Source organism: Cupriavidus sp. 2TAF22 (assembly GCF_052115045.1).
In the GTDB taxonomy this organism is placed as follows: Bacteria; Pseudomonadota; Gammaproteobacteria; order Burkholderiales; family Burkholderiaceae; genus Cupriavidus.
On record NZ_JBFRFX010000004.1, the window covers coordinates 55,948 to 284,421 of the forward strand.

Consider the following 228,474-nt stretch of genomic DNA (forward strand, 5'->3'; position numbering starts at 1 on the left):
CGCCGCGGCAGATTCACCTGCAGCACCTGCTCGGCCTGCCTACGCCGTCATACCTGCACGTGCCGGTGGTCACCAACGAGATCGGGGAGAAACTCAGCAAGCAGAGCGGCGCGGAATCGGTCGATGCACTGGAGCCGCTGGCGGCATTGCGCGCGGCGGGCGCCCACCTCGGCCTGGCGAGCGGAGCGGATTCGATGCAGGGCTGGCTGGCGGAGGCTACCGCCGGGTGGGAAGCGCTGCTCGAACGGCAGCGCAGGGGACAACGCTAGCTTTCCCGGCGCCCGCGCGCGCGGGCATCGCCGGATGCGGCGCGCCAGGCGCGCCGTCGACAGGTCAGGACTTCCTGGGCACGCCACCCAGCAGCGCCGCCAGCGGGCGCTTGGGCGCGGGCCGGCCGCGACCGAACGCGGCGGCGTGGTCGGCGGCTTCCGGCTGCACGGACGCGGCACCGCCGCTGGGCTCGTAGGGACGCGAGAAGAAAGGATCGTCGGAAGGACGGAAGGCATTGCGCGAGCTGACGGGATCGTGCCTGCGCGGACGCGGCTCTTCTTCCGTGCCGGGGCGGCTGCGGCGCACATCGGTGCGGGCGCGGCGGCGCTCGCTTTCTTCGGCGCGCGCATTGGCGCCGGTGGGGTCGAACCCTTCCAGCGCGCTGCGCGGGATGCTGCGCTTGAGCAGCTTCTCGATATCCACCAGCAGGCGCTCGTCGCTCGGCACGTAGATCGACAGCGCATCGCCGGTGGCGCCGGCGCGGCCGGTACGGCCGATGCGGTGCACGTAGTCCTCGGCGCTGAACGGCAGGTCGAAGTTGATCACGCAGGGCATGTCGGGAATGTCCAGGCCGCGCGCCGCCACGTCGGTGGCGACCAGCGCGTCGATCGCGCCCTGCTTGAAGCCGTCGAGCGTCTGCATGCGCTCGGTCTGGGTCTTGTCGCCATGGATGGCGGCCGCGTTGATGCCTTCGCGCTCGAGATGGCGGGCCAGGCGCGAGCAGCCGATCTTGCTGTTGACGAAGACGATGCACTGGCGCGACAGCCCTTCGCCGGCGCGCTTCTTCAGCAGGTGCACGACGGCGGCCTGCTTGTGGCCGTCCTCGACCTGGAACACGGCCTGGCGCACGTTCTCGTTGGCCGAGTTGCTGCGCGCGACTTCGATGGTGACCGGCTGGCGCAGGTAGCTCGAGGCGAGACGCTTGATCTCGGTGGAGAACGTGGCGGAGAACAGCAGCGTCTGGCGCTGTGCCGGCAGCAGGTTGATGATGCGCTGCAGGTCGGGCAGGAAGCCCATGTCGAGCATGCGGTCGGCCTCGTCCAGCACCAGCATCTGCACCTGCGACAGGTTCACCGATTTCTGCTGCACGTGGTCAAGCAGCCGGCCCGGGGTGGCCACCAGGATCTCGACGCCGCGGCGCAGGGCTTCGGTCTGCGGGTTCATGTCGACGCCGCCGAACACCACCGTGCTGCGCAGGTCGGTGTGCTGGGCGTAGCGGGCCACGTTGTCGTAGACCTGGTCGGCGAGTTCGCGCGTGGGCGTCAGCATCAGTGCGCGCACCGGATGGCGGGCGGGCGATGCGCTGGCGCTGGCCATCGGCAGCAGGCGCTGGATGATGGGCAGCGCAAAACCGGCGGTCTTGCCGGTACCGGTCTGGGCCGCGCCCATGACGTCCTTGCCCAGCAGCACCACGGGGATCGCCTGCGCCTGGATCGGCGTGGGCTTGGTATAGCCTTGCTCGGTCAGCGCGCGCAGGATGCGCGCGTCGAGTCCAAAGCTGTCGAAGGTGATCTCGGGGGTGGTCTGGCCGGTGGTCGCGGCGGTCTCGGTGGTCGTAGTCGTCATGGTTTCCGTGTCTTGCAGGAGGCGAACCCGGCGCCAGCGGACACGCGTCTTGAACCGAGCGGGGAAGATCTGCGCGTGGATTTCGGGGCGCGGCCGGGCAGCGTGACTGCCGCCGCTTGCCGTGCACTGCCAGTGCCTTTCGCGGGGAATTCCGCCGCGAGATCAATAGCTCATGTAAATCAAAGACTTAGATTGTAGCATCAGAGCCGCTCCGATGGGTAGTACGGGTGTGGCGCCCAAGGCAGTTTAAGCGCGACTGATTTCAGGCTGATGTCAGGCGGGCCTGGCCGTGCGGGTGCACACGGCAGTACCGCAAACGCCCCACGCGCGCCGCGCCAGGCCGGCTCCCCGCCCTTCGCTCCGTTTCTTCGCCCCGTTTCCTCGCCTCGTCCGCCATTGTTTGCCATTGTTTGCCATTTTTAAATTTCAAACGTATACAAATGCTTACGCGTGTCCTATGCTGGGTTCAGCGCATCACTTCCAGGCCGCCCCCAATGCAAACCGTCTCCGTCCGCATTCCCGAAGAAGACCTCGCCTGGCTGGGAAACCTCCGGTTGCCCGGCACCAGCAGCCCCAGCGACAAGATCCGCGCGCTGCTGGCCGATGCGCGCCGGCGTGCCGAGGGATCGTCGGACTACATCGGCTGCCTGTCGCTGCTGCGCGACCAGGTGCGCCCGCTGCTCGACGCTGCGCAAGCCCTGGAACTGGATCACCAACTGCATTCGGAAATCGTCCCGACGCTGGCCATGCAACTGCCCGAACTGATGGCCAGCCTGATCGCCGGCGTGCCGGCCGGCGACCAGGCGCCCGCGCAGGCGCGCGAACTGGAAGCCCGCCTGACCGCGCGCGCCATGCGCATGCTGCTCGGCATGCTGCGCCTGGCCGTGACCCAGCGCACGCCGGCCTACGATCCGGCCGTACTGGACGCCTATATCCCGGAAGTGTTAGAACTGGCAACATTGATCAGGAGCGCGCGCCCGGCCGGCTAGAACCAGTCCGCCTCGACGCTCGCCGCGGCGAGGCGCCCAATCGATGCACCGAGGAACCACACCATGACGACAGAAGGCCTGGGTAACCGAGTGAAGCGACTGCTGACCGCCAATGTCCACGCGCTGGTCAGCTCGCTGGAAAGCCGCACGCCGCAAGCCGTGCTCGAGCAATACCTGCGCGAGTTCGACGAAGTCATCGCCCAGGCCCGCATCGGCCTCGGCCAGCACGAAGCGGCCAAGCACCAGGCCGCCAAGGCCATCGCGCGCGTCAACAACGAGATCGAGAAGCTCGACGAGCAGGTCAGCGTCGCGCTCGACCGCGGCGACGAAGCGGCCGCACGCGCAGGCACCTCGCGCCAGATCGACCTCGAAGACCAGCTCGGCACGCTCAACGCCGGCCTGCAGGAAGCCGTGGAAAAATCGGCAGCGACGGAATCCGACCTGCTCGGCCTGCGCGCCAAGCGCGCCGAGATGGAGCAGGCCCTGGCCGCGATGGTGGCCGCACGCGTCGCGGCCGGCGTCACGGCTGGCGGCGCGGCCGCCAACGCCGGCAGCAGCGCCGCCGGCAACGCGGCCGTCCGCGCCGGGCAGCTCGAACAAGGCTTCAACCGCACCATGACCAGCGCCACCGGCATCGCCGGGCTGGGCACCGGCGGCTCGGACGCAGACCCCTCGCTGCTCAAGCGGCTCGAGACCTTGCACAAGGAACAGCGCATCAGCGAAAGACTGGAGCGCCTCAAGGCGGCGACGGCCGGGCAGGCGGGGCGCGGCGGCAACCCCGCCTGAGCCGCGCGGCAGCCGCCGCCGCGCCCGCCGCCCCTGACCGATTCATCACAACAAGAAGCCAAAATGAATCAGCTGTTATTGCCGGGCAATGCCCCGTTCGTAGTAGCGATTGGCCTGATGGTGGTGATTGGCTTGCTGGAGGCCCTGGCCGTATTGCTGGGCCTGGGCCTGTCCGAGCACGCCGATAATTTCCTCGTCACCCATTTCGCGCTCGACCACGCCGATGCCACCGGCTCGGATGCAGGGGTCATCGGCCAGTTCCTCGGCTGGCTGCATGTGGGGCGGGTGCCGCTGCTGATGCTGGTCGTGCTGTTCCTGACGGGGTTCGCCATCGCCGGCCTGATCCTGCAGTGGATGCTGGCGGCCCTGGCCGGCCACATGCTGCCGGTACCGGTGGCGGTGGCGCTGGCCACGCTCGGCGCGCTGCCCTTCGTCAGGAAAGCCGGCAGCGTGGTGGCGCGCTATTTCCCGCAGGACGAATCCTCCGCGGTGTCCGAACTGGATTTCGTCGGCCGCATCGCGCAGATCACGGCCGGCGAGGCCTCCGCCGGCACGCCCGCCGAGGCGCGCCTGGTCGACGAATACGGACAACCCCACTACATCCGCGTGGAGCCGGACGAGCCCGCGCAGCGCCTGCCACGCGGCGAGAGCGTGCTGGTGGTGGCGCGCGTCTCGGCCACCTTGTACCGTGTCATCGCCAACCCGCGGCCGGACCTGCTCTAGCGCCGCGCAGCCCTCGCCTTCTCGCTGTCCCACGGTCTTTCCATGAACTAAGGGAGTGTCAAAACCAAAATGGATTCCATCATCTTCTGGGGTGTCATCGGGCTGGCCGGGGTGATCGGCCTGTGCATCGTCGGCCTGATCTTCTCGCGCCTGTACACGCGCGCTTCCGCGGAACGCGCCTTCGTGCGCACCGGCCTCGGCGGGCAGAAGGTCATCATGAGCGGCGGCGCCATCGTGCTGCCGGTGTTCCATGAAATCATCCCGATCAACATGAACACGCTCAAGCTCGAGGTCAGCCGCGCCTCGCGCGACAGCCTGATCACCAAGGACCGCATGCGGGTCGACGTGGTGGTGGCCTTCTTCGTGCGCGTCAAGCCCACCGTGGAAGGCGTCTCCACCGCCGCGCAGACCTTGGGCCAGCGCACGCTCGCGCCGGAGAGCCTGCGCGCGCTCGTGGACGACAAGTTCGTCGACGCGCTGCGCTCCACCGCCGCCCAGATGAGCATGCAGGACCTGCAGGATGCACGCGAGCAGTTCGTGCAGGGCGTGCAGAATACGGTGGCCGAAGACCTCACCAAGAACGGCCTGGAACTGGAGAGCGTGTCGCTCACCAACTTCAACCAGACCTCGAAGGAATTCTTCGATCCCAACAACGCCTTCGATGCCGAGGGCCTGACCAAGCTGACGCAGGAAACCGAGCGCCGCCGCAAGGAGCGCAACGAGGTGGAGCAGGACACCGAAGTCGCCGTGCGCGAGAAGAACCGCGACGCGCTGGCCAAGAAGCTGGCGATCGAGCAGCAGGAATCGTTCATGAAGCTCGAGCAGGAGCAGCAGGTCAAGACCCGCACCGCCGAGCAGAATGCGCGCATCGCATCGTATGAGGCCGAGCGGCGACAGGAAGCCGAGCAAAGCCGCATCACGGCCGAGCGCCAGGTCCAGGAATCCGAGATCCAGCGCGAGCAAGCCGTGCGCACGCGCAAGGTGGAAGCCGAGCGCGACGTGCGGGTCAAGGAGATCGAGCAGCAGCGCGTCACCCAGATGGCCGCCATCGAGCAGGCCAAGGTCACGGAAATCGCCGCGCAGGAAAAGGCCATCGTGATCGCCGCCAAGTCCGAAGCGCAATCGCAGGCGCAGTCGCGCGCCAACGAGGCGCTGGCCGAGGCGGTCAAGGCCGAGCAGATGGTGGAGACCACGCGCCGCACCGCCGAAGCCGACCGGGCCAAGCAGGTCGCGCTGATCGAAGCGGCACAGGAAGCCGAGACCCAGGCCGTGCACGTGACCACGCAGGCGCGCGCCGAGCGCGAAGCCGCGCAGATGCAGGCCACCGCCATCGTCGAACTCGCCGAGGCCGCGCGCAAGAAGGGGCTGGCCGAAGCCGAGGCGCAGCATGCGCTCAACGACGCCATCAACGCGCTGTCTTCGGACCAGACCAGCCTCAAGTTCAAGCTCGCGCTGCTGCAGGCACTGCCTGCCGTGATCGAGCAGAGCGTGGAGCCGATGAAGGCCATCGACGGCATCAAGATCATCCAGGTCGACGGCCTCAATCGGGGCGGCGTCGCAGTGCCGGGAGATGCCGGCAACGGCGGGGGCAATGCCGGCAACGGCGGCAGCAACCTTGCGGAGCAGGCGATGTCCGCGGCCCTCTCCTACCGCGCCCACGCGCCGCTGATCGATTCGCTGCTGAAGGAAGTCGGCTTGTCCGGCGGCACGCTGCAGGGCCTGGTGCCCGGCCTCGCCGCCGGCTCGCCGGATGGCGGGAACGCCCAGGTCTTCCCGCTCCCGCATGCCGCCGCGCATGCCAACGGCACGCCGCGCGCCGATTCCTGAGCGCGACCGCCTGGCAAGCGCCCACAGGCGAGAGAGGCCGCCGGACAAGACAGCCGGCGGCCTCCTTCACTCCCGGCCGGCAACCTTCCCGCCGGCCAGTCCAGGCATCGGCCCTCAGTCGCCCTTGATGCCGTTGTCCTGGATCACCTTGCCCCACTTCTTGTAGTCGTTGCGCATGCGCGTGGCCAGTTGCTCGGGCGGCATGTAGGCCGCGACCGTGCCCGCGCCCAGCATCTTCTCCTGCACCACCGGATCGGCCAGCGCCGCCTTGAGTTCGGCCGACAGCTTCGCGACCACGTCCTTGGGCGTGCCGGCGGGCGCCAGCAGGCCACCCCAGGCGGTGGCTTCGAAGCCGGGGAAGCCCTGCTCCGCCACCGTCTTCACATCGGGCGTGAAACTCACGCGCTTGGCCGAGCCGACTGCGATCGGGCGCAGCTTGCCGGCCTTGATATGCGGCAGCGCCGCGATCATGTCGGAGAACATCATCGGCACCTGGCCGGCCAGCAGGTCGGAGATCGCCGGCGCGCTGCCCTTGTACGGCACGTGCTGCACGTCGAAATGCCCGAGGCTCTTGAGCAGCTCGGTCGAGAGGTGGCCAAAGCTGCCGTTGCCCGCGCTGGTGTAGTTCATCGCACCGGGCCTGGCCTTGGCGCGCGCGATGTATTGCTGCAGGTCCGTCACGTCGGGCAAGGCTTGCGGGTTGACCACCATGACGATAGGCAGGTCATAGGCAGCGCCGATCGGCGTGAAGTCCTTGAAGATGTCGTAGCCCTTGCGCGCGATCAGGTGCGGCGCCAGCAGTGTCGGCGTGGCCAGCACCATCAGCGTGTAGCCGTCGGGCGCGCTCTTGGCTACCCCTTCCGCGCCGATCGTGCCGGATGCGCCCGGGCGGTTGTCCACCAGCACCGTCTGCTTGAGCGATTCGCCGATCTTCTGGCCGATGATGCGCGCGGCGGTGTCGGTGGGCCCGCCCGGCGGGAATGGCACCACCAGCCGGATCGGCTTGGACGGGTAGGCCTGGGCGAATGCCTGCGATGCGCACAGCGGCAAGGCGGCTGCCAGGATGATCGCGCCCGCGCGGCGCGTGAAAGTACGGCGGCTTGTCTTCTGCATGATGAGTATGAAACGTGATCCGGCAATGACGCGGCCGGCTCCACAGCCCGCGCACGCGTCGGCCACCCGGCAAACCAAGGGGAACGACAGGACAAGGCTTCGATGGTCTCCTCCGCGGCCGGTCATGGCCGGTCGCCATTCTTGATGGCCGGCGGGCGCATGCCTGCCCGTTTCCCCGGGGTGTGGCCGCCGGGAGCCTCAGGGAATCAGAGCGCCAGCGGACCGGCGCGGAACAGCCGTGCATCCATCACGCGCAGGTCGCTGGCCACCGCGATCTCGGTGGCGCACTGGTCGAGCACGTCGCGCTGCAGATCGATGCCGGGCGCAATCTCGATCAGCGTCAGGCACTCCGCGCCGATCGCGTCGGGCCGCATCTCGAACACCGCGCGCTCGGTGATGTAGAGCACGGGCACGCCCATCGACGCCACATAGGGCCCGTTGAAGCTCAGGTGGGAGACGTGGGGCACGATCTTCTTGACGCGCCCTTCGCGCACGATGCGCAGCGCCCCATTCTCGACGCTCACCTCGAGCCCGCCCGCCGTGAGCGTGCCGACGAAGACCACGGCCTTGGCGCTCTGCGTGATATTGATGAAGCCGCCGACGCCGGCGATCAGCGCTTCGGCACCTTCGCCGAACTTGCTCACGTTGACGTTGCCGTGCCCGTCCAGCTCGGCCAGGCCGAGGATGGCCAGATCGATGCCGCCGCCCTCGTAGAAATCGAATTGCGCGGGCTGGTCGATCACGGCCTCCGGATACGCCGATGCGCCGAAGCTCAGCCCGTCCGCCGGCGTGCCGCCGATCGGACCGGCTTCCACGGTGAGCGTGAAGCCATCGAGGCCGGCCCCGGATGCCAGCATGCCGACAGCCGCCGGCATGCCCACGCCGAGATTGACCACGCGCGGCTGGCGACGCGCCAGCTCCAGCGCAGCGCGCCGCTGCACGATGGTGCGCGCGTCGAGCGCGACATCGGCTTGCGCGGCATGCTCGCCGGCCGCTTCGGCTTCCTCGCCCCGCCACGGCGTCACGTAGGCGGGGTTGAACGCCTCCGCGAAGGTCATCTGGTGATGCGCGGGGTCCTGGCTGACGACGACGTAGTCCACCAGGATGCCGGGCACGTGGATGGCCTGCAGGTTGTCGTGATGGTCCACCAGCGACTCCACCTGCGCGATCACGATGCCGCCGGAGTTGTGGGCGGCCTGCGCCAGCGACAGCAGTTCGTGGTGAAAGGCCTCGCGATGCGTGCTCAGGTTGCCGCGGCTGTCCGCGGCCGTGCAGCGGATCAGGGCGCAGTCGATGCGAAAGCTCGGGTAGAAGAGATATTCGTCGCCGCGGAATTCGATCGCTTCGACCCAGTTCGCGCGGTTCTCCGCGATGGCCTGCTGCCCGCCGCGGTTGATGGCGCCGCCATGGTAGCGACTGTCCTGCGCCGTGCGCGGATCGACGAAGGTATGCAGGCCGATCTTGCTCATCACGCCGGGCTTGCCGCCCGCGATGGCGCGGTACAGGTGCGTCAGCACGCCCTGCGGCAGGTTGTAGCCCTCGCACTGCTCGGCCATGGCGAGCGCGGCCAGCCGCGTGGCGGAACGCCAGTGCCCGCCGACGATGCGGCCCGTCATGCCGGCATTGCCGAAGTGGTTGACGCCGCGCGCGCCGCGGTCGCCCTGCCCGGCCGAGTACACCAGCGTCAGGTCGCGCGGCAGCCCGCACTCCAGGAAACGCTGCTCGAGCGCGCTGGTCACAGCCTCCGCATGGCCCGCGCCCACGAAACCGGCGCTGGCCACGGTCCACTGCGATTGCACGAGCGCAGCAGCCTGCTGCGCGCTGATGACCTTCATGGCTGTCTCCGTCTGTTCTTCCAGTCCGTTCTGTGCCGGACCGCATTCCGCGAACAAATGTTCGCAAAACGCATATCATACGGAGGCATGTCCGTATCGCGCAAGTGCGCTCAGGGCAATAAAATCCCCCGTTTCGATCGTTCCCCATCCACAAGCAGCCCATGAACCGTGCAAGAGCGGCAGACGAGGTCCCCGCGGCCGACCCGCAAGAAAAGAGCGAGTTGCTCGATTCCCTGACCAAGGGCCTGGCGCTGCTGCGCCTGTTCGCCTCCGGCGCGGGCAGCCTCACCATGCAAGAGGTGGCCGAACAGCTCGATGTTACCCGTGCCGCCGCACGCCGCCTGTTGCTGACGCTGCAGCACAACGGATACCTGGCGCAGGACGGGCGTGAGTTCTCCATCACGCCGCGCGTGATGGACCTGGGCTACGCCTATTTCGCCTCGATGGACCTGCCGCGCCTGGCCGGACCCTATCTGAAGGCGCTCGCCGAGCAGGCCGGTGAAACCTGTTCGCTCGGCGTGCTCGATGGCGAATCGGTGGCGCTGGTGGCGCGCGAGGAGCCGCAGCAGATACTGCGCGTGGACATGGGAGTCGGGCGCCGCATGCCCGCCTATGCGCACTCGCTCGGGCGCGTGCTGCTAGGCGGCCTGGACGACGAGGCGCTCGATGCGTACCTCGCCACCGCCCAGCTGCGCAAGCTCACCCCGTTTACCGTCAGCTCGCGCACCGCGCTGGCGCGCACCCTCAGGCAGGTGCGCAGCCATGGCTACTGCACGCTGATCAGCGAGCTCGTGGATGGCTACGCCGGCATCTCCGTGCCGCTGCGCGCGGCCTCCGGCAAGGTGGTGGCGGGCGTGGGCTTCAGCATGGTGCTGGGCAGCCGCGACGAGGCCCATCTCGTGCGGCACTACCTGCCGGCGCTGCAGCGCGCGGCGCAGGAAATCGAAGCGGTGCTGCGCAGGAGCTGACCCGGCGAACCACGGCTGTCGTCGCGCACGATCCGGGCAGCAGCACCGCGCTGTCACCCGGCAAGCCCGCACACCGCATCGGGCGGGATCACCGCCCGCCCACATGGCGGCCGGGCACTACCGCCGCCGGACATGCGCCCTCGATGCGCCTTCACTGCTGGCGCTCCACCATTGCCGCCAGCACTGTCTGCAGCGGCACGGTGCCCTTGCGCGTGTCTGCCTGCGCCGCCTCGAAGTCGATCCAGCCGGCGTTGAAGCCATCGAGCATCTGCGCGCGCGGCACCGGGTTGTTCATGCCCTGCGCGCGGAACAGCGCTTCCCACGAGGCACGCGGAACAACCTGCGCCTTGACCTCACGGCCCAGGAGTGTCGAGAGCGCGGCGGCAATCTCCAGCGGAGCGATGCGGCGCGGCCCTTCCAGCTCCACGACCCGGCGCCCTTCCCAGGATTGCTGCAGCAACTCCGCCGCGACGCGGCCCACATCGGCCGTCGCCACCATCGGCACCGGCTTGTCCAGCGGCTGCAGGTAGCTGGCGAGCACACCGTGAGCAAGCGCCGGCTCGATGTCCCACAGTGTGTTTTCCATGAACCAGCCTGCGCGCACGAAGGCAACCGGCACCGGCAGCGTGCCCAGCTCGCGCTCCATGTGGGACAGCTGCTGCAACAGGTTCGGCTGGGTTGCCTGCGCGCCGATGGTCGACAGGCAGACCACGCGCCGCGGCCGGGCGGCCAGCAGCGCCTGGCGCAATGCCGTCACGATCGCACGCGACTCGGACAGGTCGGCGCAGGGATCGAAGTTCGGCGGCAGCAGCACGAACACCGCCTCGGTGCCCGTGAAGGCACGCTGCAGAGCCTGCGCATCACTCATCTCGGCGAGCGCGACCTCGCAGCCCTGCGCGGCCCATTCGGCACCCTTGTGCGCCGAGCGCACCACCGCGCGCACATCCCTGCCAGCGGACAACAGCGCACGCGCCACCACACCACCCACCTTCCCGGTAATCCCAGTCACAGCAAACATCGTCATCTCCAGTCGGTCGCGGCACGCGCCGCGGTGACCGAATTGTGGTTTCCGCCGGGGAATTTAGCGATAACATGCCTGTCACTTGATTGATGACTGCGAGGCATCGATGAGCTTCGACGAGCGGATCCTGGACGGCATCGGCGTGCTGCTGGCGGTGGTCGACAACGGCGGCTTCGCGCGCGCCTCCGAGGCGCTGGACATGACGCAATCCGGCGTCAGCCGCGCCATCGCGCGGCTCGAAGCCCGGCTCGGCATCCGCCTGTTCGACCGCACCACGCGCACCGTCGCGCTCACCGACGATGGCCGCCGCTTCTACGAAGACATGCTGCCGCTGCTCGCGCAACTCGAGGAAACCACCGCCTCCGCGGGCAAAGGCGTGAGCGTGGTGCGCGGCCGCTTGCGCGTCAACATGGACCCGCTCTTCTCGCGTCTCGTGATCGCCCCGCGCCTCGGCGCATTCGTCGAAGACCACCCCGACCTCACGCTCGACCTGGTCACGCGCGACAACCTCGGCGACATGATCGGCGACGGTTTCGACCTGGCCTTCCGCTTCGGCTTTCCGCGCGCCTCCACGCTGGTCGCGCGCAAGCTGCTCGACATCCCGGTGCTGACCGTGGCTGCGCCCTCGTACCTCAAGCGGCATGGCGCGCCGCAGACGCCGTCTGACCTCGAGAGCGGCGCCCACGCCTGCATCCACTTCCGGGATCCGGAGACAGGCCGGCCCTTCCAGTGGGAATTCCATCGCGGCGATGAACGCATCCTCATCCAGGCCAGGGGGCGGCTGACGGTCAACGATGTCGGCACCATGCACAGCGTCTGCATGGCCGGCCACGGCATCGCGCAGGTGCTCCAGCTCGGCGCCGAGAGCCTGCTGGCTGACGGCCGGCTCGTGCCGGTGCTCACCGACTGGCCCGACGAGCGCTTTCCGCTGTACGCGCTCTATCCCTCGCGGCATCACCTGCCCGCCAAGGTACGGGCCTTCATCGATTTCGTCGCGGCGCTGTGCGTGCGCTAGCCGGCTGCAGGCGCGGCGGGCGGCATAATCGACACAACCGGCGTTAAGTCCCACGCCGCTCAAGAAGGAAGAAGACGTGCCATTCATCATTGCCGGCCTCGCGCTGATCGGGGCCCTCATCTACGGCGCGGTCCGGCTCTACGCAGCCGTGGCCGCCATGTACGGCTCGCTGGCCGGCACGGCGGCGGTTGCCACCGGCGTGGCGCTGCTGGCCGCGCTGGCCGCCAGCCTGCTGCGCCGCTACCGCGCCATCCACGGAAAGAAGATCAACGGCGAACGCGTCGTGTCCCTGGCCGGCCCGTGGGGCAGCATCCGCATCGACGCCGAGAACAAGCGCGGCTATCTCGACCTGGGCGGGCGGCAAGCGAAATTCCTGTTCGCCGATATCGCCGGCGCCAAGGCGGCGGACATCGGCGGCAGGTGGACGGTCGGCCTGGCGCTGGAGCACCACGCGCAAGCCAGCTGGGAGTTACCGATGGCGAGCCGCAAGGAAGCGCTGCGGTGGGAGAAGATCATCGGGCTGGCGGCGGCCCAGCAGCTTTAGGCGTCGAAGGCGGATGGCGGAAGGCGCGAGCGCACTGCGCATGCCCGCCGCCGTTCACCCTGCTTGCCCAGGCCTGGCTTCTCCATCGCGGCCTTTTCCTGCCGCATCGCTTGCGCCGCGTACTTCGCGTACGTCGCGCCATCCGTGTAGCGGATCTCCATGTGGGAGCGCGCCAGCGATTCCGCTTAGTCCGGCACCTCCATCGCCGTTCCGGCGTAGCCCAGAAAGCCCCGTGTTTCACGCGGAATAGACGGGTATTTCGGCGCGTTCGTGCGTTGACCCACGCAAATTGCCTACCTTATGATCGGCCCGCATGGCTGTCGAATGGCGCCATGCATCCCGGTCTCAACAAGTAGCAGCAGTGGCCAAGGTCCAATTCACGGCAAAGCAAGCAGACGAGCACGACCTTCCCGAAGGCGAGCCCGCAGCCAGCGATGCCAACTCTCGTATTCGCTTGCGCAAGCTTCCCCGGCAACGTTCCTGCCTGAGCGTTCGCGCGATCGGTGACGCCGATCGATGTCCCCTGCAAGGGATGACTGCCCAGGCACGCGAAACGCACCCCATCGGATATTCCGCACAAGCCCGCGCCGCACGCACGGCCCGCTGCCTTCGGGCAGCGCAGCGGCGCTGGGCGAGATATCACTGCTACGCGTGCGCCGCGCTCATCGATATCTGGCTTCCTCGCATTCCGGGAAATACAAACGGTATTTCACGGAATGTCCCGGGACATTCCCGGCCAAGATAAGAATTCACTGACAATGCCTCCCCCATACAGATCCGAAATAGACGGACTAAGAGCGCTCGCCGTCTTAAGTGTCATCCTCTTCCATGCCGGCATCGAGCGAGCTTCCGGAGGATTTGTCGGCGTCGACGTCTTCTTTGTCATATCGGGATACCTCATCACCTCCCTGGTACTCAAGGAAGCAGGGGAAGGAACATTTTCCTTACGCGCGTTCTATGAGCGCCGCATTCGCCGGCTGCTGCCGCCGCTTATCCCGGTATTCTTTCTCACATGGGGATGCGCATTCTTCCTGCTGAATGCCACCCAGTTCAAGAGTTTCAGCAAGAGCGCATATGCCGCGCTCGGCTTTGCCTCCAACTGGTATTTCCTGTCTACGGTCGGATATTTCGAAGGCCCCGGGGAATTCACGCCGTTGCTGCATACATGGTCCCTGGCCATCGAGGAACAGTTCTATTTCCTCTTCCCCTGCATCTTGTTGCTGCTGCTCAAGATGAAGGGCAAGTGGCTGGCCTTCGGCGTGGCGCTGGCGGGCTTGCTCTCCTTCGCTTATGCCTGCACCCTCATCGGAGACGGGCTGGTCGACACGGCCTTCTACAGCTCCCTGTCGCGCTTCTGGGAATTGCTGACAGGTGCCCTGCTCGCAACCGTTGTCGTCTCCGGGCCGCGCCGCGCCATCGTGGCCGACACGATGGAGTTGGCGGGCGTGGCGATGATCATCGCACCCGTCTTGATGTACACGGACAGCACGCCATTCCCGGGCGCGTTCGCCCTGCCGCCGACCATCGGCGCCGCCTTGATCATCGCGGCGTTCGGGCGTGGCCGCCTCGTGGCACCGATGCTGAAATCACGGCCCATGGCCGGGATCGGCCTGATTTCGTATGGCCTGTACCTGTGGCACTGGCCGATTCTCGTCTTCGCACGCACGGCAAAGCCGTCGGACGACAACAAGTTCATCTTCGCCAGCCTGTTGGCAACGCTGCTGTGTGCCGTCATTTCCTACCACTACGTCGAGAAACCCATACGGACGAAAGCCGCTGCTCCCGCGACGAAGGATGTCTACGCGCTTTTCCTGGCTTTCACCACGTCGATGCTGGTGGTGGTGGCGATTGGCGCGAGTCCGTTCGTCAAGGATTATCGCTACAGCGCATTTGCCCAGATCCGCAAGGCCCTGTATTCCGGCGGCAAGGCGCAGGTCATCGCCCATATCGAGGATGAGGAAGCCTACTACCTCGACACGTTGAATCTCAACTACGACGGCGAATCGGGAGACTATGATCCCGCTCAGGACAGCCGCTGGACATGCAGCTATGACTACGACAACAGCCCGGAACGGATCCTTCGCTGCCTGACCTCGCAGGCAAAAAGGCATAACGTCCTTGTCATGGGCGACAGCGTTGGCCGCGATACCTTGCACGCCTTGCAGCGAGGATTCCCGGCGCTGAATTTCATCATGCTGCATCAATCCTCGTGCCCGCCCGGGGACCGTCCCAAGCGGGTCGGCGGCGTCATGTGCTTCCCCGACTCCGCCGACCTTCTCGCCCAGCTGAAGAAGCGCATCCACATCGATGCGATCGTGATCAATTTCAGCTACGTCCCCGAGAACTGGGAAAACGTCGAGCCGGGCCTGGTCGCGGCGAAGACGGTGACGGACGACGTGGTCATGCTCGGCGTGTCGCCCATGTTCTACCTGCCGATCTCCCGGTACATCAAGTCGTTGCCGAAGAACGTCCCCATACCGCAGACGATCCCGGAGGCCGACACCAGCCTGACGCGCTGGAACTATCACGATATCGCGCATGAGGCGCAGTCGATGGCAGCCCGGCATGGCATCGCCTTCGTCGGTGTCACGGATATGTTCTGCCCATCGCAGCAATGCAGGCTCTGGATAAACGGTCGGCACGACAAGCCTCTTTTTATCGATCAGGAACACCTGACCAACGAAGGCATCGACGTATTTGCGCGCTTCCTGGAATCGCAACCGGTGCTGGCCAGGGCGCTCGAGCGGGCAAGCTAGGCGAGCGCTGATCTTCGCGCAATGGAAAAAAGAAAAGGCCCCACAGCAAGCTGTGGGGCCTTTCAACATTGGTGGGCCTCCCGTGAGTCGAACACGGCACCAACGGATTATGAGTCCGCTGCTCTAACCAGGCATGAGCTAGAGGCCCTGGAAAGTCAGACCGGCGCGCTGAGCGCGCTCCGGTCAGCTACCTTCGAGGAAACTCTTCAGCTTGTCGGAGCGGCTCGGGTGGCGCAGCTTGCGCAGCGCCTTGGCTTCGATCTGGCGAATACGCTCGCGGGTGACGTCGAACTGCTTGCCGACTTCCTCCAGCGTGTGGTCCGTGCTCATTTCGATGCCGAAGCGCATGCGCAGCACCTTGGCTTCGCGCGGCGTGAGCGAGTCCAGCACGTCCTTGACGACGTCGCGCATGGAACCGTGCAGCGCCGCTTCGGCCGGGGCCAGCGTGTTGGTGTCTTCGATGAAGTCGCCCAGATGGGAGTCGTCGTCGTCACCGATCGGCGTTTCCATGGAGATCGGTTCCTTCGCGATCTTCATGATCTTGCGGATCTTGTCTTCCGGCATCTCCATCTTCTCGGCCAGCGTTGCCGGATCCGGCTCGTTGCCGGTTTCCTGCAGGATCTGACGCGAGATGCGGTTCATCTTGTTGATCGTTTCGATCATGTGCACCGGAATACGGATGGTGCGCGCCTGGTCGGCGATCGAACGGGTGATGGCCTGGCGGATCCACCACGTGGCGTACGTGGAGAACTTGTAGCCGCGACGGTATTCGAACTTGTCCACCGCCTTCATCAGGCCGATRTTGCCTTCCTGGATCAGGTCGAGGAACTGCAGGCCGCGGTTGGTGTACTTCTTGGCGATCGAGATCACGAGACGCAGGTTGGCCTCGGTCATTTCACGCTTGGCTTCGCGGGCGCGCTTCTCGCCTTCGGACATCTTGCGGTTGACGTCCTTCAGTTCCTTGAGCGGCAGCACCACGCGCGCCTGCAGGTCGATCAGCTTCTGCTGCAGTTCGTGCACGGCCGGCACGTTGCGCTCGACGATGGTGCTGTAGCCCTTGCCGTCGTCGATGATGGTCTGGATCCAGTCGAGGTTGGTCTCGTTGCCCGGGAAACGGGCGACGAAGTCCGCGCGCGGCATGCCGCACTTGTCGACCACGATCTTGAGGATGGAGCGCTCGAACTTGCGCACTTCGTCCACCTGGCCACGCAGCGTGTCGCACAGGCGCTCGACATTGCGCGCGGTGAAGCGGATGCTCATCAGCTCGGCCTGGATGGCTTCCTGGGCCTTGACGTAGGCCTTGGACTTGTAGCCTTCCTTCTCGAACGAGCGGCGCATCTTGTCGAACTGCTCGGCGATGACGCGGAATTTCTCCAGCGCGGCCTGCTTCAGTTCTTCGAGCTGGCGTGCCGAAGCGGCCAGGCCGCCGGCGTCGTCGTCCTCGTCGTCCTCGGACTCTTCGTCGTCGGACTCCAGGTCTTCCTCCTCGGCGGCGGCAGCGGCTGCCACCGGCGCGGGGGCGGCGGGAACGTCATCGGCGTTGGGATCGATCAGGCCATCGACGAATTCGTCGATCTTGATCTCGTCGCTGGCAACGCGCTCGGCCAGGGCCAGGATTTCGGAAATGGTGACCGGGCAAGCCGAGATCGCCATGACCATGTCCTTCAGGCCGGCTTCGATACGCTTGGCGATTTCGATTTCGCCTTCGCGCGTGAGCAGCTCCACGGTACCCATTTCGCGCATGTACATGCGCACGGGATCCGTGGTGCGGCCGAATTCGGAGTCCACGGTGGACAGCGCCGCTTCGGCTTCTTCCTCCGCTTCTTCCTCGCTGGTGGCCGACGGTGCGTTGTCGTTGAGCAGCAGGGTTTCCGCGTCGGGCGCCTGTTCGTAGACAGCGATGCCAATGTCGTTGAGCGTGGCGACCAGGGTGTCGATCGTTTCCGAATCGACCATGTCGTCCGGAAGGTGATCGTTGATTTCCGCGTAGGTCAGGTAACCGCGCGACTTGCCCAGCTTGATCAGCGCCTTGAGCTTCTGGCGGCGAGCTTCGAGTTCTTCCTCGGTGCCCTGCTGGGTCGAGGCGAACTCCTTGAGCAGGGCCTTTTCCTTGGCCTTGCGGTCACGGGCCTTCTGCTTTTCGGTCTTGGGCGCCGCAGCAGGTGCTGCTGCGGGCATATCATCTTCGTAAAGCTCTTCAGTCACGTCGTCTGTGGTGCTGTCGTCGTGCTGCATGCCGGCCTTGGGCTTGCGGCCACGCTTCTTCGGCTCCGGCTTGACTGCCGGAGCGGCGGGACGCTCGGATGCAACGGGGGCGGAAGTGGTGGCAGGTGCCGGGGCCTCCGACTCGGGGGCGGCCGACTTGGCGCCTCCGGTCTTGGCACTGGCTGCTGCCGCTCGCTTGCTCTCGACTTCGGTAATCTGCTGTTTCGCCACGGTGATACTCTTGCCTTTCACTGGTACAGATGCGGCGTACTTGCCGCTTGTATTGGCGCTATCGCCGCTCTCGCGTGCCGAAGTCGAGGGCCTCAAATTTTCGGATATGCGGGTTCCGGAGGAAGTGCTCGCAGCGGGCGCCTTGGCGCTCCGAGCGGTCTTAGCTGGCACAGGCTGGGCGGGCGTCTTGACTGACGCGGCTGACGTCGCAGCCGCCGTTGATTTCACGGACGCCTTGCCGCTCCCCGCTTGGGGAGCTTTAGTGGAAACCTTTTCGGTTGCTTTGGCCTTTGCCATTGGCACGCTCACTTTCACCAGAACTGGAGAGAAAGATTTCGCTATCCAAACCGACTATTGTAGCACGTTGCAGCTAGCCGGCTTCCCATCAGGTGAGGTTTTCACCTGAAAAATCAAGGCTTAAGCTCAAAACGACCAGGCCAAGCCTTCACTTGTTCCTAATGCATCCACCGCCACGCCCGCTTCGGCGCACCTCGCCGGGCAGGCCTGGCGGCGCCTATCCCAGCTGCCGCCGGCGGTTGATCTCGCTGACCAGCCAGCGCATGCGGCTCTTGGCGGCCTCATCGGCCGTGCCCGCGATCACCGCCGCCTGCAGGCCATCGAGCTCGCGCCGCAGCGGCTCCGCCAGCAGCTTCGCGATGGCCGCGTCGAACTCCTGCTCGGCGGGCTCCTCTTCGATCTCTTCGCGCAGCACGGCCGCGCGCACATTGGCATAGACCTCGGCGTAGGGCGACTGCGCCAGATGCTCGCTGAAGGCCGCGAAGTTCACTTCGCCACGCAACTCGTCGCAAGCGGACACCAGATGCGCGAGGACTTCGGCGCCGGCCTGCTCGTCTTCCAGCAACAGTGCGCGGCTGTCGGCGTCGAGCCGGGCCGAGAGCTGCGGGTAGCACATCAGCAGCTGCAACACGCGCTGCTCGAGCCCCGTGGGCGCCTGACGCTTGGTGCGGGGCCGCGGCTGCGCGAACCGGCCTACCCGCGCCGGGTCGCTGGCCAGGCCGCAGACCGCCTCGATCTCGGCCGGCGTGGTGCCGGTGGCATCGGCCAGCTCGCGCACGATCTGCAGGCGCAGGCCCCCGGCCGGCATGGCCTGCAACAGCGGCTTGGCCTCATACTGGGCGCGGGCGCGGCCTTCTGGCTGGCGCAGGTCCTGCCCCTCGGCAACCACCTGCAGCAAGAAGCGCGACAGCGGCATGGCGTCGCGCACCTGGGCAGCGAAGGCATCGGTCCCCTGTTCGCGCACATAACTGTCCGGATCGTGTTCGGCCGGCAGGAACAGGAAGCGGATGGTCTTGTTGTCCGCCACGTAAGGCAGGCAGGCTTCCAGGGCGCGCCGCGCGGCCCGGCGCCCCGCGGCATCGCCGTCAAACGAGAAGACCACCGCGTCGGTCTGGCGCAGCAGCTTCTGTACGTGCACTGCCGTGCACGCGGTGCCCAGCGTGGCAACCGCGTTGGCAAAGCCCAGCTGGGCCAGCGCGACCACATCCATATAGCCTTCGACCACCAGAACGTAGCCGGTTTCCCGGATCGCATGGCGCGCCTCGAACAAGCCATAGAGCTCGGTGCCCTTGCTGAACAGCGGCGTTTCGGGCGAATTCAGGTACTTGGGCTCGCCCTGCCCCATCACCCGCCCACCAAAGCCGATGACCTGGCCCTTGGTGTTGCGAATGGGGAACATGATGCGGTCGCGGAAGCGGTCGTAGCGGCGCGGCTTGCCGTCGGCATCGCGTTTTTCGCTGCTTTCGATCAGCAGGCCAGCCTCCACCAGCGGCCCCGCGATGGCGTCGTCGCGGTAGCTGCCGAATACGGCTTCCAGCCCCTGCCAGTCATCCGGCGCATAGCCGAGGCCGAAGTGCGCGGCGATCTCGCCGGTCAGCCCGCGGCCCTTCAGGTACTGGACCGCCTGGGGCGCGCCGCGCAACTGCTTGCGGTAGAACTCGGTGGCGCGCGTCATGGCGTCCGACAGCGCCAGCGAACGTGCCTGCTGCTCGGCGCGCTGGGCCGGCGGCAGGCGATCGCGCTCCTCCGGCACCGACAGGCCGACCGATTGCGCCAGCTCGCGCACGGCATCCGGATAGCCCTGGCCGGAGTATTCCATCAGGAAGCCGATGGCCGAGCCATGCGCGCCGCAGCCGAAGCAGTGATAGAACTGCTTGGTCGGCGACACCGTGAACGACGGCGACTTCTCGTTGTGAAAGGGACACAGCCCCATGAAATTGGCGCCGCCCTTCTTCAGCTGCACGTATTTGCCCACCACGTCGACAATGTCGACACGGTTGAGCAGGTCCTGAATGAAGGATTGCGGAATCACCCGGCTGTTCGTCCTTGTGCCGAACCGCCCGTCGGGAGCGGGCGGCGGCGATATGATGGCGATGAAAAGCGTGACCGGAACTGCGCTTTCCCGGCCCTTAACTCTATATTGTAGTGCAGACGCAACGGATTGCAGGGAGCTCCGGCGAGGGGTAGTGGCCCGAATGCGACGCAAGACATACTTTTGCAGCGCATCGATGAGCGGCCGCCCGTCGCCCCGGGGCAGCATGCATTGCCGCTCAGCGCGGGGCCAGCGCGGCCTTGACCAGGCCGGAAACCGCCGTCATGTCGGCGCGGCCTGCCAGGCGGGGCTTGAGCACGGCCATCACCTTGCCCATATCCTGCGGGCCGGCCGCGCCGCTCTCGGCCACGGCCTTCTGCACTTCGGCGGCCACTTCGGCGTCGGACAGGGCCGCGGGCATATAGGCCTTGAGCACTTCCACCTCGGCGCTTTCCTTGTCCGCGAGATCGGTGCGGCCGGCTTGCGTGAACTGGGTGATGGAGTCCTTGCGCTGCTTGATCAGCTTGTCGATCACGGCCTGCACGGCGGCATCGTCGAGCTCGATACGCTCATCCACTTCCTTTTGCTTGATGGCGGCCAGCAGCAGGCGGATGGTACCGAGGCGCTCGGACTCGCGGGCACGCATGGCGGCCTTCATGTCATCGCTGATACGGGCTTTGAGGGACATGGCAATCTTCCAGATAGAGTGATGCGGGACGGGGGCGACCGGGGAACACGGCCTGCCGCGCGGCCGCCAATGCAAAAACCCGCCGGGGCCTTGCCCGCAGCGGGTTCTGACGCAGATGCGAAGGTACGGTCAGTACAGCTTCTTCGGCAGCATCTGGCTGCGGATGCGCTTGTAGTGGCGCTTCTCGGCAGCGGCCTTCTTGCGCTTGCGCTCGGCCGTCGGCTTTTCGTAAAACTCGCGAGCCCGCAACTCGGTAATCAACCCATTCTTTTCGATGGTGCGCTTGAAACGGCGCATGGCGACTTCAAACGGCTCATTGTCTTTAAGGCGGATGGTAGTCATGTGCTGAAATATGTAGCAGCGGTTAAACGGTACTGCGAGGTTTTTGCGAAAGCGCAAAGTTTAGCACAGGGGTTGTCAAGTCCGCATTGCAGGAAATCGCAGGGCGCAGCCTAGGCAGCGCCCTGTCCCGCGGCCCGTGCGATTTCCGCAACAGACTGGCCTGCGGCCACCCCGGATGCCCACGCCCACTGGAAGTTGTAGCCGCCCAGCCATCCGGTCACGTCGACCACTTCGCCGATGAAATAGAGATTGGGCACGGTACGCGCCATCATCGAGCTCGACGACAAGCCGCGGGTGTCCACGCCGCCAAGCGTCACCTCGGCCTTGCGGTAGCCCTCGGTCCCGGACGGCACCAGTTGCCAGCCGTTGAGCGCCGCGCCGAGCCGGCGCAGGGACTTGTCGGGCATGTCGTGCAGCGGCTGGGCGCCGTTCAGGCCGGCCGCCGCGCACCAGGCGTCGGCCAGCCGCGCCGGCAGGCGCTCGGCCAGGAGGTTGGCCAGGTGCTTGCGGCTGCTGCCCTTGTGCTCCAGCAGCCAGTCGCTCGCATCGTTGCCGTCGAACAGATCGATGGTGATGGGCGTACCCGGCCGCCAGAAACTGGAAATCTGCAGCACGGCGGGGCCGGACAGGCCACGGTGCGTCCACAGCAGGTCTTCGCGGAAGGCGCCGGCGGCCTTGCCGCCGCCGGAGGCGATGTCCACCTCCATCGAAACGCCGGCCAGCGGCGCGAACGGCGCCCAGCCCTGCCCGTCGAAGGTCAGCGGCACCAGCGCGGGGCGCGTCTCGACCATGCCGAGGCCGAACTGGCGGGCGATCCGGTAGCCCAGGTCGGTGGCGCCGATCTTGGGAATCGACAGGCCACCGGTCGCCACCACCAGCGCGCCGGCCCGGATCGGCCCCTGCGTGGTCATCACCAGGAAATCGTCGCCTTCGCGGCGCACCTCCTCGACGCTGCAACCGGTGCGCCAGGCCACGTCGCCAGCCCCGCATTCGGCGCCCAGCATGTCGATCACCTGCTCGGCGCTGTCGTTGCAGAACAGCTGGCCGCGGTGTTTTTCGTGCCAGTCGATCTCATGGCGGCGCATCAGGCCGAGGAAATCCTGCGGCGTGTAGCGCGCCAGCGCCGAGCGGCAAAAGTGCGGATTGCCAGACAGATAATTGGCCGGGCCAGCCTGCAGGTTGGTGAAGTTGCAGCGCCCGCCGCCGGAGATGCGGATCTTCTCCGCCAGCTTCGTGGCGTGGTCGACCAGCACCACGTTGGCGCCGCCCTGCCCCGCCACCGCGGCGCACATCATGCCCGCGGCCCCGGCGCCGAGCACCGCCACGTCGAAGCGCCCGGCGCGCGCGCTACCCTGCCCGGCTCCCGTGGTCTGCCTGCTGCTCATGTCCATCCTGCCTGCTGAAGAAGCGGCGATTGTAGCGAAAAGCGGGGCCAGCGCCGCTGTGCTACCCTGCTGGCCTTGCGCCAGGCCACCGCCCACACGGGCCGCGGCCTGCGCCAACCCCTTGATTTGCCGGCCCCGCCCGAGGCCGGCCCGGCGCTTCCCATGCTTGTCCTCGGCATCGAATCCTCCTGCGACGAAACCGGCCTGGCCCTCTACGACACCGGGGCCGGCCTGCTCTCCCACGCACTCCATTCGCAGATCGCCATGCATCGCGACTACGGCGGCGTGGTGCCCGAACTCGCCTCGCGCGACCACATCCGCCGGGTGCTGCCGCTGCTGCAGCAGATCCTCGGCGAGGCCGGGCGCACCCGCGCCGACATCGACGCGATCGCGTTCACGCAGGGACCCGGCCTGGCCGGCGCGCTGCTGGTAGGGGCATCGGTCGCCAATGCGCTGGGCTTCGCACTCAATGTGCCGATGCTCGGCGTGCACCATCTCGAAGGCCACCTGCTGTCGCCGCTGCTGACGCGCGATCCGCCGCCCTTCCCCTTCGTTGCCTTGCTGGTGTCCGGCGGGCACACGCAACTGATGGAGGTGCGCGGCATCGGCGACTACACGCTGCTGGGAGAAACGCTGGACGACGCCGCCGGCGAAGCCTTCGACAAGACCGCCAAGCTGCTCGGCCTGAACTATCCGGGCGGGCCCGAGGTATCGCGGCTGGCCGAATTCGGCACGCCCGGCGCCTTCGCGCTGCCGCGGCCGATGCTGCATTCGGGCAACCTGGATTTTTCCTTTGCCGGACTCAAGACGGCGGTGCTGACGCAAACCCGCAAGCTCGGCAATGTGTGCGAGCAGGACCGCGCCAACCTGGCGCGCTCGTTCGTCGACGCCATCGTCGACGTGCTGGCCGCCAAGTCGATGGCCGCGCTCAAGCAGACCGGGCACCGCAGGCTGGTGGTGGCCGGCGGCGTGGGCGCCAACCGGCAGTTGCGCGAGCGGCTGAACCAGCTCGCCGCGCAGAAGAAGATCGAGGTGCATTACCCCGACCTGGCGTTCTGCACCGACAACGGCGCGATGATCGCCTTCGCCGGCGCGATGCGCCTGCAGGCCGCGCCGCAGCTGGCGCAGCGCGACTACAGCTATGGCGTGACGCCGCGCTGGGAACTGTCGGATATCCGGCTGCCGGCCTAGCGCCCGGCAGGTCCGGCGGACCGCATGCTGCCTGCGCCCGCCGGCAGCATGCAGACGATCAGGCGACCCGCTTGTCCCGCTCGATCACGGCGTAGGCGCTGTGATTGTGGATGGATTCGAAATTCTCCGCCTCGAGCACGTACGCCACGATGCGCTCGTCCGCATTGAGGCGCATGGCGATGTCGCGCACTAGGTCCTCGACGAACTTCGGATTTTCATAGGCGCGCTCGGTGACGAACTTCTCGTCCGGGCGCTTGAGCAGGCCCCACAGCTCGCACGAGGCTTCTTCCTCGGCCATGCGCACCAGCGCCTCGACCGGCAGGTCGCCCGCCAGCTCGACATTCATGGTGATGTGCGAACGCTGGTTGTGCGCACCGTACTGCGAGATCTTCTTGGAGCACGGGCACAGGCTGGTGACCGGCACCAATGCCTTCAGCGATACCTTGGCGGCGCCGTTGCGCACTTCGCCGACCAGGGTGACCTCATAGTCCATCAGCGATTGCACGCCCGATACCGGCGCGACCTTGTTGATGAAATACGGGAAGGTGACTTCGATGCGGCCGGCCTCGGCCTCGAGCTTGAGCAGCATCTTGTCGAGCAGCCTGCGGAAGGTGGCCGGTTCGAGCGGCTCGCGCTCTTCCTCGAGCAAGGCCACGAAGCGCGACATATGCGTGCCCTTCTGGTCGGCGGGCAGGTGCACGTCGAGATTGAAGGTGCCAACGGTGGCCTGCACGCCAGCCGGCGTCTTCAGCGACAGGGGATAACGCACGCCTTTCACGCCGACCCGCTGGATGGGGATCTGGCGGGTGTCGAGGCTCGACTGCACGTCGGGCATCACGAAGGCGGGATTGATGTCATTCATACCGGATTCCTAGGTTTCCTCTACGGTCGCGGCATTTTTCGCAGACAACACTGCCGCGCAACGAGTGTGAAACCGCGGGCGACGGCAACCCATGCCTCCCGCAGCTGCGAACACAGAACGTGGGATTCTAAGTGAAATCGCCCGGGGCTGCCCGGGCGGAGACGATACCCGCACACGGAGCGCGGGGATGCGCAGGGGGATCAGCGCGCGGCAAGCGCACGCCCGCCGGCAGCGGGCATGCGGGGCAGGATCAGGCCGCGCGCGTGGCGACCGTCGCCGCGGCCAGGTTGAAGCGTTCGCGCACCGAGTGCTCGATGCCGGCAGCGTCCAGCCCGCACTGCGAGAGCAGGAAGGCGGGGTCGCCGTGGTCGACGAAGCGGTCGGGCAGGCCGAGCTGCAGCACCGGCACCGCGACACCGGCAGCGGCCAGCGCTTCGAGCACCGCGCTGCCCGCACCGCCCATCACGCAGCCTTCTTCGACGGTGACGAGATAGTCGTGCTCGCGCGCCAGCTTCTTCACCAGCTCTTCATCGAGCGGCTTGACGAAGCGCATGTTGGCCACCGAAGCGTCGAGCGCCTCGGCCGCGCCCAGCGCAGGATGCAGCATCGAGCCGAAGGCCAGGATGGCCACGCGCTGGCCGGCGCGCGCGCCGCCAGTGCGGCGCATCTCGCCCTTGCCCACCGGCAGTGCGGTCAGTGCCGCCTCGGTCGCCACGCCGGCGCCCGCGCCGCGCGGATAGCGCACGGCGGTCGGACAATCCTGCTGGAACGCGGTGGTCAGCAGCTGGCGGCATTCGTTCTCGTCGGCCGGCGTCATCACCATCATGTTGGGGATGCAGCGCAGGAAGGCGATATCGTAGGCACCCGCGTGGGTGGCGCCGTCGGCGCCGACCAGGCCCGCGCGGTCCAGCGCGAACACCACCGGCAGGTTCTGCAGCGCCACGTCGTGGATCAGCTGGTCGTAGCCGCGCTGCAGGAACGTCGAATAGATCGCCACCACGGGGTGCAGGCCCTCGCAGGCCAGGCCGCCGGCGAACGTCACCGCGTGCTGCTCGGCGATGCCCACGTCGTAGTAGCGGTCCGGGAAGCGCTTCTCGAACTCGACCATGCCCGAGCCTTCGCGCATGGCCGGCGTCACCGCCACCAGGCGCGAATCGGCCGCGGCCATGTCGCACAGCCAGTCGCCGAACACCTGGGTGTAGGTCTTGCGCGCCGGCTTGGCCGACGGGCGGATGCCTTCGGCCGGATTGAACTTGCCCGGGCCGTGGTACAGGATCGGGTCGGCCTCGGCCAGCTTGTAGCCCTGGCCCTTCTTGGTGACCACGTGCAGGAACTGCGGGCCGCCCCCTTCGAGGGCGCGCTGGCGGATGTTCTGCAGCGTCGGCACCAGCGACTCGAGGTCATGGCCGTCGATCGGGCCGATGTAGTTGAAGCCGAACTCTTCGAACATCGTCGCCGGCACCATCATGCCCTTGGCGTGTTCCTCGAAGCGCTTGGCGAATTCCAGCACCGGCGGCGCCACCGACAGCACGCGTTCGATATGCTTCTTGGTCGAGGCATAGAACTGGCCGCTCATCAGGCGCGCGAGGTGGCGGTTGAGCATGCCGACCGGGGGCGAGATCGACATGTCGTTGTCGTTGAGCACCACCAGCAGCGGCAGGTCCTTGTAGACGCCCGCATTGTTCATGGCTTCGAAGGCCATGCCCGCGGTCATCGCGCCGTCGCCGATCACGGCGATCGCTACGCGCTTCTCGCCCTGCGTGCGCGCGCCCAGCGCCATGCCGAGCGCGGCCGAGATCGAGGTCGAGGAATGGGCGGTGCCGAAGGTGTCGTATTCGCTTTCCGAGCGGCGCGGGAAGCCCGAGATGCCACCCCACTGGCGCAGCGAATGCATGCGGTCGCGCCGTCCGGTCAGGATCTTGTGCGGGTAGCTTTGGTGGCCGACGTCCCATACCACGCGGTCCTCGGGGGTGTCGAACACATAGTGCAGGGCGATGGTCAGCTCGACCGTGCCGAGATTGGACGACAGGTGGCCGCCGGTCTGCGACACGGATTCGAGCACGTAGGCGCGGAGTTCATCGGCCAGCGTCTGGAGCTGGCGCCGGTCCAGCCTGCGGAGGGCGGCGGGGTCTTCTATGGTTTTGAGCAGTGCGTAGGTCATAATGTCCGTTCGGCGGCCGGATTCTTGTGCCCGGTTATCGGTTTTCTGCTTATCAGTTCAATTCGAGCGCAGCACGATCAGATCGGCCAGTTCGCCCAGGCGTTTGGCGCGCGCGCCGAACACCGCCAGCGCCTCGTGCGCCGAGGCGCGCAATTTCGCTGCCAGCTCGCGGGCGGGCTCGAGGCCCATCAGCGAGACATAGGTCGGCTTGTCGTTGGCGGCATCCTTGCCGGCGGTCTTGCCCAGCGTGGCGGTATCCGCAGTCACGTCGAGGATATCGTCCACCACCTGGAACGCCAGCCCAACAGCCGCGGCATAACGGTCGAGCGCGGCCAGGCCGGCTTCGTCCACCTTGCCGCAATAGGCGCCCATGCGCACGCTGGCGCGCAACAGGGCACCGGTCTTCATGCGGTGCATCGCTTCGAGTTCATCCAGCGACATGGCCAGGCCGACGTGCTGCAGGTCGATTGCCTGCCCGCCCGCCATGCCGACCGAGCCGGAGGCCCGGGCCAGTTCCGCCACCAGGCGCATGCGCGCGGCAGCATCGAGCGAGGCCAGCGAAGCCGATTCGGCCAGGACCATGAACGCCTGGGTCTGCAGCGCGTCGCCTACCAGCAGCGCCGTCGCCTCATCATAGGCCTTGTGCACGGTGGGACGCCCGCGACGCAGGTCGTCGTCGTCCATGCAAGGCATGTCGTCATGCACCAGCGAATACGCGTGGATCATCTCCACCGCGCAGGCCGCGGCATCGCAGGCCTCGGGTGTGGCACCAGCCACTTCGCCGGCAGCGTGCACCAGCAACGGCCGTACTCGCTTGCCGCCGCCGAGCACAGCATACCGCATCGCGTCATGCAGCTTGCCGGGCACGGTATCGACGGCGGGCAGCTCGGCCTCGAGCGCCGTTTCGGTCCTGGCGCCCCGGGCGCGCATCCAGCCGGCGAAATCGCCGGCGTCGAGATTCTGCCTGGATTCGCTCATTCCTGCTCTCCCGCCATCGTGGCCTCGGCCGGGGCGGACTTCAGTACATCGCCCTCCAGCACCTTGACCTGCTGTTCCACGCGCTCGAGCGTCTGCTGGCAATACCTCACCAGCTCCGCGCCGCGCTTGTACGCCGCCAACGAATCTTCCAGCGGCAGTGCCCCGCCTTCCATGCTGGCCACCAGTGCCTCCAGTTCGGCCATGGCGGCCTCATAGGATGCGGGCGTCGCGGTGGCGGACCGCTGGTCGGCCGAGGCCGGATCGGCCTGGGCCGGGGAGCTCGTAGTCTTGGGCATTGCGGACATTGAATCTGGGGAAGCTGGGATTTTACGCCAAAGCGCGAGATTGGCCCCATCCATGCATGCGTGTGTGCATGGCGTTGCCGGAAAGTGACTTGTGCGCTTGGGTCGTCTTTCCGAATGCGCCCGCAACCGCACCCCCATGACGACCCGGGTCGACTTTTTCGCTAAAAAGGCAAAATAATCAGTCCCTTAACATTTTGGCTCGGGTACAATCCGCGGTTCGTCAGCGCGATCTCAACTCCACGGCCGGGAAGCAGGCCTGGGCGCGACTGACTGTCTTTCCCAAATCGATTTCTTTCGATGGTTGGGTTGTTCACTGCTTTCGCCTGTCATAGGGAGTGGGGATAATGTCCAATCTCAGCACCGCGCTGAAACTGGTGCCGGCTGATTCGCAACTGCCCGTCAACGTCTACTTCGACGAGGCGCTGCATCAACAAGAACTGGAACTGCTGTTCAAGAAGGGCCCCGGCTACGTCGGCCATGAACTGATGGTCCCCGAAGCAGGCGACTACCAGGCGCTCGCCGCCGAGGAAGAGGGCCGCATCCTGGTCCGCAACCCGGATGGAATCGAGCTCCTGTCCAATGTCTGCCGCCACCGGCAGGCCATCATGCTCAACGGCCGCGGCAATACGCCGAACATCGTCTGCCCGCTGYATCGCTGGACCTACGACCTGAAGGGCGAACTGCTCGGCGCGCCGCATTTCGACAAGCAGCCGTGCGTGCACCTGAACCGCTCGCCGCTGCAGAACTGGAACGGGCTGCTGTTCGAAGGCCAGCGCGACGTGCGCGCCGACCTCGCCCGCCTGGGCGTGGCCGAAGACCTGGACTTCGACGGCTACATGCTCGACCACGTCGAGATCCACGAGTGCGACTACAACTGGAAGACCTTCATCGAGGTCTATCTGGAGGACTATCACGTCGTGCCGTTCCACCCGGGCCTGGGCAGCTTCGTTTCCTGCGACGACCTGAGCTGGGAGTTCGGCGACTGGCACAGCGTCCAGACGGTGGGACTGCACGCCGGGCTCAAGCGCCCGGGCAGCCCGACGTACCAGAAATGGCACGAGGCGGTGCTGCGCTTCAACAACGGCGTGTTGCCGAAGTACGGCGCGATCTGGCTGACCTACTACCCCAACATCATGGTGGAGTGGTACCCGCATGTGCTGGTGGTTTCGACGCTGCATCCGCTCGGACCGAACAAGACGCGCAATGTGGTGGAGTTCTACTACCCCGAGGAAATCGTGCTGTTCGAGCGCGAATTCGTCGAGGCCGAGCGCGCGGCCTACATGGAAACGTGCGTGGAAGACGACGAGATCGCCGAGCGCATGGATGCGGGCCGCAAGGCTTTGCTCAGGCGCGGGGTCAGCGAAACCGGCCCGTACCAGTCCCCCATGGAAGACGGCATGCAGCACTTCCATGAATGGTATCGCCGCGCCATGTCCTTCCAGGACTGATCGCCTGGCGGCCGCCACCGTGGCAAAAGCCCCAAAACCGATGAAACGGACCGCCCCGGCGGTCCGTTTTGCCTTTGTTGCGGTGCACTCGCACTGATACAATCGCCCATCCGGTGTGCGCCCGACGCCTCGCCGGCGCGCGCCGGCCCTTCGCCTGCGCGAAGCCTTTCGCGGGCGCGGCCTCCTGTTCTCGCCGGGGGCCGGGTCCGCGCGCTGTTCATTCCTCCTTTTCGCCCCCGCCATGCAATCGCTCTGGATGCTGTTCGCCGCCTTCGCCTTTTCCTTGATGGGGGTGGGCGTCAAGCTGGCGTCCGAGCTGTACACCACGGGCGAGATCGTGTTCTACCGCAGCCTGGTGAGCGTGATCATCATGTGGGTGGTGCTGTCATCGTCGGGCGTCTCGGTACGCACGCCGCACATGGTCATGCATATCAAGCGCAGCCTGTTCGGCGTGACCGCGCTGCTGCTGTGGTTCACCTCGATCACGCTGCTGCCGCTGGCCACGGCGATGACGCTGAACTACATGTCGCCGGTATGGATCGCCCTGATCCTGGGCGCCGGCGCCGCGCTGACCGGCACCGGCGGCGCCGACCGCAAGCTGATCGGCGCCATCCTGATGTCCTTCGCCGGCGTGCTGTGCCTGCTGCAACCGTCGGTGGGCCACGATCAGCTCACCGGCGGCCTGATCGGCCTGATCTCCGGCATCTTCACCGCGCTGGCCTATGTGGAAGTGCGCCAGCTCGGTCAGCTGGGCGAGCCCGAGGGCCGCATCGTGTTCTATTTCTCCGCGGTGGGCATGGTGGTCGGGCTGGCCTGGATGCTGTTCAGCGGCCACAGCGCGCATAGCTGGCACGGCGCGGGCCTGCTGCTGGGGATCGGCGTGCTCGCCACCCTGGGCCAGACCGCCATGACGCGCGCCTACAAGCGCGGCAACACGCTGCTTACCGCCAACCTGCAATACGCCGGCATCGTGTTTTCCAGCCTGTGGGGCATGCTGGTCTGGAGCGACAAGCTCAACTGGCTGTCGTGGCTGGGCATGGCCCTCATTATCGCCAGCGGCATCGTCACCACCCTGACGCGCGCGCGGGAGGGTTCCAACCAGCAGCCCACGCGCAATACCCCGGTCAAGTCGGCGGAGGCCGAAGTCCACCCCGAGGTGTAGCATCCAACGTGGCGCGCCGTGCCCGTCCCGCGTCGCGCCAGAGTGCTTTCACAACCAGAGGCTATTCCATGTTCACCACCCTGATTTCCAGCCAGGACCTGCGCGCGCTGCGCGAAGACAGCGGCCGCCACAGCGTCGTGATCGACTGCAGCTTCGACCTGGCAAACCCGGCCGCCGGCCGCGAGTCCTACCATGCCGGCCACCTGCCGGGCGCCTTCTACCTGCACCTGGACAATGAACTGTCCGGCGAGAAGACCGGCAGCAACGGCCGCCATCCCCTGCCCGACCCCAACGCGCTGACCGCGCGCCTGCGCGTGCTCGGCGTCAACGAAGACAGCCAGGTGATTGCCTACGACGCCCAGGGCGGCATGTATGCGGCGCGCCTGTGGTGGCTGCTGCGCTGGCTGGGACATGAGGCGGTGGCGGTGCTGGACGGCGGCAAGAACGCGTGGGTGGCAGCCGGCCTGCCGCTGGAAGCGGGCAGCACGCCCGAGCCCGCGACGGCGGGCACGCTCACCGGCAAGGCATCGCTGGCGGCAACGGTGGACGCGAACCTGGTGCTTGCCAATATCGACGAGCGGGGCCGGCTGGTGGTGGACGCCCGCGCGCCCGACCGCTTCCGCGGCGAGAACGAGACCCTGGATCCGGTCGGCGGACATATTCCCGGCGCGGCCAACCGGTTCTTCAAGGACAACCTGCTGGCCGACGGCAGCTTCAAGTCCGCCGCCGCGCTGCGGCAGGAATTCACGCAGGTGCTCGGCGCCAGGCCGGCCAGCGAGGCCGTCATGCAGTGCGGCTCCGGCGTGACCGCCTGCCACAACCTGCTGGCGCTGGAAGTGGCGGGCCTGCGCGGCGCCGCCCTGTACCCGGGCTCCTGGAGCGAATGGTGCGCCGATCCGGCCAGGCCGGTGGCGAGCGGCGCGTAGTTCCTTAACGGACCGACGCCACCGCGCCGGCGTGGCGGTGGCCATGCCCCTCGTGCACGCCGTTGGTGATGAAGACGATGGCGCAGATGCCGGTTGCCACCAGCACCACCTGGATGATCGATTCGCGCCAGCGCGGCTTGCGCTGCATCTGCGGCATCAGGTCGCTCACCGCGATGTAGACGAAGCTGCTTGACGCGATCACCAGCACGTAGGGAATCCAGCCGCTCATCTGGTCCAGCAGGTAGTAGCCCACCAGGCCGCCGGCGATGGCCGCCAGGCTGGACAGCAAGTTGAACGCGAAGGCGCGCGCCTTGGAAAAGCCGGCATTGAGCAGCACGATGAAATCGCCCACTTCCTGCGGGATTTCATGGGCGGCGATGGCCAGCGCGGTGACCAGGCCGATATGCGGGTCGGCCAGGAAGGCCGCGGCGATCACGATGCCGTCGGCGAAGTTGTGGAAGGTATCGCCGACCAGGATGGTCAGGCCGCTGCGCCCGGCTTCCTCGCGGTCATGGCCGTGGTGATGGTGGTGCCCRTCGCCCTCGTGATGGTGCGAGTGGCGCAGCAGCGCGATCTTCTCCAGCAGGAAGAAGCCCAGCAAGCCGGCCAGCAGCGTGCCGAACAGGGCACGCGGATCGGCCCCCGACTCGAACGCCTCGGGCAGGGAATGCAGCAAGGCGGTAGCCAGCAGCACCCCGACCGAGAAGCTCACCATGCGCTCCACCACGCGCGAGGCCACCGTCAGCGACAGCAGGGCCGCCCCGAAGATACTGCCCACCCCCGAAATCGTGGCAGCTAGCAGGATGTAGACAAGGGTGGAATCGATGATGGGCTCCAGGGATCGGCTATGCGCCCCCTGGGGAGCCGCATCGATCTCAAACGCAACAGTGTTGCAAGAAACGAAGCCCGCATTGTACGTAGATTGGCGCCGACTTTGCAAATGCGTCGTACGGCGCCCCGCGCGGCGCCTAGACGCCGCGCTGCTTGAACCAGGTCAGGCAGTGTTGCCAGCCGTCCCTGGCATCGGCCTCGCGGTAGCTTGGCCGGTAGTCGGCATTGAAGGCATGCCCGGCATCCGGATAGACCACGAAGACCGACGCACGGGCGTTGGGATTGTCCGTCGCCGCCAGGGCCGCCTTCATCCTGGCCACGTGTTCCTGCGTGATGCCGGTATCCTTGCCGCCGTACAAGCCCAGCACGGGCACCTCGAGTTCGGCTGCCAGGTCGGACGGGTTCTTCGGCTTGAGCGGGTTCGGCTCGCCTACCAGCTGGCCATACCAGGCCACGGCGGCCTTCAGTTGCTTGCTGTGCGCGGCATACAGCCAGGTGATGCGCCCGCCCCAGCAGAAGCCGGTGATGGCCAGGCGGCTGGTATTGCCGCCATTGGCGGCGGCCCAGGCCACGGCTGCATCGAGATCGCCCACGGCCTGCTCGTCGGGCACCTTGGAGACCAGCTTGGCCTGCAGTTCCTGGATGGTGCCGAAACTGGCCGGATCTCCCTGGCGCGCAAACAGCTCGGGCGCGATGGCGAGGTAGCCCAGCTTGGCGAAGCGCCGGCAGATGTCGGCGATATGCTCGTGCACGCCGAAGATCTCGCTGACCACCAGCACCACCGGCAGGTTGGTCTTGCCCTCCGGCTGGGCGCGGTAGGCAGGCATCTGGAAGCCGCCCGAGGCGATGGTGACCTCGCCGGCGGTCAGCCCGGCGAAGTCGGTCTTGATGGCCTGCGCCATCACCGGCAGGGCGGCCGCGGCAAACGCCGAACCCAGTGCCGTCTTGACGAACGTCCGGCGGTCGAAGGACTGGCCGGGTACAAGGCTTTCCACTTCTGGCTTCAGCATGCGGTCTCCTGCTTGGAGAGTGGGCGGGAGACCGATTCTAAGCAAACATGGCGTGAAACGCACGCGGCGGGGCAAGAGGGCTGTCGCCCCCCGTCAGTGGAGCTTGACGCGCGGGCTGGTCTTGCTGCGCAGCCAGTGGGTGACGGTGTCCAGCCCCATGCGCACGGCGCCGTGCAGCGCCAGCACATGCATGCGGTACAGCGAGCTGTACATCACCCGCGCCATCAGGCCCTCGATGAACATCGAGCCGCCGATCAGCCCGCCCATCAGGCTGCCGACCGCGCTGAAGTGCCCGAGCGACACCAGCGAGCCCAGGTCCTTGAACTGGAACGCGGGCAGCGGCTTGCCCTCGATGCGTGCGCGCAGCGCGCCGAAGAGGAAGGTGGCCTGCTGGTGCGCGGCCTGGGCGCGCGGCGGCACGGCCGTCTGCTTCTCCGGCCACGGGCAGCTGGCGCAGTCGCCGAAGGCGAAGATATCGGGATCCCCCTCGCTTTGCAGCGTGGGCTTGACCACGATCTGCCCCATCCGGCTGACCGGCAGGCCGAGACTGGCCAGCACCGGCGGCGCAGTGATGCCGGCGGCCCACACCGTCAGGTCGGCGTCGATGCGCTTGCCGCTGGCGGTCAGCACCGCATTCGCGGTGACCTCGGTGACGCGCTCGGCGGTGAAGACATCGATGCCCAGCTTGTGCAGCAATTTGGTGGTTTCGCTGGAGACGCGCTCGGACAGCGCAGGCAGGATGCGCGGGCCGGCCTCGATCACGTGGATGCGCACGTCGCGGCGCGGATCGAGTTGGTGCAGGCCGTAGGCGCTGAGCACGTGCGCGGTATTGCGCAGCTCCGCGGAGAGCTCGACGCCGGTTGCGCCGGCCCCGATGATGGCCACGTCCACGCGTGGCCGCCCGTCCTCGCCGACGCGTCCGCGCGCGTTCTGCGCGCGCACGCAGGCCGCGATCAGCCGGCGGCGGAAGCGCTCGGCCTGGGCCACGGTATCGAGGGCGATGGCGTTGTCGGCGGCGCCCGGCACGCCGAAGAAATGCGTGACGCAACCGATCGCCAGCACCAGGGTGTCATAGGGCAATTCGCGCGCGGGCAGCAGCTCCATGCCATCGAGATCGACGCAGGCGGCCACCGAGATGGTCTTGCGCGACCGGTCGACCCCGGTTAGCTCGCCCTGCTGGAACTCGAAGTCGTGCCAGCGCGCCTGCGCCACGTATTCGAGCTGGTGGGTGTTGGGATCCATGCTGCCGGCCGCGACTTCATGCAGCAGCGGTTTCCAGATGTGCGTCGGCGAGCGGTCCACCAGCACCACCTGCGCTGCCCCGCTCTTGCCGAGCTTGTCGCCCAGCCGCGTCACCAGTTCCAGCCCGCCTGCGCCTCCTCCCACTACGATGATGCGATGCGCCCTCTCTGTGCTCATGATCTACCCAGTGTCGTCGAAATGCTTATAGCCGCAGGGCCAGACGCGCGTCGGCCGGCATGGCTTTTCGCCAGTTTGCTGCACAGCAGCACGACTGGCAAGACGCCATTCACCGATTCAGCGGTCGCTTCAATCGAAACCAGAATGCAGGAATACCACCGCGCCGGCAATGCCGGCGCGCAGCCCATGTGTTGGGAAAAGCGCAGAGGCGGGAGCAGGCGCAGCGCTTAGTGCGCTTCCTCCCAGTTGCTGCCGCTGCCCACCTCGGCCACCAGCGGCACGCGCAGCTCCGTCACGCCGCACATCAGTTCCGGCAGCTTGACCTTGACCAGCTCCAGTTCGGCCTCGGGCACTTCCAGCACCAGTTCGTCGTGCACCTGCATGACCTGGCGCGTACCGAGCCCGTCGCGCTCCAGCCAGCCCTGCACGGCGATCATCGACAGCTTGATCAGGTCGGCCGCGGTGCCCTGCATCGGCGCGTTGATGGCCGCGCGCTCGGCGCCCTGGCGGCGCGGGCCGTTGCCGCCGTTGATGTCGGGCAGCCACAGGCGGCGGCCGAACACGGTCTCGACGAAGCCCTGTTCGCGCGCGGTCTGGCGTGTCTCCTCCATATAGCGCGCCACGCCCGGATAGCGCATGAAGTAGCGGTCGATGTAATGCTTGGCGGCCTCGCGCTCGATGCCGAGGTTGCTGGCCAGGCCGAACGCGCTCATGCCGTAGATCAGGCCGAAGTTGATGACCTTGGCGTAGCGGCGCTGCTCGCTGTTGACGGCGGCCTGTTCCACGCCGAAGATCTCCGCCGCGGTGGCGCGGTGCACGTCGGCGCCTTCGGCGAAGGCGCGCAACAAGTTCTCGTCGCCCGAGATATGGGCCATGATGCGCAGTTCGATCTGCGAGTAGTCGGCGGAGACGATCACGTTGCCGGGGCCGGCGATGAAGGCCTCGCGGATGCGCCGTCCTTCCTCCGTGCGCACGGGAATGTTCTGCAGGTTCGGCTCGGTTGACGCGAGCCGGCCCGTCACCGCGGTGGCCTGCCCGTAGCTGGTGTGCACGCGGCCCGTGGACGCGTTGACCATCTTCGGCAGCTTGTCGGTGTAGGTCGACTTGAGCTTGGCCAGGCCGCGGTAGTCCAGCAGCAGCTTGGGCAGCGGGTAGTCCTCGGCCAGCTTCTGCAATACCTCTTCGTCGGTGGACGGCGCGCCGCTGGCGGTCTTCTTGACCACCGGCAGCTTCATCTGGCCGAACAGGATCTCGCCGATCTGCTTGGGCGAGCCGAGGTTGAACGGCTGGCCGGCGGCCTCGTAAGCGGCCTTTTCCAGCTCCAGCATGCGCTGGCCGAGTTGCGCGCTCTGCGCGCCCAGGCGCTCCGCATCGATCAGCACGCCGTTGCGCTCGATCTTCTGCAGCACCACCGAGACCGGCATCTCGATCTGCTCGTAGACGTAGTGCAGCCCGCGCAAGGCTTCCACCTGCGGGTACATATTGCCGTGCAGGCGCAGCGTGACGTCGGCATCCTCGGCAGCGTACTCGGTGGCGCGCGCGATATCGATCTGGTCGAAGCAGATCTGGCTCGCGCCCTTGCCGCACACTTCTTCGTAGGTGATGGTCTTGAGGCCGAGCACGCGCTCGGCCAGGCTGTCCATGCCGTGGTTGCGGTGCGATGCCAGCACGTAGCTTTGCAGCATGGTGTCGTGCGCGACGCCGCGCAGCGCGATGCCGTGGTTGGCGAACACGTGCACGTCGTACTTCAGGTGCTGGCCGAGCTTGGCGCGCGCGGGGTCCTCCAGCCACTTGCGCATGCGTTCGAGCACGAACTCGCGCGCCAGCTGCCCGCGCGCTTCCAGGCCGGCCACGTCGGGACCGACGTGGGCCACGGGGATATAGACGGCCTCGCCCGGCTCGATCGACATCGAGATGCCGACCAGCTGTGCCTGCATCGGATCAAGTGAAGTGGTCTCGGTATCGATGGCCACCAGCGGCGCGGTTTCCACGCGGCGCATGAAGGCCTCCAGCGCGGCTTGCGTGGTGATGGCCTCGTAGCGGATCTGGGCCGGCGCCGGCGCGGCATCGAACAGGCCGCCCTGGGCCGGGCCCTCGGCCGCGCCGGGCACCGTGCCGTTGCCGGCCGGCAGCGGCTCGCCGGCGCGCGCGCGCGCCTGGGCCCGTGGATTGGGCAGGCTCTCGCCGGCGGCTTCGCGCAGCCAGGTCTTGAAGCCGTAGCGCCCGAAGAACTCGACCAGCTTGTCCTTGTCCTCGCCCGCATCCTTGAGCTGGTGGAAATCGGACAACGCGCTCTTCAGGTCGCAGTCAAGCTTGACCGTCACCAGCTCGCGCGCCTTGGGCAGCCATTCCAGCGTATTGCGCAGGTTCTCGCCCACCACGCCCTTGATGCCTGCGGCATTGGCCATGATGTCGTCGAGCGTGCCGTACTCGGCCAGCCATTTGACAGCGGTCTTGGGACCCACCTTGGGCACGCCGGGCACATTGTCCACGGCGTCGCCGATCAGCGAGAGATAGTCGACGATGCGCTGCGGCGGCACGCCGAACTTGGCCACCACGCCCGGCGGGTCCAGGATCTCGCCGCTCATGGTGTTGACCAGCGTGACATGCTCGTCCACCAGCTGGGCGAGGTCCTTGTCCCCGGTGGAAACCACCGTGCGCATGCCCTGCGCGGTAGCCTCCCGCGCCAGCGTGCCGATCACGTCGTCGGCCTCTACGCCCTCCACCACCACGATCGGCCAGCCCAGCGCGCGCACCGCGGCGTGGATCGGCTCGATCTGCCTGGCCAGGTCCTCGGGCATCGACGGGCGATGCTCCTTGTAGGCGGGATAAAGGTCGTCGCGGAAGGTCTTGCCCTTGGCGTCGAACACGCAGGCGCTATACTCTGCCGGGAAATCGTTGCGCAGCTTGCGCAGCATATTGATCATGCCGTAGATTGCCCCTGTGGGCAGCCCTTCCGCGTTCCTCAGGTCCGGCAGGGCGTGATACGCGCGATACAGATAGCTCGACCCATCGACGAGCAAGAGTGTTTTTGGACTATCCGACATTCCCATGGACTCAAAATTGACTGGTGCCGCCGCAGGCGGTGCGAATGCCGCTCCCAGCACCGGCGCGGCCGACGCCGCAGACCCGGCTGCGGCCCTGAAGCAGGCCGCGCAAGGCAGCATTACCACTGCGGCCGATATGGACGTGAACGTGACGGTCAGCGCCGCTTCCGATGGCCCGGGCGATACCGCTCCCGCTGCCGCCGGCATTCGCGCCAACCCGCGCAAGATGATTCCCAGCCTGCGCGCGCTGGCCGACGAAGATCGCGCAACGGCAAAGAAGGCGCGCGCCTCGTGGCAAATGTTCACGATTATGGCAGAGTTCATCGAGGCGACCGAGTACCTCTCGGAGATCCGCCCGGCCGTGTCGATCTATGGCAGCGCACGCCTGCGCGAGGACTCGCCCTACTACCAGCGCACCATCGAGATCGCGCGCCTGTTCTCGGACGCCGGCTTCGCGGTGATCTCGGGCGGCGGCCCCGGCATCATGGAGGCGGCCAACAAGGGCGCCCATGCCGGCAAATCGGCCAGCGTCGGACTGAACATCGAGCTTCCGCACGAGCAGCAAGGCAATCCCTACCAGGACATCGCCATGCGCTTTCGCCACTTCTTCACGCGCAAGGTGACCTTCGTCAAGAACTCCGACGCCTTCATCGTGATGCCGGGCGGCTTCGGCACGCTCGACGAACTGGCCGAAGTGCTGACCCTGGTGCAGACCGGCAAGTCGCGCGCGGTGCCGGTGGTGCTGTTCGGCAGCCGCTTCTGGAAGGGCCTGCTCGACTGGTTCCGCTTCACGCTGCTGCCGATGGGCCTGATCGCCGAACACGACCTCGACCTGATGAAGATCGTGGACGAACCGCATGAAGTGCTCGAAGCGGTATATGAATACTACGAGCAGCGCGGCGGCGACAACCCGATTCCGCCCAAGGAAGAAATGTTCTACCTGTAGGTTCCGCCCGGCACGGCGCGTGCCAGGGTGCCCGGCGGGTCACCGCAGGGGCCCGGCACGGGCAGGAATTGCTAGAATGGAAGCCTGACACACTGCCAAAGCCCGGCGTCGCCGGGCTGCAGCGCCATTCGCGATGCAGCATGCCTGACTGCTGGATCGCACAGGAGCCTTGAATGACCTCCCCCTCCCTCCTGGCCGCCGCGAACGCGGAAGAGCCGGAGCCGTTTCCCGCATCCGCGCGGGTGCTGGCATTCACAGCACTGCTGGCGCTCGGCGCACCTTTCGCTGCGTTTGCGCAACAAGGCACCGAGCAGGTCGGCGGCGCCCTGACCCAGCAAGAGCTGAACCAGATCAACAACAGCCCGATTGCGCCGCCCGCCAAGACCCAGCTCAACAAGCCGCGCGAGCCGAGCTTCCAGCTCAACGAGCCGGACGGCACGCAGATCCGGGAATACCGCAACAAGGGCCAGGCCACGGATATCGAGGTCAAGTCCGGGGTGGGCACCAAGTACCAGATGAGCAAACCGGAAGACAGCTCGCCGAAGATCCGCGACCGCGACATGAACCGCGTGCCGTCGGTCAACGTGCTGCAATTCTGAGACTTGCCCGGGGCCGGATGGCACAATCCGGCCGGTGGGTATCGCAGCCGGGCCGTGAAACCTGAACAGGGATTCCGGCGCTGGCTGCCTGACCCGGTTCCGATTTCCGTTTTTTTCGCTTTCCCACGACCCCGCCAGAGTACCGCTGCGGGGCCGCGCCGGCGCTTCCGGCATCCATGCCGCGGCGATGCGCAGGCTTTTGCGCCCGCCGCCATCCGATTCGATTCACACAAAGAGTATGGCCGTATTCACCACGGTCTCGCCGGACGAGATCGCCAGTTGGCTGCTTGACTACGACCTGGGCAAGATGCGCGACCTGCGCGGCATTGCCTCGGGCATCGAGAACAGCAATTTCTTCCTGACCATGGAACAGGACGGCAGCACGCGCGAGTACGTGCTGACCATCTTCGAGCGGCTGACTTTCGAGCAGCTGCCCTACTACCTGCACCTGATGGCTCACCTGGCCACGCAAGGCATCCGCGTGCCGGCCCCGATCCCGGGCCGCGACGGCGAAATCCTGCGCGCGCTCAAGGGCAAGCCGGCCACCATCGTCACGCGCTTGCCGGGCAGCTCGCAGCTGGCGCCCGCGGCAGGGCACTGCGCCGAGGTGGGCGACATGCTGGCCCGCATGCACCTGGCCGGCCAGAGCTACCCGCGCCAGCAACCCAACCTGCGCAGCCTGCCCTGGTGGCAGCAGACCGAAGCCGAGATCCTGCCCTTCCTGGATGCCGGACAGCGCACGCTGCTGCAGCAGGAACTGGCCCACCAGGCCGCCTTTTTTCACGGCACCGACTACGCCGCGCTGCCGGGCGGCCCCTGCCACTGCGACCTGTTCCGCGACAATGCGCTGTTCGAGGTCGACCGGCAAGGCCACGACAAGCTGGGCGGCTTCTTCGACTTCTACTTCGCCGGCAACGACAAGTGGCTGTTCGACCTGGCCGTCACCGTCAACGACTGGTGCATCGACCTGGCCAGCGGCACGCTGGACGACGCCCGTGCCCAGGCGCTGCTGCGGGCCTATCATGCGGTAAGGCCGCTTGGGCCGGTCGAGGCGGCGCGCTGGCGCGACATGCTGCGCGCGGGTGCGCTGCGCTTCTGGGTATCGCGCCTTTGGGACTTCTACCTGCCGCGCGAAGCCGACATGCTGCAGCCTCACGACCCGACCCATTTCGAACGCATCCTGCGCCGGCGCATCGAAGCCGCCGCACTGCCCTGGACCTGAGCGCCATGCAATTRCTGGAAGTTTCCGCCAAGGAAGGTTATGTCTGGTTCCGCCAGGGTGTCTGGCTGTTCCGCAAGAACCCGCTCGCCTTCCTGATGCTGCTGTTCATCTACCTCATCGCCGCGCAGCTGGCCGTGTTCGTGCCGCTGATCGGCATCATCGCGCTGCTGGTGATCACCCCGGGCTTGTCGGTCGGCATCATGACCGCCTGCCGCGAAGTGATCCAGAACAAGCGGGTACTACCCACCGTCCTGCTAGCGGGGTTCCGCGGCAACGGCAAGCTGGCCAGCCGCAACCTGCTGGTGCTCGGCGGCATCTACGCCGGGCTGGTGTTCGTGCTGAGCCTGATCGCCGGCAGCCTGGTCGACATCAGCACGTTGCTGCCGATCCTGCTCAAGGAGGAGGCGCCTTCGGCCGACGCAGTGCGCCAGCTTTACTTCGCGCTGATGATCGGCGCCGCGCTGTACACGCCGATCGCCATGCTGTTCTGGTTCGCGCCGCTGCTGACAGCGTGGCACAACGTGCCGCCGGTCAAGGCGCTGTTCTTCAGCTGGACCGCGTGCTGGCGCAACCGCGGCGCGTTCTTCGCCTACGCCGTGGTGTTCGCGGTGCTGCTGGTGGCGATCCCGTTCTTCCTCGAGGCGGTGTTCGGCGCGTTTGGCGCGGAGGCCCTGCTCTCCTTCCTGGTCACGCCGTATTCGCTGCTGATGCTGGCGATCATGTACTGCTCGTTCTACGCGACCTACCGCGGCTGCTTCAACGTGGTGCCCGAGAACTCCACCGGCAACGTGGACGCCGCTGCCTGAACGCATGCGGGGCCCCGGCCCCGCATGCCTGCACTGCCCACCGCTATGCCCCCGGCGCCGCCGGCAGGCCGAACAGCCGCGCGGCATTGCGGTCCGGCGCGTCGCGCAGCGGACCCAGCCATTCCCACACCATGCGCTGCAGCGCGCCGTAGCCGGGCCCCGCCTCGTGGTTGGTCCATGGCCAGTCCGATCCCCATAGCAGCCCCTGCTCTCCCAGGCAATCGTGCCAGTCGGCCACCAGGCCGCGCAGGTCCGCCGCCGCCACGCGGTATGGCGCGCTCAGTTTGACGCAGACCTGGCGCTGGCTGCGCCACTGCCGCGCGCAGGCCAGCATCGGCGCATCGCGCGCCGCGCCGGCGGCAGGCTTGCCGAAGTGATCCAGCACCAGCGCAATCGGCACCGGCGGCAGCCATGACTGCACTTCGGGCAGGCGGCCGGGATCGGTATGCAGCTCCAGGTGCCAGCCGAGCGCATGCGCGGCTTCGAGCAGAGCCGGCCAGCGCGCATCGCGCCAGCCCGCATCGTCATGGCGCCCCACCATGTTCCAGCGCAGGCCGCGCACGCCAAGCGCATGCAGCCGCGCCAGCTCCGCGGCGCACGCTTCAGGCCCCAGCACGCAGACCCCGCGCAGCGCCGCCGACGCCGCCAGCGCCGCCTCCAGTTCGCTGTTGTCGCTGCCGAAGAAGCTTGGCTGCACCACCACGCCGGCGCGCACCCCGTGCGCGGCCGCGATGGCCTGCCATTGCGCCAGGCTGGCGCCGTAGGCGGGCCGGTAGCGTGCGCCGCCCACCGCGGGCGCGCCGGTGGAGAACACGTGGAAATGGGTATCGATCTCGAACATGTTTCGCTGGCTGATGGCGCCGGGGTGGCCTGGCCGGAATGCCTGGTGTCCGCCTGGCGCCGTGTCCCGCCGTCAAACCCGTTGACAGCGCACAGCCTCCATTCTAAGCTCTACTCCTATAGATGACTAGATCTCCGATGACGGCCTCGATGCCAGCGCGGAAATCCGACACGGAGACATGCATGCCAAGCGGTTCCCCCTCCCCCATCCCGGCGGCAGCCGACGCCCCCGATTCGGCCGCCAGCCTCGCGGCACCCCGCTGGGCCCGCATCGCTACCGCGCTGCGGGGCCGGATCCTGGCCGGCGAATGGGCCTCGGGCACCGCCATCGCGGCGGAGAGCGCGCTGGCCGAGCACTACGGCGTGGCGCTGGGCACCATGCGCGCCGCCATCCAGGCGCTGGTGGACCAGGGCCTGCTCGAACGCGTGCACGGCCGCGGCACTTTCGTGCGGGGCGCGCTCGCGGGCGCCACCATGGCGCGCTTCTTCCGCTTCGGCGACGCCGGCTCGGAGATCCCGGAATCGCGCATCGTGTCGGTGCGCGCGCTGGCCGCGCCGGCCGAGGTCGCCATCCAGCTCGGCCTGGCCAGCGGCACGCAGGTGCTGCGCATGACGCGCCAGCGCGGCTGGGAAGGCAAGGTCCGCCTGCTTGAGACGATCTGGCTGCCCGCGGCGCTGTTCGACGGCCTTGCCGCGCTCAAGCCGGCCGAGTTCGCGCCCCTGCTGTACCCGATGTATGCGCAGCGCTACGGCGTCACCGTGGGCCGCGCGGTCGACGACCTGCGTTTTAGCCGGCTGGGCCCGCGCGAGGCCGCCCGGCTTGGCCTGCCCGAGGGTCACCCGGCGCTGGCGGTCAGCCGCGTGGCGTTCGACCTGGCGGGCCGGCGGGTCGAGTACCGGCAGACGCTGGGCAACGCCGACGACTTCCACTATCGCGCCGAGGTCCGCTGACGCGCCCCGCCTCGCTGCCACCCCATACCTACAGACCCCGAGGAGACCCATGCGAAATTCCATCCGCCTTTGCGCGACCGCCCTGTTCGGGCTCGCCGCCTGCGCCAGCGGCCTTGCACTCGCGCAGGCCTGGCCCGCCGCCAAGCCCATCCGCCTGGTGGTCACCTACGCGCCGGGCGGTGGCGCCGACACCATGGCCCGCATGATTTCCCCCCGCCTGGGGCAGGAACTCGGCCAAACCATCGTGGTGGACAACCGGCCCGGCGCGGGCGGCCAGATCGGCACGGACATCGTTGCCAAGTCCGCGCCGGACGGCTACACCGTGCTGCTCGATGCCGCCTCGTTCGCCTCCAACCCGGCGCTTTACAAGCGGCTGCCCTATGATCCGGCCAAGTCGTTCATCCCGGTCTCGGTGCTGGCGCTCTATCCCAATATGCTGGTGGTGAATCCGCAGTTCCCGGCCAAATCCGCGCAGGAACTGGTGGCGATGGCCCGCGCCAAGCCTGGCAGCATCGCCTACGCCTCGTCGGGGAACGGCTCGGCGCAGCATCTCGCCGGCGCGCTGTTCGCGCAGCGCATGAAGCTGGATCTGCTGCATGTGCCCTACAAGGGAGGCGGCCCGGCCATGGCCGATGTGATCGCGGGCCAGGTGCCGGTGTTCTTCGCCAACACGGCCTCGGGCCTGCAGCATGTGCGCGCGGGCAAGCTGCGCGTGCTGGCGGTGACCGGAGCCCGGCGCACGGCCATCCTGCCGGACACCCCGACCATGACCGAAGCCGGCGTGCCGCGCTATGAAGTCTATGAATGGAACGGCGTGTTCCTGCCGGCGGGCACGCCGCCGGACATCGTGGCGCGCCTCTCGGAGGCGATCCGCAAGGTCATCAACCTGCCGGAGAACCGCGAGCGCATCGCCAGCCTGGGCGGCGAGATCGTGGCCGGCACGCCGGCCGAGGCCGCGAAGTTCGTGCAGGCGCAGACGAAGGAATGGGCCAAGGTCATCAAGGACGGCAACATCCAGCTCGACTGAGGCGGGCAGGCCCTGGCGGCGCTATCGGATTGAAGCGAAGCGGTCGTGGCCAGGGCGGAGCAGGGAATCCGGACCACGCAGTGATCCGCCTGCGCAGCGGTGCGCGCCGGCCAGCGTGCACGCGCCCCGCAAGGGCGCGGCCGCGGACAGTACGACTGGCAAGGCAAGGCCGCGCAACGACGCCAGGATCTTCTTGCTGGTGCCGCTCAGTCTATCGGATCCAGCTTGGCCACCGAGAGCGCCAGCCACTTGGCGCCGTGCCGCTTGAACTTGATATTGGCGCGGGCATCCGCGCCGTCGCCTTCGAGCGCCGTGATCACGCCCTCGCCGAACTTGTTGTGGAACACGCTCTGGCCGATGCGCAGCCCGGAGCCGGCCTCGCGCTTGGAGTCGGCGTAGCCGTTGCCGGTATCCATGCCGCCGGTCGGCTTGGTGCCCGAGTAGGGCACGTCTTCCGCCTTCTTGAACCAGTCACGACCCCAGCCGCCGTCGTTCTGCTGGCGGCGCTGCGAACCGTAGGCTTGCGCCGGCGGCGTCAGCCACTTGAGCGCTTCGTCGGGCAGCTCCTCGAAGAAGCGGGAGCGCACGTGATAGCGCATCTGCCCGTGCAGCACGCGGCTCTGCGCGAATGACAGGTAGAGCCGCTGGCGGGCGCGGGTGATCGCCACATACATCAGGCGGCGCTCTTCCTCGAGGCCGTCGGCCTCGTTCGCGCTGTTCTCGTGCGGGAACAGGCCTTCTTCCAGCCCGGTGATGAACACCGCGTTGAACTCGAGGCCCTTGGCCGCGTGCACGGTCATCATCTGCACCGCGTCCTGGCCGGCCTGCGCCTGGTTGTCGCCGGCCTCGAGCGAGGCATGGGTCAGGAAGGCCACCAGCGGCGTCATCACCACGGGCAGCGCTTCGGGGTCCAGCACCTGCTGGGCCTGGTCGCCATCGGCCAGCGCCGGCAGCGCCGGCCCGCCGTCGCGTCCCACCGGGATCGCGCTGGCCAGCGCGTCCAGCCCGTAGCCCTCCTCCGTCACGAAGGCCTGCGCCGCGGTCACCAGTTCCTGCAAGTTCTCGATGCGGTCCTGGCCTTCTTTCTCGCCGCGGTAGTAGGTGATCAGGCCGCTGGTATTGGTCACGTATTCGACCGTCTCCGGCAGCGTCATGCGGCGCGTCTCCGCGCGCATCTGCTCGATCAGCCGCACGAAGGCGCCGAGCGTGCTGCCGGCCTTGCCGGCCACGTAGGCCACGGCTTCCGCGAGCGAGCAGTCATACTGGCGCGCGGCGTCCTGCAGTGCTTCGAGCGAGCGCGCGCCGATGCCGCGCGCGGGAAAGTTCACCACGCGCCCGAAGGCGGCGTCGTTGCGCGGGTTCTCCAGCAGCTGCAGGTAAGCCAGGGCGTGCTTGATTTCGGCGCGCTCGAAGAAGCGCAGGCCGCCGTACACCCGGTAAGCGATGCCCGACGAGAACAGCGCATGCTCGATCACGCGCGACTGCGCATTGCTGCGGTACAGGATGGCGATTTCCGAGCGGCTCATGCCCTGCGCCACCAGGTCGCGGATTTCCTCCACCATCCAGGCCGCTTCCTGGCCGTCGGAGCCGGCCTGGAACACCCGCACCGGCTCGCCGTGGCCGGCGTCGGTGCGCAGGTTCTTGCCGAGGCGGCGCGCATTGTGGGCGATCAGGTGGTTGGCGGAATCGAGGATGTGGCCATGCGAGCGGTAGTTCTGCTCGAGCTTGATCATGTGGCGCACGCGGAATTCGTGCTCGAAATCGCGCATGTTGCCGACATTGGCCCCGCGGAACGCATAGATGCTCTGGTCGTCGTCGCCCACCGCGAATACCGCCGCCGGGTTCTGCGTGCCGAAGCCCGCCAGCAGCTTGAGCCACTGGTACTGCAGCACATTGGTGTCCTGGAATTCGTCGACCAGCACGTGGCGGAAGCGGTTCTGGTAGTGCTGGCGGATGGCGTCGTTGTAGCGCAGCAGCTCGTAGCAGCGCAGCAGCAGTTCGGCGAAGTCGACCACGCCTTCGCGCTGGCACTGCACGTCGTAGGCGGCATAGAGGTCGACGAAGCGGCGATTGAAGTCATCGTTGGCCTCCACGTCGGCCGGACGCAGGCCCTGCTCCTTGGCATTGTTGATGAAGTACTGCAGGTTCTTGGCCGGGTACTTCTCGTCGTCCACGTTGAGCGACTTGAGCAGGCGCTTGAGCGCCGAGAGCTGGTCCTGGCTGTCGAGGATGGCGAAGGTCTGCGGCAGCCCGGCGTCGCGGAAGTGGGCGCGCAACATGCGGTTGCACAAGCCGTGGAAGGTGCCGATCCACATGCCCCGGGTGTTGATCGGCAGCATCGAAGTCAGCCGCGCGGTCATTTCCTTGGCGGCCTTGTTGGTGAAGGTCACCGCCAGCAGGCCGGCGGGCGACACGCGGCCGTTCTGGATCAGCCACGCGATGCGCGTGGTCAGCACGCGCGTCTTGCCGCTGCCCGCGCCCGCCAGGATCAGCGCCGGTTCGTCGGGCAAGGTGACGGCGGCAAGTTGTTCGGCGTTGAGATTGGCAAGCAGGTCGGACATCGGGAGGGCCTTGTGGAGTGCCCCGAATTATACCGGGGCGCACCCCCGGCCCGCGGCGGCCGGCCGCCGCCCCGTCGCGCGCTGCGGCACAGGTAGCACCAAGCGCACAATGCGCGGGCTTTCCCCTCTCCCGGAGTAAGCAGAAATCCACCCGGGACGCCGAAGCAGCGGCAAAATAGCGGCCGGATTACGCCAGCATCGCGCCCGGATCGCTCCCGGGCCACCCATGGATCGGCCCTGAAATGCGCCCGGATGGCGCGGTACTGCCCTGCGCGGGCCCATTTCCCGCACCCGGCACCCCGCCTTCCGTATAATTTAACGTTTCCCGGCGCGTTGCCCCTGCCCGCCTGGGCCGCAGAATCCGACGTAATCATCGACACCCGAGCATGACCGCCCAAGACCAGTCCCTTGCCAAGAGCTTCGAACCCGCCGCCATTGAGGCCAAATGGGGCCCAGAGTGGGAGAAGCGCGGCATCGCGAAGCCGACCCTCGACTCGGACCGCCCCGATTTCTGCATCCAGCTGCCCCCGCCTAATGTGACCGGCACGCTGCACATGGGCCATGCCTTCAACCAGACCATCATGGATGGCCTGGCCCGCCACGCCCGCATGTCGGGCGCCAACACGCTGTGGGTGCCCGGCACCGACCACGCCGGCATCGCCACCCAGATCGTGGTGGAACGCCAGCTGGAGGCACAGGGCGTGTCGCGCCAAGAACTCGGCCGCGAGAAATTCACCGAGAAGGTGTGGGCGTGGAAGGAAGAGTCCGGCTCGACCATCACGCGCCAGATCCGCCGCATGGGGGCTTCGATCGACTGGAGCCGCGAGTACTTCACCATGTCGCCGGAAATGTCCCAGGCGGTCACCGAAGTGTTCGTGCGCCTGTTCGAGCAGGGCCTGATCTACCGCGGCAAGCGCCTGGTCAACTGGGATCCGGTGCTGGGCACCGCGGTGTCCGACCTGGAAGTGGACAACGTCGAGGAAGAAGGCTCGATGTGGCACATCCGCTACCCGCTCACCGAAGCCGACAGCGTGCACGGCCTGACCCACCTGACCGTGGCCACCACACGCCCCGAAACGATGCTGGGCGACGTGGCCGTGATGGTGCACCCGGAAGACGAGCGCTATGCCCACCTGATCGGCAAGTCGGTCAGCCTGCCGCTCACCGGCCGCGACATCCCCGTGATTGCCGACGAATACGTCGACCGCGAGTTCGGCACCGGCGTGGTCAAGGTGACCCCGGGCCACGATTTCAACGACTACGCGGTGGGCCAGCGCCATAGCCTGCCCCAGCTGTCCATCCTCACGCTCGACGCGAAGATCGTCGCCGACGCCCCGGCCGCTTACGCGGGCCTGGACCGCTTCGACGCGCGCAAGCGCATCGTCGAGGACCTCGACGCGCAGGGCCTGCTGGCCGAAGTCAGGAAGCACAAGCTGATGACCCCGCGCAGCGAGCGCACCGGCAGCGCCATCGAGCCGATGCTGACCGACCAGTGGTTCGTCGCCATGAGCAAGCCGGCGCCCGAGGGCACTTTCAACCCGGGCCGCTCGATCGCCGAGGTGGCGCTSGAGGCCGTGMARRGCGGCGAGATCAAGCTGATCCCSGARAACTGGAACAGCACCTACAACCAGTGGCTGGAGAACATCCAGGACTGGTGCATCTCGCGCCAGCTGTGGTGGGGCCACCAGATCCCGGCCTGGTACGACGAGAACGGCAAGTGCTTCGTCGCCCGCACCGAGGAAGACGCCCTGGCGCAGGCCGCCGCGGCCGGCAGCACCGGCGCGCTGCGCCGCGAGGACGATGTGCTGGACACCTGGTTCTCGTCCGCGCTGGTCCCGTTCTCGTCGCTCGGCTGGCCTGAGGAAACGCCCGAATTGCAGCATTTTCTGCCGTCGTCGGCACTTGTTACCGGCTACGACATCATCTTCTTCTGGGTGGCGCGCATGGTCATGATGACCAAGCACTTCACCGGCAAGGTGCCCTTCCATACCGTCTACGTGCACGGCCTGGTGCGGGACTCCGAAGGCAAGAAGATGAGCAAGTCCGAGGGCAACACCCTGGACCCGGTGGACCTGATCGACGGCATCGATCTCGATACCCTGCTCCAGAAGCGCACCACCGGCCTGCGCCGCCCCAAGGACGCACCCAAGATCGAGAAGAAGACGAAGAAGGAATTCCCCGAAGGCATTCCCGCCTTCGGCGCGGACGCGCTGCGCTTCACCTTCGCCTCGCTGGCCACGCTGGGCCGCAACATCAACTTCGACACCGGCCGCTGCGAGGGCTACCGCAACTTCTGCAACAAGCTGTGGAACGCCACCCGCTTCGTGCTGATGAACACCGAAGGCCATGACTGCGGCATGGGCCCGTGCAACAACGACTGCGGCCCGGACGGCTACCTCGACTTCTCGCAGGCGGACCGCTGGATCGTATCGCTGCTGCAGCGCGTGGAAGCCGATGTGCAAAAGGGCTTTGCCGAGTACCGCTTCGACAATATCTCCAGCGCGATCTACAAGTTCGTGTGGGACGAGTACTGCGACTGGTACCTGGAACTGGCCAAGGTACAGATCCAGAACGGCACGCCCGCCCAGCAGCGCGCCACCCGCCGCACGCTGCTGCGCGTGCTGGAGACGGTGCTGCGCCTGGCCCACCCGATCATCCCCTTCATCACCGAGGAACTGTGGCAGAAGGTAGCGCCGCTGGCCGGCCGCGCCAAGGGCGACGGTAGCGAGACGCTGGCGCTGCAGGCTTACCCGCTGCCGGCCGTGGCCAAGATCGACGAGGCCGCCGAGCAGTGGACCGCGCAGCTCAAGGCGGTGGTCGACGCCTGCCGCAACCTGCGCGGCGAGATGAATATCTCCCCGGCCCAGCGCATCCCGCTCTACGCCCAGGGCGACAGCGCTTTCCTCACCTCGGCCCAGGCCTATGTGCAGGCGCTGGCGAAACTTTCCGAGGTAAAGGTATTCGAAGACGAGAATGCCCTGATGGCCGAAGGTGCCGGCGCACCGGTGGCAATCGTGGGCGGTAACCGCCTGCTGCTGAAGATCGAGATTGACGTGGCGGCCGAGCGCGTGCGGCTGTCGAAGGAAATAGAGCGCCTGAGCGCCGAGATCGGCAAGTGCCGGGGCAAGCTTTCCAATGAGAGCTTCGTCGCCAAGGCACCGCCGGCCGTGGTCGCGCAGGAAAACCAGCGTCTGTCCGATTTCGAACAGACGCTGGGCAAGTTGCAGGATCAGCTGCAACGTCTGCCGGCATGAGCTTTGCATCACCAGCAGGGTTGCGTACACCGAAACGATAAGGAAAACCTGTTATGGAAACCCGTGTCACCAAGGCTGTCTTCCCCGTAGCTGGTCTGGGCACCCGCTTTTTGCCCGCTACCAAGGCAAGCCCGAAGGAAATGCTGCCGGTGGTCGACAAGCCGCTGATCCAGTACGCGGTGGAAGAAGCCATGGCTGCCGGCATCACCGAGATGATCTTCGTGACCGGCCGCTCCAAGCGCGCCATCGAGGATCACTTCGACAAGGCCTACGAGCTCGAAGCCGAACTGGAGGCCAAGAACAAGCAGGCCCTGCTCTCGCTGGTGCGCTCGATCAAGCCCTCGCACGTGGAATTCTTCTATGTGCGCCAGCCCGAAGCACTGGGCCTGGGCCACGCCGTGCTGTGCGCGGAAAAGCTGGTGGGCGACGCGCCCTTCGCCGTGATGCTGGCCGATGACCTGCTGGACGGCCAGCCGCCCGTGATGAAGCAGATGACGGACCTGTACGGCCACTACAACTGCTCGGTACTGGGCGTGGAAGAGATCGCTCCGGAACAGAGCCGCTCGTACGGCGTGGTCGACGGCCGCGAATGGGACGAAGGCGTGATCAAGGTCTCCGGCATCGTCGAGAAGCCGGCGCCCGAGGACGCGCCCTCAAACCTGGGCGTGGTCGGCCGCTACATCCTGACGCCGCGCATCTTCGACCATATCCGCAACCTCAAGCCGGGCGCCGGCGGCGAGTTCCAGCTCACCGACGCGATCGGTTCGCTGCTCAGCCAGGAACAGGTGCTGGCCTACCGCTACAAGGGCGTGCGCTACGACTGCGGCAGCAAGCTCGGCTACCTGAAGGCGACCGTCGAATTCGCGCTCAAGCACCCGGAAGTGATGGACGAGTTCAGCACTTACCTGCGCACGCGCGGGTGATTGTTGTCGGTTTGGCTGGATAAGGAAAGCCCTGCAGGGTGGCCGGTTGCCGGCGGCTTTGCGGGGCTTTTTTGTTGGTTCGCTGGGTGAGGGGTTGGGGTCAGGATCAAACGGCTTAACTTCACTTCAAAGTCAACGGCTTTCGCTCCCCCGGAGCGACCTACTTTCTTTTCCCCGAAAAGAAAGTAGGCAAAGAGAGCGGGCTGCCTGGCCGGCAGGGGCAGAAACGTCGGGGTTTCTGGTTGTGGTGGTTTCGTCGTGGTGCCTGCGGTTCTGTTCGCATCCTGCCGTTACCGGTGCGACCAACCACGATCTTGCTGGCGGCTGCGGTTTCGGGGTCAGACCTATGATGGCGAGTGCCCTGCTGGTTCGGCCATCTGCCGTTACCGGTTCTGATGGCCACTGCATCGTTGCCTCGCTGGTTTCGTGGTGGGCGCGGTGGCGCCCACATGAGAGTAAAGAGCACTCAACCACCTGCGCCCCGGTCCACCACGCCCACCACGAAAACACCAGGGTGCTATCTCGTGGCGGCCCGAGTCGGTAACGGCAGATGCCCGAACAAGCAGTGCACCAGCAATCAGGGGCATCACCACGAAACCGGCACCGCCCGCAGCTTAGTGGCCGCCCGAGCCGGTACCGGCAGATTCCAGCAGAACCACCGCCCCCACCACGAATCCGCAAACCGGGTAACCCCTAAATGCTTCTGCCCCTCCGGCCAGGAGTCCGCTTTCTTGGCCTACTTTCTTTTCGGACAAAAGAAAGTAGGTCGCGCCGGGGGCGCGAAAGCCTTTGACTTTGATGTTGATTTTGACTTTAACGTTGACTTTGACTTAAAAGCCAAACCCAACACCCCTCACCGCCTCCGCATATAAAACACAAACACCTTGTCCACTTCCTGATGCGACAGCAACTCATTGCCAGTCTGCTTGGCAAACGCCTGGAAATCGCGCGTGGCGCCCGGATCGGTGGCAAGTACCTTGAGGACATCGCCGCTGGCCATGTCGGCCAGCGCCTTCTTGGTGCGCAGGATCGGCAGCGGGCAGTTCAGGCCGCGCGCGTCCACTTCTTTCTGGAACTCCATTCCTCTCTTCCTTTGTCTTTGTGTCCCGGCTCTTTATCCAGGACACTGAGTATTCACGGCCTGTATTGTAGCGAAGCACCGGGCAGGCCGAAGGCGTCGCGCTTGCGCGGGTCGGGAATGTCCTCGCCGGTGTTGCGGTCGAAGAAGCGCACCGGGTGGCCGCGCGAGGCCAGCCAGTCTGCCACCGCGAAGCCGGTGCCCGCCGACCAGATCCGCATGTCCTCGGGCGCCACCAGCTTGTAGTCGGCCAGTTCCTCGGATAGCGCGATCTGGCCGCTGGCCTGCACATGGTAGGCGATGATCAGCTCGTTCTTGCGCATGAACTCGTAGACCCCGATCAGCGACACCGCGTGGGCGTCCAGGTTGGTCTCTTCCTTGAGTTCGCGCGCCACGCCCTGCTCGGGCGTCTCGTCGCGCTCCAGGAAACCCGTCACCAGGGCGAACATCTTCTCGGGCCACGCGGCGTTGCGCGCCAGCAGCAGCTTGCCCTCGTACTCCACCACCGCGGCCAGCACCGGCAGCGGGTTGTTCCAGTGGACGAATCCGCATTCGGGCTGCACGCAGGCATCGCGCTCGCGCCCGGAATGCGGCAGCACTTCCAGCGGCGAACCGCATTGGGGGCAGTAACGGTAATAGGACATTGCGAAGCTCCTTGTCTTTCAGCCTTGCCGGCTTTGTTGTGTTTGTCGGGTCGTCAGCTTGTCACGATGCCTGCTTTCCTGCGTTCTTGCTTGCCGGCGCTCAGGCGGCGCAGGCGTCGCGCATGTCGGCGGCCAGCGCTTCCACCGTTTCCGGCTGCAGGTCCCACGAGCACATGAAACGGCAGCCGCCCGCACCGATGAAGGTGTAGAAGCGCCAGCCCTTCGCGCGCAGCGTTTCGATGGCCGCCAGCGGCAGTTCGGCGAAGACCGCATTGGACTCGGTCGGGAACATGATGCGCACGCCGGGGATGGTGGCGATGCGCTCGTGCAGAAGCTGGGCCATGGCGTTGGCATGGCGAGCGTTGGCCAGCCACACGTCGTTCTCCAGCAGGCCCAGCCACGGCGCCGAGATAAAGCGCATCTTGGAGGCCAGTTGCCCGGCCTGCTTGACACGGTAGGCGAAGTCCTCGGCCAGCCTGCGGTCGAAGAACACCACCGCCTCGCCCACCGGCAGGCCGTTCTTGGTGCCGCCGAAGCACAGCACATCGACCCCGGCGCGCCAGGTGATTTCCGAGGGATGCACGCCCAGCGACGCCACCGCGTTGGCAAAGCGCGCCCCGTCCATGTGCACGCGCAACTGGCGGCGCTTGGCGATGGCGGCGATGGCGCGCACCTCCTCCACCGTGTACACGGTGCCGACTTCGGTGGACTGCGTCAGCGACACCACCTTGGGCTTGGGATAGTGGATATCGGAGCGGCGCGTGACGAGCGCTTCCACGGCGTCGGGGGTGAGCTTGCCGTTGGCGCCCGGCGCGGTCAGCAGCTTGGAGCCGTTGGAAAAGAACTCAGGGCCGCCGCATTCGTCGGTTTCGATGTGCGCCAGTTCATGGCAGATCACCGAATGGTAGGACTGGCACAGCGCCGACAGCGCCAGCGAATTCGCCGCGGTGCCGTTGAAGACGAAGAAGACTTCGCAGTCGGTCTGGAACAGGTCGCGGATGCGGTCGCAGACCTTCTGGGTCCAGGAGTCGTCGCCGTAGGCCTGCTCATGGCCGCTGCCATTGGCTTCGAGGAAATACTTGAGCGATTCCGGGCAAAAGCCGGCGTAGTTGTCGGAGGCGAAGTGCTGCATGGAGGGAAAAGTCCGTGGCGGGTGGATACGTGCTGTGGTCAGCGCGGGCGGAGCGCGCAAGGTCCGCCCGTGCTCACTTCTTGTCGGCCCACAGTTCGCCGCCGGTGGACCAGTTCTCGCGCTTGATGTCGGTGATGATGATATCGACCGCCGAAGCCGAGCAGCCCAGCGTTTCGCAGGTGACGCGGGTGACTTCCTCGACCAGCTTGCGCTTTTGCTCGATGGTGCGGCCTTCGAAGAGTTCTACATGGTATGTCGGCATGGCTAGGGTTCCTCTTGGGTATCGGGGGAGCGGGACCAATGCGCTCGCGCGCGTCAATCGCGGTAGGAAACATCGATTCTATCGAGTTTGCGCAGCAATGACGGCCATTCGAGCCCGCCTTCCAGCGCGCCGTTGTCGTCGAGCTGCGCCGATGCATGCACCGCCACGGCGGGCGGCGGCTGCACGACTTCGCCGCCCGCCTGCGCCGCGATCTGGATCTCGCAGGCCTTGATCAGCGTGGCCATCAGCACATAGGCCTCGGCCACGGTGCGGCCCACCGTGAGCGTGCCGTGATTGCGCAGCAGCATGGCAGGCTGCGCGCCGAGCGAAGCGGTCAGGCGCTCGCCCTCGGCCGGCGTGAAGGCCAGGCCTTCGTAGTCGTGGTAGGCCAGCCGGCCATGGAAGCGCATGGCGTGCTGCGACAGCGCGAGCAGGCCGCGGGCCTGGGCCGACACCGCCACGCCGGCGGTATTGTGCAGGTGCATCACGCATACCGCGTCGGGCCGCGCGGCGTGCACCGCGCCATGCAGCGCAAAGCCGGTGACGTTGACCGGGTGCACGCTCTCGCCCACCACCTCGCCGCGGCCGTTGATCTTGACCAGGTCGCTGGCGCGGATCTCGTCGAAGGCAAAGCCAAACGGGTTGATCAGGAAATGATCCGGCTCGCCCGGGACGACCGCGGAGATATGCGTGTAGATCAGGTCATCCCAGCCCTGCAGCGCGCACAGGCGGTAGGCGGCCGCAAGATCGGCGCGCATGCGCGCCTCGGCCGGCGTGGCGGGCTGGGTGGCGCCGGTGGCGCGGGCAGGCTGCAGGGAAAAAGACATGGAATCGGCTCCTGCGCCACGCGCGTCCGGGCGGCCCGGACGGCGCTCCCGGTGGCAGCGCGCGCGGCGAAGGCGATACTGTAGCGCAAGCCCCGCAGCCCCGTCAGGCGGCGCCCGGGCAGGCCCGCGGGCGCGTCTAGCGCGCAGGCGCGCGCGCCATCCAGGCGAACACCGCGCTGCCCRTCAGCAGGGCCGCGACCGCACAGCACAGGGAGGCGGCAAAGCCGCCGCTGCGTGCCACCAGCGCCGTGGCCAGCGGCGGCCCCACGATCTGGCCCAGGCCGTAGCTGGCGGTCATCAGCCCCATCAGGCGCTGGGCCTGGCCGCCCCACAGGCGCCGCGCCTCGCGCATCGCGAACGACACCAGCGCGTTGAACGGCAGCCCCGCCAGCAGGCTGCTGAGCGCGAATCCGGTCACTGTCGGCCATACCACCGCGACCGCCACCCCCGCCGCCTGCATGGCGTAGGTAAAGGCCAGCAGCTTGCGGTTGTCGCACTCCACCCGCACGCGCGAGGCGACGAAGGCGCCCACGGTCACGCCGGCGCCGAAGATGGGCCAGAACAGGTCGGCCCATACCGAGCCGGGCATGGCCTGGCGCGCGATCACGGGCAGGAAGGTGGCGGTGATGATGTAGCCGAAGCCGGCCAGGCCGTAAGCCAGCGTCAGCAGCCAGGTCTCGCGGTCGAGCCTCGGCACGGCGGATGCCGCAATCGCGGCCGCCGCGGGCACCGGGCCGGCCGGTGGCGCGCCGCGGGGCGCCGGCCGGAACACAGGCCAGACCATGCCGACCAGGACGGCGCCCAGCAACCCGAAGGCCAGCCAGGCCCAGCCCGCGCGCCAGCCGGCGCCGACCATGCCGAAGGCCGAAACGCCCGTCAGCACGATGCCGATGCCGGGCCCGCAGAAGATCAGCCCGCCCAAGGGCGCCCGGCCCATCTCTGCCAGCCGGTGCATGCACCAGGCCGTGCCGTAGACCATCACGAACGCGCTCGCCACGCCCGCCGCCGCGCGCCACACGCCCCACGCCGCCATGCCGCCGGGCGCGGCCATGCCCAGGGTCAGCAGTACGGTGGCGACCAGGCCGAGCCTGACCATGCGCGCCGGCTCCGGGCGGATGAACAGGCACACGGCGGCGCCAGCGAAATAACCCAGGTAGTTCAGCGTCGCCAGCCATCCGCCCTCGCCCAGCGTGACGCTGGCGTCATGCAACATCATCGGCAGCAGCGGCGTAAAGGCAAAGCGGCCTATGCCCATCGCCACGCCCAGCGCAACCAGGCCGGCCAGCGCCACGGTCCAGATGCCGGGCTGGACGTGCGCCGGCGCGAGCGCGGCGGCCAGGCGGTGGTCAGCGCTGCCCATCCGCGCGGCCTCCCTGGAAGAGACGCCGCAGGCACGGGACGATGACGGTGGGGAATGTGAAGTCCATCGCCGCATGCTACGCTCAGGACACGCGACCGAAAAATGAATAATTGAGAACGCAACGATCTTCCGGCGAGATGGATGAGGCGTTCCCATCCGGACTTCCTTCCGGCGGCGCGTGGAACCGCTAGCAAGAGCATCGCAATGGACCTGGCTTCCCTGGAAATCTTCCGCTGCGTCGTCGAAGAAGGCGGCGTCACGCGCGCCGCGGCGCGCCTGCACCGAGTGCAATCCAACGTCACCACCCGCATCCGCCAGCTGGAAAGCTCGCTCGGCGTGGAATTGTTCCTGCGCGAAGGCAAGCGCATGGTGCTGACACCAGCCGGGCAGACCCTGTTCGACTACGCACGGCGCGTGCTGGACCTGGCCGAGGAAGCCCGCCACGCGGTGCTGCCGGCCAAGCCCCAGGGCCGCCTGCGCATCGCCTCGATGGAAAGCACGGCGGCCAGCCGCCTGCCCTCGGTGCTGGCCGCCTATCACCAGGCCTGGCCCGAGGTGCAACTCGAACTGGTGACGCTGACTACGCGGCAGGCCTTGCAGGCGCTGGGCCGCTTCGAGGTGGATTGCGCCTTCGTGGCAGAGCCGCTGGACGACCCTGCCCTGGCCTGGCTGCCGGCCTTCCAGGAGGAACTGTTGCTGATCGCGCGCGAGCAGCACCCGCCCATCGGCTGCGCGGCCGACCTGGAAACCCGCACCATGCTGGCCTTCGATCCGGGCTGCAACTACCGCATGCGGCTGGAGACCTGGCTGGCCGCGGGCAACAGCCCGCCGCGCCGGGTGCTGGAACTGGGCTCGTACCATGCCATCATCGCCTGCGCCGCGGCGGGCATCGGCGTGGCCATCGTGCCGCGCTCGGTGCTGGGCCTTTACCGCGACCTGCCCAAGATCAGCGTGCACACGCTCGGCGCCGCCGGCAAGGTCGATACCGTGCTGGCCTGGCATCCGGCCATGGCCAGCACCGCGCTGGCGGCGCTGGCCGACAGGTTCCGGCTGGCCGCCGCGGCCTGAGCCCGCCCGGTCGGCGGCCGGACGGGGCCGCGCGCCCGGCAGGATGTGCCCGTTCGCCTACACTGGAAGTGGCGCCGCGTGTGCACTCACTGTGCCGGCGTCCCTGCCATGAAGCATGCCCCGATGCACTTGCGATGGCTTGCCGCCGGCACCCGGCTGGCCGCGGCCGCTGCATTCGCCGTCACCCTGGCCGTCCTTGCCATCGTAGTGCCGGCAACGACGTGGTCCGCGACGCAGGCCGCCATGGCCCCCGCCACGCCGGCCGCCCCGGTAGTCGTGATCCCGCTCAAGGGCGCCGTCGGCCCGGCCAGCGCCAGTTTCATCGTGCGCGGCATGGCCCGCGCCCGCGACGGCGGCGCCCAGCTGATCGTGCTGGAAATGGACACGCCCGGCGGGCTGGACCTGTCGATGCGCGAGATCATCCAGGCCATCCTCGCCTCGCCGGTGCCGGTGGCGAGCTACGTCTACCCGGGCGGCGCGCGCGCGGCCAGCGCCGGCACCTACATCCTCTACGCCAGCCATATCGCCGCGATGGCGCCGGGTACCAATCTGGGCGCGGCCAGCCCGGTGCAGATCGGTATTGGCGGCACGGGCGGGCCGCAGAAACCGGAAGCCACGCCCGCCTCGGCGCCGGCCAGCACGCCCCAGCCACAGGACACCATGGAGCGCAAGCAGATGCACGATGCCTCCGCCTATATCCGCGGGCTGGCGCAGCTGCGCGGGCGCAATGCCGAATGGGGCGAACGCGCGGTGCGCGAGGCGGTCAGCCTGTCGGCCAGCGAAGCCGTGGAACAGCACGTGGCCGACCTGGTCGCGCCCGACCTGCCGGCCCTGCTGCGCGCGGTGGATGGCAGGCGCGTGCAGGCCGCCGGCGTGGAGCGCGTGCTGCGCACCGCGCAGGCGCCGGTGCAGGTGCTGGAGCCGGACTGGCGCAGCAGCTTCCTGGCAGTCATCACCGAGCCCAGCGTGGCGCTGATCCTGATGATGATCGGCATCTACGGCCTGATCTTCGAGTTCTCCACGCCGGGCATGGTGTTGCCCGGCGTGGCCGGCGCGATCTGCCTGCTGCTGGCGCTGTTCGCGCTGCAGATGCTGCCGGTGAACTACGCCGGGCTGGGACTGATCGCGCTGGGCATCGGCTGCATGGTGGCGGAGCTGTTCCTGCCAACCTTCGGCGCGCTCGGCGTGGGCGGGATCATCGCCTTCATCTTCGGCGCGGTGATGCTGATCGACACCGAGGTGCCTGGCTTCGGCATCCCGCTGTGGCTGATCGGCACGCTGGCGCTGGCCAGCGCCGCCTTCCTGCTGGGAGTCTGGACGCTGCTCTGGCGCGCGCGGCGCATGCCTTCGGTCAATGGCGGCGATGCCATGATCGGCACGCCCGGCGTGGTGCTGGACTTGCTGGACGGCGACGCGCGCGAAGACGGCTGGGCCGAGGTGCGCGGCGAGCGCTGGCGCGTGCACGGCATGCTGCCGCTGCAGCGCGGCCAGCGGGTGCTGGTCACCGGGCGCAGCGGGCTGCTGCTGGAAGTGCGCGCCATCGATGATGCCGCCGCGAACGCCGCAGGCACGGCGGGCGCGGCCGGCACGATCAATCCATCCACTCGAGGAGCATGATCATGGCATTCGGATTCAGCGCGGGCGGTCTCGTCTTCCTGGTCGCCCTGCTCATTGTCTCGTCCATCCGCGTGCTGCGCGAATACGAGCGCGGCGTGGTGTTCATGCTGGGCCGTTTCTGGAAGGTGAAGGGGCCGGGCCTGGTGATCCTGATCCCTGCCGTGCAGCAGATGGTGCGCGTGGACCTGCGCACAGTGGTGATGGACGTGCCGCCGCAGGACGTGATCTCGCGCGACAACGTCTCGGTCAAGGTCAACGCGGTGGTGTACTTCCGCGTGATCGATCCCGAGCGCGCCATCATCCAGGTGGCGAACTTCCTCGAGGCCACCAGCCAGCTGGCGCAGACCACGCTGCGCTCGGTGCTGGGCAAGCATGAGCTCGACGAGATGCTGGCCGAGCGCGAGCAGCTCAATATCGATATCCAGAAGGCGCTCGACGCCCAGACCGACAGCTGGGGCATCAAGGTMTCSAAYGTSGAGATCAAGCATGTCGACCTCAACGARASCATGRTCCGCGCCATCGCGCGCCAGGCCGAGGCCGAGCGCGAACGGCGCGCCAAGGTGATCCACGCCGAAGGCGAACTGCAGGCTTCCGTGAAGCTGCTGGAGGCAGCGCAGATGCTGGCCCGCGAGCCACAGGCAATGCAGCTTCGCTACCTGCAGACGCTCACGCAGATTGCCTGCGACAAGAGTTCGACCATCGTGTTTCCGCTGCCGATCGACATCCTCACGCTGGTGGGCAAGCTCAGCCGGCAGGGGACATGATGAAGCAAGGGGACGTGAAAAAAGGCGCCGCAGCGCCTTCCTCCCGTCCCGCGTGACTAAGCGTGACAAACATGCCACCGGTGGTCTTTCCTCTCCCCATGAGGGCAGAGGAGGCCAGGACATCAGGCAGTGCCGACGTCCCTGGCCGGCCACGACGAAAGCATCACACCTTCGCCGCCACCCACTCGCCGACACCTGCCAGCGCCTTCGGCAGGTTGGCCGGCTCGGTGCCGCCTGCCTGGGCCATGTCGGGGCGGCCGCCGCCCTTGCCGCCGACCTGCTGGGCGACAAAGTTGACCAGCTCGCCGGCCTTGACCTTGCCAGTCGCGTCGGCGGTGACGCCGGCGATCAGGCTGACCTTGCCGTCGGCCACGGCGCCCAGCACGATGGCCGCGCTGCCCAGCTTGTCCTTGAGCTTGTCCATGGTCTCGCGCAGCGTCTTGAGGTCGGCGCCGTCGAGCTGGGCTGCCAGCACCTTGATGCCCTTGACGTCGATGGCCTGCGCGGCCAGCTCGTCGCCCTGCGAGGCGGCCAGCTTGCTCTTGAGGCGCTCCAGTTCCTTCTCCAGCGCGCGCACCTGCTCCTGCACCTGGCCGATGCGCGGCACCAGTTCGGACGGCTGCGCCTTGAGCGCGGCGGCGGCTTCGTTGAGCTTGGCGTCGAGCGCCTGCAGGTAGTGCAGCGCGTTGTCGCCGGTGATGGCTTCCACGCGGCGGATGCCGGCGGCCACGCCGCCTTCCACCACGATCTTGAACAGGCCGATGTCGCCGGTGCGCGCCACGTGGGTGCCGCCGCACAGTTCCTTCGAGCTGCCGATCGACAGCACGCGCACGTCGTCGGCGTACTTCTCGCCGAACAGCGCCATGGCGCCGCTCTTGACGGCATCGTCGAAGGGCATCACCTCGGCGCCGGTGGCGGCGTTCTGCAGGATCTCGGCGTTGACGATGTCCTCGACCCGGCGGATCTGCTCGTCGGTCATCGGCGCGTTGTGCGAGAAGTCGAAGCGGGTCTTGTCGGCATCCACCAGCGAGCCCTTCTGCTGCACGTGGGTGCCCAGCACTTCGCGCAGGGCCTTGTGCATCAGGTGGGTGGCCGAGTGGTTGCGCATGGTGCGCGCGCGGCGCTGCGCATCCACCTGCGCGCCGACGCTGTCGCCCACCTTGAGCGCGCCGCCCGCCAGGGTGCCCTGGTGGCCGAACACGTCGGCCTGCACCTTGGTGGTATCGGCCACGGCGAACACGGCGCTGCCGCTGCGCAGCTCGCCCTGGTCGCCGGCCTGGCCGCCGGATTCGGCGTAGAACGGGGTGTTGTCCAGCACCACCACGCCGGTCTGGCCGGGCTGCATGGTGTCGACGGCGGCGCCGTCCACGTACAGCGCGGTGATCCGGGCGGCTTCGACGGCGAGCTGGTCGTAGCCGTGGAAGGTGGTCTTGTCGCCGTTGTATTCGAGGCCGGCGGCCATCTTGAACTTGCCGGCGGCGCGGGCCTGCTCGCGCTGGCGGTTCATGGCAGCGTCGAAGGCGGTCTCGTTCACCGTCATTTCCTGCTCGCGGCACACGTCCTGCGTCAGGTCCAGCGGGAAGCCGAAGGTGTCGTGCAGCTTGAAGGCGAGTTCGCCGTCGAGCACGGTGCCGCCCTTGGCCTTGACCTCGGCCAGCGCCGCGTCGAGGATGGACATGCCATTCTCGATGGTCTCGAAGAAACGTTCCTCTTCGGCCTTGAGCACTTCGATCACGCGCGACTCTGCCTCGGCCAGCTCGGGATAGGCCTGGCCCATCTGCGCCACCAGGTCCGGCACCAGCTTGTGGAAGAACGGGGTCTTGCGGCCCAGCTTGTAGCCGTGGCGGATGGCGCGGCGCACGATGCGGCGCAGCACGTAGCCACGGCCTTCGTTGCCGGGGATCACGCCATCCACGATCAGGAAGGAGCAGGCGCGGATATGGTCGGCGATGACCTTGAGCGAGTTGTTGTTCAGGTCGGTGATGCCGGTCTCGCGCGCGGCGGCCTTGATCAGCGCCTGGAACAGGTCGATCTCATAGTTGCTGTGCACGTGTTGCAGCACCGCGGCGATGCGCTCCAGGCCCATGCCGGTGTCGACGCAAGGCTTGGGCAGGCGCGGCATATTGCCTTGCTCGTCCCGGTTGAACTGCATGAACACCAGGTTCCAGATCTCGATGTAGCGGTCGCCGTCTTCCTCGGGCGATCCCGGCGGGCCGCCCCACACGTCCGGGCCGTGGTCGTAGAAGATCTCCGAGCACGGGCCGCAGGGACCGGTGTCGGCCATCTGCCAGAAATTGTCCGAGGCGTAGCGCGCGCCCTTGTTGTCGCCGATGCGCACGATGCGCTCGGCCGGCACGCCGACTTCCTTGGCCCAGATGTCGTAGGCCTCGTCGTCTTCCGCGTACACCGTGACCCACAGCTTGTCGGCGGGCAGCTGGTACACCTTGGTCAGCAGCTCCCACGCGTACTGGATGGCCTCGCGCTTGAAGTAGTCGCCGAACGAGAAGTTGCCGAGCATTTCGAAGAACGTGTGGTGGCGCGCGGTGTAGCCCACGTTCTCCAGGTCGTTGTGCTTGCCGCCGGCGCGCACCGAGCGCTGCGACGACGTGGCGCGCGTGTACGGGCGCTTGTCGGTGCCCAGGAACACGTCCTTGAACTGCACCATGCCGGAGTTGGTGAACAGCAGCGTCGGATCGTTCCCCGGCACCAGGCTGGACGAGCGGACCACGGTGTGGCCCTTCGATTCGAAGTACTGCAGGAACTTGCTGCGGATGTCGGAGACTTTCATGTTCTGGGCAGGGCGTCCCGCGGCGTGGCAGGTCGCTGTCGGTCAGGATGGATTTGCAAACCATTGATTATACGGGGAAGCCTGCTGCCGCGGCGCGCCGCCGGGGTTTCGTGGCGCATGCGCGCCGGCGCCCGCCCGGCCGGGCCGCGATGTGCTCCCGGGGGCCTGCCGGTGGTAAAGTGCTGGCTGTCCCGGCCGGACACCCCTGGCGCCGCCCTCAGCGCCGCCCCGGTCACCCCGCAAGCCGCCCTGCATCCGGCACGAGCCAGGCAGGAACCAGACGGCGGGGCCGCCCGGCCTTCCCTTGCCACCCCTTCCGGATTGCATCACACCCCATGGGAGCCTTAAGCCACCTCCGCGTCCTCGACCTGACCCGCGTCCTCGCCGGGCCCTGGTGCGCCCAGAACCTTGCCGACTTCGGCGCCGACGTGATCAAGATCGAGCGGCCCGGCGCCGGCGACGACACCCGCACCTGGGGCCCGCCCTGGCTGCAGGACGCGGACGGCCGCGACACCGCGGAAGCCGCCTACTACCTGGCCGCCAACCGCAACAAGCGCTCGGTCACCTGCGACATCAGCACGCCCGAAGGCCAGGAACTGGTGCGCGCGCTGGCCGCCCAGAGCGACGTGGTGCTGGAGAACTACAAGGTCGGCCAGCTCAAGAAGTACGGCCTGGACTACGAATCGCTCAAGGCGGTGAAGCCGGGCCTGATCTATTGCTCGGTGACCGGCTTCGGCCAGACCGGCCCCTACGCGGCGCGCCCGGGCTACGATTTCATCATCCAGGGCATGGGCGGCTTCATGAGCCTGACCGGCGAGCGCGACGACCTGCCCGGCGGCGGCCCGCAGAAGGCCGGCGTGGCCATCTCCGACCTGATGACCGGCCAGTACGCCACCATCGCCGTGCTGGCGGCGCTGGCGCACCGCGAGCGCACCGGCGAAGGCCAGTACATCGACATGGCCCTGCTCGACGTGCAGGTCGCCATGCTGGCCAACATGAACACCAACTACCTGGCCAGCGGCGTGGCGCCGAAGCGCTGGGGCAACGCGCACCCGAACATCGTTCCCTACCAGACTTTCCAGGCCGCCGACGGCTGGATCATCGTGGCGGTGGGCAACGACGGCCAGTTCCGCAAGTTCGTGACCGCGGGCGGCCACCCCGAGCTGGCCGACGACCCGCGCTTCGCCACCAATCCGCAGCGCGTGGCGCAGCGCGACGTGCTGGTGCCGATCCTGGCCGAGATGGTCAAGCCGCGCACGCGCGCGCAGTGGATCCTCGACCTGGAAAGCGCCGGGGTGCCGTGCGGTCCGATCAATACGCTGGACGACGTGTTCGACGATGCCCAGGTCAAGGCGCGCGGCCTGCGCGTGGACCTGCCGCACCCGAGCGCCGGCGAGGTCAAGCTGGTCGGCAGCCCGATCAAGATGAGCGCGACCCCGCCCGAGGCGGTGCGGCATCCGCCGCTGCTGGGCGAACACACCGACGCGGTGCTCGAAGGCATGCTCGGCTATAGCCCTGAGCAGATCGCAGCGCTGCGCGCCAAGGGCGTGCTGTAAAGGCTTTGCCGTCCGTCCCGCAAGGCGGCGGCCGGCCTTGGCCCGTGCCGGATCCGGCAGCAAAGCAGCAAAGCAGCAAATGAAGCACAAACCGATGACCTGACCCGCGCGCCGCCGGCCGGCGCCTGCCCATACCCACGAAAGGAGTTTGGATGCTGACCGACGCCCTGCTGGCCTTCCTGCACTTTGCCTTCATCTTCGCCCTGATCGCGCTGCTCACGGCCGAGGCCGTGATCATGCGCACCGGCCTCACGCCGGCCACGCTCAGGCGGATCTCGATCTACGACCTGGTCTACTTCCTGTCAGCCATGGCGGTGCTGGCGACCGGCCTGCTGCGCCTGTTCTACGGCGCCAAGGGCATGCAGTTCTACCTGCACAACCCGTGGTTCCACGCCAAGATGACCGTGTTCGTGGTGATCGCGCTGTGTTCGCTGCCGCCCACCTTCGCCATCCAGCGCTGGCGTCGCCAGGCACGCACGGCGCCGGACTTCGTGCCGGCGGCGGCGGAGCTGAAGAAGGCGCGCCGCTGGGTCATGATCGAAGCCCACCTGCTGATCCTGCTGCCGCTGTGCGCGGTGATGATGGCCCGGGGCATCGGCATCTAGGCGGCCCGTCGAAAGAGAGCCGGGACCGCCGCGCTTTCGGGCAGCCTCCCAACCCACCAGAATTCCCATACGTACCCCGCAACTCCAATGCGCATTTCCATGTTCAAGCAACAATTCGCCGCCGCGTTGCTGGCGTTCGGCGCCCTTGGCGCACTCGCCGCCGCGCCGGCCGTGGCTTCCTCGGCCTACCCCGTCAAGCCGCTGAAGTTCGTGGTGCCCTACCCCGCCGGCGGCCCGCTGGATACCGTGGCGCGCGCCATCGGCGACAAGCTCAAGGACAGCCTGGGCCAGCCGGTAGTGGTGGAGAACCGTCCCGGCGCCGGCGGCAATATCGGCGCGGACTACGTCGCCAAGCAACCGGCGGACGGCTACACCATCGTGATGGGCGCGGTGGCCACGCACGCCATCAACCCGTCGCTGTTCGCCAGGATGCCGTACGACCCGGTCAAGGACTTCAGCCCGGTCACCCTGGTGGCGGACGTGCCAAACGTGCTGGTGATGCACCCCGGCAAGGCCGCCGAGCTGCACATCACCGACCTGCGCGAGCTGGTGGAATACGCCCGCAAGAACCCCGGCAAGCTGGACTACGCCTCGGGCGGCAACGGCAGCGCCGGGCACCTGTCGGGCGAGTTGTTCAAGAGCATGGCCAAGGTGAGCATGGTCCATATCCCGTACAACGGCGCCTCGCCCGCGCAGTTGTCCGTGCTGTCCGGCCAGACCGACATGATCTTCGACAACCTTGCCTCGGCCTCGGCCAATATCAGGGCCGGCAAGCTCAAGGCCTTCGCGGTGACCACGGCGGTGCGCGCCGCGGCCTTCCCGGAGCTGCCGACCATTGCCGAAGCCGGCAAGGGCCTGGGGCTGGAAGGCTTCGATATCTCGACCTGGTTCGGCGTGTTCGCGCCGGCCAATACGCCGCGCGAGATCGTCGACCGCCTCAACCACGACATCGTGGCCATCCTCAAGACCGACGACATGAAGGCCCGCCTGGCCCGCATCGGCGCGCAGCCGGCGCCGACCACGCCCGAGCAGTTCGGCGCGCTGGTGCAGCGCGAGCTGAAGAAGTATGCGCAGATCGTGAAGGTGTCCGGCGCGAAGGTGGATTGACGACGGGCGCCGGCCGCGCCGGCGAGGGCGCGCAATGCGCCCCGGCCCTCAGCCTTCCGCCGCTCGCGCGCCGCGCGCCGTGCGCGGCAGCAATAGTCCGACCTGGATGATGCGCGGCCCGTCCATCCGCGTCACGGTCAGCTTCAGGCCGGCGATCTCCACCATATCGCCTTCGACCGGCGGCGACGTGAAGGCCGCCTGCATGGCCGCCTCCAGCGTCAGGCCAGCCTCCGCCGCACCCAGTTCGCGCGTGCCGTAGAGCCCCGCCACATCGCGCAGCATGGCCTCGCCGGACAGCAGGAAATCGTGGCTGGCCTTGCCCCAGGCCGGCGCCGGGCCGGGCTTGCGGAACAGCAGCGCCAGCATCGGCACGCTGGTGCCGGGCGCCAGGATGGAGACCACGTCGCCGGCGCGCAGCACGGTCTGCTCGGGCGCTGCCAGCGCCTTGTCGCGCACCACCGTCAGCAAACGGCAACGCGGCGGCAGTTCGAGCTGGTCGGCACGCAGGCTCTCGGCCGGGGCATCGCGCTCCACGGCGAACTGCATCACCTCGAGCGCGGGGCCGTGGGTGCCATGCAGGCGGGCGCGCGCGAGCGGCTCGGGGTATGCCGGCCGCAGCACACGGGCCAGGCGCGCCGCGAACGGCACCGTGGTGCCCTGCAGCAGCAGGCTGGCCAGCACCACGGCGAAGGCGACGCGGAACAGCAGGCCCGCGTCGGGCAGCCCTTGCAGCAGCGGGAACAGCGCCAGCACGATCGGCACCGCGCCGCGCAGGCCCATCCACGCCATGAAGCCCTTCTCCCGCGCGCTGAAGCGGAACGGCAGCAGCGCCAGCCAGACCGCGGCCGGGCGCGCCACCAGCATCAGGAAGGCCGCCACGGCCGCGGCCGGCCCCGCCACTTCCCAGATCCGGTGCGGCGCCACCAGCAAGCCCAGCAGCAGGAACATCACCGACTGCGACAGCCAGGCCATGCCGTCCATCGCGCGCATGGCGTCCGCGCTGACCGCGCGCTCGCGGTTGCCGACCAGCACGCCGGTCAGGTAGACCGCCAGGAAGCCGCTGCCGCCGGCGCTCTGCACGATGGCGAACACCATGGCGCCGCCCGAGCACAGCAGGATGGCCTGCAGCCCCTCGGCCACGCGGATGCGCTCCATCACATTGGCCAGGCAGTAGCCCAGCCCCATGCCCAGCACGCCGCCCACGCCGAACTGCACCACCAGCCGCCACAGCAGGGCGCCCGGAGTCAGGCCGGCGGGCGCGCCGATCCACTCGATCAGGGTCAGGGTCAGGAAGATCGCCATCGGGTCGTTGATGCCGGATTCGATCTCCAGCACGCTGGCGACCCGCTCCTTGAGGCGGATGCCGCTGGTATTGAGCAGCGAGAACACCGCCGCGGCATCGGTGGAGCCGACGATGGCGCCCAGCAGCAATCCGAGCTTCCAGTCGATCTCCAGCACCCAGGCGGCGAACAGCCCTACCAGGCCGGTGGTGACCAGCACGCCCACCGTGGCCAGCGCCAGCGACGGCTTGAGCGCCACGCGGAACGTGGTCAGCCTGGTGCGCAGGCCGCCGTCGAGCAGGATCACCGCCAGCGCCAGGTTGCCGACCAGGAAGCTCAGCCAGGTATTGGAGAAGCGGATGCCACCGGGGCCGTCGACGCCGGCCAGCATGCCGACTGACAGGAAGACGAGCAGGAAAGGCACGCCGAGGCGCGCGGAGAAAGCGCCCACCACGATGCCCAGGGACATCACGACGGCGCCGATCAGGATGACATGGTCGATGCTTTCCAAAGCGGCTTTCCTTTCAGCGCCGTGCTGCATTGCCCACATGCCCGGAGGGCGGCGAGCCGCGGCATGGCGGCCAACGATGATAGCGCAGCCCATTGCCGGCACGACCGCGCCGGGCCGCCCCGGGCGGGGCGCCCCGGTGCCGTCGCGGATCGGCTGGAAGCGATCCGTATGTCGCCTAGGGAGATACCCGCAGATTGACCATTTCACAAGACATCTGAAAGGTAGCTGAAAGGTCCGCCCCTTACTTTCCACCCTGCCCGCGGCAGGTCGGTTTGGCGTGTCACTTTGATGCGCCGCAGCAGCGCCCGCCGCCCGGATTTCAAGCAGCTTTTCGAGGAGAATCATTTTGCGCATACGTAGCCAAAAGGACTTTGCCTCCGGCCTGATGTTCATCCTGGTCGGATTCGGCTTTTCCTGGGTCGCACGCGGCTATTCCATGGGAACCGCCGCCAAGATGGGTCCGGGATATTTCCCGTTCTGGCTCGGCGTCGTGCTCGCCTTGCTGGGCGCACTGGTGCTGTGGAGTTCCCTGTCCGCCAAGAAGGAAGAAGACCAGCTGGCGCGCTGGGATATCAAGACGCTGCTGTGGATCCTGGGCGCGGTGGTGCTGTTCGGCCTCATGCTCAAGCCGCTTGGCATGGTGCTGTCCGTACTGGTACTGGTGCTGGTGTCCTCGATGGCCAGCCATGAATTCAGCTGGAAGGGTGCCGTTCTCAACGCCATCATCCTGGTGGTGATCAGCATGGGCGCCTTCGTCTACGGCATCAATCTTCAGATGCCGGTGTGGCCGGCATTCTTGGCAGGATAAGGAGACGGCCATATGGAACTACTCGCCAACCTGGGGCTGGGCTTCTCTACCGCCCTGACCCTGCAAAACCTCGCATACGCCTTCCTGGGCTGCGTGCTGGGTACCCTGATCGGCGTGCTGCCGGGCCTGGGGCCTCTGGCCACCATCGCCATGCTGCTGCCGGTGACCTACACGCTGCCGCCGGTGGCCGCGCTGATCATGCTGGCCGGTATTTACTACGGCGCGCAATATGGTGGCTCCACCACCGCCATCCTGGTCAACCTGCCGGGTGAATCGTCGTCGGTGGTGACTACCATCGATGGCTACCAGATGGCCAGGCGAGGACGAGCGGGGGTGGCGTTAGCCACCGCCGGCCTGGGCTCGTTCTTCGCCGGCTGCGTGGCAACCCTGATCCTGGCTGCGTTCGCCGCGCCGCTGTCGGAACTGGCATTCAAGTTCGGCCCGGCCGAATACTTCTCGCTGATGGTGCTGGGCCTGATCGGCGCCGTGGTGCTGGCTTCGGGTTCGCTGGTCAAGGCCATCGCCATGATCGTGCTGGGCCTGCTGCTGGGCCTGGTCGGCACCGACGTGAACTCGGGCGCCGCGCGCTTTTCCTTCGACGTGCCTGAACTGACCGACGGACTGAACTTCGTCTCGGTGGCCATGGGTGTGTTCGGCTTCGCGGAAATCATCGCGAACCTGGAACAGAAGGATGCCCGCGAAACCTTCACGGACCACATCACCAACCTGTTCCCGACCAAGGCCGACTTCAAGCGCATGATTCCCGCCGTGTTGCGCGGTACTGCGCTCGGCTCTCTGCTGGGCATCCTGCCGGGCGGCGGTGCGGCACTGGCGTCGTTCGCGGCCTACTCGCTGGAGAAGAAGACCTCCAAGTATTCCCACGAATTCGGCAAGGGCGCCATCGAAGGCGTGGCCGGTCCGGAATCGGCCAACAACGCCGCGGCGCAAACCTCCTTCATCCCGCTGCTGACGCTGGGCATTCCGCCCAACGCCGTGATGGCGCTGATGGTGGGCGCGATGACCATCCACAACATCCAGCCGGGTCCGCAGGTCATGACCAGCAACCCCGCGCTGTTCTGGGGCCTGATCGCCTCGATGTGGATCGGCAACTTCATGCTGATCATCCTGAACCTGCCGCTGATCGGGATCTGGGTGAAGCTGCTCAAGGTGCCTTACCGCTACCTGTACCCGGCCATCCTGACCTTCTGCTGCATCGGCGTGTACTCGGTCCAGAACACCACGTTCGACGTGTTCCAGACCGCTGCCTTCGGCGTGATCGGCTACCTGTTCATCAAGCTGAAGTGCGAGCCGGCGCCGCTGCTGCTGGGCTTCGTGCTGGGACCGATGATGGAAGAGAACTTCCGCCGTTCCCTGCTGCTGTCGCGTGGCGAGTTCAGCGTGTTCCTGACCCGCCCCCTTTCGCTCGGCCTGCTGATCGCCGCTGCCGTGCTGGTGCTGATCGTGGCGCTGCCGTCGATCAAGAACAAGCGCGAAGAAGCGTTCCAGGAAGAATAAGCAGGACAACAAGCAACAACAGCAAGACCATCGAAGGGCGCCGCGAGGCGCCCTTTTTTCGTTTCCCGCCCGCCTGTCCGTGGGCCGCGGGAATCGGCGTCCCGCGCCTCAGGCCCCGAACAGCCCGGCGCACGCCTCGCGCACGGCCGCCGTGATATGCCGGCGCGCATGATCGCGCCGCTCCAGCATGCCGATGGTGCGCAGCACGGGCGCGCCGCCCACCGCCAGCGGCAGGATGCGCAAGGCGTCGTCGTCCAGCCAGCGCGCGCGCTGCAGCAGCGGCACCACGGTGACGCCGACCTCCTGGCGCACCAGCTCGACCAGCGCCTCGATCGAATTCAGCTCGAGGAACTCGTTGACGCGCAGGTGGGCGCGGCGCAACGCGCGCTCCACCAGCATGCCGGTGCGCTGGCCGCGGTCGAAGCGCAGGAACGGGTTGGCGGCCAGCGCCTCGCGGGCCGTCGCGCCAGGGCTGCTGAGCCCGGCGATGGCCACCAGCGGTTCGCGGTAGAGCGGCGTCCACACCAGGGTGCCGGGCAGGCGGCCGGCGCCTTCGACCAGCATGGCGGCGTCCAGCTCGCCGGCTTCCACCTGGGCGGCCAGCTCGAGGGACTTGGCGCCGACCAGGCGCACGTCCAGCGCAGGGTATTCGCGCTTCATGCGTGCCACCACGTGCGACAGGCCGCCCATCACCGAGACCACGGCGCCCACGGCCACCGCGCCGGCCATGGCGTCGGGCGCCTCGGGCGGCAGGCGCATCTCGTCGTACAGCGCCAGCATGCGGCGCGCCTGCGGCAGCAGTTCGCGTCCGCCTGCGTTGAGCGCCACTACCCTGCCGCCGCGGTCGAACAGTTCGCGGCGCAGCTCCATCTCCAGCGCACGCATCTGCAGGCTGACCGCGGCCTGGGTCAGCGACACCTGCTCGGCGGCGGCGACAAAGGAGCCGTGGTCGGCCACGGCGACGAAGGTACGGAGGAAGCGGATGGTGCTCATGAAATCGGCGCCATAAAAGCGCCCTTTAATCCACTAAATAACTTAAGAAAATATTGAGACACACAAAAGAAATATTAGCTTTCATTACGATGTAGCGCACGGAATAATGATGCAAAGCATCATCGAATCGCGTGCGGCGGCCAGCCCTGGGGCAGTTGCCGCCTGCCCCTGCCTTCCAGTTCCGGAGAACACCATGAAACACTGGCTGCGCCTGCTCGGCACGAGCCTCGCCACCGGCCTCGCACTGAGCGCGGTGCCGGCTCTCGCCGACACCTACCCGAACAAGCCGATCCGCCTGATCGTGCCGTTCCCGGCCAGCGGCGCCACCGACCTGCTGGCACGCGCCATCGCCCAGAAAGTGGGCACCAGCATGGGCCAGCAGATCGTGGTGGACAACCGGCCCGGCGCGGGCGGCGCGATCGGCTCCGACATGGCGGCCAAGGCGCCGGCGGACGGCTACACGCTGCTGATCGCCACCACCAGCACGCACTCGATCGGGCCGTATATCAACACCCGCCTGCCCTACAACACCGAAACCGACTTCACGCCGATCGGCCAGGTGGCCATCGCCACCAATGTGCTGGTGGTGCCGAACAGCCTGCCGGTGAAGAACGTCAAGGAACTGATCGACTACGCCAAGAAGCATCCCGGCGAGCTGAACTACGCTTCGAGCGGCAACGGCACGGTGGTGCACCTGACGGCCGAGGCCTTCAAGGCGCAGGCCGGCGTGTTCATCACGCACATTCCCTACCGCGGCACCGCGCTGGCCGTGCCCGACCTGATCTCCAACAAGGTGCAGGTCCTGTTCGACAGCATCGTCTCGGGCCTGCCGCACGTGAAGGACGGCAAGCTCAAGGCGCTGGCCGTGACCAGCCTGAAGCGCTCGCCGCTGGCGCCGGAGATCCCCACGGCCAGCGAGTCCGGCCTTCCGGGCTTCGAATCCGACACATGGTTCGGCATCTATGGCCCGAAGGGCATGCCGGCCGACCTGGTGAACCGCCTCAACGCCGAGTTCAACAAGGCGATCCAGTCGCCTGACGTCAAGGAGCGCCTGGGCAAGCTGGGCGCCGAGCCGGTCGGCGGCACGCCGGCGCAGTTCGCCGCGATGGTCAAGAAGGACAGCGCGCGCTGGGGTAAGCTCATCAAGGATCGCAAGATCACCGTCGAATAAGAGGTCGGTTCAAGCCACCTCCGTGGCGGCGCCGCAGGCGCGCCGCCCGCGCAAGCAACCGAGACAAGCATGCAGAATTTCAACTGGACCAACCCCTACCCCTCCGTGCGGATCCCGCTGTTCGCGCGCAACGTGGTGTCCACTTCGCATCCGCTGGCGGCGCAGGCCGGCCTGCGCATGCTGCTCAAGGGCGGCAACGCGGTGGATGCGGCCATCGCCGCGGCGGCGGCCATCACCATCGTCGAGCCGGTCTCGTGCGGCCTGGGCAGCGACGCTTTCGCCATTCTCTGGGACGGCAAGGAACTGCACGGCCTGAACGCGTCCGGCGTGGCGCCGGCGGCCTGGAGCCCCGAATATTTCAAGAACAAGTACGGCACGGACGCCAACGGCATCGCCAACCGCCCGGTGCGCGGCTGGGACGCCGTCACCGTGCCCGGCGTGATCGCCGGCTGGGCCGCGCTGCACGAGCGCTTCGGCAAGCTGCCGTTCGCCGACCTGATGGAGCCTGCCATCGAGATCGCCGAGCGCGGCTATGCGGTGCCGCCGGTGGTGGCGCACAAGTGGGCCGCGGCCGTGCCTGAACTGAAGGACCAGCCCGGCTACGCCGACACCTTCATGCCCAACGGCCGCGCGCCCAACGTGGGCGAGAAGTTCACGCTCAAGGCCGCCGCCGAGACGCTGCGCAAGATCGGCGCCACCAACGGCCGGGCCTACTACGAAGGCGAGATCGCCGAGCGCATCGCCGCCTTCAGCAAGGAATGCGGCGGCGCCATGACCGCCGCCGACCTGCGCGACTACAAGCCGGACTGGGTCAAGCCGATCAGCAAGTCCTATCGCGGCTATGAGATGCACGAGATCCCGCCCAACGGCCAGGGCATCGCCGCGCTGATGGCGCTCGGCATCCTCGACCAGTTCGACGTGGGCTCGCTGCCGGTGGATTCGGTGGAGTCGCAGCATCTGCAGATCGAAGCGATGAAGCTGGCCTTCGCCGACCTCTATCGCTACGTGGCCGATCCGCGCAGCATGGAAGTCACGCCCGAGCAGATGCTGGACGACGCCTACCTGAAGTCGCGCGCCAAGCTGATCGACATGCAGCGCGCCACGCATTTCGACTTCGGCATGCCCAAGGTGGGCGGCACCATCTACCTGACCGCCGCCGACGAGAACGGCATGATGATTTCCTTCATCCAGTCGAACTACATGGGCTTCGGCTCCGGCGTGGTGGTGCCCGGCACCGGCATCAGCCTGCAGAACCGCGGCGTGGGCTTCTCGATGGACCCGAAGTCCGCCAACGTGGTGGCAGGCGGCAAGCGTCCCTTCCACACCATCATCCCGGCCTTCCTGACCAAGGGCGGCCAGCCGGTGATGAGCTTCGGCGTGATGGGCGGCGACATGCAGCCGCAGGGCCATCTGCAGACCGTGGTGCGCATGGTGGACTACAACCAGCAGCCGCAGGCCGCATGCTGCGCGCCGCGCTGGAAGGTCAACCGAGACTTCACCCTGGACGTTGAATCCACCATGGATCCTGCCGTGGTGGCCGCCCTCAAGGCGCGCGGCCACCAGCTCAAGTCGGTCGACGACCCCTACATGGACTTTGGCTCCGGCCAGTTCATCTGGCGTATGTCCGACGACGCCGAACACGGCTACGTAGCCGCCAGCGATAGCCGGCGCGATGGGCAGGCAGTCGGTTTCTGAATCGGTTTCTGAGTCCCCGCAAGCAGTACTGGGAGGGCGCCCCCGGCAACGGGGGCGCCTTTTTTCTTGGCGGGCCGGCGCGCGACTGTCCGCAACTGGCCTGCCCGGCGTCGGCATGACTGTGCATGGCGTACGCGCGCCGGCACCTTAGACTGTGATGTCCGCCATCCATGGCCCGGCGCATTCCCCGGGAACAGCATGACCACCTACGCCTACCGCCTGCTCAACGTGTTCGCCGAATCGACCTTCGGCGGCAATCCGCTATGCGTGTTCGAAGACGCGCGCGGGCTCGACGACGCCACCATGCAAGCGCTGGCGCTGCAGTTCAACCTGTCGGAAACCACCTTCATCCTGCCGTCGGAGCGGGCTGCCGCCCAGGTGCGCATCTTCACCACCGGCTACGAGATGCGCTTCGCCGGCCATCCCACGCTCGGCACCGCCCACGTGGTGCGCGAACTGGCCGCCGCCGGCGATGCCTTCTCGCTCGAATTCAAGGCGGGAGTGGTGCCGGTCACCGCGCAGGGCGACATCTGGACCTTCACCGCGCCGCACGCGGGCGCGCCGCGTACCGCGCCGGCCGGCCTGCCGGACGCGCAGATGGCTGGCCTGCTCGGCCTGACCGCAGCGGACCTGCTGGCGCCGCCGATGTGGGTCGATACCGGCGCCGACCAGTTGCTGGTGCCGCTGCGCAGCGTGGACGCCGTGCGCCGCGCCCAGCCCGACGGCAGCCGGCTCGAAGCATGGCCGCAGAGCAGCCTGGGCCGCAAGACCGCTTATGTGTTCGCCTTCGATCCCGCGCAGCCCGGCCAGGTCGAGGCGCGCTACTTCTTCACCAAGCAGGGCGGCGGCGTGGCGGAGGACCCGGGCACCGGCTCGGCCTGCGCCAACCTGGGCGGCTGGATCGTCGCCAGCGGCCGCGACCTGCCCGCCACCTGCCGCATTGCCCAGGGCGAGGCCGTGGGCCGTCCGTGCGCGCTGCACCTGGAGGTCACGGCCGACAAGGCCATCCGCGTGGGCGGGCGCGTGATCGAGCTGGGCCGCGGCACAGTCACGCTGTAGCGCCGGGCACGCGGCGCGATTGCGGTACAGTGAGGCACTGTCCCGCAATCGTCCCGCAGCGTCTCGGGAAACCAAAAGAAACAAGCGTAGCGATGCCCCGGCCGCCGCGCATGCTCCTCGCCATGAACCCATACGCCATCACCACGCTGGCCGAGCTGGAAGCGCGCTACGCCGACGCCGCCGAAGCTTCGCTCGCCAAGGAAGTCAGCTACCTGCACCCGCTCTACCGCGCCTTCATCGAAGCCGCCCCGCTATGCCTGCTCTCTACCGTTGGCAGCAGGCATGCCGAATGCTCGCCGCGCGGCGACGCGCCCGGCTTCGTGCAGGTGCTGGACGAACGCACCCTGTTGCTGCCCGACCGCCGCGGCAACAACCGCATCGACAGCCTGCGCAATATCGTGGCCGATCCGCGCGTGGGACTATTGTTCGTCATTCCCGGCGTCAACGAGACCATTCGCGTGGCGGGCACCGCCACCATCTCGGTGGACCCCGCGCTCATCGCGCGCTGCGTGGTCGATGGCAAGGCGCCGGCGACGGTGCTGGTGATCGCGATCGAATCGGTGTTCTTCCAGTGCGCCCGCGCGCTGGTGCGCTCGAAACTGTGGGCCCCGCAAAGCCAGGTGGCGCGCGCCAGCCTGCCGAGCAACGGCACCATCCTCGCCACCCTGAGCCACCACACCATCGACGGCACCGCCTACGACGAGACCCAGCCCGCACGGCTGCAACAAACCCTGTATTGATCCCGCCCGATCACCACGCGCCCATGTACACGCCATCCCACTTTGCCAGCACCGAAGCCGACGCCATCGACGACGTCTTGCGCGGCTACCCGTTTGCCACCCTGGTCGGCAACGATGCCGACGGCATCCCGTTCGCCACCCACTTGCCGGTGGTTGCCGAACGCGCCGGCGACAGCTGGCAGGTCGAAGGCCATATGGCGCGCGCCAACCCGCACTGGCGCTGGCTCGAACAGAACCCGCGCGCGCTGCTGGTGTTCCAGGGGCCGCACGGCTACGTATCGCCCGCGTTGTACGAGCAGAAACTGTCGGTGCCGACCTGGAACTACGTCGCCGTGCACGTCTACGCGGACATCGCCACCATCCATGACGCCACGGAGAAGGACGCACTGCTCAAGCGCCTCATTGCCCGCAACGAGCCCGCTTACGCCGCGCAGTGGCGCGCGCTGCCGGAAGACTTCCAGCAGAAGATGCTGGGCGCGATCGTGGGCCTGCGCATCGTGCCGACACGCATCGAAGCCAAGTTCAAGCTGAGCCAGAACCGCCCTGCCGCGGACCGCGAACGCATCCTCGCCGCCCAGCAGGAAGGCAGCCCCCTCGAACGCGACATGGCGCAATGGATGGCGCGCATGACTGGCGCATGACTGGCGCATGACCGGCGCCTGACCCCGGCCGGGCAAGCCCGGGAACGCGCGCCACTCAGGCGCGCGGCAGCCACTCCGGCGCGTGCGAACCCAGCGGCACTGACGGCAGCGCCCAGCGCGCGGGCGTCTCGGACAGACGCCCGGCATGCGATACCACGGTCAGCTCGCCAAACCCCGATGGCAGGGTCTCGAGCAGGTCCGCCACATCCGCGTATTGCTGGTCCGGCTGGCGCAGTCCGCCATCGACACGGCCCAGGCTGCGCAGCCACTGCCCGGTCTGCGCCAGCGACACGCGCACATGCCAGCTGCCGCCCTCGGTGGCGCGGCGGTAAAGCCCGGCCATGGCTCCCAGTGCCAGCAGGTAGCCCGCCGCGTGGTCCAGCACCTGCGCCGGCAAGGGCCGCGGCTCTTCGCTGCCGGCCGCCAGTGCCTCGGCATGGTTGAAACCGGTGGCGGCCTGCACCAGCGAATCGAAGCCACGCTTGCCTGCCCACGGCCCCACATGCCCGTAGGCGCTCAAGCTCACATAGACGATGCCGGGGCGCGCCCGCGCCGCCGCTTCCGGCCCCACCCCCAGTTCGGCCAGGCCCTGCGGACGGTAGCCCTGGATCAATACATCGGCGCCATGCAGCAGCTTGTGCAGGGCCCGCTTGTCGTCGGGGTCGCGCAGATCGAGCTGGCAGGAACGCTTGCCGCGCCCGGTATCGATCACCAGCGGCGCGATGAAAGGCAGGTGGGCAGCCGTGACGAGCAGCACGTCGGCACCATGGGCGGCCAGGGTGCGCCCCGCCACCGGCCCGGYGATGATGCGCGTGAAGTCGAGCACGCGCACGCCGGAAAGCGGACGCGCGCCGGCGCCCGGCAGCGCCGGCAAAGGCTGCGGCGGCGCGTCGCCGATACGCTCGAGCGTCAGCGGCGGCAGGCCGCGCAGGGCCTGCGCCTGCGGATGCCGGTCCCATTCGTCGAAGCCGCGCAAGGCGGCCACCACCAGGCCCGCTTCCGAGGCGGCGGTCTCGAAGGCCTCGGGCTCCCATTTGCGCAGGGCGGCGTCCACCGCGGCGGGATCGGGGCCGCAGCCGAGCAGGCGCAGCACGCCGTCCCGGTGGTGCGGGAAATTGGCGTGCAGGCGTACCCAGCCGCCGTCGCCGCAGCGGCAGAGGCGCGTCAGGGGGTCGCGGAATTCCGGCGCAGGCGCGCCGTCCACCCGCAGGTAGCGTTCACTGCGGAACTCGGCCAGCGCATGGCGCATATCGACGGCAACCTGCTGGCGACCGCCGCCGCGCAATTCCCACAGGGCCGCCGCGGCAAGCGCCGCGCTGCCCAGGCTGGCCTGCGCGGCCGTGCCCACGGCAAAGGACGAGGGCAGGCCGGGATCGGCGCCGCCGAGCCGCGCGTGGCCTGGCGCGGCGGCAGGCAGCCCGGCGGCCTGCCAGAGCCCGGCCAGGGCTTCGTGCGGGGTCGGGCGGGCGGCTGGAGTGACGGTCGAGGCAGGCATGGCGAATGGACTCCGGGAAGCGGATGCGTTGACTCCATGCTAGGACGCGCCAGCCGTTTTGGCGTCTTTTCAGGCCGGCGCGGCGAGTTTGCACGACGCCGGGCGCAGGCACGGTAAAATCACGCGATCCGGCATTCCGCCATGCAATCGAGCAGCGCGGCAGGCTGCGCGCCGCATTCCGGTGCGCAGCCTGCGCCTGCTGACGTAACCGCCTCCGGCGCAACCATGAGCCACGACCCCAAAGCCAACGACAGCACCCCCGCCGCATCCAATTTCCTGCGCAGCATCATCGACCAGGATCTCAACGCCGGTACCTATGCCGGCCGCCAGGATACGCAGGGCCAGGCGTTGCCCACCGTCATCACCCGCTTCCCGCCGGAACCCAATGGTTACCTGCATATCGGCCACGCCAAGAGCATCTGCGTGAACTTCGGCCTGGCGCGCGACTACGCCGGCCGCTGCCACCTGCGCTTCGACGACACCAACCCGGTCAAGGAAGACACCGAATACGTCGATTCCATCATCGACTCGGTGCACTGGCTCGGCTTCAGCTGGGACACCACGGACAAGGACGGCGCCCGCCAGCCGCACCTGTACTACGCCAGCGACTACTTCGACCAGCTCTACGCCTTCGCCGAAAAGCTGATAGAGCGCGGCGTGGCCTACGTGGACAGCCAGAGCGCCGAGCAGATCGCCGCCAACCGCGGCGACTTCTCGCGCCCGGGCACGCCTTCGCCGTTCCGCGATCGCAGCGTGGCGGAGAACCTGCAGATGTTCCGCGACATGCGCGACGACAAGTACGCCGACGGCGAGCACGTGCTGCGCGCCAAGATCGACATGAACGCGCCCAATATCGTGATGCGCGACCCGGTGATCTACCGTATCCGCCATGCCCATCACCACCGCACGGGCGACAAGTGGTGCATCTACCCGATGTACGACTTCACGCATTGCATCTCGGACGCGATCGAGAACATCACCCACTCGCTGTGCACGCTGGAGTTCGAGAACAACCGCCCGCTGTACGACTGGGTGCTCGCCCAGTTGCGCGATTGCGGCGTGTTCAGCGAGCCGCTGCCGCACCAGTACGAGTTCGCGCGCCTGAACCTGACCTACGCCATCACCAGCAAGCGCCGCCTGCTGCAACTGGTCAACGAGAACCGCGTGGAAGGCTGGGACGACCCGCGCATGCCGACCATCGTGGGCATGCGCCGGCGCGGCTTCACCCCGGAATCGATACAGTTGTTCTGCGAACGCATCGGCGTGGCCAAGTCCGATAGCTGGATCGACATGAGCACGCTCGAAGGCGCCGTGCGCGACGACCTCGACGCGCGCGCCGCGCGCAGCGTGGGCGTGCTGGACCCGGTCAAGCTGATCCTCGACAACTACCCCGAAGGCCAGAGCGAGGAATGCTCGGCCCCGGTGCACCCGAAGAAGCCCGAACTGGGCCGCCGCGTGTTCCCGCTGTCGCGCGAATTGTGGATCGAGCGCGACGACTTCAGCGAAGCGCCCCCCAAGGGCTACTTCCGCCTGTTCGCGCCGAAGGACGGCAACCCCGGCAGCAAGGTGCGCCTGCGCTACGGCTACGTGATCGAATGCACGGGCGTGGACCGCGACGCGGACGGCAAGGTGATCGCCGTGCACGCCAGCTACCTGCCGGACACCAAGAGCGGCACGCCGGGCGCGGACAGCGTCAAGGTCAAGGGCAACATCCACTGGGTCAGCGCGCCGCATGCGTCCGAGGCCGAGGTGCGCCTGTACGACCGCCTGTTCAACGACCCCAACCCGGACGCCGGCGGCAAGAATTTCCTCGACGCGCTGAACCCGGACTCCAGGAAAGTGGTCACAGCCTATCTGGAGCCGGGCCTGGAGCAGGCTGCCGCCGACGACCGCTTCCAGTTCGAGCGCCATGGCTACTTCGTGGCCGACCGTGTCGATTCGAAGCCGGGCAAGCCGGTCTTCAACCGTATCGTCGGCCTCAAGGACAGCTGGGGCAAATGACCATGCAGACCATCACCTTTTCGCTCGAAGGCGAGCATATCGCCCTCAACGACCTCCTCAAGGTGGCTGGCGTCTGCGACAGCGGCGGCGCCGGCAAGGCCCTGGTGGCGGCCGGTGAAGTCTCGGTCGACGGCGCGGTGGAATCGCGCAAGACCGCCAAGATCCGCGCTGGCCAGGTGGTCAGCGTGGCAGGCGTGAAGATCCGCGTGGTGGCCGCTTGAGGCTGGCCGCGCTGGCAGCGCGCCCGGGCGCCGCGACGGCAACCGGGTGCGATTTCCGCGAACGGGCAGGCCGGCAGGCAGATACGGAAACAGGGAAACAGCGATGCCGATAGCGTTCTGGTGTGTACTGCTGGCAGGCATCCTGCCCGTCGTGACGGTGGCCATCGCCAAGGCCGGCGGCGCCGGCTTCGACAACCACGACCCGCGCGGCTGGCTGGAAGGGCAGGCCGGACGCGCGCGCCGTGCCGACATGGCGCACCGCAATCACTTCGAAGCCTTTCCCTTCTTTGCCGCGGCCGTGCTGTCGGCAAGCTTCCTGCATGCGCCGGCGGCGCGCATCGACGAACTGGCGCTGGTCTTCATCGCCGCGCGCATTTTCTACACCGTGTGCTACCTGGCGGACCGCCCCACCTTGCGCACCCTGTGCTGGACCGTGGGCTTCCTGTCGGTGATCGGCATGTTCCTGCTGCCCGTGTTCGTCCACTAGAGCCCTGCCGCCATGCGCAAGACGCCGGTCCTGGTACGCACGCTGTGGCTGCTGGCCGCGGCGTTGCCCTGCGCGGCGCAGGGCGCCCCCGCCGACTATGCGGTGGACCCCACGCACACGGCGGTCTACTTTGCCGCCAGCCACTTCGAGCGCACCTCCGTGCGCGGGCGCTTCGGCAAGATCGATGGCCGCATCCGCTATGACGAGGCCACCGGCAGCGGCGGCATCGATTTCACGGCGGATGCCGATACGGTCGACACCGGCAACCGCACGCTCGACGGCGTCCTGCGTTCGGCACAGTTCCTCGATGCGCAGGCCTTCCCGGTCGTGCGGCTGCGCGCCGACCGTTTCATACGCGAAGGCGAGCGGCTGGTCGCGGTGGAAGGCGAACTGACGCTGCACGGCGTCACCCGGCCGCTGCGACTGGAGGCCGAGCGCTTCAGTTGCGGCGAGATCTCGCTGTTCGGCATCAAGCGCCACGTGTGCGGCGGCGACTTCCGGGCGGTGCTGTCGCGCAGCGCGTTCGGCATGACGCGCTTCCTGCCCGATGTGGGCGACACCGTGACGCTCACCCTCTCCGTCGAAGCCACGCCGGACAAGCCGGCGGGCGAGTGACAGCCGCGCCACCCGGCCGGCGTCCTTCCTCATGGCGGCGCTCGCGCTGCCGCCACATGTTGCCCAGCAGGCGCCTGACCGGCGATTTTCTTCTGTAGAATCAGCGGTTTGCATATTTTGGCCGGCCCCGTTTCCTTTGGCTTCCCGGCCGCCGCCTGACACGGGACGACAACAGGATGACGATGATTCACATCGGGGATGTAGTGGCGGCTTCGCTGGCCGCGGCGGGCGCCTGCCTGATCTGCAGCATTCCCTTGGGCTTCCTGCGCCGCTTCCCGGCGTGGGCGCTGCAAACGTACGGCCGCCGGGCCCTGATGGTGCCGGCGCTGAGCTTGCCGGTGGCGAGCTGGCTGGCCGGGCTGGCCATGTTCGGGCAGGTCGACAGTGCGGCCGGCCACGCCATGGTGGTCGCGGCGGCCTTCCTGTGCCTGGTGCTGGGCTCGGCGCTGCTGCGGTTCTACCTGAGCGAGTACCGCAAGGCGCGCTGAGCGTATCGCCGCGCCCGCATCCGCGGGCTGACGCCGGGGCGCCCGGGCGATGCCGCCCGCCGCCCTGCGTGGCGCAGCCGCGAGCGCGCCGCCGGATTCACGTATCATGCGGCCTTTCGCATCTCGCCGACGCCATGTGCGGCGGCGCTTCACAGCGGTTCACAGCGTTTCCCAATGGCTCTCAAATCCACCATCTACAAGGCCGAGCTTTCCGTGTCCGACATGGACCGGCCCTACTACGGCAGCCACGCCCTGACCATCGCCAAGCACCCGTCGGAGAACGACGCGCGCATGATGGTGCGGCTGCTGGCCTTTGCCTGCGAGGCCAGCGAATCGCTCACCTTCACCCGCGGCCTGGACGAGCCCGACGAGCCGGACCTGTGGGAAAAGACCCTGACCGACGAGATCGCGCACTGGATCGAGCTGGGCCAGCCCGACGAATCCCGCCTCAAGCGCGCCTCCGCGCGCGCCGGGCGCGTGACCGTGTTCACCTACAATGGTGCGAGCGCGCGCGAATGGTGGAAGGGCATGTCCGGCAAGGTCGGCAAGCTGCGCAACGTGACCATCTACAATGTGCCGGCCGATGCGGTCGATGCCCTGGCCGCGCTGGCCCAGCGCGCCATGCGCTTGTCGGTGACGATCCAGGACAGCGAGATCTGGGTCAGCGACGACGACCACAACGTGCGCATCACGCTCGACATCCTGCAGCGCGCCGCGGGCTGACCCCCGGCGCCGCCGCGGTTGCGCAGTACCCGTTTGCCCGGAACGGCCAGCCATGCGCTGGCCGTTCCGGTACCGTGACCCTCCCTGATACAGCATAAGGAAGCCAATCATGAACACCACTCCCTCCGGCCTGCAATACGAAGACACCGTCACCGGCGAAGGCGCCGAAGCCACCGCGGGCAAGCATGTCACGGTGCACTACACCGGCTGGCTTTACGACAACGGCCAGGCTGGCCGCAAGTTTGATTCGAGCAAGGACCGCAACGACCCGTTCGTGTTCCCGCTGGGTGCAGGCCACGTCATTCGCGGCTGGGACGAGGGCGTCCAGGGCATGAAGGTGGGCGGGACTCGCCGCCTGGTGATCCCGGCCGAGCTGGGCTACGGCGCGCGCGGCGCGGGCGGCGTGATCCCGCCGAACGCCACGCTGCTGTTCGAAGTGGAACTGCTGGCAGTCTGAGCCTCCGGGTCGCGGACCCGGCCATGCAAGAAGGGACGCCCGCGGGCGTCCCTTTTGCCTTCTGGCGCCCCCGGCGTCAGAAACTGATCGCGGCGTTGCCGACGTCGACCCGCACCTTGTCGCGGTCCAGCAGCCGCGCGGCGTGGCGCGCATAGTCCTGGGCCCACGCGGCATCGCCGGCAAAGCGCTGCTCGCCCGAGAACTTGGCCACGTTCAGGATCTTGTCGATCACCAGCACCTTGCCCACCGGACTCGAAGCCTGGCAATCGAGTTCGGCGTATTCGCGGTCGAACCAGCGCCAGCCGGCCTCTTCGCTGACGGCCGCCAGTTCGGCGTCGCCAATGGTGAAACCGAATTCCTTGCCGGTGCCGAAGGCCACCGTGAGCGTGCGCGCCATAGCCTGATCTCCTGGTTGATGCGGTATTGTAAGGACATGTCTGCCGCCGCCGCCACCTCGTACGGTCAACTCGGCGCGATTTTCGCTGCGCCTGCCATACCGGCAACCGTTGTCTGCCGCACACACAGGGACAGTCGTTTCAGAGATTTCTGCTTGCCATGTGGTTTCGGTGCCGCCTGAAACGCAGCTTTGGATTATGCTTGCAAGCATGGCCATCACCCGACAAGATCTCGAAACGGATCGGCTTCGTGCTTCTCTTTGCAGCACGCCGGTGGCTTCCTCCCTACTCCCGGAAGAAGCGTTCGAAGGCTCCCTGCGCGCCACGCTGGACCAGCGGCCGGACACACCAGGGCTGGCCGGCGATGTCTGGGTGTTCGGCTACGGCTCCCTGATCTGGAACCCCATGGTGGTGCACACGGCGCGTCAGCTGGCCACCGTGCATGGCTACCACCGCGGCTTCTACCTGTATTCGCGCATCAACCGCGGCACCTGGGACGATCCCGGCCTGGTGCTGGCCCTGGACCGCGGTGGTTGCTGCCACGGCATGGTGTTCCGCATCCCCCACGACATGATCGAGCAGGAATTCCGCCTGCTGTGGCGCCGCGAGATGCTCACCGGCGCCTACCATCCGCGCTGGCTCAAGGTGAAGCTGGCCGGCAGCAAGCCGCAGCCGGCGCTGGCCTTCGTCATGAACCGTACCCACGAAGCCTATGCCGGGCGCCTGCCCGACGAGCGGGTGGTGGCGTGCCTGCGCCACGCCTGCGGCCTCTATGGCCCGGCGCGCGAATACCTGCAGCAGACCTTGCTCGGCCTCGCCACGAACGGGGTCGACGATCCTTACCTGGGCCGCCTGTGGCGCCAGCTCCAGGACACCGACGCCGCCTGCGAGCGCGCCACCAGCGAAGCCGCCTGACCCGGAAAGCAGCCTGATGCCACGCCCTGCCGCCCGCTCCCGCCGAATGGTACTCGCCGAAGTGCTGGGGCTGACCGGGCTGCTGATGGGCGGGGCGCTGCTGGCCAGCCCGGGCGGTTCGAGCCTGGCGGCCCGCCCGGGCGGAAGCAGCCCGGCCCAGACCTCGCCGCGCCCGCACGGGCAGGGCGCCACCGCCGCCACCGGCGCTACCAGTGCCCACGAAAACGTTGGCGCCCTCGACCGCAACCTGATCGCTGCCGCCACGCAAGGCGATCTCGAGCTGGTCAAGCGCCTGCTGGCGGCCGGCGCTTCCGCCCAGGCCACCGACGAACGCGGCCGCGGCGCCTTGCTGGTAGCCGTGTACAGCCGCCACACCGAGGTGGCCAAGACGCTGGTGGCGGCCGGCGCCGACGTCAACCGCAAGGACATCGACTCAAACAGCCCCTTCCTGCTGGCCGCGTCCACGGGGCAGCTCGAAGTGGTGCAACTGGCGATTACGCACGGAGCAGACCTCAACAGCACGGACATCAGCAACAGCACGGCGCTGATCGTCGCCTGCGCGCATGGCAATACCGAGGTGGTGAAGGTGCTGCTGAAGGCGGGCGTGGCGGTCGACCACGTCAACCGGCAGGGCTGGACCGCCCTGCTGGAGACCATCGTCATGGGCGACGGCAGCGCGCGCTACGAGGATACGGTGCAGTTGCTGCTCGATGCCGGCGCGGACGCCAACCTGGCGGACCGCGACGGTACCAGCCCGACGCGGCACGCGCGCGAACGCAGCTACAAGACCATGGTGAAGATGCTGATGCGCGCGCGCGGGCACTAAGCCCGGCGCACGGCGCGCCGGGCGCTGTCAGGCAGCAGCCGGTTAGGCGCTGCGCGCGTTCTCGCTTTCCTGCAGCTGGCGCCACATCACCTTGCCGGTGCCCGATTTGGGCAGCGCATCGACGAACTCCACCACGCGCGGATACTTGTAGGCCGCCATGTTTTCCTTGGCCCACTCGATGATGTCCTCGGGCGTGGTCTTGCCCTTGGCATCGGCCTTGAGCACGACCACCGCCTTCACGGTTTCGCCGCGGTACGGGTCGCGCGAGCCGATGATGCAGGCCTCCTGCACGGCCGGATGCTTGTAGAGCAGGTTCTCCACCTCGGCCGGCCACACCTTGAAGCCGGACGCGTTGATCATGCGCTTGAGGCGGTCGGTCAGGAAGTAATAGCCCTCCTCGTCCATGCGGCCCAGGTCGCCGGTGCGGAAGAAGGTCTTGCCGTCGAACTCGATGAAGGCGTCACGCGTGGCGTCCGGCTTGCCCCAGTAGCCCTTGAACACCTGCGGGCCGCACACGATGATCTCGCCGACTTCATTGGGCGGCAGCTCGGCCAGCGTGACCGGGTCGATCACGCGCGCGTCGGTATTCAGGGTGGGCACGCCCAGGCATTGCAGCTTGGGGCGGTCGACCGGGTTGCTGTGGGTCGGCGCCATCGTTTCCGACAGGCCATAGCCCTCGACATAGTTCAGGCCGAACTGCTGCTGCAGGCGCTCCGCCACTGCCTGCGGCATGGCCGCGCCACCGCCGCCGATGTAGCGCAGGCTCGACAGGTCGAACTGGGCCAGGTTCGGGCTGCCGAGGAAGTCGATCACCATGGTCGGGATATTGGTCCAGTGGGTGACCTGGTAGCGCGAGATCAGGCGGCCGGCGACTTCGCGGTCCCAGCGCGGCAGCATCACCACCGTGGCGCCGCTGTAGATCGGGCCGTTCATGCCGTATTGCATGCCGGTGACGTGGAACATCGGCAGTACCGACAGGATCGTCGATTCCGCGCCGCTGCCGCTCCAGATGCCGCCGCCGATCACGTTGTGCATGACCGAGCGGTGGGTGTGGATGCAGCCCTTGGGGAAACCGGTGGTGCCCGAGGTGTAGGGCATCACTGCCACGTCGTCGGGACCGGCGGTATGTTCGGACGGCACCAGTTTCAGGGCGAGCGCCTCGGCCCACGGCGTGGCGCCGGCCGGCAGCGGATGCTGGGCGGTGAGCCAGGCGGCGGGCGCATCTTCCGGGTGTTCGTAGCTGGCAGGCAGCGCGTCGCTGTATTGCGTGACCAGCATATGCTGCAGGCGCTGCCCGGCCGGCAGCTCGGCGTTGGCCTGTTCGGCACCGGCCGCCAGGTCGGCGCTGCAGATCGCCACGCGGGCCTGGGCGTCGCTGATGTAGTGCTTGAATTCCTCGGTGCGGTTCATCGGGTTGACCGGCACCACCACGGCGTCGGCGCGCAGGATGGCGTAGTAGCCGACGATGAACTGGGGGCAGTTCTGCATATAGAGCAGCACCCGGTCGCCCTTCTTCACGCCCGCCTTCTGCTGCAGCCAGCCGGCCATGGCGCTGGCCTGCGCCTCGAGCTGGCTGAAGCTGATGGCGTTGCCGAAATAGCGGATGGCCGCCTTGTCGGCATAGCGGTGCGCGGACACCACCAGGTTGTACCAGAGCGAGGTTTCCGGCAGCACGATCTCGGTGGGTACCCGCTTGGGCCAGAACTTGAAATGCGGGCGCGCGGACTGGTGGGTTGGCATAAATGTCTCCTATGCGGTCTGCTGGACCTGATCTTGAAATGCGAATCAAGCAATATAACCGAACGACCGTTCTATTTTCAATCCATCGCTTACCCTTGTCTACCCGTCGCCCGGCCGGGCGTGGTTGCAAACGGCGCCGTCCGCCCCAATCTAGCTTAGGTCTGCCCCCCGGCACGCGCCGGGCCCACCTTCTACCGAGAGCAAGCCATGAGCGACGTAACCCTGCAGAATTTCGAGGCCGACGTGATCGAGACGTCGCATCACATCCCGGTGCTGGTGGATTTCTGGGCGCCCTGGTGCGGTCCGTGCAAGACGCTGGGCCCGATGCTGGAAAAGCTGGAAGCCGAGGCCGGCGGCAAGTGGCGGCTGGCCAAGGTGAATGTCGACGAGAACCAGGACCTGGCGGGGCACTTCGGCGTGCGCAGCATCCCGCACGTGGTTGCGTTCGCGGACGGCCAGGCGGTAGACCAGTTCACCGGCGTGCTGCCGGAGTCCGGCCTGCGCGAGTTCCTGGCCCGCGTGATGCCCAATCCTGGCCAGACCGCCTTGCGCGCGGCGCGCGATGCCATCGGCGCCGGTGATCATGAAGCCGCCCGGGAGGCTTTCCAGGCCGCGCTGGCTTTCGATCCCGGCTTCGACGCGGCCCGGCTCGAATACATCGGCTTCCTGCTCGACATGGACGCGCTGGACCAGGCCGAGTCCGAGTTCGGCATGCTGTCGCCCAGCGCACCCCAGGCGGAAGGCTTCGCCGCGCTGCGTACTCGCCTCGAGGCCATGCGCGGCGTGTCCGAACTGCCCGACACCGCCACGCTGACGGCGCGCATCGCCGCGGCGCCCGGCGACCTGCGTTCGCGCCTGGACCTCGCCCGCGCGCTCATCGCGCACCGGCAATACGAGGCCGCGCTGGAGCAATTGCTGGCGATCGTGCGGGCCGACCGCAGCTTCGAGGAAGATGTCGGGCGCGTCACCATGATCTCGGTATTCGACCTGATGAGCGACCAGCCCGAGGCGGTTTCGCGCTGGCGCCGGCAGCTGGCTTCCGCGCTGAATTAAACTGGCGGGCCTGTCATACCTTCTTGCCCGCTGCTGCCGTGACCGCTTCCCTGCCCCGCCTGGCCGATTTCCGCACCGACCCGACTCCCAGCCACGACCGTCCGCGCCCGGACCGGCTGGTGTCGGGCAATCCCGAGCGCACCACGTGGACGCACTACAGCGCCGGCCGGGGCGACTTCGACTGCGGGGTGTGGGCGTGCGAGCCGGGTGCGTGGCGCATTGCCTTCCCGGCAGGCAAGGAAGAGTTCTTCCAGATCATCAGCGGACGCATCCGCATCAGCGACGATGCCGGCAACGCCCGCGAATTCGGGCCCGGCGATGCGTGCGTGATCCCGGCGGGCTTTACCGGGCTGTTCGAGGTGATTGAAGCCGTGCGCAAGCACTTCGTCGTGCTCGACCGCGCGGCCGCCGGCGCAGGCTGAAGCCCGCCAGCGTATTCAGGCAGCCTGCCCGGCAGGTGCCTCGATCAGGCTGAAGCCGTTTTCGCGCATGTGGCTGACCATCATCGCGTCCATCGACTTCACATGCTGGTCGAACCAGCCGGGCAGCTCCGACACCAGCCGCCGGCCCAGCGCCACGTCGCCTTCCGCGACCTTGGCCCGCACCGCGTCGGCCACCGCCAGCACTTGCTGGTGCTCGCCGCGATGACAGTGCTGCGGGCCGAAGGCCATGGCTTCCATCCACGCTTCTTCCTGGCCGAAATGATGACGCGAGTGGTCGATCCACTCGTCCAGCGCGGCCAGGAAGCCGGTGTCTTCGGCACGCGCGGCGGCGTCCAGCAATTGCACGAACTCTTCATGGGTGGCGTCGGTCACCGGCTCGCCGAGCAACAACTCGGGCGCGAGGGTGGCGCGGCTCGGCGCGAGGGCATCCGCAATGGCATCCGTAGGGGAATCGGTCATGTCTGGGGAGAAGAAAGTGGGCAGGCTCGCCGGCATGCATGGCGCCGGGTGCCGGCATAAGGCCAGAGGATACCGAATCCGCGGTTCGCCGGCCTGATCCAGGACAAGACGGCGCGCGGGTTATGCTGGAGCCTGGCTTTCCATCGCGCCAGGCCCAGGCCTGCCCCCATATGCCCCGACTGCTCTTCTTCTGCGGCCACGCCGGCACCGGCAAGACCACCCTGGCCCACCGCCTGATCGGCCCGCTCATGCAGGCCACCGGCGAACCGTTCTGCCTGCTCGACAAGGACACCCTGTACGGCGGCTACAGCGCCGCGGCGATGGGCGCGCTGACCGGCGACCCGAACGACCGCGACAGCCCCACCTACCTCAAGCACCTGCGCGATGCCGAGTACCACGGCCTGCTCGACACCGCGCGCGAGAATCTTGCGCTGGGCATCAGCGTGATCGTGGTGGGCCCGCTTTCGCGCGAGGTACGCGACCATCTGCTGCACGACCCGGCGTGGCTGCGCGTGCCGCCCGGCACCGAGGTACGCACCCTGTGGGTGCACCTGCCGGAAGACGAAGCCCATGCCCGCATCATCCGGCGCGGCAACCCCAACGATGCCTACAAGCTGACGCACTGGGACGACTACCGCGCCCGGCGCTTCATGCCGGCACCGCAGGCGCATCCCGAACTGAGCTACTTCGACAACTCCGCCCCGGACGAAGCCGACCTGGCCGCGTTGCTGGCCGAGCTGGCGGCCTAGCTCCCGCGCCCCGGCGCTTCACTCCGGCGCCGTCAGCGCCCCCAGCACGCTGGCGGCCGCCACCATGCCGAACACGGCGGTCACCGCCACCGAGGAACCGAAGCCGGCGCAGGCCAGCCCCTGCGGGCCGGCGGGCGGTGCTGCCGGCACGGCCGCGGCCGGAGCCTCATCGATCTCGCAGGCCTGCTGCTCGGGTTCGGGATAGCGCAGCGGTTCGTCCGAGTACACTGCGTCGATGCCGAACTTCCGCTTGGGGTTGCGCGGCCAGCCCCAGTCCTTGCGCAGGCTGGAGCGCACCTTGGCCAGCAGCGGGTCCTGGACGGTGCGCGAGAAGTCGACGACGCGGATGCGGGTCGGATCGAGCTGGCCGCCGGCGCCGCCGCAGGTGATGATGCGCCGGCCTTCGCGCCGCGCCCAGCCCAGCATGGCGATCTTGACCTTGACCGAGTCGATCGCGTCGATGATGTAGTCGTGCCCGCCAAGCAGCTCCGCCACGTTGTCGACGGTGACGAAATCGTCCACCTCGGTCACGCGGCAGCGCGGGTTGATCTGCACCATGCGCTCGGCCATGGCCTGGACCTTGGCGCGGCCGTAGTCGTCGCCCAGCGCGTGGATCTGGCGGTTGGTATTGGACAGCGCGATATGGTCGAGGTCGATCAGCGTGACGCGGCCCACGGCATTGCGCGCCAGCGCCTCTGCCGCCCAGCTGCCCACGCCGCCGATGCCGACCACGCAAACGCTCGCCGCCTCCAGGCGCGCCAGGCCGTCGGCGCCGTACAGGCGCGCCACGCCGCCGAAGCGGCGGTGGTAGTCGTCGTCGGCCGGGCTCTCGTGCGTCAGCGCCGGCGGCAGTTGCGCCAGTGCCGGGGAGGTGGACGTTTCCGGGGCTGTTTCCGGGACGAGATTGCTCATATCTTGGCTCGAGACTTGCTGGTAAGAGAGAAAAGAGGCTGCCGTGGAAGCACGGCAAGGCACGCGGCAACCACGCGAAAGCCACGCGAGAAGCAAAATGCCCGTCACATCACACTGTCAGCCAAGCGCCGACAGGAGAACGGGGCGCGCAACTATACAATACCTACAGCAGTGGTTCGACCGCCGCCTCGCCCCCCAAGACGCAATACATGCGCTGCGCGCGGTCCGCCCGACCAGGATACCGACCCCATGTCCCTGCGCCGCAAGGCAGTTATCTGGAGTGTACTGACACCGCTGGTGTTGATCGCCGTGCTGTTCGTGGTCATTCTGACCTTCGACTGGAACCGCCTCAAGCCGTGGCTCAACCAGCGCGTGTCCGAGGCGATCGGCCGGCCCTTTGCCGTCAACGGCGACCTGACCCTGACCTGGCGCCGGGCGGAAGGCGAGACCGGCTGGCACACCTGGGTGCCCTGGCCCCGCCTGTCCGCCACCGACATCACCGTCGGCAACCCCGGCTGGGCGCGCGAGCCCAACTTCGCCACCGTGCGCGAGCTGATCTTCGTGGTGCGTCCGCTGCCGCTGCTCAGGCACCAGATCTCGGTTCCCACCATCGTCGTCGACAGCCCCGCCGTGTGGCTGGAGCGCCTGGCGGACCAGCGCAACAACTGGACGTTCGACATGGCGTCGAGCAAGAAGCCTTCGGAATGGAAGCTCGATATCGGCGAAATGGCGCTGGCGCGGGGCGACCTGACCCTGTCCGACAAGGCCATGAAAATCGAGATGCAGGCCCGCCTGGACACCATAGGCGACAGCCCGCTCTACGACAGGGCCCGCGACGGCGCGCTGATCAATCCCGCGGCCTCGGGCACGCCGGGGAGCGCCAGCGCAACGGTCCCCGCCCCCGGCCAGCCCGGCACCGGCAGCCAGCGCTATGGCGTGCGCTGGAAGGCCACCGGGCGCTACAACGACGCCACCATCAACGCCACCGGCAAGGCCGGCACGGTGCTCAGCCTGCGCGACACCAACATGCCCTTCCCGGTACAGGCCGACGCGCGTGTCGGCAATACGCGCGCGGTGGTGGAGGGCACGCTGACCAACCCCGCCCACCTTGGCGCGCTCGACGTCCACCTGCAGCTGTCGGGCGACAACATGGCCAAGCTCTATGCCCTGACCGGCATCGTGCTGCCCAGCACGCCGCCATACGAAACACGCGGCCGGCTCGTCGCCACGCTGAAAAAAGGCAGCTCGGTGTACCGCTACGACAAGTTCAGCGGACGCGTCGGCGGCAGCGACCTGAACGGCACGCTTACCTACACGCAGCGCCAGCCACGCCCCCTGCTGTCGGGCGAGCTCGAATCCGGCCAGTTGCGCTTCGAAGACCTCGCACCGCTGATCGGCGCCGACGCCAAGCCCGGGCAAGCTGCTTCCGGCAGCGGCGTGAAGCAGCCCGCCGACAAAGCCCTGCCGGTGGCGCCATTCCGCACCGAACGCTGGGACAGCATCGACGCCGACGTGAAGTTCACCGGCAAGCGCATCATCCGCACCAGCGACCTGCCGATCACCGACCTCGTCACCCATCTCAAGCTCGACGACGGCGTGCTGACCCTGGACCCGCTCGACTTTGGCGTGGCGGGGGGCAACCTGGTGTCCTCGCTGCAACTCAACGGCAAGCGCGAACCCCTGGCCGCCATCATCAACATGAAGGCGCGCCACCTCAAGCTCAAGGAGTTGTTCCCCAAGCTCGAATCGATGCGCGCCAGCATCGGCGAGCTCAACGGCAGCGCCAGGCTGAGCGCGACCGGCAACTCGGTGGCCACGCTGCTGGGCAGCGCCAACGGCGAAGCCAAGCTGCTGGTGGAGAACGGCACGGTGAGCAAGTTCGTCCTGGAGGCGATGGGGCTGAACGTGGGCAGCGTGGTGATCTCGAAGCTGTTCGGCGACAAGCCGGTGCAGATCAATTGCGGCGTCAGCGATTTCAGTTTCACCAACGGCGTGGCGCGCGCGCGTACCTTCGTGCTCGATACGCAGGATGCCGTGATCGATACCAGCGGCGCCGTCGACCTGGCCAGCGAGCGGCTGGCGCTGACCGTCCGGCCCGACTCGAAGGGCCTGCGCATCTTCTCGCTGCGCTCGCCGCTCTATGTGGGCGGCACGCTGAAAAAACCATCGGTCAGCCCGGACGTGGGCGTGCTGGCCCTGCGCGCCGGGGGCGTGGTGGCGCTCGCGCTGGTGGCGCCTATCGGCGCCGCCGTGCTGCCCCTGATCGACCTTTCCACCAGCGAGAACTCGCAGTGCGGCAAGCTGCTGGCCGAGATCCGCAAGCGTCCGATCGCCCCGCCTCCCGGCAAGACCTACCGCGATCCGGCCACCGGCGCCACCGGCCAGGCTGCCGGACCCGCGCCGTCGCCGGACAGCGGGGCCGAAGCCAGGACGCCGGCCGCCGCCGCGGCCGCGGCGAGTGCCAGGCCCGCGCAAGTGCGCCCCGCCGCGCCTGCGCGCCCGGCTCCCGATGCCTCGCTGCACCAGGGCGGCTGAGCCAACCCCGCGGCTGTTGCCCACCCGCGACACATCCCCGCCAGACGAGGCACTTTCGCAACACTTTCGCGCTCTCCGCGCAGACAGTCGTTGTACATCGGCCACGCCGCTCGCATAATTAAACGGCCATTTACAACGAAGTTTCCAATAGATGGCGCAATACGGATGTCCGCGAGCGATCGTGGCCTCCTTCCCTGGGTGCGGTTTCGGCCGCACTTGTTTTTCCTCCGGTTTCCTACCCGCCCCCGCCCGCGCATGCCGCCGCTACAGACCACCGTTCCGCCGATCAGTTGCCTGATCGCGCTCACGGTGTGTAACCACGTGGCCTTCAATGCCAGCCGCGTGGTGGTCTCGCTGTTCGCCCTCTCCCTCAAGGCTTCCACCGTCACGCTCGGCATCCTGATGTCGCTCTATGCGCTGTTGCCGATGTTGCTGGCCATCCATGCCGGCAAGCGCATCGATGAGACCGGGCCGCGCAAGCCCATGGCCGCCGGTTCGATGATGGTCCTGGCGGGCACGCTGCTGCCGGCATTGTGGCCGGGCATCGCGGCGCTGTATCTTTCGTGCGCGCTGATCGGGGTCGGCTTCATGCTGGTCCAGGTCGCCATGCAGTTGCTGATCGGGCAGATCTCCAGCGACGGCACGCGACTGCGCAACTACACGCTGCACGCGCTCGGGCTGTCGTTCTCGGGCACGGTGGGGCCGGTGGTGATGGGCTACCTGATCGAGCACGCCGGCTTCCGTCCGGCCTTCTGCGCGCTAGTCGTGGTGGCCGGCGCCGGACTGGCCGGGCTGTGCCTGGTACGCCGCCGGCTGCCCGAACGCGGCGGGCGTGCCGCACGCGGCGCCATCGCCGACGGCAGCCGCAACTCCACGCTGGGGCTGCTGGCGCACCCCGAGCTGCGTGCGGTCTTCATCGCCAGCGCAGTGCTGTCCGCCGCCTGGGACCTGCACGCATTCCTGATCCCGATCCAGGGCACGCGCGTCGGGCTTTCGCCGTCGTCGATCGGCTGGGTGCTGGGCGCCTTCGCCATCGCCACCTTCGCGATCCGGGTGGCGATGCCGCTGGTGTCGCGCCGGCTGTCCGAATGGAAGGTGATCCGCGGCGCGCTGCTGGTCGGCGCGGTGGCCTACCTGCTCTATCCCTTCGTGTCCCAGTTCTGGCTGATGTGCTGCCTGGCGTTCCTGCTCGGGCTCGCGCTGGGCAGCGCGCAACCCAACGTGATGAACATCCTGCATGCGGCGTCGCCTTCCGGGCGTGCCGGCGAAGCGCTGGGCCTGCGTTCGGCGGTGCTCAACACGAGCCAGGTGGTGTGGCCGCTGACATTCGGCGTGGTCGGCACGGCGCTTGGCATGCTGCCGATCTTCCTGTCGATGGCGGGCGCCATGGGCGTGGCTGGCTACTATTCGCGCGCGCATGCGCGCAAGCTGCCGCCGTCCGAGGCCTGAGCGCTGGCCGGGCGAAGGGATTGCGCAGGCGCAAATGCGGCTTGCAGCGCTTTCGCTATACTCAAATCAGGCGCGCCGCCGGTGCCGGGCAGGCTTGCCCGGTGCGCGGCCCGCAGACTTGATACCTGACCTGACATGACCCAACTTGCCGACCTCCGCCGCACCTATGTGCTGGGCTCCCTTTCCGAGTCCGACGTGGCGCCCGACCCGATCAGCCAGTTCCAGCGCTGGTTCGATGAAGCCACCCACGCCAAGCTGCCCGAACCCAATGCGATGACGCTGGCAACGGTCGATGCCGGCGGCCAGCCTTCCGCGCGCATCGTCCTGCTCAAGGGCATGGATGCCAGGGGCTTCACGTTCTTCACCAACTATGAAAGCCGCAAGGGCCTGGACATGGCTGCCAACCCGCGCGCGGCGCTGTTGTTCCACTGGGTGCAACTGGAGCGCCAGGTGCGCGTGGAAGGCGTCGTGGAGAAGGTGGACGAGTCCGAGAGCGATGCCTACTACGCCTCGCGCCCGCTCGGCTCGCGCCTCGGCGCCTGGGCCTCGGAACAAAGCCGCGAGGTCGCGGACCGCGCCGTGCTGGAGCAGCGCGAAGCGGATTTCCGCGCCAAGTTCGGCGACAACCCGCCACGCCCGGCCCACTGGGGCGGCTACCGTCTCGCGCCGACACGGATCGAGTTCTGGCAGGGCCGCCCGTCGCGCCTGCATGACCGCATCGCCTACCGCCTGCAGGCGGACGGTGCGTGGCAGATCGCGCGGCTGTCGCCATGAAGGACGCGGGGGCCCTGGGAACGCTCGCCCGACCGGGGCCGCGCACTGCACAAATTTGGGAATTGTCGTAAAGTGGTTTATGGCTGCTTCCATCAGGGAGCGGCCATAAGGCGCGGGCCACAAGCCTGCCCGATGCTGAGGTTCGAGGAGTGTGCCGCAACCGCCGAATAGGGAGGCCGCATGTTTTTCAAGCAAGCACTGGACAAGCAACTGGATCACTGGATCGCCGATTTGCGCGACCGTGCCAATCTCCCTGTCAGATTGCGGCTATGGAACGGCAGCGAATATCCACTCGGCCGTTTCGAGCACCCGGCTGTGACGCTGACGATACGCGAGGCCGGCGCCCTGTCACTGCTGCTGACGCCCAGCCTGGACAACCTCGGTGAAGCCTACGTACAGGAGAAGATCGACCTGGACGGCAAGCTCAGCGACATCATCGCCGTGGCCTACCGCTTTTCCGCCGCCGCCAGCGCACAGGCAGGCGGCGCACTGGCCCGGGTGGCGCAGCACTTCGCTCACACCAAGGCGGCCGACAAGGCATCGATCCAGTACCACTACGACGTTTCCAACGAGTTCTACCGGCTCTGGCTCGACCCGGCGATGGTCTATTCCTGCGCCTATTTCGAGCACGGCAACGAGGATCTCGCCACCGCGCAGCGCAAGAAGATCGACCACATCCTGACCAAGATCCGCCTGCAGCCCGGGCAGACCCTGCTCGACATCGGCTGCGGCTGGGGCGCGCTGGTGCTGCGCGCGGCGCAGAAGTTCGGCGCGCGCTGCGTGGGCATCACGCTGTCGCAAAACCAGTTCGACCTCGCTACCGAGCGCGTCAGGCAGGCCGGACTGTCCGAGCGCATCGAGATCCGCCTGCAGGACTACCGCGATACCGCCGGGACCTTCGACCGCATCACCAGCGTCGGCATGTTCGAGCACGTGGGCAAGAACAATCTGTCCGGCTACTTCAGCCGCATGTGCGACCTGCTGGCCGACGACGGCTATGCCATGAACCATGGCATCACCTCGCCCGATCCGGATAGCGGCGCCACGCCGATGGACGGCTCCGAGTTCATGGATCGCTATGTGTTCCCGCAGGGCGAGCTGCCGCACATCGGCATGGTGCTCAACACCCTGCAGCGCGGCGGCCTGGAGGCGACCGACGTCGAACTGATGCGCGGCCACTATCACCGCACGCTGCATCACTGGGCGGACAACTTCGAGGCGCAGGGTGATACCATCCGCGCCATGGTGGGCGAGAAGAAATACCGCATCTGGCGCGTCTACCTGGCGGGCTGCGCGCATGCCTTCGACACCGACCAGATGTCGATCTACCAGGTGGTGTGCCACAAGGCCGGCCTGTCGGCGACGGGCCTGCCCTGGTCGCGCCGCTATATCTACGACAAATCGCTGGACTGAAAACCTGCTTGACTGAAGACCTGTTCGGCGGCCTGCCGGAAATACCCGCGGCCACCGCGCGCAGTGGCGACACATTGCCTGGCACCGACGCCACGGCCTGCGCCGCGCGCCCTGTGCGCGGAAAAAGCGTGCAGGCGCCCCCTCCCGATCCCGCCCTGCTCGCACTGGCCGAGCGCCTTCCGGCCGGACTGCACCTCGGTACATCGTCGTGGTCCTATGGCGGCTGGAACGGACTGGTCTACCACGGTGAATACAGCGACAACCTGCTCTCGCGCAAGGGCCTGGCCGCTTACTCCCTGCATCCACTGCTACGGGCTGCCGGCATCGACCGCGGCTTCTACGCACCGATCCCGCTTGCGGACTATCTTGCCTATGCGGCCCAGGTGCCGGCGCATTTCCGCTTCCTGACCAAGGCGCCCGCGAGCGTATGCGATCCGTGGCTGCGCACGTCGGAGGGCGCGGGGCGGCTGGCCAATGCGAGCTTCCTCGATGCGGGGATCGCGGCGCGCGATTTCGTCGGGCCGGCTACCGCGGGGCTCGGAGCCAAGTGCGGCCCGCTGCTGTTCCAGCTGTCGCCGCTGGGCGCGATGGCCGTGGACAGCGCCGGCTTCCTGTCTCGGCTCGATGCTTTCCTGGGTGCCCTGCCCGCGCTCGACGCCGCCGCCACGCCGCATGCGTGCTATGCGGTGGAACTGCGCGATGCGTCCCTGCTCACGCCCCGTTTCATCAAGCTGCTGCGTGCGCGTGGCGTGCGTTTCTGCCTGTCGGCGCGCGAGCGCATGCCGCCGGCAGAACGCCAGCTGCCCGCGCAGGCATTGATGGATGAAGCCGCGCCGGGACCACTGGTGCTGCGCTGGATGCTGCATGCGGGCTTTGCCTACGAGCAGGCCGAATCGCGCTACGCGCCGTTCGACCGGCTGGTCGACGAAGATCCGCACACGCGCGCCGTGATCGCCGAGCAGGTTGCCCGCACGCTGCGCGCCGGACAGCCCGCCTATGTGATCGTCAGCAACAAGGCCGAAGGTTCCGCGCCGCTGACCTGCGTGCGGCTGGCGGAGGCGATCGCCGAGCGGCTTGCCGCGAACTGAGCGGCTCGCCGGCACGCAAGCGCACCGGCGACGGCGCGCCTCACCGGATCAGCAAGTGCGCGAACTTCTGCCGGAACTTGGCCAGCTTGGGCGAGATCACGAACGAGCAATAACCCTGGTTGGGGTGGTTCTGGTAGTAGTTCTGGTGGCTTTCCTCGGCACGCCAGTACGGCTGGGTGGGCTCGATCTGGGTGACCAGCGGGGCGTCGTAGAGCTTCTGCGCGATAACTTCGCGCATGACGTACTCGGCCATCGCGCGCTGGGGCTCGGAGTGCGTGAAGATGACCGAGCGGTATTGCGTGCCGACGTCGTTGCCCTGCCGGTTCAGCGTGGTCGGGTCATGGATGGCGAAGAAGATCTCCAGGATCTCGCGATACTTGATCACGGACGGGTCGAAGCTCACCTGCACCACTTCGGCGTGTCCGGTCTCACCGTCGCATACCTGCTCGTACGTCGGATGGTTCACGTGGCCGCCGGTATAGCCTGACTCCACCGCCCGCACCCCCCTGACCTGCTGGTACACCGCCTCCAGGCACCAGAAACAACCGCCGCCCAGCGTGGCAATCTCGCGCTCGTTATCCATGTTGCTCCCTCCGGCTCGTGACAATAACTAGCATACTCGCTCGGCGCGCGTCATGCCGCCGAAGAGTTGCTGCCACGGCCGCGCCCGGGCGGCGTGGCTGTCAGCCGGCGGCGGCAGGTCCGTCCGCCTGCAACATGGCGCGCAATTGCGGCTTGAGCACTTTGCCCAGCGCGCTCCTGGGCAGGGCATCGAGCAGCACCACGCGGCGCGGCAACTTGAAACGCGCGATCTGCGCGGCCAGCGCTTCGCGCAGCGGCTCCTGCGCCAGCGCGGCACGGTCCGCGCCAGTGGCCGGCACCACCACCGCGACCGGCACCTCGCCCCAGTGCGTATCGGGCAGGCCGACCACCGCGCAATCCGCCACGCCCGGCAGGCCCAGCAGGACGTTCTCGATCTCGGCCGGATAGATGTTCTCGCCGCCCGAAATGATCATGTCCTTGCTGCGGCCGACCACCTCGATGCAGCCGTCGGCATTGCAATGCGCGAGGTCGCCCGAATGGAACCAGCCGTCGCGGAAATCCGGATGGTCCGGCTGGCGCCAGTAGCCCTGCATCAGGTTGGTGCCGGACAGCCACAACTCGCCGACCTCGCCTGGCGCCACCTCGGCGCCGCCGGCGCCGGCCACGCGCACCCGCACTTCGGGCTGCGGCCAGCCCGCGTAGCCGGGGTGTGCCATGGCCTGGTCCAGCCGCAGCACGACCGACACCGGGCCGCTCTCGGTGGCGCCGTAGACCTGCCCGAGCGGCACGCCGCGCGCATGGAAGGCATCGATATACGCGCGCGGAATCGGCGACGATCCCGCCATCACGCCGCGCAGCGAAGCAAGGTCCGCGCGCGCCCAGTCCGGGTGCTCGAGCACCGCGCGCAGCGTGRCCGGCACCATCAGCGACAGCGTGACCTTGGAGCGCGCCAGTTCGGCCAGCCATGCCTGCGGCGCGAAGCGCTGGTGCAGCGTGACCTGCGCGCCGGCCAGCAGGGCCGGCAGCGTCTGGATGCACAGGCCGCCCACATGGAACAGCGGCAGCACCGACAGGACGTGGTCGTCCGGCGTCATGCCGTGCGCCCACCAGCTCGCGCGCGCATTGGCCAGCAAGGCCGCCTGCGTGTGCAGTGCGCCCTTGGGCTGACCGGTGGAACCCGAGGTATAGACCAGCAGCAGCGGCGCCTGGTCTGGTTGCCCGGGCGGCGCAGGCAGCGCCGCGTGTCCCGTGGCAGGACGATCCACCAGGCTGTCGATGGGCGCGTGCCCGACGCGAGCCTGCGTTGCGCAGGCGGCCGCGGCGGCCACTGCCCCGGCCGCCTGCGCGTGTGGCGCGTCGTGGAACAGCACGCGGATGCCCGCATGCACTGCGATGGCTTCCAGCTCGGGAACCGCAAGACGGAAGTTCAGCGGCACGAAGATCGCGCCGAGCCGTGCGCAGGCGAACAGCATGGCGAGCTGCAGGTCGTGGTTCAGGCAGAGCGTGGCAACCCGCTCGCCCGGCTGCACGCCCCAGGTGCCGGCAAGGTGGGCACTGAGACGCTCCACGCGCCGCCACAGCCGGCCGTAGCTGATGGTGTGGCCGAGGCTGTGGAGCGCGGGCCGCTGCGGCGCCGCGCGTGCGTGCGCATGCAGCGCGCGCAGCAAGGCGCCTGGCTCCGGCGTGCCGGCGGGAACGACAAGGAGCCGGTCGGCACGCGCGCTCATTCGTCGCGCTCGCCCGATTCGTAGAGCGTTTCCCGGCCCATGCGGTCGAGGATCAGCTCGGCGGTCCACGGCAGCATCAGCGCGCCGCAGCGCGAATCGCGGTAAAGCCGCTCGAGTGGCAGGTCCTTGAGCATGGACTGCCCGCCGCAGGTGYGGATCGCCAGGCGCGCGATGTCGTTGGCGCCCTCCATCACGCTGTAGTGCGCGGCGTACAGGCGCATGCGCGCATCCTTGGAAGGATTGGCGCACGCTTCGTGGATCACGCGCCAGAAGATCGAGCGCATGTTTTCCAGCTGGATGCGCATCTGCGCCACCGCGATCTGCTTGGTGGGATACATGCGCCGCTTCACCGGCGGCTGGCCCGGCACCTCGCCGCGCAGATACTGCACGGTGAAGTCATAGGCTGCCTGGGCCACGCCGAGGTAGGTCGGCGAGAGCGTGAAGAACATCGCGGGCCAGGTCTGCGCGGCCTTGAAGTAGACGCCGCGCGGCATCAGCTGCTCGTGGTCGGCGACGAACACATCCTTGAGCAGCAGCGTGCGCGAGACCGTGCCGCGCATGCCCATCGGGTCCCACTCGCCGGTGACGGCGAGGCCTTCGGCATTGCCCGGCACGGCGATATAGAGCGTGTCGCGCATGTCGGGCGAATGGTCGGCGCATTCCTCGGTGCAAAGGATGCCGTAGTAGTCGGCGGCGCCCGACAGCGAAGCAAAGATCTTGCGGCCGTTGAGCACCCAGCCGCCATCGACCTTGTGCGCGCTGGTGCCGAACGGGGCTCGCCCGGCGGCGGCGGCCGAGCCTTCCGAGAACGGCTGCGCGTAGATGGCGCCGTCCCTGACCACGCGCGCGAAATGCAGCTCGCGGCGGCCGTCGTGTTCGGCCCGTTGCGCGGGCGTCATGGCGACGCCGTCGGCCAGCATGCCCGTCCACATGGTGGAGCAGATATGCATGTTGTAGGTCAGTGCCGTGGCACCGCAGAAGCGGCCGATCTCCGCGCCCACCATGCAATAGGTAGCGAAGTCCGCGCCCTCGCCGCCGAACTCGCGCGGCACGCACAGGCCGAGCAGGCCGGCTTCGCGCAGGTCGTCATAGTTGGCGAAGGGAAAGCTGGCCTCGCGGTCCCACTGTGCAGCGCGCGGGGCGAAGCGCTCGCGGCCGAGCCGGTTGGCCAGCACCAGCAGGCGCTCCTGCGCCTGGGTGAAGTCGGCGGCGCCGACGGCAGGGATAAAGTCCAATGGCATTGGTTGGTCTCCCGGGCATCGTCGCGCGGCGATGCCTCGCTATTGCTTGTGTTTTCTGGTGAAACGCCGCCTTCAGCGCGCGGGAAAATGGCGGCCGAGGAAAGCGAGCACGGCGGCATTGAATGCCGCGGGCCGTTCCATGCATGCGAGGTGACCCACCGCCGGCAGGCACAGGTACTCGGCGCCGGCGATCTTCTGCGCCATGCGCTCCATCACCGCCGGTGCCGCATTGGCGTCGTGCTCGCCGGCCAGCGCCAGCACCGGCACCGTGATGCGCGCCAGCAGCTCGCGGCAATCGAAACGCACCAGCGCCTGCAGCGCGGCGCGATAGGTCGCGGGGGGGACGGCAGCCATCACGCTGGCGGCGAAGGCTACCGCATCGGCATCCGCCTGCGGCGCCACCATCGCGCGCACCAGCCCGCTCGCCATTTCGGCCATGGTCTTGCCCGCGTCGAGCGGCGCCGTGCGCGCGGCGACGAAGTCGCGCTGCCACTGGCCATCAGCCTTGCCGAACGCCGGCGAGGTACCGGACAGCACCATGCCGTCGATCAGCGCGGGTGCGGCGGCGTATGCTTGCTGCGCCACCATGCCGCCCATGCTGTGACCCAGCAGCAGGACGCGCCGGCCGGCGTCGCGCTCGGCCTGCAACACCGGCATCAGCGCTTGCGCCAGCCCGGCGAAATCGTAGGGCTCGATCATTGCGCTCGCGCCGTAGCCAGGCATGTCCCAGGCCACGGCGCGATAGCCCGCCTGCGCCAGCGCGTCGAGCTGCGCCGGCCACGCGGCCTTGCCGCCGCCGATGCCATGCAGCATCACCACCGCCACCGGGCCATCGCCCTGCGCGATGGTGGCGATGCCGTTGGGATGGGTGTGGATGGTGGTCTTTGTGGTCGCTGTGGTCTTTGTGGTCTCTGCCATTGCGTTTCCTGTCATGCGCCTGCCCTCTTCAAATGGTCTGCCCGGCCATCGCATCAGCTGGCCGCGGCCAGCCTGCCTTCCTCGACCTCGTTCGCCCCGTCCAGCGTGACGGTGCAATTGCGCAGCGGCAGGTCGAAGTGGCCAAGGGTGTGGCGGCCGGCGACCTCGTTGGCGCCGGTCGAATAGAGGAAGTTGCCGGCAAAGGCGCGCAGCTCGGTACCGTTGCAGTCGCGCTTGTCGTAGAACGTCATCGCATCCCAGCGCGCCTGCGGGTTCATGCCCCAGCCCACGTGGGAAACCGCATAGGCATCGCGCGTGCCTTCGCGGTCGGCCCACGCCGCGTAGTAGCCGCGCATCATGTCGGCGTCGACACCCAGGCCTTCGATGGCGACGATGTAGTCATCCTCGACATGGCAGACGATGATGTCGCGCAGGTAGGTCTTGAAGGTCAGGTTGACGTCGCCGGGCGCCAGCACCAGCGTGCCGTTGACCTGGCCACCGGCGGGAAATGCCAGGCACAGGCCGCCCGGCCAGTGCGCGACCTGCCCCGGCTTGTTGCAGTAGCCCCACACGCCGCCCACGCGGGCGTCGCCGAGGCCGATGCGCAGCTCGGTTCCGGCCGCCGAACGCACGCGCATCTCGCGCGCGCCGCGCAGGCGCTTCATGGCGGCGCGCACGCTGCCCTCCAGCGCAGCATCGGGCTGGCAGCGCTCGAGGATTTCGGGATGTTCGTTGCTGACCATCAGCAACCGCGGCACGATGCCGTCGGCGCCCTGCAGGATGCGCGGCAACTCGGGAGCGTGCAGCAGGCCTTCCACGGTGCAGTCGATCACCAGGTGGCAGCGTTGCAGCGCGGCCACTACCGGAGCAAGTTGCCGGAGCGCGTCGCTGGCGCCGGTGGAGCGCACCGGGGCGGGCGCACTGAGGGGCGCGGACGGCACCCGGATGCGTACCGGCGTGGCGCCGAGCGCCTGCACCGCCAGCTCGGCCAACTCCACATTGACAGGACGGGATTGGGACTCCGTTACAATCCCCACGACTTGTCCGGCCGACAGGGCGCAGAGTTCGAGGGTATGACGGAACGCCGCCAGCCAGCGGTGTTCGATGTGCTCGATGAGCATGTTGTCTCCTCCAGTGCGGAATCCGCCGCGTCCCGGCAGGCCCGCGGGCAGCCTTGGTGCGCCAGCCCACCGATGCCTGGCACCGGACGCATTAGCTTGTACTTGTGCTTCTTGTCGCTGGCGCAAATAATATATGAAATTTCATGGATTCAAGTGGAGCCCGCGCTATGGGCATGCCTGAGGCCACGCCGCGCATGATCGGCAAGGCTGCTTCTCCCGATTTCGATACGCTGCACTTCCGGCGCACGCTGTCGCAGTTCGCCACCGGCGTGACGGTCATCACCACCCGTGCGGGCCCTGGCTCGCCCCCGGGCGTGCCGTTCGTGGGCATCACCGCCAGCTCCTTCAACTCGGTATCGCTGGACCCGCCCCTGGTGCTGTGGAGCATGGCCACGCGCGCGAACAGCCTGCCGATGTTCCGCGACGGCTCGCACTACATCATCAATGTGCTGTCATCCACGCAGCTGGACCTGTGCCAGCGCTTCGCCACGCTCAAGGGCGATCGTTTCGCCGGCGTGGACTACCGCCTGTCCGAGAACGGCCTGCCCATCCTGAGCAATGCGCTGGCGTGGTTCGAATGCCATAACCGCAGCCGGTACGACGAGGGCGACCATGTGATCTTCGTGGGCGAGGTGGAGCGCTGCGGCGTGCACGATGACGGCGGCAGCCCGCTGGTGTTCCACGACGGACGCTTCGCCACCACCTACCCGCTGGCGGACTGAGGCGCCGGGCGCACGGCCATGACGCAATCGTCCAAGCCTGCCTTCGTCGACGGCTACCTGCCTTACCTGCTGGCGCGCGCAAGCTATCTCGTTTCGGGCGAATTCCACCGGCAGGTGGAAGCCGCGGGTTTCTCCGTGCCCGAATGGCGCGTGCTGGCCACGCTGGCCGACCGGCCCGCCTGCACCATCGGCGCCCTGGCCGATATCACCCTCACCAAGCAGCCTACCCTGACCAAGCTGATCGACCGCATGGAGGCCAGCGGCCTGGTCACGCGCCGCAACGGCGCGCATGACCGCCGCCATGCGCTGGTCTCCATCACCGCGGGCGGCCGCACCCGTGCCCGCGCCCTGCTCGACCAGGCCGCCGTGCACGAGCAGCAGGTGCTGGACGACTTCGGCGCCGCGCAGGCCGACCAGCTCAAGGACACGCTGCGCCGGCTGATCGCGCTGCACGCGCCGCGCTAGCGGGGCCTGCGCTCATGTGCCGGGCGAGCCCTTGATCACGGCCAGTGGGGAGCCATCGGTCTTGATCTTCTGCAGCACGATATTGGAGCGGATGTCCATCACGCCCGGCGTGCGGTAGAGCCGGTTGACGATGAAATCCGAGTAGTGCTTGAGGTTGCGCGCCTGCACCTTGAGGATGTAGTTGCTGTCGCCGGTGATGATGTAGGCAGACACCACTTCAGGCCACGCCTGCACCGCCGCGTTGAAGGTGTCGTGCCAGCCTTCCACGTCGTGCCGCATCGACACCTGCACGATCGCTTCGATTTCCAGCCCGAGCCGCTCGGCATCGAACCAGGCGCGATAGCCGCCGATCACGCCGCTTTCTTCCAGCAACCGCACCCGCCGCAGGCAGGCCGACGGCGACAGCGCCACGCGGTCCGCCAGGTCCTGGTTGCTGATGCGTCCGTTCTCCTGCAGGCAGCTCAGGATGCGCAAATCGGTGGGGTCGAGATTCATTTCGCAGATTATTTACACATTTTGTCGTCTCGTGAAATTCTATGCGAATTCGCGACCAAAACCCCAGGCATTTAGCAAGCCTCTTGCCCGGAATATTGACTATCATGCCGTCATCCGCTCCCCACTGAGCCAAGGAGCGCCGGATGACGGCGCGACCAGCCAATGACAGACCAAGCCGCCCTCGCACCCCCCACCGAACGCCAGTTGTGGGACATCAGCCCGCCGCTGTCGCCCGCCACCCCGGTGTGGCCGGGCGACACGCCGTTCCAGGAAGAGCGCGCCTGGCAGATGGACGCGCACTGCCCGGTGAATGTCGGCCGCATCACCTTGTCGCCGCACACCGGCGCCCATGCCGACGCGCCACTGCACTACGCCGCCGACGGCGCGCCCATCGGCGCGGTGGACCTGGCGCCCTACCTCGGCCCCTGCCGCGTCATCCACTGCATCGGCGCCGCACCGGTGGTCGAGCCGCGCCATCTCGGGCACGCGCTGGCCGGCACACCGCCGCGCGTGCTGCTGCGCACTTATCGGCAGGCGCCGCTGGCGCACTGGGATCCGGATTTCTGCGCGGTCGCGCCAGAGACCATCGCCCTGCTGGCTGCGCACGGCGTGACGCTGGTCGGCATCGACACGCCTTCGCTGGACCCGCAGCAATCCAAGACCATGGATGCGCACCGCATGGTGCGCCGGCACCGGCTGGCCATCCTCGAGGGGCTGGTGCTCGATGCGGTCGACGAAGGCGACTATGAACTGATCGCGCTGCCGCTGCGCCTGGCGGGCCTCGACGCCAGCCCGGTGCGCGCGGTACTGCGCAGCCTGGCATGACGCGGAGCCGCGTCGCCACCCACCCGACACTGAACCACTGAACTCTTCCAGGACGCTTCGCCCATGACCGTACAAACCCGCGCGCAATGTCTCGCGCTAGACCAGCAGGACCCGCTGCGCAGCCTGCGCGACCAATTCGCGCTGCCCGAGGGCGTGATCTATCTCGACGGCAATTCGCTGGGCGCCCGCCCGCGCAGTGCCGCCGCGCGCGCCGCCGAGGTGGTGAGCGAGGAATGGGGCACGGGCCTGATCTGCAGCTGGAACACGGCCGGCTGGTTCGAACTGCCGCAGCGCCTGGGCAACAAGCTGGCGCCGCTGATCGGCGCCGGCGAGGACGAAGTGGTGGTGACGGACACCACGTCGATCAACCTGTTCAAGGTCCTGGCGGCAGCGCTGCGCGTGCAGCAGGCGCGCGACCCCAGGCGCAAGGTGATCGTCTCGGAAGCCAGCAACTTTCCCACCGACCTCTATATCGCGCAGGGCCTTGCGGACCTGCTGCAGCAGGGCTATTCGCTGCGCCTGGTGAATTCGCCGGCGGAGATCGAGGCGGCGGTCGATGCCGACACCGCGGTGTTGATGCTGACCCACGTGAACTACCAGAGCGGCGAGATGCTGGACATGGCCGCCGTGACCGAGATGGCGCACGCGTGCGGCGCGCTGACGGTGTGGGACCTGGCGCATTCGGCCGGCGCGGTGCCGGTTGCGCTGAAGGCATCGGGCGCGGACTACGCGGTCGGCTGCACCTACAAGTACCTCAACGGCGGGCCCGGTTCGCCGGCCTTCCTGTGGGTGGCGCCCGCGCTGCGCGATGCATTCTGGCAGCCGCTGTCCGGCTGGTGGGGCCATGCCGCGCCGTTCGCGATGGAACCGGGCTACCGGCCGCGCGAAGGGGTCGGCCGCTTCCTGTGCGGCACGCAGCCCGTGACCTCGCTGGCCATGGTCGAATGCGGGCTCGACATCTTCGCCCAGACCGACATGCGGGCGCTGCGCGCCAAGTCGCTGTTGCTGACCGATCTCTTCGTCGCGCTGGTGGAGCAGCGCTGCGGCCACCACCCGCTCGAACTGGCCACGCCGCGCGCGCATGCACGCCGCGGCAGCCATGTCAGCCTTGCCCATCCCGACGGCTTCGCGGTGGTGCAGGCGCTGATCGAGCGCGGCGTGATCGGCGATTACCGCGAACCACGCATTGCACGCTTCGGCTTCACCCCGCTGTACATCGGCTTTACCGACGTGTGGGATGCGGTGGAGGTGCTGCGCGACGTGCTCGACAGCGGCAGCTACAAGGAAGCGCGTCACCAGGCCCGCGGCCAGGTGACCTGAACAGGAATTCGCCATGACGATCAACAAGGGATGCCCGATGTCGGGCGCGGGCAGCGCGGCGGCAAGCGGGAACGATGCCGCCTGGCACGACGCGCAGATGGACTTCGCCAGGGACATGAGCTACGGCGACTACCTGGCGCTGGACCAGATCCTCAACGCCCAGCATCCGCTCTCGCCCGAGCACAACGAGATGCTGTTCATCGTGCAGCACCAGACCAGCGAACTGTGGATGAAGCTGGCGCTGCACGAACTGCGCGCGGCGCGCGAATGCGTGCGGTGCGACCAGTTGCCGCCGGCCTTCAAGATGCTCACGCGCGTGTCGCGCATCATGGAGCAGCTGGTGCAGGCGTGGAGCGTGCTGGCCACCATGACGCCGCCGGAGTACACGGCGATGCGTCCCTACCTGGGCATGTCCTCCGGCTTCCAGTCCTACCAGTATCGCGAGATCGAGTTCATCCTCGGCAACAAGAACGCCGCCATGCTGCTTCCGCACGCGCACCGGCCGGAGCACCTGGCGCTGGTGGAAGAGGCGCTGCGCACGCCGTCGCTCTATGACGAAGCGATCCGCCTGATGGCGCGGCGCGGCTTCGCCATCGACGCGGCCTGCATCGAACGCGACTGGACCCGCCCTGCCGGGGAGAATGCCTCGGTGGAGGCTGCGTGGCTGGAGGTCTATCGCCAGCCCGAGGCGCACTGGGAACTGTATGAACTGGGCGAGAAGTTCGTCGACCTGGAAGATGCGTTCCGGCAATGGCGCTTCCGCCATGTCACCACCGTGGAGCGCGTGATCGGCTTCAAGCGCGGCACCGGCGGCACGGAAGGCGTGAGCTACCTGCGCAAGATGCTCGACGTGGTGCTGTTCCCCGAACTCTGGAAACTGCGCACCGATCTCTAGGCGTCTGCGGGAAACGCTTCAAGACAGGAAGGACCCCGGAGGACCCCGGCGCGGGCCGTGCTTCAGGACGCCGGGTCCGACAGCCGCGCCGCCAGCGCGCGCAGGGCCGGCGCCAGCTTGTCGTGGAATTCGGCCTCTTCCACCGAGCCGTACGACGCGCTGCAGCTCAGCATGTGCAGCTCCTTCTCCCCCACCGGCCGGAAGGCCACCGCGCAGGCGTGGATCGCCGGGTGCCAGTCGCGGAACGATGCCGCATAGCCCCGTGCAGCGGCCTGCGTCACCGACGCGCGCATGGCCGCCTCCTGGGTCTTCCATTGCTCCGGAAAGGCCTGTGCGAACTCCGCCAGCACGCGGTCGCGCCTGGCTGCCGTCAAGGCTGCCAGATAGGCGCGCCCCATCGAGCTGGATACCAGCGAGAGCCGCGATCCCACGCCCAGTCCGAGCATCACGCCGGCATCGTTGCGGATCGACTCGAGATAGATCACGTCCAGCCGCTCGCGCTTGCCCAGCGACACAGACACCCCGTACGCCTGCGCAAACGCCAGCATATGCGGGCGTGCCAGCGTCACCACGTTGGATGCCGCCAGATACGAATAGCCCAGCGCCAGCACGCCGGCGTCGAGCGCGTACTTGCCCAGGCTGTCGTCGTAGCGCAGGTAGCCGAGCTGCACCAGCGTGCCGGCCAGCCTGCTCACGGTCGCCTTCGGGAAGCCGGTACGGCGCACGAAGTCCTGGTTGCCCAGCATCGATTCGCCGGTGCGGAAGCAGCGCAGCAGTTCCAGGCCGCGCGCCAGGGCGGCGACGAAATTGGGATCGCTTTCGCGCGGCGCGGCGCCGGCGGCATCCGCATCCTTCGTGGCGGACAAGGCTTGCGATTCAGTGGCCAAGGGACGGCTCCGGCTGGTTGGATGGGAACGCACCGCGGCCGGTCAGCGAACGGTCGTATTGCGGGTGCCGATTCCGGCTATTGCACGGACGGCGCATTGCGCTATACTACATCATCGGAACAAGGTTCCGCAATGCGGAACTGAAAAGCGTCACGACAGACCGCGGAATGCGCCGATGATGTTGAGTTCCGGGCCGCCCGCGAGACTGCCCGACCTATCTGCAAGACCACCTGCACTACGAACTGCACTACCGAAGGAGACCTACATGGCTGCCAACGCCGAATTCCACTGGGCCGACCCGCTGTTGCTGGACCACCAACTGAGCGACGACGAGCGCATGGTGCGCGATGCCGCCCAGGCCTATTGCCAGGACAAGCTCGCCCCGCGCGTGCTGCAATCGTTCCGCAATGAGAAGACCGACATCGAGATCTTCCGTGAAATGGGCGAACTCGGCCTGCTCGGCCCGACCATTCCCGAGCAATACGGTGGCCCGGGCCTGAACTACGTGGCCTACGGCCTGATCGCGCGCGAAGTGGAACGTGTGGATTCGGGCTATCGCTCGATGATGAGCGTGCAGTCGTCGCTGGTGATGGTGCCGATCCATGAATTCGGCAGCGAAGCGCAGAAGCAGAAATACCTGCCCAAGCTGGCCAGCGGCGAATGGATCGGCTGCTTCGGCCTGACCGAACCCAATCACGGCTCCGACCCGGGCTCCATGGTCACGCGCGCCAAGAAGGTCGCCGGCGGCTATGAGCTGAGCGGCGCCAAGATGTGGATCACCAACTCGCCGATCGCCGATGTGTTCGTGGTGTGGGGCAAGCTGGCCGGCGACGATGGCAAGGAAGCCATCCGCGGCTTTATCCTGGAAAAGGGCTGGAAGGGCCTGACGGCTCCCGCCATCCACGGCAAGGTGGGCCTGCGCACCTCGATCACCGGCGAAATCGTCATGGACCAGGTGTTCGTGCCGGAGGAAAACCTGATGCCCGGCGTGTCCGGCCTGAAGGGTCCCTTCACCTGCCTGAACTCGGCGCGCTACGGTATCGCCTGGGGCGCGCTCGGCGCCGCCGAATTCTGCTGGCACACCGCCCGCCAGTACACCCTGGACCGCCTGCAGTTCGGCCGCCCGCTGGCCGCCAACCAGCTCGTGCAGAAGAAGCTGGCCGACATGCAGACCGAGATCACGCTGGGCCTGCAAGGCTGCCTGCGCCTGGGCCGCATGAAGGACGAAGGCACCGCCGCGGTCGAGATCACCTCGATCATGAAGCGCAATTCCTGCGGCAAGTCGCTGGACATCGCCCGCGTGGCGCGCGACATGCTCGGCGGCAACGGCATCTCGGACGAATTCGGCGTGATCCGCCATGTGGTGAACCTCGAGGTCGTCAATACCTACGAGGGCACGCATGACATCCACGCGCTGATCCTGGGCCGCGCCCAGACCGGCATCCAGGCGTTCTACTGAAGCCTGCGCGGCACCGCCGCCCGTTGCGACCAATCTCTCCCGAGAAATAAAAAGGCCCGGCTGCGAAGCCGGGCCAAGCACACTACCAAGGAGAGACGACGGGCGAGCCCATCGCGTTACAACACCGTGACGCTCCGGCCCGGCGCAATGCGCCCGGCCGGCCGCAAGGCCATTACCTGTTGGGCTGCGGCGTCAACCGAAGATAGGGCCGCACGGCCTTGTAGCCCTTCGGGAATTTCTGCCTGATGACTTCCTCGTCCTTCAGCGAAGGCACGATCACCACGTCATCGCCGTCCTGCCAGTTGCCCGGCGTGGCGACGCTGTGGTTGTCGGTGAGCTGCAGCGAATCGATCACCCGCAGGATCTCGTTGAAATTGCGCCCGGTGCTGGCCGGATACGTGATGATCAGGCGCACCTTCTTCTTCGGATCGATCACGAACAGCGAACGCACCGTCAGGGTTTCGTTCGCGTTGGGATGGATCATGTCGTAGAGCTGCGAGACCTTGCGGTCGCCATCGGCGATGATCGGGAAGTTGACCACCGTGCCCTGGGTATCGTTGATGTCCTTGATCCACTCCCGATGGGATTCGACCGAGTCGACCGACAGCGCAATGGCCTTGACGTTGCGGCTGGCGAAGTCGCCCTTGAGCTTGGCGGTCAGGCCCAGTTCGGTGGTGCAGACGGGCGTGAAATCGGCCGGGTGCGAGAACAGCACGCCCCAGCTATCGCCAAGCCACTGGTGGAAGCTGATCTGGCCTTCACTGGAATCCTGCTCGAAATCCGGGGCGAGGTCGCCAAGACGTAATGCCATTAATGTCTCCTTCATGGGCCAAATTAGGGTTGAACCAGTCTAGTCCGATTGCGATCCAACCCAAACGAATATAAAGTCACTACAAAATCACCTTTGTGTCTTTAGGACCTTTGACATACGTTACTGTCCTACATGCGATGTCGGACCCGTGGTGTTGAAACCACGGCGGTTCCCCGCATATGCTAGGAAAGAGGGCGAGAAAAATGCCCGAGAACGTGCGAGGAAGGCAAAATGTCACAATCCGAAACCACCGCCCGCAAACAGGAGAAACTGATGAGCGATGTCAAGACCGTGTTGTCCGATGCCGAAGAACTGCTTAAGCAAGCGGCCTCGACCACTGGCGAGAAAGCCGCCGAACTGCGCGAACGCGGCATGGGCCTGCTGAAGCAAGCCAAGGAGAAAGCCCAGGACCTGCAGGACGCAGTCGTCACCAAGAGCAAGGCGGCAGCTCGCGCCACCGATGACTACGTGCACGATCACCCGTGGCGCGCCGTGGGCGTGGCGGCCGGCGTCGGCCTGCTGGTCGGCCTGCTGCTCAACCGCAAGTAATTCGGATTTTTCGAACTGCCGGGCCAGCGGGCCCGGCACCAGAACCCGAGCGCCCTGCAGGCCCGCCTGGCGGGCATGCAGGGCGAATGCCTCGCGGGCAGGCCTTACGCCGCCCGCCTGGCTTCCCGTCCGCAACCGGTGCAGCCTTCCGTTGCACGCCCTTGCCGGAATTGCATGAGCGACCCCACCCCTTCCCCCAAGTTCATGGACGCCCTGCGCAGCCTGGCAGGATCGTTGGTGGCGATGATGCTGACGCGCCTCGAACTTGCCACCGTCGAACTCGCGGAAGAACGAACCCGCCTGATGAAGATGGCCTTGCTGGCCTGCTTCGGCCTGGTGTTCTTCGGCCTGTCCATGGTCACGCTTACGTTCCTGATCGCCATCGTATTCTGGGATTCCTACCGCTGGCAGGCCCTGGGCGCGCTGGTCGCGCTCTACCTGCTCGCCTGCGTGGCCTGCCTGGCCATGGCGCGCCATCTCGTGCGCAACGCCCCGCCCCTGTTCGAGGCCACGCTGGCCGAGATCGACAAAGACCGGGAGATCCTGCGCCGATGAGCACGCCATCCACTCCCCCCGAGGCGCCCGACGACCAGGCGGATACGGCGGCGGCCCGCGCTACCGGGCAGCCCCGCGCGCATCCCCGCCCCGTGCGTCATTCCCGCGAAGTCCGCCTGCCACTCGCGATCCGCAAGGAATTGCTGATCACGCGTGCCCTGATTGAGCGCCATGACTGCGCCGAGGCCCTGCGCCAGGTGCGTGGCGGCGCGGTCCGGCTCGGCCGCTTCAGCACATGGCTGCCACGCATGACGCGGCCAGCCTCCTGGCTCAAGCTGCTAGGCCTGGCCAAGGACTATCCGATGCTCAGTTCGGCCGTGTCCCTGGCCCTGCCCCTGGTGCGCAGGACCCCGGTGCTGCGCTGGGGCTGGAAGCTCGCCAAGTTGGGCGGCCTGGCGGCGGCCGGCTACTGGGCCTACGAGACCTGGCAGAAAGGCACGGCCGAGGCACGGCAGGCACGGCCCGGCCCCGGCGATACCCCCGCCGGCACCATCGACACCGGCTTCCGCGACCCCCTGGTACGCTAGATGCCGTCATGCCGGGCCGCCGCACTGGCGGCCCTGTCCCGCGCACACGCGCCACGGGGCACACCGCGCAGCGCGCCGCGGCACCAGTCACGCCAGATCTCCACATGGCGCGCGCGGCAGGAACCCGTTGCGGAAACGAGATCCGGGCGAGGTCCTTTTTAGACCAGCCCCGAAGGATTTGCCACGCAAGGTAGAGCGCAATGACCCAACGAGCGGATATGCAGCAGAAGGCGTTCTATCTGCTCCTGGCGGCAGTCTCGATAGCCTTTTGCTTCGTGCTGTGGCCATTCTTCGGCGCCGTGTTCTGGGGCGCCATCCTCGCCATCATCTTCACACCGCCGAACAACTGGCTCACGCGCCGCATGGGCGGTCGCCGCAACCTGGCCGCGCTGACCACGCTCACGCTGTGCCTGCTGATCGTGGTGCTGCCGCTGATCTTCGTCACCGGCGCGCTGATGCAGGAAATCAGCATGGTCTACCAGCAGATCAAGTCGGGCCAGATCAACTTCGGCTCCTACTTCCAGCAAGCGGTGCATGCGCTGCCGCCTTCCATCGGCAGGGTGCTGGAACGCTTCGGCCTTTCGGACATCGCCGACCTGCAGCGAAAGCTGACCGCCGGCGCCGCCCAGGCCAGCCAGCTGATTGCCACACAGGCGCTGAGCATCGGACAGAACACCTTCCAGTTCGTGATCAGCTTCGGCGTGATGCTGTACCTGCTGTTTTTCCTGCTGCGCGATGGCCCCGAGATCTCGCGCCGCATCGTGCATGCCATCCCGCTGAGCGAGCCGCACAAGCTGCACCTGTTGCGCAAGTTCACCACCGTGGCGCGCGCCACCGTCAAGGGCAATATCGCCGTGGCGGCGGTGCAAGGCGCGCTCGGCGGCCTGATCTTCTGGTTCCTCGGCATCCAGGGCTCGCTGCTGTGGGGCGTGCTGATGGCCTTCCTTTCGCTGCTGCCCGCCATCGGCGCGGCGCTGATCTGGGGGCCGGTGGCAATCTACTTCCTGCTGACCGGCGACGTCGGCAAGGGCTCGATCCTGATCGGCTTCTGCGTGGTGGTGATCGGCGCGGTGGACAACGTGCTGCGCCCCATCCTGGTCGGCAAGGACACCCGCATGCCCGACTGGGTGGTCCTGATCTCCACGCTGGGCGGCATGGCGCTGTTCGGGCTGAACGGCTTCGTCATCGGTCCGCTGATCGCCGCGCTGTTCATCGCCAGCTGGGACCTGTCCACCTCCACGCGCGAGGAAATCGAACGCCGCGAGGCTGCGCAGGACCAGGCCGCGACACCCCCGCCGGCGCCCGACATGGCCGCCAGCCCTGCCGCCCCGGCCACGCCGGCCAGCCCGCAGGACCGCCGCCCTGCCGCGGACCGCACCGAGTAAGCACGCCGCGGGCATCCCCGCATCCATCCAGGAGCAAGCCTTGAACCAGAGCGACACAAAACCCAGGCACTACACGGTGCGCGAGCTGTTCCGCAAGCCGGACCGCTCCCAGTTCTCGATCTCGCCGGACGGGCGCCACCTGTCGTTCCTGGCGCGCCACCAGGGCCGCCAGAACATCTTCGTGCAAGCCATCGACGCCGAAGGCAACCTCCTTGGCGAAGCCCGGCCGCTGACCGGAGAAACCGAGCGCGACCTGCCCTTCCATACATGGAAAGGCAATGCGCACATTCTCTACATCAAGGACTTCGGCGGCGACGAGAATTTCCATGTGCTGTCGGTGCCAATCGACGGCGGCGATCCGGTCGACCTGACCCCGTACCCGGACGTTCGCGCGGACATCGTCGATGACCTCGAGGACGACGACCGCCATATCCTGCTGTCGCACAACCGGCGCGACCCGCAGGTGTTCGACGTGCTGCGCGTGGACGTGGTGACCGGGGAATCGGTACAGATCGCCGAGAACCCCGGCAATGTGATGAGCTGGGGCACCGACCATGCCGGCCGCCTGCGCGTGGCCACGGCAAGCGACGGCGTCAACACCACCCTGCTCTACCGCGATGCCGAAGACGAGCCGTTCCGCCCCATCCTCACCACGGATTTCCGCGAGACGGTCTCGCCGCTGTTCTTCACCTTCGACGATGCCCGGCTCTACGTGCAATCGAACCGCGGCCGCGACAAGCTGGCCATCTTCGAGTTCGACCCGCAAACCGCGCAGGAAGGGCGCCTGGTGTTCGAGCACGGCGAGGTCGATRCCGGCGGCCTGGCGTATTCGCGCCACCGCCGCGTGCTGACCGCCGCCTGGTACACGGACTGGAAGACCCGCCGGCATTTCTTCGACGCGCGCAGCGAGCAGATCCATGCCGACCTGGAACGCCAGCTGCCGGGCTACGAGCACCACGTCACCAGCATCACGCGCGACGAGACCCGCATGATCGTCTCGGCATCGAGCGACCGCACTACCGGCACGCGCTACCTGTACGACAGCGACACGCGCAAGCTGGTCTCGCTCGGGCAGATCCTGCCGTGGCTCGACGAGGCCGACATGGCGCCGATGCAAGCGGTGAGCTTCACCTCGCGCGATGGCCTGCAACTGCACGGCTACCTGACGCTGCCGCTGGCAGCCGGGGCCGAGCCAGGGAACCTGCCGCTGGTGGTCAACCCGCACGGCGGCCCGTGGACGCGCGACGTGTGGGGCTTCAACCCCGAGGTGCAGTTGCTGGCCAACCGCGGCTATGCGGTGCTGCAGATCAACTTCCGCGGCTCGACCGGCTACGGGCGCAAGTTCTGGGAAGCCAGCTTCAAGCAATGGGGCAGGACGATGCAGAACGACATCGACGACGGCGTCGACTGGCTGACCGCGCAAGGCATCGCCGATGCGCGCCGCGTGGCGATCTACGGCGGCAGCTACGGCGGCTATGCCACCCTGGCGGGTGTGGCCTTCACGCCCGAGCGCTATGCTGCGGCCATCGACTACGTAGGCGTATCGAACCTGTTCACGCTGCTGGAGACCATTCCCGCCTACTGGACGCCGATGCTCGACATGCTCTACGAGATGATCGGCAACCCCGACGACGAGAACGACCGCAAGGCCATGCACGACGCCTCGCCGGTATTCTTCGCCGACCGCATCCGCACGCCGCTGCTGGTGGCCCAGGGCGCCAACGACCCGCGCGTCAAGCAGGCGGAGAGCGACCAGATCGTCGAGGCGCTGCGCGCGCGCGGCGTCGACGTGGCCTACCTGCTCAAGGAGAACGAAGGACACGGCTTCCACAACGAAGAAAACCGCTTCGATTTCTACGAGGCGATGGAAGCGTTCCTTGCCAAGCACCTGGGCAAGCCCGCCTGAGCGGGCGATCTGGCCCGGGCGAACACCGTCCGGGCCAGGTCCGGACCGAGCCGGAAGGCAAAACGGAACGCAAAACAAAAAGGGCCTGTGACTTGCGCCACAGGCCCTTCGTAATGCTGGTGGGTCGTGCGTGACTCGAACACGCGACCAACGGATTAAAAGTCCGCTGCTCTACCGACTGAGCTAACGACCCGGAAAAACTGAAGCCGCGATTATAGGAAGATACCGGCCTCTATGTCAACCTTGGAACGCAGGCACGGTGTGATAAGCCATGCTGGCTAGGCCATGCGCTCAAGGCGCCATATCTGGTAGCGAAAGCCCAGTACCGAGCCCGCCAGGATGCCGGCCAGCGCAATGAACGAGCCGATCGCCAGCGTCGACACGCCCGACAGGCCCTGCCCGATGGTACAGCCGAGCGCGGTCACGCCGCCGGCGCCCATCAGGATGCCGCCCACCATATGGTTGCCGACGTCCTCGGCGTTACCGAACCCTTCCCAGCGGAACGTGCCCGTGACCAGCGCGTAGGCGGCGGCACCGGCCACCACGCCGAACACGCTGACGATACCAAGCGTCAACACTTTGCTCTTGTCGCTGAACAGCATCAGCCAGTCGAGCGTATAGGCGTACGGCGCGACGAAGCTCAGGCTTTCCATGCGGCCGCTGTTGGTGGCAACGAACAGTTCTTCGAGCGTATTGGGATCCTCGGCGACATAGCCGAGATGCCCCGACACATACCACATCGCCACGATGATCAGGCCTACGGCAAGGCCGCCGAGCAGGTTGTCGAAGGTGCGGAAGCCCCGCCCCGCCAGCGCCCAGATCACAAGCGCCCCGCCCAGCACCAGCGCCATGCCGAGTTGCAGGGTCGGGCGCGCCATGCCGCTGGCGTGCGCCAGCACGGACGGCAGGTCCTGCGTGGTGGGCAACGTGAGCGATACCGCATCGACCGTGTTGACGCGGATCACGCCGAACAGCCCGCGCAGCGTCATATAGGCCGACAGCCCGAGGAAGACAAAGACCACCAGCGATTTCAGGTTGCCCGCACCGATGCGCACCAGCGTCTTGCTGCCGCAGCCCGAAGCCAGCACCATGCCAAAGCCGAACATCAGCCCGCCCACCAGCGCGGAAAGCCAGCCCAGCTTGCTGGCCGCATAGATGGTCTTGGTGGGGTCGATCAGGCCGCCCGCGGCCAGCGCGCCCGTGCCGATCATCGCCACGCCGATGGCCAGCCCCCACATGCGCATGCGGCTCCAGTCGCCCATGTTGACGATGTCGGAGACGGCGCCCATGGTGCAGAAATGCGTGCGTTGCAGCACCGCGCCGAAGAGGAAGGTCAGGATGAACGTGCTGGCCAGTATGGTACGGCTGAGCGCGGCGATGTCGATTTCAGGCATGGGTGTCCGGCGGGGGAAGCGGAACGGGGAAAGGGATGGGGAAAGGGGCGGATGTGGCGCCGGCCAGACGGCACGCGATCGCGCCGCCTTGCCGGTCAGCCGTCAGGCAGCATCCTGGTAGCGCGTGGGATCGGGCACGCCGGCGGCCTCGAAGCCGCTGCGGCGGATGCGGCAGGAATCGCAGACACCGCAGGCGCGGCCATCGTCGTCGGCCTGGTAGCACGACACGGTCATGCCGTAGTCAACGCCAAGGCGGACCCCGGCGCGGATGATCTCGGCCTTGGTCATGTCGATGATGGGCGCATGCACGCGAATGCGCTCGCCTTCCACGCCGGCCTTGGTGGCCAGGTTGGCCAGCGCCTCGTAGGCGGAGACGTACTCGGGGCGGCAGTCCGGATAGCCGGAATAGTCGACCGCGTTGGCGCCGAAGAACAAGTCGCGCCCGCCCACGGCCTCGGCCCAGCCGAGCGCCAGCGACAGCATGATCGTATTGCGCGCCGGCACGTAGGTCACGGGGATGCCGCCGAGGGCACCGTCGGTGGGCACATCGAGGCTGTCGTCGGTCAGGGCCGAGCCGCCGAAGCGGCGCAGGTCCAGGTCGATGATCTCGTGGCGCACCGCGCCGAGGGCCGCGGCCACGCGCCTGGCCGCCTCCAGCTCGGAGGAATGGCGCTGGCCGTAGCGCATCGACAGGGCATAGGTCTCGAAGCCCTGCGCATTGGCCATGGCGAGGACGGTGGCGGAATCCAGGCCGCCGGAGAGCAGGACGATAGCGCGTTTTTTCATGATGGCGGGGGCGCGGCGCCGCACGGCGGCACGCGGAAAATCAGGGCGAATCGCGTATTTTAGCGCGAGCATGACAAAGGCCCGCGAATGCGGGCCTTTGTCATGCTCCGGCAAGGCCGCCCTTTCGAGGCGCCGGCCCGCGCAACGCCTACTTCAGCGTCTTCAGGCGATTGCTCGCTGCCTGCGCGCCCTCGGTGCCAGGATACTTTGCCACCACCTGCTCCAGGGTCTTGCGGGCCGCGGGCTTCTGGCCCGATTCCATCTGGTTGTTGGCGATGGCGATCAGCGCGTCGGGCACCTTGGGGTGGTCCGGGTACGCCTGCACCATGTTCTGCAACACCGTGGTGGAACCGCGGTAGTCCCGCTGCGCGTACAGCGAGTTGCCGAGCCAGAACTGCGCCAGCGGGACATACGGGCTCTGCGGGTACTTCTTGATGAACCCGGCGAATACGTTGCCCGCGCCCTTGAAGTCCCCGGTCTGGAACTGCTTGAGCGCGGCATCGTACTCGGTCTTCTCGCCAGGTTGCGACAAGCCCTCACGGCCGTCCACGGTGACCTGCTGCGGCTCGAATTTCTTCAGGCGCGCATCGAGGTCGGCGTAGTAGTCCTTCTGCTGCTTCTGCAGCGTGGTCACCTCGTTCTGCAGCATCTCGTTCTGGCCGCGCAGCCGCGCCACTTCCTGGCGCAGGCCCTCGAGCTGGTTCTGCATGTCGAGCTGGGCGCGGCTGTTCTGGTCGATGCGCTGCGATGCCGTCGCCTGGAAACCGTTGAACTGGTCTCGCATGGTAACGATGGCGCGGCGCGCCTCGTCATCGTCGAACACGCCCGCTCGCGCCTGCGCCACCGGCAGCAGGCTGGCGCAGGACATCGCAGTGAGCAATACCAACTTGGAGACGCGTGCTTTCATGAGATGCCTATGCGCGGATTAGTACGTGATGTCCGCGCGGCGGTTTTCCGCCCAGGCGGCTTCGTCGTGACCGGTTGCCTTGGGCTTTTCCTTGCCCAGGCTGACGGCTTCCATCTGGCTTTCAGGCACGCCCAGCGAGGACAGCGAGCGGCGCACGGCCTCGGCGCGCTTCTGGCCCAGCGCCAGGTTGTACTCGCTGGTGCCACGCTCGTCGGTGTTGCCCTGGATCAGGATGCGGCGGCCCTTGTTGGCGCCCAGGTACTTCGAATGCTCGGACAGCATGCCCTGGTAGTCGGACTTGACGCTGTAGCTGTCGAAGTCGAAGTACACGCTGCGCTTGGCCAGCGGGCTGTTCGGGTCGTTCAGCGGATCGCGCGAGACGTCCACCGGCGCCACGGCGCGGGCATCGGTCGTCGGCGCGCCCTTGTTGGCGCCGGCGTTGGCGGTGTCGTCCAGCTTGACGCCGGAGCTGCAGGCGCCGAGGGCCAGCAGTGCGGCTACGGCAAGGGTCTTGGTCATCATTTGGGTCATGGCGTGATACTCCTCGTTATTGCATGAATGGGCCCCAGGACGGCTCGCGAACCTCGCCGGACTGGAGGGACAGAACCTGCCGGGTGCGCCCGTCGGTGGATACCGCCGCCAGCACCGCGCGACCGCCCACCCGGGTGGCGTAGAGAATGTACTTGCCGTTGGCGGCGAAGCTCGGGGCTTCGTCGTTGGCGGTATCGGTCAGCGAAGTGACATCGCCGCTGCCCAGGTCCAGCAGTTGCAGCTTGAAGCCGCCGCTACGGGTAATGTAGGCCAGTTGCTTGCCGTCCGGCGAAATGCGCGGGCTGACGTTGTAGCTGCCCTTGAAGGTCACGCGCTGGGCCGCGCCGGCTTCCTCGCCGCCGGTGGGCATGCGGTAGACCTGCGGCGCACCGCCCCGGTCGCTGGTGAAATAGATGTTGCGGCCGTCCGGCGCGTATTGCGGCTCGGTGTCGATGGCGCTGCTGCGCGTCAGGCGCTTGAGGCCGGAGCCGTCGGCGTTGACCTGGTAGATCTGGGTATTGCCGTCGCGCGACAGCGCCACCGCCAGGCGCTGCCCGTCGGGCGACCACGAAGGCGCGCTGTTGTTGCCCTTCTGGTTCGACACCAGCGTGCGGCGGCCCGAAGCGAGGTCATGCACATAGACCACCGGCTTCTTGGCCTCGAACGAGACGTAGGCAACCTTGCCCCCGTCCGGCGACCACGACGGCGAGATGATCGGCTCGTTGCTGGTCAGCGCCACCTGCGAGTTCTGGCCGTCGGAATCCGAGATCAGCAGCTGGTAGCGGCCACCCACGCGCGCCACATAGGACAGGCGCGTGGCGAACACGCCGCGCTCGCCCAGCAGCTTTTCATAGATGTAGTCGGCGATCTTGTGGCCGGTGACGCGCAGCTGGTTGGCACCGACCGTGAAGGCCAGGCCGCCGAGGCTCTGCCCCTTCTGCGTGTCGTAGAGACGGAAGCGGACATCGTACTGGCCGTTGCCGGTGGGAGTCACGCTGCCGGCCACGAAGGCATCCGCGCCGCGCGACTTCCAGCTGCCCAGGTCGACGTTGGCGGACTCGGCCACCGTGGCGCCGGCCACGTCGACATTGCGGAAGCGGCCACTGCGCTGCAGGTCGCTGCGGATGATGGCGGTGAGGTTCTGCGGTGCCTGCGCCTCGCCCTGGAAGTTGGCCGTGGCAATCGGGAACTGGGTCGGGCCTACGCCGGTGACTTCCACCGTGAATTGCGCCTGGGCGCCGGTTGCCAGCAGCAGCAGGCTACCGAGGAGAAGTCCCTTCATCCAGGCTATGTTCCGTTTGCAGAATCGCATGTCGTTTCCTAACAAATGGTTTAACTTGCCGGCCGTGCCCGGCCATGAGCGCTAGATAGTAGCCGCATCGTCGCCAGGCATCCGTTCACTATGCATATTGTTACGTTCGCCGCTTCAATTGGCATGCGGGCGCAGCCGGATGTCGAAGCTCGGGGGTGCCTTGCCGTTCTCATCCTTGGGCAGCGGATCCGAGTTCTGCACCGCCCTCAGGGCGGCGTCGTCCCAGGCCGCGTTGCCACTCGACGACTTGACCCGAGCCGACAGCAACGCGCCGTCCGGTGCCAGCCGGACCGAGATCACGGCCGCGAGGCTGGCCGGGAAATCCTCCGAATACTTGATATTGGGCTGCACCTTGCGCTGTACGCGATCCGAATAACCCGGCGAGGCCTTGCCACCCGAACCTGCGCCGCTGCCGGCATTGCTGCCCACGCCGCCGGCCCCGCCCGGCACGCCGGCTCCGCCGGCCATGGCCTGCAGCCGCGCCAGTTCGCTGTGGCGCTGCGCGTTGGCGGCGGCATCGCGCTTGGCCTTGGCGTCCGCGTCGGCCTTCGCCTTCGCGCTGGCGGCGGCCTTGGCGTCCGCATTTGCCTTGGCCTTGGCGTCGGCTTCGGCGCGGGCCTTGGCGTCGGCGTCCGCGCGGGCCTTCGCATCCGCGCGGGCCTTGGCGTCGGCTTCCTTGCGGTCGCGCTCGGCCTGCTCCTTGTGCTGCTGCTCCTGCTGGGCGGCAAGCTTGCGCGCGTCTTCCTTGCGTTGCGCGTCCTTGCGCAGGTCTTCCTTGCGTTGATCTTCCTTGCGCTGCGCGTCCTTACGCTGGTCTTCCTTGCGCTGCGCGTCCTTACGCTGGTCTTCCTTGCGCTGGGCCTCCTTGCGGGCCTCTTCCTGGCGCTCGGCTTCCTGGCGCGCGCGCAGATCGGCCTGCTTGCGTGCTTCCTCGCGGGCGGCAGCTTCGGCCTGCTTGCGCTTTTGCTGCTCGAGCGCGATATCGGCGTCTTCCTCGGCGCGGGACTTGACCGCGGGCGCGGGAGGGGCCGGACGCGGCTGCACCACCGGTTCGGGCACGGGACGCGGCGGTGGCGGCGCGACGGCCGTGTCCGGGATTTCTTCCCACAACTCGGCTTCGGCGCCGACCGGAGTGCTGCTTTGCCAGTGCACGCCGTAGTACAGCACGATGCCCAGCAGCAGGTGCATGAAGAGCGCGAGCAGGAAGGAACGCATGGTTCCCCGTTCCTTGACCGGCTGATAAGGATAGGCGACGGTCTTCATCTCGCGCTGCAATGTCTGATTACTTTGACTTGACCATCAGGCCGACGCGCTTGACGCCGTCGGCCTTGAGCACCGACATCACGTCGAGCACGGACTCGTACTTGACCGAGCGGTCGGCGGCGATCACCACGGGCTGGTCGGGATTTTCGTTCTGGCGCTGATGCACGAATGCCACCAGTCCGGCCTTGTCGACCTTGCGGTCGAAGGCGTTGCCGGCATTGTCCTTGCCGCGTGCGGTCAGCTGGCCGTCTTCATGCACGGTCACCACGATCGGCGGCGCCTTCTGCTGCGGCGTGGCGTTGGCCACGGTGGGGAGGTCGACCACGGCCGGATTCACGATCGGTGCCGCCACCATGAAGATGACGAGCAGCACCAGCATCACGTCGATATAGGGAACGACGTTGATCTCGGCGCTGGCCCGGCGGCGCGAACCGCCGCGGCGCTGTATCGCTGCCATATGCGGGTTTCTCCTTGACCTTGACTACGTAACTGCGTGGACTTGCGCGAGCCGGCGCGAACCGGCAGCTCAGCGAGTCTGGCGCTGCAGGATATTCAGGAACTCTTCCATGAAGCTTTCAAAGCGGATTGCCAGGCGATCGATCTCGGTGGCGTAGCGGTTGTAGGCGATCACGGCGGGAATGGCGGCAAACAGGCCGATGGCGGTGGCGACCAGCGCCTCCGCGATGCCGGGCGCCACGGAAGCCAGCGTCGCCTGCTGCACATTCGACAGGCCGCGGAAGGCGTTCATGATCCCCCACACGGTGCCGAACAGGCCGATATAGGGACTGACCGAGCCAACCGACGCCAGGAACGGAAGGTGCGATTCCAGCACATCCATCTCGCGCTGGTAAGCCGCGCGCATGGCGCGCCGGGCGGCGTCGAGCAGGGCCCCGGCTTCGTGGTTGCGCTCGCGTGCCTTCAGGTATTCACCCATGCCGGACTCGAAGATACGTTCCAGGGCACCGGTGCTGTGGCGGTTGTTGGCCGCGCTCTGGTATAGCGCCTGGAGGTCGCCGCCGGCCCAGAAATCGCGCTCGAAGCGCTCCGTCTGGGTGCGCGCGGCGCGCAGCGCCAGGTGCTTGCGGAAGATATATGTCCACGAGAACAGGGACATGACGAGCAGCAGGGCCATGACGGCCTGGGCCAGCAAGCTGGCGTGCAGCACCAGCGAAATGATCGACAGGTCTTGCGTGACGGTCACGGGGTTCATCGGGCGGTCTTGATGGTTGCGAGGACGGGAGCGGGGATGGGGGTCGGGCGGAACGTGCTGCGATCAACACATCCGACACGGATGGCGCCGGTAGCCAGCAACTGCTCCCCACGCCAGGCTTCCTGGGCGAATTGGACCGATGCCGGCCCAACCCGTTCAATCCGGGTCCGGATCTCGAGCAGGTCGTCCAGCCGGGCGGGGGCATTGTAGTCCACCGCCGTGCTCCTGACGATAAAGACCACGCCCGCTCCGTCCGCGAGCGCCTGCTGCTCGATGCCGAGCGAGCGCAGCCACTCGGTCCGGGCGCGCTCGAAGAATTTCAGGTAATTGGCGTAGAAAACCACGCCGCCCGCGTCAGTGTCTTCCCAGTACACCCGCAGGGCCCACACATTGTTGCTCATGGCCGCGATTGTAGCGGACAGGTGGCCCGACCCGGTGTAAACCCTTGTCTGACTTTACAACAATTACATTGTCTGACAGACAAGCCATTGACTTTATGCGCTGCCGCCGCCCGGCCCACGTCTTGCGGCCGGGCGGCGCCTCGCGTAAACTGCCGCCAACCATTCCATCTTGCGCGACTGGCGAAGTCAGTGGGTACTACCACGAGGAAGCGCAAGCTCTCTGGCGCGAAGTTTCAAGCGCCTGCCGCTCGCCTGGGCAGCGAATGGGAAGCAGGGTGCGCCCTGCGCCGGACTTCTGACGTGTCCGGCGCCGGTCGCCTGTGCCTTCCCCGCGCGCCCTACCCCGAAGCCATTCGGATCCCCATTTCTTAAGACGAGTTTTTCGCCATGTTCGAACGCAGCCGCTATACGATCGACCAGATCGACCCCGAGATTTTTGCCGCCATCCAGAAGGAAGACCAGCGCCAGGAAGAGCACATCGAGCTGATCGCCTCGGAAAACTACACCTCGCCGGCCGTGATGGCCGCGCAGGGCTCGCAACTGACCAACAAGTACGCCGAAGGTTATCCCGGCAAGCGCTACTACGGTGGCTGCGAGTACGTCGACGTGGTCGAACAGCTCGCCATCGACCGCGTCAAGCAACTGTTCGGCGCCGAAGCCGCCAACGTGCAGCCCAACTCCGGCTCCCAGGCCAACCAGGGCGTGTTCTTCGCCGCCCTCAAGCCTGGCGACACCATCATGGGCATGAGCCTGGCCGAAGGCGGCCACCTGACCCACGGCATGGCGCTCAACATGAGCGGCAAGTGGTTCAACGTGGTCAGCTACGGCCTGGACGCCAACGAAGACATCGACTACGACGCGCTGGAAAAGCTGGCCCATGAAAAGCAGCCCAAGCTGATCATCGCCGGCGCCTCGGCCTTCGCCCTGCGCATCGACTTCGAGCGCATCGCCCGCGTGGCCAAGTCGGTCGGCGCGCTGTTCATGGTCGACATGGCCCACTACGCCGGCCTGATCGCCGCCGGCGAGTACCCCAACCCGGTGCCGCACGCCGACTTCGTCACCACCACCACCCACAAGAGCCTGCGCGGCCCGCGCGGCGGTGTGATCCTGATGAAGGCCGAGCACGAGAAGGCCATCAACTCGGCCATCTTCCCCGGCATCCAGGGCGGCCCGCTGATGCACGTCATCGCCGGCAAGGCCGTGGCCTTCAAGGAGGCGCTCTCGCCTGAGTTCAAGACCTACCAGCAACAAGTGGTCAAGAACGCCCGCGTGATGGCCGAGACCCTGATCGAGCGCGGCCTGCGCATCGTCTCGGGCCGCACCGAAAGCCACGTGATGCTGGTCGACCTGCGCGCCAAGAAGATCACCGGCAAGGAAGCCGAACGCGTGCTGGGCGAAGCGCACATCACCGCCAACAAGAACGCCATCCCCAACGACCCGGAAAAGCCCTTCGTCACCTCGGGCATCCGCCTGGGCTCGCCGGCCATGACCACCCGCGGCTTCAAGGAAGAAGAAGCCCGCCTGGTGGCCAACCTGGTGGCCGACGTGCTGGACAACCCGCACGACGCAGCCAACATCGCCAGCGTGCGCGAGCAAGTGTCGGCCCTGACCAAGCGTTTCCCGGTCTACGGCTGATGCCCTGCGCCGCCCGCCTGAGCGCGGGCGGCCGGCAGCCCCGTGCCGCTGTGCGGCGCGGGCCTTGCCAACCCGGCCCGGCGCATCACAGAATGACAAGATAACGGGGCGCTGCCCCGCGCAGCCGGCGCCCAGGCTCAAACTACAAGGTGGTCAGGCATGAAATGCCCCTTTTGCGCCCATTCCAATACGCAGGTCCTGGACACGCGCATGTCGGAAGAAGGCGATACCGTTCGCCGCCGCCGCCGCTGCGAATCCTGCGACCGCCGCTTCACCACCTATGAGCGGATCGAACTGTCCTTCCCCGCCATCGTCAAGAAAAACGGCTCCCGCGCGGACTATGCCCGCGACAAGCTGAAGGACTCCATGCGCCTGGCGTTGCGCAAGCGCCCCGTCTCGGCCGAAGCCATCGACGCGTCGCTGGCCCGTATCGAAGAACGACTGCTTGCGCTTGGCGAAAAGGAAATCCCCAGCAGCCAGGTCGGCGAGCAGGTCATGCGCGAACTGCGCCGGCTCGACAAGATTGCGTATATCCGCTTTGCTTCGGTGTATCGGAGCTTCGAGGACGTGGCGGAATTCTCGGACGTGCTGGCCGAGGTGAGCGGGAACAATAGCAAGCGCTGAACACGCGCGGAACAGAGGGGGCTCCCCCCTGCCCCATACGCCATTTATTTCTGGATATAGACCTCCTTCCATGCCACTCGCTTGGATGTCCCCAGAAGATTGATGGGAAGCCGCGATGTGGACGAAGTTGCATTCGACTGCTGGGTAAGCGCATCGAGGTTGCCATTGGTCAGCGCGACCAGGGAGGGTCTCGACGACAGCGCAGTATTGGACAGCGCAATGCCTGTCCACGGAGACTGGCCAGTCAAGGTGAAATTCGTGCTGGGCAGTTCGCCGCCGGTGGTCAAGTCAACGGCGTACAGGTAACTAGACGAGCCACACGTCGCCGCCGAAGGGATGTCGGTCGTAAAGACCAGGATTCCCGCGACTGCTGTCGGATTGGTCACCACACGTTCGCCCGACCCTGGCAGGTCGAAATACCAACCCGGGTTCTTGGTGTAGTCGATTGCGGGGGTGTTACTGATATGCCGAACCGACCCCGATAGTGTCACGGCTCTTTTCACGAGAGCGGTCCGTACGTTGGAGATCAGCGGTGCCGCGGTCATCTTGTCGACCAGCGCATACATCGACTGCACATTGCTGACGCCCAGGTCTGATTGACCGAGCAACAGCCCCGTACCCACGAACACCATGCGCTGCCCGTTATAGACAGTAAGCTCCGGCGCCGAGCTGATCGGCTGTACCTTGCCGGTGCTATCAGCAAGGCTGGCCAGCTTGCTGACGTTCCATGCTGTAGCGGTGGTGCCAGACAGATCGAAACGCCACACATTCCCCAGCAGGTCACCGCCATAGACGTAGTCGATCGTCGCATCGGTGGCGCCGTTCGCCGCAAACGCTGAGATATAGGCCAGCCCGGAAGGCGTAGTGGTATCGCCAACCCCCGTCGAAATCGACTTGAGCACATTGCCGGTCGCAGGATCCAGCACAAACAGCCGGCCCTTGCCATCGCCCTGCGTTCCGCCATTGCGAACCACATTGTTGTTGTAGCCCGACGGCACCAGTACCACCCACCCCATTGCTTTGGTCTTGGCGAGAACAGGCTTGCCGAAGGTCAAGCCAAGGTTGGCTGCGTCCGTACTGCTGGTGGAAGAATTCGGAAACTCCCACTTCACCTTGCTGGCTACGTCCGCATCGCTCTGCGCCGTAGAGCTGGTCACGTCAAGCGCGTAGTAGCCACTCCCACCCGCCCCCAAGCCGCCGACAAGCAATGTTTGCCAGGTCTTGGTACCTGCCATGTAGACATCGCCAACCGCCGGCGTTGCATCCACATAGTATTGGTGCGTGTAGGGCGTCACTGTGTACGCATTCATCTTCCCGCTCGAGGTCAGGAGCGCGCCCGGCACGTAAGCCCAGAGTTCTGCCCCCGAGGACGCATCGAATGCATGCAGCATGCCGTCGTTTGCCCCTTGGTAGATCGCCGACTTGCGTGATGCCAACTGGCTCTGGAAGCTAGGGTAGCCCGGATCCGAATAGTAGGCTGCGGCACCTGCGACATACACGGGCTCCGCCGAAACGATATCGCCGAGAAGCGACGACCGTGTGCGATAGGTGCTGCCTTCCAGCGAACGGTCTCCGCGCAAGTAGCCCAACACGCTGGCTCCGTCAGTCTTCCCAGGAGTATTGAGAAGACTGATAGTGGCCGGCTGCAGGAACCCGGCCCCCGACCCCGCCGCGAACGCAACGCCCTTCCCGTTATCGTAGGTACCGATCCGACGCCCGCTCGGCGTGAGGCTGGTCAGTTGGTCGCGCGCCTTCCACAACGGCGCCGCCGCATTGATAAAGCCGGTTGTCGGGTCGATAGGAGCGGCAGTCAGTTCACCGGACCAATTCTGTCCGTTGTAGCTAGCCATGAACGCCGCGCCGCCGCCGTTGGTGGAACTGACAGCAATCGCCGCATTGGATGCGGACTTCGACAGCAGGCTCTGAAGGACCTGCTGAAAGAACGAAGTCAGGTCCGCGGCATTGGTGGCACGGAACATCTGCCCGCGACCGTTGATAGTGGCGTGCCAAAGGTCGTCCAGGGCGTTCGGACTGTAGTTCTGGGATGTAGCCACCCAGGCTGGCGGGTTAAGGTTCGGATTGGCGGTCTGCGCCGCGTTCTGACCATAGATATAACCTCTGGCTCCCAGTGCCACTGCATACGTATTCATATGCGGGTCGGAGTTCTTGTCGGCATTCCATGAGCTGTCCGTCGAATTCACCGGCACCAGTCCCTTAGTGAGATCGCCGCGCAAATTGTTGACGAAGTAGGAACTGGCAATGTCCGCCAAGGAAGGCTTGGGGATCGACGTGTAAGGCGCGCTATTTATGAAGTTGCTGCTCGCCGAATAGCTTGGCGGCGTCACGGTTGACTTGTTGGCATAGCCATCAGTCAGGATAAAGCCGGCATTCTGCTGGCATGCAAACTTGACCGGCGCATTAGCGTCCGTTCTCATGAACTGCTTGCCAATGAAGTTGAGTGTTTCAAGCGTGGGCGTACCGCCGGACGCTACACTCTGGTAAATCGCCCCCAGCAAGGCGGAGCCATTCTTCGAGTTGTCCGTCGAAGAAAAGTCGTACATGGTGACATCGGTGCCCGCGCCGGAGTTGAAGTTGGTATAGGCGCCATACATGCCCTTGAGATTCGTCAATACCTGGCCCATGCCCGAGGCCAGCATCAGCTTACGCTTGCGGTAGTACTGGAACCAGTTGGCGAAATTCTGCAATTCGGCGCTATATGTACGCCCGCCGGGAAACTTCAGGCTGTTGGCGGCGGTGATCTGCCACTCCCGCACATAGCTGCCATCCGGGGTGGCGTTACATCCGGCGGTATTGGCCTTGCAGGTCGCATCCTTGACGTAGTATGTCGCAGGGCGATACGGAAGCGACACGTCCCAGTAGGTCGCGGCGTCGGGTACCGTGAGATCGGACGCCATATTGCTTGACGTCCAATTGCCATTCTTGGGCTTGTAGTAGATCGTCGTGTAGCCGTTGTCTGACGCCCACTTCGCCGTGATCGTCATGCCAGAAAACATGCGGAAGGCCGTATTGCCCGCCGCGCTGTTTTGCGCAGCGACTGTCGTCGCCAGGTTCCACAGGTAGGGCGAGGACGAACTCTGGGTCGGGTAGTATGGGTGGCTGCGTGTAGCCGCCGTATTCGCGTCGCCGAAACTCTTCATGGCGCTACCCACATAGGCGGTAGGCCACGCGACGTAAGTTACGTTCGGGTTGTAATAGAGCGGGTTGTAGTCCGAACTGCGCATGTACGAGTACTGCGGCAGAGGCGGTATTGCGTAGTGGTCGGAGTTCGAGTCGGCATAGCGGCGCAGATCGCTGTCATTGCTCGTGCTCTGGCCGTTCGGGAACAGATAGGCATACTTCATCCACGGGCTTCCGGACGATCCCGTGTCGTTGAAGTTGAACGTGCCATTCGAGTAGAAGTTCTTGTTGCTCGTATTCCACCACAAGGCACCGTCGCTCGTACTCATCAGCACCTCGAAGTCCATCGACCCCGAATCGTCAACGCCAAAGATGACATTGGGAGGAGCCTGCGACGTTGCGGACAATGGGGTGACGGAGATGTCGGTCGAAGCTGGATAGGCCGAAATCACCGCTAATGCCGAAACTGCCAGACAGGCCTTGAGCAACGTAGAGAATTTCATGGCAGATTATCTGTTAAGGATTGCCTGAACGAATGTCTCGCCGCTACGCGGGCTTGTAACATGTACCGTCACACGATAAGCAACCTGCGGCAATTGCAGCGACGGTGAGCCTACCTGGTAGCTGCCCGGCCCCTGAATCGTCTTGGGACGGGCAGTACATTGTCCGTAAGGATCGGTTACCGGCGTCAGACCACAAAGGCGCTCGACAACGTACTGGTACTGCAGGCCACCGTTGGCGACCTTGACCTGCGGGAAAGTGTTGATGTCGCCCCAGTTCACATTGGGCAGGCCATTCTGGTCCACCGCGAAGGTCCCGGAAGTCGCGTAGTACTGCTTGGTGCTATCCGTGGCATCCGGATTGGCAATCCCGTCAAGAGTGGCCTTTGCCGCGGTCAAGGCCAGGTCGGTCGCATGGCTCGCAGCCTCCTTGAAGGCGATATTGCCGGCCGTGGTTCCGGACACCGACCCGGAGCGCAGCAACGAGACGGCGGACACCAGGATGGCCAGCAGGATGATCAGCACTACCGGAAGTGCGAGGCCTCTCTGGGCGCGAAGCGATCGCATACTTATTGTTCTCCGAACACGATATTCTTGAGCGGTATGACCAGGCTCTGCGTGCGATAGCGATAGCATTGCCAGTTCTGCGTCGCGCTCAGGTCGGCTGACACGGCCGCTCCCAGCGGCGATACGGTAGCCGGAAATATCACGGGCAGCGTCGCGGCCGTGGTTGCATCGCACGCAGCTCCCGCTCCTCCCGTCGGCTTTACCGCCGCCGGAATTCGCGTCACCAGGCCTACACGGATTGCGCGGATCTGACTCATGTTTGCCGCGCTCAGCGGCCATGCCCATGCCCCGCTTGCATCAACCCACTGGGAGACGCTCAGGCCCACCCCAGCCGCCACGCCGTATTGCGCGCGCATGTAGACCACATTCTCGGCCATGGGTGTCGCCGGGGTATTGGCTGCGGCAAACTGATTGACAAGTTCAAGCATGGCAGTCGCATTGTTCACCTGGTAGGCCGTCCAGGAGAATGCCCCCGCGTTCATTACGCTGGCGCCTGCGCCATATAGTTGTGGATTCGAGAATGCGACTGTCGCCGGAGGATTCCAGTTGCCGCTACCAGCCACATGTGCGATCTGCGTACTATTGGCTTGCAGCGATGTGCCGCTGACCTGCATGACTGTGCAGGGCGAGGTCACACTGCCGGTGCCGCTGTACGCGGACACCAGCAGCACCGAACCTTGCGCATTTGGGCCTGGCGCGCTGATCCCCTGGGCCGAAGCCACGTTCAGCGAATCCGATGCGGCGGCCATGCCAGTGGTGAGGGCAATGGGCGCGGCAGCGCTAATCGAGACGGCGCCCGCGACGGAAATCGTATCCGAAGCGCCCGCCCCGCCCGGGCGCGTCACCCATACCGGCGCAATGGCGGCATTGTCGACCAGCACGCCATTGAAATAGGCATTCAGCGCCTGGCAGATGATGGTGGATTGGTTGTTTCGCCCGCTCGTGGCAACGCCTACCCCTGCGCCCTTGATATCGCGCTCGATCGCCAGCATCGCCAGCACACTGCTGTCGGCGGCGGCGTTCGTACCGAACTGCGTACGCTTGAAATCTTCGAAAAAATAAGTCGCACTGACAATGGCGACCCCGGCGATCAGACCGACAACTAGGCCGACCAGCAACTCAATCAGCGTAAAGCCGCTAGTACGCAGATGCGAGTGAAGCCTGGCGTGCATGGAGTGGCTACCTGAGGTTAGTGGTGGTCACGAGGTTGTGCCACGTGGTGAGGCTCACGTAGGTCTTCTCCTGTGCCTCGCCCGCAAGCTTCCATTGCAGCGTAACGGTCATATTGCCTGAGACGGCGTCGTACACCACGCTAGGCGCATGCGGTACATCGCTGGGCAGCGCCGCCTTCACGCGCGTCAACCAGTCGGCAGCGATCGCCTGGCCCGTGCCCGCTGTGCAGCCACCCCCGGCGGGCACGGTGTAGCAAGCTGCGTTCGCGGAATCCACCGTGGCGACCCCGATGATCTCCGCGGCGTAGTACTGTGCCACCGTGCGGTAGCGCGTTTGCGAGTTCTGCTTGGCCGCGAGCAAGGTCGCCGCGCACAAGCCAACGATCCCGATCGAGAAAAGCGTCAATGACACCAGCGCCTCGATTAGCGCGAAGCCTTCGGTGCGTACTTTCATATCAGCACGCCATCACACTGTTGGCCGCGGCCGCAGGATTGCACACGCGCGCTTGCCCCAACGCTGACAGCGTCACGCGCAAGCACTGCATGGTCCCGCCCTTGGCCTGACAGGCGGCACTTCCGCTCACAGGCTGGACATCAAACTGCGGCAGCGCCACCGGCGGTCCGCCGCAATCCGCTGCCAGCACACGCCCAGTACCGTCGAAGCAAATCGATGCCTGGTTCGAGGCAATAGCCACCGCCCGGCTCATCTCCGGCGGAGAGGCAGAATAACCGGCGAATCCGGCAGCGCTTGGCACCGCGTAGGACCAGCCCTTTGCCGACATCGTGAATGTCGTCATCCGGTTGCGATTGAGCGCTTCAACGCGCGCAGCCTTGAGATCGGAGGACAATTGTTCGCCGACGGCACGCAAGCGGTTGTTCTGCAAATAGTCGCTCAGGCTCGGCACGCCCACCATCAACAGAATGGAGATGATGGCAAGCACGGCCATCATCTCGATAAGAGACAGCCCTTTCATCCTCATATCAGCAGTTCCCCGCAGTCAGCCACCAGCAGGCGCCATTTGCCGCCTGGCCCTTGTAGATAGTGGTTGCTCTATTGCCGGTCTGGTCAAGCGTATAGGTATACCCGGTGACCGGTCCCTTGCCCTGCGCAGTCACAAGGAAGCCTTGCCCAGCAGAAGTCAGGTTGCACTGGTAGGAGAAGTTCGCCGACGACGTGGAAACATTGCAAGCTGCCACGCCATAGTTGCCGTTGTCCTGAAAGCTCTGCTCCATGCGCAAGCCGAAAACGGAAAGCGTATCAAAGGCTTCGGACAGTTTGCTACGCGTGACGTAGTCCGAGTACATCGGAATAGAGATCGCCGATAGGATGGCCAGGATCGCCACCGTCACCATCAGTTCGATCAAGGTAAAGCCGCGCGCCACTCGACATCCGCGCCGGCCTGATCCAGGCGGAGCGTCTTGCTGAGTGAGGAGGCGCGGCGCGGTCGCGAAATAGCGAAGCGGCGCGGACATGTCAACGCCGCCGGTAAACAGCCGGATACGGGCGCTGCGCGAGCGAAGATTTGACCCAGTTCATATGACCCCCGGTTGAATAACTCATCCGGATTCCGGCATCCCACTCTGCGATGGAAGCACCGAACCCATCCCGAAATATCTTTTAATTTTCTGCGGGCCGGCGACATGCGCATCGGCCTTGCTTACTTCATAGCGCATCCAGCCGTCAGCGCCACCCCGCTATAGTGGGGGAAAGGACAGGGAAGTGTCAATTCAGGCGCTCTAGCCCATGATTTTCGATCGCCGGCGTTGGTTTGTGGCCACATATGTCTGCAACATGAATTTTCAAACTCGTCACTGCCCGGCACATTCACCTGATCTTTGGCGCGGCATCCTCGGCAAATCGTCATCCAGAGCGGATTTGCCATGCCCGCAGCGACACTTCATCCGGCTTACATGAATCGGTGCGCCCGGCGCGCGGGCTTTCTGCGTCCGCTCGGTGCCACTCATGTCAATACGTTCAGAGAACTGCCGCCGCGACATGTCATGCCCCCGATTTGCGAGGGCAATCCGCCCATGCGAGGTTTCTTCCTGATCGAGGCTCTTACCGCTCTCGCCTTGCTTGGCATTGGTCTCCTGCCGCTCTGCACGCTCGCACCTGTCGCACTTGGAACATTGCGCCACTACGAAGCGCTCAGCCATGCGACGCGCGCGGGCGCCGAGCTGGCCGAACTCGAAGCACCATCACTGGTACTGTCTTCGGTGCACACCCGCGGCATCGCTACGGAGCACCTGCGTCTGTGCAAATCACTTGCTTCCGCAGGCGACCAACACATCCTGCCGGCTTGCGTGGCTGGGCAGCAGTTGGCGGTCGTTGGTCCGCTCCATGCGTTCGCGGACGCGGCCAGCGGCAACAGCAACAATGCGCGCTTGCGCACGATTGCACTATGGGTGCGACCGTGACAAGCGCTTGTGTTCCCCTGCGCCAACGCTGGAAGGGCTACTCGCTGATCGAACTCTTGGTCGGCCTGACCCTTGGCCTGCTGGTTAGCGCGCTGGCGATGTCGGCCCTTCATATGGCCCAGGCCGCCTATCGCACCGCGGTCGATCTCGTGCTGCTGGAAGAACGCGGCCAGCGTGCGCTCGCCATCGTCACGCACTTGGTCCACCACGCCGGCTGGCTGCCGGACGCCGCGCCGGATCCCGCCGATGCGCCGCCGGCGCTGTCCGGGCGCGACGACTGCGGGCAGCCCGGCATCGCCGCCGTCCCCAGTTGCGCGCGCAGCGGCGTCAATGGCAGCGACGCGTTGCTGGTGCGCTTCAGTGGCAGCGGACGCGAACTGCAGCCGACCGTGCCGGACCGGACCATGGTGGATTGCAGCGGCTATGCGCTGGCGGCGCAAAGCGTGGGCGATGCGGCCGGCGCAGCGCCCGCCACGGCGTATGCGGGCGCCAACTTGCTCTACGTCRCCATTGGCGCCGATGGCGAGCCGCAGCTACTGTGCCGCTATGCAAGCCGGCGCGGCGGGCAGGTGCAGGCTGGCAGCTGGACATCGGGCGCGCTGGTGCGCGGCGTCGAGGCCATGCAGCTGCGCTACGGCATCGACACCAGCGGCGACGGCAAGCCGGACACCTTCCTGCGCGCCGAGGAACTGAACCGGCGGGGAACGTCTGCATGGCGCGGGGTACTGGCGGTGCAGGTGGCGCTGGTCTTGCGCGGCGAGCGGCCGCTGCCGCAGGCAGCTGGGGGGCAGCGGCTCGTGCTGTTTCCGCCCACGCCCGATGTCCAGGGCGGCGACACGGTATTCCAGCCGCCCGCGGGGCCGGGTGTGATGCGGCGCGTGTTCTCGGCCTCGGTACGGCTGCGCAATGCCGTGCCTTGCGCGGCAGCGGTATGTTGATGCTGCCCTTGTTGAACGCGCGGCACCGTGCCGCCGGCGGCACGACGCTGATGCTGACCGCCACGATGTTGCTGCTCACCGCAACCGCCATGGTGGCTGGCCTGCATTTCCTGCTCTCCGCACGGCAGATCGGCACCTACCAGCTCGATCGCGAAATTGCCTTCCGTGCGGCTGAGACCGGTCTGCTGGACGCCGAGGCCGACCTGCTGCAGGCACTGCGCGCCGGCAACGCCGGCGCGGATGCACGGCTGGGCACGTGGCCGCCGGCCGGCCAGTGCGGGCAGGGACCGCGGCTGGGGCTGTGCCGGCCCGGCGTGGGCCTGCCGCCGGCCTGGGACGACTGGCTCGATGCGCGCGGAGCGGATGTGGCCACCGGCGTCGCCATGGGCGCTTTCACGGGGACCACGCTGCCGGTGCTGCCGCCAGACGTCGCTGGCGCGAATGCGCTGCCGCGCTACGTGGTCGAGCTGCTCCACGAGCGGCCAGCCGGCGAATGGCTGACGCCAGGGTATGCGAGCGGCGGCCCGCGGCTGCGCTTTCGCATCACCGCGCTTGGCGCCGGGCGCGACCGGGCGGTGCGCAGGCTGCTGCAGACGGAATTCGAGCCATGAGGCGCGCTGTCCTGGGCTGCGGCCTGCTGGTCGCCTTCTTCGCCGGTCTCGGCGCCGGCGCGGTGCAGGGCTCCGTCACGGCGTCGCGGCAGTCGCTCATTTATATAGCGGAGCCCGGCCAGCAGCCCGGGACCGGCCGCCTGCTCGCCCTTGTCCGTCCGGCYACGACTGCGAAGCAACCTCCGCATTTGCCTGCGCCCTTCCTGCCCGCCTGGGAAGCCGGAGCACGGCTTGCCGCGCGCGATCCGGATTCACGCCGGCTGCTCTCCGCGCAACCGGACGTGGATGGCGCCGCGGCACGGCATCTGGCTAGGCTGCGTCGGGCGCCCCTGGCCCGCAGCCCGACCGGTGCGCAGCCAGTTCTCGTGCCGCCGCCGGCATGGATGCCAGGCCGCCCCGGCCACGCCAGGTTTGCCCGCAAGCATGCGGCCCGCCCCGCCCTCGTCTGGCTGGGAACACACGGCGGCCTGCTGCATGCCTTCGATGCCGGCACCGGCGAGGAAGTGCTGGCTTACGCGCCAGGCGTCCTGCCGGGCCAGGCGGCACCATCGGGACCAGTCGCGCGAGGAACGCTGTCAGCCCCCGCCAACCGGCCAGCCCAGGTTCCCTGCCCATTCCCCGAGGCCGCCGATGTCCTGCTCGGACCGGGACGCTGGCGAACTGTGCTGCTGTGCGGCATGGCAGCAATCACGGCCGCCCGCCCGGGGCAGGCGAGGCAGGCGGGGCAGCAGGCCCCGGCCGCCGTGTTCGCCCTCGATATCACCGATACCGCGCTCGAGCCCCCGCTCGGCCCGCTGTGGGAAGCCCATGCCTCCCCCGCGCTTCCGCTGGCGCCCGCGGGGCCGATCCGGGCGCTGGCCCTGCCCGCGCCTGACGGGAACAGATGGTATGCGATGGTGCCGCTGGCGCCGGGCGGACTCGCGCTGCTGCCACTGGACAAACCCGCCCACACCCCGTGGCTCGGCAAGTACGCCGTGCAACGCCTGCGCTTGCCCGCGAGCGGCTGCGGGGCAGGCACGGCCGGTACGGCGCTGCTCGCCGCGACCGTGCTGTCCGATGCTGGCGGGCTGGCCGTGGCAGCCTATGCCGTGGATGACGCCGGCCGCCTCTGGCGCTTCGACCTGCGCGGGCCAGCGCCGTGGCTCGGGGAGGACGGCCGTTGCCAGCACCGCCTGGATACGCGCGCCTCGCAGCAAGCGGCACCGCCCATACCCGTGGCGCCGGAGATCATCAGCGCGCCCGGCGGCCATCTCGTGGTGTACGGCAGCGGCGGCGATGTCGCCGCCGTGTTCGAGCCTGCCACCTCGGCGAACGCGCAAGCCACGGGCGGCTGGAAACGAGTGCTTGCCAACCCCGGCGAGCGCCTGGAGCGGATCCTGCCCGCCGCCCCGGGTCACCTGGCCCTGGTTACGCGCACGCCCGACGCACGCCAGCGGGCTTACCTGCTCCGCGCGCTGAGCGGAGATGCCGCCCCGCCCGGCAAGCCCCTCGTGCAGCCGCCACGCGGGCAAGCCGTCGGTGCGGACGCCGCGATCAGCCTTGCCGCCACGCCGCTTTCCCCGGCACCGCCGAGCGGGCCTGGCCTAGGCGCGCGCGCGACGGTGACATTGACACTTTGGTCCCTTGAGGCGGGCCGTGCCACGCAACTCGCCAGCACGGTGGCCAGCCGCCGCACCGGCCGCCTGCGCTGGCGGGAGCTGATCCGCGCGGGCGCCCCTTGAAACGGCACGCCACACCTCCCCTCCCCTCCTCATTCACCGCCCGTCGCGCATCCCGTGGTGCGCCGGTCCGCAACCGGAGAACCGCTCATGTCGCACAGACCCCGCCCAACCGGTTTTACCCTGCTCGAATTGCTGGTCACGCTGACCGTCCTGGGCATCCTCGCCGCCATGGTCGTGCCCGCCTGGCACCAGCACCTGGAGCGCGGCTGGCGCGCCGAGGCGCGCAGCGCCTTGCTTGGCGGCATGCTGGAACTGGAACGCCACGCGCTGGCCGCCATGACCTTCGCAGCCGAGCCCGGCGGCGGACAGGTGGCAGGCAAGTGGCCGCGCCCCGTGCCGGCACCGCCGGCGCGCTCCCGACATCTGATCAGTGCCGGTGCTTGCCCGGGCGGGGAGCTGGAGCGCTGCGTCGAGCTTCGCGCCGTGCCGCAACGGCCCGATGCGCCATGCGGCACGCTGATCCTGCGCAGCACGGGCGAATGGCTTGCACATCCAGCGCATGCCGCCGAAGCGGTGCCGCTACCGCCGGTTTGCTGAGCGATGGGGCGACCGCTGGCGTGGCGCCCGTGGCACGGCGCCACGCTTGCCGAACTCCTGGCCTGCCTGGCCGTGCTTGCCATCCTTGCCGGGGCGGCCTATCCGTCGTTGCAGCACATGGTGGCGCGGCAGCAGGTCGATCTGGCGGCGGACCGCCTGGCCGGCTCGCTCGCGCTGGCGCGCGCCACCGCCGTGGCCAGGCGCAGCGACGTGATACTCGCGCCGCTGCCCGGTGCCACGACGCTCGACCGCGGCTGGCATTTGAGCGTGGTGACGGCGGGCGAACACGCCGCACCGCCGCTTGCGGTGGTGGAAATGCGCAGCGCCTGCCTGCGGATCGGCCTGCGCTCTACGGCGCAAGGCAACAATACGCTGCGCATGACAGCTGTGGGATACTCTCGCTCAGAGCAGGGTGGTTTCCTTGCCGCCACCTTCACCGTGTCCTGCCGCGGTGAACAACGGCAGCTGAGGCTCGGCGCGCATGGCCGGGTTCGCCTTTGCACTCCGGGACGGGATGCCGACTGCGACGGCGCCGCCCAGCCCGATCCACAGTGACATCGTGACATCCGGACGCCCGGGTATCCTGTTGCCGAGACCGATCCCCACCCAACGCGCCGCGAGCGACACCCTAGCCTCATGTTCTCTGACACCGACCACGCAGCCATGGCACAGGCTCTCGCGCTAGCTGCGCGGGGCATGTACACCACTACGCCCAATCCGCGCGTCGGCTGCGTGTTGTCGAAGGACGGCAAGATCATCGGCCAGGGCTTCACCCAGCCGGCCGGGCAGGACCACGCGGAAATCCAGGCGCTCAAGAACGCCGCGGCAAACGGCCACGACCCGGCGGGCGCGACGGCCTACGTCACGCTCGAGCCATGCAGCCACTTCGGTCGTACGCCGCCGTGCGCGGATGCGCTGGCGCGCGCCGGCATCGCCCGCGTGGTGGCTGCCATGGAAGACCCCAATCCCTCGGTCTCCGGGCGTGGCCTGCAGCGCCTGCGCGAAGCAGGCATCGACGTGCGCTGCGGGCTGCTGGAAAAGGAAGCGCGCGAACTCAATATCGGCTTTGTCTCTCGCATGACGCGCGGCCTGCCCTGGGTGCGGGTCAAGGTGGCGGCTTCGCTCGACGGCGGCACGGCGCTGCACGACGGCACCAGCCAGTGGATCACCGGCCAGGCGGCGCGCGACGACGGCCATGCCTGGCGCGCGCGCGCCAGCGCCATCCTCACCGGCATCGGCACCGTGCGCGACGACAACCCGCAGCTCAACGTGCGCGCCATCGAAACGCCGCGCCAGCCGCAACGCGTGGTGGTCGACTCGCGGCTGGAGATCCCGCTGGATGCGCGCCTGCTCACGCCGGACACCGGCGATTTCGCCAAGCCGGTGCTGGTCTTCTGCGCCTTCGACGACGCTGCCCGCCGGCGGGCGCTGGAAGCCCGCGGCGCCGAGGTGGTGGTGCTGCCCAATCCGCATGGCAAGGTAGAACTGCGCCGCATGCTGGAGGAACTGGGCAAGCGCGGCATCAACGAACTGCATGTGGAGGCCGGCTTCAAGCTCAACGGCTCGCTGATCCGCGAGCATTGCGTCGACGAACTGCTGGTCTACCTGGCTCCCAAGCTGCTGGGCGATGCCCAGGGCATGTTCAACCTGCCGCCGCTGGCGCGCCTGCAGGATGCCGCGGCCTTCCGCTGGCACGACGTGCGCATGGTCGGCGAAGACCTGCGCCTGATCGCCCGCCGCGCCGACCACGTCTAGGTGCCGGGCAGCGATCACGTTCAGGCGCCGGGCGGCGGCGCGGCCACGGCCACCGCCGCGTGCCGGGAAAACGAACTGGCCGCGCACCTGCTAGCATGCGTGTTTTCCCCTTGCATCCCGCACTGACCATGTTTACAGGCATTGTCGCGGCCGTCGGCCGCATCGAAACCATTTCCCCGCTGGCTGCCGGTGAAACCGCCGGCGTGCGCCTGCGCGTGCGCGCCACCGGACTGGACCTGAGCGATGTCATCCTCGGCGACAGCATTGCCATCCAGGGCGCCTGCATGACGGTGATCGCGCTGGATGGCGACGCCTTCGACGTAGATGTGTCGCGTGAATCGCTCGACAAGACCGCCGGCCTGGACCGCCCGGGCCGCGTCAACCTGGAAAAGGCACTGCGCCTGGCCGACCGCCTCGGCGGCCACCTGGTGTCCGGCCATGTCGACGGCCTCGGGGAGGTCGTCCATTTCGCCCCGGTGGGCGAGTCCCACGAACTGCGCATCCGCGCCCCGCGCGAACTCGGCCGCTATCTGGCGTACAAGGGCTCCGTGGTGGTCAACGGCGTCTCGCTGACCGTCAACAAGGTCAGCGACGACGCGCAGGGTTGCACGTTCTCGATCAACCTGATCCCCCACACCATCGAAGTCACCACGCTGCAGGACCTGAAGGCAGGCGCCCGCGTAAACCTGGAAATCGACCTGATCGCGCGCTACGTGGAGCGCATGATGAGCGCGCCCAAGGCCGGCTGAGTCCCGAACCGAGCCGACAGCCGGCGGCACCGCGCCCCGCGGCGCCGGCTTGACGTACAATATTGGGCCAGACCGCTGGCGCGGCCGGCCGGTTTTTTCCGAAAACCCGGCCAACGCGCCCCGCCAGCCGGCCAGCAATCCCATCCCGCCCCGAATTTCAAAGCACTCCGCCCCAATTTCAGCCAGTTCTCCAGCCTGCCATCCATGACAATCGCCCGTACCGAAGAAATCATTGCCGAAATCCGTGCCGGCCGCATGGTCATCCTGGTCGACGAGGAAGACCGCGAAAACGAGGGCGACCTGGTCCTGGCTGCCGATTTCGTCACACCCGAGGCAATCAACTTCATGGCGAAGTACGGGCGCGGCCTGATCTGCCTGACGCTGACCGCCGAACGCTGCCGCCAGCTGGACCTGCAACCCATGGTCAGCCGCAACGGCACGGTGCATGGCACCAACTTCACGGTCTCGATCGAGGCCGCGGAGGGCGTGACCACGGGGATTTCCGCGGCTGACCGCGCACGCACCGTACAGGCCGCGGTAGCCAAGGATGCCCGCGCGGTGGATCTGGTCCAGCCGGGCCATATCTTCCCGCTCACGGCGCAGCCGGGCGGCGTGCTGATCCGTGCCGGCCACACCGAAGCCGGTTGCGACCTGGGCGCCCTGGCCGGCCTGACGCCGGCTGCCGTGATCTGCGAGATCATGAAGGACGACGGCACCATGGCGCGCCTGCCCGACCTGATCGAGTTCGCGCAAGAACACCATATCAAGATCGGCACGATCGCCGACCTGATCCACTACCGCAGCCGGACCGAGAGCATCGTCGAGCGCGCCGGCGAACGCGCCATGCAGACCCCGTATGGCACCTTCCACAGCATCATCTACCGCGACAAGCCGAGCGGCCGCGCCCACCTGGCGCTGGTCAAGGGCGAACCGCGGCCGGAGCGCGAAACCCTGGTGCGCGTGCACGAGCCGCTGTCCACGCTGGACTTGCTGGAAGTGTCGTGCACTACGCATTCGTGGAGCGTGCCGGCCGCGCTGGAAGCCATCGCCGAGGCCGAGCATGGCGTGATGGTGCTGCTGAACTGCGGCGATACCGCCCAGCAGCTCTTCACCCAGTTTGCAGCGCTCGACACGCCCCAGGAGCGGCCGCGCCAGAAGCCGGACCTGCGTACCTACGGCACGGGCGCCCAGATCCTCAAGGACGTCGGGGTGGGCAAGATGCGCGTGCTGGCTTCGCCGCTGAAGATGCCGAGCATGACCGGCTACGACCTGGAAGTGACCGGGTACCAGCCCATGCGCGGCCAGGCAGACTGAAATATCGAATACCAGCGGCCGCCCCTTTCCGAACCGCGGCAGCCGCGAACCGAACCCAGGAGAATACAAGATGGATCACGGTTTCTACCCCAGCAACCTCGAAGGCGAAGGCCTGCGCATCGGCATCGTTCAGGCCCGCTTCAACGAGCCGGTTTGCGAAGAACTGCGCGAAGCTTGTGTCGCCGAGCTGGAAAAGCTGGGCATCGAAGGCGAAGATACCCTCGTGGTGACCGTGCCCGGCGCGCTGGAAGTGCCGCTGGCATTGCAAAAGATGGCCGAAAGCGGCCAATTCGACGCCCTGATCGCGCTGGGCGCCGTGGTACGCGGCGAGACCTACCATTTCGAACTGGTTTCGAACGAATCGGGCGCCGGCATCACCCGCGTGGGCCTGGACTTCAACGTGCCCATTTCCAACGGCATCCTGACCGTGGACACCGACGCCCAGGCGCACGCCCGCACCCGCGAGAAGGGCCGCGACTGCGCCCGTGCCGCGGTCGAGATGGCCAACCTGGTTTCCGCGCTGGATTCGCTGCGCGGCCAGGAAGAGGACGAAGACGAGGACGACGATGAGTGATGCGCCCGAGAGCAGCAACCCGGCCGGCAAGCCCGCAGGCAAGTCCGAGGCGAAGTCCGAGCCCAAGGCGGCACCCAAGAGCGCCCGCCGCCGCTCGCGCGAGCTCGCGCTGCAGGGCCTCTACCAGTGGCTGCTGAACCGCAACGACACCGGCGCCATCCAGGCGCACCTGCATGAGGCACAAGGCTTCAACAAGGCTGACCGCGAGCATTTCGACGCCCTGCTCAACGGCGCGATCCGCGAGGAAAGCACGCTGACGGGGGTGTTCGCACCGTTCCTGGACCGCCCGGTGGACGAGCTCTCGCCGGTGGAGCGCGCCGCGCTGCTGATCGGCAGCTACGAGCTGGTCCACTGCGTCGACATCCCCTACAAGGTCGTCATCAACGAGGCCGTGGAGCTGACCAAGACCTTCGGCGGCGTGGAAGGCTACAAGTACGTCAATGGCGTGCTGGACAAGCTGGCCGCCCAGGTGCGCGCACCCGAACTGGCCGCCCGACGCTGAGCAAGGCAGCCGGGGCCGCACTGCGGCGCCCGCGCCTGCCACAACGACACCCGCTTCAGGCGGGTGTTTTTACTTGAGCTGGAGCCTGTGCTCCCGCACCCGAACCGACTACGGGGCCAACCGCGCCCTCAACCGAGCCTTTTCCGCCATGGACCTGCAGCGCCTCGCCACCGCCTCCCGCCTCGCCAATATCGACGCCTTCCACGTGATGGAGCTGGCCAAGCAGGCTGCCGACCTGGAACGTGCCGGGCGGCACATCATCCACATGGGCATCGGCGAGCCTGACTTTACGGCGGCCGAGCCCGTCCTGAAGGCGGCGGAGGCGGCCATGCGGCGCGGCGTCACCCAGTACACGGGCGCCCTCGGCATCGCGCCGCTGCGCGAGGCCATCGCCGGCTACTACAAGACCACCTACGGGATCGACATCCCCGCGCGCCGCGTGATCGTCACGGCGGGTGCCTCCGGCGCGCTGCTGCTGGCCTGCGCGGTGCTGGTCGAAATCGGCGCCGAGGTGCTGATGCCGGATCCCAGCTACCCGTGCAACCGCCATTTCGTGGCAGCCTTCGACGGCCGCGCGAAGATGATTCCTAGCGGTCCGGCACAGCGCTTCCAGCTCACGGCCGACCAGGTCGAGGCCAACTGGGGCGAGCAGACGCGCGGCGTGCTGCTGGCTTCGCCCTCCAACCCGACCGGCACCTCGGTCCTGCCGGCCGAACTCGATCGCATCCTCAAGGCCGTGCGCGCCCGCCAGGGCTTCGCCATCGTCGACGAGATCTACCAGGGCTTGTCCTATGACGCGCCGCCGGTGTCGGCGCTGAGCCTGGATGACGACGTGATCACCGTCAACAGCTTCTCCAAGTACTTCAACATGACTGGCTGGCGCCTGGGCTGGCTGGTGGTGCCCGACGAACTGGTCGAGGCCTTCGAGAAGGTGGCGCAGAATCTGTTCATCTGCGCCTCTGCGGTCGCCCAGCATGCCGCGCTGGCCTGCTTCACGCCCGAGGCGCTGGCCATCTACGATGCGCGCAAGGCAGAGTTCCGCCGCCGCCGCGATGCCGTCGTGCCGGCGCTGGAATCCATCGGGCTGCGGGTGCCGGTCAAGCCGGACGGCGCCTTCTATATCTATGCGGACTGCCGCGGCGTCAACCACCCCGCCGCCGGCAACGCCGACAGCCTGACCCAGGCCATGCTGCGCGATGCCGGCGTGGTCATGGTGCCCGGACAGGACTTCGGGCCGTACACGGCCAGCGACTATATCCGCATCTCCTACGCCACCTCGATGGAAAACATCGAGGAAGCCATGGCGCGGCTGCGCAAGTTCTTCGCCTGACGCCTTGCCCGCTGCCCGGCCGCGCTGGCGCGCGGCGGGAAAAGCAAAAAGCAAAGAGCAAAAAGCAGAAAAGCACCCCGAGGGGTGCTTTTCTTGTCGATGCATGGCCAGGCGACGTATCAGGCGCTCTTGGGCACATTGCCCGCGGCTTCCAGCTTGTCGCCGGCGGTACCCTGGTTGTGCACCGCCTGGGCCTGCGCCTTGGCATCGGCGTCGGCCGTGACTTCCGGCTTGGCAGGCTCCGGCGCGCTGCGCACGCCCGGGAGCTGGCGCAGGCGGGCCCGCTCGGCCAGCACCTTGGCGCCATAGCCGCCATCGGTGTTGCTGGTCGCACCCACGTAGAACTTCAGGCCGCCTTCGAGCGAACCGGCACGGGCGATGCAGTCCTTCAGCACCAGCGCGCCGATCTTGATATTGGCGTACGGGTTGAGCGCGGCTGCCACGCCGCCCACGGCCTCGTATTTGTCCTGGTGGACCTTGGTCATGACCTGCATCAGGCCCTGCGCGCCCACGCCGCTCTCGGCATATGGGTTGAAGCTGGACTCGATGGCGATCACGCCCAGGATCAGCAGCGGATCGATACCGACCTCGCGGCCGGTCAGGTACGCGGCCTTCACCAGTTGCACGGTTGCCTGGGCTGCCACGCGGTACTTGCGGGCAATATAGTCCGCCACCACGGCCTGTTCGCGCGCGCTGCCCAGCGTGGCCGGGTTGCGGGCGTCCAGCGCTACGCGCTGTGCCGGGATCTGCGCGGCCAGGTGGGCCACGGAGGGCACCTTGCCGGCCGGCTGCTGGCCCCAGTCGTCCGTGCCGGACACCGTCGGCAGGCCCGCGGCCTTGGACAGCATCGGCGACGGCGCCAGGCCGAGCTTGGCCGCGGCCACGTCGGCCGTGGCGGCCGGCACCGCGGCTTCCATCAGCACCGCAGGCGCTTCCTCACCGGCCAGCGCGCCGGCCAGTGCAGTACGCCATTCCTGGCTGACAGCCAGCGATACCGCTGCGACTACAGACACCACCCCGAGACTGTTCAGGGCGTACTTCAGTGTTGCGCGGCCACCCCGGAAGGCGCGGCCGGCGACCCGGTGTGCGAGACGGACCTGCAATGCCCGACTCACCCCGGGAACCGGTTGTCTGAAACGGACCTGCAATGCCCGTCCGACACCGGGAAGATGAAGGGTTTTCCAACCACTCATACTTACCTCCATCCGCCGTCCGCATCGTGCCGCGCCGAAACGCACCACGCCGATGACCGCGTACTCAAAGTAAGGATGCTGCACTGCCCAGCAAAGGCTGCCAGCACCTGTTGGTGGGCGCTCCCCATGCGCCCAACGGGAAACAGGGTAGGCTCTTGGGGGAGCCTGCCCTGCCGCGAACTACTCAATGCACCCGGTCAGCGCCGGGGCAGTCGATCCGGATCCGCCCTTGCTCAGGCGATTCCGCTTAGATGATCAGATATGGATGATTCTTCACCAGCCCCTTGACAGGGCCGAAAAAAATGTGCTGCAACGCAACACTCCAACGAGCAGAACCGGATTGTAGGAACGCTTTTATACCTCGTCAAGAATAACGTTTGGCAAAATAATAACTAAAAGCTATATGTAACAAAGTCCTTTCCATCACTTTGACATGCCGTGGATTGGGGCAAAGTCAGTGCTGGTAAAGCATCGGGGCTATCGCCGCCGCAGTGGACAAGGCAAAAAAATTTACAATTTGGGCATGTAAAACAGGGCGATTTATTTGCGTCTCGCCGTGCCCATGTGATGATTAACACGCACTCACTGCCCGAAGAAGCGCGTCGCCGCGCCTGGGCATCAACACAATTCACTATGAAATACAACGACTTGCGCGATTTCATCGGCCAACTGGAAGGCCTTGGCGAACTGAAGCGAATCGGCGCGCCGGTGTCGCCCAACCTGGAAATGACTGAGATCTGCGACAGGTTGTTGCGGGCAGAAGGACCGGCAGTCGTGTTCGAAAACCCGAGCGATCCCCGGCGGCCTGGACACACTTATAGCGTGCCCGTGCTCGCCAATCTGTTCGGCACGACACGCAGGGTTGCGCTAGGTATGGGCGCAGAAAGCCTGGCCGACCTGCGCGACATCGGCCGCGTACTGTCCGCCCTCAAGGAGCCTGAGCCGCCGCGCGGCCTGCGCGAAGCCGGCAAGCTCTTCACGCTGGCCAAGTCAGTGTGGGACATGGCGCCCAAGCGCGTCGGCAGCCCGGCCTGCCAGGAGGTGGTCTGGGAAGGCAACGACGTGGACCTGGCGCGGCTGCCGATCCAGACCTGCTGGCCCGAGGATGCCGCGCCGCTGATCACCTGGGGCCTGGTGGTTACCAAGGGCCCGCACAAGAAGCGCCAGAACCTGGGCATCTACCGCCAGCAGGTCATCAGCCGCAACCAGGTCATCATGCGCTGGCTGGCCCATCGCGGCGGCGCGCTGGATTTCCGTGAACACGCGCTCGCCAGTCCGGGCAAGCCGTTCCCGATCGCGGTGGCGCTGGGCGCCGATCCCGCCACCATCCTCGGCGCCGTCACGCCGGTGCCGGACACCCTGTCCGAGTACCAGTTCGCCGGGCTGCTGCGCGGCAGCCGCACCGCCCTGGCGGGCTGCATCACGCCGACGCTGTCCGAACTGAGCGTACCGGCCTCGGCCGAGATCGTGCTCGAAGGCCATATCCAGCCCGACCCGAACCATCCCAGCGGCTACCAGCATGCGCTCGAAGGCCCTTACGGCGACCACACCGGCTACTACAACGAGCAGGACTGGTTCCCGGTCTTCACCATCGACCGCATCACCATGCGGCGCGACCCGATCTACCACTCCACCTATACCGGCAAGCCGCCCGACGAGCCGGCCATCCTGGGCGTCGCGCTGAACGAAGTGTTCGTGCCGCTGCTGCAGAAGCAGTTCCCGGAGATCACCGACTTCTACCTGCCGCCCGAGGGCTGCAGCTACCGCATGGCCGTGGTGCGCATGAAGAAGCAGTACGCCGGCCATGCCAAGCGCGTGATGTTCGGCGTGTGGAGCTTCCTGCGGCAGTTCATGTACACGAAGTTCATCGTGGTGGTGGACGACGACGTCGACGTGCGCGACTGGAAGGAAGTGATCTGGGCCATCACCACGCGCGTGGACCCGTCGCGCGACACGGTGCTGGTCGACAACACGCCGATCGACTACCTCGATTTCGCGTCCCCGGTCTCTGGGCTCGGCTCCAAGATGGGCATCGACGCGACCGACAAGTGGCCGGGCGAGACCACCCGTGAATGGGGCCGCCCGATCCGCATGGACGATGCGGTGAAGGCGCGCATAGATGGCCTGTGGGACTCGCTTTTCGAGGACCGCGCCAGCGCAAAGGGACGCAGCATGTAAGATCATGCAAAGCCGCACGCGGCAGCGCTGCCGCCGCGGCACCGAGCCAAGACCCAACCATCCGCACGTCCGCGAAAGACGGACCCGAGGAGGAGACATGACCACCCTTGAAGAAGGGAGACTGATGTGGACGCCGTCGCCGGCGTTCCGCGACGACAGCCATATCGCGCACTTCATGCGCTGGCTGGCGAGCGAGCGCGGCCTCGCTTTTGACGGTTACGCGGCCCTGTGGCAATGGTCGGTAACCGACCTCGAAGCCTTCTGGGACGCCATCCGCGCCTACTTCGACCTGCGCTTCGACACCGAGCCCGCACGCGTGCTCGGCGATCCCGCCATGCCCGGCGCACGCTGGTTCGAGGGCGCCACCCTCAATTACGTGCAACAGGTGTTCCGCCACGCAGGCAGCGGCACCGCGCGCCAGCGCGCCGCCATCCGTTCTGCCGGCGAAGCCGTCGGCGTGACAGACCTGAGCTGGGATGCGCTCGAGGCACAGGTAGCCTCGCTCGCCCACGCGCTGCGCGCCATGGGGGTGACGCGCGGCGACCGAGTGGCGGGCTACCTGCCGAATATTCCCGCCACCGTGGTCGCCTTCCTGGCCACCGCCAGCCTCGGCGCGATCTGGTCTGGCTGCGCCCCGGACATGGGCCAGGTGGCCGTGACCGACCGCTTCCGCCAGATCGAGCCCAAGGTGCTGATCGCCGTGGACGGCTACCAGTACGGCGGCAAGTACTTCGACCGCGCGCCGGTGCTGGCCGACCTGGCCGCCGCCCTGCCCTCGCTGACCGACATCGTGCTGCTGCCGGCACGCGGGCAGGCCAGCCACGTCGAGCTGCCCGCCGGCATGCGCCGCCACGCCTGGCAGGCGGTGCTGGCGCATCGCGTGGCGCTGGCGATCGAGCCGGTGCCGTTCGATCACCCGCTGTGGATCGTCTACTCGTCCGGCACCACCGGCATGCCCAAGCCCATCGTGCACGGCCACGGCGGCATCGTCATCGAGCAGCTCAAGCTCATGGCATTCCACAACAACCTCGGCCCGGACGATGTCTTCCACTGGTACAGCAGCAGCGGCTGGATCATGTGGAACGCGCAGGTGGCGGGACTGCTGCTGGGCACCACCATCGCGCTCTACGACGGCAACCCCGCCTACCCGGACGCCGGCGTGCTGTGGCGCTTCGTGGAGGCCGCGGGCGTTACTGCCTTCGGCGCGGGTGCGGCCTTCTTCACGGCCGGCATGAAGGCTGGCATCGAGCCCGCGCGCGTGGCGGACCTGTCACGGCTGCGCGCGCTCGGCTCGACCGGCTCGCCGCTGCCGGCCGAGGCCTACGACTGGATCTACCGCCATGTGCGCAGCGACATCTGGCTGGCGCCGATGAGCGGCGGCACCGATTTCGCCGGCTCCTTCGTGGCCGGGTGCCCGATCCTGCCGGTGTACTCTGGCGAGATGCAATGCCGCTGCCTGGGCGCGCGCGTGGAAGCATTCGACGAAGCCGGGCATGCGCTGATCGATGAAGTCGGCGAGCTGGTCTGCACCGCGCCGATGCCGTCGATGCCGCTGTTCCTGTGGGGCGACGCCGACGGCAAGCGTTACCGCGACAGCTACTTCGACACCTACCCCGGCGTGTGGCGCCACGGCGACTGGATCAAGATCACCGCGCACGGCGGCGCCATCATCTATGGCCGCTCGGACGCCACCATCAACCGGCACGGCATCCGCATGGGTACCAGCGAGCTGTACCGCGTGGTGGAAGACTTGCCGGAAGTGCTCGACAGCATGGTGGTGGACCTCGAATACCTCGGCCGCGATTCCTATATGCCGTTGTTCGTGGTGCTGCGCGAAGGGCTGGTGCTGGACGAAACGCTGCGCGAGACCATGCGCGCACGCATCCGCAGCGCCTTGTCGTCGCGCCATGTGCCCAACGAGATCCTGCAGGTGCCGGGCGTGCCGCGCACGCTGTCGGGCAAGAAGATGGAAGTGCCGATCAAGAAGCTGCTGCTTGGCCATGCCCCGGACAAGATCGCCAATCGCGACGCCATGGCCAACCCGGACACGCTCGACTGGTACTTCGCCTACGCCGAAGGCTTCCTGGCCGCGCGCGCCGGCACATCCGCGGCGGCCTGAAAGCGCGAGGCGCCGGGCCGCAGTCGCTGCGGCCCGGCGCCTTGCTTTGCGGCGCGCGCAGAGCGCTCGTTCAGAATTCCACTTCAAGCTCGCTGATTTCGTCCGGTTCCTTGCGCGCCTGCGCGATCCACTCCTGCAGTTCGGGCATGGCGAGGATCTCCTTGCAGTAGGCTACCGGCTGCGGATCGAGCTCGACGCCGTAGGTCAGGAAACGCGTCACCACCGGCGCGTACATCGCATCGGCCATGGTGCGCTTGCCGAACAGGAAGGGGCCGCCGTATTGCGTCAGGCACTCGGTCCAGATCTGCGTGATGCGATCGATGTCCGCCTGCGCGCGCGACCACACCTTGAAGCCGGGAAAATGGCCTTTGAGGTTCATCGGCAAGGCCGAGCGCATGGCGGCAAAGCCGGAATGCATCTCGCCGCAGATGGCGCGGCAGTGCGCGCGCGCGGCGCGATCGTCGGGCAGCAGCCCGGCCTTGGGGCTGATCTCGTTGAGATACTCGGCAATGGCCAGCGTGTCCCACACCGTCACGCCCTGGTGGAACAGGCGGGGCACGAGGATCGACGGCGACAGCAGCAGGATTTCCGCGCGCGCCGCGGCGTCGTCCGGCGGCACCAGCACTTCTTCGAACTCGAGCCCCGCGAAACGCGCGAGCAGCCAGCCGCGCAGGGACCACGACGAATATGTCTTGCTGCTGATGGTGAGGGTCGTCTTTGCCATCGCGCCTCCTTGCCAGTCCGATGAGCCGTTGCGCAGCGGGCCGGCTCGTTTGCCTCTGGTGCAAATCACGCCCCGCGTATCGCCATGCAATGCCGCTGCAATGTCTTGCTATGTGCCGCGGGCCGCTGCTTCTACTATGACGTTGTAGTACATCGCGGGTGCGAGCATCGCGGCACGGTCCGCCTGCTTGCGCGCGCGCCGGATACGCTACAAAAGACGCCGCACCTGCGCGGTGCGCCTGGCCGCACCAGCATGAAGCCACGCTGGTGCAGCAGCGATGCGGGCCTTTGCCGCACGCGGCGTGCACGCCGCAAACGAACCAGAACAGGTCACCCGCCATTCCACAGGCCCAAGCCCGCAAGCCTCATGCCAACAATACGCCGTGGCACGCATATTGCGGCGAATGAAGTCAATGCATAACAAGGGGGGCGGCCATGCTGTATCAGGTGTACCAGAGCTACGCGGACCTCATGCAGCCTGCCTGCGGCCTGGCCGACATGATTGCGGTGTCGCTGGCCGCCAATCCACGCATGGCTGGCTGCGATCCCATGCGTGCCACGCGCGCAGCCTGCGAGGTGCTGGCGTTGAGCCGGCTGACGCACCACCGCCCGCCCTTCGGCATCGACAGCGTCACCGTGGATGGCGTGCCGATGCAGGTCACGGAAGAAGTCACCGCGCGCACGCCGTTCTGTTCACTGCTGCGTTTTCGCAAGCACGGCGTGAGCAGGCAGCCGCGCGTGCTGCTGGTCGCGCCGATGTCTGGCCACTTTGCCACGCTGCTGCGCGGCACGGTGCAGACCATGTTGCGCGACCATGACGTCTACATCACGGACTGGCACAACCCGCGCGATATCTCCCTGATGCACGGCCGTTTCGGCTTTGACGAATTCGTCCAGCACCTGATCGACTTCCTGCACGTGCTCGGCGGCGGCACGCACCTGATGGCGGTGTGCCAGCCCACCGTGGCGGCGCTGGCGGCGGTGGCCCTGATGGCGGAAGACAACGACCCGGCGCAGCCGCCCAGCCTGACCCTGATGGCTGGCCCGATCGACGCGCGCATCAACCCGACCAAGGTCAACGAACTGGCCACCAGCCAGCCGATCGAGTGGTTCGAGAATTCGCTCACCAGCCATGTGCCGCTACGCTTCGCCGGCGCGATGCGCCGGGTCTACCCCGGCTTCGTGCAGCTCATGGCCTTCATGAGCATGAACAGCGAGCGCCACCAGCAAGCCTTCCGCGATCTCTACGACCTGCGCGCCAACGGCGAGCACAAGCGCGCCGACGCGATCCAGACGTTCTACGAGGAATACTTCGCCACCATGGACCTCAGCGCCGAGTTCTATCTCGAGACCGTGAGCATGGTGTTCCAGCGCTTCCTGCTGGCGCAGGGGCTGCTCGACGTGGCCGGCCGCCGCGTGAACGCGCGCGCCATCCACCGTACGGTACTGCTGACCGTGGAAGGCGAGCGCGACGATATCTGCGCCATCGGGCAGACCATGGCCGCGCAGGACCTGTGCGAAAGCCTGCGGCCCTATATGCGCATGCATCATGTGCAGACCGGTGTCGGCCACTACGGCGTGTTCAACGGCAAGCGCTGGGATGCGCAGGTCTATCCGCTGGTGCGCAACACCGTGCACATGAGCGGGTGAAGGGGCCCCTTCCTTCCTAGGCGGCGGTGCGGTCCGCCGGCCATGGCGTCACCGGCGGCACCGCGCACGGACCCTCGGCATCGACCGTGCCGAAGTCGGCCGGCCCCACGATCTCCAGGTATTCCATGTCGGGCGAATAGTCGAACAGGTAGTGCGTGATGCCGGGACGCTGGTGCACGCAGTCGCCGGCGGCTACCAGCGTTTCCTTGTCTTCGTACATGAAGCGCGCCCAGCCCTTGAGCATCAGCACCACATGGAACGCCGCCTGGTGCCGGTGCCAGCCGGTGCCCTGCTCGGGCGGGAGGTTGGCCTTGACGAGCTGTACCAGCAGCTTGCCGCCGGTGGCATCGGCCACGCCGAGGTCGCGGTAGAGGAAGAAGTCGCGCAGGCCCTGGTCGACGAAGGCCGTATCCTGCGGACGCACATGGGAGAAGCGCGTGGGAGAAAAATCCGCGGCGGGCTCGCCGGCGGTTGCGCTGCCGGACTTGCTGGTGGACTCGGCCATGACAAGCTCCTTTCGCTAGGGAGAGAACGCGCTGCGTGGCGACGCAACATCCGCGCCAGCGCGGCAAAGGTCGAACGCGGCGACGAATGTGAAGCGCCCGGCTCCGTGCCCGCCGCGGTTGCCTTGCGCAATCCGCCGCATGCACTCGCGCAGGGCGTGCAACGTCCCGGCTCGCCGGGAGCCGGCACCGGTGCGGTGCCGGTGCCATGCCGGTTATGATGCGCCGTTGCCCTCGTCATTCTCGTCGTCCCCTCACCGGACACGATACACCGCATGCAAGCCGTCGCACTCACGAATTTCCAAGGTCAGGACCTGGTCCGCGTAGGCGGGCAGGATGATTACCTGCTGCTCGCGCCGCACGCGGGCGCACGCCTGGTGCGCTGGGTGCATCGCGGCGAAGACATCCTGTTCTGGCCGGACGGCGCCGACTGGTCCCAGCCTTCCCGCGTGCGCGGCGGCAATCCATTGCTGTTTCCGTTCATTGCCCGGCACTTTGTCGATGGCGTGCCGGGCGCGTGGCGCGATGCCGGCGGCGAAGTGCGCGCCCTGCCCAATCACGGTTTCGCTCGCGACCTGCCGTTCGCGGTCTCGCAATACGAGGCAGACCGGCGCATCGCGATGACACTGCAAGCCTGCGACGCGACGCGCGCGGGCTATCCGTTCGAATTCGCGTTCGAGGCCGGCTACCGCCTGCTCGAGGACGGCATCGAGGCCACGCTGCGCACACGCAATACCGGTGCGCAGCCGCTGCCGTATTACGCGGGCCACCATTTCTATTTTGCCGTCGCCCACGAAGTGCGCGGCGCCACCGTGCTGGATATGCCCGACGCGCGGCGCATGCGCCAGCGCGCCGACGGCTCGCCCGAGGACCTCGGCCCCGGCGCTCCGGCCTATCGGCTCGACGATTCCCGCCTGCAGGACGCCTTCCACGTCCTGCGCGAGCCGCACACGGCGCCGCGCGCCTGCACCCTTGCCATCCCGCCCGACGCCACGGCGCCGCGCGGGCGCAAGCTGGCGATCGAGCTTGACGTCGCCGCCGCTCCGGCGACGGCCCCCTGGTTCGCGGTCACCACGTGGTCCGAGCACGCCGATTCCGACTTCTATTGCGTGGAACCATGGCTGGGCCTGCCCGATGCCATCCATCATGGCACCGGCCTGCGCTGGCTCGCGCCCGGCCAGGAAGAAACCGCGACCTGCCGCCTGCGCATCGTGGCCTGACCGCCTTCCGCATCGTCGGCACGAGGCAACGCCCTCCCGCTTCAAGTTTTCCGCCGGCCCGCCGTTGACCGAAATAGCGCCCCATGATCAGAGGCGTTCTCCGTGCTATGCGCCGGCGCATGTGCAGGCGACACGGAAGCCGAGTGCCATACTCAACGAGAGGAAGACAATGCTGAAGCACCTGTCCATCCGAGGCTATCTCAGCCTCATGGTCGCCTTTTTCGGTTTCGCCCTGGTGGTCGGGGCCGCGGCGGGACTCTTGTCCATGCGCGCGGGCAATGAATCGCTCAAGCAGATGTACACCGTCGACACGCCCGCGGTGGCAGACCTGGAAGGCAGCGCCGGGCAGTTGCTGCGCCTGCGCCTGGCGCTCGCGACCTACGCCTCGCTCACCGAGCTCAACGACCAGGAAGGCGCCAGCGCCGTGCTCAAGCGCTCCGACCAATACCTGAAGGCCTCCAACGAACGCCAGGCGCACTACCTTGCCGGCGCCGGCAACGGCGACGAGGAGCAACGCCTGATCAAGGACATGCAGGACAAGCGCGCCAGGTTCCTCGGCGAAGGCGTCGAGCCGGCGCTCGCGGCGCTCAAGGCAGGCGACAAGCCAGCCTTCCTGCAGCAGCAGGCGCACAAGCTGCCGCCGCTCTACAGTGCGTATGAGAAGGCCATGCTGGCACTGGAGAAGCTCCAGCTCGAGCGCGGCGCGCAGCGCTACCAGGAGGCGCAGGAACGCTTCAAGGCGGTCAGCATGGCAGTGGCCATCGGCCTCGCCGCCGCGCTGCTGCTGTCGTGGCTCGGGCGTGCCGCGCTGATGCGCGCCATCGTCGATCCGGTCAACGCCGCCATCGCGCAGTTCAATCGCATCGCCAGCGGGGACCTGACCGGCCATGTCCCGGTCGACAGCGACAATGAGATGGGCAAGCTCAGCGCCGGCCTGCAGAAGATGCAGGCGTCGCTGATCGAAACGGTCGGCACCGTGCGCGGCGGCACCGAATCAATCAACGTCGGCGTGCGCGAGATCTCCGCCGGCAACACCGATCTCTCCCAACGCACCGAAGAACAAGCCGCATCGCTGGAACAGACCGCCGCCAGCATGGAAGAACTCACTTCCACCGTGAAACAGACCGCCGAGAACGCCAGGCAGGCCAGCCATCTCGCGCAAGGCGCCTCGGGGCTGGCCGCCCAGGGCGGCGAACTCACGCAGCAGGTGGTCGGCACCATGCAGCATATCGTCGGCGACTCGCGCAAGATCGGAGAGATCGTCGGCGTGATCGAGAGCATCGCCTTCCAGACCAATATCCTGGCCCTGAACGCCGCGGTCGAAGCCGCCCGTGCCGGCGAACAGGGCCGCGGCTTCGCGGTGGTCGCCAGCGAGGTGCGCTCGCTCGCGCAGCGCAGCGCCGGCGCCGCCAAAGAGATCAAGGGCCTGATCGACGCCTCCACCGCACGCGTGGAAGCGGGCGCCGGACTGGTCGAGCGCTCCGGCGCCACCATGGCCGAGATCGTCAGCGCCATCGCCCGCGTCAGCGGCATCATGAACGAGATCGCCGCCGCCGCCGCCGAACAGAGCTCCGGCATCGACCAGGTCAACGTCGCGGTCACCCAGATGGATGAGGTCACCCAGCAGAATGCGGCGCTGGTCGAACAGGCCGCAGCGGCCGCCGGGTCGCTGGAAGAGCAGGCACGCAGGCTGTCGGCGGCGGTGGCCGTGTTCCGGATCGGCGACGGCGCCCGGGAGCCGCGGGCGCAGGGGGCGGCACCGGTAGCGGCGCGCATGGCGGTTCACGCCGCGTGATCCCGACTCCCGCCCCACGCACCCGCCTACCTGAAGAAGGTGCCAGGGTAACGTCCCGGAAAAATCCGGGAAGAGTGTCCCTCAGGGTACATGGATTGCCGCCGTACATCTTGGCGCACTAACTGTTTGAGACAGCCCGCGACTTCCAGGATTACGCCACCAAATGGCTATGGTCTTACAATCACGAGCGCCCGAACATGGCGCTCGGCGGCATGACCCGAAACAACGATCGGCCATCGTGGCCTAGCCTCAACTTCCAGAGACTGCTAGAAATGGGAGGGTTACCGAGGCGCACAGAGGCAGAAGCGGGGCGGTCTGAGCCGGTCGCCATTCGCAGCCGAGTCCGGGCCAGGAACAGTCATACCGTCATCCGTGTCGAATGGCCGCTTTCCCCGACGGGTTAGGCGCGGCTCGCACGCCACCGCGACTCGTCGCAAGCAGGTGCCGCGCTCTTGGCTGCTGGATATAGCCGCTTCCAATTGTAAAAGACGCGGATGCTGGAGTTGCTCGCCTAACAAGCGTGACAACCCGCAAGAATCCACTCAGAATTGCGCCCGAACTTCCGCTCACTGCTATGAGAACCTGCTTACTCGTTCCGATCCTACTGTTGGCTGCCTGTGCTACCCGCATTGATTACCAACCCGCCACCGTCAGCAATCCTCAGGTCATTGTGGAGCGCGTGCTGTACGAGCAGCCAGACAAGAAGCGTCCGGAGTCAGTCCAGGTCACGGACCGGTATGTGGAGTTCGGGAGCGGCGCCAGAGCTGTGTCCGCTCCTGGCTTGACATCTGTTACTACCACGTCCATTCGGAAAGCCACCAGGCTATATTACCGATCGATTGCTGAAACGCGCCTGTTCAGCAAGCGTAACTGGTTCGTGGTCGAGCCTCGATCATCCGGCGGCCGGACATTGGCGCAGATCTATGTCGAGGATGAACTGAATGCCAAGCGATTGATGGACGCCCTAGCCACCCTCAAGGAGCGCGCACCCGATGGAGAATAGGAGGGGCTTTCCGAAAAACCCTCGTGCTTGACCGAATGATGATGGAACAGATGGCCCGTACCAGACCGTCAGCGGTCGGCCGGACGGCCAGGCCTAGTAACTGGGCACGCATGGCAACAGCGGCCATTCGCCGGTAGCAGAGTTGACGCCCGTTTCGGGTCGAAAGTACCCATTCGCACCGGGAAGCAGATTGCCAGGTGGTGGGTCGCGATAGAAAAGGCATAGTCGGCCTCTACGGCCGAGCCTCAAATGCCGAACCATCTCTACAAAGATGGGAGTTCCCTCTCCGCAGCCTTACGATCGCAAGGACAGGGTGCGGACATTGCCATGCACACGCATGCCGGATTCCGCCCTCCATCGCCGCCCAAAATGATGCCAGCGCACCCAGCAAGCCGAGTTGCAGTGCATCCACTTTCGCATGCCGCGCCCACTTCCACCGCTTGCGCTCCCGCCTGAATCCCGCGTAAAATCCCGGCTCTTGCGGGCGTCGTATAATGGCCATTACCTTAGCTTCCCAAGCTAAAGACGTGGGTTCGATTCCCATCGCCCGCTCCACCTCGGATTGATACGAGCCGCCTTCGCCACCTGGTCACTGACCGATCAGGCTTCGCCCGGCGGCTTTTTTGTTGCCATGCTTCCCCAAGACCCCAGTTCCGACCCCACGCCAGCCGACGAGGCCGGCAACGCGCCCGACCAGGCCGCCGCCGTGGCGCATCCGCGCCGCATCCGCTCCTTCGTGCGCCGCGCCGGGCGGACCTCCACCGGGCAGCAGCGCGCCATCGATGACCTCGGCCCGCGCTTTATCCTGCCCTACGCGCCGCAGCCGCTGGACTGGGAAGCCACCTTCGGGCGCGTCGCGCCGGCGATCCTGGAAATCGGTTTCGGCATGGGCGAAACCACCGCGCATATCGCGCAGTTGCGGCCGCAGGACAACTTCCTGGGCTGCGAGGTGCACGAGCCCGGCGTGGGCGCCCTGCTCAAGCTGATCGGCGAGCGCGGCATCGGGAATGTGCGGATCATGCCGCACGATGCGGTCGAGGTCATCGCGCATATGCTGACCGACGGCTGCCTGGATGGCATCCATATCTTCTTCCCCGACCCCTGGCACAAGAAGCGCCACAACAAGCGCCGCCTGGTGCAGGCGCCCCTGGTGAAGGTGCTGGCCAGCCGGCTCAAGCCGGGCGGCTACCTGCACTGCGCGACCGACTGGGAAGAATATGCCCACCAGATGGTGGAAGTGCTGTCGGGCGAACCGGCGCTGGAGAACACGTCGGATGCGGCCGGCGGCTTTGCGCCGCGGCCTGACTACCGCCCCGTCACCAAGTTCGAACGCCGCGGCGTGCGGCTCGGCCATGGCGTGTGGGACGTGGTATTCCGCAAGCGGGCCTGAGGCCTGGCCGCTTGCCCAATAGAAAAGGCGTGGCCAGTGGCCACGCCTTTCTTGTTTGCGTCGCGCCCCGCGTGAACGGCCAGGCGCGGCCGCGGCTTGGCGCGATCAGGCGTGCCAGGCGATCAGTCCCGTGTAGGCGGTCACCAGCACGATCACGCCGAAGACGATCCGGTACCAGGCGAACGGCTTGAAGTCATGGGTGGCCACGAAGCGCAGCAGCCACCGCACGCACAGGAAGGCCGACAGGAAGGCAAACACGAAGCCGACGCCGAACACACCGAGATCGTCGGCGGACAGCAGCGCGCGCGCCTTGTAAAGCTCGTACACCGTGGCGCCGAAGATCACCGGGATCGCCAGGAAGAACGAGAACTCGGTCGCCACCTGGCGCGACAGCCCGAACAGCATGCCGCCGATGATGGTGGCGCCGGAGCGCGAGGTGCCGGGGATCAGCGCGAAACATTGCGCCAGGCCCACCTTGATGGCGTCGCGCCAGTTGAGGTCATCCACCGACTCGATGCGCGGCGCGCCGGCCTTGGCGGCCTCCAGCAGGGCATTGCCTGCGGGGTGGGAGACCCGGCCGCGATGCGCCTCGCGCCATTCGGCCCACAGGATCACCACGCCGCCGACGATAAAGGCGGTGGCCACGGTGACCGGGTTGAACAGATGCGCCTTGATCCATTTGCCGAACACCAGCGCCAGCACGATCGCCGGCACCGTGGCGACGATCACGTTGACGGCGAAGCGTCGCGCCTTCTCGTCGGTGGCCAGGCCGCCCACCACGGTGGTGATGCGGCGGCGGAATTCCCAGCACACCGCCAGGATGGCGCCGAACTGGATCACGATTTCGAAGATCTTGCCTTTTTCGTCGTTGAAGTCGAGCAACTGGCCAGCCAGGATCAGGTGGCCGGTGCTGGAGATGGGCAGGAACTCGGTCAGTCCTTCGACGATGCCGAGGATCACGGCTTTCAGGGCGAGCGCAATATCCATGCTGATTGGTGGGGCGAAGGAAAACGAAAAAGGAAAAAAGGAAGCCGCAGGGTACGGACCACCGTTGGCCGCGCGCCCGTCATGCGCGCACGCGCACTCACGGACGGTTGATCTTGACGTTGATCCCGTTGGGCAAAACGGTGATTGTACCGGGCTCGACACTGGAGCCGGCAAGGCGCAGCTGATCCGGACGGAAGGTATAGAGCGGATAGCCCTGCAATAGCTGCTCGGCGAGGATGCCGCCCAGCGCATTGAGCTGGCGCGTGAACTGCGCCGGCAGGCCGCCGATGTCGAACTGCTGGACCTGCGGATCCTGCAGCACCAGCGAGCGGCTGGGCGGGTCGTAGCGCAGGCCGCTATCGAGCGCGAAGCGCCCTGTCAGCGGCTGGCCGAAGAACAGGCGGTTGTCGATGGTCGCATCGAACTGCACGTTCACGCGGTTGCGCTCCGGGTCGAGCGTGAGCCGCGGGTTGGCGAGCTGGATGTCGAACAGCTCCATATAGCGCTTGTTGAATGGGAACTTGCGCTCCAGCGCTGCCTGCAGCTGGCTTTGCGAGAAGGTGTAGTCGTTGCCGAACATGGCGCAGCCCGCCAGTGCCGCGGCGAACGCGAGAGCACCGCTTGCTGCCAGCCAGCGCCGGCGATTCATCATGACCATGGGTTGGTTTCCTTTGCGGTTCAGCGGGCAATGGCAGCCGGCGCGGGCGCCGTGGCGGCCTCCAGCCGCGCCAGCCATGCCAGCGCCTGCCCCCGCGAGTCGCCGCACATGTCGGCGGCGGGCTTGAGGCCGGCGCAGAACGCCGGCCGCGAAGGCTGCCCGAAGATCGCGCAGCGGCGATCCGGCAGCAGCTGCACGCACGGCACGCCGGCGGGCTTGCCGTGCGGCATGCCCGGAATGGGTGACGTAATGGAGGGCGCAGTGCAACAAGCGCCACAATCCGGGCGGCAGGAAAGTTCAGACTGGACGGACATGGCAAAGGTTCAGGCGCGGACGGGCGTCCGGCAGGCCGTATTGTGCCCCATGCCCGCGGCGCCAGACCGTGAATGCCCCAGCTTGACCGCCCCAATCCACTCCACTACATTACTGACCCAAGAGTTATTTATTGGCAAAATCCGCGGAGAACGCACCGGCATAGGTGCGCAGCGCCCCAGTGAACAAGTCCCAAGACCAGAACAAGGCCGAGGCGAATCCCAAGCGTTGGGCCCGCCGCAAGGCCGCGCGCCCGCAGGAACTGGTGGCCGCGGCGCTCGAACTGTTTGTCGAGCGAGGCTATGCGGCCACCCGCCTGGAAGATGTCGCGGCCGCCGCAGGTGTGTCCAAGGGCACGGTGTATTTGTACTTTGCCAACAAGGAAGAGCTGTTCAAGACCGTGGTGCGGGAGAACCTGGGGCCGGCGCTGGCCCGGGGCGTCGACCTGGTGGAGACCTTCGAAGGCACCACCGCCGAGCTGCTGCGCGAACTGCTGCGCGGCTGGTGGGGCCTGATCGGCGCCACCTCGGTGGCAGGCCTGACCAGGCTGGTCCTGGCGGAGGCGAATCACTTCCCCGACATCGCCCGTTTCTACCACGAGGAGGTGACGGTACCGGGCGACGAGCTGTTCGCGCGCGTGCTGGCGCGAGGCGCGGCACGCGGGGAGTTGCGCGCGGTGCCGGCCAACCCCAACAGCGCGCTGATCTGCGCGCCGCTGGTGTTCCTGGTGTTGTGGCAACGCGGCTTCGGGGCTTCGTCGAGCATCGTGATCGACCCCGAGGCCTTTATCGACAACCTGCTCCAGATGCTGCTGTTCGGGCTCACCACCGGCGCCGCGCGCGATACGCCGCTGCCGCCGAAGGTCGGCCCCTACGTCTGGGAGCGGATACGGCAAGAACAACTAGAAGCGCTCGCACGAGCGCAAGCGCAGCAGGACGCGGCGGACTCTCCGGCGCGGCCGCCGGAGACAGCATGACCCGACGCACAAAGATACTGATTGGCACGTTCGCCGCGGTGGCCGTGATCGCGGTGCTCAGCGCCACCGCGGCCGTGCGCAAGAACGGCACCGGCAAGCCGGCCACGGCCCCGGCGGCCGTGCAGCCGGCCGCGCCAGGCCTGGTGGAATTCCTCCACTCCGACCTGGCCGAAGCCGCCACGCAGGATCTCCGCGTTGCACTGCCGCTGTCGGGCGGGCTGCGCGCGCTCAACCAGGCCTCGGTCAAGGCCAAGGTCTCGGGCGAGGTGCAGCAAGTGCTGGTGCGCGAGGGCGAGGCCGTACGCGCCGGCCAGGTCATCGTGCGCATCGACGCCACCGAATACCAGGCCAAGGTAGCCCAGGCGCGCGGCCAGATGCTGGCGGCGCGCGGCCAGTACGAGAACTCTAAGCAGACCTTCGAGCGCAACCGCGAGCTGGTTGCCAAGGGTTTCATCTCCAAGACGGCATTCGACAACTACCAGAGCAATCTCGACGTGGCGCGCGCCAACCTCGATGCCGCCCAGGGTGGGCTCGACGTCGCGCAGAAGGCGCTGGCCGATACCGTGGTCAAGGCGCCGCTGGACGGCCTGGTGGCGGCGCGCGCGGTGCAGCCGGGCGAGAAGGTCTCGCCGGATACGCGCCTGGTCGACATCGTCGACCTGCGCTCGCTGGAGCTGGAGGCGCCGATCCCGACCGCCGACGTGGCGCGCGCCGCCATCGGCCAGGCCGTGCGGCTCGACGTGGAAGGCAGCGGCCGCTTCGAAGGCAGGCTGGTGCGCATCAATCCCTCGGCCGTGCCCGGCTCGCGCAGCATCATGGTCTATGTGCGCGTGGACAATCCCGGCGCCCGCCTGCGCGCCGGCATGTTCGCGCAGGGCGCGCTGGTGCTGGGCCAGCACGCGGGCGTGGTGGCGGTGCCGGCCACCGCGATCCGCAGCGACGGCGAGCGCGCCTTCGTCTACACCGTGGAGAACGGCATGCTGGCCGAGCGAGAGGTCAAGCCCGGCATCCGCGACGACGAGCGCGGGCTGGTAGAGATCGCCGGCGGCCTGTCGGCCGGCGCACAGGTGGTGCGCAACAACCTCGGCACCTTGCGCGCGGGCAGCCGCGTCAAGCTGGTCAAGGCATAGGGCGCCCGCCATGTGGTTCACTCGCCTGTCAATCCATAACCCGGTGCTGGCCACCATGATGATGATGGCCTTCGTCGTGGTGGGGCTGTTCTCCTACCAGCGGCTGTCGGTCGACCAGTTTCCGGACATCACCTTTCCCATCGTGGTGGTGCAGACCGAGTATCCCGGCGCCGCGCCCGAATCGGTGGAGTCGGACGTCACCCGCAAGATCGAGGAGATCGTCAACACCATCTCCGGCATCGACGAGATCTTTTCGCACTCCTACCAGGGCACCTCGGTGGTGGTGATCAAGTTCGATCTCTCTGTCGACGTCGGCCAGGCCGCGCAGGACGTGCGCGACAAGATCGCGCTGATCCGCCCGCAGTTCCGCGACGAGGTGAAGGACCCGCGCGTGCTGCGCTACGACCCGTCCGACGCGCCGGTGTTCTACCTGTCGGTGTCCAACGCGCCGGGCGCCGAGCGCACGCAGCGGGAGTTGACCACGATCGCCGACCAGATCGTGCGCAAGCGCCTGGAAACCGTGCGCGGCGTGGGCGCCATCAGCCTCGTCGGCGGCACCAAGCGCGAAGTCGAGATCCGCATCCGCCCGGCCCAGCTCGAAGCACTCGGCATCGGCGTGAACCAGGTGATGGACGCGATCCGCAACGAGAACCAGGAGCTGCCGGCTGGCGAACTGCGCTCGACCTCCACCGAGACGGTGGTGCAGATCAAGGGCCGCATGCTCACGCCGGACGCCTTCCGCAAGATCATCGTGGCGCGCCGCGCCGGCCAGCCGGTCACGCTGGAGCAGGTGGCCGACGTACGCGACGGCGAAGAAGAGCAGGAAAGCCTGGCCATGCTCGACGGCAAGCGCGCGCTGTTCCTCGCGGTGGTGAAGGCGCAGGGCCAGAACACCGTGGACACCGTCGACGGCCTGATCAGGATGACCAACGAAGTGCGCAAGCTGGTGCCCGCGGGCGTGCAGCTCACCGTGGTCAACGATGCCGCGCGCGGCATCCGCAGCAGCGTCAAGGAAGTCCGCTCGACGCTGCTTGAAGGCGCCATGCTGACCGTGGCCATCGTCTTCCTGTTCCTCGGCTCCTGGCGCAGCACGGTGATCACGGGGCTGACGCTGCCGATCGCGCTGATCGGCACCTTCGGCGTGATGTACATGTTCGGCTTCACGCTCAACGTGATCACGCTGATGGCGCTGTCGCTGTGCGTGGGCCTGCTGATCGACGACGCCATCGTGGTGCGCGAGAACATCGTGCGCCACAACCTCATGGGCAAGGACCATCGCGCGGCGGCGCTGGACGGCACCAACGAGATCGGCCTGGCGGTACTGGCGACCACCTTCTCCATTGTCGCGGTGTTTCTGCCGGTGGGCTTCATGGGCGGCATCATCGGCCGCTTCTTCCATCAGTTCGGCGTCACCGTGGTGGCGGCCGTGCTGATCTCGATGTTCGTGTCGTTCACGCTCGACCCGATGCTGTCGTCGGTCTGGCATGACCCCGACCTGCACGGCACGGGCAACAAGAAGAGCCTGTACGGCCGCACCGTGGGCCGCCTGCTGGACTGGTTCTCGGCGCGCATGGACGCGCTCGGCCACGGCTATGGCAGCATGCTGGGCTGGGCACTGAAGCACCGCCTCGCCACCGCCATCATCGCCGCGGCGACCTTCTTCGGCAGCTTCGCGCTGGTGCCGCTGATCGGCACCGAGTTCGTGCCCGCCGCCGACCTCGGCGAAACCCAGGTCGGCTTCACCACGCCGGTGGGCACGTCGATCGCCGTCACCGAGGCCAAGGTCAGGCAGGTGGAGGCCGCGCTCAAGGCGTTCCCGGAAGTGGCCTATACCTATGCCACCATCAACTCGGGCAACACCTCGGGCCGCAACAACGCGCTGGTGTCGGTGCGGCTGACCGAGCGGCGCATGCGCAAGCTCACCACCACCCAGCTCAACCCGATGATCCGCGAGCGGCTCGCGGGCATCGCCGGCATCACCCTGACCATGGTCGGCATGCCCGATGGCGCGGGCGGGCAGAAGGCGCTGCAGGTGTCGATCCAGGGCGACGATCTCGAGACGCTGCGCCGCCTCTCGCTGGAGGCCAGCCGCCGCATGAATGCCGTCCGCGGCCTGGCCGACCTCGATTCCAGCATGAAGGACGACCGCCCTACCGTGGAGGTCCGCATCCGCCGCGAGCTGGCGTCGGACCTCGGCGTGGGCATCGTGCAGATCGGCAATGCGCTGCGCCCGTTGCTGGCCGGCGACGCCATCAGCTCGTGGCGCGCGCCCGACGACCAGAACTACGACGTGCGCGTGCGCCTGCCCAAGGACGCCCGCACCGGCATGGCCGACCTCAGCGGGCTGATGATCGCCAGCAGCCAGGTGGGCAGCGACGGCTCGCCACGCATGGTGCCGCTGCGCCAGATCGCCGAACTGGTGCCCACCACCGGGGCCAACCAGATCAGCCGGCGCGACCTCAGCCGCGAGGTGGAACTGACCGCCAACACCGCGGGCCGCTCGCAGGGAGAAGTGGCGCGCGAGGTCAAGGCCGCGCTGGACGGCATGAACTGGCCGGTGGGCTACAAATACCGCTTCGGCGGCTCCACCAAGTCGATGAACGAATCGTTCGGCTTCGCCGTGTCGGCGCTGGCGCTGGCGGTGATCTTCATCTACATGATCCTGGCCTCGCAGTTCGCCAGCTTCTTCCAGCCGATCGCCATCATGACCTCGCTGCCGCTCACGCTGGTCGGCGTGTTCGCGGCGCTGCTGCTGTTCCGCTCCACGCTGAACATGTTCTCCATCATCGGCTTCATCATGCTGATGGGGCTGGTGACCAAGAACGCCATCCTGCTGGTCGACTTCGCCAACCAGGCCCGGCGTGGCGCCGACGGCCAGCCGCCGATGTCGCGCGAAGCCGCGCTGGTGGCCGCCGCGCGCGTGCGCCTGCGCCCCATCCTGATGACCACGCTGGCCATGATCTTCGGCATGGTGCCACTGGCCTTCAGCCTGGGCGAAGGCGCCGAGCAGCGCGCGCCGATGGGGCAGACGGTGATCGGCGGGATCATCACCTCGTCGATCCTGACGCTGGTGGTGGTGCCGGTGATCTACACCTACCTGGACGATTTCAGCGCCTGGCTGGGGCGGCGCTGGCGCGGCAAGCCCGCCGCGCAGGCGGCGGATAGCCCCCACGTGCCGGTGCGCGAGCCGGCCAGCGCCGAATGACAGCGGCCACGGCCCGGCCCCCGCCGGTCGCCCGCAATGCCGCTTCCCGGGCCGGATTGCGGCATGGAGGCGACAATTCCTGTCACGCGCTTCGGCAACTGCCTTGGCAAGGGGTTAAAATGGCAGGTTTCACGGATTTCCCCGGCCCCTGGCACCGCGCGGCCGGACTCAGAACTGAACAAGCGGTTGGCACTGGAAGGAATGGCAAGATGGATCTCGAGAAAGCCCGATTCAATATGATCGAACAGCAAATCCGCCCGTGGGATGTGCTGGACCAGGAAATCCTGGACCTGCTGGCCGTGGTCAAGCGGGAACAGTTCGTACCGCAGGCTTACGCCGCGCTGGCCTTCGTCGACATGGAAATCCCGCTGCCCGGCGGCCAGAACATGCTGGCGCCGCGCGTCGAGGCCCGCATCCTGCAGGACCTGGCGGTGCGCAAGCACGAGCAGGTGCTCGAGATCGGCGCCGGCTCCGGCTACATGGCCGCCCTGCTGGCCCACCGCGCGCGCCACGTGGTGACCGTGGACATCCTGCCGGAACTGGCTGCGCTTGCCCGCAAGAACCTGGCCGATGCCGGCGTGACCAATGTCGACGTGGCCGAAGGCAACGCCGCCGCCGGCTGGGCCGCCAGCGCACCCTACGATGTGATCTGCATCTCCGGCGCCCTGCCCTCGGTACCCTCGTCGATCCTGTCGCAGGTCAAGGTCGGCGGCCGCATCGCCGCCTTCGTGGGCGCGCTGCCCGCGATGGAAGCGCAGATCATCACGCGCGTGAGCGAGACCGAGTACAAGACCGTCAACCTGTTCGAGACCGCTGTCACGCCGCTGAGCGGTGCCGAGCAGCCCTCGCGCTTCCACTTCTGAACGGGGCGAGCCACATGCAGGTCATCAACGCTCCCGAACTCGCGCAGTGGCTGGCCGATGCCGGCCGCCCGCAACCGGTGCTGCTCGACGTGCGCGAAGGCTGGGAGGTGCAGACCTGCGCCATGCCCGGCATCACCCACATCCCGATGGGCCAGATCCCGGCGCGCGCCGCCGAACTCGACGAAGACGCGGACATCGTCTGCATCTGCCATCACGGCATGCGCAGCATGCAGGTGGCGGGCTTCCTCGAGCGCCAGGGCTTCGCCAAGGTCTACAACCTGACCGGCGGCGTGGACGCCTGGGCCAGCCAGGTGGACCCGGCCATGCCGAAGTATTGACGGCCCAGGAAAGCACCAGGCAGCACCGGAAAGTACCAGCAGCACCAGTATTTCCAGCAGTACCGGCAGGACCAGCAGTACCAGCAGTACCAGCAAGCATTGAGCAGTAGCCCCTTGCACGGCGCCGGCAGGCTGGCGGCGCCGGCTCCCCCTGAACGCTGATCGAAAAACGTAAGCCTGGCGACTGCTGCCCGGCCGACTGGAGATGTCATGAGGTTTGCGCTGTTCCCTGCGCGGGGCCTGCCCACGACGCGCCTGGCACTGACGGGCTCGCTGCTCGCGCTGCTGCACCTGCCGGCCGCGCATGGCGCCGACCTGCTCCAGGTCTATCGCGACGCCCAGGCCAACGATGCACAGTTCGCCAGCGCGCGCGCGCAGCTGGTGGCCAGCCAGGAAAAGCTGCCGCAAGGACGCTCCGGCCTGTTGCCGCAGATCAACGGCACGCTCGGCGCCACGCGCACCAATGTGGACCAGACGGTCCCGATCGTGGCGGACCGCTTTCTCAACAACAACAACTRGTCGCTGCAACTGGTCCAGCCGCTGTTCCGCTGGGATCGCTGGGAAACCTACAAGCAGGGCGAGCTGGCCGCGCTGGCGGGCGAAGTCACGTTCAGCCAGGCGCAGCTCGACCTGATCACGCGCACCTCGCAGGCCTACTTCGACGTGCTGGCCTCGCAGGACAACCTCTACCTGGCCGGCGCGCAGAAGAAGGCCATCGCCGAGCAGCTGGCGCAGGCCAAGCGCAACTTCGAGGTCGGTACCGCCACCATTACCGACGCCAATGATGCGCAGGCGCGCTACGACCTGGCCATTTCGACCGAGATCGCGGCGCAGAGCGACCTCGAAATCAAGCGCGCCAACCTGCAGCAGATCACCGGCAAGCCGGTCGACGAACTGCCGGGATTGCGCACCGCCGCCGAGCTCCCCGGCCCGCTTCCGGCCGACGTCAATACCTGGGCCAGCCAGGCCGAGAACACCAATCCGCAAGTCGGCCTGGCCCGCTACAACCTCGACACCGCACAGCGCGAATACAACAAGGCGCGAGCCGGACACCTGCCCTCGGTCGATCTCGTGGCATCGTACGGCTTCGTCAACTCCACCGGCAGCGCGGCGCAGCAGGTCAATATTTCCAGCCGCTACAACAGCGCCCAGATCGGCGTGCAGCTGAATGTGCCGATCTACAGCGGTGGCCAGGTCCAGTCGCGCGTGCGCGAGACCGCCGCGCTGGCGGACAAGGCCGCCAGCGACCTCGAGTTCGCCCGCCGCACCGCCGCCCAGAGTGCGCGCCAGACCTATTCCGGCGTGTTCAACGGCCTGGCCCAGGTCAAGGCGCTGGAAGCCGCCGAGCGTTCGGCGCAAAGCGCGGTGGAATCCAACCAGCTCGGCTACGAGGTGGGCGTGCGCATCAATATCGACGTGCTGAACGCCGAGGCGCAGCTGTTCTCCACGCGCCGCGATCTCGCCAAGGCGCGTTACGACACCATCATGAACGGCTTGCGCCTGAAGGCCGCCACCGGCGCGCTGGTCGAGGAAGACGTGTTGCAGATCAACACCCTGCTGACCTCGTCGCCGGGCTCGATGTACAAGCTGCCGGAGAGGCTGAAGCTGGGCACGGCGCCGGGCACCACGCCGGCAAGCGCGCCGGCAGGCAAGCGCGCCGCGCAGCGCCGGGAAGCCATCGCCGGCACGCCCGCGCCGCGCAGCTGATCGCCCGCGCCGGCAGAAAACAAAAACGCCGCGGCTACCACCGCGGCGTTTTTTCCTGGCGGGCGCCAGTGGCGCCTGCAGCGCTCAGTTGAAGCGCTCAGTTGACCCGCGTACGCGACTCCACCCCCAGCAGCTGCCAGCGGACCGACGAAGCATCCGCGGGGGGATTGTCCACTCGCGTCTCGCGCACGCGCAGCTTGTACGCCATGCCCGGCTCGAAATCGAGCCCTTCGATCGGGCCGTACCAGAGCGACCACGGCGCATCGGGATTCTCGCGCACGCGATAGCAGGTCTGCTTGCCGACGCCACTGCATTCCACGCGCTGTGAATCCACGTAGACGATCTTCTCCACGCCGCCGGCCTGCTGCGCATCCATCTTCTCGCCGCGCCTGCCCACCCCCTCGCGCTCGACGAACTGCAGCAGGTCGCCATCGACGGTCTTCCAGATAATCTGGCGCCCCGTCGACCCCGCCGACGGCTGCGTGCCCACGGTGGTGAACGGCGACTGCATGGCCTTGAGCAGCGCGGCCTCCAGCTCGCCGCGCGGCGGCACGCAGGCCATGCGCGTGCCGGCCATCCTGTCGAAGCGCATGCCGGTAGCCGTCTTGCCGTAGCCGCCGGTGAAGCGGTTGCAGCCGCTGTAGCCGCTGACCGTGCCTTGCGCCGAGTCGATGCCGCTATTGAACTCGAAGATGATCGGCTGGCCGTTGTCGCCATGCGGGATCTGCCTGAGCGTGCCGTCCGGCTGCTGCCAGCGCGTCAGTTCCCAGCGGCTGGGGCCGCCGCTCTGCGCCTGGTTCAGGCTGGGGCTTGCACCCGGGGAGTCGGGCGCGGGGCCGGTGGCGCAGGCACCCACGGCGGCGCAGAGCAGCGCGGCGCAGGCGGCACGCACCGCCCACGCGGCGGGCATGCGGGAGTGATCACGAGAGGTTTTCTGCATCTGGAAGCTCCTGGTAGGGGGCGCGCGGCTTGGCCGGCCCGCGCTGCTCGACGGCGGCTTGCGGGCCTGGTGGGGCCGCCAGACGGGCCCTCACGCCGAATAGTGTAGCGAACCGCGCGGGAGCGGCCCATCGGGCGCGCGCCTACATGAAGGCAGCCCGTGCCATCCGCGTCCCCCTGCAGGCCTAATGCGCCGCGCCGATCACCTGGGCGAGAGCGGCCATGGTCCGCTGCGTGGCGCCACGATGGAGCACCGAGAACTCGCGCGCGGCATCGCGCATGGCGGCCAGCCCGGGCGCATCGCCCAGCACCGCCGCTGCGGTGCGCATCAGTTCGTCGGCATCGGCCACGCGCCGGCAGGCACCTGCGGCAATGGCGTCTTCGGTCGCCTGCGCGAAGTTGAAGGTGTGCGGGCCGATCAGCACCGGCGTGCCTGCGGCGCACGCCTCGATCAGGTTCTGCCCGCCCAGCGGCAGCAGGCTGCCACCGATGAACGCAATGTCCGAGGCCGCGAAGTACAGCGCCATCTCGCCCATCGAATCGCCCAGCAGCACATCCGCCGCGACCGGCTCCGGCAGGCCCGCCTGCTCCCATGCCGCGGCATCGCCGAGAGCGCTGCGGCGAACCAGCGAGAAGCCGTTGCGCGCGACCAGCCCCGCTACTTCATCGAAGCGCTGCGGATGGCGCGGCACCAGCAGCAGCGCCGGGCGCGGCACGGGCACCGGTGCCGTCGCGGCCAGCGCCTGCCAGCGTGCGAATGCCGCCAGCACCAGCGCCTCCTCGCCTTCGCGCGTGCTGGTGGCGGCGAACACGGCGCGCTCGCCAAACCCCTGGCGCAGCAGGCGGCCGCGCCGCAGGCCGGCCTCGGGCAGCTGCATGTCGAACTTGAGGTTGCCGGTGACCTGCACGGAGGGCAGGCCGAGCGCGCGGAAGCGTTCGGCATCGCCCTGGGTCTGCGCCAGCACCGCGGTGAAGTCGCGATACATGGCGGTGGCGGCCTGCCCGAAGCGGGCCGTGCGCCGATAGCTGCGCGGCGACAGCCGGGCGTTGACCAGCAACAGCGGCACGCCCTCCAACCGCGCGCCGCGCACCAGGCTCGGCCACACCTCGGTTTCCATCAGCATGCCCGCCGCGGGACGGAAATGGCGCAGGAAACGCCGGACCAGCCAGGGCAGGTCGTAGGGCAGGTAGCACTGCGTCACGCGCGGCTGGTTGCCGAACAGCTGGGCGCCGGTCTGGCGGCCGGTCGGCGTCATGTGCGTGAGCAGGAGACGGTGAGACGGATACCCTGCCAGCAGCGCCTCGATCAGCGGCTGCGCCGCGCGCGTCTCGCCGACCGACACCGCATGGACCCACAGCCAGGGGCCGGCCGCGGGCAGCCGGCCGTACGCACCGAGGCGCTCGCCGACGTGCTGCACATAGCCCGGCTCTTTGCGCGCGCGCCAGACCAGGCGCAACAGGGCCACCGGCAGCGCGATCAGCCATAGCAGGTTGTAGAGGGCGCGCAGCATCAGCGCCCCAGCCCGCGCACGCGCCGCGCGGCCGCGTAGACCTCGCCGGGCGGCGGCACCACGCCGTCGTCGCCCACGTTGGCGATGCTGTCCGACCAATAGCCTTCGGTCTTCCAGCGCCAGGTGGCGGTATAGATTTCCACGGTAGGACGGCACAGCGCGGCGGCGATATGGACCAGGCCCGTATCGACGCCGATCACTACCTCGGCGCGGTTGATCAGGCCGAAGCCCTGCATCACGCTGAAACGCGGCAGCACCTGCGCGCCCGGCACGCCGGCGGCGATCTCCTCGGCCGCGCGCCGCTCGGCCTCGCTGCCCCACGGCAGCAGCATGTCCAGGCCTTCGGCCACCAGGCGGCGGCCGAGTTCATGCCAGCTGGCCAGCGGCCAGCGTTTCTTCGCGCCCGCGGTGGCGTGGAAGCACACCGCATAGCGTCCGGGCAAGCCCGACCACAACGGATCGTCGACATGCAGGCTGCGCGCCTGCGGCCCGAAGAACTGCGGCGGTTCGGGCGGCGCGATGCCGGTCAGCGCCGCGCCAAGCAAGCGCGAGCGCCGCACCGAATGGGTCTGCAGCGGCACCGCCACCGGCTCGGTGTAGAACAGCCGCGCGGCCGGCTCGTAGCCCGAGCCCTGCGTGGCGTTGCCCAGTCCGATCACCGGCGCGCCCGGGCGGCGGCGCGCCACGCGCGCCACCACGGCGGTCTTGAGCAGGCCCTGGGTTTCGATCACGGCATCGTAGGCCTGTTCGCGCAGCGCTCGCCGGAAGGCACCGATCTCGCGCCACGCGGCGCCCTGGTAGACCCGCTTGCGCCAGCGCCGCAGGGCGAACGGGATCACCTTGCGCACTTCGGGCAGCAGGCGCACCAGCTCGGCATAACCCTCTTCCACCACCCAGTCGATCTCGCACTCCGGCCAGCGCGCGCGCAGGTCATGCACCAGCGGCATGTTATGCACCACGTCACCCAGCGAAGAAACCTTGACCACCAGGATGCGCGGGCGAGCCGGCAGCGCATGCGGCGGCGCGGCCACGCCCGTTTCACCCACGCCACCCGTTCCGCCCTTCGTGGGCGCGGTCAACGGCATCCGCTCAGAACGGCAGTTGCGCGTCCGGCTTTTCGGCCAGGATCACGCGTTTGAACTCGGCCTGGATGCGGGCCAGCGCGGCATCGCTGTCGGCCTCGAAGCGCATCACCACCACCGGCGTGGTGTTGGAAGGGCGCGCCAGGCCGAAGCCGTCGGCATACTCCACGCGCACACCGTCGATGGTGATGACCTCGCGCGCGCCATCGAACTTCGCATTGGCGCGGATCTTGTCCAGCAGCGTGAAGGCCTCGCCTTCCGCGCACTTGAGCTGCAGCTCGGGCGTGCAGTTCGAGTTGGGCAAGGCGTTGAGCACCGCGCTCGGGTCGGCCTCCTTCGAGAGGATCTCGAGCAGGCGCGCGCCGGTGTACAGGCCATCGTCGAAACCGTACCAGCGGTCCTTGAAGAACACGTGGCCGCTCATCTCGCCGGCCAGCGGCGCGCCGGTTTCCTTGAGCTTGGCCTTGACCAGCGAGTGGCCGGTCTTCCACATCAGCGGCTGGCCGCCATGCTGGCGGATCCACGGCGCCAGCTTGCCGGTGCACTTGACGTCGTAGATGATCTGCTGGCCCGGGTTGCGGGCCAGGATCTCCTCGGCGAACAGCATCAGCTGGCGGTCGGGGAAGATCACCTGGCCGTCCTTGGTCACCACGCCGAGGCGGTCGCCGTCGCCGTCGAAGGCCAGGCCCAGCTCGCAGTCGGTCTCGCGCAGGCACTGCATCAGGTCCTGCAGGTTTTCCACATGGGCGGGATCGGGATGGTGATTGGGGAAGTTGCCGTCGACCTCGCAGAACAGCTCGGTGACCTCGCAGCCGAGCGCGCGGAACAGGTCGCCGACGAAGGCGCCGGCCACGCCGTTGCCGGCATCGAGCGCGATCTTCATCGGGCGCGCCAGCCTGACGTCGCCGACGATGCGGTCCAGGTACTGCTGGCGGATGTCGACCTGCTGGTAGCCGCCGGCGCCGCTTGCGAACTTGCCGGATTCAATGCGCTGGCGCAGGGCCTGGATCTGCTCGCCGTAGATCGCCTTGCCGCCCAGCACCATCTTGAAGCCGTTGTAGTCCGGCGGATTGTGGCTGCCGGTCACCATGATGCCCGAGGCGGCCCGGCGGCCCGCCAGTTCGACATTGGTGCCGAAATAGACCATCGGCGTGGCGACCATGCCGAGATCGATCACATCCATGCCCGCCGCGCGCAGGCCTTCGACCAGGCCGCCCAGCAGGTCGGGCCCCGACAGGCGCCCGTCGCGCCCGACCACCACCGCGCGTTCGCCCTGTTCGGCCGCGGCAGAGCCGAAGGACAGGCCGATCGCACGCGCCACTTCGCGCGTCAGGGTCTTGTCGACGATGCCACGGATATCGTAGGCCTTGAAAATGGAGGGATCAACTTGCATGGGTCACATCCTCTGGGTAATCGGTAGGTTTTGCCATCTTGCGGGTCGCCATTGCCGGCCGCGGCGGGCCGAGCGGCGGGCAATCGCGCCAAAGACCGTATTTTGCCGGAATGCGCAGGGCGCGCCAGTTATAATCGACTGGCTATGCTTGAAAATGGCGCCGCGTACCGTCCCGGCCGCCGTTGCCGGTAGTCCGTCCTTGCCCCGTGCCACCCGTGTCTTCTCCCCTGCCCGCTACCCGTCCTCGCATTGCCTACCTGATCACGAACTCCGAGATCGGGGGAGCGCAGACGCACGTGGCAGACCTGCTGACGGCGCTGCGCGACAGGGTCGAGCCGGTGCTGCTGGCCGGCGGCACCGGCCCGCTGCTGGACCATGCGCGGGCCCTGGGCGCGCGCACCGAGCGCCTGACCCTGCTGGACAACGCGCTGTCGCCGCTGCGCGCGCTGGCCGCCTTGCGCCAGCTGCTGGGGGCGCTGCGCGCCACCGCGCCCGACCTGATCCACGCGCACAGTGCCAAGGCCGGCGCGCTGGGCCGGGTCGCGGGCTGGCTGCTGGGCGTGCCGGTGGTCTATACGGTGCACGGTTTCGCCTTCAAGGCGGCCGCCCCGGCGCGCCAGCGCCTGGCTGCGCGCGCGACCGAATGGCTGCTAGCCCCGCTCACCGCGCGGCTGATCTGCGTGGCCCGGGCCGAACGCACGCTTGCCGCGACGCTGCCGATGGCCGCATCGCGCATCAGCGTGATCCGCAACGGCATTGCCGACACGCCGGCCCGTGCCACGCCCGGCGCGCCCCTGCGGCGCATCGTCATGGTGGCGCGCCTGGCCGCGCCCAAGCGCGCGGACCTGATCATCCGCGCGTTCGCGCGCGCCGCCCTGCCTGACTGCGAACTGGTGCTGGCCGGCGTTGGCCCGCAGGCCGACGCCCTGCGTGCCCTGGCCGACACCGAGGCGCCCGCCCGGGTCCGCTTCGCCGGCGCGGTCAGCGATGTGCCGGCGCTGCTGGCGTCCGCCCAGGCCTTCGCGCTGGCATCGGACCACGAAGGCTTCCCGCTCTCGGTGCTCGAAGCCATGCGCGCCGGCCTGCCGGTCGTCGCCAGCGATCTCCCCGGCATCCGGGAGCAGCTCGGCGACGGCGCCTGCGGCCTGCTGGTGCCCGGCAACGACGAACACGCCTGGAGCGCGGCGCTCACCCGGCTGGCAAGCGATGCCGGGCTGCGCGAGGACCTCGGACAAGCCGCCCGCGCGCGCTGGGCGCGCGAGTTCGGCCTGGCGCCGATGGCCGAGGCCACCTGGGAGGTCTACCAACAGGCGCTGGCCAGCAGGCGCCCGGCCGTCCGCACCGCGGCCAGCAGCTCAGCGAGCGGACAATGAACAAGACCCACAGCGTCGCCCGCCCGGCGCAACTCAGCCGCGCCCAGGGCTCCGAAACCGTCCGCCGCGCCAGCCGCATGCTGGCCTGGGCGCTGTTCGGCCTGTTGCTGTTCGCCCTCAATACCGCGCTGGCCGAACTGGCCCACCACGCCGGACTGGTCACCTACGTGTTCACCCGCACGCTGCTGTGGTCGGTGCTGCCCTACCTGTTCGCCTTCGTGCTGCTGCACCGCTCGCTGCACCTGCCCGCGATGGAAGGCAACAGCCTGGTCGGCCTCGCCACCACCCTGCCCTTCGCCGCGCTGCTGTTCGTCTTCGCCGCCTTCCACCTCGAATACTCGCGCGGCGCGCTGCTGCTCAGCTACCTCACCACGCTGGGCTGGATCTGGTTCGGCTACCGGCGCTACGTGCGCAACTACGTGCCCGTATTCGGCTACTCCGATCCCGCCACGCTCGCGCAGCTCGAACAGATCCTCGCCATGCCCGGCGCCGCGCCGGCCAGCCCCACCCGCTTCCAGGCCATCAGCTCGCTCGACGAAGCCGTGCACTGCGACGGCCTCATGCTCGAGCGCAACGCCACCGCGGACCCCGAACGCACCCGCCTTCTCGCCCAGTTCAAGCTCAGCCACGTGCGCATGTACTCCGTGGAGCGGATCGGCGAGATGCTGACCGGGCGCGTCGGCCTGGCCCACATCGACGAGAATTTCCTCGACGACTACGCCGCCCACTACTTCTACAGCTTCGCCAAGCGCATGATCGACCTGGCCGCCGTGCTGTGCCTGGCGCCGTTCGCGCTGCCCGTGGGCCTGGCCGTGGGCGCCGCGATCCGCCTCGAGTCGCCCGGCCCGGCGCTGTTCCGCCAGGCCCGTGTCGGCCTGTTCGGCAAACCCTTCACCATGTTCAAGTTCCGCAGCATGGGATACGACATCGGCGCCCCCGCCCAGTTCGCCGCCCGCCGCGATCCGCGCGTGACCCGCGTGGGCCGCATCATCCGCAAGTACCGCCTCGACGAAATCCCGCAGCTCTGGAACGTGCTGGTTGGCGACATGAGCCTCATCGGCCCCCGCCCCGAGCAAGTGCCGATGGTCGAAGAGTTCGCCCGCACCATCGCTTACTATCCCTACCGTCACCTGGTGCGGCCGGGCCTGTCCGGCTGGGCGCAGGTGCAGCAGGGCTACGTCGGCACGCACGAAGAAACCGTGACCAAGCTCAGCTACGACCTGTACTACGTCAAGCACTGCTCGTTCGCGCTGGACCTGCTGATCGCGGTGAAGACCTTGCGGACGTTGTTGACGGGGTATGGGGCACGGTGAACCAGCCACTCCGTCCCGGCCATCCTCCCCCCCCAATGCGCATCCTGCTGCTTAGCACCGGCCTCAGGATCGGCGGCGCCGAACAGCAGGTAGCCGCGCTCGCGCGGCAGTTCATCGCGCTCGGCCACGCCGTGGCCGTAGTCAGCCTCGCGCCCGGGCGCGAGGTCGACCTGCCCGAAGCGGCAACGCTGTTCTGCGTGGACATGCGCAAGACACCGTGGTCGATGGCACGCGCGCTGTGGCGCGTGCGCGGCTTCGTGCGCGACTGGCGGCCGGATGTCATCCACGCGCACATGATCCATGCCAATGTGTTCGCGCGGGTGTTGACGCGGGTTTCGCGCACGCCGCCCGTGGTCTGCACCGCGCACAGCTATCGCGAAGGCGGCCGGCTGCGCATGCTCGCGTACCGGCTGACCGACCGCTGGGCCACGCTCACCACCCACGTCAGTGCCGACGGCCGGCAAGGCATGATCGATGCCGGCGCGGTGCCGCCCGGTCGCATCGTCGTGGTGCCGAACGGCATCGACATCGAGCGCTTCCGCCCCCAGCCCGGGCTGCGGCAGGCTACGCGCAGCGCCCTCGGCGTGCCGCCGGGCACGGCACTTGTGCTCAATGTCGGCCGGCTGGTGCCGGAGAAGGCACAGGACCTGCTCCTGGATGCGTTCAGCCGCCTCGAAGACAATGCGCAGGCGAGCCCGCGGCTCATGATTGCCGGCGACGGTCCGGCCCGCGCGGCGCTGGCCGATGACATCGGCCGGCGCGGCCTGGCCGAGCGCGCATCGCTGCTCGGCATGCGCCGCGATATCCCCGCGCTAYTGAACGCTGCCGACCTCTTCGTCCTGTCTTCGCAGATCGAAGGCATGCCGCTGGCGATTGCCGAAGCGCTGGCATGCGGATGCCCGGTCGTCTCCACCGATGCGCCAGGCGTCGCCGACATGCTCGGCGATGCGGGGCAGGTCGTACCGCGGGGCGACGCCGCCGCGCTGGCAGCCGCGATCCGCACCGCGCTGGCCGCCGGCACCGGCTCCCCCGCGGCACAAGCCGCGCGCCGCCAGCGCATCGCCGCGCGCTTCGGCATCGAAGCCGTTGCCCGCCAATGGCTGGCCTGCTACGCCAGGCTCGCCACCGCCGGCGCCGCAAGCTGCGCGGAGCCCGCCTGATGCGGCGCCGCGTCGCCGGGAACCTGCTCTGGATGCTGGCCGAACGCGGCATCCAGGTCGCCGCCGGCATCGGCATCGTCGCCATGCTTGCGCGCGCGCTGGGCCCAGAGGGCTTCGCCCACTTCCAGTACGCGCAGGCCGTCGTGCTGATCGCCGCCTCGGTGGCGCTCATCTGCGGCGGCGAAGTCATTGTGCCCCGCCTGGTCGCCACCACCCTGCCGCAGGCCCAGCACCGCCTGCTCGCGCACGCCTTCTCGCTGCGCCTCGGCGGCGCCATCCTTGGCTACCTGCTGATGTGCGGTTACCTGCTGCTGCAACATCCGGCACAGGAGACCTGGACCGCTGCCCTGCTGCTCGGCATCGCCATCCTGCTACGCGAGCCGTTCGGCATCGTGGTGGCCTGGATGCAGGCGCACACCAATAACCGGCCCAACACGCTGTTCAGCCTGGCATCGCTGGCCGTCAAGGCCGGCCTCGTGGCAGCCCTGTTCGTCGCGGGCAAGCACAGCGTGCCCTTGTATGCCGGCGCCTTCGCAATCGAAGCCGTCATCATGGCCTGCCTGCTGGCAATCCACTACTACACGCACGCACAGCGCGGCAGCGTGCAGTACGACTACCGCGTCACGCGCGAGCTGATGAGCAGCGGCGCGCTGTTCTGGGTCAGCTTCATGCTGATGATGGGCGCGCGCCGGATCGACCAGCTCGTGCTGCAGCCCGCGGTGCCGCTCGCCGACTTCGGCGCATACGCGGCCTGCATGCAGATACTGGACAACTACACGGTCGTGGCCACCATCCTGGCGGCAGGCGTCGCGCCGATGTATGTGTACGGCAAGGCCGAGCTGGCAATCGCGCGTGCGAACATTGCCCGCATTGTGCTGGGCATGACGGCGACCGGCCTGTGCGGCGCAATCCTGATCGCCGTCGGCGCACCTTGGATCGTGCAACTCCTGTACGGTCACGCGTTCGCGCCCACCGCGTCGCTGCTGCGCGCCGCGGCCGTCTCCTCCACGCTCATCTTCGCCGACGTGGGCCTGACCCTGTTGCCGGTCTACCTGCGCCGGCCGGATTGGATCGCCATCAAGTGGGCGGGCGTGCTTGGCGTCACGCTCGTGTTCGACCTGGCCACCGTGCCCACCTATGGCGCCTGGGGCGCGGTCGGCGGCTATACGGTTGGCAACGCCATCGCGGTTGCCTTTGGCGTGTTCCTCTGGTGGCGCAGCAGGAAGGCGCCGGCGCTGGCAACGACATGACATCACTTCCGACGATCTGCTTCCTGACCGGCACGCTCAATGCCTTTGCCGGCGCAGAGCGGATGACCGCGGTCATCGCCAACGCGCTCGCCGAGCGCGGCTATCCGGTCAGCATACTGAGCCTGTGGGACGAGCGCAGTTGCTTCACGCTCCATCCCGCCGTCAGGCACCACGCCCTGTTCGCGCAGCGGCCCTCATTCAAGCGGGCCTACTTCTCAACGGTGCTCGGCATCCGGCGCTTTGTCACGCAACAGGGCATCGACGTACTGATCGAAGTCGACACCATGCTGACCTTGTTCACACTGCCGGCGACGCTGGGGCTGAACGTACGCAGGATTGCGTGGGAGCATTGTCATTTCGATGAAGATCTCGGGAAGCGCGCGCGACGGATTGCGCGGCGGCTCGCCGCCCGGACCTGCGAAGCGGTGGTGGTATTGACGGAGCGCGACAAGCGGCGGTGGCAGACTGCCTTGACGCCGCGCAGCCGCATCGAGGTCATTTCCAACCCATTGCCGTTCCCGTTCCCCGAGATGCCCGCCAGCCGGGAGTCGAAGACGGTCCTCGCGGTCGGCCGCCTCGTGCGCGCCAAGGGCTTCGATGTCCTGCTGAACGCCTGGGCGCGGGTAGCAGCTGGCCACCCCGACTGGCGACTCGAGATCATCGGCGAAGGTGAAGAGCGTGAAGCGCTCGAAGCACTGGCCGGCGAGTTGGATATCGCCGGCTCGGTCAGCATGCCGGGAACGCGCGCGGACATGGAATCGTGCTACCGGAGCGCGGCGATCTTCTGCCTGAGTTCGCGCTATGAGGGCTTCGGACTGGTGTTGCTGGAGGCGATGGCGTTCGGGTTGCCCGTGGTGTCGACCGATTGCGAGACAGGACCGAGGGAACTGGTACGGGATGGGGAGAACGGGCTGGTTGCGCACCCCGAGAATTCTGGATCGTTAGGAGAAAAACTCTCACTACTGATGGGCGACGTATCTCTGCAAGAGTCGCTTGCCCGAGAAGCCAGACAGTTTGCCACCCCCTTCGGGGTCGACACGATCTCCAAAAACTGGCAGTCACTGCTTGCCATGGCGGGGCGCACATCCCGAATCAGCACCGTCTAGCAAGCTTGCACCAACAAAAGTAGGAAATGCGCATCAAATCAGGGCGTTGTTGTGATCCGCGTTACAATCAATGACTCATACGTACAAAGCTTCTTAGGCTTGTCCCCCCCATGCCGTTGACACCAGAAAACTCGCCCGAGAACCTCTCATCGAAAGCATTGCAACTGTTTTTTGCGAAATCAGCAAAGCTCCTGCTAGCAACCACCGTCATTGGTGTTGCCGGCGCGATCGGATATTCCTTCTTCCAGCCACCTCAGTGGACTGCCAAGATGACTGTCCAGATCGGCCAAGTGACGACTCCCAGTTCGGGCGGGAGCAATATCAGCAAGCTCATCGAGGCACAGCTGACGGCATCCGACCGTTATAACCTGCCAAGCTTTCGCCTGGACGTGCTCAAGAACATGGGTTTGCCCGCACCGGATGCCAATTCCCCGGAATCGGCGCTGCTGTTTGATTCGCTGCGCTCAGCGCCAGCGAAAAGCATCGACCTGATCAACGTCCAGGTCTCCGGATATTCCCGCGAGCAGGCCATTCGTGCGCTTGATGTCTCATTCAAGACGCTGTCCGCGGAACATGAGAAGGTATACGCACCTGCAGTGGAGCGTATGAAAGCCGATCTCGCCAACTCGTTGACAAAGCTTGCCGTAGCGGAACAGGACTATCAGCGTACCTACACGGCGTTGAAGTCAAGCGAGAGCCGAACGACCACGCAAGATCTTTTCACTACCAATATCCTAGCCGTCGTCAGCGCGCGGGTTTTGGCCCTGGGGCAGCAAAAGATACAACTAGAAGACGGCCTTGCGACCCTGAGGACCTACCCGACACGGGTGCTGGGCGAATACTACGCTCCCCAGCGTCCCTCCTCGCCCGGTAAGTTGCTGTACGCGGTAGCCGGTGCGGCCATCGGGCTGATGGCCGGCCTCTTGATCGCGCTGGCGCGCAATTCGCGTCGTTCGTAGGCGTTACTCCGACGCGAGCCCCATAGCAGAATAGAGCCCGGGGCGTGGCCATGGATCCGCCCGTTGTGGGCCAGATGGCCTCGGCCCGGCGGCGGCCATCTAGATCCGCTGATATCCTCCGCTCGTCTGCTTGTGGATCACCTGCGCCGAGAGCCGTTCCTGCGGATCCGAGGAATAACGGTTGTCAGTGTGATTGAAGCAGGACGACTCCACCAGTTGGAAATGTGGAAACGCCGTGAACAGTCGGCTGTAGTCCAGCTTGTACGAGGTAATCCCGGCGCGGTGCGCATAGGGCCGCGCGGTCGGCACGTCCGGCATGAAATCCGTGATGCCGATCCAGCCGCCGTCGCGCAGGCAACGATCTGCCTCCGCCACGACGCGTGTGATGTGCTCGCGGTCAACCAGGTAAAGACAAAATCCAAACAGGATGAAGTCGAGGGAATGGTCGGCAAAATCCAGCCGGTCGGCAGTCCCGACGCGCAGGTCCAGATGGGGAAACAGTTGCTGGCCCTTGCCGACTGCGTCGGCCGAAGGGTCAATGCCGACGCCGCGGCACCGAGTCTCCTGGCAGATCGCTGCAAGATTGACGCCCGTCGAACTTCCGACTTCCAGCACCAGATCATCTGGCTTGATGTACTTGCTGTAGAGCACCGCGGCCGCGCTCAATTCGTCGGCCGAGCGTTTGTCTGAATAGAACGCGCGGTTGCGCTGGAAGTAGCGGTCACCTTCCCCGCCTGTCGAAAAAATTTCGCTCTGTCTTGCAGCCATTGAGGAATGCTCCGGTGTGGTCATGCGAAGGCCGATCGAAGGGGTTGCCGGGAGGCTATGCGCCCAGCGCAACACCCATGTCTTTTATAGCAGACATGTTACAGGCCTGACAAATGAGCGTACCAGAACAATGCAAAGCGTGGAAGGGCTCGCGGGTTCACCAGAATGCAACCGCCCAGGAAGAATCAGCCGGCAAGGTCCGCCGTGCGTTGCGCGGAGAACATTTTCCGGTGACGATCGACAGGCGACTAGCGTTGCGCCTGGGTTCGCCAGGAGAAGAACAATGACACGAGCAGCGCGCGGTTCTCAACAACCCGCGAGACGGCTATAGAGAGAAGGCTGACGCCGAGGATAGCAATGACCGAGGCCAGGACACTGCGGCCGATCGAATCTTGCACATGCGGTTGCAGGACGCCGAACGCAAAAAGAAGAAGCGGTGCGTGAATGATATACAAGGTGTAGGAGTACCTGGCCGCCTTGCGAGCAAAGGCGCGAACCCGGATACGGCCCTGCAGCATCAATGCAAGCAGCGCAAAGACACCAAAACCTATGGCAATGTTGAATCGCGCTATGGTGATCAGCTGGTCCGCGACAGGATCGTGAGCATAGCTTGCCCACAGGAAACGCAGCCCGAACCATAGCGCCGCCGCAAAGAAAACCGCCACCGCACACCACCACAACTTTGCGCGACGCAAGAGCCCGTCGTCGTGCAGCACAGCAAGCAGGTACCCTGCCCACCATACAGGAAGGTAATAGAGGAATTGTTCGTTGTTCGCGCCATGCCAGATCACGGTGCCGATCAGCGGTAGTGCCAGCAGTTTCCACCATCCTCGCGGCACGGCAAGAAGCGCTGCCAGAACGTAGTACCAGACCTCGATGGAAAGGCTCCACAGAGGACCGTTGGCGTTCGGCGTGTCGGTAACAAAACCATTGAGCATCAGCGCCGAGCCAAGCAGTTGGGTGTTGTCGCTGATAAAGGCGGACCGGGCCAGCGCATGTCCGGGCGCCGGCAAGAATGCGTTGGTTCCGCTTGGAAACAGCAGCGGCGCAAGCTTGAACAGACAGAAGATGAGCAGCAGGGAAACCAACAGCGGCGGCCAGATCCGGATGATGCGATCGCCGAGATACCTCGCCAGCGAAAACGTGCCACCGTGCCGGGCCACATTGCCTGACACGGACTTGCCGATCAGGAAGCCGCTCAAAACAAAGAACACCATGACCGCGCTCTGGGCCAGCAGCCCCATTAGCGGGCTGAGTTTGTCGGACGCTGGCGCAACCAGGATCTGATTCGCGTGCCCGACGACCACGGCAAACGCCGACATCCCCCGCAGCGAGTCAAGCTGGTCGGATTCTGCACCAGTGAGGGGTCTGAACGTCATGTGATACCTAGGCTCCCGCTTGCTGTCCGTACATTACGTGAGCACAGCCACGACAGTGCGATAAATGATGCGCAGATCGAGCCAGAGCGACCGGTTCCGCACATACTCCACGCAGTACCGCAGCTTGGCCGGCATCACTTCCTCGACATAGGTGCGCTCCGGATCCGCGCTCTTGCCGAGCAGCGCATTCTCGTCCTTGTACTCGATCGAAGCCAGGTCGGTGATGCCCGGCCTTACGCTCAGCACGGTCTCGCGCACGTCGGCCGGGTACAGCGCTACATATTTGGGCACTTCCGGCCGCGGCCCGACCAGGCTCATCTCGCCGGTGAACACGTCGATCAGCTGGGCCAGTTCATCGAGCTTGTACTTGCGCAGGAATGCACCGCTGGCGGTGATGCGGCGATCCGCGCCGATCGTGATCAGCGGCCCCTTCCCCTCGCCCGACACGACCATGGTGCGGAACTTGTGGATGTGGAACGTACGCCCGTGCAGGCCCACGCGCTCCTGGCGGAAGAACACCGGGCCGGGCGACTCGCGCTTGATGGCGATGGCAATGGCGGCAAACACCGGCGCCATCACGAGCAGGCCGGCCGCGCTGGCGACCAGGTCGAAGAGCCTCTTGATCAGCATTAGTTGAACGCGCTCCGAACGGTCCGGACGACGCGCTCGACGTCTTCGTCGCGCATGCGCGTGTAGAGCGGCAGCGTGAGCGTGCGCTCATAGATGCGCTGGCTGACCGGGAACATCTCGGGCGTGAGCTTGTAGGTGTCGCGCCAGTACGGCTGCAGGTGCAGCGGGATGTAGTGGACGCTGCAGCCGATGCCCTGCTTGAACAGGTAGTCGATCAGCGCATCACGCGTGCGCGGCGCGCCTTCGGCGAGCTGGATCACATAGAGGTGCCAGGAATGGATGTCGCCTTCGGCTGCGTGCGGAGGCAGGACCAGCGGCAGGTCGGACAGTGCTTCGTCATAGCGGGCGGCGATCGCGGCACGGCGCTTGTGGAATGCGTCCGCCTTCTTGAGCTGATGGATGCCGATCGCGGAAGCGACGTCGGTCATGTTGTACTTGAAGCCGGGCGCCACGATCTCGTAGTACCAGCTCGGCGCGGTCGACACGAAGCGGTCGAACGCGTCGCGGCTGATGCCGTGCAGGCGCATGACCTTGGCACGCTTGGCGATCTCCGGGTCGCGCGTGACCACCATGCCGCCTTCGCCGGTGGTGATCGTCTTGTTGGCGTAGAAGCTGAATACGGTGGCGTCGGTGTCGAGCGTGCCAACCAGCTTGCCGCCGCTGGTCGCGGGCAGCGAGTGCGCCGCGTCTTCCACCACGCGCAGGCCATGCTTCTTCGCGATCGCGATGATCTTCCCCATGTCCGCCGCGCGGCCGCCGAAGTGCACCGGCATGATGGCGCGCGTGCGCGGAGTGATGGCCCGCTCGATCGCGTCCGCGTCGATGCACAGCGTTTCGGCGCTGACATCGACGAACACCGGGTGGGCACCCAGGTAGCGGATGACCTCGGCCGTGGCCGTGAAGGTATGGGTGGTCGTGATGACTTCGTCGCCGGGGCCGACGCCCACGGCTTCCAGCGCGAGGTGCAGGCCGGCCGTGGCCGAGTTCACGGCGATGGATTCCACGCCGCCGCCCAGGAACGCCGAGAAATCGCTCTCGAACTGCTTGGTCTTCGGCCCCGTGGTCACCCAGCCGGAGCGCAGCGTTGCCACGACTTCAGCGATCTCTTCTTCGCCGATCTCCGGCTGTGCGAATGGAAGGAAATTAGTGTTCATGGTAAAGCCATCCCTTGGCTTGATTGCATCGAAAATGGGCCGCGCGCCGACCCGCCGGACAGCGCCGTGAGGCAGCGCGGCAGCGCTTATGATCCGGCGCCAGGCTGGGCCGCGCGGTGCAGCTCCGCCAGCCTGTCGGGGTCGAAATAGGTGTCGTCGAGCCCGCCGTTGCGGACGAACTCGAGATCGTATTTTTCCGTGGTGCCGACGATGCGGCCAGGATTGCCGACCACCACGGAGTGATCCGGAATCTCGCCCCGTACCACGCTCCCGGCGCCGATGACGCAGCCCTTGCCTATCTTCGTGCCCGGCAGAATAATCGCGCCGCTCCCGACAAATGTAAAGGCTCCGATCACCACCGGCGACTGGATGAAACCGGCGCGCTGCGGGGTCGGCGTGGAGATGAAGTGCCTGCCCAGCAAGCGAATCGACACGTGGCTGCTGTGCGACAACACGGCGTTGAGCGAGCTGATCTGCACGCCCTCCCCTATCTCCACGCCGCCGCTGGCGTCGATCAGGCAATGTGGCCCGATCCAGCAGTGGTCGCCGATGACCAGGTCGCGCTCCGACAGGATCTTGGCGCTGGAGCTGACCCGCGTGAAACGCAGGAACCTGCCGTCTCGCCGGGAAAAATATCCGTAGACCATGAACGGGCGCAACAACATGCCCAGGAAATTCAGCACGGCCGATATCGCGTAGCCGGCAGGAGAGAGATAGAGCCTACGGAACATGGCGTTTCCTCAACGCAGCGTTTCGGTAAAGCGCACGAACGCGTCGTGCTGCACATACTGGTCGAAGCGCGGAGCCAGCGCGGCGGAGTTGGCCTTGCAGGCGTCGAGCAGCTTGCGGTCCGCCACCAGGGCCTCGATGGCCGCGGCCAGCGAGTCGGCATCGCCGGGCGTGTACTGCCGCCCGAGTTGCTGGCCGGCGATCAGGCGCTGGATCTCGCGCTCGAGCGAATTCACGGTGGCCACCCCGGCCGCCAGGTAATCGTAGAACTTGATCGGCATCGACACAGTCGAATGCGCCAGGTACGTGCTCAGCCCGATATCGCAATACTTGTACATCAGGTTGAGGTCGTTCGGGTCGAGCCGGCCCAGGTAGACCACGTTGCCACCGGGCTCGGCGCAGGCGGATTCGAGCAAGCCGCGCTGCGGGCCGTCACCGGCAAACAGGAACTTGACCGGCTTGCCGCGCAACCGCTCAGAGCGGGCCGCCTTCAGGATCGACTCCATGTCATAGCCCGCGCCGAGCGTGCCGGCGTAGATCACCCAGACTTCGTCCGGCTTCTTCTGCTCGAGACCGAGCTTGCGCAGGACACCGCCGTTCTCCTCGGCCATGGCGTTGCGCATCTGCGCGACGTCCACGCCCCAGTATGAGACATCGGACGGCACCGACGGCGCCGAGCGCACGCCCACGTCGCGGTAGTCCTCGGACACGCCGACGATGCCGTCGCACGCGCGCAGGATCGCCGCCCGCCGCATGTAGAGTGGCGCCAGCAGCAGACGCTCGAACGGCCGCAGCGGCTTGGGCAGGATCATGGCGAACACTTCCGGCCAGATGTCGATGATGTCCGCCACCAGCCTGGCACCGATGCTGCGCGCCATGTCGACCACGTACTTGCCGTAGAAGATCGAAGGTTCCGCCAGGACGATCAGGTCGGCCTTGTCCTGGGGATTGGCCTTCACCCGCTGCGCAACGTTCCTGGCGAAGTTGCGCTCGCTGCGGATGCGCGCCATCGAGACGTGGCTGCTGTACGGGGTGGTCGGCACGATACGGACGTTGACGCCGGTCTCCAGCCGCTGCTCGCTGTAGCCCTCGCTGCGGAATTTCTTGGAGCGGTGCTCGAAGTTCGAGAGCCACCAGGTCACCTCGTGCCCGGCACGCGCGTAGGCTTCCGCCAGCATGGAACTGCGGTATTCGCGCCAGGCTTCGCCAGGCAAGCTTCCGTAGGGATTGACAATCCAGACTTTCATTTGATGAATTTTGCAATCAAGTAAATAAGGCCGAACTGGAACATGACGAAGGGAAACATCATCACGTCTGCCACAAAGAGAATCGGGCTGGCCAGCAGCACGCACATCAACGCGGTCAGGCACCCGAGAGACAGTATCGACGGCACGCTGCGATACCAGCTCTGGCACAAAGCGGCGAGCATGCCGAGCGCCGCGCCCGTCAGAATCAGCATAACCCATCCGCCCTGCAGGTACAGTGCGCCAGGCAACGAGGGAAATGCGCCTGCGAGGAACCAATCGGTATCCGGAGCCTGGATGATATGCAGCTTTGCAGCCAGACCCAGGGCCGTGATAAAGACTACCGTCGCAAAATTGTTCTCATGCCCATAGTCGGCAATCGCGACTGTAGTTGCGAAACTATGCGAAAAGTAGGAAACCGACATCACCAACAGGTTAAGCAGGCTGGTGATGGGATTCCGCGGATCCAGATCTTCCAGCCAGGCGTTGGGAAGCAAGCCCAGGTCCTGGATAACCCCGCTGGAATAGTCCGTTATCGATATTCCAGCTGCATCCGCACGCTGGAGGAAAATGAACACGAAATACAAACCGCTGACGAATATGAGCACCAGCATCAAACTCAGCGATCTCCGGCTGATCGTGCGACCGGCGGGCATGCCCTTGCCGGCCAGGATCCGCGCGGCAATATAAAACAGCAGCGTCAGGATCAGCGTGGATCGCCCCCCAGTCAGCATGGTGTTCGCAAAGGCAAGAAGGCCCGCGAATGCTCCGTAGGCGAACATTCTCCTGCCAAGGTCGGCCCGCGGGAACATGACGATCGCTACGATGTAGCACGAACTCAGGAGATACCCGAGCGCGCTCGCCGGCGATGAGATCGCCCCCTCGCGCTCCGCTCCGAGTTCCCGCCATTGCTCCCGCGCCACGGCCAGGCCGGCCGAGTAATCGATACCCTGAACCACAATCTTGTCGTAGGCAAGCGCCGCGGTGCCCAAGGCCGAAAGGGCCAGGGCGAACAGAACCAGCCGGCTGTCGACACCCCACTCCCGGGCAGCAGCCGGGCCGACCGGCCAGCGTTCCACCATCAGATAGCTGAAGACCACCGTCAGCACGAAGGACATCTGGATCATCAATCCCACGAGCACGGACTCCCCCATTGGCCGCACAGGCAGGATCACCTGCAGCAGCCAATAGAAGATCCAGGCAACAAGGAAGCTCTTCAGGATTTTCACAACAAACTCACCGACAAGACATTACTTGTAAGAAATGGGGCGTAGCACGTGCACGGGCGACATTCCCTCATCGAAGGCAGTGGCTGCGCGCCGATGACCGCGACAGAAGAAGCACATGCGACTAAAGCCGGCACGCCCGAAATCACTTGGCACCTCCGATCCTCAATGCAGCGAAACCAAAGACGAACGACAGGCACGAGAGCATGAACGTCAGCAATGACAGTTTGAACAGCATCGAAAGTGAAGCAGTATAGCGGGTCGCAATAAACCAGAGAAAAATCGCACCAAACAGGACCGCACCCTGACTTATGAATAACAGGCGTGTTTTTCTCGAAATGATCAGATAATTCGACCAAAAATCGGAAGCACGGAGCGCCGCCGCAGCAAGGAACAGCGGTATATAACTTATCACCTCGATGTACTGCGGGTAATATGCCTCGATACCCCACTTAATGATATAAAAGCCGGGCACGGCGCACGCCGCCAAGATCCCGAACATGCCAAGCGACACCCTGCGAGTCTGCGCAAGCACCGCCCCGGGCCCATCATGGTAGATGCGCGCCGCGAGTCCGGGAAACAGGTTTGCATTGATGGTCGCCTGAAAAGTGGATGCCATCGAAAGCAACGTCCAGCCGAATGCAAACTGCGCAAAAACCCGCTTGTCCAATGCGTCGACTGCCAACCAGCGATCAATATTCTGAATCAGAAAGGCGAGAATCACACTGACAAGCAATCCACTCGCCACCCGCCATTCCGAGCGGCGCAGATGGCGAACGGCCAGCATTGGCAACAGACGGAACTTCTGCCGGAACCTCGCCGCGGCCTGCACCGAAGCAATTGCCACTACAACGGCAGTGAGCCCCAGTTCCGCCGCCAGGACCGCCTCTGCGCTATCCCACATCAACGCGGCGCAGAAACCCGCTATCGAGACGAGGCAGCTGCGGCCGAACAATGTGACGGCAAACTCGACTTGCCGCAAACGGCTCTTGCTTTCCGTAGAGATCACGCCAAACAGCTGATTACTCAAACCATGGAGCGTCGCAAGGGCCAACAACATCCCGGCGCCTCCCGCGAGAGAGACGCCCGTCCAACTCAGAGCAATGAGCGGGATGGCCGAAGCGATGGTAACGAGCGAGACTTTCCCCATCAGCACCATGCCGCGGGTGACACGACCAGCGGCGAACAATCGCGGCATGTCCCTTTGCATCAGCAAATAGAGGCCGAACGCATTGACCATGCCGAGCGAAGCGGAAATCAGCAAACCGATGCTGAGAACGCCAAACTGCTCCACATCGAGCACTTTGGCGTACGCGAACATGCGACACATCATCAATACGGCCGCAAATCCGTTCAGGCACGTGGTTCCGAGATTTCGCTTATGGCTCATGAGATGTCACGATATTGACTCCCTCGCAGGCAACCAGGGCCATACTTAGATCGGGCAGGTAATGCTCCCCAAGACGACTCAGCCGTACTGGGGCACTCCGAAACAGTCCCAGGGAAATTCGCCGGGTTCGCCGTGAATTACTCTTCGCTGCTGCCACACTTCCATTTATCCCTCCGCCGGTAACCCGGCCAAGGAGCATATGAAAATGCGAAACCAACGCATCTCGCATACTTTCCGCGGTAGCTCCGGCCGGGCTTATCTATCGCCGATCGGCATGCGCTCGCGGATCGCGTCCAGGTAGCGGAACACGCCGCGGCGATGCACCGCACGGTAGTTCTGCGGAATCGGCTTCTGCGCTTCGCGCAATTCCTCCCAGCGCCGCTCGTGCAGCAGTTTGAGAACACGGTCCTCGCCGATGGTATCCGATGCGACTTGCGCATCGTCCGCCTCGATGCGGCGGGTGCGCAGCAGGCGCTCGAGCCGCGTGGCGTCCGGTTCCGGATTGTACGCATACTGCGTGGTCGTCCTGGCGCGGATGTCGTCCACGTACTGGTTGAAGCGGAAATTGAACGTGTAGGCAAAGCGCAGAACCTGCCGCGCGATCTCGTCCGGCGTCTGCTGCCCGACCATGGCCAGATTGGGCGCATCTTCAGGACCATAGAGCTGGATCTGGAAGCCGGCGGTCTGGTAGATCGAAGTGCCGAGCGCGATGACCTGCTTGCCCAGCGCGCCGGCCTCGAAGGCGGCGCTGCCGCCGTTGACCACCACGGCATCGGCCTGGGCGATCAGGCCGAGGGTGTTCGCCCGCTCCTTGCTGCCGATGATATGCACGCCGCGCCGCTGCGCCCACTCGGTGTACATGCGCTCGGCAAGGCCGCCGTCCCGCAGGCCGATCTTCTCGCCCCAGTTCGGGTGGCAGCGCAAGATGCAGCTGGCCGGATCCACTTCGAGATGGTCGAACAGGAAATCCAGCGCGGCGATCTGGTTGGGCCATTTGGTGCGCCAGTCGGGATGCCCGTCGAACTCGTTCAGGCTGCTGGGTGTGATCAGCAGCTTCAGGCCCTTGCGTTGCGCCGGCCATGCGAGGTCTTCGGCATTCCGGTTGTAGGCGCGCCACTCCAGCGTATTGGTGCGCAGGAAGCGGGCCGCGAGCAGCGAAGCCACGACGCGCGCCTGCGGCTCGGTGAGCGGCTTGTCCTTGTACGCGGCAACCACGCGGCCCACTTCGTCGAGCGCCAGGCAATTCTGGTCAGGGATCAGCAGGAGCCCGTCGCCGAACCAGGTGCGTTCCACCGAGATGAACGGAATGCCCTTGGCCTTGGCGGCTTCCAGCAACGCGCGCGGCCCTTCCATGCGGCCGTTGAAGCAGATGATCCCGTCGAGCTTGCGCTCCTCGATCCAGCGGCAGGCCGCGGCGAAGGCTTCGGCCGAGCCGGTGGCGAGCCGCTGGTGCAGCGCGTGGAATTCCCCGGTCTGCTTGTCGGACTGGCTTTCGGTACGCAAGATGGTGCAAGCACCCGAAAAACCCCACTGCTGGGCGGGCGCCGCGGCTGCCGCGGCACCCGCGGGATCACGATAACGGCGCATCGAATCGACCCCGGGTGCAAACGAGCGAATCCCGCCCATCGTGCATTTCAGGCATTCCTTGGCCGCGCTGGAATCGTCGCGCAGCTCGCGCGTGTAGCACTCCGACAGCGCGCTGTCGCAACTGAGGTAGAACACCTCGTGCCCGCGCGCCTGCATCATCGACGAGAGAAAGTAGACGTGCTCGACGTGCGGGCGATAAGCGTAAATTGTGGCGAAACCGAGACGCATATAGTAATAGTTATGGGGCCAAACGAGACAGGCTCGGCAAGACAGGGAAGGACCGGGCTCAGGCGAGCAGGTCCCATGCAAGCGGCGTCCCGCGGCTGATGTCCCGCTTCACGGCACGGCCGAGCACCTGGTCGAGGTGCCGCGGCGCGAGGCCGAAGCCCGGGCGGATGGCACGCACGCTGGACACATCGAGTACGTCGCCGGCCTTGAGATCGCGCGTGATGTAGAGCGAGCGGCGGAACACCAGCGATTTCTGCTCCGCTTCGGTGGGGCCGTAGCTGACGCCGCCAAGGGCTTGCCACGCACGGCGCGTTTCCACCACCAGCGACTTGAATTCGGCAGGCTCGAGCGAGAACGTCGAATCCACGCCGCCGTCGGCGCGATCCAGCGTGAAGTGCTTCTCGATCACGGCTGCGCCCATGGCGATGCTCGCCACCGACACGCCCACGCCCATGGTGTGGTCCGACAGTCCCACCTCGCAGCCGAACAGCTCCCGCATATGGGGAATCGTGCGGATATTCGTATTCTCCGGCGAGGCCGGATAGGTGCTGGTGCACTTCAGCAGGATCAGTTCCTTGCAGCCCGCCTCGCGCGCCGCGCGCACGCTCAGGTCGAGCTCGGCGATGCTGGCCATGCCGATGGAGATGATCATCGGCTTGCCGGTCCGCGCCACCTTGCGGATCAGCGGAATGTCGGTGTTCTCGAACGATGCGATCTTGTAGACGGCGGCATCGAGCCCTTCGAGGAAATCGACCGCGCTGTCGTCGAACGGCGTGCTGAACGGAATCATGCCGTGCCCGCGCGCGCGCTCGAAGATGGCCTTGTGCCATTCCCACGGCGTATGCGCCTCGTGGTACAGCTCATAGAGGGACTTGCCCTTCCACAGGCTCTTGGGATCCGAGATGAAGAACTCGCGCTCCCGGATATCCAGCGTCATGGTGTCGGCCGTGTAGGTCTGGATCTTCAGCGCATGCGCGCCGGACGCAGCCGCGGCATCGACGATTTCCAGTGCGCGGTCGAGCGACTGGTTATGGTTGCCGGACATTTCCGCGATCAGGAATGGCTCGTGCTCGCGGCCGATGAGGCGTCCGCCGATATTGATCGTCATTTCGATGCTCCTTCGGGCGAGAAACACAGCGCGCGCAGCGTCTGCCGGTCACTCTCCCATTGATTGCTGAATTTGGCGAAGCAGAGGATGTCCTCGCGCCGGCCTTGTTTCACGTAGTGCTCGACGAGGTGGCCCTCTTCCCGGAAGCCGAGCTTGCGATGCAGGCCCACCGAACCCTGGTTGAAGGCGAACGCCTCCGAGGCCAGCTTGTACATGCCCAGCGTGTCGAACGCATGGGCCAGCGACAGATAGCCGAGCGCCGAGCCGGTGCCTTTCGGCAGGTTCTGCTCGCCCAGGTAGAAGCCCCAGGTGCAGCGCTGGTGTTCGCGGCTGATGCCGGTAAACGAGCTGAACCCGACCGGCACGCCTTGCAGCGCGAACACCATGAACGATGCGCTCGGATGCTGCAGCGCCGAGGCGAACCAGCGCTCATGCTCCTCGGGCCTGATCAGGTGGTCCGTGTACATATTGCTGCGCACCGGCTCGCTGTTGCGCCAGGCCAGCAAGATATCCTTGTCGCCCGGACGGATCGGGCGCAGCTCGCAGTCCTCGAATCTATGCATGGGGCATGCCTTCGCAGATCAGGTCGGCCGCGGTCTTGGGATGGCGCCCGGCCAGTTCGCGGCTGCGGCGGGACAAGCCCATGCGGGCGGCCGCATCCGCGCTCAGTGCCGCCACCGCCTGGCCGACGGCTTCCGGCGTGACTGACGCGACGTCGCCCAGGCTGACGATGTAGCCTGCCGCCGCCAGGTCGCCGGCCGATTTGCGCTGGTTGTCGGCCAGCACGATGGCGATCGTCGGCAGGCCGAGCAAACAGCGCTCCCAGGTGGCGGAGCCGCAGGCGCCGATAGCCAAGTCTGCCCGTGCCATCAGCTCGGCCATATTGTCCACCTGCACATGCAAGTGCGTGTTCGGCATGCTGCCACACAGGGCCCGAACCTGTTCGCGGTGCGGAGCGGCCGCGCCCAGCACCACATCGATGGCGACACCATCGCGCGCGGCGTCTTGCAGGCCGAGCAGCGCGGTGCCGGTGGCGTTGTCCTGGTCCATCCCGCCCATGAAGAGCAGGATGCGCCTGACGGGGCCTTCCTCGCGGTGCAGCGCGCTGGCCGCGGCGGTGAATTCCGGCCGCAGCAGGGCGTAGCCGGGGCCCAGCAGGCAGGTGCAGTGCGGCGGCACCAGCGCGGCGTAGCGCTGGTCCATGTCGCTGTAGTAATTCTGGTCGAGCAGGAGGTCGCAATCGTGGCGCCGGTCGGCGACGTCATCGATGGCCATGATGCGCGGCGCATGGCTGCGCATCGCCTGCTCCCAGCGCCAGTCGATGCCATAGTGGTCAACCACCAGCCAGTCGGGCGACCAGCCCGCCAGGGCCGCGGCGCTTTGCTCGAGATCCGTTTCCCAGGCGACGCCCAGCCACGCGCTGTGGGCCAGGTCGCCGGCCGGCGCCGCCAGCGTTGCCGGAGGCAGCACATGGCATGCGTAGCCGCGCTGTTCGAGCAGTGCTTGCGCGCCGCCCTGGTGCGCACGGCTGACGAAACGCACTTCGGCCCCGCGCGCGCGCAGGACATCGGCAAGCGTCAGGCAACGCATGGCGTGGCCCGACCCGATCTGCACGGAAGCGTCGGCGCGAATCGCAACCTTCATGGCAATCAGCGCACCTTGAACAGCGGCTCGAGCGGAGCGCACTTCAGCATCTGCTCGATGCCGCCATCGCGCACTGCCTGGACCAGCATCGGCAGGGTATGGTCGTAGGCGGAGAACAGCTTGGCGATGTCCGCGTCGGTATGCTTGTAGCCAATGTTGTGCGTGCCGAAGGTGAGGACGCCCTGGGCCAGCATCTCCTGCATGAACAGGGTCTTGAGGTGCCACATCGGGTAGCGCGCAGTGTCCTTGATCAGCAGGAAGCTCCAGCTCGGATGCCCGGAAACCGAGAGGAAATCGTCGGCGCCCAGCGCGGCGATGCGCTGGCGCAGGCCGTCGATCACGACCTGTCCCTGGCGGGCCAGGGTGGCGGTGACCGGCTCGCGCTCGAGCTTCTTCATGGTGGCAAGTGCTGCCGCCAGCGACAGCGTTTCGCCGCCGAACGTGAACGAGAAGAAGATCTCCTCCATCAACTGCATGACATCGGCGCGGCCCGCGACGGCGGAAACCGGGTAGCCATTGGCCAGGCCCTTGCCGAAGGTGGCCAGGTCGGGGGTCACGCCGAACAGCTGCTGGGCACCGCCGTTGGCATAGCGGAAACCCGTGATGGTTTCGTCGAACACCAGCAACGCGCCGTGCTTGTGCGCCAGTTCCTTGACTGCCTGCAGGAAACCCGGGGCCGGCTCGACCACGTTCATCGGCTCGAGGATGACGGCGGCAACCTGGTCCGGATGCGCCTTGAAGATGGCGTCGAGGCTGGCGATGTCGTTGTATGCCCAGGAATGCGACAGGTCGCGCGTGGCCTGCGGCACGCCGCGGTTGCGCGCGGTGGTGCCGATATACCAGTCCTGCCAGCCGTGATAGCCGCACACCGCCACGTGATCGCGGCCGGTGAAAGCGCGCGCCACGCGCACGGCGCCGGCGGTGGCGTCGGAACCGTTCTTGCCGAAGCGGACCTTCTCCGCGCAGGGGACCATCGACACCAGTTGCTCGGCGACTTCCATCTCGAGGCGGTGCGGCAGCGAGAAGATGATGCCGTCCTCCAGCTGGGCCTTGACCGCGGCGTCGACGTCAGGGTCGCTGTAGCCCAGCGTCAACGCGCACAGGCCACTGATCATGTCGACGTACTCGTTGCCGTCGACGTCCCACACGTGGCTGCCGCGGCCGCGTTCGATGAAATACGGCGAAACGCCGAACGGGTATTGCGTGCGGCTCTTGCTGAACGTCTGCGAGCCGAGCGGAATGGTGCGCAAGGCGCGCTCGAGCAAGGCTTCGGACTGTTGGTAGCGTTGCGACATGATGTTCAGACCCTTCGAGGTTGTTGGTCGTCTTGCACAAGAGATTTCAGGTAGCCCGCGTTGCGGACCTGGCCGGAGTTGATCTCCAGCAGCTCGGGCCGCCGCGCCATCAGTTGCAGCACGTCGGCCATCAGGAAGCCGGGGGTGTCACGGTACAGCGCCTCGTAGACCGCCTCGACGAATACCAGGTCGGCGGGCTCGTCCACGGTCCAGCGCAGCGACGACAGATCCTTTTCGCGCGTGAGGCCGCCCAGCCGGAAGCGCTCCGGATGCTGGTAGATGAAGGAGGTCACATGCTCGCGCTGCGAAGGCAGGCTGGCTTCGCGCCAGATCGTCTCGAGCACGCTGAAGCGGAACACCTCCACATCCAGCCCGTCGGGATAGGTGGGGGGCAAAACGTTGCTGGCGTAGTCGTAGCCGCCGTCGCGATAGAAATCGACAACCGCGTCGATCACTTCATGGTCGGTCAGCGGGCAGTCGGCGGTCAGCCGCACCACGTGCTCGGGCCGGATGTTCTTCACCGCCGAGTAGAAGCGGTCCAGCACATCGTCGAGGCTGCCGCGGAACACATCCACGCCGGCCTCGGCGCAGCAAGCAGCGAGCGCGTCGTCGGAGGGGCTGTCGCTGGTGACTACCATCAGCCGGTCGATGGTGCGGGCGCGCCGCAGGCGTTCGATCTGGCGCAGGATCATCGGCTCGCCGAGCAACGGCTTCAGGACCTTGCCCGGCAGGCGCGTCGAGCTCGTGCGCGCTTGCAGCAGTGCCATCACGGTCATTGGTGCTCCTTCTTCAGCGCGGGCCAGTTCGACGGCGTGACAGCCGCCGACGGCGCCATATTGCATTCTGCGAAATCAAGGGAGAGACAGGCCGCGCTACGCTCCCATGCCGCGGCGATCTGTTCGAGCTGACCCTGGTCGAGCACGCCGACCACGACGTGGTCGATCGCGCCTTGCTGGCGCAGGAACGCGAGGCTGCCTTCGAGCTGGCTCGCGCCAGCCTCCCTGCATATTGCCCGGAAGCGGTCAAAGCCAGGCGCCAGCGCTTGCAGGAATGCCGGCAGCTGCTCGGACAACAGGACTCCCTGGAGGAACGCCGAGCGCGTGTGGATCTCCACGCCGGCTGCCTTGAGGCGCGTCAGTTCGCCGGAGGCGGTGAAAGACTGGTCAAGGACATTGAGCGGCAACTGCATGGCGTCGATGCCGAAACGCTGCGTCGCGGCGCGCGCTTCTTCGACGCTGTAGACCGATACGCCAAGACGCTCGACCAGCCCTTGCGCCTTGAGCGCCTGCAGCGCGGTGTACAGGTCCTGCCCGCCCTCGCCCAGCAGGTCGCCGGCGTGATGCACCAGCAGGCCGTCCAGGCGACCGACGCCGAGATTGCGCAGGGAATCGTGCACGCCCTGCACCACGCGCCGGACCGCGGCAGCATCCGCCGCCGCCCCGCCGAGCGGCAGCGTCTTGGTATAGAGCCGGAAGGCGTGCGCCTCGCCGCCGCGGCGGCCCAGCACGCTTTCGCTCTGGCCGTATGCCGCTGCCGTATCCAGCACCGCCAGCCCAAGCTCGCGGGCGCGGCGCAGGATGCGTACCACCTCGTCTTCGGAGACCTGCCCCGCGGTATTCGTGATGCCGTAGGGCAACCCGAACTGCACGGTTCCCAGTGCCAGCTTCATGCAAGGATCCCGCGCAGGGTGGAGGTGACGTACTCTTGTTGCTGGTCGCTCAGCCCCGGGAACATCGGCAGGCTGATCGCGCCGGCGTAGTACGCCTCGGCCTTGGGAAAATCGCCCGGCTTGAAACCAAGCTCGCGGTAGTACGGCTGCGTATGGACCGGGATGTAGTGCACGTTGACGTGGATGCCGGCGGCCCGCAGCGCGTCGAACACGGCCTTGCGGCGCGTGGCGTCGTGCAGCACCACGGGGTACAGGTGCAGGCCGGACAGGCCGTCGGGATGCTGGAAGGGCACGGTCAGCGCCGCCCCGGCCAGCAGCTCGCCGTAGCGGTGCGCGATCTGGTGGCGCCGCGCCACGAAGGCGTCCAGGCGATGCATCTGGCTGACACCGAGCGCCGCCTGCATGTCGGTCATGCGGTAGTTGTAGCCCAGCGCGATCTGCTGGTAGTACCACGCGCCGTCGGCAGGCCCCGTCATCTCGGCCGGATCGCGCGTGATGCCGTGCGAACGCGCCTTGCGCATCGCCTCGGCCAGGTCGGCCCGGCGGGTCATGCACAGGCCGCCTTCGGCGGTCGTGATGACCTTGACCGGATGGAAGCTGAAGACGGTGATGTCGGCGTAGTCGCCACATCCGATCGGCTTGTCCAGGTAGCGCCCGCCGATGGCGTGGGAAGCATCCTCGATGATGGCGAAGCCATACTCGTCGCCCAGCGCGCGGATAGCCTTCATGTCGCAGGACTGGCCGGCGAAGGCGACAGGGATCACCACCTTGGGCAGGGCGTCGCGCGCCGCGGCCTCCTTGAGCTTGGCCGCGAGCGCATCGGCGCACATGTTATAGGTGCGCGCATCGATGTCGACGAAGTCGACACAGGCACCGCAGTAGCGCGCGCAGTTGGCCGACGCGACAAAGGTATTCGGCGTAGTCCAGACCGTGTCGCCGGGTCCCACGCCAAGCGCCATGCAGGCGATGTGCAAGGCGGAAGTCGCGCTGTTGACGGCGACCGCGTGCCCGCCGCCGACATAGGCCGCGACAGCAGCCTCGAAAGCCGGCACCGCCGGGCCCTGCGTCAGGAAATCGGACTTCAGGACGGCAACCACCGCCTCGATGTCGTCTGCCGAGATGTCTTGCCGGCCGTAGGGAATCATGCCATCGCCTTGGCGTTGAAGTCGCGGATTTCCTCCGGGGTGAGGAAATGCGGGTTGTTGCCGGAGTTGTACTCGAAGCCCTGGCTGACGCGCGTGCCCGTCTCGCCCAGCGCATTGACGGTGTAGTCGATGTCCGAGTGATGGAACTTGATGGTCGGGCGCAGGACATAGTGGTCCTTGAACTCGAGCGTCAGGTGGGAGTCGTCGGCCGGGCACATGATCTCGTGCAGCTTCTCGCCGGGGCGGATGCCGATCACGCGGGTGGCCACGCCAGGCGCAACCGCTTCGGCCAGGTCGGTAATGCGGATCGAAGGGATCTTCGGCACGAAGATCTCGCCGCCATGCATGCGCTCGAAATTCTTCAGCACGAAATCGACGCCGTCCTGCAGGCTGATCCAGAAGCGGGTCATGTCCGCGTGCGTGATCGGCAATTCCTTCTCGCCCTTGGCCAGCAGTTGCTCGAAGAACGGAACCACCGAGCCGCGCGAGCCAACCACGTTGCCGTAGCGCACCACCGCGAACGAGGTCTGGTTGGCACCGACCATATTGTTGGCCGCGACGAACAGCTTGTCCGACGCCAGCTTGGTCGCGCCGTAGAGGTTGATCGGGTTGGCGGCCTTGTCGGTCGACAGCGCGATCACCTTGTGGACGTTATTGGCGATCGCCGCGTTGATGACGTTCTCGGCGCCGTGGATATTGGTCTTGATGCACTCGAGCGGGTTGTATTCCGCGGCCGGCACCTGCTTGAGCGCGGCGGCGTGAATGACGTAGTCGATCCCGCGCATGGCCTGCGAGAGGCGCTCGCCATCGCGAACGTCACCGATGAAGTAGCGCATCGGCGGCGCGTCGATCTCCTGCTGCATCTCGAACTGCTTGAGTTCGTCGCGCGAATAAATCACCAGGCGCTTGGGCTTGTAGCGACCGAGAATGGTGCGCGCGTACTTCTTGCCAAACGAGCCCGTACCGCCCGTGATCAAAATAGACTTGTTATCAAACATTGCGTATCTCTTCCGAATATGATCTGGGGCGCTTAAACAAAGCGCTTGAAGTAATCGACCGTCTTGGCAAGTCCGTCGCGGAAATGCACCGAAGGATTCCAGCCGATCACTTCCTCGGCAAGGCGGGTGTCGGGGCGGCGTTGCGTGGGATCGTCGGCCGGCAGCGGCTTGAACTCGATGGTCGAGCGAGAGCCGGTCAGCTCGATTACGTGGGTCGCCAGCTCGAGCATCGTCATCTCGTGCGGGTTGCCCAGGTTCATCGGGCCAGTGAATTCCTTCGGCGTGTCCATCATGGCGACGAAGCCGTCGATCAGGTCATCGACGAAACAGAACGAACGCGTTTGCTTGCCTTCGCCGAACACGGTGATCGGCTCGCCACGCAAGGCCTGCATGATGAAGTTCGACACCACGCGGCCATCGTTCTGGTGCATGCGCGGGCCGTAGGTATTGAAGATCCGCGCGACCTTGATCTCCAGGCCGTGCTGGCGGTAGTAGTCGAAGAACAGGGTTTCGGCGCAGCGCTTGCCTTCGTCGTAGCAGGAGCGGATGCCGATGGGGTTCACATTGCCCCAGTATGCCTCGGGTTGCGGATGCACGACCGGGTCGCCGTAGACCTCGCTGGTGGAGGCCTGGAAGATCTTGGCACCGAGCCGCTTGGCCAGGCCCAGCATGTTGATGGCGCCGTGGACCGAGGTCTTGGTGGTCTGCACCGGATCGTGCTGGTAATGCACGGGCGAGGCCGGGCAAGCCAGGTTGTAGATCTGGTCCACTTCCACGAACAGCGGGAAGGTCACGTCGTGGCGCATGAACTCGAAGCGCGGATTGCCGAGCAGGTGTTCGATGTTCTGCTTGGCGCCCGTGAACAGGTTGTCGACGCACAGCACTTCGTTGCCCTGCTCGATCAGCCGATCGCAAAGATGCGAGCCGAGGAAGCCGGCGCCACCGGTCACCAGGATACGCTGGCGGGAATTGTAATTTCGCATGTTCAAGACTTTGTTCTAGGAGCGGCCGATACCGAAATATTCGAAGCCCTGTTTCTTCATCGAAGTCGGGTCGAACAGATTGCGGCCATCGAAAATCAGGGGGGTCTTCATTTCGCTGCGCATGGCCTCGAAGTCGGGGCTGCGGAACGCCTTCCACTCGGTGACGATCACCAGCGCATCGACGCCGTCCAGGGCGGCCTCGGGCTGGTCGGCGAAATGCAGGTGCGGCAAGGCCTCCGGCATATCGGCCAGGTCCTGGGCCAGCACGCGGCGCGCCTCCTCGGTGGCCACCGGGTCGTGCGCGTGCACCACGGCGCCGCGCTCGAGCAGTTCCCGGATGATGATGCGGCTCGGCGCCTCGCGCATGTCGTCGGTTTCCGGCTTGAACGCCAGGCCCCAGATGGCAAAGCGCTTGCCCGCGAGATCGTTGCCGAAACGCGCCAGGATCTTGTCGATCAGCACGCGCTTCTGCGCCTCGTTGACCTGCTCGACGGCGTCCAGCACATGCATCGACTGGCCGAACTGCGCCGCCGTCCTCGCCAGCGCCTGCACGTCCTTCGGGAAACACGAGCCGCCGTAGCCGATGCCGGCGTACAGGAAGCTATAGCCGATGCGGGGGTCGGAGCCGATGCCCTGGCGCACCAGTTCGATGTCCGCGCCGACGCGGTCGGCGAGATTCGCCAGCTCGTTCATGAAGCTGATGCGGGTGGCCAGCATGGCGTTGGCCGCATACTTGGTGAACTCCGCCGAACGCACGTCCATGAAATACATGCGTTCATGGTTCCGGTTGAACGGGGCATACAGCGTACGCATCATCGCCTTTGCCTTGTCGCCGGCCTCGTCGGCCGACACGCCAACCACGATACGGTCGGGACGCATGAAGTCCTCGACGGCCGCGCCTTCCTTCAGGAACTCCGGATTGGAGACGACCGCGCAGCCGAGATGGGACGCTTCGCGCTTCGCCAGCTCTTCCGCGATCGCGGCCTTGACCTTGTCGGCGGTACCGACCGGCACCGTCGACTTGTCGACGATCACCTTGAACGCGTCCATGTGGCGGCCGATATTGCGGGCGGCCTCGATGACGTATTTCAGGTCGGCCGAGCCGTCTTCGTCCGGCGGCGTGCCGACGGCGATGAACTGGATTTCGCCATGGGCCACGCTGGCGGCCACGTCCGTCGAGAATTTGAGTCGGCCTGCCGCGCGGTTCCGGTCGATCAGGGCCTTGAGACCCGGTTCGTAGATGGGCACCCCGCCACCGTTCAGCAAATCGATTTTCTTGGCGTCTACGTCAAGGCAGAAAACATTGTTTCCCAATTCGGCCAGGCAGGTACCTGTCACAAGCCCCACATAGCCGGTTCCGATAATAGTAATTCTCATTTCTCAAGCCAATATTTGCTTACACAAAGCGGCGGCCGGAAAAAACTCTGCTCCGTCGCCATGACTCCGCATTCCCGAAAATAATCCGCCGTCGCCTTACATATCTTCACATTTCTAAATACAGGCATCTTCCGATGCGCAATCGGGCATTGACGGCTCATGACACGATTGGGGCGTTGCAGCCTGGCATGCAGGAATCTGCGGGCCAGGTGAGGAAGACGAGGGGGAAGGCGGCGCGAGCGATTGCGACGGGACGCAAGACTGCGTCCTGCCTCCGTCTCTTGCCCACTTGCCCAATGGCTGGCACAGGACAAAAACTCCCGGCATTTTGCCATAGTTTCAGTGCTCCGAAACGAAATGGCGCCGTGGCGCGGCGTTGCCGGCACACGGGGTGCGCCCGCCCGCGCATGCCTGCGCCTTGCGGCCGGATCAACGTTCCGGCCTTAGCGCAGCAGGCGGATACGGGGTGCCGGCTCTTCATGCAGGTGGTCCTTGATGTCGCGGTCGGGACGGAAACCCGATACGCATTCGAGGAGAATGGTGCGGATCGCCTCGCAGTCGTTGCAATCGCAGGCCGCGATAAGGCTGCGCATTTCTTCGTCGAGTTTCTCGCGGCTCAGGCAGGACTCGTCCGCTTTCATGATGCGCGGATGGCCCGTGCCGCTGACGGCGTCGCCGATCAGCAGTTCCTCGTAAAGCTTCTCGCCCGGGCGCAGGCCGGTAAATTCAATCTCGATATCCCCATCCGGATTGTTTTCGTCGCGCACCTGGAATCCGCTCAGGTGAATCATGCGACGGGCCAGGTCGACGATTTTCACCGGCTGGCCCATATCGAGCACGAATACCTCGCCGTCGCCCCCCATCGCGCCGGCCTGGATAACAAGCTGGGCCGCCTCCGGGATCGTCATGAAATAACGGATGATGTCCGGGTGGGTGACGGTCACCGGACCGCCGCTCGCGATCTGCGTCCGGAACAGCGGCACCACCGACCCGCTCGACCCGAGCACGTTGCCGAAGCGGACGATGCTGAAGCGGGTGCGCACGTGCGGCTCCTGCGCAAAGGCCTGCAGGCAGAGCTCGGCCATGCGCTTGCTTGCCCCCATGACATTGGTCGGGCGCACCGCCTTGTCGGTCGAGATCAGCACGAACGCTTCGACGTTGGCACGGATCGCCGCCTCCGCCGTGACCCGCGTGCCAACGGTGTTGTTCAGGATGCCCTCGGTCATGTTGAACTCGACGATCGGCACGTGCTTGTAGGCCGCCGCATGGTAGATCGTCTGCACGCCGTAGCGGGACATGATCCCGTACACCCGCTCGCCGTTCTGCACCGAGCCGAGCACCGGCACCAGTTCGATCGACAGCCCCTTCGCCAGGATGGTCTGCTGCAACTCGTATTCGAGCGCGTACAAGGCAAACTCGGACTGCTCATACAGGACCAGCCGCAACGGATTGTTCTTGATGATCTGCCGGCAGAGCTCGGAACCGATGGAGCCGCCCGCGCCGGTCACCATGACGCTCTTGCCGTCGATATTGCCCATCAACAGCTTCTTGTTGGGCGCCACCACGTCGCGCCCCAGCAATTCGTCGATCTCGACCTCGCGCACGTCGTCCAGGCGCACCTCGCCGGAAACCATCTCGGCCATGCCGGGCACGGCGCGCACCTCGACAGCCAGCGGCTCGAGCGCGTTGACGATCTCGATACGCCTGCTGCGCGATGCCGACGGGATGGCGATCAGCACCTGCTGGACCGCGAGCCGCCTGACCAGCGCCGGCAGTTCGTCCGCGCCGTGGACCTTGATCCCGGCGATGCTCAGCCCGCGCTTGGCCACGTCGTCGTCAACGAACGCCACGGGCTCGTACTCCGTGCCGACGCCCAGCGCGACGGCAAGCTGCCGGCCGGCGTCGCCGGCGCCATAGATCACGACCTTCTGCCCCTGGTGCCCGAACGATGGCAGCATCCTGAACGCCGCCCGCACGAAGAACCGACTGCAGACGATATAGACGATGGCAAGCAGCCAGTAGATCAGCAATGCCCCGCGCGGCACGTTGGACAGGCCCAGGAAGAAAATCAGCGACCCGAATATACCGATCGAAATGGTGACTGCGGCCACGATGGTCAGAATGGCCCGGTCCTCCATATACCGCACCACCGACCGGTACAAGCCCAGCTTGATAAAGACCGGAATCGCAACGAGGGAGGTGACGAAGTACAGGCCGATGGGGTATTGCGAGCTGACCTGCCAATGATCCGTGCGCAATCCGACCGCCGACCAGAGCGACAGCGGCAGTAAAAAGAAATCGAGCACCAGCATCAGCAGAATCTTCTTCTGACGCGACATCTCCGAGATTTTCTTGAGCAGCATGATTGTTCTTGAATTAGTCGTCACAACGGACTGCCGGCACACGCGCCGGCACTGTGGCCGCGCTGGCTTCAGGCAAAGACATCCGCCTCGGCAAGGAGAGCGCCGTGGCGATCCTTCTCCGACAGAATCGGCCGCCCCTCGAGAGGCCAGGAAATGCCCAACTGCGGTTCGTCCCACGCGATGGTCCGTTCATGGCTCTGGCTCCAGTATTCTGTTGTCTTATAAATCACTTCCGCCGTGTCCGATAAAACCAGGAAGCCGTGCGCAAAACCCGGTGGGACCCACAATTGCTGGCCGCTCCTTCGTGACAGCGTCATTCCTACCCATTGCCCGAAGCGCGGCGACTGACGCCGCAGATCCACCGCCACGTCGAAAATTTCCCCCGCCACAACCCGGACCAGTTTTCCTTGCGGGCGCCCGATCTGGTAATGCAGGCCACGAATCACATTTCTTGCCGACAGGCTGTGATTATCCTGCACAAAAACACCGCTAAAACCCGTTGCATTTTCGAACTCGCGCGCATTGAAGCTTTCGAAAAAATGCCCGCGATCGTCGGCAAACACCCTCGGTTCAAGTATCAGCACTTCCGGCAGGGCCGTAGGCGTCGCTTTCAGGTTCATGGCTGGCCCACCTCCGGCAGGATCTGATCGAGCAGGTGATGCACGCCTTCGCGCCAGTCCGGCAAATGAATGCCGAAGGTAGCGCGCAGCTTGCCGGTATCGAGCCGGGCGCTGGCCAGCCGGGCCGCCGGCAACGGGTATTCGCTTGCTGGAATCGCCTGCAGCTGCGCGGGGCCGGTCTTCAGCGCCAGACCTTTGTCCGCCGCATACTGCAGCACTTCGCTGGCATAGCCATAAGGACTGGTTTCACCCGCCGCGGCAAGATGGTAGATACCGTGCGGGAACGCCTGCCGGTCGCCGAACAGCCATTGCCGCGCCACGATCTGCGCCGTCACGTCGGCAATCAGGGCGGCGCCCGTGGGTGCGCCGAAACGGTCCCGGATCACTCGGATCGAGGCCTGTTCGCGGCCGAAGCGCAGCATGGTCTTGGCAAAATTGCGGCCGTGCGCGCCAGCCACCCAGCTTGTTCGCAAAACAAGTGCGGCTGGCTCCACGTCTGCGATGGCCTGCTCCCCTGCCAGCTTACTCCGCCCATAGACGGAAATGGGATTCACCGCATCCGTTTCCGTATAAGGAACGTCTTGCCGCCCATCGAAAACACAATCCGTTGAATAGTGCACGAAGAGGCTGCCGAGCCGCTTCGCTTCCTCGGCAAGAATACCGACGGCGGTGGCATTCACGGCAAATGCGCCCTCCGCGTCGACTTCGGCCTTATCCATGCTAGTGCAGGCCGCGGCATTGACGATGACGTCGGGGCGATATTCCTGCACGGCATGGCGGATACTGTCGGCACGCGCCAGGTCGCAGGCAGCGCGGTCGAGCGCGATCACGCGCCCGAGTGGCATCAGGGCACGCCGCAATTCGAACCCCACCTGGCCGTTGCTTCCTGTTACAAGAAGCGTCGGCACGTGAGATGGATTATTGCGCACATCGGTCATTCTCGCGCCTTCCGATACTCTCCGGAGGTCATGCGCTCGATCCACTGCGGATTGTCCAGATACCACTGAACCGTCTTGCGCAGTCCCGACTCGAAGGTCTCCTCGCAGATCCAGCCTAGTTCTGTCCGGAGCTTGTGCGAATCGACCGCATAGCGCCGGTCGTGGCCGGGACGGTCGGCAACGAAGGTGATCTGGCTGCGATAGGAACCGCTGGCCTTCGGCCGCAGTTCGTCGAGGAGATCGCACAGGGCCCCGACCACGTCGAGGTTGGCCTTCTCGTTTCCGCTCCCGACGTTGTAGGTCTCCCCAGGCCGCCCATGGGCCAGCACCGCGCGGATAGCAGCGCAATGATCCGCAATGTAGAGCCAGTCCCTTACGTTAAGTCCGTCGCCGTAGACCGGTAACGGCTCGCCAGCCAGGGCCCGGGTAATGACCAGCGGGATCAGCTTCTCGGGAAAGTGATAGGGGCCATAGCTATTTGAACCGTTCGTGGTCAGGACCGGCAAGCCATAGGTATGGTGATAAGCCCGCACCAGGTGGTCAGCACCGGCCTTGGATGCCGAATACGGACTATTCGGAGTGTAGGCCGTGGTCTCCGTGAAGGCAGGATCACTATCTTTCAGGGAACCGAATACCTCGTCCGTGGAGACGTGCAGGAAGCGGAAAGCCTCGCGCTCCGGGACCGGAAGGCTTTGCCAATAGGCGCGCGCGGCCTCCAGCAAGGTGAACGTGCCGACAACATTGGTCTGGATGAATGCGCCCGGTCCTTCGATCGAGCGGTCGACGTGGCTTTCGGCGGCAAAGTGGATCACGGCGCGGGGCCGGTGCCTGTCGAAGAGCCGGTCCAGCGCCGCCCGGTCGCAGACGTCGGTGCGGGAGAAGGTGTGGCGGCTATTGCCCTGCAGCGATGCCAGGGATTCCAGGTTGCCCGCATACGTCAGCTTGTCCACGTTGACAACCGCGTCCGCGCTGTCATCGCGCAGCCAGTCAAGAACGAAATTGGCACCGATGAAACCGGCGCCACCAGTGACAAGTATTTGGGACAAGACCAGGGCTCCCTGCTATCTGATATTCGAGAACACGGCGAATGCCAAGTCTCCGCCGGGCCCGAAACGGGCGGCGTCATGTTAAGTATTTGCAGAAGTGGCGGTATTCTATCCGACAGACCCCCCCTGCTTGAGATGCTCCCCCTTTTTTTTGTAGCGTGTTGTAACGTATCCGTGCCACCAAATGCCAACCGGGTGAAGACCTGGCGCAATGCTTAACCGGCCCCTATTTGTGACCCAAAAACATCATTTCGCCATCGGCGACCTCCAGGGCTGTGCCGGTTCGCTGGACGAACTGGTCGCTCGCCTGCCCCAGGACAGCGCCCTGCGCTTTGTCGGCGACCTCATCAACCGCGGCCCCGCCTCGCTGCGTACCCTGCGCACCGTGCGCGAACTCGGCGCCCGCGCCGAATCCGTCCTCGGCAACCACGACATCCATTTCCTGGCGGTGGCCGCGGGCGTGCGCAAGCGCGGGCGCAGCGATACGCTGGACGATCTTCTTGGCGCGCCGGATTGCGATGAATTAATCACATGGCTGCGCCACCGCCCGATGGCCATCCATGAAAACGGCTTTCTCCTGGTCCACGCCGGCGTGCTACCCCAGTGGAGCGCCGACCAGACCATGGAGCTGGCCCGGGAAGTCGAGCGCGAGCTGCAGGGCCCCGACTGGAAAACCTTCCTGGCCGATGTTTTCGGCAACGCCGCGGACCACTGGGACGACAGCCTGCGCGGCATCGACCGCCACCGGGTCGTTGTCAACGCCCTCACCCGCCTGCGCTTCTGTCGTACGGACGGCGTGATGGACCTCAAGACCAAGGAAGGCCCGGGCGGCTCGCCGGCGGGTTACATGCCCTGGTTCGACATCCCCGGCCGCCGGACGGAGGGCACCACCGTGGTGTGCGGGCACTGGTCGACCCTCGGGCTGGTAATGCGGCCGAACCTGATGGCGCTGGATACGGGCTGCGTCTGGGGCGGCAAGCTGACGGCCGCGCGGCTGGCGGCGGATCCGGCCGAGCGGACCTTGGTGCAGGTCGAGTGCCCGCAGTATTGCGACCCTCTGGCGTAATGCCATCCGGGCGGCTTGCCGCCTACTGCGAGGTGGCTGGCGCGGGCGTGCCTTCGTCCGTGAGTTCGGGAAGGCCGGGAAGGCCGGGAAGGTCGGTGGCAGGCGGAGTCACGCCGCCATTGACCCGCCCCACCACCTCCAGCGCATGGTGCTGCGCCCCCTGGCTCAGATGCCCCACCACCTCCCACGCCGCCTGCGCCAGCTCCCGCCGGCTGGCACTGGCCGCGGCGATGGCCGGAGCAAAGCACAGCCGTGCCGTGATCGGCCTCGCCCGCAGCACCGCATCGAGCGTATCGAGCAAGCTCAGGTCCCCGATATACGCCGGTGCCAGGGTGGGCTGCCCGGTGGCGGTGTCCAGGTAAGCCAGCCCGACCGGTTGCACCGGCAGCCCGCCCGAAATCGGCGCCTGCATCAGGTTGGCGTGGAACGGCAGCACGCTGGTGCCGTCGGTGGTGGTGCCTTCCGGGAACACGCATACCAGGTCGCCCTGCAGCATCACGTCGGTGATGGCGTGCAAAACGCGGTGTGCGTCACGCTTGCGGGCCCGTTCGATGAAGATGGTGCCGGTCTGGGCGCACAGCCAGCCAATCACGGGCCAGTCACGGATCTCTGATTTTGCGACGAAGCGCACCGGCTGCCAGGTGTTGATGACGTAGATGTCGAGCCAGGAAATATGGTTGGACACCACCATGGCGCCGCGCGGCGGCGCTTCTCCCGGCTTGAGCCCTTGCACTTCGACCGTGATCCCGCAGATGCGCAGCAGCCGGCGCGACCAGCGCCGGATATGCCATTGACGCGATTCGGTGCCCAGCCACGGGAACAGCAGCGCGCACGTGAGCAGGCCGCGCAGCAGGTGCAGGATGAGCGCGGTCTTGCGCAGCCAGATCATGCAAGGCTCTCCGGCATGACGTCAGTGCAGTTCGTAGACCACGTGGCCGCTGACCAGCGTGGTGCGTACGCGGCCGCGCATGTCATAGCCGAGCCATGGCGAGTTCTTGCCCTGGCTCTTGAGCGCGCGCCGCTCGACCTTCCATTCCTGTTCGGGATGGAAGATGCAGATATCCGCGGTGCTGCCGCTGGTCAGGGTGCCGGCCGGCAGGCCGAGCACGCGGGCGGGTTCGGCGGTGATGCGGGCGAGCGCCTTGGCCAGGGGGACCTTGTGTTCCGCGGCCCAGCGCAGCGTCAGCGGCAGCAGCAGTTCGAGGCCGGTGGCGCCGGGCGAGGCTTCGGCGAAGGGCAGCAGCTTTTCGTCGTCGTCCACCGGGGTGTGGTCGGAGCACAGGGCATCGATGGTGCCGTCGGCCAGGCCGGCGATGATGGCGTCGCGGTCACGGCCGCTGCGCAGCGGCGGCGAGAAGCGCATCTGCGAGTTGAAGTAGCCGATGTCCATGTCGGTCAGCGAGACGTGATGGATATTGACGTCGCAGGTGACGGCGAGGCCTTCGCGCTTGGCCTGGCGCACCAGTTCGATACCGGCGGCGGACGACAGGCGGCACAGGTGCACGCGCACGCCGGTGCTGCGCATCAGTTCGAAGATGGTGTGCAGGCGCACGGTTTCGGCGATCACCGAGACGCCGGACAGCCCCAGGCGCGACGCCACCGCGCCGCTGGCGGCCACGCCGCCGCCAAGGTAGGGGTCCTCGGGGCGCAGCCACACCGTGAAGCCGAAGGTCTGCGCGTATTGCAGCGCGCGCAGCAGCACCTGGGTGTTGTGGATCGGGGCCTCGGCCTGCGAGAAGCCGATGCAGCCAGCTTCGGTGAGCTGCGACATCTCGGTCAGGGTCGTGCCCTTGAGGCCGAGCGTGAGCGCGCCGAGCGGATAGACGTGGGTCTGGTTGAGCGTGCGCGCGCGGAACTTGAGCATTTCCACCAGGCCGGGCTCGTCGAGCACCGGGTCGGTGTCGGGCGGGCAGACCAGGCTGGTCACGCCGCCGGCGGTGGCGGCGGCCACTTCGGACTCCAGCGTGGCCTTGTATTCGTAGCCGGGCTCGCGCAGGCGCGCGGACAGGTCGACCAGGCCCGGGCAGACGACCAGCCCGCTGGCGTCGATGGTCTTGTTGGCATGGAAGTCCGCCGGCGCGCTGCCGACGCCGACGACCTTGCCGGCGGCGATGTAAAGGTCTTGCTGCGCATCGATGTTCGCGGCCGGGTCGATCAGGCGGCCGCCCTTGATGTGGATCTTCATATCGTGTCGCTTGGCTTGTTTCGGTTGTTCTGGCTGGGACGCAATGGTGCGGCTACGGCGCGATTCAGTCGTGGTTTCCGGCCACGATCCCCATCACCGCCATGCGCACGGCGATGCCGAAGGTCACCTGGTTGAGGATCACGGATTGCGGGCCGTCGGCCACGGCGGAGTCGATCTCCACGCCGCGGTTCATCGGACCCGGGTGCATCACGATGGCGTCGGGCCTGGCCAGCGCCAGCCGCTCGGGCGTCAGGCCATAGGCCTTGAAGTATTCCTGCGCCGACGGCAGCAGCGCGCCGCTCATGCGCTCGTTCTGCAGGCGCAGCATGATCACCACGTCGACGCCCTTCATCCCTTCTTCCATGTTATGGAAGACGCGCACGCCCATCTGTTCCAGTCCGGACGGCAGCAGCGTGCGCGGGCCGATGGCGCGCACTTCGGGCACGCCCAGCGTGGTCAGCGCGTGGATGTCGGAGCGCGCCACGCGCGAGTGCAGGATGTCGCCCACGATGGCCACCGTGAGCTTGGTGAAGTCCTGCTTGTAATGGCGGATCGTGTACATGTCGAGCAGCCCCTGCGTGGGGTGCGCGTGGCGGCCGTCGCCGGCGTTGATCACGTGGACATGCGGCGCGACATGCTCGGCGATCAGGTAGGGCGCGCCGGAGCTGGCATGGCGCACCACGAACATGTCGGCCGACATCGCCGACAGGTTGTTGATGGTGTCGAGCAGCGACTCGCCCTTGCTGGTGGACGAGGCGTTGATGTTCAGGTTGAGCACGTCCGCCGAGAGCCGCTTGGCGGCGATCTCGAAGGTGGTGCGGGTGCGCGTGGAGTTCTCGAAGAACAGGTTGAACACGCTTTTGCCGCGTAGCAACGGCACCTTCTTCACGTCGCGGTCGGAGTCGGACAGCGAGACGAACTGGCTGGCGGTGTCGAGGATGTGCGCGATCATCTCGCGCGACAGGCCTTCGATCGACAGCAGGTGCTTGAGCTCGCCGTTCTTGGTCAGTTGCGGGTTGCGGAACGTCTTGATCATGGCAGTTGGAGAGGGCCGGGCGGCGGCGATTGGCTGGTCTGGAGCGGACTTGTGTTGCTGAGCTTGCAAGCCAGGCTGGCGTGCCGGGGTGGATCCCCGCGCGCCAGCCCGGCAGCGGGCGGCCTCAGTTGCCGGTGGCCTCGACGGCGAAGGCGAAGCGCATGTCGGCGCCGGCGCCCTGGTGCGACAGCACCAGCGTGGTGCCGGGCGGCAGCTCGATATGCGCGGCGACGAAATCGGCGGCGGCCGGCAGTTCGCGCCCGCCGCGGTCCGCCAGCACCGCCAGCGCCACGCGGGCCGGGCGGCCGTAGTCGAACAGTTCGTTGACGGCGGCGCGGATGGTGCGGCCGGTGGCGAGCACGTCGTCGATCAGCAGGATCTTGCGGTCCTGCACGTCGAACGGCAGCGTGGTGGGCTGGGCCTGGCTGTGCAGGCCCTTCTTGGCATAGTCGTCGCGGTGAAAGGCGACGTTGATGACCCCGTGGCCGGCCAGTTGCAGGTCGGCGGCCAGCCGCTCGGCAATCCAGGCGCCACCGGAATAAATGCCGGCCACCGACCATTGCGCGCGCTCGGCCGCAGGCAGCGCTGCCTGCACCTGGTCACGCAGCGTTCGGTAGAGCGCCTCGGCGTCTGGAGAGGAAGTCTGGGTCATAGGGGATGCTGGTCGAAGTACTGTTGCAGGATAAGGCGGGCGGCTTCCGCGTCGAGCTCGCCCGGGCGATAACCGGCCATCTGGGCCAGCCGCGAGGTGTAGCGCTCGTCCACCCATTCCACCGGCAAGCCGAAGCGGCCGTTGAGCTGGTTGCCAAAGCGGCGCGCAAGGCGCATGGAAGGCTGCTCGCCGCCATCCGGCTTGATGGGCATGCCCACCACCAGCTGGACCGGCGCCCATTCCTTGATCAGCGCCGTCACCGCCTCGAAGCGGGCTTCCACGGTGGGATTGGGCAGGATGGTGAGGGGCCGCGCCTCGCGCGTGATGAAATTGCCAAGCGCGACGCCGATCTTCTTTTCGCCGTAATCGAATGCCAGGACGGTGCCGTCGGTGGGCAGCGGGCGCGGCACGTGCGCCGCTGCGCCCTCAGGCATGCCCGGCCTCGCCCGAGAGCATGGTGAAGTCGATGCCCAGCAGGCGGATGGCGGCGGCGAAGCGCTCTTCGGGAGGCACGCTGAAGATGATCTCGGGGTCAGCCTGGACTGTCAGCCAGCCGTTGCGGCTGAGCTCCTCCTCGAGCTGCCCCGCGCCCCAGCCGGCATAGCCCAGCGTGAGCAGGAAGCGATGCGGGCCGCTGCCGTTGGCCACGGCTTCCAGCACGTCCTTGGAGGTGGTCATCTCGAGTCCGCCAGGCACCGCCAGCGAAGAGACGTAGATGCCGACCGGATCATGCAGCACGAAGCCACGCTCGGTCTGCACCGGCCCGCCGAAGTACACGGGCTGCTGCGCCACCGGCTGGATCTCGAGCTTGAGGTCGATCTTGTCGAACAGCGTGGCCATATCGATGTCGATAGGCCGATTGATCACCAGGCCCAGCGCGCCGCGGTCGTTGTGCTCGCACAAGTAGACGACGGAACCCGAAAAGGTCGGGTCTGCCATGCCGGGCATGGCAATCAGGAACTGATTGGTGAGATTGATTGGGGCTTCCAGCGTCGCCATCCCTGCATTTTATCAAATCAAAGCCGTCCGTCCGGAAAAGATTCGCCCATGCCGCATCGCAGCATGCCGGCGCTTCCGCTCCGGTCCCCGGTGCGCGTCGCCGCGCGCACCCTATTCCATGCGCTTCAGCGCGGCCAGGTCGTCCGGCGTCAGCCAGCGCCATTCGCCCAGCGCCAGCGCCGCTTCCAGCACCAGCCCGCCGATGGCGCTGCGGTGCAGCGCGTCCACGTGGTTGCCGGCCGCGACCACCATGCGCTTGACCTGGTGGTACTTGCCCTCCGACAGCGTCAGGCGCAGGCTGCGCTCGCCGGTGGCCTCGCAAGCCACCGCGGCGATCGGCGCGGGTTCGTCTTCCAGCTGCACGCCGGCCACCAGCGCGTCGACCTGGGCCTGCGTGACCGGCTCGGCCGTCGTCACCTCATAGACCTTGGGCACCTTTTTCTTGGGCGAGGTCTGCGCGTGGATGAACTGGCCGTCGTCCGACAGCAGCAGCAGCCCGGTGGTGTCCTGGTCCAGCCGGCCCACCGCCTGCACCTCGCGCTGGCGCAGCGGCACCGGCAGCAGGTTGTAGACGCTGGGATGGTGGCGCGGGCGCTGCGAGCACTCGTAGCCGACCGGCTTGTTGAGCATCAGGTAGGCCTTGGCGTGGCCGATCCACGCCTCGCCGTCCACGGTCAGGCGCAGCCCTTCGACCTCGAACTGCGCGCGCGGGTCCTCGCACAACACGCCGTCGACTTCGACCAGGCCAGCGCCGATCAGGTCGCCGCAGTAGCGGCGGGTGCCGAAGCCTTGCGATTGGAGGATGCGGTCGAGTGTGGTGGCCATGTCTTGCTTCTTGCTATCTGGAAATCTTGGAAAACTGGAAATTCGGACGCGTCCGTCACAGCGCATTGCGGCAATGCGGCGCCTCGGCCGCCTGCACGCATCCGTATGGTAGGGTAGCAGGCTTCATCCCGCGGAGCGTCCGATCTTGCCCCTCTCCCCTGCCGGCGCGCGCCAGCCCTACCGGATCGACAGGCAGTTCGAGCGCGGCCTGGTCTGGTTCCGGCGCGACCTGCGCGCCGACGATCACGCGGCGCTGCATTATGCCCTCAAGCACTGCCGCCGGGTGTGGTGCGTGTTCGTATTCGACCGCGAGATCCTCGATCCGCTGCTCGCGCGCGGCCTGGCCGCCGACCGCCGGGTGGCGTTCATCCTGGCCTCGCTGGCCTCGCTGGAGGCCACCCTGAAGGCAGCCGGCGGCGGCTTGATCGTGCTCAATGCCACGGCGCGCGCGGCGATCCCCGCGCTGGCCGCCGAACTGGATGCCCAGGCCGTCTTCGTCAACCACGACTACGAACCCGCCGCGCAGGCTCGCGACACCCATGTCAGGCAAGCCCTGGCCGATGCGTCCCGCGTCTTCTTCACCTTCAAGGACCAGGTGATCTTCGAGCGCGACGAGATCCTGACCGGCCAGGGCAAGCCGTTCTCGGTGTTCACACCGTACAAGAACGCCTGGCTCAAGGCGCTGCTGCCGTTCGACCTGCGGCCCTATCCGGTCGAGCCTTGGCTTTCGGCGCTCGCCCCGGTGCCCAAGGCCCATGCGCGGGCGTTGCCCACGCTGCAGGCGCTGGGCTTCGCGCCGTCCAACCTGGCCGAGATCGCCATGCCGACGGGGAGCGAAGGCGCCCACGCCCTGTTCGAGGAGTTCTGCGAACGCATGGGCGACTACGCGCGGCGGCGCGACTTTCCCGCCCTGCGCGGCCCGAGCTACCTGTCTGTGCACCTGCGCTTCGGCACGCTGTCGATCCGCACGCTGGCCCGCGCCGCACACGCCGCCACGCTGCGCGGCGGCGCCGACAGCGCGGGCGCAGCCACCTGGCTGTCCGAGCTGATCTGGCGCGATTTCTATTTCATGATCCTGCATCACCATCCGCGCGTGGCCGCCGGGCATGCCTTCCATCCGGCCTACGATGCCATCCGCTGGGCGGCCGGCGCCACCGGCGAGCGCTACTTCGAGGCTTGGCGCGACGCCCGCACCGGCTACCCGCTGGTGGATGCGGCCATGCTGCAGATCCGTCAGAGCGGCTATATGCACAACCGCCTGCGCATGGTGGTGGCCAGCTTCCTGGTCAAGGACCTGGGCGTGGACTGGCGGCGCGGCGAGCAGTATTTCGCCGACCAGCTCAACGATTTCGATTTCTCCGCCAACAACGGCGGCTGGCAATGGGCCGCCTCCACCGGCTGCGATGCGCAGCCGTATTTCCGCATCTTCAATCCGGTGACGCAGTCGGAGAAGTTCGACCCGCAGGGGCGCTTCATCCGCAAGTACCTGCCGCAACTGGCGCGCCTGCCCGACAAGTACATCCACGCACCCTGGACGGCACCCGACGATGTCCTGGCGGGCGCCGGGGTGACGCTCGGCGAGGACTATCCACGCCCGCTCGTGCAGCACGATGTGGCACGCAAGGAAACGCTGGCGCGGTATGCGGTGGTGAAGGAGAACCGGACGGAATCCGGTCAGGGCGGGGAGGAATGAGGTTCGCCCGATGAGGTTCGCCGGCGCACGGCACCGCGCGCCTTGCAGCCCGCGGCGCCAGCCTTCACGCTGCCAGCATGGCGCTTTCCCGATAGTGCTTCTGCGCTTCCTCGGGCCGCTCGGTCTCCTCGTAGAGGCGGCCCAGCGCCAGGTGCGCGCGCACCCGCAGCCTGCGCTGTGATTCGTCGTCGGCATACTTGAGCGCCCGCTCGAAGCTCGACTGGGCCTTGCCCCATAGCTTCTCGCCCAGGCACAGCGTGCCCAGCGCGAAATACAGGTCGGCATCGACAGGATGCTGCGCCAGCCATTTCTCGGCCTGCTGGATCTGCGGCAGCGCGTGGCCGGGTTCGGCGCATTCGGCATAGCGCAGCACCAGGCGGCTGTCCCAGTTGACCTTGAGCGCGTCTTCCACGATCTTGCGCGCCTCGTCCTGGCGTCCCAGCGCCGCGAAGTAGCGCGCGGCTGGCTCGGCGATGCGCGCGGCACGGCGCTCGTCGGAGGACAGCGAGCGCCACAGGTCATGCAGTGCCTCGCTGTCGTGGCGGCATTCTTCCAGCAGGGCCTCGCAGGCCAGTTGCTTGAGGCGCAGCGCCAGCACGGGATGCAGGGCATTGCGCTTTTCCAGCGAGCGCGCCAGGCGCAGCACTTCGGACCAGTTCTTCAGGTGCTGGTGGGCGCGCAGCGCGATACGCTGCACGTGGATCTGGCGGGAGCCCTGCGATTGCAGCTGCGCGATGGTGTCGAGCGCGCCTTCCGCGTCGCGGGCGTCGACCAGCATCTCGGCCATCGACACCAGCCGCGCCTGTTCGCGCTCGGCGCCGGTGACCTGTGCCATCCAGGCGTCGCGGCGCTCCATCTCCTGCATGCGGTGGGCGGCGCGCGCACCGATCAGCGCCGCGGTCTGGGCCTGGTCGGGCCAGGCCTGGGCTTCGCGCGCGGTGCGCTCGGCCCGGGCGAAGCGGCCGGCGAACAGGTTCTCGATCGCCTCGCGCAACGCGGCCTGCGCGCGGTTCATGCGGCTGCGCTCGCGATAGGCCGCCGCGCGGCCCGGCATTTCCGACAGATGCCGCACGGTGGTGAGGATGGTCCAGACCACGAAGAACGCCAGCAGCAGCAGGGCCAGCGCCAGGTTCAGCGAGAGTTCGACCCGGTACGGCGGGTAGAACAGCACCACGTTGCTTTGATTGAATTGCGTAAACAGCGCCAGCCCGACCGCGCCGCCAAAAAGGATCGCCACCCAGAACAGAAGCCGCATGCGCTACTCCTTCTTGAGCGCCTGCAGCGCGCCGAGGCTTTCCGCCATGGTCGGCAGCTGGACTGACACGGCGCCGGCCTGGGCCTGCTTGAGCAGCGTCAGCACCGCCTGCACGCGGCGCGACTTGGTATCGAAGTAGCGGCCGATCATGGCTTGCGCGGCAGCCAGGTCGTTGCGGAACACCGGCTCGTTGCGCGACAGCAGCGCGAGGCGCGCATTGAGCAGGCGCAGCTTGACGTTCTCGCGCAGGAACCAGCCCTGGTCGCCGGTCAGCAGCAGCGCCTGCGCATCGTCGACGCGGCGGATGCGGATGACCTGCATCAGCTCGTCGCGCACGCTGCCCCACAGCCCGCCGAACCAGTTGACGATGGCGTTGCCCGCCTGGGGCGCGGCATCGGCGCGCGCGCCGTTCCTGGCGCCGGTGGCGCCCTTCTCCGTCCTGGGATCGGCCTTGACGTCAGCCTTGATGTCGGCCTTGCGCGCATCGGCTTCGCTGCGCTCGAGCATGCGCTCGCTCGACAGCAGCGGCAACACGTCGATCTGGTTGATGGCCTCGTCGAGCTTGATGGCGGCGCCGGTCAGGTCGGTATCGGGCACCGCCTTCATGCGCGCGACATCGCGCGCGATGGCCCGCCGCAGCAGGTTGTACTGCGGCTTGTCGGTACGCGCCAGGCGCGTGTCGGCACTTTGCAGCGCGGCCAGCGCCACCTGCACATTGCCGGTCAGCTGGAGCTGCTGGCCCGCGTTGGTGAGCAACTGCTGGATCTCGGCGATCTCCCAGTCGTCGCGGTTGCGCATCAGGTCCTGGTAGACCTGTTCCAGCGCGGATTGCTTGTCGCGCGCCTCGCCGACCTGGCCGTCGAGCGCGCCGACCTTGGCCTGCAGTTCCTTGACGGTGTCCTGCGCATTGCGCGACAGCACGCGCGTCTCCTGCACCAGCGCATCGTTGTTCTGCTGGCGCCGCGCCAGCTCCTGGGTCAGGTGCTCGACACGGTGCTGCAGCCACCAGAAGCCCCCGCCGATGGCGAGGATCAGCAGCGCGAGCAGCAGCCACCACGGATTGAAACGCGACGCGCCGCGGACGGGCATCACCGGGGCCGCGGACGGCGGGCTGGCGGCGGGAGGAGCGGTATGTTCTTGCGTCACGCGATCGGCCTTCGTTGACGTTGATGACGATGTTGCGGGTGATCGATTGTCTTGCCCGGGCTCGGGCGCCGCCGGTGTCGGCAGCGCGGCTGGTGCGGCCGGCGCCGCTGCCGCGGCAGACGCCGCAGACGCCGCGGATGCCGCGAATGCCACTGTTGCCCCGGGCCCCGGCACCACCGCAGCCGTGGCCACGGCCAGCGGGGGCGCCGCCGGCATCGGCGCCGGTGGTCCGGCGTGCGCCTGGGCCCACCGGCGGCACGCGGCGAGCAGCCCTCCGTCGCCCGGTGCGGCGCGCCGCACATGGGCGAAGCCCAGTGCGGCGGCCTGTTCGGCGATTCTCGCATGGGGGGCAATGCACTGCACCTGGCGCAGGCCGGCCAGCTCCTGCGGGCTAAGTGCCTCGCGGGCCATGCGGTCGAGATTGCGCACCGCTTCGGAGCTGGTCAGCAGCCACGCCTGCGGGGATGCACCCGGCTTCAGGCCATCGCGCACGGCTTGCCATTGCATGCTGCCGGGCGTCGGCACGGAGCGCTGGTAAGCCTCGACTGCGCTCACCTCTGCGCCGGCGCCACGCAGGCGCTCGGCCAGCCAGTCGCGCCCGCCGTTGCCGCGGATGATCAGGACCTGGCGCCCGGCCAGCGTCTGCATGCCAAGCCGGCTTTCGATCTGCTGCCAAAGGGCCTCGGAATCGAAGCGCGCATCGCCGTTGTCGATGCTATCCGCGCTATCGGGAATGTCGTTGCTGTCTGCGCCCCCGTTGGCGCCATCCGCTTCATGCGCATGGCTGCCCGCCGGCGCGATCACCCGGTAGTCGGGCGAGGCGATCCCGCGCTCGGCCAGGGCACCCACGCTGGCGGGCCCCACCAGCGCGAGCGGCACGGATGGCGGCCACTGCGGCGCGGGCTTGTCCTGCACCTGGGCCAGCGCGTCGAGTGCAAAGGCCACCGCATTGGGGCTGACGAAGACCACCAGCGCAAAGTCCGCCAGCCGCGCCAGCGCGGCGCGCAGGGGGCCTTCGTCGGCCGCGGGACCGATCGCCAGCAGGGGAAAGCCGAGCACGTCCAGGCCGGCTGCCGAGAGCGCCTCGGTCAGCTGCCGGGACTGCCCGGCGGGTCGTGTCACAACGACGGTCGGGCGGGGCATGGGCCGGCCTCAGGCGGGGGCTTGCGGAGAAGCCGGATCGGCCAGCGCAGCCAGGATCCCCGCTGCGCCCTGGTCCAGCAAGTCCTGCGCGACGGCCTTGCCGAGCGCCTCGGCCTGGGCGGCTGCGTCGGCACCCGCCACGACGGCCGCCGAGCTGGCGCGCACGCCGCGCGTGCCGTCCGGTAGCGCCACGAAGGCGTCGATGCTCAACCGGGTGCCGTCCCACTGCGCATGCGCGGCCAAGGGCACCTGGCACGAGCCGCCCAGCATGCGCGACACGGCGCGCTCGGCGGTCACGGCCAGCGCACTCAGCGCATGGTTGAGCGGGGCGATCCAGGCGGCCAGTTCAGGGCGGCCAGCGGGAATCTCGATGCCCAGCGCGCCCTGCCCCGCGGCCGGCAGCGAACTGACGGGATCCAGCACGGCGCGGATGCGGCTGGCCAGGCCCAGGCGCTTGAGCCCGGCCGCGGCCAGGATGATGGCGGCGTAGTCGCCGCGGTCCAGCTTGCCCAGGCGGGTATCGAGATTGCCCCGCAGCGGACGGATCTCCAGGTGCGGGTAGCGCGTGCGCAGGGCGGCTTCGCGACGCAGGCTGGAGGTGCCCACCACGGTGCCGGCGGGCATCTCGTCGAGCGAGCCGAACTGGCTCGAGACCAGCGCGTCGCGCGGGTCCTCGCGCTCCATCACGGCGGCGAGCAGGAAACCCTCGGGTAGCTCCATCGGCACATCCTTGAGCGAGTGCACGGCGAGATCGGCGCGGCCCTCGGCCATCGCGATCTCCAGCTCCTTGACGAACAGCCCTTTGCCGCCGACTTTCGACAGCGTACGGTCTAGAATCTGGTCTCCGCGCGTCGTCATGCCGAGGATGGACACATCGCACGCGGGATAGTATTGTTGCAACGCAGCACGCACATGCTCGGCCTGCCACATGGCCAGACGGCTCTCGCGGGAGGCGATGACGAGCTTGCGCGGCGAGCCGCTGGAAGGAGTCGGGGGGACGGATGCTTGCATCCGCGCATGTTAGCACGCACCCCAAGCCACTCCAGGCCACGAATAAGAGATATGAGACAACAGGAGATTGCATGACGCAGCAAGCTGCGCGCCCTGCCGGCCGGCGCAAGCCCACCGCCGCCCGGGCTGACGCCCCCGACGCCGCCCTGGCCCTGGCCCCGGCTCCCGCAAGCACCCCCGACGCGCCCGCCACCAAAGCCGCCAAGACAGCCCGGGCAAAAGGCCGGGCAAGCACGCGGGCCGCAGCGCCCGCGGCTGCCGCCATCCCGCTGGCCGGCGCGCCGGCGCGCCGCGCCAGCGACAAGGACCTGCCGCTGCGCGAGGACATCCGCTTCCTGGGCCGCCTGCTGGGCGAGTGCGTGCGCGAGCAAGAAGGCGAAGCCGCCTTCGAGCTGGTCGAGACCATCCGCCAGACCGCGGTGCGCTTTCGCCGCGAGAACGACCGCGCCGCCGGCGCGGAGCTGGACCGCCTGCTCAAGCGCCTGTCGCGCGACCAGACCAACTGGGTGGTGCGCGCCTTCAGCTATTTCTCGCACCTGGCCAATATCGCCGAGGACCAGCACCACAACCGCCGCCGCCGCGTGYACGCGCTGGCGGGCTCGCCGCCGCAGCCGGGCAGCCTGGCGCGCGCGCTGGAGGCGATCGACGCCGCCGGCGTGACCGGCAAGACGTTGCGCAAGTTCTTCGACGAAGCGCTGATCGTGCCGGTGCTCACCGCCCACCCCACCGAGGTGCAGCGCAAGAGCATCCTGGACGCCGAGCGCGAGATCGCGCGCCTGCTGGCCGAGCGCGACCTGCCCATGACCGCGCGCGAGCGCGACCACAACACCGCACTGCTGCGCGCGCGCGTCACCACGCTGTGGCAGACCCGCATGCTGCGCAACACGCGCCTGATGGTGGTGGACGAGATCGAGAACGCGCTCTCTTACTACCGCACCTGCTTCCTGCACGRCATCCCGCAACTGATGAGCGAGCTGGAGGAGGACATCGCCGCGGTGTTCCCCGCCTCGCGCAAGAACAAGGGCGCGCCGGCCGCCGGCGGCACGCAGCTCGCGCCCTTCTTCCAGATGGGCTCGTGGATCGGCGGCGACCGCGACGGCAATCCCAACGTCACCGCGGATACGCTGGAGCAGGCCGCCAGCAAGCAATCGTCGCTGATCCTCGAGTGGTACCTGGACGAGGTGCACGCGCTCGGCGCCGAGCTGTCGATGTCGAGCCTGATGGTGGAGGCCAGCCCCGAGTTGCTGGCCCTGGCCGAAGCCTCGCCCGACCACTCCGACCACCGCGCCGACGAGCCCTATCGCCGCGCCCTGATCGGCATCTACGCGCGCCTGGCGGCAACCTGCCTGGCGGTGACCGGGCAGGCCGCGCCGCGCCATGCGGTGGCCGACGCCGCGCCTTATGCCGATGCGCAGTCGTTCGGCGCCGATGTACAGGTGGTGATCGACTCGCTGCGCGCCCACCACGGCGCGGCGCTGGCGCGCACCCGCGTCGATGCGCTGGCCAAGGCCATCGCCGTGTTCGGCTTCCACCTGGCGTCGATCGACATGCGCCAGGTCTCCGACGTGCACGAGGCGGTCATCGCGGAGCTGTTCGCCGCCGCCGGCGTGGAGGCCGACTACGCCAGCCTGCCGGAGCCGCGCAAGCTGGAGCTGCTGCTGGCCGAGCTGCGCCAGCCGCGCCTGCTGACCCTGCCGTGGCACACCTATTCCGAGCAGACCCGCAGCGAACTGGCCATCCTGGAGATGGCGCGCAAGCTGCGGGCACGCTACGGCGCGCGCGTGGCGCGCAACTACATCATCTCGCACACCGAGACGCTCTCCGACCTGGTCGAGGTGATGCTGCTGCAGAAGGAAGCCGGCATGCTGCGCGGCACGCTGGGCAGCAAGGCCGATCCGGCCCGCATGGAGCTGATGGTGATCCCGCTGTTCGAGACCATCGAGGACTTGCGCAACGCCGCCGGCATCATGCAGTCGCTGCTGGAGCTGCCGGGCTTCGCCTCGGTGATCGCCCACCACGGCGGCGAGCAGGAGGTCATGCTGGGCTACTCGGACTCCAACAAGGACGGCGGCTTCCTGACCTCGAACTGGGAACTGTACAAGGCCGAGCTGGCGCTGGTGCAGCTGTTCGAGCAGCGCCGCGTCAAGCTGCGCCTGTTCCACGGGCGCGGCGGCACCGTCGGGCGCGGCGGCGGCCCGACCTACCAGGCCATCCTGTCGCAGCCGCCGGGCACGGTCAACGGGCAGATCCGCCTGACCGAACAGGGCGAGATCATCAACAGCAAGTTCGCCAACGCCGAGATCGGCCGGCGCAACCTGGAGACGGTGATCGCCGCCACGCTGGAGGCCTCGCTGCTGCCCACGCAGAACGCGCCGAAGGAGCTGGCCGCGTTCGAGGCGATGATGCAGCAGCTCTCGGACCGCGCCTTCTCCTCCTACCGCCACCTGGTCTACGACACGCCGGGCTTCAAGGACTACTTCTTCGCCACCACGCCGATCACCGAGATCGCCGACCTGAACCTCGGTTCGCGACCGGCCTCGCGCAAGCTGATGGACAAGAAGCACCGCCGCATCGAAGACCTGCGCGCGATTCCCTGGGGCTTCTCGTGGGGCCAGTGCCGGCTGCTGCTGCCGGGCTGGTACGGCTTCGGCAGCGCGGTCAAGGCGGTGCTGGACGCGGCGCCGGACGACAAGGCCCGCAAGGCGGTCGAAGCCACCCTGCGCCGCATGGTCAGGAACTGGCCGTTCTTCTCCACGCTGCTGTCCAATATGGACATGGTGCTGGCCAAGACCGACCTGGCGGTGGCATCGCGCTACGCCGGGCTGTGCGAGGACGCGGCGCTGCGCAAGACCGTGTTCTCGCGCATCAGCGCGGAGTGGCACCTGACCAGCGAGATGCTGGCGCTGATCACCGGGCGCCAGGAACGCCTGGCCGACAACCCGCTGCTGGCGCGTTCGATCAAGAACCGCTTCGCCTACCTCGACCCGCTCAACCACTTGCAGGTGGAGCTGCTCAAGCGCTACCGCTCGGGCAAGGACGGCGACGACATCCGCGTGCGCCGCGGCATCCACCTCACCATCAACGGGGTGGCGGCGGGACTGCGCAACAGCGGCTGAGGCAGCAGGCGCCGGCGGCCGCATGCCGGCGTAAAAAAGCCGCCATGGTGGTTGACCATGGCGGCGGAAACCCGCCCGGCCCGCAGGCCGGACGGCGCAGAGGGAGGCGCTCAGCCGACGAAGGCGCCGGGGACCGGGTCTTCGCCGAGCGCGGACAGCAGCACCGCCCAATGCATGGCTTCGTCGCCCAGGATGCTGCCGGCGGCCTTGGTCAGCTCGCGGTTGTGGAAATTCGGCAGCACGCCCAGGTAAGCCGCGGTGGCGCCCTTCTCCAGTCCCGCGGCGAAGCGCAGCACATCCGCCTGGGTCTTGAGCTGGTCGGCGGGGAAGCCGTATTCGCCCGGCTTCTTGGTCATGACGGGACTGCCGCCCAGCTTGGACACCGTGCTTGCCAGCACCTGCGCATGGGCCTTGTGGTGCGTCTGGAAGCGCACCGCGGTGTCCAGCAGCGGCTTTTGCAGCAGGCCGCTCTCGGCGCCCACCTGATAGGCGGCGATGGCCTGGTATTCCAGCCCGAGGGCAACGTTGAGGATGGCGATATCGTCCTTGGTGCTGCCGGACTGGGCCTGCGCCCATGCCGGCATCGACTCGCCCAGGCTCATCACCGCCAGCGAGCCCAGCGCGAACAGCCCGGGCACTTTGAGCAGGCCGCGCCGGCGCGCATCCGGTGCCACAAGGATGCGGTCCTGCGTGTCCTCGCCGGCAAGGCGCGACGCCTGCCCGGGCTTCGACTGCATGCGTTCCATGGTCTTCTCCTGTCTCTTGGGGGTAGGTGGTGCCCTGCTCGTTCTGCCGCGCGCCCGCTCGGGCTGCGGCGGGTACAACCCGGGCACCTGACCCATCTACGCAGCGCCCTGCCGATCGGATGCAGCGGGATGCGGCGATTGGCGGTGTGCCGCACCCATGAAACGCGCAAGCCGTGCCTATAATCCGGCAACGTCACTTGCGAGTTCCGCCCCCGGTGTCCTCCCCCGACGATTCCACCTTCGCCCCCAGGCCGGCCGACGCCGACCGGCTCGCCGCGCTGCTGCAGGGCACGGCCATGGGCGACCGGCACGCCCTGCGCCAGCTCTACGACCAGACGGCAACGAAACTGTTTGGCCTCGCGCTGCGTATCACCAGCAGGCGTGACTGGGCGGAGGATGTCGTGCAGGAGAGTTTTGTCAGCATCTGGCATCACGCCGGCGACTACCGGCCGCACCTGGCCGCCCCGATGACGTGGATGACAGCCATCGTGCGCAACCGCGCGCTCGACTGCCTGCGCCGGCAGGCAGCCGCGCGCGCCAGCCAGTCCGTGGAACTGGACGACAGCCTCGGCGAATGGCTCGCCGACGACGCGGCCGGCCCGGCCGAACTGGCGCTGGCCAGCGAGCAGGCCCAGGCGCTGAACCGGTGCCTGCAGCGGCTGGAACAGCCCCAGCGGCAGGCCATCGCGCTGGCCTACCTGCGCGACATGAGCCATAGCGAACTTTCCGAGCAGCTGCGGGTGCCGCTCGGGACCATCAAATCATGGATACGCCGCGGCCTGGAACGCCTGCGCACGTGCCTGGAAAGCCTGTCATGAACCTCGGCCGCCACCCCGACCTGATCGATCGCCTGGCCGCCCAGTACGCGCTGGGCGTGCTGCGCGGCGGCGCGCGCCGCCGCTTCGAGCAGCTGGCGCGGCAGGAACCCGCCATCCGCGCCGCCATCGGCCAGTGGCAGGCGCGCCTGGCGGGCATCGCCGAGGTGCAGGCAGGCTCCGAGCCGGTGGACAAGCTCTGGTGCGGCATCGAGCAGCGCCTGGGCTGGCAGCCGGCTCCCGCAGCCGCGGCAGCGCCGGGCCAGGCCGCCGCCGGCTGGTGGCAACGCCTGTGGGGCGCGGCCGGCTTCTGGCGCGGCGCCACGCTGGCCGCGGGGGCGCTGGCCGTGGCCGCCATCGCCCTCAATGTGCGGATGGCCCGCGAGCTGGATACCGCGCCGCTGGTCAACGCCGTGGCGGTGCTCAACGACGACCGCGCCGAGGCGGCTGTGTTGGTGACGTGGGACGCACGTTCGCAGGCGCTGACATTGCGTCGCCTGGATCACCTGGCACTGACCGATGCGCAGGCGCTCCAGCTGTGGGCGCTGCCGGCGGGCGGCAAGCCGCAATCGCTGGGCGTGCTCGGCCACCAGCGACAGCTGCGCCTGACGGTCGCCCAGCAGCTCGGCAAGGTGCCGGCGCTGGCCATCAGCGTGGAGCCGCGCGGCGGCTCGCCGGACCCCAACGGGCCGACCGGGCCCGTGGTGTTCAAGGGCCGGGTCATCGACAACACCCTGTAGACCCGGCTGGGAAGGCGGCGGCAGCGATATAATCGTTGTTTCCCCGATTTTTCCGCTCGCGCCGCGGTGCTGCCGCCGGCCTGCGAGCCAACCCAGCCTTACCGCCCATGACCTCCCAACTTGCCAAGAAAGGCGAAGCCTGGTCCGCCCGCTTCTCCGAACCGATGTCCGACCTGGTGAAGCGCTACACCGCTTCGGTGTTCTTCGACAAGCGCCTGGCGCTGTTCGACATCCAGGGTTCGCTCGCGCACGCCGCCATGCTGGCCAAGCAGGGAATCATCGCCGAGGCCGACCGCGCCGAGATCGAACGCGGCATGACGCAGATCCGCGGCGAGATCGAAGCGGGCAGCTTCGAGTGGAAGCTCGACCTGGAAGACGTCCACCTGAACATCGAGGCGCGCCTGACCGCGCTGGTGGGCGACGCCGGCAAGCGCCTGCACACCGGCCGCTCGCGCAACGACCAGGTGGCCACCGACATCCGCCTGTGGCTGCGCAGCGAGATCGACACCATCATCGGCCTGCTGGGCGCGCTGCGCGGCGCGCTGCTGGACCTGGCCGAGAAGAACGCCGACACCATCCTGCCGGGCTTCACCCACTTGCAGGTGGCCCAGCCGGTCACCTTCGGCCATCACCTGCTGGCTTACGTGGAAATGTTCACGCGCGACGCCGAGCGCATGGCTGACTGCCGCCGCCGCGTCAACCGCCTGCCGCTGGGCGCGGCCGCGCTGGCCGGCACCAGCTACCCGATCGACCGCGAGTTCGTGGCGCAGCAGCTCGGCTTCGACGGCGTGTGCCGCAACTCGCTCGACGCCGTCTCCGACCGTGACTTCGCCATCGAGTTCTGCGCCGCCTCGGCGCTGGTGATGACCCATGTCTCGCGCTTCTCGGAAGAACTGGTGATCTGGATGAGCCCGCGCGTGGGCTTCATCGACATCGCCGACCGCTTCTGCACCGGCAGCTCGATCATGCCGCAGAAGAAGAACCCGGACGTGCCCGAACTGGCGCGCGGCAAGACCGGCCGCGTCAACGGCCACCTGGTCGGCCTGCTGACCCTGATGAAGGGCCAGCCGCTGGCCTACAACAAGGACAACCAGGAAGACAAGGAGCCGCTGTTCGACACGGTGGATACCGTGGCCGACACGCTGCGCATCTTCGCGGACATGGTGCCGGGCATCTCCGTCAAGCCCGAAGCCATGCGCGCCGCCGCGCTGCAGGGCTACGCCACCGCGACCGACCTGGCCGACTACCTGGTCAAGCGCGGCCTGCCCTTCCGCGACGCCCACGAAGCCGTGGCCCACGCCGTGCGCGCCTGCGACGACCGCCGCTGCGACCTGGCCGACCTCACCGTGGCCGAGCTGCGCGACGCCACCGGCCTCGGCGACAAGGCCGCGCTGATCGGCGACGACGTGCATGCAGTGCTGACGCTGGAAGGCTCGGTCGCGGCGCGCAACCATATCGGCGGCACCGCGCCGGCGCAGGTGCGCGCGGCGATCGCCGCCGCGCGCGCGGCCCTTTGAGCAAGCGCCGCACGCAGCCGTAAGTTTCACGTAAGTTCCGCAGTAGAGAAAAGCCGCCAGGGCATGCGTCCTGGCGGCTTTTTTTCTTTATCCGCGATTTTTGCGCAATGCGGTAGGTATTAGCCCCAAGCGCCGATGCATTTTGTTACAGATAAACTAATCGCCGCAAAAACCGGGGAGACAACCCATGTATTACTTGCTTGGTCTGTCACGACAGATCGACAGGTTGAATCAGCATACGGGCAGGCTTGCAAACATCATGATCCTGCTTTCGTGTCTGATCAGCGCAGGCAACGCCCTGCTGCGTTACGGCTTCAACCTTAGCGATAACTGGCCGCTCGAATTGCAGTGGTATATGTTTGCCATTGCCGTGATGTTCGGCACGTCATACACCTTCCAGCGCAACGAGCACGTGCGCGTGGACCTGATCTACGGCAACGTATCGGAACGCGCGCAGCACTGGATCGACATCTTCGGCATCATTTTCTTCCTGCTGCCTTCGTGCGTGCTGTTCGCCTGGCTGTCGTGGGAATCCCTCTTCCTGCCCTCGTGGCGCATCCTCGAGCAATCGGGTAATTCCGGCGGCCTGCCGCGTTATCCGATCAAGCTGGTGGTGCCCCTCGGTTTCGCCCTGCTTGGCTTGCAGGGCGTGTCCGAGCTGATCAAGCGCATTGCCGCCCTCCAGGGCCTGGTGCGCATCGAATCGAAATACGAGAGGCCGGTGCAATGACGATTCCTTTGGAATTCATGCCGCCGCTCATGTTCGGCGGCCTGGTGGTATTCATGCTGATCGGCTTCCCGGTCGCATTTTCGCTGTCTGCCGTGGGCCTGGCCTTCGGCATCCTGTCCATCCAGTTCGGCTTTTTCCCGGTCAGCTTCCTGCAGGCGGTGCCCAGCCGCGTGTTCGGCAGCGTGCTGGCCAACGAGCTGTTGCTGGCGATCCCGTTCTTCACCTTCATGGGCGCGATCCTGGAGAAGTGCGGGCTGGCCGAGGACATGCTCGACTCCATGGGCCAGCTGTTCGGCCCGGTGCGCGGCGGCCTGGGCTATTCGGTGATCATCGTCGGCTTCATCCTCGGCGCCATCACGGGCACGGTGGCGGCCCAGGTGATCGCCATGGCGATGATCTCGCTGCCGGTGATGATGCGCTACCGCTACAACATGAAGTACGCCACCGGCGTGCTCGCGGCATCGGGCACCATCACGCAGCTGGTGCCGCCTTCGCTGGTGCTGGTGGTGCTGGCCGACCAGCTCAAGACGCCGATGGGCAGCGCCGACGTGGGCAGCATGTACCTGGGCGCCTGGGGCCCGTCGCTGGTCCAGATCGCGCTGTTCGCGCTCTACACCTTCGTGCTGGCGCGCATCAAGCCTGACTGGCTGCCGCCGGTGCCGCCGGAAGAACGCACGCTGCGCGGCTGGCCGCTGTGGCGCAAATGCCTGCGCGGCATCATCCCCTGCGCGGTGCTGATCTTCCTGGTGCTGGGCACCATCATGCTGGGCATTGCCACCCCCACCGAGTCCGGCGCCATGGGCGCGGTCGGCGCGCTGGTGCTGGCGGTGCTGCGCGACCCCGGCTTCGGCAAGCTGGACCGCACGCTCTATCGCACCGGCATCGTCGCTACCGGCGTCGCCATCGTCGCCGGCTTCTTCGCCTTCGGCTCGCACGCCTTCCGCATCCCGCTGGCGGTGGTCTACCTGGTGATCGCCTGGCTGATCCTGCGCGCCGGGCAACTGACCGACCTGCGCGGGCTGATCGTCGAGGCCTACCAGTCCACGGCCCGCATCACCGCCATGGTGGTGTTCATCCTGATCGGCTCCACCTGCTTCTCGGTGGTGTTCCAGGGCGTGGACGGCGGCGCGTGGGTTGAGCATATGTTCACCTCGCTGCCGGGCGGCTGGATCGGCTTCCTGCTGGTGGTGAACCTGTTCATCTTCTTCCTGGCGTTCTTCCTCGACTTCTTCGAGATCGCCTTCATCGTGGTGCCGATGCTGGCGCCGGTTGCGGTCAAGGTGCTGACGCCGGTGGTGGCGGCCTCGATGGGCGGCAACCCGGAAGCGGCGGCCACGGCGGCGCTGGTGTGGTTCGGCGTGATGCTGTGCGTGAACATGCAGACCTCGTTCATGCACCCGCCGTTCGGTTTCGCGCTGTTCTACCTGCGCGGGATCGCCCCCAAGGAAGTGAAGAGCTCGGACATCTACTGGGGCGCCCTTCCCTGGGTGGGCCTGCAGATGATCATGGTGGTGATGGTGATGTTCTGGCCGGGCATGGTCACCATGTTCCTCGACAAGGGCTCGCTGCACCATAGCAACTCGGCGGAGGTCACGATCCCGCTCGGCGACAGCGGGGGGGCCTCGGCGCCGCCAGCGGGCGGTGCGGGCGGGGCCAGCAGCCCGGGCACGCTCGAACTGCCCTCGGCACCGCAGAGCGAACCGGCCGCGCCGCAGTTCGAGTTCGACAAGAAGAACTGAACCGGCTGGCAGCCGCCATGAAAAAAGGTCCCGCATGCGGGACCTTTTTCTTTTGCGGCGCGAGCCGCGCGCCTACGGCAACAGCACGATGGCGCCGGTCGTGGCGCGCGCCTCGGCGGCGCGGTGCGCTTCGGCGACCTGCTCCAGCGCATAGCGCGCGCCGATGGCGGCGCGGATCGCACCCTGCCCGAGCGCCTGGAACACATCGGCCGCGTTGGCGCGGAAAGTCTGCGCATCGGCGTTGTGCGGAAACACCGAGGGCCGCGTCAGGAACAGGCAGCCCTTCTTGTTGAGCAGTTCCGGCTCGATGGCCGCCACGGGACCGGACGCCGCGCCATATAGCGCCACCAGCCCGAACGGCGCCGTGCAGTCCAGCGAACCGAGGAAAGTGTGCTTGCCCACCGAGTCGTAGACCACGCGCGCCTTGCGCCCGCCGGTGGCGTCGATCACCTGCCGCACCCAGTCCGCCTGCGAGTAGTCGACGGCGATATCGCAGCCGGCCGCCAGCGCGATCTCGCACTTGGCCGCCGAGCCCGCCGTGCCGACCACGGTGGCGCCGAGGGCCTTGGCCCAGCTGCTGAGGATCTGGCCCACGCCACCGGCGGCGGCATGCACGAGCACGATGTCGCCAGGCTCCACGCGGTGGGTTTTCCTGACCAGGTACTGCGCGGTCATGGCCTTGAAGAAGACCGCGGCGGCGGCCACGTCGTCGATGCCGTCGGGCAGCTTGACGAGCTTGTCG

Annotated in this window: 206 protein-coding genes, 3 tRNA genes and 1 riboswitch (2 of these 210 cut by a window edge); of the genes, 105 read left to right on the top strand and 104 right to left on the bottom strand. The window is 67.1% G+C overall.

Features of this window, described 5'->3' with window-relative positions; genetic code table 11:
- A protein-coding gene (gluQRS, locus tag AB4Z48_RS06665; protein ID WP_441613106.1) for a tRNA glutamyl-Q(34) synthetase GluQRS crosses the window boundary here: on the top strand, positions 1–269 show its 3' end. 640 nt of this gene lie to the left of the window's left edge; 269 of the gene's 909 nt are visible here — the last part of the coding sequence; the start codon falls outside the window, past its left edge; its stop codon occupies positions 267–269.
- Between the two features lie 64 nt (positions 270–333).
- On the opposite strand, the gene AB4Z48_RS06670 is transcribed toward gluQRS, so the two are convergent.
- Positions 334–1,836: a DEAD/DEAH box helicase gene (locus AB4Z48_RS06670; RefSeq protein WP_441613107.1), complete on the bottom strand. Its 1,503-nt coding sequence runs from the start codon at positions 1,834–1,836 to the stop codon at positions 334–336.
- Between the two features lie 494 nt (positions 1,837–2,330).
- Between AB4Z48_RS06670 and AB4Z48_RS06675 the strand changes: the two genes are divergently transcribed.
- From AB4Z48_RS06675 to AB4Z48_RS06690, 4 genes are all read left to right on the top strand, one after another.
- Entirely contained in the window at positions 2,331–2,825 is a 495-nt protein-coding gene (locus AB4Z48_RS06675; protein WP_441613108.1) for a hypothetical protein, read from the top strand.
- Positions 2,826–2,888: 63 nt separating this feature from the next.
- Complete coding sequence (locus AB4Z48_RS06680; RefSeq protein ID WP_441613109.1) at positions 2,889–3,611, top strand: PspA/IM30 family protein; 723 nt, start codon at positions 2,889–2,891, stop codon at positions 3,609–3,611.
- 63 nt (positions 3,612–3,674) lie between these two features.
- Positions 3,675–4,334, top strand: a complete 660-nt coding sequence (locus tag AB4Z48_RS06685) for a YqiJ family protein (RefSeq protein WP_441613110.1) — start codon at positions 3,675–3,677, stop codon at positions 4,332–4,334.
- A gap of 69 nt (positions 4,335–4,403) precedes the next feature.
- A complete protein-coding gene (locus AB4Z48_RS06690; protein WP_441613111.1) occupies positions 4,404–6,161 on the top strand; it encodes a flotillin family protein in 1,758 nt (585 codons plus the stop codon).
- A gap of 114 nt (positions 6,162–6,275) precedes the next feature.
- Here the strand turns inward: AB4Z48_RS06690 and AB4Z48_RS06695 are convergent, their stop codons facing one another.
- Both AB4Z48_RS06695 and AB4Z48_RS06700 read right to left on the bottom strand, forming a co-directional pair.
- Entirely contained in the window at positions 6,276–7,274 is a 999-nt protein-coding gene (locus AB4Z48_RS06695) for a Bug family tripartite tricarboxylate transporter substrate binding protein (RefSeq protein ID WP_441613112.1), read from the bottom strand.
- A 206-nt stretch (positions 7,275–7,480) separates the two neighbouring features.
- On the bottom strand, positions 7,481–9,109 hold the full coding sequence (locus AB4Z48_RS06700) for an acyl CoA:acetate/3-ketoacid CoA transferase (RefSeq protein ID WP_441613113.1): 1,629 nt from the start codon (positions 9,107–9,109) through the stop codon (positions 7,481–7,483).
- Positions 9,110–9,270: 161 nt separating this feature from the next.
- Between AB4Z48_RS06700 and AB4Z48_RS06705 the strand changes: the two genes are divergently transcribed.
- On the top strand, positions 9,271–10,077 hold the full coding sequence (locus AB4Z48_RS06705; protein ID WP_441613114.1) for an IclR family transcriptional regulator domain-containing protein: 807 nt from the start codon (positions 9,271–9,273) through the stop codon (positions 10,075–10,077).
- A 151-nt stretch (positions 10,078–10,228) separates the two neighbouring features.
- Here the strand turns inward: AB4Z48_RS06705 and AB4Z48_RS06710 are convergent, their stop codons facing one another.
- Positions 10,229–11,095, bottom strand: a complete 867-nt coding sequence (locus tag AB4Z48_RS06710; protein ID WP_441613115.1) for an NmrA family NAD(P)-binding protein — start codon at positions 11,093–11,095, stop codon at positions 10,229–10,231.
- A gap of 109 nt (positions 11,096–11,204) precedes the next feature.
- Between AB4Z48_RS06710 and AB4Z48_RS06715 the strand changes: the two genes are divergently transcribed.
- Positions 11,205–12,113: a LysR family transcriptional regulator gene (locus tag AB4Z48_RS06715; protein WP_441613116.1), complete on the top strand. Its 909-nt coding sequence runs from the start codon at positions 11,205–11,207 to the stop codon at positions 12,111–12,113.
- Between the two features lie 76 nt (positions 12,114–12,189).
- The gene (locus tag AB4Z48_RS06720) at positions 12,190–12,657 is read left to right on the top strand and encodes a hypothetical protein (RefSeq protein ID WP_441613117.1); all 468 of its coding nucleotides are present in this window, start codon (positions 12,190–12,192) and stop codon (positions 12,655–12,657) included.
- Here AB4Z48_RS06720 and AB4Z48_RS06725 read toward each other — a convergent pair.
- Positions 12,654–12,818: a hypothetical protein gene (locus AB4Z48_RS06725; protein WP_441613118.1), complete on the bottom strand. Its 165-nt coding sequence runs from the start codon at positions 12,816–12,818 to the stop codon at positions 12,654–12,656. The genes AB4Z48_RS06720 and AB4Z48_RS06725 overlap by 4 nt on opposite strands.
- Positions 12,819–13,415: 597 nt before the next feature.
- On the opposite strand from AB4Z48_RS06725, the gene AB4Z48_RS06730 reads away from it, so the two are divergent.
- Positions 13,416–15,413 (top strand): acyltransferase family protein, encoded by a 1,998-nt coding sequence (locus AB4Z48_RS06730; protein ID WP_441613120.1) that lies wholly within the window; start codon positions 13,416–13,418, stop codon positions 15,411–15,413.
- Positions 15,414–15,482: 69 nt separating this feature from the next.
- Here AB4Z48_RS06730 and AB4Z48_RS06735 read toward each other — a convergent pair.
- Together AB4Z48_RS06735 and rpoD are read right to left on the bottom strand one after the other, a co-directional pair.
- A tRNA-Ile gene (locus AB4Z48_RS06735) sits at positions 15,483–15,561 on the bottom strand.
- A gap of 35 nt (positions 15,562–15,596) precedes the next feature.
- Complete coding sequence (gene rpoD, locus AB4Z48_RS06740) at positions 15,597–17,870, bottom strand: RNA polymerase sigma factor RpoD (protein ID WP_441613121.1); 2,274 nt, start codon at positions 17,868–17,870, stop codon at positions 15,597–15,599.
- On the opposite strand from rpoD, the gene AB4Z48_RS06745 reads away from it, so the two are divergent.
- A complete protein-coding gene (locus AB4Z48_RS06745; RefSeq protein ID WP_441613122.1) occupies positions 17,860–18,255 on the top strand; it encodes a hypothetical protein in 396 nt (131 codons plus the stop codon). The two genes, rpoD and AB4Z48_RS06745, sit on opposite strands and share 11 nt — an antisense overlap.
- Before the next feature lie 108 nt (positions 18,256–18,363).
- Here the strand turns inward: AB4Z48_RS06745 and dnaG are convergent, their stop codons facing one another.
- The 4 genes from dnaG to AB4Z48_RS06765 form a co-directional block, all read right to left on the bottom strand.
- The gene (gene dnaG / locus AB4Z48_RS06750) at positions 18,364–20,178 is read right to left on the bottom strand and encodes a DNA primase (RefSeq protein ID WP_441613123.1); all 1,815 of its coding nucleotides are present in this window, start codon (positions 20,176–20,178) and stop codon (positions 18,364–18,366) included.
- Between the two features lie 238 nt (positions 20,179–20,416).
- Positions 20,417–20,866, bottom strand: a complete 450-nt coding sequence (locus AB4Z48_RS06755) for a GatB/YqeY domain-containing protein (protein WP_441613124.1) — start codon at positions 20,864–20,866, stop codon at positions 20,417–20,419.
- Positions 20,867–20,995: 129 nt separating this feature from the next.
- Positions 20,996–21,208: a 30S ribosomal protein S21 gene (gene rpsU / locus AB4Z48_RS06760; protein WP_017226050.1), complete on the bottom strand. Its 213-nt coding sequence runs from the start codon at positions 21,206–21,208 to the stop codon at positions 20,996–20,998.
- 110 nt (positions 21,209–21,318) lie between these two features.
- Positions 21,319–22,593 carry an NAD(P)/FAD-dependent oxidoreductase gene (locus tag AB4Z48_RS06765; RefSeq protein WP_441613125.1) on the bottom strand — a complete coding sequence of 425 codons (1,275 nt, stop codon included), beginning with the start codon at positions 22,591–22,593 and terminating at the stop codon, positions 21,319–21,321.
- Positions 22,594–22,755: 162 nt separating this feature from the next.
- Between AB4Z48_RS06765 and tsaD the strand changes: the two genes are divergently transcribed.
- The gene (tsaD, locus tag AB4Z48_RS06770) at positions 22,756–23,784 is read left to right on the top strand and encodes a tRNA (adenosine(37)-N6)-threonylcarbamoyltransferase complex transferase subunit TsaD (RefSeq protein WP_441613126.1); all 1,029 of its coding nucleotides are present in this window, start codon (positions 22,756–22,758) and stop codon (positions 23,782–23,784) included.
- 58 nt (positions 23,785–23,842) lie between these two features.
- Here tsaD and folE2 read toward each other — a convergent pair whose 3' ends face one another.
- The 4 genes from folE2 to AB4Z48_RS06790 all read right to left on the bottom strand — a co-directional run bounded on the left by folE2 (position 23,843) and on the right by AB4Z48_RS06790 (position 28,081).
- Positions 23,843–24,646, bottom strand: a complete 804-nt coding sequence (gene folE2 / locus AB4Z48_RS06775; protein WP_441613127.1) for a GTP cyclohydrolase FolE2 — start codon at positions 24,644–24,646, stop codon at positions 23,843–23,845.
- 250 nt (positions 24,647–24,896) lie between these two features.
- Positions 24,897–26,807 carry a 1-deoxy-D-xylulose-5-phosphate synthase gene (gene dxs, locus AB4Z48_RS06780; protein ID WP_441613128.1) on the bottom strand — a complete coding sequence of 637 codons (1,911 nt, stop codon included), beginning with the start codon at positions 26,805–26,807 and terminating at the stop codon, positions 24,897–24,899.
- A gap of 57 nt (positions 26,808–26,864) precedes the next feature.
- On the bottom strand, positions 26,865–27,785 hold the full coding sequence (locus AB4Z48_RS06785) for a polyprenyl synthetase family protein (RefSeq protein ID WP_441613129.1): 921 nt from the start codon (positions 27,783–27,785) through the stop codon (positions 26,865–26,867).
- Positions 27,782–28,081 (bottom strand): exodeoxyribonuclease VII small subunit, encoded by a 300-nt coding sequence (locus AB4Z48_RS06790; RefSeq protein WP_441613130.1) that lies wholly within the window; start codon positions 28,079–28,081, stop codon positions 27,782–27,784. The genes AB4Z48_RS06785 and AB4Z48_RS06790 overlap by 4 nt, the downstream gene beginning before the upstream one ends.
- Positions 28,082–28,434: 353 nt before the next feature.
- On the opposite strand from AB4Z48_RS06790, the gene AB4Z48_RS06795 reads away from it, so the two are divergent.
- From AB4Z48_RS06795 to AB4Z48_RS06805, 3 genes are all read left to right on the top strand, one after another.
- On the top strand, positions 28,435–29,538 hold the full coding sequence (locus AB4Z48_RS06795; RefSeq protein WP_441613131.1) for an aromatic ring-hydroxylating oxygenase subunit alpha: 1,104 nt from the start codon (positions 28,435–28,437) through the stop codon (positions 29,536–29,538).
- 241 nt (positions 29,539–29,779) lie between these two features.
- Positions 29,780–30,700, top strand: a complete 921-nt coding sequence (locus AB4Z48_RS06800; protein ID WP_441613132.1) for a DMT family transporter — start codon at positions 29,780–29,782, stop codon at positions 30,698–30,700.
- Between the two features lie 68 nt (positions 30,701–30,768).
- Complete coding sequence (locus AB4Z48_RS06805) at positions 30,769–31,626, top strand: sulfurtransferase (RefSeq protein WP_441613133.1); 858 nt, start codon at positions 30,769–30,771, stop codon at positions 31,624–31,626.
- Between the two features lie 4 nt (positions 31,627–31,630).
- Here AB4Z48_RS06805 and AB4Z48_RS06810 read toward each other — a convergent pair whose 3' ends face one another.
- The 4 genes from AB4Z48_RS06810 to polA all read right to left on the bottom strand — a co-directional run bounded on the left by AB4Z48_RS06810 (position 31,631) and on the right by polA (position 37,933).
- Positions 31,631–32,464 carry a ZIP family metal transporter gene (locus tag AB4Z48_RS06810; protein WP_441613322.1) on the bottom strand — a complete coding sequence of 278 codons (834 nt, stop codon included), beginning with the start codon at positions 32,462–32,464 and terminating at the stop codon, positions 31,631–31,633.
- A 130-nt stretch (positions 32,465–32,594) separates the two neighbouring features.
- The gene (locus AB4Z48_RS06815) at positions 32,595–33,467 is read right to left on the bottom strand and encodes a dienelactone hydrolase family protein (RefSeq protein ID WP_441613134.1); all 873 of its coding nucleotides are present in this window, start codon (positions 33,465–33,467) and stop codon (positions 32,595–32,597) included.
- A gap of 93 nt (positions 33,468–33,560) precedes the next feature.
- Positions 33,561–34,886, bottom strand: a complete 1,326-nt coding sequence (locus tag AB4Z48_RS06820) for an NAD(P)/FAD-dependent oxidoreductase (RefSeq protein WP_441613135.1) — start codon at positions 34,884–34,886, stop codon at positions 33,561–33,563.
- A gap of 227 nt (positions 34,887–35,113) precedes the next feature.
- The gene (gene polA / locus AB4Z48_RS06825; protein ID WP_441613136.1) at positions 35,114–37,933 is read right to left on the bottom strand and encodes a DNA polymerase I; all 2,820 of its coding nucleotides are present in this window, start codon (positions 37,931–37,933) and stop codon (positions 35,114–35,116) included.
- A 4-nt stretch (positions 37,934–37,937) separates the two neighbouring features.
- On the opposite strand from polA, the gene AB4Z48_RS06830 reads away from it, so the two are divergent.
- From AB4Z48_RS06830 to AB4Z48_RS06845, 4 genes are all read left to right on the top strand, one after another.
- Positions 37,938–38,879, top strand: a complete 942-nt coding sequence (locus AB4Z48_RS06830; RefSeq protein ID WP_441613137.1) for a TIGR00730 family Rossman fold protein — start codon at positions 37,938–37,940, stop codon at positions 38,877–38,879.
- 173 nt (positions 38,880–39,052) lie between these two features.
- Positions 39,053–39,478, top strand: a complete 426-nt coding sequence (locus AB4Z48_RS06835; RefSeq protein ID WP_441613138.1) for a DUF2782 domain-containing protein — start codon at positions 39,053–39,055, stop codon at positions 39,476–39,478.
- A gap of 238 nt (positions 39,479–39,716) precedes the next feature.
- Positions 39,717–40,700, top strand: coding sequence for a homoserine kinase (locus tag AB4Z48_RS06840; RefSeq protein WP_441613139.1), 984 nt, complete (start codon positions 39,717–39,719; stop codon positions 40,698–40,700).
- 5 nt (positions 40,701–40,705) lie between these two features.
- Complete coding sequence (locus AB4Z48_RS06845) at positions 40,706–41,506, top strand: BPSS1780 family membrane protein (RefSeq protein ID WP_441613140.1); 801 nt, start codon at positions 40,706–40,708, stop codon at positions 41,504–41,506.
- 43 nt (positions 41,507–41,549) lie between these two features.
- Here AB4Z48_RS06845 and AB4Z48_RS06850 read toward each other — a convergent pair whose 3' ends face one another.
- Positions 41,550–42,347 carry an amidohydrolase family protein gene (locus tag AB4Z48_RS06850; protein WP_441613142.1) on the bottom strand — a complete coding sequence of 266 codons (798 nt, stop codon included), beginning with the start codon at positions 42,345–42,347 and terminating at the stop codon, positions 41,550–41,552.
- Between the two features lie 182 nt (positions 42,348–42,529).
- Here AB4Z48_RS06850 and AB4Z48_RS06855 point away from each other — a divergent pair, with 182 nt between their 5' ends.
- Together AB4Z48_RS06855 and AB4Z48_RS06860 are read left to right on the top strand one after the other, a co-directional pair.
- A complete protein-coding gene (locus AB4Z48_RS06855; protein ID WP_441613143.1) occupies positions 42,530–43,297 on the top strand; it encodes a GntR family transcriptional regulator in 768 nt (255 codons plus the stop codon).
- A 49-nt stretch (positions 43,298–43,346) separates the two neighbouring features.
- Positions 43,347–44,324: a tripartite tricarboxylate transporter substrate binding protein gene (locus AB4Z48_RS06860; protein ID WP_441613144.1), complete on the top strand. Its 978-nt coding sequence runs from the start codon at positions 43,347–43,349 to the stop codon at positions 44,322–44,324.
- Between the two features lie 206 nt (positions 44,325–44,530).
- On the opposite strand, the gene AB4Z48_RS06865 is transcribed toward AB4Z48_RS06860, so the two are convergent.
- Entirely contained in the window at positions 44,531–46,885 is a 2,355-nt protein-coding gene (locus tag AB4Z48_RS06865) for a UvrD-helicase domain-containing protein (RefSeq protein ID WP_441613146.1), read from the bottom strand.
- Between the two features lie 386 nt (positions 46,886–47,271).
- Here AB4Z48_RS06865 and AB4Z48_RS06870 point away from each other — a divergent pair, with 386 nt between their 5' ends.
- Together AB4Z48_RS06870 and galU are read left to right on the top strand one after the other, a co-directional pair.
- Complete coding sequence (locus AB4Z48_RS06870; protein WP_441613147.1) at positions 47,272–50,139, top strand: valine--tRNA ligase; 2,868 nt, start codon at positions 47,272–47,274, stop codon at positions 50,137–50,139.
- Between the two features lie 53 nt (positions 50,140–50,192).
- On the top strand, positions 50,193–51,062 hold the full coding sequence (gene galU / locus AB4Z48_RS06875; protein ID WP_441613148.1) for a UTP--glucose-1-phosphate uridylyltransferase GalU: 870 nt from the start codon (positions 50,193–50,195) through the stop codon (positions 51,060–51,062).
- Between the two features lie 853 nt (positions 51,063–51,915).
- Here the strand turns inward: galU and AB4Z48_RS06880 are convergent.
- The 6 genes from AB4Z48_RS06880 to AB4Z48_RS06905 form a co-directional block, all read right to left on the bottom strand.
- Positions 51,916–52,143, bottom strand: coding sequence for a sulfurtransferase TusA family protein (locus AB4Z48_RS06880; RefSeq protein ID WP_011297045.1), 228 nt, complete (start codon positions 52,141–52,143; stop codon positions 51,916–51,918).
- A gap of 53 nt (positions 52,144–52,196) precedes the next feature.
- The gene (locus AB4Z48_RS06885; RefSeq protein ID WP_441613149.1) at positions 52,197–52,784 is read right to left on the bottom strand and encodes an NUDIX domain-containing protein; all 588 of its coding nucleotides are present in this window, start codon (positions 52,782–52,784) and stop codon (positions 52,197–52,199) included.
- 100 nt (positions 52,785–52,884) lie between these two features.
- Complete coding sequence (locus AB4Z48_RS06890; RefSeq protein WP_441613150.1) at positions 52,885–53,916, bottom strand: threonine aldolase family protein; 1,032 nt, start codon at positions 53,914–53,916, stop codon at positions 52,885–52,887.
- A 73-nt stretch (positions 53,917–53,989) separates the two neighbouring features.
- A complete protein-coding gene (locus AB4Z48_RS06895; RefSeq protein WP_441613151.1) occupies positions 53,990–54,178 on the bottom strand; it encodes a 4-oxalocrotonate tautomerase in 189 nt (62 codons plus the stop codon).
- Positions 54,179–54,231: 53 nt separating this feature from the next.
- Positions 54,232–55,005, bottom strand: coding sequence for a class II aldolase/adducin family protein (locus tag AB4Z48_RS06900; RefSeq protein WP_441613152.1), 774 nt, complete (start codon positions 55,003–55,005; stop codon positions 54,232–54,234).
- A 136-nt stretch (positions 55,006–55,141) separates the two neighbouring features.
- Positions 55,142–56,365 (bottom strand): YbfB/YjiJ family MFS transporter, encoded by a 1,224-nt coding sequence (locus AB4Z48_RS06905; protein ID WP_441613153.1) that lies wholly within the window; start codon positions 56,363–56,365, stop codon positions 55,142–55,144.
- 204 nt (positions 56,366–56,569) lie between these two features.
- Here AB4Z48_RS06905 and AB4Z48_RS06910 point away from each other — a divergent pair, with 204 nt between their 5' ends.
- The 3 genes from AB4Z48_RS06910 (at position 56,570) to AB4Z48_RS06920 (ending at position 59,814) form a co-directional block, all read left to right on the top strand.
- Positions 56,570–57,433 (top strand): LysR substrate-binding domain-containing protein, encoded by an 864-nt coding sequence (locus AB4Z48_RS06910; protein WP_441613154.1) that lies wholly within the window; start codon positions 56,570–56,572, stop codon positions 57,431–57,433.
- A gap of 108 nt (positions 57,434–57,541) precedes the next feature.
- On the top strand, positions 57,542–59,050 hold the full coding sequence (locus AB4Z48_RS06915; protein WP_441613155.1) for an NfeD family protein: 1,509 nt from the start codon (positions 57,542–57,544) through the stop codon (positions 59,048–59,050).
- Between the two features lie 2 nt (positions 59,051–59,052).
- A complete protein-coding gene (locus tag AB4Z48_RS06920) occupies positions 59,053–59,814 on the top strand; it encodes a slipin family protein (protein WP_441613156.1) in 762 nt (253 codons plus the stop codon).
- A gap of 163 nt (positions 59,815–59,977) precedes the next feature.
- Here the strand turns inward: AB4Z48_RS06920 and alaS are convergent, their stop codons facing one another.
- Complete coding sequence (alaS, locus tag AB4Z48_RS06925) at positions 59,978–62,602, bottom strand: alanine--tRNA ligase (RefSeq protein ID WP_441613157.1); 2,625 nt, start codon at positions 62,600–62,602, stop codon at positions 59,978–59,980.
- A gap of 335 nt (positions 62,603–62,937) precedes the next feature.
- On the opposite strand from alaS, the gene AB4Z48_RS06930 reads away from it, so the two are divergent.
- From AB4Z48_RS06930 to AB4Z48_RS06940, 3 genes are all read left to right on the top strand, one after another.
- The gene (locus tag AB4Z48_RS06930; protein WP_441613158.1) at positions 62,938–64,158 is read left to right on the top strand and encodes a CaiB/BaiF CoA transferase family protein; all 1,221 of its coding nucleotides are present in this window, start codon (positions 62,938–62,940) and stop codon (positions 64,156–64,158) included.
- Between the two features lie 152 nt (positions 64,159–64,310).
- On the top strand, positions 64,311–64,763 hold the full coding sequence (locus AB4Z48_RS06935) for a DUF2214 family protein (RefSeq protein WP_441613159.1): 453 nt from the start codon (positions 64,311–64,313) through the stop codon (positions 64,761–64,763).
- 99 nt (positions 64,764–64,862) lie between these two features.
- On the top strand, positions 64,863–65,870 hold the full coding sequence (locus tag AB4Z48_RS06940; RefSeq protein ID WP_441613160.1) for a tripartite tricarboxylate transporter substrate binding protein: 1,008 nt from the start codon (positions 64,863–64,865) through the stop codon (positions 65,868–65,870).
- 48 nt (positions 65,871–65,918) lie between these two features.
- On the opposite strand, the gene AB4Z48_RS06945 is transcribed toward AB4Z48_RS06940, so the two are convergent.
- Entirely contained in the window at positions 65,919–67,661 is a 1,743-nt protein-coding gene (locus AB4Z48_RS06945) for a potassium/proton antiporter (RefSeq protein ID WP_441613161.1), read from the bottom strand.
- 346 nt (positions 67,662–68,007) lie between these two features.
- On the opposite strand from AB4Z48_RS06945, the gene AB4Z48_RS06950 reads away from it, so the two are divergent.
- Entirely contained in the window at positions 68,008–68,469 is a 462-nt protein-coding gene (locus AB4Z48_RS06950; protein ID WP_441613162.1) for a tripartite tricarboxylate transporter TctB family protein, read from the top strand.
- Between the two features lie 12 nt (positions 68,470–68,481).
- Positions 68,482–69,984, top strand: a complete 1,503-nt coding sequence (locus AB4Z48_RS06955) for a tripartite tricarboxylate transporter permease (RefSeq protein ID WP_441613163.1) — start codon at positions 68,482–68,484, stop codon at positions 69,982–69,984.
- 108 nt (positions 69,985–70,092) lie between these two features.
- Here AB4Z48_RS06955 and AB4Z48_RS06960 read toward each other — a convergent pair whose 3' ends face one another.
- Positions 70,093–70,977 carry a LysR substrate-binding domain-containing protein gene (locus AB4Z48_RS06960; protein ID WP_441613164.1) on the bottom strand — a complete coding sequence of 295 codons (885 nt, stop codon included), beginning with the start codon at positions 70,975–70,977 and terminating at the stop codon, positions 70,093–70,095.
- A 193-nt stretch (positions 70,978–71,170) separates the two neighbouring features.
- On the opposite strand from AB4Z48_RS06960, the gene AB4Z48_RS06965 reads away from it, so the two are divergent.
- From AB4Z48_RS06965 to AB4Z48_RS06985, 5 genes are all read left to right on the top strand, one after another.
- Positions 71,171–72,148: a Bug family tripartite tricarboxylate transporter substrate binding protein gene (locus tag AB4Z48_RS06965; RefSeq protein ID WP_441613165.1), complete on the top strand. Its 978-nt coding sequence runs from the start codon at positions 71,171–71,173 to the stop codon at positions 72,146–72,148.
- A gap of 69 nt (positions 72,149–72,217) precedes the next feature.
- On the top strand, positions 72,218–73,843 hold the full coding sequence (ggt, locus tag AB4Z48_RS06970; protein ID WP_441613166.1) for a gamma-glutamyltransferase: 1,626 nt from the start codon (positions 72,218–72,220) through the stop codon (positions 73,841–73,843).
- Positions 73,844–74,041: 198 nt separating this feature from the next.
- The gene (locus AB4Z48_RS06975; protein WP_441613167.1) at positions 74,042–74,902 is read left to right on the top strand and encodes a PhzF family phenazine biosynthesis protein; all 861 of its coding nucleotides are present in this window, start codon (positions 74,042–74,044) and stop codon (positions 74,900–74,902) included.
- A 122-nt stretch (positions 74,903–75,024) separates the two neighbouring features.
- Positions 75,025–75,642, top strand: a complete 618-nt coding sequence (locus AB4Z48_RS06980) for a pyridoxamine 5'-phosphate oxidase family protein (RefSeq protein ID WP_441613168.1) — start codon at positions 75,025–75,027, stop codon at positions 75,640–75,642.
- A 23-nt stretch (positions 75,643–75,665) separates the two neighbouring features.
- Positions 75,666–76,283, top strand: a complete 618-nt coding sequence (locus AB4Z48_RS06985) for an FMN-binding negative transcriptional regulator (RefSeq protein ID WP_441613169.1) — start codon at positions 75,666–75,668, stop codon at positions 76,281–76,283.
- 55 nt (positions 76,284–76,338) lie between these two features.
- Here AB4Z48_RS06985 and AB4Z48_RS06990 read toward each other — a convergent pair whose 3' ends face one another.
- On the bottom strand, positions 76,339–77,778 hold the full coding sequence (locus tag AB4Z48_RS06990; RefSeq protein WP_441613170.1) for a CoA transferase: 1,440 nt from the start codon (positions 77,776–77,778) through the stop codon (positions 76,339–76,341).
- A gap of 225 nt (positions 77,779–78,003) precedes the next feature.
- Between AB4Z48_RS06990 and AB4Z48_RS06995 the strand changes: the two genes are divergently transcribed.
- From AB4Z48_RS06995 to AB4Z48_RS07025, 7 genes are all read left to right on the top strand, one after another.
- On the top strand, positions 78,004–79,779 hold the full coding sequence (locus tag AB4Z48_RS06995; protein ID WP_441613171.1) for a glutamine--tRNA ligase/YqeY domain fusion protein: 1,776 nt from the start codon (positions 78,004–78,006) through the stop codon (positions 79,777–79,779).
- Between the two features lie 2 nt (positions 79,780–79,781).
- Complete coding sequence (locus tag AB4Z48_RS07000) at positions 79,782–80,000, top strand: RNA-binding S4 domain-containing protein (protein WP_441613323.1); 219 nt, start codon at positions 79,782–79,784, stop codon at positions 79,998–80,000.
- A 103-nt stretch (positions 80,001–80,103) separates the two neighbouring features.
- On the top strand, positions 80,104–80,487 hold the full coding sequence (locus AB4Z48_RS07005; RefSeq protein ID WP_441613172.1) for an MAPEG family protein: 384 nt from the start codon (positions 80,104–80,106) through the stop codon (positions 80,485–80,487).
- Positions 80,488–80,499: 12 nt separating this feature from the next.
- Positions 80,500–81,102, top strand: coding sequence for a YceI family protein (locus AB4Z48_RS07010; RefSeq protein ID WP_441613173.1), 603 nt, complete (start codon positions 80,500–80,502; stop codon positions 81,100–81,102).
- Between the two features lie 176 nt (positions 81,103–81,278).
- Positions 81,279–81,590 carry a hypothetical protein gene (locus AB4Z48_RS07015; protein WP_441613175.1) on the top strand — a complete coding sequence of 104 codons (312 nt, stop codon included), beginning with the start codon at positions 81,279–81,281 and terminating at the stop codon, positions 81,588–81,590.
- Positions 81,591–81,764: 174 nt separating this feature from the next.
- Positions 81,765–82,313, top strand: coding sequence for a YaeQ family protein (locus AB4Z48_RS07020; protein WP_441613176.1), 549 nt, complete (start codon positions 81,765–81,767; stop codon positions 82,311–82,313).
- A 109-nt stretch (positions 82,314–82,422) separates the two neighbouring features.
- Positions 82,423–82,770 carry an FKBP-type peptidyl-prolyl cis-trans isomerase gene (locus AB4Z48_RS07025; protein WP_020204589.1) on the top strand — a complete coding sequence of 116 codons (348 nt, stop codon included), beginning with the start codon at positions 82,423–82,425 and terminating at the stop codon, positions 82,768–82,770.
- A gap of 76 nt (positions 82,771–82,846) precedes the next feature.
- On the opposite strand, the gene AB4Z48_RS07030 is transcribed toward AB4Z48_RS07025, so the two are convergent.
- A complete protein-coding gene (locus tag AB4Z48_RS07030; RefSeq protein WP_441613177.1) occupies positions 82,847–83,167 on the bottom strand; it encodes a hypothetical protein in 321 nt (106 codons plus the stop codon).
- A 208-nt stretch (positions 83,168–83,375) separates the two neighbouring features.
- On the opposite strand from AB4Z48_RS07030, the gene AB4Z48_RS07035 reads away from it, so the two are divergent.
- Positions 83,376–84,080, top strand: coding sequence for a gamma-glutamylcyclotransferase (locus AB4Z48_RS07035; RefSeq protein ID WP_441613178.1), 705 nt, complete (start codon positions 83,376–83,378; stop codon positions 84,078–84,080).
- Positions 84,081–84,096: 16 nt separating this feature from the next.
- Complete coding sequence (locus tag AB4Z48_RS07040; RefSeq protein ID WP_441613179.1) at positions 84,097–84,906, top strand: ankyrin repeat domain-containing protein; 810 nt, start codon at positions 84,097–84,099, stop codon at positions 84,904–84,906.
- A 42-nt stretch (positions 84,907–84,948) separates the two neighbouring features.
- Here the strand turns inward: AB4Z48_RS07040 and AB4Z48_RS07045 are convergent, their stop codons facing one another.
- Entirely contained in the window at positions 84,949–86,646 is a 1,698-nt protein-coding gene (locus AB4Z48_RS07045; RefSeq protein ID WP_441613180.1) for a long-chain fatty acid--CoA ligase, read from the bottom strand.
- A 207-nt stretch (positions 86,647–86,853) separates the two neighbouring features.
- Here AB4Z48_RS07045 and trxA point away from each other — a divergent pair, with 207 nt between their 5' ends.
- Positions 86,854–87,699 (top strand): thioredoxin, encoded by an 846-nt coding sequence (gene trxA / locus AB4Z48_RS07050; protein ID WP_441613181.1) that lies wholly within the window; start codon positions 86,854–86,856, stop codon positions 87,697–87,699.
- A 38-nt stretch (positions 87,700–87,737) separates the two neighbouring features.
- On the top strand, positions 87,738–88,121 hold the full coding sequence (locus AB4Z48_RS07055) for a cupin domain-containing protein (protein WP_441613182.1): 384 nt from the start codon (positions 87,738–87,740) through the stop codon (positions 88,119–88,121).
- A gap of 15 nt (positions 88,122–88,136) precedes the next feature.
- Here AB4Z48_RS07055 and AB4Z48_RS07060 read toward each other — a convergent pair whose 3' ends face one another.
- Positions 88,137–88,601, bottom strand: coding sequence for a bacteriohemerythrin (locus tag AB4Z48_RS07060; RefSeq protein WP_441613183.1), 465 nt, complete (start codon positions 88,599–88,601; stop codon positions 88,137–88,139).
- A gap of 170 nt (positions 88,602–88,771) precedes the next feature.
- Between AB4Z48_RS07060 and AB4Z48_RS07065 the strand changes: the two genes are divergently transcribed.
- A complete protein-coding gene (locus tag AB4Z48_RS07065; protein WP_441613184.1) occupies positions 88,772–89,350 on the top strand; it encodes an AAA family ATPase in 579 nt (192 codons plus the stop codon).
- A gap of 18 nt (positions 89,351–89,368) precedes the next feature.
- Here the strand turns inward: AB4Z48_RS07065 and tcdA are convergent, their stop codons facing one another.
- Positions 89,369–90,262, bottom strand: coding sequence for a tRNA cyclic N6-threonylcarbamoyladenosine(37) synthase TcdA (gene tcdA, locus AB4Z48_RS07070; protein WP_441613185.1), 894 nt, complete (start codon positions 90,260–90,262; stop codon positions 89,369–89,371).
- Positions 90,263–90,511: 249 nt separating this feature from the next.
- Between tcdA and AB4Z48_RS07075 the strand changes: the two genes are divergently transcribed.
- The 5 genes from AB4Z48_RS07075 to AB4Z48_RS07095 all read left to right on the top strand — a co-directional run bounded on the left by AB4Z48_RS07075 (position 90,512) and on the right by AB4Z48_RS07095 (position 97,521).
- Positions 90,512–92,797, top strand: a complete 2,286-nt coding sequence (locus AB4Z48_RS07075; protein WP_441613186.1) for an AsmA family protein — start codon at positions 90,512–90,514, stop codon at positions 92,795–92,797.
- A gap of 255 nt (positions 92,798–93,052) precedes the next feature.
- Positions 93,053–94,246 carry an MFS transporter gene (locus tag AB4Z48_RS07080; protein ID WP_441613187.1) on the top strand — a complete coding sequence of 398 codons (1,194 nt, stop codon included), beginning with the start codon at positions 93,053–93,055 and terminating at the stop codon, positions 94,244–94,246.
- A 135-nt stretch (positions 94,247–94,381) separates the two neighbouring features.
- Positions 94,382–95,020, top strand: coding sequence for a pyridoxamine 5'-phosphate oxidase (gene pdxH / locus AB4Z48_RS07085; RefSeq protein WP_441613188.1), 639 nt, complete (start codon positions 94,382–94,384; stop codon positions 95,018–95,020).
- Positions 95,021–95,200: 180 nt separating this feature from the next.
- Positions 95,201–96,433, top strand: a complete 1,233-nt coding sequence (locus AB4Z48_RS07090) for a class I SAM-dependent methyltransferase (protein ID WP_441613189.1) — start codon at positions 95,201–95,203, stop codon at positions 96,431–96,433.
- Positions 96,434–96,441: 8 nt separating this feature from the next.
- A complete protein-coding gene (locus AB4Z48_RS07095; RefSeq protein WP_441613190.1) occupies positions 96,442–97,521 on the top strand; it encodes a DUF72 domain-containing protein in 1,080 nt (359 codons plus the stop codon).
- Between the two features lie 40 nt (positions 97,522–97,561).
- Here the strand turns inward: AB4Z48_RS07095 and msrA are convergent, their stop codons facing one another.
- From msrA to AB4Z48_RS07120, 5 genes are all read right to left on the bottom strand, one after another.
- Complete coding sequence (gene msrA / locus AB4Z48_RS07100) at positions 97,562–98,104, bottom strand: peptide-methionine (S)-S-oxide reductase MsrA (protein ID WP_441613191.1); 543 nt, start codon at positions 98,102–98,104, stop codon at positions 97,562–97,564.
- Positions 98,105–98,204: 100 nt separating this feature from the next.
- Entirely contained in the window at positions 98,205–99,791 is a 1,587-nt protein-coding gene (locus AB4Z48_RS07105; RefSeq protein WP_441613192.1) for a class I adenylate-forming enzyme family protein, read from the bottom strand.
- A complete protein-coding gene (locus AB4Z48_RS07110) occupies positions 99,788–101,032 on the bottom strand; it encodes an acyl-CoA dehydrogenase family protein (RefSeq protein WP_441613193.1) in 1,245 nt (414 codons plus the stop codon). Before AB4Z48_RS07110 ends, AB4Z48_RS07105 begins: the two co-directional genes overlap by 4 nt.
- A gap of 72 nt (positions 101,033–101,104) precedes the next feature.
- The gene (locus tag AB4Z48_RS07115) at positions 101,105–101,950 is read right to left on the bottom strand and encodes an alpha/beta fold hydrolase (RefSeq protein ID WP_441613194.1); all 846 of its coding nucleotides are present in this window, start codon (positions 101,948–101,950) and stop codon (positions 101,105–101,107) included.
- A 53-nt stretch (positions 101,951–102,003) separates the two neighbouring features.
- On the bottom strand, positions 102,004–103,071 hold the full coding sequence (locus tag AB4Z48_RS07120) for a peptidase M29 (protein ID WP_441613195.1): 1,068 nt from the start codon (positions 103,069–103,071) through the stop codon (positions 102,004–102,006).
- Between the two features lie 167 nt (positions 103,072–103,238).
- Between AB4Z48_RS07120 and AB4Z48_RS07125 the strand changes: the two genes are divergently transcribed.
- On the top strand, positions 103,239–103,793 hold the full coding sequence (locus tag AB4Z48_RS07125; protein ID WP_441613196.1) for a flavin reductase family protein: 555 nt from the start codon (positions 103,239–103,241) through the stop codon (positions 103,791–103,793).
- An 18-nt stretch (positions 103,794–103,811) separates the two neighbouring features.
- A complete protein-coding gene (locus tag AB4Z48_RS07130) occupies positions 103,812–104,258 on the top strand; it encodes a MarR family winged helix-turn-helix transcriptional regulator (RefSeq protein ID WP_441613197.1) in 447 nt (148 codons plus the stop codon).
- Between the two features lie 12 nt (positions 104,259–104,270).
- Here AB4Z48_RS07130 and AB4Z48_RS07135 read toward each other — a convergent pair whose 3' ends face one another.
- The gene (locus tag AB4Z48_RS07135) at positions 104,271–104,753 is read right to left on the bottom strand and encodes an Lrp/AsnC family transcriptional regulator (RefSeq protein ID WP_441613198.1); all 483 of its coding nucleotides are present in this window, start codon (positions 104,751–104,753) and stop codon (positions 104,271–104,273) included.
- 162 nt (positions 104,754–104,915) lie between these two features.
- Between AB4Z48_RS07135 and kynB the strand changes: the two genes are divergently transcribed.
- The 3 genes from kynB to kynA all read left to right on the top strand — a co-directional run bounded on the left by kynB (position 104,916) and on the right by kynA (position 107,793).
- Positions 104,916–105,578 carry an arylformamidase gene (kynB, locus tag AB4Z48_RS07140; RefSeq protein WP_441613199.1) on the top strand — a complete coding sequence of 221 codons (663 nt, stop codon included), beginning with the start codon at positions 104,916–104,918 and terminating at the stop codon, positions 105,576–105,578.
- A 63-nt stretch (positions 105,579–105,641) separates the two neighbouring features.
- On the top strand, positions 105,642–106,898 hold the full coding sequence (gene kynU, locus AB4Z48_RS07145) for a kynureninase (RefSeq protein WP_441613200.1): 1,257 nt from the start codon (positions 105,642–105,644) through the stop codon (positions 106,896–106,898).
- A 13-nt stretch (positions 106,899–106,911) separates the two neighbouring features.
- The gene (kynA, locus tag AB4Z48_RS07150) at positions 106,912–107,793 is read left to right on the top strand and encodes a tryptophan 2,3-dioxygenase (protein ID WP_441613201.1); all 882 of its coding nucleotides are present in this window, start codon (positions 106,912–106,914) and stop codon (positions 107,791–107,793) included.
- Between the two features lie 62 nt (positions 107,794–107,855).
- On the opposite strand, the gene AB4Z48_RS07155 is transcribed toward kynA, so the two are convergent.
- Positions 107,856–108,680, bottom strand: a complete 825-nt coding sequence (locus AB4Z48_RS07155) for an IclR family transcriptional regulator (RefSeq protein WP_441613202.1) — start codon at positions 108,678–108,680, stop codon at positions 107,856–107,858.
- 265 nt (positions 108,681–108,945) lie between these two features.
- Between AB4Z48_RS07155 and AB4Z48_RS07160 the strand changes: the two genes are divergently transcribed.
- Positions 108,946–110,139, top strand: coding sequence for an acyl-CoA dehydrogenase (locus AB4Z48_RS07160; RefSeq protein ID WP_441613203.1), 1,194 nt, complete (start codon positions 108,946–108,948; stop codon positions 110,137–110,139).
- A 172-nt stretch (positions 110,140–110,311) separates the two neighbouring features.
- Here the strand turns inward: AB4Z48_RS07160 and AB4Z48_RS07165 are convergent, their stop codons facing one another.
- Positions 110,312–110,950, bottom strand: a complete 639-nt coding sequence (locus tag AB4Z48_RS07165) for a peroxiredoxin (protein WP_441613204.1) — start codon at positions 110,948–110,950, stop codon at positions 110,312–110,314.
- 231 nt (positions 110,951–111,181) lie between these two features.
- Between AB4Z48_RS07165 and AB4Z48_RS07170 the strand changes: the two genes are divergently transcribed.
- The 5 genes from AB4Z48_RS07170 to AB4Z48_RS07190 all read left to right on the top strand — a co-directional run bounded on the left by AB4Z48_RS07170 (position 111,182) and on the right by AB4Z48_RS07190 (position 115,872).
- Positions 111,182–111,499, top strand: coding sequence for a DUF883 family protein (locus AB4Z48_RS07170; RefSeq protein WP_369796917.1), 318 nt, complete (start codon positions 111,182–111,184; stop codon positions 111,497–111,499).
- A gap of 174 nt (positions 111,500–111,673) precedes the next feature.
- The gene (locus AB4Z48_RS07175; protein ID WP_441613205.1) at positions 111,674–112,054 is read left to right on the top strand and encodes a phage holin family protein; all 381 of its coding nucleotides are present in this window, start codon (positions 111,674–111,676) and stop codon (positions 112,052–112,054) included.
- The gene (locus AB4Z48_RS07180; protein WP_441613206.1) at positions 112,051–112,581 is read left to right on the top strand and encodes a DUF3318 domain-containing protein; all 531 of its coding nucleotides are present in this window, start codon (positions 112,051–112,053) and stop codon (positions 112,579–112,581) included. The genes AB4Z48_RS07175 and AB4Z48_RS07180 overlap by 4 nt, the downstream gene beginning before the upstream one ends.
- Before the next feature lie 200 nt (positions 112,582–112,781).
- Positions 112,782–113,966 (top strand): AI-2E family transporter, encoded by a 1,185-nt coding sequence (locus AB4Z48_RS07185; RefSeq protein ID WP_441613207.1) that lies wholly within the window; start codon positions 112,782–112,784, stop codon positions 113,964–113,966.
- Between the two features lie 40 nt (positions 113,967–114,006).
- Positions 114,007–115,872, top strand: coding sequence for a S9 family peptidase (locus AB4Z48_RS07190; RefSeq protein ID WP_441613208.1), 1,866 nt, complete (start codon positions 114,007–114,009; stop codon positions 115,870–115,872).
- A gap of 117 nt (positions 115,873–115,989) precedes the next feature.
- Here the strand turns inward: AB4Z48_RS07190 and AB4Z48_RS07195 are convergent.
- The 10 genes from AB4Z48_RS07195 to ybgC all read right to left on the bottom strand — a co-directional run bounded on the left by AB4Z48_RS07195 (position 115,990) and on the right by ybgC (position 123,676).
- Positions 115,990–116,065 (bottom strand) — tRNA-Lys (locus tag AB4Z48_RS07195).
- 85 nt (positions 116,066–116,150) lie between these two features.
- Complete coding sequence (locus tag AB4Z48_RS07200; protein WP_441613209.1) at positions 116,151–117,266, bottom strand: YeeE/YedE family protein; 1,116 nt, start codon at positions 117,264–117,266, stop codon at positions 116,151–116,153.
- 102 nt (positions 117,267–117,368) lie between these two features.
- The gene (queC, locus tag AB4Z48_RS07205; RefSeq protein ID WP_441613210.1) at positions 117,369–118,124 is read right to left on the bottom strand and encodes a 7-cyano-7-deazaguanine synthase QueC; all 756 of its coding nucleotides are present in this window, start codon (positions 118,122–118,124) and stop codon (positions 117,369–117,371) included.
- A 76-nt stretch (positions 118,125–118,200) separates the two neighbouring features.
- Entirely contained in the window at positions 118,201–118,959 is a 759-nt protein-coding gene (ybgF, locus tag AB4Z48_RS07210; protein ID WP_441613211.1) for a tol-pal system protein YbgF, read from the bottom strand.
- Positions 118,960–118,977: 18 nt separating this feature from the next.
- Positions 118,978–119,490, bottom strand: coding sequence for a peptidoglycan-associated lipoprotein Pal (pal, locus tag AB4Z48_RS07215; RefSeq protein ID WP_441613212.1), 513 nt, complete (start codon positions 119,488–119,490; stop codon positions 118,978–118,980).
- A gap of 16 nt (positions 119,491–119,506) precedes the next feature.
- Positions 119,507–120,772, bottom strand: coding sequence for a Tol-Pal system beta propeller repeat protein TolB (gene tolB / locus AB4Z48_RS07220; RefSeq protein ID WP_441613213.1), 1,266 nt, complete (start codon positions 120,770–120,772; stop codon positions 119,507–119,509).
- 144 nt (positions 120,773–120,916) lie between these two features.
- Positions 120,917–122,065 (bottom strand): cell envelope integrity protein TolA, encoded by a 1,149-nt coding sequence (gene tolA, locus AB4Z48_RS07225; RefSeq protein WP_441613215.1) that lies wholly within the window; start codon positions 122,063–122,065, stop codon positions 120,917–120,919.
- Between the two features lie 19 nt (positions 122,066–122,084).
- Positions 122,085–122,522 (bottom strand): protein TolR, encoded by a 438-nt coding sequence (gene tolR / locus AB4Z48_RS07230; RefSeq protein ID WP_441613216.1) that lies wholly within the window; start codon positions 122,520–122,522, stop codon positions 122,085–122,087.
- 69 nt (positions 122,523–122,591) lie between these two features.
- The gene (gene tolQ, locus AB4Z48_RS07235) at positions 122,592–123,275 is read right to left on the bottom strand and encodes a protein TolQ (protein WP_441613217.1); all 684 of its coding nucleotides are present in this window, start codon (positions 123,273–123,275) and stop codon (positions 122,592–122,594) included.
- Complete coding sequence (ybgC, locus tag AB4Z48_RS07240; protein ID WP_441613218.1) at positions 123,272–123,676, bottom strand: tol-pal system-associated acyl-CoA thioesterase; 405 nt, start codon at positions 123,674–123,676, stop codon at positions 123,272–123,274. Before ybgC ends, tolQ begins: the two co-directional genes overlap by 4 nt.
- A gap of 163 nt (positions 123,677–123,839) precedes the next feature.
- Positions 123,840–123,941, top strand: a riboswitch (ZMP/ZTP riboswitch).
- 122 nt (positions 123,942–124,063) lie between these two features.
- Here ybgC and glyA point away from each other — a divergent pair.
- Positions 124,064–125,311 carry a serine hydroxymethyltransferase gene (gene glyA / locus AB4Z48_RS07245; protein WP_441613219.1) on the top strand — a complete coding sequence of 416 codons (1,248 nt, stop codon included), beginning with the start codon at positions 124,064–124,066 and terminating at the stop codon, positions 125,309–125,311.
- Positions 125,312–125,470: 159 nt separating this feature from the next.
- Positions 125,471–125,935 carry a transcriptional regulator NrdR gene (gene nrdR, locus AB4Z48_RS07250; RefSeq protein ID WP_441613220.1) on the top strand — a complete coding sequence of 155 codons (465 nt, stop codon included), beginning with the start codon at positions 125,471–125,473 and terminating at the stop codon, positions 125,933–125,935.
- A gap of 44 nt (positions 125,936–125,979) precedes the next feature.
- Here nrdR and AB4Z48_RS07255 read toward each other — a convergent pair whose 3' ends face one another.
- From AB4Z48_RS07255 to AB4Z48_RS07280, 6 genes are read right to left on the bottom strand one after another with little or no spacing between them, the layout of a single operon-like run.
- Positions 125,980–129,576: a pilus assembly protein gene (locus AB4Z48_RS07255; protein WP_441613221.1), complete on the bottom strand. Its 3,597-nt coding sequence runs from the start codon at positions 129,574–129,576 to the stop codon at positions 125,980–125,982.
- 6 nt (positions 129,577–129,582) lie between these two features.
- Positions 129,583–130,098: a pilus assembly PilX family protein gene (locus tag AB4Z48_RS07260; protein ID WP_441613222.1), complete on the bottom strand. Its 516-nt coding sequence runs from the start codon at positions 130,096–130,098 to the stop codon at positions 129,583–129,585.
- A 44-nt stretch (positions 130,099–130,142) separates the two neighbouring features.
- Positions 130,143–131,312: a PilW family protein gene (locus tag AB4Z48_RS07265; protein WP_441613223.1), complete on the bottom strand. Its 1,170-nt coding sequence runs from the start codon at positions 131,310–131,312 to the stop codon at positions 130,143–130,145.
- A gap of 7 nt (positions 131,313–131,319) precedes the next feature.
- Positions 131,320–131,766, bottom strand: coding sequence for a type IV pilus modification PilV family protein (locus tag AB4Z48_RS07270; RefSeq protein WP_441613224.1), 447 nt, complete (start codon positions 131,764–131,766; stop codon positions 131,320–131,322).
- Position 131,767: 1 nt separating this feature from the next.
- The gene (locus AB4Z48_RS07275; protein ID WP_441613225.1) at positions 131,768–132,286 is read right to left on the bottom strand and encodes a GspH/FimT family pseudopilin; all 519 of its coding nucleotides are present in this window, start codon (positions 132,284–132,286) and stop codon (positions 131,768–131,770) included.
- A gap of 7 nt (positions 132,287–132,293) precedes the next feature.
- On the bottom strand, positions 132,294–132,785 hold the full coding sequence (locus tag AB4Z48_RS07280) for a type IV pilin protein (RefSeq protein ID WP_441613226.1): 492 nt from the start codon (positions 132,783–132,785) through the stop codon (positions 132,294–132,296).
- Positions 132,786–133,193: 408 nt separating this feature from the next.
- On the opposite strand from AB4Z48_RS07280, the gene AB4Z48_RS07285 reads away from it, so the two are divergent.
- From AB4Z48_RS07285 to AB4Z48_RS07340, 12 genes are all read left to right on the top strand, one after another.
- The gene (locus tag AB4Z48_RS07285) at positions 133,194–133,730 is read left to right on the top strand and encodes a hypothetical protein (protein ID WP_441613227.1); all 537 of its coding nucleotides are present in this window, start codon (positions 133,194–133,196) and stop codon (positions 133,728–133,730) included.
- A complete protein-coding gene (locus tag AB4Z48_RS07290; protein ID WP_441613228.1) occupies positions 133,715–134,668 on the top strand; it encodes a PilW family protein in 954 nt (317 codons plus the stop codon). Before AB4Z48_RS07285 ends, AB4Z48_RS07290 begins: the two co-directional genes overlap by 16 nt.
- Entirely contained in the window at positions 134,668–135,279 is a 612-nt protein-coding gene (locus AB4Z48_RS07295) for a pilus assembly PilX family protein (protein ID WP_441613229.1), read from the top strand. Before AB4Z48_RS07290 ends, AB4Z48_RS07295 begins: the two co-directional genes overlap by 1 nt.
- Positions 135,276–137,000 (top strand): pilus assembly protein PilY, encoded by a 1,725-nt coding sequence (locus tag AB4Z48_RS07300; RefSeq protein WP_441613230.1) that lies wholly within the window; start codon positions 135,276–135,278, stop codon positions 136,998–137,000. The genes AB4Z48_RS07295 and AB4Z48_RS07300 overlap by 4 nt, the downstream gene beginning before the upstream one ends.
- Positions 137,001–137,087: 87 nt before the next feature.
- Positions 137,088–137,537, top strand: coding sequence for a type IV pilin protein (locus AB4Z48_RS07305; protein ID WP_441613231.1), 450 nt, complete (start codon positions 137,088–137,090; stop codon positions 137,535–137,537).
- Positions 137,538–137,540: 3 nt separating this feature from the next.
- Entirely contained in the window at positions 137,541–138,092 is a 552-nt protein-coding gene (locus AB4Z48_RS07310) for a GspH/FimT family pseudopilin (RefSeq protein ID WP_441613232.1), read from the top strand.
- A gap of 81 nt (positions 138,093–138,173) precedes the next feature.
- Positions 138,174–139,292 (top strand): bifunctional diaminohydroxyphosphoribosylaminopyrimidine deaminase/5-amino-6-(5-phosphoribosylamino)uracil reductase RibD, encoded by a 1,119-nt coding sequence (gene ribD, locus AB4Z48_RS07315; RefSeq protein WP_441613233.1) that lies wholly within the window; start codon positions 138,174–138,176, stop codon positions 139,290–139,292.
- 128 nt (positions 139,293–139,420) lie between these two features.
- Positions 139,421–140,041, top strand: coding sequence for a riboflavin synthase (locus AB4Z48_RS07320; RefSeq protein ID WP_441613234.1), 621 nt, complete (start codon positions 139,421–139,423; stop codon positions 140,039–140,041).
- Positions 140,042–140,245: 204 nt separating this feature from the next.
- Positions 140,246–141,355: a bifunctional 3,4-dihydroxy-2-butanone-4-phosphate synthase/GTP cyclohydrolase II gene (gene ribBA / locus AB4Z48_RS07325; protein WP_441613235.1), complete on the top strand. Its 1,110-nt coding sequence runs from the start codon at positions 140,246–140,248 to the stop codon at positions 141,353–141,355.
- A gap of 70 nt (positions 141,356–141,425) precedes the next feature.
- Positions 141,426–141,929, top strand: a complete 504-nt coding sequence (gene ribH, locus AB4Z48_RS07330) for a 6,7-dimethyl-8-ribityllumazine synthase (RefSeq protein ID WP_441613236.1) — start codon at positions 141,426–141,428, stop codon at positions 141,927–141,929.
- Positions 141,922–142,431, top strand: coding sequence for a transcription antitermination factor NusB (gene nusB / locus AB4Z48_RS07335; RefSeq protein WP_441613237.1), 510 nt, complete (start codon positions 141,922–141,924; stop codon positions 142,429–142,431). The genes ribH and nusB overlap by 8 nt, the downstream gene beginning before the upstream one ends.
- A 148-nt stretch (positions 142,432–142,579) precedes the next feature.
- Complete coding sequence (locus AB4Z48_RS07340; protein WP_441613238.1) at positions 142,580–143,761, top strand: pyridoxal phosphate-dependent aminotransferase; 1,182 nt, start codon at positions 142,580–142,582, stop codon at positions 143,759–143,761.
- Positions 143,762–143,880: 119 nt separating this feature from the next.
- On the opposite strand, the gene AB4Z48_RS07345 is transcribed toward AB4Z48_RS07340, so the two are convergent.
- On the bottom strand, positions 143,881–144,954 hold the full coding sequence (locus AB4Z48_RS07345) for a transglycosylase SLT domain-containing protein (RefSeq protein ID WP_441613239.1): 1,074 nt from the start codon (positions 144,952–144,954) through the stop codon (positions 143,881–143,883).
- 633 nt (positions 144,955–145,587) lie between these two features.
- Here AB4Z48_RS07345 and ubiD point away from each other — a divergent pair.
- Both ubiD and AB4Z48_RS07355 read left to right on the top strand, forming a co-directional pair.
- Positions 145,588–147,132 (top strand): 4-hydroxy-3-polyprenylbenzoate decarboxylase, encoded by a 1,545-nt coding sequence (gene ubiD / locus AB4Z48_RS07350; protein WP_441613240.1) that lies wholly within the window; start codon positions 145,588–145,590, stop codon positions 147,130–147,132.
- Between the two features lie 97 nt (positions 147,133–147,229).
- Entirely contained in the window at positions 147,230–149,251 is a 2,022-nt protein-coding gene (locus AB4Z48_RS07355; protein ID WP_441613241.1) for an acetoacetate--CoA ligase, read from the top strand.
- A gap of 70 nt (positions 149,252–149,321) precedes the next feature.
- Here AB4Z48_RS07355 and AB4Z48_RS07360 read toward each other — a convergent pair whose 3' ends face one another.
- Positions 149,322–149,975, bottom strand: coding sequence for a glutathione S-transferase family protein (locus AB4Z48_RS07360; RefSeq protein WP_441613242.1), 654 nt, complete (start codon positions 149,973–149,975; stop codon positions 149,322–149,324).
- 434 nt (positions 149,976–150,409) lie between these two features.
- Here AB4Z48_RS07360 and AB4Z48_RS07365 point away from each other — a divergent pair, with 434 nt between their 5' ends.
- Complete coding sequence (locus AB4Z48_RS07365; RefSeq protein ID WP_441613243.1) at positions 150,410–151,624, top strand: polyhydroxyalkanoate depolymerase; 1,215 nt, start codon at positions 150,410–150,412, stop codon at positions 151,622–151,624.
- A gap of 16 nt (positions 151,625–151,640) precedes the next feature.
- Here the strand turns inward: AB4Z48_RS07365 and AB4Z48_RS07370 are convergent, their stop codons facing one another.
- Positions 151,641–152,129: a cupin domain-containing protein gene (locus AB4Z48_RS07370; RefSeq protein WP_441613244.1), complete on the bottom strand. Its 489-nt coding sequence runs from the start codon at positions 152,127–152,129 to the stop codon at positions 151,641–151,643.
- A 273-nt stretch (positions 152,130–152,402) separates the two neighbouring features.
- Between AB4Z48_RS07370 and AB4Z48_RS07375 the strand changes: the two genes are divergently transcribed.
- The 5 genes from AB4Z48_RS07375 to trmB all read left to right on the top strand — a co-directional run bounded on the left by AB4Z48_RS07375 (position 152,403) and on the right by trmB (position 157,535).
- On the top strand, positions 152,403–153,347 hold the full coding sequence (locus AB4Z48_RS07375; protein WP_441613245.1) for an aldose epimerase family protein: 945 nt from the start codon (positions 152,403–152,405) through the stop codon (positions 153,345–153,347).
- Between the two features lie 169 nt (positions 153,348–153,516).
- A complete protein-coding gene (locus tag AB4Z48_RS07380; protein WP_441613246.1) occupies positions 153,517–155,142 on the top strand; it encodes a methyl-accepting chemotaxis protein in 1,626 nt (541 codons plus the stop codon).
- 520 nt (positions 155,143–155,662) lie between these two features.
- Positions 155,663–156,145: a hypothetical protein gene (locus tag AB4Z48_RS07385; protein WP_441613247.1), complete on the top strand. Its 483-nt coding sequence runs from the start codon at positions 155,663–155,665 to the stop codon at positions 156,143–156,145.
- Positions 156,146–156,625: 480 nt separating this feature from the next.
- A tRNA-Gly gene (locus AB4Z48_RS07390) sits at positions 156,626–156,700 on the top strand.
- 76 nt (positions 156,701–156,776) lie between these two features.
- A complete protein-coding gene (gene trmB, locus AB4Z48_RS07395) occupies positions 156,777–157,535 on the top strand; it encodes a tRNA (guanosine(46)-N7)-methyltransferase TrmB (protein ID WP_441613248.1) in 759 nt (252 codons plus the stop codon).
- Between the two features lie 105 nt (positions 157,536–157,640).
- Here the strand turns inward: trmB and AB4Z48_RS07400 are convergent, their stop codons facing one another.
- From AB4Z48_RS07400 to AB4Z48_RS07410, 3 genes are all read right to left on the bottom strand, one after another.
- Positions 157,641–158,522: an undecaprenyl-diphosphate phosphatase gene (locus AB4Z48_RS07400; protein ID WP_441613249.1), complete on the bottom strand. Its 882-nt coding sequence runs from the start codon at positions 158,520–158,522 to the stop codon at positions 157,641–157,643.
- A gap of 97 nt (positions 158,523–158,619) precedes the next feature.
- The gene (locus AB4Z48_RS07405; protein ID WP_441613250.1) at positions 158,620–159,180 is read right to left on the bottom strand and encodes a DUF1439 domain-containing protein; all 561 of its coding nucleotides are present in this window, start codon (positions 159,178–159,180) and stop codon (positions 158,620–158,622) included.
- 20 nt (positions 159,181–159,200) lie between these two features.
- Positions 159,201–159,494 carry a YkgJ family cysteine cluster protein gene (locus AB4Z48_RS07410; RefSeq protein ID WP_441613251.1) on the bottom strand — a complete coding sequence of 98 codons (294 nt, stop codon included), beginning with the start codon at positions 159,492–159,494 and terminating at the stop codon, positions 159,201–159,203.
- Positions 159,495–159,673: 179 nt separating this feature from the next.
- Between AB4Z48_RS07410 and AB4Z48_RS07415 the strand changes: the two genes are divergently transcribed.
- The 6 genes from AB4Z48_RS07415 to AB4Z48_RS07440 all read left to right on the top strand — a co-directional run bounded on the left by AB4Z48_RS07415 (position 159,674) and on the right by AB4Z48_RS07440 (position 167,711).
- Entirely contained in the window at positions 159,674–160,468 is a 795-nt protein-coding gene (locus AB4Z48_RS07415; RefSeq protein ID WP_441613252.1) for a TetR/AcrR family transcriptional regulator, read from the top strand.
- Positions 160,465–161,598, top strand: coding sequence for an efflux RND transporter periplasmic adaptor subunit (locus AB4Z48_RS07420; protein WP_441613253.1), 1,134 nt, complete (start codon positions 160,465–160,467; stop codon positions 161,596–161,598). Before AB4Z48_RS07415 ends, AB4Z48_RS07420 begins: the two co-directional genes overlap by 4 nt.
- A 10-nt stretch (positions 161,599–161,608) precedes the next feature.
- Entirely contained in the window at positions 161,609–164,803 is a 3,195-nt protein-coding gene (locus AB4Z48_RS07425) for an efflux RND transporter permease subunit (protein WP_441613254.1), read from the top strand.
- 209 nt (positions 164,804–165,012) lie between these two features.
- Positions 165,013–165,666, top strand: a complete 654-nt coding sequence (locus tag AB4Z48_RS07430; protein WP_441613255.1) for a protein-L-isoaspartate O-methyltransferase family protein — start codon at positions 165,013–165,015, stop codon at positions 165,664–165,666.
- Positions 165,667–165,680: 14 nt separating this feature from the next.
- Positions 165,681–166,004, top strand: a complete 324-nt coding sequence (locus AB4Z48_RS07435; RefSeq protein WP_441613256.1) for a rhodanese-like domain-containing protein — start codon at positions 165,681–165,683, stop codon at positions 166,002–166,004.
- Positions 166,005–166,214: 210 nt separating this feature from the next.
- Positions 166,215–167,711: a TolC family outer membrane protein gene (locus AB4Z48_RS07440; protein ID WP_441613257.1), complete on the top strand. Its 1,497-nt coding sequence runs from the start codon at positions 166,215–166,217 to the stop codon at positions 167,709–167,711.
- A 97-nt stretch (positions 167,712–167,808) separates the two neighbouring features.
- Here AB4Z48_RS07440 and AB4Z48_RS07445 read toward each other — a convergent pair whose 3' ends face one another.
- The 4 genes from AB4Z48_RS07445 to AB4Z48_RS07460 form a co-directional block, all read right to left on the bottom strand.
- Positions 167,809–168,651 (bottom strand): META and DUF4377 domain-containing protein, encoded by an 843-nt coding sequence (locus AB4Z48_RS07445; protein ID WP_441613258.1) that lies wholly within the window; start codon positions 168,649–168,651, stop codon positions 167,809–167,811.
- Positions 168,652–168,835: 184 nt separating this feature from the next.
- On the bottom strand, positions 168,836–170,161 hold the full coding sequence (gene waaA, locus AB4Z48_RS07450; RefSeq protein WP_441613259.1) for a lipid IV(A) 3-deoxy-D-manno-octulosonic acid transferase: 1,326 nt from the start codon (positions 170,159–170,161) through the stop codon (positions 168,836–168,838).
- Positions 170,161–171,246: a lipopolysaccharide heptosyltransferase I gene (waaC, locus tag AB4Z48_RS07455; RefSeq protein ID WP_441613260.1), complete on the bottom strand. Its 1,086-nt coding sequence runs from the start codon at positions 171,244–171,246 to the stop codon at positions 170,161–170,163. Before waaC ends, waaA begins: the two co-directional genes overlap by 1 nt.
- Before the next feature lie 4 nt (positions 171,247–171,250).
- Positions 171,251–172,636 (bottom strand): phosphomannomutase/phosphoglucomutase, encoded by a 1,386-nt coding sequence (locus AB4Z48_RS07460; RefSeq protein WP_441613261.1) that lies wholly within the window; start codon positions 172,634–172,636, stop codon positions 171,251–171,253.
- A 215-nt stretch (positions 172,637–172,851) separates the two neighbouring features.
- On the opposite strand from AB4Z48_RS07460, the gene AB4Z48_RS07465 reads away from it, so the two are divergent.
- The 6 genes from AB4Z48_RS07465 to AB4Z48_RS07490 all read left to right on the top strand — a co-directional run bounded on the left by AB4Z48_RS07465 (position 172,852) and on the right by AB4Z48_RS07490 (position 179,797).
- Complete coding sequence (locus tag AB4Z48_RS07465) at positions 172,852–174,009, top strand: glycosyltransferase family 4 protein (RefSeq protein ID WP_441613262.1); 1,158 nt, start codon at positions 172,852–172,854, stop codon at positions 174,007–174,009.
- Positions 174,006–175,322, top strand: a complete 1,317-nt coding sequence (locus tag AB4Z48_RS07470) for a sugar transferase (protein WP_441613263.1) — start codon at positions 174,006–174,008, stop codon at positions 175,320–175,322. Before AB4Z48_RS07465 ends, AB4Z48_RS07470 begins: the two co-directional genes overlap by 4 nt.
- Positions 175,323–175,357: 35 nt before the next feature.
- Positions 175,358–176,482 carry a glycosyltransferase gene (locus AB4Z48_RS07475; RefSeq protein ID WP_441613264.1) on the top strand — a complete coding sequence of 375 codons (1,125 nt, stop codon included), beginning with the start codon at positions 175,358–175,360 and terminating at the stop codon, positions 176,480–176,482.
- Positions 176,482–177,732, top strand: coding sequence for a lipopolysaccharide biosynthesis protein (locus AB4Z48_RS07480; protein WP_441613265.1), 1,251 nt, complete (start codon positions 176,482–176,484; stop codon positions 177,730–177,732). Before AB4Z48_RS07475 ends, AB4Z48_RS07480 begins: the two co-directional genes overlap by 1 nt.
- On the top strand, positions 177,729–178,838 hold the full coding sequence (locus AB4Z48_RS07485) for a glycosyltransferase family 4 protein (RefSeq protein ID WP_441613266.1): 1,110 nt from the start codon (positions 177,729–177,731) through the stop codon (positions 178,836–178,838). The genes AB4Z48_RS07480 and AB4Z48_RS07485 overlap by 4 nt, the downstream gene beginning before the upstream one ends.
- 110 nt (positions 178,839–178,948) lie before the next feature.
- Positions 178,949–179,797, top strand: a complete 849-nt coding sequence (locus AB4Z48_RS07490) for a Wzz/FepE/Etk N-terminal domain-containing protein (protein ID WP_441613267.1) — start codon at positions 178,949–178,951, stop codon at positions 179,795–179,797.
- A 99-nt stretch (positions 179,798–179,896) separates the two neighbouring features.
- Here AB4Z48_RS07490 and AB4Z48_RS07495 read toward each other — a convergent pair whose 3' ends face one another.
- From AB4Z48_RS07495 to rfbB, 23 genes are all read right to left on the bottom strand, one after another.
- Positions 179,897–180,565 carry a class I SAM-dependent methyltransferase gene (locus AB4Z48_RS07495; protein ID WP_441613268.1) on the bottom strand — a complete coding sequence of 223 codons (669 nt, stop codon included), beginning with the start codon at positions 180,563–180,565 and terminating at the stop codon, positions 179,897–179,899.
- A 248-nt stretch (positions 180,566–180,813) separates the two neighbouring features.
- Positions 180,814–181,944, bottom strand: coding sequence for an acyltransferase family protein (locus AB4Z48_RS07500; protein ID WP_441613269.1), 1,131 nt, complete (start codon positions 181,942–181,944; stop codon positions 180,814–180,816).
- A 33-nt stretch (positions 181,945–181,977) separates the two neighbouring features.
- Entirely contained in the window at positions 181,978–182,571 is a 594-nt protein-coding gene (locus tag AB4Z48_RS07505) for a sugar transferase (protein ID WP_441613324.1), read from the bottom strand.
- Between the two features lie 2 nt (positions 182,572–182,573).
- Positions 182,574–183,728: a DegT/DnrJ/EryC1/StrS family aminotransferase gene (locus tag AB4Z48_RS07510; RefSeq protein ID WP_441613270.1), complete on the bottom strand. Its 1,155-nt coding sequence runs from the start codon at positions 183,726–183,728 to the stop codon at positions 182,574–182,576.
- Between the two features lie 86 nt (positions 183,729–183,814).
- Positions 183,815–184,459 carry an acyltransferase gene (locus tag AB4Z48_RS07515; protein WP_441613271.1) on the bottom strand — a complete coding sequence of 215 codons (645 nt, stop codon included), beginning with the start codon at positions 184,457–184,459 and terminating at the stop codon, positions 183,815–183,817.
- 9 nt (positions 184,460–184,468) lie between these two features.
- Positions 184,469–185,704 (bottom strand): glycosyltransferase family 4 protein, encoded by a 1,236-nt coding sequence (locus AB4Z48_RS07520; RefSeq protein ID WP_441613272.1) that lies wholly within the window; start codon positions 185,702–185,704, stop codon positions 184,469–184,471.
- Positions 185,701–186,930, bottom strand: coding sequence for a hypothetical protein (locus tag AB4Z48_RS07525; protein WP_441613273.1), 1,230 nt, complete (start codon positions 186,928–186,930; stop codon positions 185,701–185,703). Before AB4Z48_RS07525 ends, AB4Z48_RS07520 begins: the two co-directional genes overlap by 4 nt.
- A gap of 142 nt (positions 186,931–187,072) precedes the next feature.
- Positions 187,073–188,317 (bottom strand): lipopolysaccharide biosynthesis protein, encoded by a 1,245-nt coding sequence (locus AB4Z48_RS07530; RefSeq protein WP_441613274.1) that lies wholly within the window; start codon positions 188,315–188,317, stop codon positions 187,073–187,075.
- A gap of 255 nt (positions 188,318–188,572) precedes the next feature.
- Entirely contained in the window at positions 188,573–190,132 is a 1,560-nt protein-coding gene (locus AB4Z48_RS07535) for a hypothetical protein (RefSeq protein ID WP_441613275.1), read from the bottom strand.
- Between the two features lie 58 nt (positions 190,133–190,190).
- Positions 190,191–191,240 (bottom strand): pseudaminic acid synthase, encoded by a 1,050-nt coding sequence (gene pseI / locus AB4Z48_RS07540; protein ID WP_441613276.1) that lies wholly within the window; start codon positions 191,238–191,240, stop codon positions 190,191–190,193.
- A complete protein-coding gene (gene pseH / locus AB4Z48_RS07545) occupies positions 191,237–191,803 on the bottom strand; it encodes a UDP-4-amino-4,6-dideoxy-N-acetyl-beta-L-altrosamine N-acetyltransferase (protein WP_441613277.1) in 567 nt (188 codons plus the stop codon). Before pseH ends, pseI begins: the two co-directional genes overlap by 4 nt.
- The gene (gene pseG / locus AB4Z48_RS07550) at positions 191,796–192,884 is read right to left on the bottom strand and encodes a UDP-2,4-diacetamido-2,4,6-trideoxy-beta-L-altropyranose hydrolase (RefSeq protein WP_441613278.1); all 1,089 of its coding nucleotides are present in this window, start codon (positions 192,882–192,884) and stop codon (positions 191,796–191,798) included. The genes pseH and pseG overlap by 8 nt, the downstream gene beginning before the upstream one ends.
- 5 nt (positions 192,885–192,889) lie before the next feature.
- Positions 192,890–194,179 (bottom strand): aminotransferase class III-fold pyridoxal phosphate-dependent enzyme, encoded by a 1,290-nt coding sequence (locus AB4Z48_RS07555; RefSeq protein WP_441613279.1) that lies wholly within the window; start codon positions 194,177–194,179, stop codon positions 192,890–192,892.
- Positions 194,180–194,184: 5 nt separating this feature from the next.
- Positions 194,185–194,955, bottom strand: a complete 771-nt coding sequence (locus AB4Z48_RS07560) for a cytidylyltransferase domain-containing protein (protein ID WP_441613280.1) — start codon at positions 194,953–194,955, stop codon at positions 194,185–194,187.
- The gene (locus tag AB4Z48_RS07565; RefSeq protein ID WP_441613281.1) at positions 194,952–195,848 is read right to left on the bottom strand and encodes an aldo/keto reductase; all 897 of its coding nucleotides are present in this window, start codon (positions 195,846–195,848) and stop codon (positions 194,952–194,954) included. Before AB4Z48_RS07565 ends, AB4Z48_RS07560 begins: the two co-directional genes overlap by 4 nt.
- The gene (pseC, locus tag AB4Z48_RS07570) at positions 195,845–196,993 is read right to left on the bottom strand and encodes a UDP-4-amino-4,6-dideoxy-N-acetyl-beta-L-altrosamine transaminase (protein WP_441613282.1); all 1,149 of its coding nucleotides are present in this window, start codon (positions 196,991–196,993) and stop codon (positions 195,845–195,847) included. The genes AB4Z48_RS07565 and pseC overlap by 4 nt, the downstream gene beginning before the upstream one ends.
- Complete coding sequence (gene pseB / locus AB4Z48_RS07575; RefSeq protein WP_441613284.1) at positions 196,990–197,991, bottom strand: UDP-N-acetylglucosamine 4,6-dehydratase (inverting); 1,002 nt, start codon at positions 197,989–197,991, stop codon at positions 196,990–196,992. Before pseB ends, pseC begins: the two co-directional genes overlap by 4 nt.
- A gap of 32 nt (positions 197,992–198,023) precedes the next feature.
- Positions 198,024–198,974, bottom strand: a complete 951-nt coding sequence (locus AB4Z48_RS07580) for a UDP-glucuronic acid decarboxylase family protein (RefSeq protein ID WP_441613285.1) — start codon at positions 198,972–198,974, stop codon at positions 198,024–198,026.
- A gap of 15 nt (positions 198,975–198,989) precedes the next feature.
- On the bottom strand, positions 198,990–200,351 hold the full coding sequence (locus tag AB4Z48_RS07585; RefSeq protein WP_441613286.1) for a UDP-glucose dehydrogenase family protein: 1,362 nt from the start codon (positions 200,349–200,351) through the stop codon (positions 198,990–198,992).
- A 443-nt stretch (positions 200,352–200,794) separates the two neighbouring features.
- On the bottom strand, positions 200,795–202,714 hold the full coding sequence (locus AB4Z48_RS07590) for a polysaccharide biosynthesis protein (RefSeq protein ID WP_441613287.1): 1,920 nt from the start codon (positions 202,712–202,714) through the stop codon (positions 200,795–200,797).
- Between the two features lie 68 nt (positions 202,715–202,782).
- A complete protein-coding gene (rfbC, locus tag AB4Z48_RS07595) occupies positions 202,783–203,334 on the bottom strand; it encodes a dTDP-4-dehydrorhamnose 3,5-epimerase (RefSeq protein ID WP_441613288.1) in 552 nt (183 codons plus the stop codon).
- Entirely contained in the window at positions 203,331–204,272 is a 942-nt protein-coding gene (rfbD, locus tag AB4Z48_RS07600; RefSeq protein ID WP_441613289.1) for a dTDP-4-dehydrorhamnose reductase, read from the bottom strand. Before rfbD ends, rfbC begins: the two co-directional genes overlap by 4 nt.
- Positions 204,269–205,318 (bottom strand): dTDP-glucose 4,6-dehydratase, encoded by a 1,050-nt coding sequence (gene rfbB, locus AB4Z48_RS07605; protein WP_441613290.1) that lies wholly within the window; start codon positions 205,316–205,318, stop codon positions 204,269–204,271. Before rfbB ends, rfbD begins: the two co-directional genes overlap by 4 nt.
- A 211-nt stretch (positions 205,319–205,529) precedes the next feature.
- Between rfbB and AB4Z48_RS07610 the strand changes: the two genes are divergently transcribed.
- Positions 205,530–206,384: a symmetrical bis(5'-nucleosyl)-tetraphosphatase gene (locus AB4Z48_RS07610; RefSeq protein WP_441613291.1), complete on the top strand. Its 855-nt coding sequence runs from the start codon at positions 205,530–205,532 to the stop codon at positions 206,382–206,384.
- A 22-nt stretch (positions 206,385–206,406) separates the two neighbouring features.
- Here the strand turns inward: AB4Z48_RS07610 and AB4Z48_RS07615 are convergent, their stop codons facing one another.
- The 7 genes from AB4Z48_RS07615 to AB4Z48_RS07645 form a co-directional block, all read right to left on the bottom strand.
- Positions 206,407–207,273: a lysophospholipid acyltransferase family protein gene (locus AB4Z48_RS07615; protein WP_441613292.1), complete on the bottom strand. Its 867-nt coding sequence runs from the start codon at positions 207,271–207,273 to the stop codon at positions 206,407–206,409.
- Between the two features lie 21 nt (positions 207,274–207,294).
- Complete coding sequence (locus tag AB4Z48_RS07620) at positions 207,295–208,569, bottom strand: dihydroorotase (RefSeq protein ID WP_441613293.1); 1,275 nt, start codon at positions 208,567–208,569, stop codon at positions 207,295–207,297.
- A gap of 64 nt (positions 208,570–208,633) precedes the next feature.
- A complete protein-coding gene (locus AB4Z48_RS07625) occupies positions 208,634–209,605 on the bottom strand; it encodes an aspartate carbamoyltransferase catalytic subunit (protein WP_441613294.1) in 972 nt (323 codons plus the stop codon).
- Positions 209,606–209,729: 124 nt separating this feature from the next.
- A complete protein-coding gene (pyrR, locus tag AB4Z48_RS07630; RefSeq protein ID WP_441613295.1) occupies positions 209,730–210,257 on the bottom strand; it encodes a bifunctional pyr operon transcriptional regulator/uracil phosphoribosyltransferase PyrR in 528 nt (175 codons plus the stop codon).
- Entirely contained in the window at positions 210,254–210,691 is a 438-nt protein-coding gene (gene ruvX / locus AB4Z48_RS07635; RefSeq protein WP_441613296.1) for a Holliday junction resolvase RuvX, read from the bottom strand. The genes pyrR and ruvX overlap by 4 nt, the downstream gene beginning before the upstream one ends.
- A complete protein-coding gene (locus tag AB4Z48_RS07640; protein WP_035863791.1) occupies positions 210,684–211,256 on the bottom strand; it encodes a YqgE/AlgH family protein in 573 nt (190 codons plus the stop codon). The genes ruvX and AB4Z48_RS07640 overlap by 8 nt, the downstream gene beginning before the upstream one ends.
- A 111-nt stretch (positions 211,257–211,367) precedes the next feature.
- On the bottom strand, positions 211,368–212,081 hold the full coding sequence (locus tag AB4Z48_RS07645) for a 16S rRNA pseudouridine(516) synthase (protein WP_441613297.1): 714 nt from the start codon (positions 212,079–212,081) through the stop codon (positions 211,368–211,370).
- Positions 212,082–212,226: 145 nt separating this feature from the next.
- Here AB4Z48_RS07645 and AB4Z48_RS07650 point away from each other — a divergent pair, with 145 nt between their 5' ends.
- On the top strand, positions 212,227–213,774 hold the full coding sequence (locus AB4Z48_RS07650) for a cryptochrome/photolyase family protein (RefSeq protein WP_441613298.1): 1,548 nt from the start codon (positions 212,227–212,229) through the stop codon (positions 213,772–213,774).
- A 64-nt stretch (positions 213,775–213,838) separates the two neighbouring features.
- Here the strand turns inward: AB4Z48_RS07650 and AB4Z48_RS07655 are convergent, their stop codons facing one another.
- From AB4Z48_RS07655 to hemC, 3 genes are read right to left on the bottom strand one after another with little or no spacing between them, the layout of a single operon-like run.
- A complete protein-coding gene (locus AB4Z48_RS07655) occupies positions 213,839–215,029 on the bottom strand; it encodes a heme biosynthesis protein HemY (RefSeq protein ID WP_441613299.1) in 1,191 nt (396 codons plus the stop codon).
- 3 nt (positions 215,030–215,032) lie between these two features.
- Positions 215,033–217,318, bottom strand: a complete 2,286-nt coding sequence (hemDX, locus tag AB4Z48_RS07660; protein WP_441613300.1) for a fused uroporphyrinogen-III synthase HemD/membrane protein HemX — start codon at positions 217,316–217,318, stop codon at positions 215,033–215,035.
- Positions 217,319–217,327: 9 nt separating this feature from the next.
- Entirely contained in the window at positions 217,328–218,329 is a 1,002-nt protein-coding gene (hemC, locus tag AB4Z48_RS07665; RefSeq protein ID WP_441613301.1) for a hydroxymethylbilane synthase, read from the bottom strand.
- Between the two features lie 71 nt (positions 218,330–218,400).
- Between hemC and ppc the strand changes: the two genes are divergently transcribed.
- On the top strand, positions 218,401–221,445 hold the full coding sequence (gene ppc, locus AB4Z48_RS07670) for a phosphoenolpyruvate carboxylase (RefSeq protein WP_441613302.1): 3,045 nt from the start codon (positions 218,401–218,403) through the stop codon (positions 221,443–221,445).
- Positions 221,446–221,555: 110 nt separating this feature from the next.
- Here the strand turns inward: ppc and AB4Z48_RS07675 are convergent, their stop codons facing one another.
- Positions 221,556–222,182 carry a ferritin-like domain-containing protein gene (locus tag AB4Z48_RS07675; protein ID WP_441613325.1) on the bottom strand — a complete coding sequence of 209 codons (627 nt, stop codon included), beginning with the start codon at positions 222,180–222,182 and terminating at the stop codon, positions 221,556–221,558.
- A gap of 305 nt (positions 222,183–222,487) precedes the next feature.
- Between AB4Z48_RS07675 and AB4Z48_RS07680 the strand changes: the two genes are divergently transcribed.
- The 5 genes from AB4Z48_RS07680 to AB4Z48_RS07700 all read left to right on the top strand — a co-directional run bounded on the left by AB4Z48_RS07680 (position 222,488) and on the right by AB4Z48_RS07700 (position 227,732).
- Positions 222,488–223,009, top strand: a complete 522-nt coding sequence (locus AB4Z48_RS07680) for a sigma-70 family RNA polymerase sigma factor (RefSeq protein ID WP_441613326.1) — start codon at positions 222,488–222,490, stop codon at positions 223,007–223,009.
- A complete protein-coding gene (locus AB4Z48_RS07685; protein WP_441613303.1) occupies positions 223,006–223,746 on the top strand; it encodes an anti-sigma factor in 741 nt (246 codons plus the stop codon). Before AB4Z48_RS07680 ends, AB4Z48_RS07685 begins: the two co-directional genes overlap by 4 nt.
- Before the next feature lie 107 nt (positions 223,747–223,853).
- On the top strand, positions 223,854–225,263 hold the full coding sequence (argH, locus tag AB4Z48_RS07690; RefSeq protein ID WP_441613304.1) for an argininosuccinate lyase: 1,410 nt from the start codon (positions 223,854–223,856) through the stop codon (positions 225,261–225,263).
- A 187-nt stretch (positions 225,264–225,450) separates the two neighbouring features.
- Complete coding sequence (locus AB4Z48_RS07695) at positions 225,451–225,993, top strand: TRAP transporter small permease subunit (RefSeq protein ID WP_441613305.1); 543 nt, start codon at positions 225,451–225,453, stop codon at positions 225,991–225,993.
- Positions 225,990–227,732 carry a TRAP transporter large permease gene (locus AB4Z48_RS07700; RefSeq protein WP_441613307.1) on the top strand — a complete coding sequence of 581 codons (1,743 nt, stop codon included), beginning with the start codon at positions 225,990–225,992 and terminating at the stop codon, positions 227,730–227,732. The genes AB4Z48_RS07695 and AB4Z48_RS07700 overlap by 4 nt, the downstream gene beginning before the upstream one ends.
- A gap of 72 nt (positions 227,733–227,804) precedes the next feature.
- On the opposite strand, the gene AB4Z48_RS07705 is transcribed toward AB4Z48_RS07700, so the two are convergent.
- Positions 227,805–228,474, bottom strand: the 3' portion of a protein-coding gene (locus tag AB4Z48_RS07705) for a quinone oxidoreductase family protein (RefSeq protein WP_441613308.1). It continues 311 nt past the right edge of the window; 670 of the gene's 981 nt are visible here — the last part of the coding sequence; its start codon lies beyond the right edge, outside the window; the stop codon is at positions 227,805–227,807.

Coding starts and splice junctions, on each gene's coding strand:
- AB4Z48_RS06670 (WP_441613107.1), bottom strand. CDS start 1,836: ATGACGACTACGACCACCGAGACCGCCGCGACCACCGGCCAGACCACC.
- AB4Z48_RS06675 (WP_441613108.1), top strand. CDS start 2,331: ATGCAAACCGTCTCCGTCCGCATTCCCGAAGAAGACCTCGCCTGGCTG.
- AB4Z48_RS06680 (WP_441613109.1), top strand. CDS start 2,889: ATGACGACAGAAGGCCTGGGTAACCGAGTGAAGCGACTGCTGACCGCC.
- AB4Z48_RS06685 (WP_441613110.1), top strand. CDS start 3,675: ATGAATCAGCTGTTATTGCCGGGCAATGCCCCGTTCGTAGTAGCGATT.
- AB4Z48_RS06690 (WP_441613111.1), top strand. CDS start 4,404: ATGGATTCCATCATCTTCTGGGGTGTCATCGGGCTGGCCGGGGTGATC.
- AB4Z48_RS06695 (WP_441613112.1), bottom strand. CDS start 7,274: ATGCAGAAGACAAGCCGCCGTACTTTCACGCGCCGCGCGGGCGCGATC.
- AB4Z48_RS06700 (WP_441613113.1), bottom strand. CDS start 9,109: ATGAAGGTCATCAGCGCGCAGCAGGCTGCTGCGCTCGTGCAATCGCAG.
- AB4Z48_RS06705 (WP_441613114.1), top strand. CDS start 9,271: ATGAACCGTGCAAGAGCGGCAGACGAGGTCCCCGCGGCCGACCCGCAA.
- AB4Z48_RS06710 (WP_441613115.1), bottom strand. CDS start 11,095: ATGTTTGCTGTGACTGGGATTACCGGGAAGGTGGGTGGTGTGGTGGCG.
- AB4Z48_RS06715 (WP_441613116.1), top strand. CDS start 11,205: ATGAGCTTCGACGAGCGGATCCTGGACGGCATCGGCGTGCTGCTGGCG.
- AB4Z48_RS06725 (WP_441613118.1), bottom strand. CDS start 12,818: ATGGAGATCCGCTACACGGATGGCGCGACGTACGCGAAGTACGCGGCG.
- AB4Z48_RS06730 (WP_441613120.1), top strand. CDS start 13,416: ATGCCTCCCCCATACAGATCCGAAATAGACGGACTAAGAGCGCTCGCC.
- AB4Z48_RS06755 (WP_441613124.1), bottom strand. CDS start 20,866: ATGTCCCTCAAAGCCCGTATCAGCGATGACATGAAGGCCGCCATGCGT.
- rpsU (WP_017226050.1), bottom strand. CDS start 21,208: ATGACTACCATCCGCCTTAAAGACAATGAGCCGTTTGAAGTCGCCATG.
- AB4Z48_RS06765 (WP_441613125.1), bottom strand. CDS start 22,593: ATGAGCAGCAGGCAGACCACGGGAGCCGGGCAGGGTAGCGCGCGCGCC.
- tsaD (WP_441613126.1), top strand. CDS start 22,756: ATGCTTGTCCTCGGCATCGAATCCTCCTGCGACGAAACCGGCCTGGCC.
- folE2 (WP_441613127.1), bottom strand. CDS start 24,646: ATGAATGACATCAATCCCGCCTTCGTGATGCCCGACGTGCAGTCGAGC.
- dxs (WP_441613128.1), bottom strand. CDS start 26,807: ATGACCTACGCACTGCTCAAAACCATAGAAGACCCCGCCGCCCTCCGC.
- AB4Z48_RS06785 (WP_441613129.1), bottom strand. CDS start 27,785: ATGAGCGAATCCAGGCAGAATCTCGACGCCGGCGATTTCGCCGGCTGG.
- AB4Z48_RS06790 (WP_441613130.1), bottom strand. CDS start 28,081: ATGCCCAAGACTACGAGCTCCCCGGCCCAGGCCGATCCGGCCTCGGCC.
- AB4Z48_RS06800 (WP_441613132.1), top strand. CDS start 29,780: ATGCAATCGCTCTGGATGCTGTTCGCCGCCTTCGCCTTTTCCTTGATG.
- AB4Z48_RS06805 (WP_441613133.1), top strand. CDS start 30,769: ATGTTCACCACCCTGATTTCCAGCCAGGACCTGCGCGCGCTGCGCGAA.
- AB4Z48_RS06815 (WP_441613134.1), bottom strand. CDS start 33,467: ATGCTGAAGCCAGAAGTGGAAAGCCTTGTACCCGGCCAGTCCTTCGAC.
- AB4Z48_RS06820 (WP_441613135.1), bottom strand. CDS start 34,886: ATGAGCACAGAGAGGGCGCATCGCATCATCGTAGTGGGAGGAGGCGCA.
- polA (WP_441613136.1), bottom strand. CDS start 37,933: ATGTCGGATAGTCCAAAAACACTCTTGCTCGTCGATGGGTCGAGCTAT.
- AB4Z48_RS06830 (WP_441613137.1), top strand. CDS start 37,938: ATGGACTCAAAATTGACTGGTGCCGCCGCAGGCGGTGCGAATGCCGCT.
- AB4Z48_RS06835 (WP_441613138.1), top strand. CDS start 39,053: ATGACCTCCCCCTCCCTCCTGGCCGCCGCGAACGCGGAAGAGCCGGAG.
- AB4Z48_RS06840 (WP_441613139.1), top strand. CDS start 39,717: ATGGCCGTATTCACCACGGTCTCGCCGGACGAGATCGCCAGTTGGCTG.
- AB4Z48_RS06850 (WP_441613142.1), bottom strand. CDS start 42,347: ATGTTCGAGATCGATACCCATTTCCACGTGTTCTCCACCGGCGCGCCC.
- AB4Z48_RS06855 (WP_441613143.1), top strand. CDS start 42,530: ATGCCAAGCGGTTCCCCCTCCCCCATCCCGGCGGCAGCCGACGCCCCC.
- AB4Z48_RS06860 (WP_441613144.1), top strand. CDS start 43,347: ATGCGAAATTCCATCCGCCTTTGCGCGACCGCCCTGTTCGGGCTCGCC.
- AB4Z48_RS06865 (WP_441613146.1), bottom strand. CDS start 46,885: ATGTCCGACCTGCTTGCCAATCTCAACGCCGAACAACTTGCCGCCGTC.
- galU (WP_441613148.1), top strand. CDS start 50,193: ATGGAAACCCGTGTCACCAAGGCTGTCTTCCCCGTAGCTGGTCTGGGC.
- AB4Z48_RS06880 (WP_011297045.1), bottom strand. CDS start 52,143: ATGGAGTTCCAGAAAGAAGTGGACGCGCGCGGCCTGAACTGCCCGCTG.
- AB4Z48_RS06885 (WP_441613149.1), bottom strand. CDS start 52,784: ATGTCCTATTACCGTTACTGCCCCCAATGCGGTTCGCCGCTGGAAGTG.
- AB4Z48_RS06890 (WP_441613150.1), bottom strand. CDS start 53,916: ATGCAGCACTTCGCCTCCGACAACTACGCCGGCTTTTGCCCGGAATCG.
- AB4Z48_RS06895 (WP_441613151.1), bottom strand. CDS start 54,178: ATGCCGACATACCATGTAGAACTCTTCGAAGGCCGCACCATCGAGCAA.
- AB4Z48_RS06900 (WP_441613152.1), bottom strand. CDS start 55,005: ATGTCTTTTTCCCTGCAGCCTGCCCGCGCCACCGGCGCCACCCAGCCC.
- AB4Z48_RS06910 (WP_441613154.1), top strand. CDS start 56,570: ATGGACCTGGCTTCCCTGGAAATCTTCCGCTGCGTCGTCGAAGAAGGC.
- AB4Z48_RS06915 (WP_441613155.1), top strand. CDS start 57,542: ATGAAGCATGCCCCGATGCACTTGCGATGGCTTGCCGCCGGCACCCGG.
- alaS (WP_441613157.1), bottom strand. CDS start 62,602: ATGAAAGTCTCCGACATCCGCAGCAAGTTCCTGCAGTACTTCGAATCG.
- AB4Z48_RS06930 (WP_441613158.1), top strand. CDS start 62,938: ATGGGAGCCTTAAGCCACCTCCGCGTCCTCGACCTGACCCGCGTCCTC.
- AB4Z48_RS06935 (WP_441613159.1), top strand. CDS start 64,311: ATGCTGACCGACGCCCTGCTGGCCTTCCTGCACTTTGCCTTCATCTTC.
- AB4Z48_RS06940 (WP_441613160.1), top strand. CDS start 64,863: ATGTTCAAGCAACAATTCGCCGCCGCGTTGCTGGCGTTCGGCGCCCTT.
- AB4Z48_RS06955 (WP_441613163.1), top strand. CDS start 68,482: ATGGAACTACTCGCCAACCTGGGGCTGGGCTTCTCTACCGCCCTGACC.
- AB4Z48_RS06960 (WP_441613164.1), bottom strand. CDS start 70,977: ATGAGCACCATCCGCTTCCTCCGTACCTTCGTCGCCGTGGCCGACCAC.
- AB4Z48_RS06965 (WP_441613165.1), top strand. CDS start 71,171: ATGAAACACTGGCTGCGCCTGCTCGGCACGAGCCTCGCCACCGGCCTC.
- ggt (WP_441613166.1), top strand. CDS start 72,218: ATGCAGAATTTCAACTGGACCAACCCCTACCCCTCCGTGCGGATCCCG.
- AB4Z48_RS06975 (WP_441613167.1), top strand. CDS start 74,042: ATGACCACCTACGCCTACCGCCTGCTCAACGTGTTCGCCGAATCGACC.
- AB4Z48_RS06980 (WP_441613168.1), top strand. CDS start 75,025: ATGAACCCATACGCCATCACCACGCTGGCCGAGCTGGAAGCGCGCTAC.
- AB4Z48_RS06985 (WP_441613169.1), top strand. CDS start 75,666: ATGTACACGCCATCCCACTTTGCCAGCACCGAAGCCGACGCCATCGAC.
- AB4Z48_RS06995 (WP_441613171.1), top strand. CDS start 78,004: ATGAGCCACGACCCCAAAGCCAACGACAGCACCCCCGCCGCATCCAAT.
- AB4Z48_RS07000 (WP_441613323.1), top strand. CDS start 79,782: ATGCAGACCATCACCTTTTCGCTCGAAGGCGAGCATATCGCCCTCAAC.
- AB4Z48_RS07005 (WP_441613172.1), top strand. CDS start 80,104: ATGCCGATAGCGTTCTGGTGTGTACTGCTGGCAGGCATCCTGCCCGTC.
- AB4Z48_RS07010 (WP_441613173.1), top strand. CDS start 80,500: ATGCGCAAGACGCCGGTCCTGGTACGCACGCTGTGGCTGCTGGCCGCG.
- AB4Z48_RS07015 (WP_441613175.1), top strand. CDS start 81,279: ATGACGATGATTCACATCGGGGATGTAGTGGCGGCTTCGCTGGCCGCG.
- AB4Z48_RS07020 (WP_441613176.1), top strand. CDS start 81,765: ATGGCTCTCAAATCCACCATCTACAAGGCCGAGCTTTCCGTGTCCGAC.
- AB4Z48_RS07025 (WP_020204589.1), top strand. CDS start 82,423: ATGAACACCACTCCCTCCGGCCTGCAATACGAAGACACCGTCACCGGC.
- AB4Z48_RS07030 (WP_441613177.1), bottom strand. CDS start 83,167: ATGGCGCGCACGCTCACGGTGGCCTTCGGCACCGGCAAGGAATTCGGT.
- AB4Z48_RS07035 (WP_441613178.1), top strand. CDS start 83,376: ATGGCCATCACCCGACAAGATCTCGAAACGGATCGGCTTCGTGCTTCT.
- AB4Z48_RS07040 (WP_441613179.1), top strand. CDS start 84,097: ATGCCACGCCCTGCCGCCCGCTCCCGCCGAATGGTACTCGCCGAAGTG.
- AB4Z48_RS07045 (WP_441613180.1), bottom strand. CDS start 86,646: ATGCCAACCCACCAGTCCGCGCGCCCGCATTTCAAGTTCTGGCCCAAG.
- trxA (WP_441613181.1), top strand. CDS start 86,854: ATGAGCGACGTAACCCTGCAGAATTTCGAGGCCGACGTGATCGAGACG.
- AB4Z48_RS07060 (WP_441613183.1), bottom strand. CDS start 88,601: ATGACCGATTCCCCTACGGATGCCATTGCGGATGCCCTCGCGCCGAGC.
- AB4Z48_RS07065 (WP_441613184.1), top strand. CDS start 88,772: ATGCCCCGACTGCTCTTCTTCTGCGGCCACGCCGGCACCGGCAAGACC.
- tcdA (WP_441613185.1), bottom strand. CDS start 90,262: ATGAGCAATCTCGTCCCGGAAACAGCCCCGGAAACGTCCACCTCCCCG.
- AB4Z48_RS07075 (WP_441613186.1), top strand. CDS start 90,512: ATGTCCCTGCGCCGCAAGGCAGTTATCTGGAGTGTACTGACACCGCTG.
- AB4Z48_RS07080 (WP_441613187.1), top strand. CDS start 93,053: ATGCCGCCGCTACAGACCACCGTTCCGCCGATCAGTTGCCTGATCGCG.
- pdxH (WP_441613188.1), top strand. CDS start 94,382: ATGACCCAACTTGCCGACCTCCGCCGCACCTATGTGCTGGGCTCCCTT.
- AB4Z48_RS07090 (WP_441613189.1), top strand. CDS start 95,201: ATGTTTTTCAAGCAAGCACTGGACAAGCAACTGGATCACTGGATCGCC.
- msrA (WP_441613191.1), bottom strand. CDS start 98,104: ATGGATAACGAGCGCGAGATTGCCACGCTGGGCGGCGGTTGTTTCTGG.
- AB4Z48_RS07115 (WP_441613194.1), bottom strand. CDS start 101,950: ATGGCAGAGACCACAAAGACCACAGCGACCACAAAGACCACCATCCAC.
- AB4Z48_RS07120 (WP_441613195.1), bottom strand. CDS start 103,071: ATGCTCATCGAGCACATCGAACACCGCTGGCTGGCGGCGTTCCGTCAT.
- AB4Z48_RS07125 (WP_441613196.1), top strand. CDS start 103,239: ATGGGCATGCCTGAGGCCACGCCGCGCATGATCGGCAAGGCTGCTTCT.
- AB4Z48_RS07130 (WP_441613197.1), top strand. CDS start 103,812: ATGACGCAATCGTCCAAGCCTGCCTTCGTCGACGGCTACCTGCCTTAC.
- AB4Z48_RS07135 (WP_441613198.1), bottom strand. CDS start 104,753: ATGAATCTCGACCCCACCGATTTGCGCATCCTGAGCTGCCTGCAGGAG.
- kynB (WP_441613199.1), top strand. CDS start 104,916: ATGACAGACCAAGCCGCCCTCGCACCCCCCACCGAACGCCAGTTGTGG.
- kynU (WP_441613200.1), top strand. CDS start 105,642: ATGACCGTACAAACCCGCGCGCAATGTCTCGCGCTAGACCAGCAGGAC.
- kynA (WP_441613201.1), top strand. CDS start 106,912: ATGACGATCAACAAGGGATGCCCGATGTCGGGCGCGGGCAGCGCGGCG.
- AB4Z48_RS07160 (WP_441613203.1), top strand. CDS start 108,946: ATGGCTGCCAACGCCGAATTCCACTGGGCCGACCCGCTGTTGCTGGAC.
- AB4Z48_RS07165 (WP_441613204.1), bottom strand. CDS start 110,950: ATGGCATTACGTCTTGGCGACCTCGCCCCGGATTTCGAGCAGGATTCC.
- AB4Z48_RS07170 (WP_369796917.1), top strand. CDS start 111,182: ATGTCACAATCCGAAACCACCGCCCGCAAACAGGAGAAACTGATGAGC.
- AB4Z48_RS07175 (WP_441613205.1), top strand. CDS start 111,674: ATGAGCGACCCCACCCCTTCCCCCAAGTTCATGGACGCCCTGCGCAGC.
- AB4Z48_RS07180 (WP_441613206.1), top strand. CDS start 112,051: ATGAGCACGCCATCCACTCCCCCCGAGGCGCCCGACGACCAGGCGGAT.
- AB4Z48_RS07185 (WP_441613207.1), top strand. CDS start 112,782: ATGACCCAACGAGCGGATATGCAGCAGAAGGCGTTCTATCTGCTCCTG.
- AB4Z48_RS07200 (WP_441613209.1), bottom strand. CDS start 117,266: ATGCCTGAAATCGACATCGCCGCGCTCAGCCGTACCATACTGGCCAGC.
- queC (WP_441613210.1), bottom strand. CDS start 118,124: ATGCTCGCGCTAAAATACGCGATTCGCCCTGATTTTCCGCGTGCCGCC.
- ybgF (WP_441613211.1), bottom strand. CDS start 118,959: ATGAAAGCACGCGTCTCCAAGTTGGTATTGCTCACTGCGATGTCCTGC.
- pal (WP_441613212.1), bottom strand. CDS start 119,490: ATGACCCAAATGATGACCAAGACCCTTGCCGTAGCCGCACTGCTGGCC.
- tolB (WP_441613213.1), bottom strand. CDS start 120,772: ATGAAGGGACTTCTCCTCGGTAGCCTGCTGCTGCTGGCAACCGGCGCC.
- tolA (WP_441613215.1), bottom strand. CDS start 122,065: ATGAAGACCGTCGCCTATCCTTATCAGCCGGTCAAGGAACGGGGAACC.
- tolR (WP_441613216.1), bottom strand. CDS start 122,522: ATGGCAGCGATACAGCGCCGCGGCGGTTCGCGCCGCCGGGCCAGCGCC.
- tolQ (WP_441613217.1), bottom strand. CDS start 123,275: ATGAACCCCGTGACCGTCACGCAAGACCTGTCGATCATTTCGCTGGTG.
- ybgC (WP_441613218.1), bottom strand. CDS start 123,676: ATGAGCAACAATGTGTGGGCCCTGCGGGTGTACTGGGAAGACACTGAC.
- glyA (WP_441613219.1), top strand. CDS start 124,064: ATGTTCGAACGCAGCCGCTATACGATCGACCAGATCGACCCCGAGATT.
- nrdR (WP_441613220.1), top strand. CDS start 125,471: ATGAAATGCCCCTTTTGCGCCCATTCCAATACGCAGGTCCTGGACACG.
- AB4Z48_RS07255 (WP_441613221.1), bottom strand. CDS start 129,576: ATGAAATTCTCTACGTTGCTCAAGGCCTGTCTGGCAGTTTCGGCATTA.
- AB4Z48_RS07265 (WP_441613223.1), bottom strand. CDS start 131,312: ATGCACGCCAGGCTTCACTCGCATCTGCGTACTAGCGGCTTTACGCTG.
- AB4Z48_RS07270 (WP_441613224.1), bottom strand. CDS start 131,766: ATGAAAGTACGCACCGAAGGCTTCGCGCTAATCGAGGCGCTGGTGTCA.
- AB4Z48_RS07275 (WP_441613225.1), bottom strand. CDS start 132,286: ATGAAAGGGCTGTCTCTTATCGAGATGATGGCCGTGCTTGCCATCATC.
- AB4Z48_RS07280 (WP_441613226.1), bottom strand. CDS start 132,785: ATGTCCGCGCCGCTTCGCTATTTCGCGACCGCGCCGCGCCTCCTCACT.
- AB4Z48_RS07285 (WP_441613227.1), top strand. CDS start 133,194: ATGCCCGCAGCGACACTTCATCCGGCTTACATGAATCGGTGCGCCCGG.
- AB4Z48_RS07295 (WP_441613229.1), top strand. CDS start 134,668: ATGCTGCCCTTGTTGAACGCGCGGCACCGTGCCGCCGGCGGCACGACG.
- AB4Z48_RS07305 (WP_441613231.1), top strand. CDS start 137,088: ATGTCGCACAGACCCCGCCCAACCGGTTTTACCCTGCTCGAATTGCTG.
- AB4Z48_RS07310 (WP_441613232.1), top strand. CDS start 137,541: ATGGGGCGACCGCTGGCGTGGCGCCCGTGGCACGGCGCCACGCTTGCC.
- ribD (WP_441613233.1), top strand. CDS start 138,174: ATGTTCTCTGACACCGACCACGCAGCCATGGCACAGGCTCTCGCGCTA.
- AB4Z48_RS07320 (WP_441613234.1), top strand. CDS start 139,421: ATGTTTACAGGCATTGTCGCGGCCGTCGGCCGCATCGAAACCATTTCC.
- ribBA (WP_441613235.1), top strand. CDS start 140,246: ATGACAATCGCCCGTACCGAAGAAATCATTGCCGAAATCCGTGCCGGC.
- ribH (WP_441613236.1), top strand. CDS start 141,426: ATGGATCACGGTTTCTACCCCAGCAACCTCGAAGGCGAAGGCCTGCGC.
- nusB (WP_441613237.1), top strand. CDS start 141,922: ATGAGTGATGCGCCCGAGAGCAGCAACCCGGCCGGCAAGCCCGCAGGC.
- AB4Z48_RS07340 (WP_441613238.1), top strand. CDS start 142,580: ATGGACCTGCAGCGCCTCGCCACCGCCTCCCGCCTCGCCAATATCGAC.
- AB4Z48_RS07345 (WP_441613239.1), bottom strand. CDS start 144,954: ATGAGTGGTTGGAAAACCCTTCATCTTCCCGGTGTCGGACGGGCATTG.
- ubiD (WP_441613240.1), top strand. CDS start 145,588: ATGAAATACAACGACTTGCGCGATTTCATCGGCCAACTGGAAGGCCTT.
- AB4Z48_RS07355 (WP_441613241.1), top strand. CDS start 147,230: ATGACCACCCTTGAAGAAGGGAGACTGATGTGGACGCCGTCGCCGGCG.
- AB4Z48_RS07360 (WP_441613242.1), bottom strand. CDS start 149,975: ATGGCAAAGACGACCCTCACCATCAGCAGCAAGACATATTCGTCGTGG.
- AB4Z48_RS07365 (WP_441613243.1), top strand. CDS start 150,410: ATGCTGTATCAGGTGTACCAGAGCTACGCGGACCTCATGCAGCCTGCC.
- AB4Z48_RS07370 (WP_441613244.1), bottom strand. CDS start 152,129: ATGGCCGAGTCCACCAGCAAGTCCGGCAGCGCAACCGCCGGCGAGCCC.
- AB4Z48_RS07375 (WP_441613245.1), top strand. CDS start 152,403: ATGCAAGCCGTCGCACTCACGAATTTCCAAGGTCAGGACCTGGTCCGC.
- AB4Z48_RS07380 (WP_441613246.1), top strand. CDS start 153,517: ATGCTGAAGCACCTGTCCATCCGAGGCTATCTCAGCCTCATGGTCGCC.
- trmB (WP_441613248.1), top strand. CDS start 156,777: ATGCTTCCCCAAGACCCCAGTTCCGACCCCACGCCAGCCGACGAGGCC.
- AB4Z48_RS07400 (WP_441613249.1), bottom strand. CDS start 158,522: ATGGATATTGCGCTCGCCCTGAAAGCCGTGATCCTCGGCATCGTCGAA.
- AB4Z48_RS07405 (WP_441613250.1), bottom strand. CDS start 159,180: ATGGTCATGATGAATCGCCGGCGCTGGCTGGCAGCAAGCGGTGCTCTC.
- AB4Z48_RS07410 (WP_441613251.1), bottom strand. CDS start 159,494: ATGTCCGTCCAGTCTGAACTTTCCTGCCGCCCGGATTGTGGCGCTTGT.
- AB4Z48_RS07420 (WP_441613253.1), top strand. CDS start 160,465: ATGACCCGACGCACAAAGATACTGATTGGCACGTTCGCCGCGGTGGCC.
- AB4Z48_RS07425 (WP_441613254.1), top strand. CDS start 161,609: ATGTGGTTCACTCGCCTGTCAATCCATAACCCGGTGCTGGCCACCATG.
- AB4Z48_RS07430 (WP_441613255.1), top strand. CDS start 165,013: ATGGATCTCGAGAAAGCCCGATTCAATATGATCGAACAGCAAATCCGC.
- AB4Z48_RS07435 (WP_441613256.1), top strand. CDS start 165,681: ATGCAGGTCATCAACGCTCCCGAACTCGCGCAGTGGCTGGCCGATGCC.
- AB4Z48_RS07445 (WP_441613258.1), bottom strand. CDS start 168,651: ATGCAGAAAACCTCTCGTGATCACTCCCGCATGCCCGCCGCGTGGGCG.
- waaA (WP_441613259.1), bottom strand. CDS start 170,161: ATGCTGCGCGCCCTCTACAACCTGCTATGGCTGATCGCGCTGCCGGTG.
- waaC (WP_441613260.1), bottom strand. CDS start 171,246: ATGCCGTTGACCGCGCCCACGAAGGGCGGAACGGGTGGCGTGGGTGAA.
- AB4Z48_RS07460 (WP_441613261.1), bottom strand. CDS start 172,636: ATGCAAGTTGATCCCTCCATTTTCAAGGCCTACGATATCCGTGGCATC.
- AB4Z48_RS07470 (WP_441613263.1), top strand. CDS start 174,006: ATGAACAAGACCCACAGCGTCGCCCGCCCGGCGCAACTCAGCCGCGCC.
- AB4Z48_RS07480 (WP_441613265.1), top strand. CDS start 176,482: ATGCGGCGCCGCGTCGCCGGGAACCTGCTCTGGATGCTGGCCGAACGC.
- AB4Z48_RS07485 (WP_441613266.1), top strand. CDS start 177,729: ATGACATCACTTCCGACGATCTGCTTCCTGACCGGCACGCTCAATGCC.
- AB4Z48_RS07490 (WP_441613267.1), top strand. CDS start 178,949: ATGCCGTTGACACCAGAAAACTCGCCCGAGAACCTCTCATCGAAAGCA.
- AB4Z48_RS07495 (WP_441613268.1), bottom strand. CDS start 180,565: ATGGCTGCAAGACAGAGCGAAATTTTTTCGACAGGCGGGGAAGGTGAC.
- AB4Z48_RS07500 (WP_441613269.1), bottom strand. CDS start 181,944: ATGACGTTCAGACCCCTCACTGGTGCAGAATCCGACCAGCTTGACTCG.
- AB4Z48_RS07510 (WP_441613270.1), bottom strand. CDS start 183,728: ATGAACACTAATTTCCTTCCATTCGCACAGCCGGAGATCGGCGAAGAA.
- AB4Z48_RS07515 (WP_441613271.1), bottom strand. CDS start 184,459: ATGTTCCGTAGGCTCTATCTCTCTCCTGCCGGCTACGCGATATCGGCC.
- AB4Z48_RS07520 (WP_441613272.1), bottom strand. CDS start 185,704: ATGAAAGTCTGGATTGTCAATCCCTACGGAAGCTTGCCTGGCGAAGCC.
- AB4Z48_RS07530 (WP_441613274.1), bottom strand. CDS start 188,317: ATGAGCCATAAGCGAAATCTCGGAACCACGTGCCTGAACGGATTTGCG.
- AB4Z48_RS07535 (WP_441613275.1), bottom strand. CDS start 190,132: ATGCGTCTCGGTTTCGCCACAATTTACGCTTATCGCCCGCACGTCGAG.
- pseI (WP_441613276.1), bottom strand. CDS start 191,240: ATGACGATCAATATCGGCGGACGCCTCATCGGCCGCGAGCACGAGCCA.
- pseH (WP_441613277.1), bottom strand. CDS start 191,803: ATGCATAGATTCGAGGACTGCGAGCTGCGCCCGATCCGTCCGGGCGAC.
- pseG (WP_441613278.1), bottom strand. CDS start 192,884: ATGAAGGTTGCGATTCGCGCCGACGCTTCCGTGCAGATCGGGTCGGGC.
- AB4Z48_RS07555 (WP_441613279.1), bottom strand. CDS start 194,179: ATGTCGCAACGCTACCAACAGTCCGAAGCCTTGCTCGAGCGCGCCTTG.
- AB4Z48_RS07560 (WP_441613280.1), bottom strand. CDS start 194,955: ATGACCGTGATGGCACTGCTGCAAGCGCGCACGAGCTCGACGCGCCTG.
- AB4Z48_RS07565 (WP_441613281.1), bottom strand. CDS start 195,848: ATGAAGCTGGCACTGGGAACCGTGCAGTTCGGGTTGCCCTACGGCATC.
- pseC (WP_441613282.1), bottom strand. CDS start 196,993: ATGATTCCCTACGGCCGGCAAGACATCTCGGCAGACGACATCGAGGCG.
- pseB (WP_441613284.1), bottom strand. CDS start 197,991: ATGTTTGATAACAAGTCTATTTTGATCACGGGCGGTACGGGCTCGTTT.
- AB4Z48_RS07580 (WP_441613285.1), bottom strand. CDS start 198,974: ATGCGAAATTACAATTCCCGCCAGCGTATCCTGGTGACCGGTGGCGCC.
- AB4Z48_RS07585 (WP_441613286.1), bottom strand. CDS start 200,351: ATGAGAATTACTATTATCGGAACCGGCTATGTGGGGCTTGTGACAGGT.
- AB4Z48_RS07590 (WP_441613287.1), bottom strand. CDS start 202,714: ATGCTGCTCAAGAAAATCTCGGAGATGTCGCGTCAGAAGAAGATTCTG.
- rfbC (WP_441613288.1), bottom strand. CDS start 203,334: ATGAACCTGAAAGCGACGCCTACGGCCCTGCCGGAAGTGCTGATACTT.
- rfbD (WP_441613289.1), bottom strand. CDS start 204,272: ATGACCGATGTGCGCAATAATCCATCTCACGTGCCGACGCTTCTTGTA.
- AB4Z48_RS07610 (WP_441613291.1), top strand. CDS start 205,530: ATGCTTAACCGGCCCCTATTTGTGACCCAAAAACATCATTTCGCCATC.
- AB4Z48_RS07615 (WP_441613292.1), bottom strand. CDS start 207,273: ATGATCTGGCTGCGCAAGACCGCGCTCATCCTGCACCTGCTGCGCGGC.
- AB4Z48_RS07620 (WP_441613293.1), bottom strand. CDS start 208,569: ATGAAGATCCACATCAAGGGCGGCCGCCTGATCGACCCGGCCGCGAAC.
- AB4Z48_RS07625 (WP_441613294.1), bottom strand. CDS start 209,605: ATGATCAAGACGTTCCGCAACCCGCAACTGACCAAGAACGGCGAGCTC.
- pyrR (WP_441613295.1), bottom strand. CDS start 210,257: ATGACCCAGACTTCCTCTCCAGACGCCGAGGCGCTCTACCGAACGCTG.
- ruvX (WP_441613296.1), bottom strand. CDS start 210,691: ATGCCTGAGGGCGCAGCGGCGCACGTGCCGCGCCCGCTGCCCACCGAC.
- AB4Z48_RS07640 (WP_035863791.1), bottom strand. CDS start 211,256: ATGGCGACGCTGGAAGCCCCAATCAATCTCACCAATCAGTTCCTGATT.
- AB4Z48_RS07645 (WP_441613297.1), bottom strand. CDS start 212,081: ATGGCCACCACACTCGACCGCATCCTCCAATCGCAAGGCTTCGGCACC.
- AB4Z48_RS07655 (WP_441613299.1), bottom strand. CDS start 215,029: ATGCGGCTTCTGTTCTGGGTGGCGATCCTTTTTGGCGGCGCGGTCGGG.
- hemDX (WP_441613300.1), bottom strand. CDS start 217,318: ATGCCCCGCCCGACCGTCGTTGTGACACGACCCGCCGGGCAGTCCCGG.
- hemC (WP_441613301.1), bottom strand. CDS start 218,329: ATGCAAGCATCCGTCCCCCCGACTCCTTCCAGCGGCTCGCCGCGCAAG.
- AB4Z48_RS07675 (WP_441613325.1), bottom strand. CDS start 222,182: ATGCAGTCGAAGCCCGGGCAGGCGTCGCGCCTTGCCGGCGAGGACACG.
- AB4Z48_RS07680 (WP_441613326.1), top strand. CDS start 222,488: ATGGGCGACCGGCACGCCCTGCGCCAGCTCTACGACCAGACGGCAACG.
- AB4Z48_RS07685 (WP_441613303.1), top strand. CDS start 223,006: ATGAACCTCGGCCGCCACCCCGACCTGATCGATCGCCTGGCCGCCCAG.
- argH (WP_441613304.1), top strand. CDS start 223,854: ATGACCTCCCAACTTGCCAAGAAAGGCGAAGCCTGGTCCGCCCGCTTC.
- AB4Z48_RS07695 (WP_441613305.1), top strand. CDS start 225,451: ATGTATTACTTGCTTGGTCTGTCACGACAGATCGACAGGTTGAATCAG.
- AB4Z48_RS07700 (WP_441613307.1), top strand. CDS start 225,990: ATGACGATTCCTTTGGAATTCATGCCGCCGCTCATGTTCGGCGGCCTG.